Raw genomic sequence first — 230,686 nt, 5'->3', positions numbered from 1 at the left:
AGAAATGCGACTTAAACTGCGTTTCTTTCACCATGTCAAGAAGCGTTCCAACGCAAAAAGAATTAGCAAAATGGTTGCGTACCATAACGGGCATTTTTTGCAGGAATTGAAAAGAAAATTACCTAAAAGTCTTTTACATCTGTCAGGGTGATTTTGCGCTGCGTGAGTGTATCTTGAAACAATATAAAATGATAAAGATAAAATCTACAGCTTACACGAACCGCAAGTGTATTGTGTTGACAAGGGTAAAGATCATAAGCCATATGAGTATGGCAGCAAAGCTTCTATTGTCTCTACCGCGAAAGACGGCATTATTCTAATCGCTATGAATCACCACGAAAAAATTCACGATAGCAAGACCTTAGATGAAGTGATTAGCAAGGCTTATGAAGTCAGAGAATCCAAGATTGAAGGGGCCATATGGGATCGGGTCTATCGCGGGAAAGAAGATGGTCGAAGGTGCGAAAATAATTTTCGCCCAAACCTGCTTTGAAAAGGGATGATCGCTACCAGCGAGAAAAGAATCGGAAAAAATGTCGGCGTCGAGCGGCAATTGAGCCGTTAATTGGACACCTGAAATCTGATTTTCTTCTGTCAAGAAACTTCCTTAAAGGCACCGTGGGTGATGCGATCAGCCTTTTCAAGGCCGCATGCGTCTGGAATTTAAAAAAATGAATAGTTAAGGCTCTGGAAGCTTTTTATTTCGACCTAAAAAAAGCGCTTTCATCAATATTTTTAGCCTCAAATCCACACTCATTAACAATATGGCTCTTTTACTTACGCCTTGAAAGCTGAGTTTGGTACGAATTATCCCGTAATCCCACGCTGCCCGGTACTGGGGGTGGGTGTTTGTTTTTTTCAGGATCAACTACTTAAATAGGGGGTTTACTATGCGCGTAAAACCGATTCCGCAGTATCTAGCAGCGACCGTCTTGGTTACGTTACTGCAATCCGCGACGGCCGATCCGGGTGAAAAAGCTTCAGAGTCTCGTTCTCTGCAGTTGAGCGTGTCCCGCGAAGGTGCGTCTCAGTCGGAGCCCAACAGGCAAGCCTGGCCGGAGGTGGTCAGATATCGTGCAGATGAAGAGGTGCGTATTATCATCGAACTGCACGGGCCTTCGGCTGCGGAGCAGGCTGGCTTTCGTGCATCGGGCGCTATCGGCACACGGCGGGATATGCGCGCTTTCGTCGCCCGGCAGCAAGAGTTGGGCCTGCGCCAGCGGCAAATGGTCGCCAAACTTCAACAGCGCAAACTGATCACGAGCCACAACCACCGCTTTACTCGTGCAGTAAACGCCATCAGCGCAACCGCCAGGGTGGATCAGCTGCCCGCTATCGCCGCAATGCCGGAGGTACGCGCGGTAACGCGGGACCGGCAGGTACGCGCTTTTCAGGCCGGCAGTCTGCAACAAGTACGCGCGCCGGAAGTGTGGGCAATACGCGATGCGCAGGACAGAGCCGTGGAGGGACAAGGGACCAGCATCGCCATTATCGATACCGGTATCGATTACACACACGAAGACCTGGGCGGCTGTTTCGGCAACGGCTGCCGCGTGGTCGGCGGCTACGATTTCGTGAACGACGATAGCGATCCCATGGACGACGACTCTCACGGCACCATGGTAGCAGGGGTGGCCGCGGCGGTAGCGCCTGCTGCCAAGCTCTACGCCTACAAGGTACTGAACAACTATGGCTTTGGCAGCGAAAGCAACATCATCGCCGCCATTGAGGCCGCACTGGACCCGGACGGAAACCCGCAAACGGATGATGCGGTGGACGTGATCAATCTGAGCCTGGGCGGCGCGGGTGGCAACAACTCGGTTCTATCCGTCGCCGCCAATAATGCCATGCGCGCCGGTGTCGTGGTGGTCGCCGCCGCCGGCAACGACGGCCCCTTTCTCAACTCCATTGGCAGCCCCGGTTCCGCGGAGGAAATTGTCACCGTAGGTGCGGTAGATGGGGCGGGCAACCTGGCGGACTTCAGTTCCCGGGGCATGTTCGGTACCAGCCTGGACCTAAGCAGCAACAGCGTCAAGCCGGAGATGCTCGCGCCGGGCGTGGATATCACCAGTGCCAACCTGGGCGGCGGATTCCAAACTGGATCCGGTACTTCATTTGCCGCGCCCCATGTGGCAGGCGCCGCGGCGCTGCTGCGCCAGTTGCATCCGGAACTGACCAGCGCCGAAATCAAGGCGCTGCTGGTCAACCGCGCCTCGCAGGTGGACGGCAAACTGGCCGAGGTGGGCAACGGGCAGTTGGATGCCTTCGCGGCGGCGAGCGCTCGTTTTCTGGTCAGCCCGCCAACTCTCTATGCAGGGCACTTTGGACAGGGCGCTCACAGCCAGAGATCCCTGCAGGTGGCGGTTAAAAACCTGAGCGCTCCTGCCGAATTCACAGTTGCTACCGGGGGTACTTTCCCCGCCGGCGCCGGCTTGGATCCTTCCGCCGACCAGTTCGATTTGGAAGTGGGTGCAAGCAGAGCCGAGCTCGTCGACCTGAATGTCGATCACAGTCGGGTGCCCTACCTCGAACCACTTTACCTCGCCTACGATTCGGCGCTTGAATATTTGTCCGGCGAAGAGCGGGTGCGCCTGCCGGTGGCCTTCCATCGCGCGGAGATACTGGCCATGCGTGAATCCGAGGCGCCGGGGGGATTCTGGTCCTATTACGCATTGGTGTTCAATGAGAGCTGGTCTGCCAGGGGGAGCCTCTTCGATTTCGAAAGTACTGAACCGGTCCTGCATATGGCGGTGCGTGACGAGCCGATCAATATTCTGTTCGGTACGGACGTCTTTGCTGATGGAGAGCGGTATAACGTCTGGCAAGCGTTTGAAAACCGGCACGGGTCCGATGGTGAACTAGTAGTGCCTGCAAGAGTTCGGGGGGCTGGCATTCCCCCTCTGCAAACAGAAAGCGGCAAGACGCTCCAATTTGTGGAACAGTCACTTGAGGTGACCCACCCCGAAATTCACGGGTCGGCCTTGATCCAGAGGTACGGTGGGGATATGCCGACGACAACCCTGCGCAACCTGTCTGATAACTTTCATGTCAACTATATGGGTCTGGCGGAAGATGGGGACGCGCACCCGCAAGACCGCAAGCTGTATATGGTTAAGCACAGCCAACAGGGCATGTCTGAAGATCTGCACTTCGATCTCAGTAATTCCGGCAGTACGCAATTACTGATCGGTAATTCGTTCTGGAATCGGGAGGGCTATACCGTGGGTTACGGGCTCAATACGTACGATGCCGATATCAACATTTGGTCGAACCCAATCGAGTTGACCCACAAATCGTCCCTGCTTACCCTGCATGGGCAAGAGGAGGATATCGCTGCTTGGCCCACATTTTTGAGTTTGTATGTCCCCATAGGGGAAGATCAGACCACGGCGGCCCACAGTAACGAAATTTCCGTCGGCCGCACGGTCTACCGCAAGCTGCGACCTAGCGATAAGGACTTCACTACCCCCGAGGTAATACTGGAGCGGTCCAGCGGAATCATGCTTATGGGTCAGGGCCCCAGGTATTTTGCTGGGGGCCTGCGCAATGACGGCGGCAATCACCGCTTACTTCCCAGCCACATCGGCAGTATTTCTTCGAGCTGGATAATGGACAGCTGGGGCAACGGCTATAGACCGGAGTCGAAATACCGCGCCCTGTGCCTGCCCGGCGATAGTGAATTGAGCAGCAGCGACTTTATTCAAGAATACTTGTTCTTCGCCGACAGCGAATGCACCTTGGTGCAGGTGGATTTCGAGTACACCACGTCTCTCGGTGAAGATGAATACACCTCCAGCGCCCGGGTGCAACTCAACAATCTGGACGGTGCCGCCGCGCCGCGTATCGCTATGCTGGAACTGCTGGATGACGGCGTGATTTCGCACTATGCGCGCCGCAACGCCAAGCTGTTTTTGTCCCTCGAAAGCCAGTTGCCGCTCGACTCTGTGACCACCGAGCTGGCGCTGGGTGGGGGTGACTGGTTGCCGCTGGAAACCGCACCGGTAGACGGTCGCTACGTTGCCCAGCTGCCCGAAGTGTCGGAATCCGCCGTCGCCGATCTGCGCATTGTCGCCACAGACAGTGCCGGCAACAGTATGCAGAACACGATTCGCGGCGCCTTCGTGCTGGGCTTGAATGCGGCAACGGTAGTGGATACCGATAATGACGGCACGGTGGACAGCGAAGATGCCCAGCCCTTTAACCCCCGGTTCCAGCAGGCACCAAGTTCAGGTGTGAAGTTTAATTCAGGTACTGCGGGCGATCGCGAGGCGAGCCCCGGCGAGGAGGATGTGGTGGTGCAGGTATTAAGCCTGGAGACGGACGTGGAGTCGGAACTCAACACCCTGACCTTACAGGCATCCGGCAGCGGGGACGATGGATTGGATATCGCCCGGGCAAAACTCTACCTGGACAACAACAATAACGGAAACCTGGATGAGGGCGACACCATACTTGCCAGCAGTAGGTTTCAAGCAGATGACGGCGAACTGACTTTCCAACTCGACCTGCCGGGACCGCTGGCGCTGGAGCCCGGCGAGAGCCATTTCATCGTCACTTACGATTTTGTGCAGTGAAGGAGCGCAAACTGATGAACGGGAAAAACTTCATACTTAAATCTGCGGTCCCCGCTCTGCTGTTATTAGCTCTGAGTGCTTGTGGCGGCGGTAGCGGCAGTTCGGGTAGCCCCAGCAGCACAGACGGTTCTAGCAGTTCTAGCGGTTCCGGTGGTTCTGACGGTTCCGGTGGTTCTGACGGTTCCGGCGGTTCTGACGGTTCCGGCGGTTCTGACGGTTCCGGTGGTTCTGACGGTTCCGGCGGTTCTGACGGTTCCGGCGGTTCCGAATCTAAAACCTTCTCCAGCAGTATTACCGCCGTGAATATTAGCCGAAAGGACAGCGGTGATTTGCTGCCGGTATCTGGATTGCCTGCGGAAGGAGCAGAAATTACACTGAGCGAATGAATTACTTTTGGGTATAGGGAGCCTAAAAGCCCTTTTTGCTACCTACGAGTAAACGCCAACTGTAGCGTTCCACTTTGGATTCTGTCGCAAACTTTGCGACAGAATCCAACAATAGTCACCCTAAGAGCCGTCCCTGGGCTTTGCACAAAAATATCTTCAGTTGCTTAGAGTTTCGCAATCTTTTCCTCATAGGTGGGGCAACCCCCAACTATTAAACTCTCTTCCCCCTTTCCAGGTAGCGGTCTTCCGCTGGTATTCCCCCTCCTCACAGGTAGTTAGTACCCCACAACCAAGGGGTTATTATTTCGTCAAACTCAAGTAGAAGTTTTATCAAAGAAGGGCTTACCCTAATGTTGACACCTATAAAGGTTTTATTCGCGTCAGAACGGGGGCTTGGATACCCTAACTATTGAGCCAGGCCAACTCTCAGGAACATCAGCCTGTTAGTATCCTATACAGCACACACCAGCACAAAAAAAGCCATCAGTTCCCGTAGTTCGCTCTATAGGAAAGATTTATTGACGGGTTACCAAGTGCACGAAATATTTAATATAGCTTTATCAAAAAGTTAAGAGATATTTTCAGCCGCCATCTCCTCCAAATCGAAAAAGGCAATCCGGGACAGTTGACTTTTTTATTGCTTGTCCGTGATATATTCAGAAAAAATTACCCTTCCTCGCTCAGCCATTGAGGAAGCACACACGGGCTTAGCCGCAGGCGGTATTCCCATTGGTAGTATATTAGCCCGTGATGGTGAAATTATTGGCAGAGGCCACAATCAGCGCATCCAACAGGATAGTGTTATCAAGCATGCTGAAATGGACGCGCTGGAAAAGACTGGAAGATTACGAGCGATCGAGTATCAAGAATGCACGCTTTATACGACTCTTTCGCCCTGCCCAATGTGCAGCGGAGCCATACGTCTATACGGTATTAGGAATATTGTTATCGGTGAAAACAAAACCTTTCAAGGAGATGAACTATTACTCAGATCTGAAGGTATAAGCCTAACTATCCCAAATAATTCTGATTGCATTAATCTTATGTATGAATTTATCCAGCAGCACCCTGAGATCTGGCATGAAGATATTGGCAGGTAAAAGCGGCTGGTCAAAAGTCGAAACTAAATTTCCTTCCGAATATTACAAAGAGTAATTCACGAGCACTGTAGATTATTACTTAATAGGCGAGAAAAATCAAAGGAAGGTCTAGCCAGGCACCAAATATACCAAACCCACAATTTCACTTTTCAACCAGTTCATTTTTCAAAATATTATCAATCACTGTTAATAACTGTGGAAATTTTCTAAATCCATCTGAAGCCAAAAAATGTCCCGAATCAGGAATCGACACAATTGTTGCCTGGAGCTGATCAGCCAACTCTTCTGTCAAATAAAATGGGACTATGGAGTCTTGTGGAGAACCAATCACAATTATCTTGCCCGCCGCCAATATCAATTTACTAAAATCTAAATCCGTTTGAGTAAAACCATCAAGCTGCGGCAGATTTGGAATATTAGAAATAAAACCTGACACGAGTACAAGCCCAGCAATATGCTTCTCTTTTTTGAGAGAATTAAGATAGTTCAGTGTTGCAATGCAGCCAAGACTATGTGCGACAACGATACTATTACTGTCGATCTTACCTAACTTATCTGAAAGGGTCTCCTGCCACTCTTCGGGGTTCGGAACCGATGGATTTGGTAGCGACAAAACTTCAGTAGTGATACCACGATCTTGAAGCTCATTTCTAAGCCAGGGAAACCAGTGATCATCTGGTGAACTCATATACCCATGAACAACTGTAATATTTAAATCCCTAACAATTGGGCCTGAGTGCACATAAGTAGATACTGAGATTAATATTGTGACAATCGTGATCCGAGAAAATAAGAACACTGAAAGACTTTTAAAACAGTTAAATTTCATTGAATTTTACTCTGCCATTACGTTTAAGCTACACTGTAAACCTTAACAGTACTGTCAGAGTCAACCCTCAGAAGAGAAAAAATGCGCATTGGTGAACTTTCAAAAATTACTGGTGTAAGTCAGAGAATGCTAAGATTTTACGAAGCTGAAAAACTGATTACCCCTACCCGGTCTAAAGCGGGGTATCGCGAATACTCAAAGGAAGATATAAAGCTGATAAAAAATATAAAAACATTAAATGAAAGTGGAATTAAATTAAAAACAATAAAAGAATTATTACCTTGTATAGAGAGCGAGCATTCAATCCCTCGATTTTATGGGTGCTCCGCTGTCAAAGCCTCACTACAAAGTGAGTTAGAAAAACTTGATGAAAAAATAGTCCAACTAACACAGAGTAGGAATGCATTAGCGCAGTATGTTGGCGAGCTTCTACCAGACAGGGATTAGATTATTTCTTCTACCATTTAAACCACGGTGGTGCAAGCTTCCCACCATGAATATCGTGCTACATCGCATTTTCACCCTCACCAAAAGCCCAGTCTTATCCGGCTCTTCAAAATCTGATAACAGCTTTTTGGCACGTTATTTAGCCCTCTCCTTCCTCCGTTTTTCATATCCAAGGAAGCATTTTTGATCCGTCACACAATACTCATCCCGTAGCAATAACCTCGAGAGCCATGGATAAAGCCTTTGCTACTGCAATAGTGGCGTAACTTTTTACCGAAAGATTCCTTATAGAACATCCCAACAATGGCGCAAAAAATGTTATCAAACAAAAGACATTAACATTTTCCCTGATAATGCCTTCGACCTTGTTGGCTGATGCCCTTTTGAAGAGTAACTTAGGGCGGGTGGCAATTTTCTTGTGGGCCAGATATTCAATTGCTGTGTCAAAGAGGGCGCGTGGCGCTTCCCAGCTATTTGCCTTCTCAAAAAAATTTAATACGGAGCATCATCATGGACGAGACTCTCACACTCTCTCCCGACGACCTGCAGCGCCGACTCAAAAAACAAAGCGCGCCCCTCACACTCTCTCCCGACGACCTGCAACGCCTGCTGGGCAAGCAAGCTACACAGCTAGATAGTTCGACCTCGCTCTCTTTCGAATTCACGCCAACATCTCAAACAGACCCACTGCGAAGCGACCCCATCCTTGGCCAGCTCTTGCAACATGAAGCTCGCATGCTGGAGTGGCTTGGTGAATCTGAAGGCAATGCACGTCAGTTCGTGCTCGACCCAATTGCGACTTTTCAGCGGGTATGCGATCCGCGCCCCGAGCTGGTCCAGGGACTGCGCGGCCTGGTTGACCGAGAAGAGCCAAGCGACTTAATTGAAGAAGAAATTGAAGAGCAGCAAGGTCTTCAAGAAGTTGAATCCTCGCCAGATCCAGACCTTTCGCAGGGCTGGGACTTGATCAGTGCCTCGACTCAAGGCGCAGTCAACAATTGGATTAGCGAGCTCTTCGAAGGCGACTCCGGCCAATGGTCATTCAGCGGAAATGTCGGCAAGGGCCCCGCCAAGGTTCGCTACGAGTTTGCATTTGATTGTCCCGCCTTCATCGCTCCCGAAGACCAAAAGGCGACGCTCGACCTGCCCATCACAGGGTTCATCAAGTTCCCAGGTATCACAAGCAACATCGAAGATGCGCAGGGCCAAAGCCCCGGTCACGCCCGGCTCGTTCTTGACCTCGACAAAATGCAAGCCAGCGCCAGCATCAACCACGATGGGCAGGTCACCGTGACCATCCAGAAGCCCAGCTGGCGCATGATGGAGCTTGATCTCAGCGACGTTCAACTCTCGCAGCCGATCAAGGGTCTCGACATTACCGACGCGATGAAAGGCGCTGTCGACCAACTCATCTCAAGTTTCGAGTGGCCCATCAAGTACACAGTCGCTCAACGCACCCCCCTGCCCGCCGGGAGCCTGGAAATCGGAGTGATGTACACAGCCTTTGGTGGCGACTCCGACTCAAACCTGTTCGGGCTTGGGATATGCCGTAGGAATCGCCAGCCAATAGACGCGCTTCTGCCGCAAACTGTCCCTAGTGGTTGTACGTCGGCACTCATCGTATCCAACGACATAATTTTGACCTCGGTGGCCGCAGCGATTGCTGAAGCAACGCCACTGACCTCATCGCAGCTGACGGTGACCGATACCTACCCTGAAAAAATGTACCTCAACACCGACGTCGAAGATGTGATTGACGGCGCGCACATCAAGATAAAAGAGAATAACCTTCAAGCGGCCTTCAATAACGATGGCGACCTTGTTCTGAATGCCGACGTCAGGGTGAAGCGGGGGGCCATGACGCTGTGGGTCTACCAGACCTTTAAGCTCTCTGCGACAGTCAGCTTCAGTGCCTACGACGATGTGCTCAACATTCAGGTGAAGACCAAGGCAAAACTCCCCTTCTGGTGGGCATTCGTACCGCTTGGCTGGGTCATTCAACTGATCCTCTCGATTCTGAGTTCGAGGAAAGGGAGTATCGACATTGCAATTCCCGGCTTCCAGGTCAAGAAGACGAATTCGCCCGCCTATCTTCAGATTGGTGGTGACTGGGCCTATATGCCAATCAAGCTTCATTCCACCCCAATCGCGCCTCCGAACATTCAGATGATGCACATCAATCAGCAGCTGGATGAAAACGGCGGAAGGTTCCGGTTTGACTTCAGCAAATATGGCTCAGAAGTGACGAGCTTCATCGTTGCCGCCACCTACTGGTTCTTCAAGTACGAAGGAGGTACAGACCACCAGACGCAAACGCTGGGCCTTTCGCTCACCCAGGTCCACAACAAGAATGCCGTCCTCACCGTCACGCCTGACGCCACCTTGTTCGGCCAGAAGAAAGTCATAAGCCCCTCAGACTCCCAATTGACATTGTCGTGCATCGCAGTCGTCGACGGTCCTAAAGACGGTGTGATCCTACCGAGAACCATCACCGATATCCCCGATGAATCAACCAGCCCATACATCCCCCTCGATGAGCCAGAGGCTTATGCTGCCCTTGGAGGCTGGGCGTGCGAGTACCACAAGGACAACGACCCGAGCGAACCCCCAAAGTCACACCACGTTCGCACCATTGAGCTCGATGCAACCACCGCGGCTCCTAACAACTACGAAGTGGGTATCCAATCGACTGCACAGATGCACGATGACTCGGGCAACAATGCCATTGCATCGATTGATGGCAATCTCATTGAGCTGAGCAATAGCCCCCCTCTGATCGCAAAGTACGTGACAAACCTCCAAAACACGAGTGATGACGTCCCTGTCGAGATGGGCCAGCCCATAAGCGACGCGGCAGTATTCCTGTCTGGCTATCGCGTCCACTACGACAGCAGTGACCACGACATCCGGCAAGTCGGCGGAGGTTCGGAAACCTACTCCACATCAGGCTCGCAGGTCATACTGCACAATCCACACGCACTGATCGGCGACGGCGACTCGGGGAACTGCAAGCACACTCAAGAAAACAGCGAATCGCACGTGTCGTTCCTAATTATCGCAGTACCGGAGTAATTCGCGCGGTTGCTCAGGTGGCCATTACACGCCTGGGCAACCTATTCGTTACCAGAATCCCGCGACGGTGTGTACACGCTCCAGTCTTCTTTGGACGCCGCACCGTCAACGCGCCACGACAAACTGTAGTGGCGCGCAGTTTGTTAGTGAAAAGTAAGCGATGCACGAACTACATACGATACTGAATACTGTGATTTATGTACCACTGACTTTGCAGGAGCGTTTTGACCCTTTGCCTTCAAAAGCTTTATGGATACTCCATGATTTCTAGTGGGCAGGTACGGAAATAGTATTTGAAAATTTGTTGCAGATTTATGGAGTGAAAGCCTCAAAAGTCGCCGTAGTCCTAGCGAAAAATAATGTGCCTGAAAAAGAACCCAAGCAAACGAACCTTTAATCAGAACTACCCTACTTTATCGACCAGCCACTTCATATTGTTGAGATCGCGTGGTTTATGATCAGTAAAATCAGGCACCTTGGTGTGAAGAATGCATCGACAAATACGCTATGCCCTATGCTTCAAGTACTCTTAACAAATTAAACAGAGTGTTGCCATGAATAAATCCAGGCATGAAACTTTTATGCAAGCAGCGATTGAGGAAGCACGTAAGGGTTTAGCTGCAGGAGGTGTCCCCATTGGTAGCGTAATCGTACTGAATGATGAAATTATCGGCAGGGGTCACAATCAGCGTATCCAACAGGATAGTGTGATCAAGCATGCTGAAATGGATGCACTGGAAAACACAGGGAGGTTGCGCGCTGCCGATTACCAAAAATGCACGCTTTATACGACTTTATCACCCTGCTCAATGTGTAGCGGAGCCATTCGCCTATACGGTATTAAAAGTATTGTTATCGGTGAAAATAAAACTTTCCAAGGTGATGAATCATTACTCAAATCTGAAGGCGTAAGCTTGGTTTTTCTTAATAACCTTGAATGTATTGGTCTTATGAATCAATTCATTCAGCAACACCCTGAAATTTGGCATGAAGATATTGGCGAGTAATAAACCATTAACTGCAAAGTGTCTTTATAGTGGCCAACCTATAAACCAAATTATTAGAAAAGATTGACATTTCATGGATTCTTTCGATGTTTACACTGTGGCTTTCAAGAATTCAATTATGTTTGAGAAGCTCCACGGCCCCTCCTCAGCACCAATATGACACATTACTGGTCAGCCTGATAGTTGCTAAGCAGGCCCATTCGGTGAAGGCTGCAACAGCCACCAGATATGGGCCCTAACCTGAGGATACCTGAGGTACACAACTATCCTAGATCGAAATTTCAGCAGTAAGAGCAGCTCTAAAACTACCCTCTCTCCTATTCTACCCCCTGGAGAATTGGAAAAACTTGTGTGGACAGAAATCAGTTGGGGTGCCAAGCACATAGAACTGCCCAGCGAAAAAGTGAAAATGGGTCAGCCACACATTATCCCTCTTGCTGAACAGGCTATTGCCTTACTGCAAGAACTGGAGCCGCTAACAGGTCATGGCAAATATGTTTTCCCATCAGCTCGAGGCCAGTGCCGTCCACTGTCTGATAACGGTGTGAAGACTGCGCTCAGGTCACTGGGCTATGGCAATGAAACCATGACCACCCACGGATTCCGTGCAATGGCCCGTACTCTATTAGACCCCGGCACTCGGCAGATTTGATTTAGAATTCTCGTTTTCATCAAGGAAAAAACTGAATGTGGCACATGCATCTCAAATCAGAGAGGTAGAACACATTCATCAATGGATTTACGAGGATAAAAGGATATGTCTATCAACGAACATGCAACCAAGGTACAGGTGAGTCGACTGGTTAACACCGCTCTGGCAGCGATTAAGAATAAAGATCCGAGACTTGATCAGACTCTGGTCCACACTTTGGATCAACTCAGCTTAATCAGCCGGAACCTAAATACCGCCAAACATAACGTACAGCACTTTGGTGGAATGATGGCGAGCGGCGCTCATGGACAAAACGCCTACCGAGCCAATCAATCCATGAACTCGAAGCTTAGGACCCTCTCATCACTTGAAGCCTTCCTCGCAGAAGAATGGAAAAAGCTTGGTAAAGCAGTTGACGCATATAGGAAACAGCTACCATGGGAAGGCAAGACCGAATTGGAACTCCTGGATATGCTTGCGGGAGAAATCGAGTCGTTCGATAAATTACTTAAGAAAAACGTCATTCAGGTTCCAAAGCACCAGTCCAATCCACATCAAACGATGACCCTTCAAAGAGAAATCACCCAATTAAAGGCAATACCCGCTCATACAGCGCCAAGTATGCTTGTCTTAATTACCATCGGCCTTCGGTTATTTGCAATGTACGTCGGTTCTAAAAAAGTGACTAGCAATAGATAGTCTCGATTTCCCTTTTAGCAGTTTGCTAGGCGTTGAACGTTTTTCATCCGACAGGATCAATGCCTGTCGGAGCCTTATAAATAAATGGGGTCAGATCAATATTGTGTTAGGAATACCCACATTTATGGTAAAGCCATACATAGGCGTTCCAGCAGCATTTCCGTCACCCGCCTGGCAAACTGTTTCTCGATAGATTGAACCAGACAGGATTTGTAGCCCCCCACCAGAAAGTTCCCGAGCACCGATACTCCCGATTGAAGTAACGCACATAAAAGGCGTGATGGGACATCCACAGAAGATAAAGCATCCTACGTCACACCATATTGCGCTGTTTATACACCAGCAACACGCGGATGACTGGGATCTAAAAGAAGTGGTGTCTCGTTGGTATCGATTATGCAAAGGCTCAGCTTTATCACAGCGTTTTTGTAGAGATGAAACCCAGATCACGCCGAACCCACCCAACTCACAGAGGTAGTAAAAATTTGGAAGGCACGACTTACCGATGCCAGTTGGTTCATGCGCTATCTGAACGAATCTATTGCGAGAGAGACCAACCGTGAGACTGGCCTTTTATATTTTTTTCAAATTAGAAGGAATTTCTAATTCCCCAAAGCCCACCTAGTAAGGGGCTAAAAGGCCAGGAACTGTTGCCTCTAGCACAAATTTATTGTGCCGGTGGATTAAGGTAGTCGAAATGCCAGGTTGATCGAATATTGCTACCTAGAGGAGAAAATCATGGCTCTGTTTTATGGTGAAACACTACAAGAAAAATTGACATTGGATATTTTTTAAGTGGATATGTACCCTATACAGAGGAAGCCTCTCGTCTCTACAGGTTCTTCTTAGCCATGATTAAAAGCCTAGTCAGAACTACCCTGTAATGGGTGCTCAGAATACTGTCCAGAAAAGCGATACAAAACTTCAGGCGGACACCTTTATCAAAAGGGTTATAAGCAGTAGCGAGACAATTACAATGAAAACGCGCAAAACCAAACCCTTAAAAAATATTTCGCAAATTTAAAAAGCTGATTGCTTTGAAAACTGCAACTCTCATAAGACTCCAAAACTTCATTTAAATTCTGGGTTAGAGAAATGAAAGCTTCTCGACACCCCCTTTATAAAGCTGCATTTCTTCGCGGTAAGTACACCTAAAAATATAGGCGCCCAAATAATCTTATTGGAATTTATTCAGTTTTCTTCAGCGTCAAAGCTGCGTAGAATCGAAAGATATTTATCAAGATTCTGGGCACTGATCAAACCGGCTTCTACAAGCCAACAGCCCAGGATAAAACAAGGACACTAAAAATTTTCTAAAAGACCTATTCTCAAAGGAGAACGGTAGCGTGACGTAAGAGTAAGTAAAAGGCGCTGACCCAAGGTGCGGCAACACCCGGGGCCAGCTAACCAAATTGATATCACAGTTATCAAAGTGGCTACATGAATGGTACGCTAGAAACCCGCTCGTCTTCAATAAAAGGTTGCAAATTCAGTAACCTGAGGCGATTCCCCAAGCACTGGGAATCTAGCGCCCGTCTTTTCTTCTTTTACGCCTACCGTTCTCGCGCCCCTCCTAATGCCTGCAACCGATATTACTTTCCTGGCCTTCCCGTTGCGGGAGGTACGCCAATGCTTTGCGTCTCATTAGGAAACCAATATGTTGATTTTAAACCGCCGTACTGGCGAGAACCTCAGGATTGGGGAAAACGTCTCAATCACAATATTAGAAGTTAAAGGTAATCAAGTGCGGGTAGGCATAATCGCCCCAAGGTCCTTACCGGTTCACCGAGAAGAAATTTATAGAAGAATCAAAAGACAACAGGGGCAAGACAACGGGGGGATAAAAAAACAGATTCTCCTAGTAGAATGAGTCCTAACAATCCTGCTTAGGCCCTACTGCTCCAAGGACGATAACAACCGCAACCCTTGTATAATCGAACAATCTGTCCAGCATTTAGGGTTTCCCTATTCCAAAGGTCCTAAATGCTGGACAGAAAACTTTAACAGCGCCTAGGCAATGTTAATTAATGTAACAATTTAGCCGGCTGTACCACTTAATGCAGAAGATACAAAAACCGGTAAAATACGTTGTTCAATCAAGCCCAGGGTTTTTTCTTCATCGCCGCGGCCGGTGATAGCTATCACCAAATCCAGGTCTTCGATGGATATCACATACTGGCCACCACCGCCCCAGCCAAATTTCGCTAGGTATTTCTTGTCGCCAACCTTCAGAGGGGTTCGCCAGAAGAAATAACCGTAGGAGAAATTGGTGTAGTCAAACTCATCATTTGTAGGAACAGCTACCTTACCAGTGGCCTTGGTGATAAACGCTGCCGGAATCAGCTGGTGGCCATTCCATTTGCCTTTATTGAGTACCAATGTACCCCACTTAACCATACTGCGAGATGTCATCATGGCTCTTGACCCTGCCTGGGGCACCCCACTAACGGCTTCCTTCCAGTGATAGCTATCGATCCCCATCTTCTCTAGCAGCTCTTTTTTAATAAAGTCGCTGGCGGAACCGGGAACCACGGCATCCAGAACCAACATTGCAATCATTGGGTCTGAGCCTTGATATAAATAGGTTTGCGATTCTGAGGTTATCGGTTTGCTATGGCTCAAATAGATTTGAGCCAGCTTTTTCCCAGTTAACTGCTCTTTATTTTCCAGTAAGGCACTCAGTTTTTCCTCTTTAATTCGAATTCCTGACTGCATGCTCATGGCATGATTCAATGTGACAAGGTCTGCGCCTTTAACAAGTTGCTTCTTATCCAACCCCTTTAGGAAGGAAATGACTGGCTTGTCCAAGTCTGCCATGGTCAAATAACCTAACTGTATTGCCCGCCCAATTGCCAGGGCTGTATAGGCCTTGGTGGCAGATGCTTGTGGGTGAGGCAAGTTGACACGGCCAAGGGAATAGTAGGATTCAAATACCAGCTTGTTATTTAGGGCGATAAGCAGGCTATCGTAGGGGGTATGTTGATTATCGGCTATTTCCTGGGCCAGCTTTTGCAAGCTTTCCTTAATTGTATCTATCTCACCAACAGGAATACCGTCTTTTCTATCCGCTGGCGCCGTATCAATAAACGCCTTTTTGAGCTTTGGAGTGGATCTCTCCAGGTTTGGGAGGTCACTACGATAGTCGGCCATATTTATTTCTGGTGCCTTTAAGTCTCCCGCGCCTGCAGTAGCGCTTATGCCGTACATTAGGCCGATTGTGATTAGTTTCTTAAAAATCATCTTATATCCTCAATTTAACTTTGAAGTTTTTTTAATATGACTCGATATACCATTGGTTAGTGTTTCAGCTTATCGGCAAGCCAATAAATACTGCGCACTGATGACTTTGGGAATGCTGTAGTGTGATTCGCGGATTCGATAACCGCTGGCTCCAGAATTAAATTAGCCAATTTTTGGCTCTTTAACTTACTTACGAACCTTTCTACCGTTGCACCCAGCTCCTTTTCTAAAGCGCCGTAGGCAATAAATACATTGGTTTGTTTTGGTAGTTCCATCAATGGTTTGTTAGGCTCTAATTCAAGACGAGAATCCATATAAGTGCCTATCAATCTTGATGGACTACCGATAATGTAGTTCTGAAAAGTATCCGGTTGATTGATTAAGGCATAGACTCCAAAGAGACCACCAAATGAGTAACCGAAATATGTCCGATTATCTGGATTCGCGCGGTAATTGCTTTCGATATACTTAATAACGTCATTTCTGATAAAGGCGAGATGCTGATGGGCCTCTCCTTTAAAGGATTCTTTATCGTTATCTTTATTATCTGAGGGTAGTGCTGGTTTAAAGTCCCGATATCGACTCGACCATTCTTTTTCAGCACCGGCCATATCTTTCTGCCAACTAATACCCACCAAAATGGCATCTTCCAGTGCGTATTCAGTAGTGGCAGATAGCATTTCAACCGCCCATAAAGCGTCTGTATAGTAAATAACCGGATGCTTTTTGGTATCACTCTCCCCATATTTCTCAGGCAGCTTGATATACAGCTCGTATTCCCTGTTATTGCCGGAGTCCTGAATAGGTATCACTTGGATTGTGGATAATTCCAGGGCTTTATGCTCACCGGCTTTAAGAGCCGTTATAGGTAGTAGCAAGAGGAAGGCAACTAGTAAACGCTTTTTCATATCAGTATTTATACCGTTACATGTGATCTGAGAAGCGCTCAATCTAAACAAGGAGACTATGAAACACCTGAAGTGCCCCTGACTTTTGAATGATTTTGTTCTGTTACTATAAAGTGCTTATTTATCAATAAGTTACAAAGTCTGCTTTAGCTGTAATCAGGGTTTATGCTAGTATCCATTGCCAAAATTCAGCTCAAATTTTGTTCAGGTAGATACATCAATGACTTCACAATATTGGGTGGGTGACTTCTTTGTTGATTTATCCAGAAACCAGATCACCCGACATGAGCACTCGCAAACTGTCCCCCCTAAAGCCCTTGCTGTCTTAACCCACTTAGCAAGACATCAGCGAAAAGTCGTGAGCCAGGATGAGCTACTGTCTGAGGTCTGGCCGGATACAATAGTCACACCCAATACGCTGCAAAGAAGTATTGCGCAACTTAGAAAAGCCTTTGGGGAAGATCGGAAGCAGCAGTCTTATATTAGAACCCATGCCAAACAAGGTTATAGCCTGGAATGTGATATTGTTTGGCAAGATGATTCTATTCCACAAGATAAGACAGCACCGAGAGAGGAAGCTCCCTCCCCTTCTTCCCCCAAGCCGGAAATAGATATAACACCGGCTAATCCAAGCCACCAAACCCAGTCTATCAAACCAAATCGATTTCCAATCTTTGCACTTGTCGGCTTGGTATTATTAGTATTTATTATATTTAAATACTCTCCGCCCAAGCAAAACGCTCAGCTTATATTTGATCGATTACAGGCAGTAACGGCTACGGATCACAAAGAATTTGGCCCCTCATATTCACCTGATGGTGAATATATTATATTTAATCGTTATTTGGATAAGCTCTGTGTGAATAAAATCTGGGCCAGGAATATACATACCCAGAAGGAAACGGAGTTAACTCCAGAATGGGGTACTTATGGCCGCCATACACTGTCACCGGATGGCAAGAAACTGGTATTTATTTCCGAAGAAGACTGCACCATACCGCTAACCCAGAATACCTGTTACAACCTGGTAAGCCTGGATTTTCAAAAGGCATTAGTCAGCCCACAACAGCCAAATGTATTAATGCGCTGTAAGAACTCGGCCATTAAGAACCCCGTATGGTTAAATAACAATAATCTCGCTATTTTGCATAAAGAGACTAACCGTTGGCGGTTGATCAACTATTCAGTCAGGGATAATACCAGTCGAGTCCTTTATGATCTGGAGAATGGAAATCTGGCCTATTTTGATTACTCAATAAGTGATGGATTAATAGCCGTAACCAGCCATCATCAAGATGGCCAGCTTTATATCGATATGCTGGATTCCAAGGGGGCGCTTTTATCCAGCCACCCGATAGACTATCCGGATGAAATCCCCCAGCGCAGGACCATATCCCCTAACTTTTCACCGCTTACAGATGAGTTAATCTTTAGCACAGGGCGGCGGCTCTTCTCTCTCACTTATGATGGAAAGGTCAGTAAGCTTGATTTACCCCTGGATCAGTCTGCCAGCTCGCCGGAATTCCACCCAAATGGGCAGAGGGCACTTCTGATTAAGGGCCGATACGATAGTGACATTGCATCAATACCGCTTAACCAACCTGAGTCAATCGATACACCTTCGGACGAAGATGTCAGCGAACTCTACCCAAGCACAACACGGTCGATTTTGGGAGAAGATGATGGCATTTTCCAACCCAATGGCAACTTGATTGCATTTACATCCAGGCGCTCTGGTGAAGATCAGGTGTGGATAACTGATGGCAGCGATTTACGGCAAGTCAGTCAGTTTCCAATGGATACCAATATCTACGGTATTAGCTGGTCTGCCGACGGCCAAAGCATACTGGCGAGTGCCAATCAGATACTGACTAAGATCTCCCTGGACGGTAGCAGAGAAGCCTTCTCACTAGCCCATCCAGTTGACCGACTATTCCAGTGGGATAGCGTGAGTAACCTCGCACTGTTAACTTTAACGGTTAAAGGCGTTACAAAGTTTGCAGAAGTAAACTTGGATAATCTCGAAGTTAGCATTATCAACGATACCCAAGTTAACTGGGCCCAACGAAGCGAAGATGGCCGGCTGATCTATATGGATCATATGAACCGCTTCTGGCAACCCGGCCCAGCGGAAGATCAACTAATCGAAGAGCTGGTTCATCAGGGTAGTGAGAAAAGGTTTGTGCTCAAAGAGAATGTGATTTACTCAATCAATCGAGATGACCAGCTGTGGTCATTCGATCTCAGCACTGGTGACTTTTCCATTTTGAGAGCAGTACATAGAGATATCGATTACTTGACTGATATTAATCAGGAAAACCTAATGATTACCTATGTTGTTGCCGCTAAAAAGGAAGTGGCTGAGTTATTCTTACGGGAATAGAAATACAGCCTGTTTTAGTTTTCAAAAATAAGATGGTTAGCTATAAACCATCTTATTTTCCTACCTCGATTTAATTCAAGATATCACTCTTATTTTCTATCAACTAAATTGCATGGCTACTTAAAAAGTTTCATCAGCTGTTCAACCATCCACATATGAAGCTGGCTATGGTTAGATCGACTATGCCATGCTGCTATAACCTCAAATTTTGGTGTTTGCGTGTCCAACTTAAGAGGAATAACTTTTTTGTTGGGTAGTAGTCTTGAGGGGTAGAACGCAATAGTGTCTGTCGCTGCAATAATATCTGGAGCGGCAGAAAAGCTGGGTATCGACATAACAATATTGCGTTTTAGCCCCTGCATCGCAAACCACTCATCGTGTGATCCTTTGAGGTTTGCCCGTGACGGTGAAATGATCAGTTGCGGAAGCTCGGCCACGTCTGCCAACGTTAATGACTTACTCTTCAGTGGAGACTTTTTTCCCGCTATACAGACATGTTGCTCCTCAAATAGCAATTTGTATGGCAGGTCATCCGGGATGAAATCAGGAAAGGTAAGCGCTAAGTCGATCTCACCAGCAACCATTAACTGATTGAGATTATCTGTTTCAAAGTCCCTGACGATAACTTTAAGTTCCGGGGCAGATTTACGGACAACCTCTAATAGCTGGGGCAGTACCGATTGAATTGCGTAATCCGTGGCACTAATACTAAAAATCCCTCTATAAGTTGCCGGATCAAACGCTATTGGGGTTAGCAGTGACTCTACATCCTTCAAAATACTACTGATCCTGCCTCCCAGCTGCTCAGCAACAGGGGTGGGCACCATACCGTTGCCTTGCCGGATAAACAGCCGGTCATCAAACACTTCTCTCAGCTTACGCAACTGTTCGCTTATCGCTTGCTGGGTTAACCCCACCTTTTCGGCTACCCGGGATAGGTTTCTCTCTTGCAGTAGCGCTTCCAATATACGTAGCTGTTTCAGGTCTAACCGACTTATACCATTCATATTTGTAACCAGGACAAAGAGTAGTTGTTTCTAATTGTATCTTTGCCTATCTATTATTCCCACCATCGTAAGGCACAGCCACATCTGGCTGGGGCTATTTAATAGCCCAAGTAGTTACTCTTCTAATTATCTGGAGATAGATATGAGCCGACCCACTAAGCGCTTTGCTCCTCAGGAATCTTATAAATTATTTATTGGTGGTGAATGGGTTAATAGCAACTCGGGGCGTACGATGGACAGCCTCAATCCTGCTACAGGCGAATTACTGACTCGCATACCGTTGGCCGATTCAAGTGATGTCGATGCTGCTGTCATTGCGGCAGAAAAGGCGTTCCCCATCTGGAAACTTACTTCCGCTATTGAACGACAGGATGCACTGCTCAAAATTGCAGACATGCTTGCAGAAAAGAAAGCATTCTTCGCCCACCTTGAGGCATTGGAAACCGGCAAGCCAATTCGCGAAACTTCAAATATTGATATCCCACTGGCCATAGACCACTTTCGCTACTTTGCAGGGGTTATCCGCTCTCACAGCGACGAAGCGGTGATGATTGATGATCAAACCATGAGCTTGGTATTCAGCGAGCCAATGGGTGTAGTCGGTCAGGTAATCCCATGGAACTACCCTCTGCTGATGGCCGCCTGGAAGATTGCACCCGCTATCGCAACCGGTAACACCGTAGTGATTAAGCCATCCGAGATGACTTCATCCACCCTGCTGGAGCTGACCAAGATTTTCAAGGAAGTATTACCAGATGGTGTGGTGAACGTTGTCACCGGCGTAGGCCCAGAAGCGGGCCAGGCTTTACTGGATCACCCTAAAGTCGCGAAGCTGGCCTTCACCGGGTCTACTGGCATCGGCTATAACGTGGCCAAAGCTGCGGCTGATAAATTGGTACCAGCTACATTGGAGCTGGGTGGCAAGTCAGCCAATATCGTATTCCCCGACACAAACTGGGAAAAAGCCCTGGAGGGCGGAGCCCTGTCTATCCTGCTGAACCAGGGACAAGTCTGTGAATCTGGTGCCCGCCTTTTTGTCCACGAAACTATATTCGACCGTTTTACCATTGAATTAAAAGCCAAGTTTGAATCTGTAAATGTCGGCGATCCGATGGACCCCAACACACAGATGGGCAGCCAGATCAGTGAAGCGCAAATGAACCGTATTCTTGGCTACATAGATATTGCCAAAGAAGAAGGTGCGAAGATCCTTACCGGCGGTAAGCGGCTGCAAAAACCCGGAATGGAACAGGGTTTTTATATTGAGCCGACAATTATTACCCATGCCGATAACGCTATGAAAGTGGCTCAGGAGGAAATCTTTGGCCCTGTGGTGGTAGTGATTCCTTTCTCCTCTGAGGAGGAAGTTATAGCGATGGCCAACCAATCCGATTATGGCTTGGCAGGTGCTGTTTGGACTCAGGATATAAACCGTGCACTGCGCGTTGCACGAGCCGTGGAAACAGGCCGCATGTGGGTGAATACCTATCACGAACTCCCTGCCCATGCACCGTTCGGCGGTTACAAGAAATCAGGTATTGGGCGTGAAACCCATAAATCGATGATTGATGCCTACACGCAGAAGAAGAATATCTTTATCAGTCTTAATGAAAAGCCCTACGGTCTTTTTTAAACCTCACTGCAATAAGCTTTTAGCAGGAAAGTAGTTATGAAAAACGAAGCACTATTCAGTGAAATCAACCTGGGCCCTTACACCCTGAAAAACCGCATTGTGCTGCCGCCGCTTACCCGGTCGCGTAGTTCACAGCCTGGCAACATCGCTAATGACTTAATGGCCAACTACTACGCTCAGCGTGCCGGTGCCGGCTTTATGGTTACAGAGGGCACGCAAATTGAGCCCCGGGGTCAGGGCTATGCCTGGACCCCCGGAATTTATTCACAGGACCAGATCGAAGGCTGGAAAAAAGTGACCAAAGCCGTACACGATCAAGGCGGTATTATTTTTGCCCAGCTTTGGCATGTGGGGCGTGTATCCCACACATCACTGCAGCCGGGTGGAGGGGCTCCCGTTGCGCCGTCTGCAATCCGAGCAGATGCGGTAAAGGTATTTATTGAGACAGGGCCAGGGCAAGGTGCTTTGGCTGAACCCAGTGAGCCCCGCGCGCTGACAACAGAAGAAGTTAAAGAACTGGTGCAGCTCTATGCCCAGGCAGCACGCAATGCTTTGGAAGCAGGCTTCGACGGTGTTGAGCTGCATTGTGCCAATGGTTATCTTGTAAACCAGTTTATTTCTGAGCATACCAACCAACGCGATGACGAGTATGGCGGTAGCCTGGAGAACCGACTGCGTTTCCTCAAAGAGATTGTTGCAGCGGTATCAGCAGAGGTAGGTAATGATCGTCTCGGCGTTCGATTTGCTCCGCTGTTTGAAAGTACCGATGTGGACCGTGTTTATCTTGGCCTGGTGGAGAGTGACCCACACACAACCTATATCGAAGCTATCAAACTATTGAACGAGGCGGGAATTGCTTACCTATCTTTAGCAGAAGCGGATTGGGATAATGCACCGGATTTACCTGAGAATTTCTACCAGGAAGTACGAGAGATCTTTGGCGGGCGCATCATGTATGCCGGCAAGTATTCCCCAGAGAAGGCTTTGCGGGTGCTGCAGGCGGGTAATGGAGATATCTTTGGTTTTGGCCGCCCTTTCATTGCCAATCCGGACCTTCCCATACGTATTCGCAATGATTGGCCTCTTAATAAGGTTGACCCGGAAACCATGTATGGCGGTACCGATGAAGGCTATACCGATTACCCTTCTTACCAGCCATAATTTTTAACAGTTCCTTAACAGGACATAAAAAAAGCCCCAGTAATTGAAGGTTACTGGGGCTTTAAACTTACTCGTATAACTTCTTGGATTCCTGAGGTAATTTTCAGTGTTTTTCCAGACACTAAAATAACTATTAATCCCTTTGGACACCTCGACTAAATAGTGATTTACTTCGAAATGATTATTAAAAACTAAAAGTCCACTCGGGCATCCAGTTCAAAGCCCAGGTTTCCAGGACTTTATCAAAGCCACTCAACACCATAATCCCAAGCAACAAAAGTATGGCGCCAAGTGCTACTTTGCCACCAACAGCAAAAGCGCCAACTGATGGTGATAAGCGGCTATAAATTTTCCGTGATAGCCCGCCTGCCACCAGTAGCGCAGCGCCGGTACCAAGCCCAAAAGAAAACATCACCATAAATGATTGGCCTAGTTGCTGGCCCATTGAAGCAAGCGCGATTGCTGCACCTAGCGTGGGACCTACGCAGGGCAACCAGATAATTCCTGTGAGAAAGCCGATACCAAACTGTCCGGCCCAGGCGCCATCACCAGTAATGCTCGCCCCTGCGGTAACTTTCGACAAACGCAGAGTCACCCAGTCGGAAAGGGGTTTGATCAGCAGAATAAGGGCAACGGCCACAAGCAGGATTGCAGCAATATAGCGAAATAGCTCTGGGTCCAGCCCTAAAGAAACCAGCAGGAAACTGAGTACAGTTCCAGCCAGGGCAAATGACAAGCTGAGCCCTACGGCGAGCGCATAAGGTCCCCAGCGCCCAGCACTGCTGGAGGCGCCAACCACCATTGGCACCAGCGGCCAAACACAGGGGGAGAGAATACTAAGTGTGCCCGCAATTAAGGCCAGGGGGATGGCGCTGACTTCAAGCATTTTCGCCGCAGGCCTTAACTGAGTTAAAGATATTCTGGCGAATAACATCAGCGCGTGTTTCAGCAACACTGAACCATACCTGCTTGTCCCCACGATAGAGCAGCAGGGTTGACTGCCTGGGCGCACGGAAATGCTTTACCCACTCTTTTTGCTTGTCGAAATTCACATTAAGGATTGTGAGGCCGCACTGGGGGTTATCTTTCTGGAACTGCGCAAGAATTATGCCCTGCTTCTTGCAGGTAGGGCACCAGTCTGCCCGCACATCAATCAATACGGGTTGCTTCGCAGCTTGCAGCTCTTTGAAGCGCTCTTCAGAGAAGGGCTCTCCGGCTGATGCGAAGGGCACGCTAAGAAGGAAGGAAGTTACAAGCAAAGAGCGTAGAAATAAGTGAAGAACTTTCATGCTAATCATATCCTCGGTATAAAAATGCACACCCCAGCAGAAAGGTAAAATTGGGTGCATTGCAACCTTAGTCGGCGTAGGCCGCAAATTATTACAGTCCATAATGAGGAATTTCTTAACAGATACTTACTGTAGAGCCGTCCACATTTACCATGGTTTGGATACAACACACTCCAAAAGCCAAGCCAGCTCAGGATTCAAAGGAAAGCCTGAACCCCGGATAAAAGAGAAATCCAGGGGGGAAGACGTGAAAATGTGCAGCTAATCCAATCGCTCAAGAAATGACTCAAAGCCCCAGATTCTTCTTAAAAGCTGATTATATGCCCCTGACTATAAAGTATAAAAACGCAAAGATTTCGTCATGCTAAGCCAGGAATGCCAAGTACATTTCAAAGGCCCCAAAGCCAGGCTAAGCAGATTCTCCTACTCTCTAGGAAAGCATGCACATTGGAATTCTGAGAATTCTGGCCAATTAATCGTTGGGAATGGGGAATCTGTAGGTCTCAAAAGTTAACCTAATTTATTGAAGGATGAACATAGAATACTAAATTAGCGATTTTTTATTTCCGGCCAATATTTTTATGTATCACCATTAATATCAGCGGAATCACCAGCCAACCCAAAGACCAAACCACAGGGCTGATGAATGCAAGTCCAATAGTAAGTACTGCGACGAAGGGTTCAGTCGTTGCGCTTTTGAAGACGTTATTTTTTTCATTGCTGGTAAGGGATGTGTTAGCGAAGCCCATCTTGCGGGCATACTGCCAGCCCGCGAGCCCGATAAATCCCGATAGAGCAAGGCATACACTCTGGCCAACGGTGGACGAGATGCTAACTAATTTAGGGTCATTGATCGCAAAATAGAGATAAAAACATACGACCACCTGCTGCAATAACACCAGCGAAGTATGGATATTATTGGACTGCTCAACAGGCCCAAGTAATTTATGCGTCAGATTCCACTGTACGAGCGTTAGTCCTACGGCAATAAATAGGCGGAAAATCTCTTGGGAATTCTCTACTAAAAGACTCAGAAGGCCAAATTCAAGCTTTATCCAAGCCATATCTTCTCCCGAAGGAAGATATAAAACGAAGTTGACAAATAAGAGCGCGTAAGCGACATCAATGAAATTTTCAAGTCGCCGCAGGCGGCAATGCCTTATTGCAATAGTTCCAGTATCTATATGGCGCATCAGGGAGACCAGACTTTTTAGCCACAGTGAGTCTCGTTATAGCAGACACCGGATGCTGTATAGATGCAAAAAATAGACTGAAAGCCAGTAATTTTTACGCCTCCCAGTAAAAAGAGGCAGAGAAAAGGGCCGGCCTGTTATTTGCTCTTAGATAACTTTTCGCCTGAAGAAGATAGTTCGATTAATGATCTAACTGGTACTACTGCCATCATTATTACACTAAAAGCTGATAGCCGGCCAATTTTGGTTGATAAGCAGACAGATCGAGCACAATTCAAACAAGGCAATACTATTAATCGATTGACTTCAAACAGAATCTACATAAGATCCTACGAAATTAACCCGGATAAAGATTTAACAACCATTTGCATAGCTATCCGGTCGCTGAGTTTGGTCAGTAGACCTCCTGACAAGATCCCCACTTTTCCAGGGTTAAAGGAATACAATTTTTACAGCCAGTAGAAAAAAGTATAATTATTTTTCTAGAAAAATTGATGATGCAAAAAACTTTATTGAACTCAATGCCGGTAAAAATACCTTCAGCTGCAAACCTTACCGTATCCAGTATGAAAACCAGCCTAAGTAAAAATCTCAGAGCTGGCTTTTGAAAGAATTGGCACGGTATCCTGAAGCAGTCAGATTAGAGGCTGAAAACACTCAATCGTCAGAAAAAATAGCAAGAGGAGTGACAGTGCTCCTTATCCATTTACCTTGGACAGCCCAACCTAAGCATTGCTTTGAATAATAAGTCAATAATACCCAGCAACCATATAAAAATGGGGTAATTATGGAAGGTGAATTACTTTCACTTCGAGCCGAACTCGCCCTGCTGGAGCGGGACAATCAACGCCGGCTGGAGACCTTCGAACGACGGCTCTCCGCCCTTGAGGCACAGCTCAGGCGGGACGATACAGAAACCAAAGAAGCCTTGGTAGAAAGTACTGCTGAGTTAGAAGACGAACTGGCCCTGCTTATGGGCACACCCTCCAAGCCCCGCCAAACCATTCAGCAAGCTCATTCAGCAACCATACCTTTAGCAACGGCAACTCCTACCCCGAAATCTTCTGAATCCAAATCAACGCCTGAGAGAGCCGGTAAACCATCAGTAGCCACTCCATGGTTACAAGAAGGCCTGGCCAGCCTATTGGCACCAGCCCTGGAACCGCTCAATCGTGTGTGGGAGCCCCTTGCAAACTTTTATCGCCATTACCAGCGCCAGGGTAAAGCCCCGGTATTCTTTATGACCGCTGCCGGCATACTGGCACTGGTATTTGGCTTCGCATACTTGCTGCAGTTCTCTTTCAACAACTATTTGGGCCCGGCCGGTAAGGTAATCTTGGGCTTTCTGGTTGCGGCGGCAACCACTTTTGGCGGTGTGACTTTTAGCCGGCGTATGCCCCATATGGCGGACTACGGCTCTGGATTAATAGCGCTCGGAGTGATTCTTCTCTACCTGTGTGGGTACTTTGCCGGGCCTTACTATCAGTTGCTGCCTGTTCCTGTTGGAGTCGGCCTGTTGGTGGCGACAACAGGGCTCTCTTACTTACTGGCCCTATTATTTGAGACACGAGTGGTGTCTATGGTGACCCTGCTGGGCGGTGCCACCATGCCTTTGGTGGCGAATCATTTTGATCCTTCCGCACTTGTTTACCTCAGCTATTTATTGGCACTCGCCCTGGCGATGCTGCATTTATCCAGGCAGATACGCTGGCCACAGCTTGCGATCGTCACTATGGTACTGAGCGCAGGCATGTTGGAGTTTTCGATCTCAAACCTGGATGGGGCTACATCTACCTGGGGACCATTGTTGATATTGCACGGCTTCTTTTATGGCTTTGCCCATTACGCCTTGCGGGGTCTAAACGCTGAATTGATAGAGTCCAAAGGGCTGGAGCGAAGGCGCCTGATTATTATTGCCGCAAACCTGGTGCTGTTTATCCACATCAGCTGGTCGCTGGCACCCAACAGTAACGCACTGGGCATTGTGTGGCTGCTGAACCTTCTACCCTGGATGGCTCTGGCCATTTATTCACGCTGGCTGTTTGGCTACAACGCCATCAGCATTTCCGCCCGTGTTGTACAGAATATGGCTCTACTACACGGTGGATTACTGGCAGGCTTGGCAATCCTTGCGTTGTGCAGTCCCGCTTTATTGGGGATTGTCTGGTGCCTAGAGGGATTGTTGCTGATTTTTCTCGGTGCCCGTTTTGGTTTTATCAGTGTAAGAAGCGAGGGTTACATCGCCCTATCTGCAGCTGGCATTACCATGCTGTGGCAAGCTCTGACCTGGGTAGCTGGCGGAGTTGTTCCCGCACCAATGTTGCTGTCATTAAGCGCAGATGCTGGTTGGGGTAACTGGTTGGCGCTCTGTGCGGCCACCTTCGCATTAACCCGGCTGTTGCAGCACTGCGCAGATCGGATTACTCCTAGAGAGCACCATTTAACCTCTTTCGCAGATAACGCTTTTGTGGTGTTTTTATCCGCAAGCTTTCTGCTATCTGTTGGCATCCTCTGGCCCCAGGGTATGTGGCTGCTTGCCTTGCTACCGATGGGCTTTTTAATCTGGCACGGCAAGCGCACTGGTTCAGCATTTAGTGAATGGTTTGGACTCAGCCATTACTTACTGCTGTTTATCCCACTACTCGCGAGTGCATCGATTGTGGGTAACTTGCATTTCTACGATCAAATACCTTACGGAAAGATCGCTAGTGTAGAGGCCTTCCTTAGCTTGTGGATGATTGCAGCTCTGTATAAACACCTGGATATGCAATCCACTGGCTTCTCTCTGGCACTCAATTTGCGCAAGCTGTTTTACGCTCTGGTGCCAATATTTTTCCTACCAACAGTACTTTATAAGGCCAACGACTACTTCCCCATCGCCGTTTGGCTGTCTGGCGCTATCGCCCTGGCACTTTATACACACCTGAAACTGGAGGTATTAAAACAGGAACTGCGCATATTGATCGCAGGCGCAAGCTTTGTAGCAATAATCAGTTGTGCTCTGCAGGAGTTTGCCAACTGGCAAGGGTTTGCCTTGAGTGGGTTGCTGTTGGGGCTGGTATCAATGGCGGCACTGTTGTGGATCGGCCAGGGATTGCGGCGGAAGCCAGCCGGCCAGGATTGGCGGTTGGCCCTGCATCGGGCACTTAAGCCACTCTTTCCATTGGCCTTTTACTATCTCGCGGCAACGCTACTTATTATTAGCTACGCGCTAAGCCGTGACTTTGCACTGGCACTTTTACTATGCCAGCTGTACTTCGCCGGTTTGTATATTTTTAAACCCCAATTAGCGCCGCTGCGCAACCAGTTGACCCCCCTTTATATGCTGAGTCTGCGCCTGTTTGAGTTTATTACCTTGTTGCAAGTTGCAGCGGTCATTGCCAATTCCGCTAAGGCGCCAATGTTGGGAGTGTATAACCTGGTGGCCCTGGGAATCGCTTCACTGTTGGTTTATCAGCGCTTTTTCGCCAATAGAGCCGTATGGCCTGGCCGCAGGCTGTTTAACCTGTGGGTGCTGCACCTTACAGCCATCCCAGCTTATATTGCGCTGCTGGCGCAAGTGCTGGAAACCATGTGGCTGCCAGCCATATCATTTGCCTTGGTGGTGCATGCAACACTGCTACTGTTCCAGACTCTAAGACCTGATACCCAAAAGTTACTGAAGCTCTCACTCATGTTGTTCGGCATTGCCGCACTAAAAATTGTGCTGTGGGATATGCAGGACTTTTCCCTGATACAAAAGATTGTGGTCTGTATGCTGGTGGGACTGTGCATGCTGGGGGCTGCATTCCAGTATCAGAAATTTCTGACCCCCAGAAAATGAAAACACCAAAAATACTGATCAGCTTATCTCAAAAATGTAATGGGCCTTTTTAGACCCATTACTATTTACAGTTGTTAAATTAGTTATGATTTGTGTGGGGTTATACAAGAACTCCATATGCTCTATCTTTTGAAGCAATACTTACAAAGGTTTGGCACAGATCACCCTCTATATATTGCTGCTAAAGACGTCTTATCACATCAAAGAACGCCTTACCCAAACCGCCCATTTGCCGGCCAACTACACTGAATGCGTAACTCCATTTCGATAAAATGCGCAGGGAAGCAAGAAATGAAACGGCTTCAGTTGGCAATAACGCTTTTTGCCGCCTTACTCATTAGTAGCCAAGCTTTGGCAGAGTATAAAAAAGGAGACTTTATTGTTCGTGTTGGCGCCGCCGCAGTTGATCCCAATGACGATTCCGACAATCTGCGCCTAAATGGCACCATACTGCCTGATACACGGGTTTACGTGGATACCGGTTACTCCGTGAGCGTTACGGGCACTTGGTTATTCGCAGACCACTGGGGATTGGGGCTTTTGGCAGCATTACCATTTAAACATGATCTCGACGTGCGCGGCCTGCCCGACCCGGTGACTGGCGAACCTCTCGGACGGGTGCGCCTCGGGGACATTAAACATCTGCCTCCTACCCTCACCTTGCAATGGTACCCGGTATGCACAGAATCCTGGGTGCAGCCTTACATTGGTGTCGGAGTAAATTACACCCACTTTTTAAGTGAGCATATCAATCGTGCGGCTCAGAATTACTTTGAAGCTGTACTCGGTGCAGAATCACGAGCAAGACTCAAGCTGGATGATTCTTGGGGCCTGGCTGGGGAAGTTGGAATAGATATCGCCTTTGGCCAGGATAGCCGTTGGCTGTTTAATGCCGCTATTTGGTACCTGGATATTGATACCGATGCAAATATCCGCTTCTATACAGGTGCGGAAGCTTACTCCCGTATCAATGTCGATGTGGACATAGATCCGTTTGTTTTCTCGGTCGGTATCGGTTATCACTTCTGATTTGGAGTGCCGGAAATCCGAAAGAGTGATTTTAATAGTTTCTTTTTAATGCCAGTCTGGGCATCAAAGAAATAAGTTATGGACTTTCCTTCCAGTCTGGCGGTAGCTCGCCTCTTCAGTAATCCACTCTCATTTTAATTAATCGAGCAAGCACTTCCCGTTGCGGCGTTCCGATAGACTCAACATTCATTCTATTTTCCCGAATCATACGGCCCGTTTTTAGCAATTTTCATCCTGTCCCTGCCCGATAAACTGCTCCCCATCGATAGAGGTTGCCCATTCCCTGGGGCACTACTTTAGAACTCACAGATTGAGGAGCGATACCATGACCACTTCCGCCCTGAGCACAATTCAAGATACCAACTCCATGTTTCCTGCTATTACCGACTTGGCTGGTCGTATAGGCCTGGCTGCGATTTTCTTACTGGCAGGTGTCAATAAAATTCAAAACTACGAGGGCAGCGCCCAGTACCTGGCCTACGGCGGCCTGCCTGAACTCCTGCTGCCACTGGTGATACTGTTTGAAGTAGGCACCGCCCTTGCCTTGATCGCAGGCTTTCAAGTTCGCTTGGTTGCATTAGCCCTAGCTGGATTTAGTGTGATTACCGCTGCCTTGTATCACAACAATCTGGCTGACCAGATGCAATTTATTATGTTCTTCAAAAACATCGCCATGGCCGGGGGCTTCCTGTTACTGGCTGCTAATGGTGCTGGACGATGGAGCCTGGACGCTCACAGACAGGGAGCCAAGCAGTAATTCCTCATAAAATAGACGGCAGAAACCCCGAGAAAATCGGGGCCTGCACCCACTCTTACAGGCTTTTAAGAGGTACAAAATGGGACTTTTAATCAGCGGAAAATGGCAGGACCAATGGTATAACACCAGCGAGTCTGGTGGCGCCTTTGAGCGAGAGGCGGCCCAACTGCGCAACTGGATAACCATTGATGGTAGCGCAGGGCCCAGTGGAACTGGTGGCTTTAAAGCCGAGCCCGGCCGTTATCACCTCTATGTATCACTTGCTTGCCCTTGGGCCCACCGCACACTGATCTTTCGCAAGCTGAAAAAGCTGGAAGGGCATATCGGCGTATCGGTAGTAAGCCCTGATATGCTGAACTCTGGCTGGAGTTTTAATATTGAAAAAGGCAGTAGTGGCGACCCCCTATTCAGATTCGATTACCTGTATCAAATCTACACCCACAACAAAGCCAATTACAGTGGGCGCGTAACTGTGCCGGTGCTATGGGACAAACAGCAGAACTGTATTGTCAGCAATGAATCTTCAGAAATCATACGTATGTTTAACAGCGCGTTTAATCTGATTACTGGCGATCAAACAGACTTTTTCCCACGGCAAAAGCGCGATGAAATTGAGGTTATTAATCATGAGATCTACGAGAATATTAACAACGGAGTTTATCGCTGTGGCTTCGCTACCACCCAGGCCGCTTATGGGGAAGCCTACGACAAATTATTCAAATCAATGGACCATGTGGAAACACGTCTGAGCCAACAGCGCTATCTTACCGGTGATCAAATCACTGAAGCAGACTGGCGTTTGTTTACCACACTAATACGCTTTGATGCAGTCTATCATGGGCATTTTAAGTGCAACCGTCAGCGCTTGGATGACTTCCCTAATATCCGTAACTATGTGCGCGAGCTGTATCAATGGCCCGGTGTAGCCGAAACTGTAGATTTTCACCATATCAAGCGCCATTACTACTTCAGCCATACTTCGATTAACCCCACCCAGGTTGTACCGGTGGGGCCCGCTATCGATTACAGTAGCCCCCACGACCGCAACAGGTTCCCCGTAAGATAAATCTTTAAGCCCGGCCCCACCTCAGGACTAACCCCAACCTCGGCCGCTCTGCGGCCACTTTTACTCAATCATGGGCAATGTCGTCGCCACCCATCTAAATTTTCGAACAAATCTTTCTATAATTCTGACTATCATTCGATTCTGGCGAACATTAGAGTAGCCCTTCGACAACTTATCCTGCCATAGGCATCAAGTTAAATGATCAACGGGAGAAGGCACCCATGCAGAAAACCACCCTGGAGCAATGGCGTATGTTTAAGGCTGTGGTGGATGCGGGAGGTTTCAACCAGGCCTCTTCAGTGGTGCATAAAAGCCAATCGAGTATTCACCATGCGGTAGGGAATCTGGAGACGGCACTGGGTGTAAAGCTTTTTGAAGTAACCGGGCGCAGAGTTACATTGACTGAAGCTGGCCAGCTGATGTTGCGCCGTGGAAAGTACTTACTGGATGAAGTATCCCGTATAGAGGCAATTGCGGAGTCTCTTAGCAGTGGTGTGGAATCTGAGCTGCGTATCGCTGTAGATGGTGCCTTCCCCCAGCAAGTGGTATTTAAGGCTCTCGAAAAAGTATCCGGAATATTCCCACAAACCAATATTGATATTGTCGATACCATTTTATCTGGCACTAATGAGTTGTTACAGGAAGGTGCTGTAGACCTGGGTTTATCACCAATGACAATGGCCGACAATCTCAATGAAGAAATCTGTACGATTGAATTTATCGCAGTGGCATATATCAACCATCCTCTGCATCAATTCAAACGAAAGTTAAACTATGATGATTTAAAATCTTACCGACAGATTATTGTGCGGGACTCAGCCACACAAACCAGCGTCGACTCGGGGTGGCTTGGCGCTGAACAGCGCTGGACAGTAAGTAGCTTGCGTGCATCTACAGAGCTGATTTGCCAGGGAATGGGGTATGCCTGGCTACCCATGCCAATTGCCGCCCCGCTATTGGAAAACGGAATGTTAAAACGTCTTCCATTGGAAAAAGGCGCATCCCGCACAGCCAGTTTTTATTTGAATTTTAGGGATCAAGACAGCCTGGGCCCTGCTGCGCGTGAATTTATAGGGGAATTACGGTTGCTGACACTAAATATGCCCACTTCGGAAAATTCACTTTAATAGAACAGCGAATCCTTATCTATCCAATATTTCTCTGGTGCAGACTTGAATAAAATAAATAAAACCATTATTCAAGTACTTGGATCTTGTTATGTACTATTTTAGACCGGCGCAGGAACGAGGAACTGCCAATTTTGGGTGGCTCCAAAGCAAGCATTCTTTCTCCTTCGGACACTACTACGATCGCATGCATATGGGGTTTTCTGTATTGAGGGTAATCAATGATGATACCGTCCGTCCCGGTGCAGGTTTTGATACTCACGGCCACAGGGATATGGAGATTATCTCCTATATCTTGGAAGGCGCTATTGAACATGTCGACAGTGAAGGGAATCGTTTTGTGGTCCCCGCCGGAGAAGTGCAAAGAATGAGTGCCGGAACAGGCATCACCCACTCAGAATATAATCACTCAACATCACAGAGATTAAAGTTCCTGCAAATTTGGATTCAACCCAATTGCCAGGGCATCAAGCCTGGGTATGAACAAAAATCAATTATTCAAACAAAGAAGCTGACTCCCCTGGTTACCCCAGATGGACGTGATGATTCACTAACCATGCAACAAGATGCCAGTTTGTATCGACTTCACTTGAAGAGCGGAGAAAGTGTGGTTCTGGATACCCGAATTCGCCCCGGATATTTACATGTGATTGGGGGGAGTGCCACTTTTAATAGCAATCATAAAATGATGGCAGGAGATGGCCTTGGACTGTTTAAAGAGGATATACAATTACAGGCCGGTATAGATGGTATAACGGCCTTGTGGTTTGATCTGCCACATCAATGAAAATTTAGTAAAATAAAGTCAACTCTTGAAATAAGGCAATTCGAAGTAATCATCAGCGGCAATATATATTTTTTCAATCAGGCGCAGTAATCGCCCTACCTGCTCTCTGGCCGATTCCCTCCTAAAATAGATCGAGGCAATTGGGGATCAATTGATGGGTGCAGTTGGCGACACGGATAGTCGCGATAGCAGGCAAGCCGAACCGGGGAGACTTATCTCCCTGCTCTCTCCTGTGCCCCCCACTATTTTGACACTGATCCTGTTGTTCTACATGTCAGATATATCTGCCGGTCGCGAAATTAGTTTTGGTGTGACCTGGGTATCTGACCTCGGTGTATCACTGCTATTTTTTATTGATGGTCTGAGCTTTCTTTTCGCCCTACTCATCAGTGGCATCGGCGTATTTATTACAATTTATGCCGCATCTTATTTACGCGGACATATGCAACTGCGCCGTTTTTATCTGTATCTCTACCTATTTATGATCGGAATGCTGGGTCTGGTGCTTGCCGGTGATCTGATTACTTTATTTGTATTTTGGGAAATCACCACTATCGCCAGTTACCTGCTGATTGGCTTTAATAACACCAGCGCCATTGCACGCCGCTCAGCGCTACAGGCCCTATTGGTAACCACCCTTGGAGGCCTGTGTTTACTGGCCGGTTTTATACTGCTTGGTTCACTCACAGGCAGTTTCGATATGGTGCAGGTACTCGCTTCCGGGGAGACAGTACGCGCAAGTTCACTATATGTGCCAATCCTGATACTGATATTAATCGGATCTTTTGCCAAATCCGCACAACTGCCTTTCCATTTTTGGCTTCCCAATGCGATGGCAGCTCCGACCCCTGTCAGCGCCTACCTACACTCTGCAACTATGGTAAAAGCAGGCATTTATCTATTGGCGCGCCTGCATCCAGTTCTGGCACAGACAGAAACCTGGGAGTGGATTTTGACCTGTACCGGTGCGGCTACCGCAGCAGTGGCTGCATTGGCTGCTCTGCGCCAGACCGACCTGAAACTTGCCCTGGCCTACACCACAATGATCGCACTCGGTACCTTGACTATGTTCCTTGGTTCCGATGCCTCTGCTGCAGTTGCAGCCGCTATCACCTTTTTAATAGTGCACTCTTTTTATAAGGCTGCACTGTTCATGGTGGTAGGCATCATTGATAAGCAGACTGGCACCCGCAATATGATCAAACTTGGTGGGCTCGGACGTGTCATGCCTATCACTTTTTTTACCGCACTGGCCTCAGCACTTTCTATGGCAGGATTCCCACCATTTCTTGGCTTTATTGGTAAAGAATTAAAATATGAGGGAGCGCTGGCTGTGGCATCCGAACCAGCTCTCGTATCCACTGCCGCAGTATTCGCCAATGCCGTCACTGTTACCGTGGCTGGTATGGTTGCTTTAAAACCCTTCCTGGGAAAATACCCACACAACCTACCCAAAGTCCACGAGGCATCGCTTGGCTTATGGATAAGTCCACTAATTCTCAGCTTTCTGGGACTTACCTTTGGTCTTGCCCCGGATCTCGTCGGTGGGGGACTTGTTGAACCTGCATTAACTGCTGTACTGGGTATTCCAGAGAGTATCGATTTACGCCTCTGGCACGGGATTAATATTCCTCTGTTAATGAGCATATTGACCTTTGGTCTTGGGGTCACTATGTATCTGGGCTTACGCCACCTGCGGGCTTGGCTGGCATGGGATTTCAAACATGCGCCTACCAGTGCCGATCTACTGTGGGACAAGTCCCTGGAGCTGTTGAGGTCCTTTGCGGCTTTCCAGACCCGGATATTGCAAAACGGGGTTATGCGGCGTTATTTGACGGTCATTTTTGTGACCGTTTCGATATTCCTTTCCTATGCCTTGTTACGATCGGGGCAATTCCCACTGGAATACAACTGGCCGCGTCTGAACCTGAAAGAATGGGCCGCCCTTCTACTTACCGTGGGTGGAGCTTTTATGGCGGGTACAGCACGCAAACCATTAATTGCAATATGCGCTCTCGGGGCCCTGGGTGTTGGAGTTGCATTAATCTATCTGTTCTTTGGTGCTCCGGATGTAGCTATTACCCAGCTCCTGGTTGAAACCCTATATTTGGTATTGGTTGCCGCAATACTGCCTCGCCTGCCAGTATTCAGCCCCGGTAGAAAAATCCGCTTTCGCCCTAGAGATGCCCTTTTGGGTGGCATGGTCGGCCTGTTGGTGACTTTGAGTATTCTTGCCGTATTACAAACACCCTTCGATAGTCCTACCAGTGACTTCTTTGAGCAGGCCGCAGTGCCCGAGGCTCATGGGCGTAATATTGTCAATGTCATCCTAGTGGACTTCCGCGCGCTGGATACCTTCGGAGAAATCATTGTGGTATTTACTGCTGCCGTAGCGGCAGTAACGCTGCTGGGCCATCAATTACGGCGGGGGCCACAATGAACTCTCTGATATTGCAAACAGCAACCCGAGTGCTTGTGGCGCTCATTCTGGTTTTCTCGGTATATATGCTCTTGCGCGGCCACAATTATCCTGGAGGGGGTTTTATTGCCGGGTTAATTGCCGCTTCGGCATTTGCACTCTTTGCCATAGCCTGGGGTATGGAAGCGGCCCAGCGAGCACTGCGGGTTCCTCCCGGAAACCTGGCAATGAGTGGCGTATTGATTTCGGCACTGTCCGGTATGCTCGCAGCTTTTAAAGGAGAAGCGCCTTTCTCGGGCCAATGGTTTCAACTTATCGGCGATAAAAACTCGGGCGGTATCTCCATCAGCAATGTACTAATTTTTGATATTGGCGTTTACCTGGCGGTACTCGGCGCTGTACTCACCCTGATTTTTGCCCTGGAAGAGGCTGGTTAATATGGAGGGTCCCCTCGCACTTGTGGTTGGCATATTGATTGCCACCGGAGTCTATCTGATGCTGGCCAGGGATCTGCTGCACTACCTGTTCGGGTTAATACTCATCAGTAACGCCGCCAATCTGGCCATATTTATTACCGGTAGATTAACCCGCGCGGCTCCGGCCCTGGTTCCCAAAGGGCTGGAAGTACCGCCTATGCCTGTAGCGAACCCCCTGCCCCAGGCACTTATCCTGACTGCCATTGTAATCGGTTTTGGTCTGTTGGCCTTTGCCCTGGCATTAATCGCCCAGGCCTATAAAGTGCTGGGTACCCTTGATGTGGACTCCATGCGCATTGCGGAGCCGGTGAAGCCCAAGAGGAAAAAATCCCCTTGAGCTGGTTACTCGCCCTGCCCTTCCTGATTCCCATCTTCACCGCACTTGCCGCTTTTCCTGCGCGCGGGCGCCCTTTGCTCTGCGGCTCAATTTCTATTTGCGGCTGTGTGCTGATGCTGGGAATAGCAATCGCCATTATGATACTGGTGGAAACCGGCAGTCCGCGCGCGGCCCAAATGGGGGATTGGGCGGCTCCCTTTGGGATTACCCTGGTAGCTGATCGTCTGAGTGCAGTAATGTTGCTAATCAGTGCAATTGTAGGGCTCTGCGTTTCATTATTTTCACTCTCAGACATTGATGAAAAACGGGTAAAGCTGGGATTTCACAGCTTCTTCCAGCTTTTATTGGCAGGCGTTTGCGGAAGCTTTATTACCGGAGACCTGTTTAATTTGTATGTCTGGTTTGAGGTGATGCTAATCGCCTCATTTGCCTTGCTGGTTTTGGGGGGAGATCGTATCCAGCTGGATGGCGGTATTAAATATGTCGCGCTGAATCTTGTGTCCACCCTGCTGATGCTCACATCCATTGGTATGATTTACGGGTTGACCGGCACCCTAAATATGGCACAGCTGCATATATCCCTGGCCACGGTCGACAATCCGGTGGCTGTATCTGCCCTGGCGGTATTGTTTATCAGTGCTTTTGGGATCAAAGCAGCTATCTTTCCATTATTTTTCTGGCTGCCAGCTTCTTATCATGCCCCACCTGTGGCAGTAACCGCTGTATTTGCCGGGCTGCTTACGAAAGTTGGAGTCTACGCGCTGATAAGAACCTTTACCCTGATTTTCCCTACAGACCTGGGCTTTACCCACAATATCCTTTTGGGGGCAGCATTACTCACCATGCTAACCGGCGTACTGGGCGCTGCCGCCCAATATGAATTTCGCAAAATCCTTGCATTCCATATCATTAGCCAGATCGGTTTCCTGGTGCTTGGGCTGGCTCTCAACTCCCCCTTGGCACTGGCCGGATCAGTGTTTTACATGGTGCATAATATTGTTGCCAAAACTAACCTGTTCCTGATCAGCGGTACCGCCCAGCGCCTTACAGGCAGCTATGAATTGAGCGAAATCGGTGGTGTTTATCAAGCCAGCCCTCTGCTTTCTACCTTTTTCTTTATTGCCGCTTTCAGTCTTGCCGGCTTTCCTCCTCTGTCGGGTTTTTGGGCCAAACTATTGTTATTAAAAGCCAGCATGGACCAGGCGGCTTACCTTGTGGCAGCTGTTGCGCTAATTACCGGCGCTCTAACCCTATATTCCATGAGTAAGATCTGGGCAGAGGTTTTCTGGAAGGACCACCCCAAAAGCTACTGTAGCAATTTGTATGAGATACCACGTACTGAGAGGTTACAGCGCCTGCTACCTGTTGCCCTGTTAGCATTCATTACCTTAGGGCTGGGGCTGGTTCCAGAGCCTTTTATTGATTACTCCCTAGGGGCCGCAAATGAGCTTCTGGAACCCCGGGAATATCTGGATGCGGTTTTGGGCGAGGGTTCCGCCCAGTACACAGGAAACCACTGAGTATGCGCGTATTTTTACTCAATCTGTTATTGGCCATCAGCTGGTCCGCACTTACCGGTAATGCGACACTGACGAATTTCTGTTTTGGTTTTTTAATTGGTTACTTGGCACTGAGGGTATCCCCCAGTTTACCCGGGGGAAGTAAGTATTTTTATCGCCTGCCGCGCTTCGCCCACTTGTCCTTTTTTTTCATTCAGGAGCTGATACTGTCCAGCCTGCGTGCTGCCTATGAGGTATTTTCACCCAAACTAAAGAGCCGCCCCATGGTCGTGCGTATCCCCCTGAAAATCACTGATCGCAACCAAATTTTTATTCTCACTAATTTAATCTCGCTAACTCCGGGAACCATGGTGCTGGAAATTACCAAAGACCACTCTGAACTTTTGGTTCACACCATGTTTGTGGATGATCCGGAAGCTTTTCGCGAGGAAATTCACCAGGGTTTCGAAAAGCGGGTAAGGGAGGCCTTTTCCTGATGCCAATTACTATTGCCGACATACACTCCCCCATTATTGTAGGGGCGATTAACATCTCTTCACTGATGTTACTTTTGGCCCTGGCAATGTGCTTTTTGCGAATATTTTTTGGGCCTACGTTAGCCGATAGAGTTGTTGCCCTGGATGTATTAAATATTCTCGCCGTCGCATACTGTGCACTATTGGCAATTGCTTCAGGACAGCCTGTATACCTGGATGCGGCTATTGCACTGGCACTTGTGGCATTTCTGGTCAGTGTGGCCTTCGCGCGTTTTATCGAAAAAAGTGGCAAGAAAACCGTGATTCACGAAGGGGGCGGTGGTGGTAGTTTTCGATGAGGTTTTTATTGCAGCATTGATACTGGTAGGAAGTACTTTTGGGTTCAGTGCCGCCCTGGGATTACTGCGCATGCCGGATTTTTACACTCGCATGAGTACTTCCGGTAAGGCTGCTACCCTGTGCTGTGGTCTTTTACTGGCCGGAGTAGCCACCCTGTTCCATGATACCCAGGTTACGGCACGGGCGGTGGCTGCAATCCTGTTCCTGCTACTCACGGTGCCGGTGGGCGTGCATATGATCGCACGCGCAGCCTACCGGGTTGGTACCCCTATGTGGCGGGGAGCATCAGCCCGCCCCCGTTTCAAAAATCCGAAAAGGGACCTCCGTTAACCGAAAGTCCTTTCGAGGAGCCCCTAAATTAGTGGCCCTTAGAATACAGTTCAGCGATAACTGCATCACTACGCTGGGAAAGTCGATGGGAACAGTCATCGACAAGGATGACATGCCCCATCTTGCGTCCCTCTCTCAGGCTTTTGCCATAAAGCCATACGCCTTCATTTTTCTGCGAGGGTGATTTATTCACTCCGAGCATATTAATCATGGCAGTTGGGCTGGAGCATTGTGTATCCCCCAGCGGCATATCGAGAATGGCGCGCAGGTGGTTGGCAAATTGACTGGTCTCTGCTCCCACCAGGGTCCAGTGGCCACTGTTATGGACCCGCGGCGCTATTTCGTTAACGATCAATCCCTCAGTTGTCACGAAACATTCCAGGGTCAGCGCGCCTACATAGTCCCAGTCACGCATCAGTTTATCCAGGTAGGATTGGGCCTGACTCATTAGCTGGAAGTCATGAAACGGCGCCTTTGAAACCAGAAGAGTGCCCTGGCGATGAAGGTTTTCAGTCAGGGGATAGGTTTTTACTTCCCCGGATACAGAGCGCACTCCAACCAGGGAAACTTCACAGGAAAAATCCACCGCTGCTTCCACCACGCAAGCTTGGCTCTGAGCTTCTTCGATAGCATCTTCAAGTTGCGCCTGGTTTTTAACCCGCCATTGGTTTTTCCCATCGTAGCCATTTTCACAGCTTTTAATAAATACTGGATAGCCCAGGGTGCCAAGGGCGCGACGTAATTCATCAGCCCCCAGCGCCGGTACAAAGGACGCCACTGGAAGACCGCTCTCGGTCAGTGCTAACTTTTCCCGCAGGCGGTGCTGGGCTTTTTCAAAGATATGGGGATCGGGATAAACCGGGCAAAACTGCTGTAACTTTCGCAACAAGGCCACATCCACCTGCTCTCGCTCGGCAGTAATTACCTCTGGCCGGCCCAAGGCTTGATACAAAACCTCCCCGCTCTCATGCTCTTCAAGCTTGACCAGCTCTCCAAGCCCTTCGACACAGCTGGTGTTTTCCCCTTCCTCGGCGAGGAAGCTGAAAGTGATACCGAGGGGCTGGCCCTCCTGCGCCATCATCTGTGCCAGCTGCCCACAGCCAACTATAGCGATATGTCTGGTGCGCTCACTCACAGTGCCTTACTCCACAGACAGAGGAACTTGCTCACTTTGCTGCTCCCGCCAGGCAATCAGGCGCTGCTGCAGACCTGCATCGCTCAATGACAACATCTGTGCTGCCATCAGGCCCGCATTAAAAGCGCCGGAAGCACCTACTGCCTGAGTGGCAACGGCAACACCCCGTGGCATCTGTACAATCGAAAGCAGGCTGTCCATACCAGTCATAAAACGGCTCTCAACAGGGACAGCAATCACCGGCAGCGGGCTCATGGCAGCAATCATGCCCGGTAAGTGCGCAGAGCCACCAGCACCAGCGATAATCACCTGGGTACCTTTTTTATGTGCCTCACTGGCAAATTCCACTAAACGCTGGGGGGTTCTGTGGGCAGAAACTACGGCGGTAGCGAAGGGGACCTCCAGCTCTGTAAGAGGCTTGGTCGCATTGGACATGGTGGCCCAATCCGAGCGCGACCCCATTACGATGGTGACTTTTTCAAAAGGCAGAGACTTCACTTGCAGTTAACTCCAGTGTTGGATGAAGGCCAGATAGACGGGGATCGCCACCAGCACGTTAAAAGGAAATGTGATTGCCAGAGACAAGGTGATCGAAACACTGGCATTAGCCTGGGGCAGAGCTACGGCCATCGCTGCAGGCACTGCGATATAGGAAGCACTGCTGCCCAACACCGCTAGCAGGAAGACGCCTCCGGCAGAAAGACCGAGCAGGGAGCCGAGAACTCCCCCCGCAACGCCACCCATCAAAGGCATGAAGATGCCGAAGCTGAGCAGGAATGCGCCCTGCCCCTTTACGTCTCGGAGACGCGCCGCGGCTACCCGCCCCATCTCCAATAAGAACAGGGCGAGAACGCCGTGAAATAATTGACCAAAGAAAGGCATGACAGACGCAGTACGCTCTCCAGCCCAGGCACCAATAACAATACCGCCAAGAAGCAAGAGAACGCCCTGGTTACAGGTCAGCTCGTGAAACAGCTTGCCGGTGCCAGCGTCTTTAGCAGACTGCCTCGCCAGCAGAATGCCCACCACAATTGCAGGAACTTCCAACAAAGCGACAAACAGAGGGAAGTAAGCCTCGTATTCAATACCGCGTGAATTGAGAAGTGCAACAGCCACAGCGTAAGTCGCGACACTGACGGAACCATAATGGGCAGCTGTGGCTGCGGCATCGAGGCGGGACCACTTGCCAATCCAGTGAAGGACCGGGAAAGCCAACAGAGGTAGCAAGGCACCAAAAGCCAGAACAGCCAGTGATTGTGGTACCAGGGTAGCGGCAGAATAGGTACTGAGTGCCGCACCACCCTTGAGGCCGATAGCCAGCAACAGGAAGATCACACAGCTTTGGTAGAGGCCAGTTGGCAGGCGCAGGTCACTGCGAACCAACTGTGCCAGTGCACCCAGCAGGAAGAAACCTACAACAATATCGAGTTGCATTTTCAGTACTTCCGGCGCTGGGATCGTACTGGCTGTCGCTCCTGTCTGGCGATATCCACCCTGATTCGCCGGCGGCTTCGACTGGTAAACCAGTAACCGACGTTGGCAAGTAACACCAGGAGACCAACAGCCATGAGGGCTCCGGCTACGATACCGGCCAGTGTCAGGGTCCAGCCAACAAACATGACCAGTAATCCAACAGACGCGCCAAAATAAAGTTGTGACTTATGCATCAAAGAGGCCCCCGCTGTTTATTAAGTGGGCGCATTATCGATAGGACTATTGATAGATAAAAATAGATAATTATTATGTTATCTATCAGCAATCCTCTATACAGGTGCCTTGTGTCATCCAGCAGAGCCCACGCCCGCATCGGAACCGCACGACAATTGGAAATCCTCCTCACAGTGTTCGAGCAACGCAGCATTAGTACCGCCGCCAAAACCCTGCACCTGACCCAGCCCAGTGTGTCTATGCAACTGGCCAAGCTCTCCTCGGCAGTGGGGCTACCCCTCTACTATTCTGTCGGCAAACAAATCCACTTCACCGAAGCAGGCCTGACATTGGTGGAAAGTGCCAGAGAGATACTAAAAAGCTATGAGTACCTGGAGCTGAAACTGGCTAAACTCCGGGGCCTGGAAAGCGGTAAACTCCAACTGGCCGTTGTCACCACAGCCAAGTACTTTATCCCCCACCTAATTGGGGAGTTTTATGAACAACACCCACAGCTGGATATTCGCTTTCGTGTAGGTAATCGCCAACAAATCATTGATTATACTGGGGAGGATGCTGATGATTTTTATGTATTCAGTCATCCCCCGCAAAATCCCGATTTGGAACTGGTGGAGTTTTTACCCAACCGCTTGTTGGCTATCGCCCCAGAAAAACACCCGCTTGCAAACAGGAAAAAGATCTCCCTGAAGGAGTTTGCCAGTTGTCCTTTCCTGCGTCGGGAAGAAGGTTCCGGTACACGTCATGCAATTGAGCGCTTCCTGAGAAAAAGGGGGGTCGATCTCAATGTTCGTATGACAATTGAAAGTAATGAAGCCATAAAACATGCAGTGATGTCTGGTCTCGGCGTATCGATTCTCTCCGAGCATACACTTGCCTTTGGCGGGCGTGCCGGCCTTGCCATGCTGAATGTAGAAGAACTGCCCATTATCACTCATTGGTATCTCGCCCGGCGAAAATCCCGCCCCCTCTCTCCTGCTGCAATGGAGTTTCTGGATTATGCCCGTAACCTGGAAACTGTGCCGGAAGAAATTGGAAGCCCCAAAATACTTCAATCCAAGTAATTAACCTTCCCCAACTAAAACAGGGAGGTATCAATCTTATATTTACTGGTGTCTACAGAAGAGATTGTTATTCGTACGATCCCTGCTTTTCTATTTCCCTTAAAAGTCATGCCTTAAAGTTCGTCAAATCCCCTGCGGCCGGCCCGAATCCTGCTACTTTTGGGATACCCGCCGGCAACCTCAAATAAATCCTGGCGGAAAAATCACAACGGCAGAAAAGAAAGAAATTTCCTGCGTAAGTACAGAATTTTTATAGAGGGACATAGTGATGAAACTTAAGGGACTAAGTTGCACCGCAATTACGTTTCTTTTGACCTTTGGTGCAAACTTTTCTCATGCCCAAGAGGACTGGCGTGACATAGAGTGGGGGGACTTTATAGTTAGGTTCGGGCTCAGCTATGTTACTCCCAATGACGCAGCTACATCACTGAAATATCGAGTTCTTCAACAGTGGGATCTTTACAATACAACCTGGGAAATGGACACCGCGCAAACCTGGCAGATCTCAGGAGTTTGGCGCCCCACAGATCGTTGGGGCTTTGAACTGATGCATATTAATAACGCTTCATATGACGTAACCCTGGATAACTTCACAGGCAATCCGGGCCGTGACCAAATCCAGTTAGGAGATTTCAAGGCCTCTAGCACACTCGCTTTCGCAAACTGGTATTTCTTGGACCCTTCCTATTTCACCCGTCCCTATGTAGGAGCTGGGATTAACTATACCAATTACCATACAGTATCAATCAGCCGCCAGTTTAATGAATATCTGATAGATTCAGGCATGGCCGTTGCACCTGGATCATTTAATATGGGGCACTCTTGGGACTGGGCGCTACAGGCCGGGGTGGACTTCAATTTGGATTTTCGCCAGTTTCAGTATCCACTAATAATTAATCTTGCAGCGCTTTATTACATGTCTGATACAGATCCCACAGTGGATTTCCCCACCGAACTGGGCAGTGATCGACTTTACGCCCACTTTGATTACGATCCATGGGTAATCAATATTGGCGTGGGAACCAAGTTTTAAAAACACCTCATTAATTGCAGCTATTAGATTCACCTGTTGAATTTTACCAGTGGATCACAGCAGTCAGCCTACATGAGTCAATAGCTGTCTGCTCCCCGTATATTATTTATCGGAGTCATTGTGGTCATCAAACATAAATTAAACCAGCTGTTCATTATCTTTAAACCTCGATACCTTATTTCATACCTCTTATTATTCTTACCTTTATTATCGATCCATCCTGCTGTAGCGGAGTGCACTCCGGGAAATACCGGTTCAGATGGCCCAGATCAAATTACCTGTGATGAAGATAACGATGCTGAAGACGCAGACGTTAATGCCTTGGGAGGCAATGACACCCTAAATCTAAATGGCGGCAACCTCAATAATGCCTATGGGGGATCCGGTGACGATGAAATCCATATTCTTGGGGCCATAGTGACCAACCTGGTTGATGGTGGCGATGGCGAAGATACTATTGTCTTGAACGAACGCAGTAGTGATGTTGGCACTTATCTTGGCGGTGGAGGTATTCACGGCGGTGCCGGCGATGATGATATTCAAATTCTGGACGGGTTGTCTTTCCATGTTTGGGGTGGCGATGGAAATGACAAAATCACCTTGGATGGTGGTTTTATTTTTAATTACCTGGATGCCGGCGAAGGGGACGACTATATCCACTGGGATGAGGGGCTCAGTAATGAAATTCGAGGTGGCAATGGCTCAGACACTCTGGTTATAGATTCCTACTCCTTCGAGGGCGACGCCATACTTAATGGTGGTGATGATCTCAGCGCTGAAGATGGTGATATTGATACTCTGATTTTCAAGCTGGATTATCGCGTAGATGGAACCCAGTTAGATAATTGGGAGAGGGTTGTTATCTGGGGTAGTTCTAAAATGATTTTTTCCGGCAGCCTCAACGTCGGCGGAGGCCAGGATAGCAATGGCAACCCTCTGGGATTGCACGTCAAGTGGGGAGGGCAAGCTTTTTTTGATACTGACGAATATACCGTGACTGGCAATGTTGCCAATGATGGAACTATCGATCTGGTTAATCAAAAATTCAATAAACTAACAGTAAAAAAAGATAGTAATGGTAACTATGGCCAATATATTGGCGGCAATGGCCGCCTATGGATGGATGTAATCCTTGAAGGTGATAATGCGGGAAGTGACCACTTGTTTATTGAAGGCGAAGCCAGCGGCACTACAGCAGTTACAGTTTTTAACCTTGATGGACAAGGAGCCCGCACCGAAGGTAACGGCATTAAACTAATTTCGGTATCAGAATCATCTACGGACAATGCTTTTGTGTTAAATGGTGATTATGTCACCAAGGATGACCAGCAAGCAGCTATTGGCGGTGCTTATGCTTATACCCTTCATCACAACGGAGTTTCAGGTAACGATGATGGTGACTGGTACCTGCGCTCTGTAGTAAATGACTCAAGCAAATTCCCACAAGGTGGAATGACTCGCTGGCAACCCACTGCGGTATTATATGAATCCCTACCACAGATACTTCGCTCCCTGAACCTTCCCACCCCCTTACGCAGTCGTGTAGGAAACCGCTTTTGGGTGGGTAGCAGTTATAAAGATCTTCTTAATACTGATTACAGTAGTTCAGAAGAAACTGCTATCGATAGCAAAGGCCTGTGGATACGTAGTAGTGCACGTTATATTAGCGCCTCACCAAGCCAATCCACCACCTGGGCCAGCTGGGATCAAAATTATTTTCAATTGCAACTGGGAGCGGATCTACCCCTGAATGTTTCAGTCCTGGGCAGTTCGCCAGTTGCAAGTATGACCTTGCATTATGGCGATGCTAAAAATGATGTGGATTCATTCTTTGGCGATGGTGACATTGATGTCAGAAATTATGGTGTCAGCGCATACTTAACGTGGTACAGCTACCAGGGCTTATATCTGGATACGCAATTAAAACTGGACTGGTTTGACTTCGATTTTGATGCCTACGATCTACGTACTCTGCATAACAGTGGCGAAGCCTACGGTTATGCCATATCCATAGAGGGCGGATGGAGCTTCAAATTATACGATTACTATTCCATTACTCCTTTGGCCCAACTAATTTATACCTCTGAGGAAGCAGAGGATATCGAGGATACTTACGAAGTTCTCGTGAGTGATATCAATAACAATGGTCTTTTATTGCGCCTGGGTACCGCATTCGAGAAAAGAAAAAGCCAGCGCAAATCAAGCCGGAAAATGTATGGTTCGCTACCTTTGGAACGCTTTAGCTTCTATATGACACCAAGCTTGATTTTTAATCTCGACCAGGAAACAGACTTGCTTGTTTCAGGAACCCGCCTATATCAGGAACCGGACAACTGGTTTGGTGAGCTTCGTATGGGCGCCAGTTATGAAGAGTGTGGAGATCATTGCTCAATATACTCAGAAATATTTTATTCAAGTAGCCTGGAAAATCTTGGGGATAGCTTTGTTGGTGGCCTGGAACTAGGTTTCCGCTATAAATGGTAGCAAGTACCAATTATAGCGGCTCATTATTAGCGCTTTTTATTGCAGCTTATCTAGCAATTGATATTCAGAAAATACCTTCTTTAACTTGCAATCATTGCCAGATTTCCTTTTCAGGTTTGTATTTTTTAAGCCAGATCCTTGGGCACCTGGTATTGTTAAAAACCGATCCCGCCAGTGACGGTGATCCGACACACGGACTGCCTTAGTTCCCTGCCTGATACTCATCGCCTTTAGCCAAATATCATCCGCATCAGGGCAAATTTTGAGGAATTTCTCACTATCAAACGCATCTTTATGCAAAGCATGAGGGTGATAAAGTACTCCTCCAACCCCGGTTGGGAATACCATATGGGAAGGTTTGGTATTGGAGAAGCCACACCAGCTTTCCCTCTTTAATCTCCACTTCTCATAGGGAAGTAGGTTTCCAGTCTTATCAAGGGTGATTTGATGGGCACGATGACAATGGATATATGAGGGTTCCCGTAAATAAGCCTGGTACAGCATATCAACCATGTCCGGTGGGTATAAGACATCGTCATCTACAGTAATTATTAAACTATCCGGGAACTGATTAAATGCGTAAAAGTATTTTTTATAAGAGCCAAGATCACCGTCAACAAAAAAGATCTGAAGACCTCTCTGCTGCTGCTTCAGCAACATCTCCGGCACTTTTTCATCGGGAAAATTTTCTCTGGACAACCACAGAGCTATAGCGTCAGCCTTGAGGGATTGTTGGAATAAACTTTCCACACATAAATAAACATCATGGATACGTCGACCGAAGGATGTCAGCGAAACAACGATTTTATCTGGCTTATTATTTCCTACCCCCTCTTCAACACTGGTTAGAGTTTGCTGGCTCAACAGATGACTGCGAACCAGAGACTCCAACTTTAAGTTGTTATTTAAATCGTGGCTTCTGAGCCTTTTTTTCAAAAAGTATTGAAGCATGTCATGTAACCGAAAACTATTTTCTTTGACCATCAAGGTAACCAAAATATGTCACTCTTCTGGTTACCTCTTATAAAAAATAATATACATCAAGGTGTACATGAAAAATGCTCAACAGTATCAAATTTGGAACTATGGTCCATTAACATAGATAAAAGAACTGTTGATACGCACCTTAAATAGAATAACTCACTGATTCGCGGCCATATTTAGTCAACTTATTCACAATAGCCAGGATTTACCCTGTCCAGTTTGCGCAGAAGTCCCGGCCACGCCAGCAAGCCTCCCTGGCTACCTGTAACCATGTCTCCCTCACTAACGATCTTATCCACAATTTCCTGGGGAACTGGGGTCAAAGGAGGATTACCGGCGAGCGCAGCAATTTGTATTTCACAGGCACGCTGCAGGATAAACATGGCGAGGAAGGTATCTGCAATGGTGGAGGCGCAGGTTAACAGGCCATGATTACGTAGGATCATGTAGTTCGCCATACCCAGGTCAGAGACCAACCGCGCTTTCTCATCTTCACGCACGGCAATGCCTTCATAATCATGGTAGGCAATGCTCGATAGGGGAAAAAGGGATTGCTGGGAAATCGGCAACAGCCCTTCGGCATGTGCTGAAACTGCCACACCCGCAGTAGTGTGGGTATGCATAACACAGTGAGCATCCTCTCGAGCCTCGTGAATGGCACTGTGGATAGTGAATCCCGCGGGGTTCACCATCGCACCGCTGTCGTCAACCTTTTCCCCACCCAAGTCGATTTTGACCAGACTGGAAGCGGTAATTTCCTCGAAAAATACTCCAAACGGGTTAATCAGAAAGTGAGATTCGGGCCCCGGAATACGCACGGAAAGATGAGTGAAAATCGTATCATCCCAGCCGTAATGAGCGATTAGCCGGTAGGCTGCAGCCAAGTCGACACGTAATTGCCACTCTTCCTCACTGACCTTTCCCTTTAGTGAAGGCATGATTTCCAGTTGCATGATGCTCTCCTGTTTTCTTATTCGAGCCTCGATTCTGGATGAGCCTTACCGCAAAGACTGTCAATTTGTTTACACTTGGCGAATGAATACTATTGCGGCCATTTTAGATGCCTGTCCTCTGCTCTCCGGATTGCCAATTGAGGCCATGGAGCGGCTTGCGCAAGGAGCACAAGTACGGCGCTTCGGCACTGGGGATATGATTTATCCACCTGCCTCTTTACTGGAACGCCTGTCAATTATTGCCGAGGGGCAGGTACGTATTTGCTCGAGTAATATTTCAGGGCGCGAAGCCACACTTGCCATACTGGATTCCGGAGCCTGGTTTGGCGATACGGTATTTTGCCCTGGTACTCCCCGAGTATTTGGCGCCAACGCTCACAGTGACTGCACTATTGTGGATATTCAAGGCGAACAATTACGCGACTTGATGCGCCGCCACCCAGAGGCTTATCCAATAGTATTGGAACAAGTGAGCCTCCGCTTGTGGGCAGTAATGTCGATTATCCAGGACGACGTCCTGCGGGGTACCGAAGCAAGAGTTGCACGGCGCCTGTTCTTTATGGCACAGATGCATCACGGTAAGGATATTAGTGGCGCAGTGAGCTTTCGACTCACCCGTGAACTACTTGCCAACACCATGGGCATGACCCGGCAGGGAGTTCATCGCGTACTAAAAAATATTGAGTCTAAAGGGCTGATCGAGTCCTCTTACGGTCACATCAAAGTACCAGACTTAAGCCGTCTTCATGCCTATATTGAAGAACTTGATTAAATCACAGCCCGAGCAAACATTGGTTGGCCAGGCTATGACTGACAGAGTTTCTACCCAGCCTCTCCAATTTCTTCAGCCTGTTTATCACCTGCCCCTTCCATCTCCCGGGCTTTCTTGCGGCCATAAAGAGCCAGCAACATGCCCGATGGGAACATCAGGACGCCATAGACCGCAGAGGGCACCGACATTTCACTGGAGTGTAGAAGAGTCAAGGTTACCATCAGGCCAATAGTGCCATTTTTAATACCTAATTCAGTAGCTACCGCCAAGCCCTCACGGCTAGGCAAGCCACAAAGCCGGCTGGCCATTAAACCCAACAAAACACCCAGAATATTTAACAGGACTACTGAAGGCCCGGCCTGGGTCGCCAGCTCATCAATACGATCGCGCATGCCCCACACAAGCCCTACCACAAGAATCAGCAACACCAACGCACCAAAGATGCTTACAATACCCTCTGCACGGCTGGCCAAATGAGGGTTCCAGGCTCGCACCAACATCCCGATAACTACCGGCAGCAATACGATGACTGATAACATCACGACAGTTTTCGCAAACGGCAGCACTATTTCCTGCTCAGCACCGAAGTAGGTTCGCAGTGCATAGTTGGTGAAAAATGGCAGGCTGAGGATAGTGATCAGGCTTGCAGACACAGTAAGAACAATAGACAGGGCTACATTGCCACGGGCGAGCAGGGTGAAAAGATTTGAGGTAGTGCCCCCCGGACATGCCGCGATAATAACGAGACCTACGGCAATCGCAGGGGGCAGGCTAAGAAGCCAGCACAATGCGAAAGCAACAATCGGCATCAGGAGAATCTGGGTGATAGTACCCACCACCAAACCAGCCGGTTTCACAGTTACCTGATGGAAATCCTTGGCCGTCAGGGTCATCCCTATTCCGACCATAATAATAAACAGCGCAATCGGCAGACCGATTGAGATCATGGGTCCTGATTCCACACTAGCCTCCTGAGATTATTATTATTTTGGTAACCCGGTTAGTAGGTGGCCACTTGATAGAGCGACACGCATGAAACACCTATGTAAAACCACTATTTCGAGTTACCAGATTTTATTTCGTATTTTTATTGTTTCGCTGTGCGATATTGAACCCTAGCACAGTCCACCGAAGAGTGCCGCCTCTGGTACACTGCCCAGCATTGATTTCAGGGCAGTCACACTTTTTATGTCACAGATTTTCCCTAGTGCACCAGTGGATCACTGGTCCAATTTACTATGGGCTGTGGGGAGTCCGGGTATTACTGGCTCACTTGAATCAAGTTTTTTGCCCACAACATTGCCATGGTTGCCGGAGAAAAGACGAAAAAGGCTACTGGAGTATTTCGCTCAGTCACAGGTCAACAAGAAACTTTCACCGCAACTCGAGGCATTCCTGCAGCACTATAGCGAGCGCAAACCCACATCCCGATTGGGTGTGTACTTTGAGAGGCTGTGGGCCTTTGTCTTTGAACATCACCCCGACTACCAACTGCTGCACCACAACTTACCTCTGCGTATCGCTGGTAAAACATTGGGTGAACTGGACTTTGTGGTACGACACCTCCCCAGTGATACTTGCGAACACTGGGAGGTTGCAGTGAAATTTTACCTGCAGCTACCTGGCCACTTTTGGATTGGCCCTGAGCTCAGGGATCGTCTGGACATCAAGCTGAGGCGTATGGCGGAGCACCAGCTGCCATTAATCCGGCGCCCTGAGGTAGTGCACCTTCTGCAAGATCTAAATTTAAAAATTGAACAGCAGTGGACCTTGATACCCGGACGTTTGTTTTACGCATTGGAGGGCCCTGCTAAAGCCAGAGGGAAGCTATCAAAACGACAAATGCAATTCTGGTGGGCCGACCCGGATAGCTTCAACCTCTACTTAAGTACTTTCCCTCAATATCAATCTTTACGCTGGTTTTATTTACCTAAACCTACCTGGCTGGCTCCATTGCAACCGGACCTCGCTAGCGAAAGTCACTCTGATGAGCTTCCGAAGGCTTTGGACAAAGCCCCTGTTGACCGCCCTCTCTGTGTTGCGGCAAAGGATAAAAGCGGGGAAGTCTGCCGCGGATTCATTGTTCCAAAACACTGGTATCCAGAGGCACTGGCAAGCCTGCCTGGCCACTGAAAACAGAGGTGAGTGTGGTGTACTCAGCGAGCAGCCCAAACAGCCTCTATCCGAAATATCCCTCCTAAAGTTGTCTCCTTTCCTTCCCTGTAACTCGCCTAAGGCAAACAATTTCCGATTACTTATTGACATAGATCAATTTATATTTACAATTTTCAGAAATTTCTGAAATTTAAGAATTCCATGAAACTTTCCAGTCAAGCCCAGGCGTTCGTACTGCATTTCGGCGAGATGGGCAGCCGGTGGGGCTTTAATCGTACTGTCGGCCAGATGTTTGCGTTGCTCACTATCCACCCATCGCCCCTCAATGCAGAGCAACTTGCCCAGGCTCTCAAAATCAGCCGTGGCAATGTGAGTATGGGGCTTAAGGAGTTACAGGCCTGGCGATTGATCGAACTGCACCACCAGCCGGGAGATCGCAAGGATTACTTCACCGCAGCCGGTTCAATCTGGGACCTGGCACGCACAGTCTTTGAAGAGCGCCGAAAACGGGAACTAGACCCAACCCTGAGCCTACTGCGCCAGCTGTTGCTCAATGAGCCCCAGGATGAGCAGGAAGCCCAGGCCCAGGAAAAGATCCAGGAGGTCTACAGCCTATTGGAGTTACTGGAGGAGTTTGCCAACACACTGAGCAAACTGGAGCATGATGACCTGCTTAAATTGATGAAGCTTGGCTCAGGCATCGTCAAGCTGCTGGAACTCAAAAGCAGACTTACAGGTGGAACGTCAAGCTCCGACTAAAAGTACGCCACGGCAATAAAAGAAATACATAGAAGTAGTCAGCCCGGGGATTGAGAAATCCAGCGGGCTACAGAAAAAGCGGTATAGGGATATACCGCCGCCGACCCAGCGTCGGTAACCGCTCAAAAAATACTGGCAGGTCCATACTTCTGCATTGGTGTTTTTTCGGGCACCCCCGGGTTACTCAGGAAGAGTACCCAGTTATCTGGTTAAAAATAGTTCCGACCAGCAGAGGCACCCATGCTAGATACTCTGATCCTCTCCAGAATACAGTTTGCCGCCAACATCAGTTTTCATATTTTATTTCCCACTATCACTATCGCTCTCGCCTGGATTATCGTCTTTTTCAAGCTCCGCTATGACCAGACGAATAATCCTGTTTGGATGCGCGCATATCGATTTTGGGTGAAGATCTTTGCCCTGACATTTGCCCTTGGGGTTGTCAGCGGTATTACCATGTCATTCCAGTTTGGCACCAACTGGCCAGGCTTTATGGCTCAAGTCGGTAATATCGCAGGGCCATTACTGGGTTATGAAGTACTCACTGCTTTTTTCCTCGAGGCCACATTCCTCGGTATTATGCTGTTTGGCATAAACCGCGTTCCCAGCAAAGTTCACACCTTCTCGGCATTTGTTGTAGCCATAGGCACAACACTCTCCGCCTTCTGGATTATCGCTCTTAACTCCTGGATGCAGACCCCTTCTGGCTTTGAAATGCGCGACGGTGTCGCTTACCCAGAAAGCTGGCTCGCAATTATTTTCAATGCCTCTTTTCCCTACCGCCTGACACATATGCTGCTGGCTTCGGGATTAACGGCAGCCTTCTTTGTCGCTGGAATCTCTGCCTATCGCATTCTGAAAGGCGACCCCAAACGCGCCCCGCGCCTGGCATTGAAAACCGGTCTGGTGCTGGCGGCAGTTCTCATTCCTATCCAGATTTTTGTGGGGGATTTACATGGTCTCAATACCTTTGAGCACCAGCCGCAAAAAGTGGCAGCTATGGAAGGTGTATGGGAAACGGAGAGAGGTGCGCCCTTACTGCTATTCGCAATTCCTGATGGCGAGGAGAAAACCAATCACTTCGAGATTGCCATCCCCAAAATGGCCAGCCTGATCCTAACCCACGAGCTGGATGGCGAAGTACGAGGTATTAATGAATTCCCAGGAGACCACCCCCCAGTAGCGCCGGTATTTTTCGCCTTTCGCATTATGGTGGGTGTAGGCCTGTTGATGCTCGCCGTGGCCTGGGGCGGCTGCTACCTGTTATGGCGGCGAAAAGAACTTCCTCGTTGGGCACTGAAAACCCTGGTGGGAATGACCTTTGCCGGCTGGGTAGCGACACTTGCCGGCTGGTATGTAACAGAGATCGGTCGCCAACCCTGGCTTGTTACAGGTGTATTAAAAACCGCTGACGCAGTCACCCAGCTACCTCCCTCCCATGTCGGCTTCTCGTTAACTCTTTACCTGATTGTCTACGTGATCCTTTTATACGCCTATATACACACCCTGAAAGTAATGGCCTTGAAGTCAGTCAAAGTGGAGGAGTTTGAGACACAAGAACCGCTCGCAGGAGGCAGCCTGACCAACCTGCCTCATTCAACCCAGAAGTCGACAAAGGGGGATTCACAATGAGTGAGGGGGCAACTTCCGCTGCCTATTGGCTGCCCGTAATTTTCATTGGCCTGATGGGGCTCGCAGTACTCGTGTACGCTATTCTCGACGGCTACGACCTGGGAGTCGGTATCCTACTTCCTATGGGCGAAGAGGATGAGCCTCAGCGAGACACTATGATCGCCTCAATTGGCCCCTTCTGGGATGCCAATGAAACCTGGCTGGTACTGGCTGTCGGCCTGCTGCTGATCGCCTTTCCAATCGCCCATAACCTGGTATTGATGCACCTTTATATTCCCGCGGCAATTATGTTGGTCGGGCTAATCATGCGAGGTGTGGCATTCGACTTCCGTGCCAAGGCCGCCGTAGGACACAAACTCGCCTGGGACCGAACTTTCAAAGCGGGCTCCCTCACCACCAGTCTCTCCCAGGGCTACATGCTGGGGCAGTATGTCATGGGTTTTACACCCGGCTGGCAGGCACAACTGTTCTCTGCCGTCAGTGCATTGGGTGCTACCGCCGCATACAGCTATATGGGCTCGGCCTGGCTGGTGTTAAAAACCGAAAATGAGCTACAGGCGCGCTCGGTGCGTTGGGCACGCAGGGCCGGTCGCGCAACCCTGCTCGGTGTTCTCTCGGTATCGGTAATCAACCCCTTGGTCAATCCAACCGTCTTTGATCGCTGGTTTACCTATCCGCTGGTAATGTTTGTGCTGCTGATCCCCACCCTTTGCTTCCTGGCCTTTATCTTTAATGATGTCCTGCTGGCAAGAATGCCAAAGAGTAATGACAGACATAGCGCTCTTCCCTTCACTATGGTGGTGATCATCTTCTTGATGTGCTTTATCGGCTTAGCTTTCAGTTTCTTTCCCGATATCGTGCCGGGACAGCTGAATATTTGGCAGGCGGCCAGCGCCACTGCATCACTCAAGTTCATTTTGGTTGGTGCGCTGATTGTTATACCAGTCATTCTTGCCTATACCGCTTTTTCTTACCGGGTATTTCGCGGCAAAGCAACCGAGCTTCACTATCACTGAAGAAATAGTTTCCACTTTCAAGGGGTAGCAACATCTATTCAAATAAAATTTGGTAGCGCGGAACTACCCCACAAATCAAACAAAATCCCCTTGCTCGCCGAAATTGGTACGATAATAATCATCAATTCCAGAAGACAATTTTTTACAAGGAAGTAAAGCGCATTTCTGGCGCTTTCAGATTGCGCTTGTCTAAGGGGGAGGTGAATTTGAACCAAATCGATCGACGGGCTATCAGCCGGCGCGACACTGCTAGTCCGCGCAAACCACAACGTAAGAACGGCCGCGAGAAATACGAGAAGCTTCTCGATGCGCTGGAAACCTTAATCGCTGAGCAGGATTCAACCGATATCAGCCTCGCAAACCTGAGCCAGGTAGCCGGGGTTCCTGCAGCATCTGTCTACCATTTCTTTCCCAGTGTGGATGCCAGCCTTACTGCCCTGGCAGAACGGCACTACAAGTCTTTCGGAGACGTAGTGCTGGGCCATTCAGACTTTTCACCTGCGGAAAGTTGGCAGGATATGCTCAATCAGCTGTGTGATCTGGTACGCAGCTACTATGAAGACAATATTTCTGCACTGAAGGTACACTACGGACCGCAATCCAGCTGGGCATTGCGTCAACTGCAAATGGAAAATAACTGGCGTTTGGCAGACACCTTGATAAAGAATCTGTCTCGCGAGTTTGAACTGCCTCCATCGCAGGATTGGCGCGACCGCTTTATGTGTGCGATCAATATCAATGACTCTTTCTGCTCCCAGGCTTACTCGCGTTTCGGAAGAATAACCGATGAGTCCGCGGCTGAAGGTAAGCGAGCGGCAGCCGCATACTTGAAGCTTTACCTGGGAGAACTGTTACAGAGGCGCCAACTGCGCTTCGCTCCGCTGGAGGCTTCGGCCTAAACAGCGTACAGGCCTCTTTTAGTAGAGGATTCTCAATCCACTCTTGCTTAAAAAATAAACCCGGCAACAAAATTGCCGGGTTTATTTTTGCCCATCACTTATTCGCCACATCCTATTCTTCAATTCCAACAAACTCAAAAACAAATAACCATCACAACCCAAAACCCCTAAATCATTAGCTTTCCAAAAACGAAGGCCTATTTGAAAAAGAAAAATATCATCAACTTCCCAGGTAAAATAAATCACGGAAACTTCTTTAAAAATCACTCGTTTATTACTACTTATTCTTGATTTTTCATCGATATCTGTCATCACAAATTGCCCATTTCCGCCCTAAAAGGGCAGTATTCAATCGACCCATTTGTGACCATCTGGACCCGAACTAGAATTCGTAGTGAAACTCTTACTGGATCAAGTGGAGGTTCTCATATGCCCATTGCCGCGCACGAGCTGGAATCGGACTTCCCAGAGTATGCAGAAACCATCAAGATACTTCTAAGGGATGACCTGCAATTCAAACTGGAGAACGACCTCTACCGAAAACTTGATAAACAAATTCGCGGTCTTCAAGACAGCGGGATAGGCACTGATGACGACCACTACTCCAGCCTAAAAAAACAGCGTGCTTATCTTAAGCAGCATCTCTATAACCGCATCACAGGAATGATTACCCATCATTAATTTGCGATGGCTATTGTCTGGACATTGCCGGCGCCATTCAGCACACTGAAATCACAAGCAATCAGAACAAGTTGATGGCGCCATGCAACTCTACCTGACTTATTCCTCTCCCTTTTCTCGAACTGCCCGTATTGTCGTTCATGAACATAAACTCCAGTCTGTTATCACTGAGCAATTTTCCCATCCATTTCAAAATGAACAGGAATTAATCTCCAGCAATCCCCTTGGCAAAGTGCCCTGCCTGAATCTGGACAATGGCAGTGCCATTATGGACAGCGAAGTTATTTGTGCCTACCTGGACAAACAACTTGGAGATGGCCACCTGAGTAAAGCCATGGAGAATGACTGGGATCTGCGCACACTTTACAGCACGACCTCAGGATTGATGGAAACCCTGGTGCAGCGACAAATGGAAAAACTGCGTAAGCACGAAGGATTGCACTCAGAGTTCTGGTGGCAACGTTTTAACGACGCAATCACCAGGGCACTGGACTTCCTTGAGTCAAATGTATCAAAGCTCCCCAAACAGCTCAGCCTGATCCATATTAACCTTGGCTCAGCCCTGTCATATCTGGACTTCCGTCATGATGATTTCGATTGGCGCAATGGACGACCACAGTTAACTGCCCTATCGGAAAACCTTGAAGCTCGTGAAAGCTTTCGTGCCACTCACTTGCACGAATAACCCTAGTTTCTACCCTCAGGCCAGGTTTCAATTCCTAGTCTCATAAATTCTTCTCTAAACTGTCATATCCTATCGATAGCCTGAGCGCTTTTTGAGGCGCCGCCATGTCAAATAGATCGAAGAGCCCTTCGTGGATACTTCTACACGGCGCCGCTGTTGTGGCGGTAACTTGTAGCCTTTTCAGTGGATTGCGTATTGCAACCCTGGATAAGCCTGCGCTTATTACTATTGCAGAGCTTCTCCCCCAAGGAGAGGTCCATACTGTTCACTTTGTCTCCGCAATTTTACTTTCCCTGGCCGCTGCAGGATATTTGATCTCACGCATCCCCTATTTTCGAAACCTGTCTGGAATATCGACGCCCAAGCCTATCAATTATCACAGACTAGTTACCTGGGGTGGTGTTTCCCTGCTTATAACTTCACTGTTGAGCGGTTGGATGCTGTTTAACGGCCTGGGCCCACTCCCCTGGTTTCGCTCGATTCACTTTTGTAGCGCCATCGGACTTGTCTTTTATATTTTTATGCACGGCGGTGTTTACCTTATGCAATTTGGCTTGCGTGCACTTCCATTTATCCTCAAACCATCACTGCCCAAAAGACAATACCTTCCTTTAGTTTCACTATCTCTAGGCACGTTCTCCCTTGGCTTTCTTTTAGTGGGAAGCTGGTATTTAATTCACGGATATTCCCATCACCCCCTGGCAGTCGCCGGGATTTCACCAAATACCATCATCAACATCGATGGCATGGCCTCAGAACCACAATGGCAACAGGCTCAAATACTCACCTTACGTACTGATGGTGGGGCCAATTTTTATAAAGGCCGCTCCGATGTGCAGTTAAAGGCCCTGCAAAATGGTCAGGAAATTTTTTTTCATATCACCTGGCAAGATCCCAATGAGAGCCTCGCCCACCTGCCCTTGAAAAAAACTGCAGAAGGTTGGGAGATCTTGCAATCAGGCTATAAGATATTTGATGAAAAACGTCATTACGAAGATAAATTCGCAATACTCCTTTCTGAAAACTGCTCCTTCGCCGCAGCTGGCACCGCCCATTTGGGACAATCCCCACTGGCTGATAAACCCGCAAACTGGCACGGCAAAGGCTACCATTACAGTACCTCCGAGCAGGTACATGACCTCTGGCACTGGAAGGCAGTACGTAGCAATAAGATGCACCTGGCTGATGACAACTTTATCGGCAAACCGGATAAAGTGCGTCCCGGTGCACGTCGCTATACCGCAGGTTACCAGCAGGATAGCAAAGAGTCCGGTGCTTATAGAATGAACTGGAAGTGGTATTCTCCCACTACAATCACCCCCAAGCGCCTACCTGCAAAAATAGATCAGCTGGCTCCCTATCAGTATTCTCTCCCCCACAGTCAAAGCCCGGATTGGACTATTTCCTGGTTCGATTACCAACCCTATTCTTCAAGTCACGACCAATTCCCATTGGGTACCTTGATGCCCTCGGTGCTGTATACCTCCAATCGCTTTGAGGGCGACCGTGCAGATGTCCGCGCTCGTGGTATCTGGCGCGATGGCCACTGGTCCCTGGAATTGGTGCGCAAACTGGATACCGGCTCTTCCCAAGATATTCCTATTGTGGACGGCATCTGCATGTGGGTCTCCGCCTTTGACCGTGCACAAATTGCCCATACTCGCCACAGCCGCGCCATTCAACTCAGCTTTGATAAAACCTTATGATACTTCGCCTACTTCTGGTCTTCGCTCTACCTTTCACACTGGTTGCGGCAGCAATAGTCCGTGCCCCACAAAATCCTGAGCCACCGGAACATTACTTGGTCAAGGTCAATATGCAGGGGGAGTTACTCGGCGCCTGGGAAGGTCCCTGGTCCTGCGTCTGTGACAAGCGTAGTGGTCTCTTATGGGAAGTAAAAACCGACAACGAGGACATCCACGATGGACGCTGGACCTACTCCTGGTTTATTGATAGCGAAGGCGTTGCCAATAATGGCGACTGCTACTTTGAGCTGGACCGCTGCGATACTGAAGACCTGATCCGGCACACTAATCGCGAGCGCCTGTGTCAAGCAGGCAACTGGCGCCTGCCCACTCTCAGTGAGATCAATACGATTATCAGCAAAGACAATAAACCGGGCAGCCCGACAATTGAGTCCGAGTACTTTCCAAAAACCATGCGAGGCGATTACTGGACCAGTGAAAATAAACAGAAACTGAGCGGTATTTACCGCTATTTAACAGTCGGCGGTACTGCTGTGAATTTTATTGGTGGGGACAGGGTCACAATTCCCTATCGTAATGCCGCATTCGTCCGCTTGGTAACCAGTCGTTCAACAGCCTGTCACAAAGCTCCTCAATAATGCCTGCGCGTTGCTGCCATGCAATCCACCCCCCCTCCAGGCCGCGACGCTCTCACAAAAATGGTCCCAATTTCCAAAGGATTTCTCTAATGAGACGATATTTTGGCAGTGCTCTTACAATCTCGGCGTTATTACTTACAATGGGTGCCAGTGCCGCAACCAAACATTACAGGCTCTCTTGGGATGGTGATGCTTCCAGCAGCGCAGTGATTGGCTTTTCACCTGACGGCAGTAGCAATAACCCCTACCTAAACTATGGCTACTCCACCGACGAAAGTAACTGGAATAGTGCCTATGTCAGCAACAGCGAAAGCTTCGATGGCGGTATCACCAGTCACTTCGTGCGCTTACAGGATTTAAATGCAGACTCCCCCGTTTATTTTCGTATCTGTGATCAAGATGGCTGCGGGGATCGTTTTTGGTTCCGGACTGCACCTGCGCACAATTCCCCATTTGTAGTGGTTGCCGGCGGTGATACCCGAACTGGCCATACCACCCGCCGGCAGGGAAATGAGCTGCTCGCAAAAATTCGCCCCCTCGCCGTTATGCACGGTGGAGACTTTACCAACGCGAATAGTGCATCGGAAATGCGTGAGTTTCTGGACGACTGGGAGCTGACTTATTCCAGCGATAATATCGATGGTTACAGTTACAAACGCATCTACCCGTTAATTCCCACACACGGCAATCATGAGGACGATAATTATTCCACCATCTGCCAGGTCTTCGGCGTGGACTTTAATAGCGACGGTGACTGCTCTCCCAGCGACACCTATGGTGCTGTGCAGGTTTCTCCCCTATTGCGTGTATATACCCTCAACAGCCAGTTCCAGAGCAGTGGCTGGTCCTCCTATGCAACTGCCATGAATAACTGGCTTGAAAGTGACTTATCAGCATCAGGCAGTGCAGCCAGCTGGCGCTTTGCGCAATACCATAAGCCTTTATTTCCCCACTACACAGGCAAGTCTGACAACCCCACCCTGTTCAGCTGGTGGGCACAGCCTTTCTACGATTACGCCATGAACCTGGTAGTGGAGTCCGATACCCACCTCACCAAACTTACCGAGGCAGTCATCCCAAGTGGTAGTAACTTCTCCACAACCACTTCCGGCGGCACTGTCTATGTCGGGGAGGGCAGCTGGGGGGCTCCGGCCCGGTCTGCCAACGATGCCAAGTCCTGGACTATCGACATGGCCAGTATCCAGCAATTCAAAGTAATTCAGGTGAGTGCAGAGGAACTGGTGGTACGTACTGCCGAATTTAACGATACCGCCAGCACCTTATCGCGAGAAGATCGCACCGCAGATCCACTGGTATTACCCAGTAACGTGAATTGGTGGAGTGCCAACCGTATCGGTGAGGCCATGACTTTAATACGCAACAGCGCGGACCGCAGCGTTATTTCTGAAGATGGCAGCGGCAGCAACAACTTTATATTGCCAGTGACTGACGATGTGTTTATTTCTTCACGCTACTCATCCAGTAATTTTGATGGGGATTCCGGTGGGCTGCTTGCCGATGGCAGTGACTCCACTTTTGGTACCCTGTACTCGCTGATCAAGTTCGACCTCTCAGACCTCACCGCCTGTAGCTCGATCAATACCGCCACATTGGAGCTGAATGTCACCAATAGGTCCGACAATACCTACGGTGTTTACCTGGCCGCAAATGATTGGCAAGAGGAGTCTGTAACCTGGAACTCCGTTGGCGGTTCCTCGGTGCGCGATGACCTGGCAGAGAGTTTTGTCCCGTTCTACACAGGTGTTGAGCGAATCGACCTGACTTCTTCAGGGCTTATCGAAAGCTGGATAAATAGTGGCAATACCGGCCTGGTTATCGCTCCCCGCTCAGGCAGCAACGGGGTCGACTTCACCTCCAAGGAAACCGGTACCTCGGCGAAGTTAACGGTTGAGGCCGACTGCACCACTATTGCCGGACCTCTACCCAAAGCTGTAAAAACCGATGATTTTACTTTGCTATGGCGTAACGAGATTAAAGTTCCGGTCAAACTTATCGAAGAGCCTGCCGAATTTAATCAGGGCCAGGGGATTGCCACTCACCTTCAAGCGGCCCTCCCTGATCATGGTGGGCGCACCTACCAAGCCGCCAAACATCAAACGCAGATCGGTACTGCTCAAGGCGAGGCTGGCTGAGGGATCATCACTGTGCCGACCGGGATAGCCATGTAACACCCCGTTCTGCACCACGACCAGGTATTTCTCGCTGGTGTCGGTCATATCAATATTCAGGCGGATCTCCGCATCCGCCGCTTTCTCTCCGTTTAGTCGCACGGCCATGGCATCGAATAACAGCTGCAAGGGCACCCTGGCGACTATTTCTTCAGCCGGCAATACCTCTTCTCGAAATTCAACACCATGACGCAATTCTTTCGCACCTGAGAGGTAAAAATTGCGCCAAATACCGGATTCTGCCTGGTAACCCAGCTGCTCCAGGCTGTCGGCTAGCAGGTAACGGGCCTGGTCGTTATCCGGCTCGGCAAAAACCAAATGCTTCAGTACCATGGCCACCCAGCGGTAGTTACCGCGAGCAAAGTCCCGCCGTGCCCGCGCCATAATGCTTTCCTCCCCCCCCATATATTCCACATAGCGATGAGCCGCCTCTTCCTGGGGAACCGGGTGCAGGTTAGCCGGATTGCCATCGAAATAACCTAAATAGCGATTGTATACAGCCTTGGCACCGACATTAACCGTGCCGTAATACCCTCGGTTAGCCCAGGCCTGTGAAAGGCTTTCAGGCAATTCCAGCCTCTCAGCAACTTCGATCATGTCATAGCCGTGATTGGCGAGGCGCAGCGTTTGGTCGTGGATATATTTGTACAGGTCCCGCTGCTTGGCGAGATAATCCATAGCCTCCCCTTTCCCCCAGGTAGGCCAGTGATGGCTACTGAATACTACTTCTGTCTCCCCACCAAACTTCTCCATCGCAAATTCAATGTAACGGCTCCAGGCCAGGGCGTCTCTTGTTTTGGCACCACGCAGGGTATAGATATTGTGCAGTGTATGGTTGGCTATTTCACTCATACATAACGCTTTAAACTGGGGAAAGAAAAATACCATTTCAGTCGGCGCTTCCGCCCCCGGAGTATTAATAAACTCAATCTCCACGCCGTCAATTTTCATTTGTGCACCGGCTTCAGGGATTACAACCGTTGGTGTGGCAATGCCATGCTCACCATCGGATACCCGGTTGCCAAGCCCTGAAGAAACAAACCCATCAGGGCTTGAGGGCAAGAGGTCACCAAACTGGTATAAGGCGCGCCGTTGCATCACATTGCCAGAGCGCACATTCTCGCTGATCGCTTCCTCTGCAAATCCCTCTGGAGCAATAATATCAATCGAACCACTCTGCAGTTGCTCAGCCGTCAGGACCCCCGTCACACCGGCAAAATGATCCGCGTGGCTATGGGTAAAAATCACCGCGCTGACCGGCCTCTCTCCCAGAGATTTATTGGCCAGGGCGAGCGCCGCAGACGCAGTTTCCGCAGATGTCAGGGGATCGATAACAATCCAGCCGTTATCCCCCTTTACCAGGGTCATATTCGCCAGGTCCAGGGAGCGCACCTGGTAGATACCATCCACCACCTTAAACAAACCATTGTTCAACGCGTTGAGCTGGGCCTGCCGCCATAAGCTGGGGTTTACCGTATGAGCAGAACTACCTTGCAGGAACTGCATCTGGGATAAACCATACACCTCACGTCCCTCAGTATTTTTAATCTGGGCGCCGGGAATAGTGGCAATAAATCCTCGTTTGGCCAGTTCAAAATCTGTCTTATCAGTAAATGGTAAGCGATCAGAAACTGTTTGGTTGTGGACGATAGTTGCCTTCGAGGCAGGCTTTATTTCAGCATTGAAGATATCAATACCGGCTTCGGGTTCACTGCCACAGGCAATGAGGAAAAGTGATAACAATAATATCAATGAACGCATAGAGGCTCCCCCAGGCTGGTTACGCATGACACTCCATTTCCATACTTAAGACAGGAGAGGGTAACCAGATACAAAATGGTCCCCCACTCTAATTCCCTGAAACCTCGGTGGAATTCTGCCAACGAAAGACAGAAAAAGTCACACCATTCAAAAGGAAAGCTATTTGTTGTTTTTGCCGCCGAAATTTAGTTGGCGCAAATTAAGCCAAATCCGCTGTAAGAACCTTGATATTCAAGCGACGAAATAAGTAGTAATTTATATTTCTTCAAGGCGGCAGAAAAAACCGTTACGACCAAGTCAACAAACAATAATTTCCAGCGCCCCTATAAATCAGCTTAAAAATGAAATACGCGAAATTTAACCCTGCTCTTGAGCAACCCTTCACGATTAACAAACAGGATTTAACCAGACGTTGAAAAGACAGGCATATACTGTGCGCTGGCACTTGAGATAGCAGAATAAAGGTAACCAAGTCGCCAATATAGTCTATATAACCCTTTTGACTCCGGCAGTGAAGGACTCACACCCGGTATAGAGCCGCGGTCTGCATTTCAAATGGTATGGAGATAATTTCAATGCTAATAAAAAGACCCCCACTCTGTGGCGCACTGATAATCGCCATGTCACTGCTGACGCTAAAATCCTTTGCCGCCAATAAGGAGGAAGTTGTGACTGATCCTGTAATTCGCCAAGGCCCTGTGGAGGGTCAGCCAAAGTCCAATCAGTTCTGGTGGCCCAACCAGCTGGATCTTAGACCCCTGCGCCAGCACTCACCCAGGTCCAACCCCATGGGGGATGACTTTAACTACGCAGAAGAATTTAAAACGCTGGATTTAAAAGCAGTCAAAAATGATATCGAGGCCCTGCTCAAAACCTCCCAGGACTGGTGGCCTGCAGACTTTGGCCACTACGGCCCATTTATGATTCGCATGGCCTGGCATAGTGCAGGCACTTATCGTATCGACGATGGCCGGGGTGGTGCCGGTGGTGGCCAGCAGCGTTTCGATCCCCTTAACAGCTGGCCAGATAATGCCAATCTGGATAAAGCTCGCAGGTTGCTCTGGCCCATCAAACAAAAATATGGTCGCAAGCTGTCCTGGGCAGACCTGATGATTCTCACAGGCAATGTCTCACTGGAATCCATGGGATTTGAAACTTTCGGCTTTGCGGGTGGACGTATCGATGACTGGGAACCTGACCTGGTTTACTGGGGGCCGGAAACCGAGTGGCTCGCAGACGAGCGCTATACGGGTAACCGCCAGCTGGAAAAGCCGCTCGGTGCGGTACAAATGGGGCTGATTTATGTCAACCCTGAGGGGCCGAATGGCAAACCCGATCCGGTAGCTGCCGCCGTAGACATTCGCGAAACCTTTGGCCGTATGGCCATGAACGATGAAGAGACAGTGGCACTAATTGCCGGTGGTCACACCTTCGGTAAAGCTCATGGAGCCGTCAAGGCCGACTGCCTGGGACCAGAGCCTGCCGCAGCTCCCACAGAACAGCAGGGGCTCGGCTGGAAAAACAAGTGTGGTAAAGGCAATGCGGATGACACCATGACTTCTGGCCTGGAAGGTGCCTGGTCTGCAGCACCAATTACCTGGAGCCAACAATACCTGAATAACCTGTTCAACTTTAACTGGGTAAAAACCAAGAGCCCTGCAGGCGCGGTACAGTGGATACCTGATGATTCCGCTGCCGCCAATCTTGTGCCTGACGCCTTCGATAAAAACAAACGTCATGCGCCAATCATGTTTACTACTGATCTGGCACTGAAGTTTGATCCAAGTTACAAGGAAATTGCCCAACGCTTCCAGAAAAACCCTGAGGACTTTAAACGCGCCTTTGCTAAAGCCTGGTTCAAACTGACCCACCGGGATATGGGACCCAAAGCACGCTACCTGGGTATTGAAGTACCCGAGGAGGCCCTAATCTGGCAGGACCCCATTCCCAAAGTGGATTATCCCCTGGTCAATGACAGCGATATTGATAACCTTAAGTCGGCAATCCTCAACTCTGGCTTAACGATTCCTGAACTGGTGAGAACTGCATGGGGATCAGCTTCCACCTTCCGCGGCTCCGATATGCGTGGCGGAGCGAATGGAGCGCGCATTCGCCTGGAGCCACAAAAGCAGTGGCCGGTAAATGATCCCGCCGAATTGGCAAAGGTGCTGACGCAGTTGGAAAAAATTCAACAGGACTTTAATAGCAATCAATCCGGCGGCAAGAAAGTCTCGCTTGCCGACCTGATCGTGCTCGGCGGCTCCGCTGCCATTGAGAAAGCCGCTGCCGAGGGTGGAAACAATATCAAAGTACCCTTCAGGCCTGGCAGGGCTGATGCAAGCCAAGAACAAACCGATGTGAAATCTGTTGCGGTACTAGAGCCCACCGCCGATGGATTCCGCAACTATTTCGCTAAAGATAACAGCAGAACGCCCACGGAAATGCTGGTGGATCGCGCTAGCCTACTCACCTTAAGCGTGCCCGAGATGACAGTCCTGGTAGGAGGAATGCGTGCGCTCAATGCCAATACCAGCGGATCTCCCAACGGGGTTTTCACCGATCGCCCCGGTGTACTCACTAATGATTTCTTTGTTAACTTACTGGACATGTCCACCGAGTGGAAGAAGTCTGAAAAGTCAGAAGGGCTTTATGAAGGCAAGGATCGTAAAACTGGCAAAGATAAGTGGACTGCCACCTCAGTGGATCTGATATTCGGTTCCAACTCAGAGCTACGGGCAGTGGCTGAAGTCTATGGTTCCAATGACTCCCAGGAAAAATTTACCCAGGATTTCGTCAAAGCCTGGACGAAGGTGATGAATCTGGACAGATTTGATGAAGTTAATCGATAGCTAAAATCTATTTTTTAATTAGTCCCTATTATCCATACCGGGCAGGTATGCCCGGTATGGATTTTGAATTAAGCCATAGAGTATTTCTATACATCCTGAGTGATCGGAAATTTTGCTCCTCTGTAAGTTGGCCCCTAAAAACAACTTCAAAGAAAAAATTAATCAGTAAAAAAGCCAGGGCTAGCCCTGGCTTTTTTACTGATTTACAAATCAATTATAGAAATTTAGCTTCTTTAGTCTGCCTTAACTATCATCGCGAAGGTGTTGATCAAAGAATTCCTTAATCATAGTGTACTGATGAATACGAGTTTGCTTGCCACGTAAACTATGCTTCTTACCTGGATAGGTCATAAGTTCAAACTGTTGGCCATTATCCTGCAACTGTTTAATCAGACGTGTAGTGTTGGTAAACAAAACATTGTCATCTGCCATCCCGTGATAAATCAGCAGAGGACCTTTCAGTCCATTCGAATAGGGAAATACAGAGGAAGCCTGGTAGGCCTCAGCATCTGTATTGGGATTACCCATGTAGCGCTCGGTATAGTGAGTATCATAAAGCATCCAATCGGTCACAGGAGCACCAGAAACGCCAGCTTTAAAATAATCTCCGGCCTTAAACATACTCATTAGTGCCATGTAGCCACCGTAACTGTGGCCATAGATACCAATATTATTGCTATCAACAAAAGGTAGTGTGCGCAGGAATTTAACACCTGTTACCTGGTCCTCTACCTCCGGGCCTCCCATATTTTTGAAAATGGGATTTTCAAACGCTGTACCCCGGTTTGCAGAACCACGGTTATCCAGAGAGAAAACGATGTAACCTTGTTGAGCCATAAATTGGTTGATGTGCTTGTCCCAACTATTGGTTACTACCTGAGCGTGGGGACCACCATAAACGAATACCATGACCGGGTAACGTTTACTCTCATCAAAATTGGCCGGCTTATATAGGCGGTAATTAAGCTTATGTCCCTGTGGAGCTTTGATAGTGCCAAACTCCGGAGTAATCCACTGCTCCATATAAGGAAATAAGGGATGCCCTTCAACAACAGCGTTCTCCTCCAGCCAGGTTATCAGTTCGCCACTTGAGCGGTGTAAACTTACCTGTGGAGGAGTAGTAATGCTGGTGAATTTATCGATGTAACCTGAACCATCCTCAGCAAACTCAATACCGTGCATACCACTGCGTGTGGATATTCTCTGAATACCCCCATCACCTTTTATTGGTACACTATAAAGGTGCCTTTCTATGTCAGAATCCTTACGGCCACTGAAATACACAACATCTTTCTTTTCATCCACAGCTTCCAGCTCATCAACTATCCAATCACCAACAGTTAATTGCTTCTGTAGTTTTCCATTTAAACTGTACAAATAGAGGTGCTTGAAACCATCTCGCTCAGATGACCAGATAAATTGGTCACTGTTTTCCAGGAAAAATAAATCATCGCTGAGGTTTACCCAGGTGTCACTGGATTCTTTTAACAGATTGCGGGTCTTGCCGTTATTGAGATCAAAAACACGAAGCTCAAGTTTCTGCTGATCCCGAGACTGCCATTGAAAAGTCAGTAAATTATCGCGAGCCCAATCTACTCGGGGAATATAAATATCCTGCTCTTCCCCCAGATTTACCCAACGGGTTTTTCCAGACGCCACCTCCATCACACCCAGGCGAACCTTAACATTAGCTCGCCCTGCTGCGGGATAACGCTGGCTTATCATATCGATGCGATCTGCATATATCTCGCTGCGGATCACTTCATCTACAGGGGACTCATCAACCTGTAGGAAAGCAATATGGCGGTCGTCTGGAGACCACCAATAACCTGTCATACGATCCATTTCTTCCTGGGCAACAAACTCGGCCATGCCATTTTTGATAGGCCCATTTCCATCGCTGGTTAGCGCACGCTCTTTACCACTTTTCAGGTTGACGACAAAAATATCCTGATCACGAATAAAAGAGACATATCGCCCTTTCGGGGAAACACGAACATCGGTCTCAAAAGCTTCGGTTTCAGTCAAGCGCCGCGCGGACTTCGTATCCAAATTGTAATAATAAACATCTCCTGCCAGCGGAAATAACAAGGATTTCCCATCCTCAGACCAGCTGTATTCCATAATACCGCTGCCATAGATTCTTTGACGCTCACGTCGGGCTTTTTCCTCATCGGATAACACTTCATCGCCGCTGTGCAGGCTGTCAGATTTCACCAGGATACGGGACTGCCTATCGGCAATGTTGTACTCCCATAAGTCGTAGCGGTTGTAATCTTCATCCCGTCCCTTCAGAAAAGTTACCCGACTACCATCGGGAGAGTACTCAAGGGCACGGGGCGCTGTGCCCCCAAGGGCCGGATCGGAGAATATTCGTTCAATAGTCAACGTATCCGCGGAACAGAGTCCCGCAAAGGTTGTGCAGCTAAGCAGGGCAAGCAGTTTTCTTTTCATAGAAGGGCTCTTTGTTTTAGTGTTTTATGCTAGGCGCAAATCTGCGGTGAGAAGGGCGTAAGACCGCTTTCTCTGCAAGCAACAAAGTCCTTGAATTCTACAATGTAATCTCCAGATAACGGAGGGGATCAAGCTCTCCTTCTGAATTTAACAGAGTGACAATCAAACCTTCTGTAATTGCCTTCCTTTACCGTCATTTACTCTGCACCATGTATGTTTACAGTGCCTGAAGACAGTCTTGGAGCTGGCTTTTGCGAAACAAAAACAGTGAGAGATCTACCTTGTTTCTTCCATTAAAACAATTCTCACCTCCTTCCATAACAACTCGATCCCAAAGCGAGACTCTTCCCAATAACCACCGCGAACCCAATCACAATCGATTCACTTTCTTATCTAACTTTGAGGCAGACCCTGTAGTCGGGGCAGGCAAGATGATAGAGGGACCATCTAAGTATGCGACGGTGAAAAGCGTAGGACCCTGCCAAAGTGGGCAATTTAAACCCCAAAATAAGCAATCAAATAGCACAATAATACGTATATTGAACTCAAAACCCCGAATAAATTTTATTTTGAAAGAGTATTTTGGATTTCAGTGAACCATTGTGTGTGGCCGAATATTACTGGAAGCTTCTATCGAGATCTAAAATCGACCATACGCCCAGTATCATAGGTTGTCGGTGCCGATCTCCCCGTCTAAGTAACCTTTCCCTGATCCCCAGCTTGACACTACCAAAACAAAACACTCTCCCTTGCATTCCAAGACGATCGGTCATATATTGAACATTAGTTAATAGACGACCGGTCTAATTTTAATGGCTCGACCACGTAAAAGCGAAAACACCAAAGAAGCATTGTTAGAAACAGGCACCGCAATGCTGACCAGCCAGGGATATCACGGCACTGGTATCAAGCAGGTGCTGGATACAGTAGGCGTACCCAAAGGTTCGTTCTACAACTATTTCCCCAGTAAAGAGGCCTTCGTAGCCAGCATTATTCACCGCTACGGCCAACAGATTGATGCGGAACTAGCGCAGACGAAATTAAACATGGATCAGGCACCCGGCTTGATCCAGCTTTGGTGCTGCTTTCAAAACCGTGTTCAGAACAAAGTAAAAGTTGGCCAGTCTTGTGCCTGTCTGCTCGGAGCGATGTCGGCCGAGGTAGCCCAGGCCAGCCCTCTTTGCCGTGAAGCCATTGAGTCTGTAGAGCACAGGTGGCTGGCAAATCTTCAATCGATATTACATTTGGCCCAAGATCAAGGAGATCTACGCAGTGACGTCCCCGCCGATAACCTTGCGACACTGTGTTATAGCGTTTGGCAGGGCAGTATTCTGCAATACCAGGTATCCGGTGATCCCAATGATTTACTCAGACAACTACGGACTTTTTTTAGCACCTTGGTGACGCAACAAGGAGCACAAACACTGGCCAGCATTAAAACTTACAGGCAGGACATTCATTTTGAAAAATAGCACTAGCGCCTTAAAAAACACCGATCGAGCTACACCTCTCGCTCGCCCACTGAGTATTCTGCCGGGAACCAGTGTGAAAAACCGCTTGTTTAAATCTGCTATGAGTGAGCAATTAGCGGATCCCAATCATGCCCCCACCAAGGAGCTGATTCACTTATATCGCACATGGTCAGAAGGGGGCACAGGTTTACTGGTCACCGGTAACGTCATGGTTGATCGTACCGCTCTGGGTGAACCGCGCAATGTGGTATTAGACGAGGAGTCAGACCTTTCTCTGTTCCGGAAATGGGCCGAAGCCGGGCGCCAAAACGGTACGCAAATCTGGATGCAATTAAATCATCCAGGCAAGCAAACACCCAACTTTTTAAGCACTGAACCCGTCGCACCCTCTGCAATTCCACTGGCTAACGGCTTAGAGAAGACCTTCAACTGCCCTAGAGAACTCACCGAAAATGAAATAGTTATTATCATTAAAAAATTCGCCTGGGCCGCCGCACAGGCAAAAGAATTTGGATTTACCGGAGTTCAGATACATGCTGCTCATGGTTATCTGATCAATCAGTTTCTATCCCCTCACCACAATCGGCGAAATGATCAGTGGGGAGGTACCTTAGAAAATCGCATACGGTTTTTACGCGAGGTATATAGCGCTATTCGCGAAGCGGTTGGTGAAGATTTTCCGGTAGGCGTAAAACTCAATTCAGCAGATTTTCAAAAGGGTGGATTCAGTGAAGAGGAATCCATGCAGGTTCTAAAAGCCCTGCAGGATGAAGGTATTAACTTAATTGAAATCTCCGGCGGCAACTATGAAAACCCAAGTATGGTTGGTGCCAATGTGAAGGAAAGTACTATCAAGCGAGAGGCCTATTTTCTCGATTATGCAGAAAAGGCACGAGCACAGCTGCAAATTCCCGTCGTAGTCACCGGCGGCTTCCGTTCCGCAGCTGCCATGGAGGCCGCCCTTGTATCAAATGCCGTGGATATGATTGGCCTTGCCCGCCCATTAGCGGTTGACCCCCGGCTATCGCACAAACTTTTATCAGATGGCAACCATAAGATAACATTGAAAAAGCTCACCACAGGTATTCCCAACCTGGATTTTATGGCTATGCTGGATGTCACTTGGTACGAACAACAGCTGGCCCTTATTGGCAAGGGAAAGCCAACGAAACCAAATATGAGTGCTTGGACCTCAGTATTAAAAACGCTGACTGCTGTCGGATTACTTTCTTTTCAGAGGCGACGAGCCTGATAAAACTTTATTGCGCCTGGGAAAACTATAGTTCCTCACCGTCAATCACAGCAGATAACTGAGGCAATACAAGGACGTACCGCCGCCGGCCAAAACCAGGGCGAGTTCGTGAAAAACAAGGAGTTTTAAATGCCTGTAACAACATTTTGTTGTCAGATTATGGCTTTTCTACAGGTCTTTGTAACTGAGGACACCTTCCTAGCGCTTCAGAAAAATAAGCCTCTCCAGCTGCCGAAGAGACACTGTGCACCCTAAAATCAAACCCGAAAATTTACTCACTATCTCTCCTCTATAAATTGCCATAGAACTACAAAGCCGCTTTATTTTTGACGCTCTTATCCCATTTTCAAGCCATAGATCACAGTAAAAATAATCTGGGCAGGGCTCTACGCACATTTAAAAATACAGGTTTCAAGAATAACTTATTCAGGTAACAAGAAAATAACCTGTAAAGGCCCTTAAGAAAAGAAACACCTTATTGAAGTAATTGGCCTTAACAATTGTTTACTCTGCTTAACCGACATTTGTTCAGGGCGATGGTCATACTTGAACCGAATTACTCACAGGATAACAACAATGAAGGTTCAACTAATTGCCTTTATGGCGACGACCCTGCTCATCAGCGGTTGTAACTCCACCCCAGAGGCTCCCACTACAGAATCTTTTGTTACTAATATTACTGAAGTAGGCCACAAGCGCTTTGTATATAAGGCGAGCCTGGGGACCAGGCCACATGGCCGTGGAGGCCAGAACTCTGGTGGCCCAGGTATAGGAAGTGGAGCCAAGCCGCCGGGAGGCAAACACAGCTCAGGTAAATCTGGACGCAATAAGTCAACCTCAGGCGATATTAGGAAAATGGCTATGGAGCGGATGGAGCTTCTGCTAATCGAAAGCGGCTTCTGCCCTAACGGCTGGTTCCTGATTGAGCAGACATTCCACCAAAACCAGGCAGAAATCCTCGGTGAATGTCGTGCAGCTGCACCTCAATAAAGGAAAATACCCAGGTAAATTCAATCAATAGCCAGTAACACTGCAACCGGGCCATTCTCCTATGCTCGGTTGCAGCATTGCCCTGCGTGTATTAACTGCCGATTTAAATTGCAGTTTTATGCCGCTTCAATAAGTAATCCGCGTGGAAACGCAGATGCTCTTCAATAAATGAGGCAATAAAGTAATAGCTGTGGTCGTACCCTGCATGATGCTCTAGCCGAAGCGGGTAATTACAAGCTCCTGCAGCCATTTGTAAAGCCTCAGGCCGCAGCTGCTGCTCAAGGAACTCATCATCATCGCCCTGGGATACAAGTATCGGCACATGAGTTGTAGCTCGCCCCAGCAGTACACTCGCGTCGTACTCCTCCCAACTAGTGGTATCTGCCCCCAAATAAGCTCCCAATGCCTTCTCACCCCAGGGACAGGCAATAGGATTACAAATAGGACTAAAAGCCGAAATTGAGGTATAACGCTCAGGGTTGCGCAAGCCTATTACCAGGGCTCCGTGCCCACCCATAGAATGACCACTGATTGCACGACGCTGACTCACCGGGAAGTGAGCTTCAATAAGTGCAGGAAGCTCATCCACAATATAATCGTACATTCGGTAGTGCAGCTTCCAGGGTTGTTGAGTGGCATTGACATAGAAGCCAGCCCCCTGCCCCAGATCATAGGACGGATCATCGGCCACATCCTTGCCGCGAGGGCTCGTATCAGGAATAACCAGTACGATACCCAGCTCTGCGGCCAGGCGCTGGGCCCCCGCTTTCTGGCTAAAGTTTGTATCGGTACAAGTGAGTCCAGATAGCCAATAGAGCACCGGATAGCGATATTCAGGGGCAATTTCCGCTTCCTGTGGCAAAAAAATAGAAAAGTGCATTGGGCAATTTAAAACATCGGAATCATGCTTATATTGCCGTTGTGAGCCATCGAAAGACCTGGTGCTGCTGACAAGTTCAATAGTCATGGTAACTCCGCTCAAGCTTCACCATAGTGAATAACACTGCGTATACTTTTACCTTCATGCATCAAATCAAATGCATGGTTTATTTTTTCCAGCGGCATGGTGTGGGTAATAAAATCATCCAACTTAAACTCACCAGCGAGATAACGCTCTACATAGTCCGGTAATTCCGAGCGCCCCTTTACCCCTCCAAAAGCCGTGCCTCGCCATACCCGCCCTGTTACCAGTTGGAAGGGGCGAGTACTAATTTCCTGTCCAGCTCCTGCCACACCGATAATTACCGACTCCCCCCAACCTTTATGGCAGCACTCAAGGGCAGAGCGCATTACGTCTACGTTGCCGATACACTCGAAGGAATAATCGACACCACCATCGGTGAGGTCGACGATCACCTCTTGAATCGGCTGCTCATAATTCCGGGGGTTAATGCATTCAGTGGCGCCGAGTTTTTTTGCCAGGGCAAACTTCTCCTCATTCACATCTATGCCAATAATGCGCTCTGCACCCGCCATTTTGGCACCAATCACGGCGGATAAACCAATCCCGCCAAGCCCAAAAATAGCAACGGTCGAACCCGGTTCTACTCTGGCAGTATTCATTACCGCGCCCATTCCGGTAGTGACACCGCAGCCAAGCAGGCAAACCTCCTCCAACGGCGCTTCCGGATTAATTTTTGCCAGCGAAATCTCTGGAAGGACTGTGTACTCCGAAAAAGTGGAAGTACCCATATAGTGATAAATGGGTTGTCCGTTGATAGAGAAACGCGTGGTGCCATCGGGCATCAGCCCCTTACCCTGGGTAGCCCTGATTTTCTGACACAGATTGGTTTTACCAGACAGGCAGAATTTACATTCGCCGCACTCCGGCGTGTACAAAGGAATCACATGGTCACCAACTTTCAAGCCAGTAACCCCCTCCCCTACTGACTCGACAATACCTGCACCCTCGTGGCCGAGAATCGCAGGAAATACTCCTTCAGGGTCTTCGCCAGACAGAGTAAAGGCATCGGTATGACAAACTCCAGTAGCCGTCAGCTTGATACGAACCTCTCCCTTCTGGGGAGGCATCACATCAACTTCCTCTATAGAAAGTGGCTCACCTGCCTTCCAGGCCACCGCAGCTTTACAGCGAATAGTCTCCGCACCCATAGTATTTTTCCTTGGTCATGCTCATTGAATTCAGCAAGGGGCCAGGATAGCCCGGCGCTGGAATAGAGGCAAAGAGGAACAGGGTCAAGGGCAAGCAGATAAAAGGGGGTGGCTAGGTCCAGCTTCACGGATTGGTTAGTTTTCCACCAGCTCTAATACCTGGGCCTTAAGCTATTTCTCTTTGTCGTTTACGCCACTGTAGTGGTGAGCTGCCATGTAAGGTACGAAAGGCTTTGGAAAAAGCACTGGTGTCGGTATACCCCAAGCTCGCAGAGAGCAGCCCAATATCAATACTGGAAGCGCGCAGATGCCACCGGGCGGTCTCCATACGCGCCTCCTGGAGCAATTGTTTGAAAGAAGTACCCGCCTCACTCAAACGTCGCTGCAATGTACGCACGGGCGTATCCACCAACTGCGCGACCTGAGCCAGACTGTGCTGCTGGGCTCCCAGAGTTTGCAATATCAAAGTACGTATTTGAGAAGCAATATCCCCCTCATATCCCTTGATCAATCCTTGGGTAAACTCTTCAAAATAATTCACCAGGCTCTGGCTAGGGGCATTGAGGGGTCGCTGAAGTAATTCAGCATTATATGTCAGGCAATCGCCCTGTTGGGCAAACAGGACTTCCGCCTGAAAATAGTCCCGGTATCGTTGCCTGGAAGAAATTGGGGCATGGCAAAACTGTACCTGTAGCGGGCGGATATCTTTACCGGCCAATTCCTGAAATAAGCGGCATGCGGCACCCATAGCGAGTTCGCTGTACTGCTCCGCAGCGCCAAGCCCACCAGAATGGCTGACTCTCTGTGCCATCAACAGACCATCCCGCTCCGATATTCGCCAGTGATCCGCCTGGTTATGTAGCACCATGTAGCGGTGGCTCACTGTCAGGGCAGCATCCAGGCTCCCTTCATTGAGTAATAGCTTTCCCAGTACCCCAAGCATGCGCAAACCCTGCATCTCTGCCAAACGCAAACCAAAATCTTCACACTGCAGTTCTTCCACACAGAGATTCAGTAAGTCGACAAGGGTCGCGATAGAAATAAGGATATCCGGGCGGCGCACACAGTCTGAAGGTAGGCCAACGCTTCTCAGGAGGGCAGCGGGATTCCCACCCATTTGCGGCACCAGAGTATTGAAACCCGCAAGTGTGCCGCTGCGAATCTCATAAGTGGGCTTCATCGTTCCATCCCCACAGCTTCAACCTCTGCTTTATTGACCACTATCTTCCACAGTGTTTAGCCACGCCATCAATATGGCCCCGGATCGCGAGCACACAGGGAAAAAGAAATCGGGTAAATTAGAACTGGCATGATATCAGGCCAAATGCCTTCGGGTAACAGAGTTACTTATGGGGATAAATATCCTTACCGATAGAAAAACTAGGCAGCTAAAAGAGATGTCAGCCGCTTTTCTTCACAAATTTCGTCAGAATCACGATACGCTGCCCCTCAACACGTCCCTCAATATGCTCGGGGTTATCGGTAAGGCTGATGCCGCGCACAGCAGTACCGCGCTTGGCCACAAGGCTGGAGCCCTTTACATCCAGGTCTTTGATAATGGTGACATTATCACCGGCCTGCAGTATTGCACCATTGCAGTCGCGATGCACGAGTAGCTCCCCCTCTTCCGGAAAAGTACCCGCTTGGGCCCAATTAACCAGGTCATCATCCAGGTAGAGCATTTCGAATAAATCTTGAGCCCAGGTCTCGACAGATAGACGCTTTAGCAGCCTCCAGGCCAATACTTGCACAGCAGGTTCCTGACTCCACATACTATCTGCGAGGCATTGCCAGTGGGCACTGTCTAAATGTGCTGGGTTATCCAGTTGCTCCCGGCAAGTCTGACACAAAAGCACCTGTGGGTTTGCCTGACCCACTGACTCAGCTACCTCATAGACCGCTAGGTTTTCCTGTGCCTTGCAGAGTTCACATTGACCGCCACTGCGCTGTTGCAACTGTTCCTGAGTGATCATGGTTGACCTCAAAAAAGTGCGCAGTATAAGCGCTAATTCGCCCATATGGGCAAACGACGTGGCTATCGAAACTTTGGAATAGCGAGGTGAAAAAAGTTAGCCTGGAGAAATGATAGGGGAAAGGCGCATAGCTCTAAGACCGGTATCAACAGGGACCCACGGCCCCTGTTGATAATACTTCGCTAGTAGCGAGCTCTAATGGTGTGCTGAGATCGCTGAGGCAAAATGGCCACCCTGCTTACTGGCAATGGCCGAAGTAATATCACCCAGGCTAAGAATACCCACCATACGCTTTTCACTGTTCAGTACTGGCATACGGCGAAGTAGCTGCTGCTCCATTTTGTGTACAGCTGAGAGGAGGTCATCTTCCTCCCAACACCACTCAATGCCTTCAGTCATCACGTCGCGGGCAGTTAGCGAGGACAAATTACCACCCTGCACTACACCTCGACATACAATATCACGGTCAGTAACCATGCCGATCAGGCGATCATTTTCTCCAATCGGGACGGCACCTATATCTTCATCACGCAGGATCTTCGCCACTTCCTGTAGCGGGGTGTCTGGAGTACACCAGGTAGCTCCCTGGTGCATTGCCTGTTTTACTTTCATCACGTACCTCCGCCAATTTCTTAAATATATTCACTGGGTGGCGGCATGGCCGCCACCCATTAGAAAATCAGTGCACTTCAATACGCTTTCGTTGTGGGGGATGCCCCTCATGCTTGGGCACCGTCAGGGTCAGAATACCATCCTTAAAGTTTGCGTCGATCTCACTCTCACGCACATCATCACCCAGGTTAAAACTGCGTAAAAACTTACCGTAGCGCCGCTCTTGACGAAGCACACGGCCATCTTTTTCTTCCTTCAGTTCGCGATGTACTTCTGCCTCAAGGGTCAGGACACCATTTTCAAGAGTCACATTGATATCGTTCTTACCAACACCTGGCAATTCAGCGCTTATTTCATACTTGTTTTTACGTTCACTCACGTCGATACGCGGAGAGAAGAAACCCTCCCGCTCATTGGTAATGCCACGGCTGGGTGAGAGCATCTGTTCAAACATATTGTCCAGATCCAGTAGGGACCCTCTCGGTATCAGACTCATAATCACAACCTCTTTGCTTCCACTATGTCGCAGGAGGCGCAAGCCCGCTCCTCGGACCCGGCTTGCGCCTCTCACATCTTGACTTCATTCTAGGTAATTCAGCGACACTCGGTAGGAATAAGTGCCCACAGTAGCCATCGCAAATAGCATTAAAAAATATTTTTTATTTACTTTTTATCTATATGGGAATTGCTGGATATCTTGCAGTTAAGGATATTAGTCAGTGGCATCGAATTTAACTACGATAATTACAGGTAAATTAAAGAGGATAAGCGCATGGCTCTAGCATGGGTCCTCGTGGCCAACCAGTCGCAAGCCAGGATTTTCGAAGCAAAAAAACGCGCCGGAAACCTCCACGAAATCGAAGCTCTCCTCCACCCTGAATCCCGCTTATCGGGCCGCGATCTCGAAAGTGACGCCCCTGGACGCACTTTTGACAGCCGTGGCAAGGGTCGCCACACCATGGGTAATTTTTCCGATCTACGCCATCGCAACGGTGAGAAATTTGCCAGAGAGATTGCTCATACCTTAGAGCGGGGGCGACAGGAGGGACGCTACGAAAAACTTTATATCGTAGCCGAGCCATATATGGTGGGTAGCCTACGGGATGCTCTCAAGACTCCAACCCGCGCTACCATTGCGGGTGAGACCGGTAAGAACCTGGTAGAAAGCCAACCAGAAGAAATTCGGGCCCAACTGCCCATCTGGTTGTAATTAAATTTTATAGCAGAAAAATAAGGGGCTACTTGACTAGCCCCTTTATTGTTTTTCTGGAAAAATCAGGCTCTGCCGCTATCGGCAAGCAATTTACCAATCAGCATATCTTTTTCTCGCCACAGCTCATAGACCCATTGATTGAATTCAGCACGAAATACCTGATCATTTACGTAGTCCGCAAGAAAGAACTTTTCCGGAATACGAATCTGCTCAACACGAACAATCACCCTCTTTACTTTCCCACCAAGGAAATCAGCAAATGACGGGATACCATCCGGATAAACTATGGTTACATTTAACAGGCGGTTTAGTTGCTTACCCATACTTTGCATTGCGAAAGCGATACCCCCGGACTTAGGCTTGAGCAGATGGGCAAAGGGAGATCCCTGCCTGTCGTGTTTGTCTTGCGTAAAACGTGTTCCCTCAAGGAAATTCATAATACTGGTGGGGGTTAATTTAAAGCGTTCACAGGCTTTTTTTGTCGCCTCCAAATCCTTACCGCGCATTTCCGGGTGCTTCTTCAGGAACTCCTTGTTATAGCGTTTCATAAAAGGAAAATCCAACGCCCACCAACAAACCCCCATCACCGGAACCTTGATCAACTCCTGTTTTATGAAAAATTTCAGGAAAGGAATTTTTCGATTGAAAATGGACTGCAGCACAAAAATATCCACCCAGCTCTGGTGGTTTGACGTCACCAGATACCAACCATTCTTATCCAGCGACTCATCGCCCTGTACGTCCCACTGGGTTTTCTGGGTGAGCTTCATCCAGCCTTTATTCAGAGTGAGCCAGGCTTCAGCACAAGAAATAAAAATGATCGCAAAGAACTTGCGCAGCGCAGCAAAGGGCAAAATCAATCGCAGGACCACAAAAAATAATATGGGTATGAAGCACAGAATGGTGCCAATGGCCAACAGAGTCGAGGCCAATATCAGCAAAACAATCGAGGGAAGAAAATTTAACATCTTGCGATTCTTTAATAATTGAATAACGAATGAAGTAATTTACCGCAGCTCCCTCAAAGAACCACATAGTTTCACTCTTGAGCTGACCGAGGCTAACCGGTCAATTCAAGCACTTGGTAGACCACTTCCTGTGAATAAATCCGTTTTACCGGACACACTTATAAGTTGCCAACCTCAATCATCATGGCTGTGTACATTTTTAGATTCAGACGGAATTGTTCCACAGTGATAAATTCATGCTCAGAATGGCCCGTATAAGCACTGCCCGGCATGGAGGGACCAAAACTGACTGCATTCGGCAGCAGTTTGGCATTGGTAGAACCACCTATGGCGACAGGCTTGGCATCTTCCATACCAGTAAAATGGCTGAAAACATCCAGCAATGGTTCAACATGAGGCGCATTGTCTACCCGGTAGGGATTACCCAGGGAAACCTGAGTATCGGCAAATATTATGCCGGTCCGTTCCTGCCAACTTGATAGTGCAGAATGAATTTCTTTTTCCAGCTGGGTAGCACTTTTACCCGTGGGGCGGCGCAGGTTCAGGTAACTGGTGAGCCCATTTTCAGTGACTTTCACCATGGTAACAGAAGCAGTCATTGGCCCCATAAATGAATCGTTATAGGCGATATCCCCAAATTTCTCTGCCTCAATACCAGTGCCTACCAGGTCATTCAGGTAACGTACAGTTGCTCCAGCAGCATTAGCCGGCCATTCGTGCACACTAAGAAGATCGGCCAGGAAGGCAATTGCATTGACTCCATGTTCCGGCTCAGAGCTATGGATGGCTTTTCCACGAGCAGTAACAACTAGCTTGTTTTCACTTTGCGATATTTCAATAGTCGCTTGGGAGTGTTTGGCTGCTCTGGTGCGAACCGCCTCAACCAGTTCCGGAGTGACATTAGCCAGGGTGGCTCGGGCTTCGTCCGGCACTTGGCTGCGGAAATAACCACCGGAAAAATCCTCAACATAGGGCTTGGCAAAGTCCGCCGGCAAACTTCCAATAGTGCTAACCTGTATTTCACTCCACCCTTTTTCTGCGGTCACTACCGGGTAGCTAGCATCAATAGTGATGTTGTAAGCGGGAATTGAGTAAGTTTTCAGAAAGTGTCTCAAGGGCTCCCAATCAGACTCTTCAGCCAGGTAAATAAGAAGCTCTATCCTGCGCTTAATAGGCGAGCCCTGGTCCTTAATTGCCTTCATGGCATAGAGTGCAATTGCGATAGGCCCCTTATCGTCTTCACTGCCTCGGGCAATCAGCTTGCCGGGTTCACTTTCACTATCGAGATAAAAAGGGCTCTTTTGCCACTTCTCAGGGTTTGCCGGCTGTACATCCCCATGAGTAACAATACCGACCTTTTCAGGTCCCTCACCCAAGGCCACTACCAGTACATGACCATAGTCCTGGTATTCAAGCCCTAGCTCCTTCGCTTTTAACTCCAGCACCTTTTTAAATCCTACAAAAGCGGGGTTATCAGCCAAGGGGGTTTCCTCACTTGCAACAGTCTCGAAGCGCACCAGGCTCGCGAGGGTTTTTGTCATGGCCCCTTCGTATTTTTCGACTGCGTAGTCCGCGGTGTCCTGAGCCAGGGAAGAAACTTCAGCCTCTGCTCCAGCAGATAAAAAAGCTGGTAAAAGCAATAACAAGAGAACAGGCTTCAACCTCATAATTCCCCCAAGTGAGTAAAAGCGCCATTGTACATCTCCTCTTATTAGCATGACTCACCTTTTCACCCCAGTCCCAGTGGTATTTATCACCACACGACAACCACCCATCCCCGGCTTGGAAGTACTGACTGCTAAACTATTCAGTGACCATGGGCCCAAACGGGTAACCTAAGCCTGTCTCCCTTTGCTTGCATTCCCATTTAATGAGCCAGCCAGATCCCTGGCTTCAGGGAGGGGGTAAGAAGCAGGCAAAGACTTCGGACTATCTATTTCCTAAAATCCTTACCCCACCCGGGAGTAGTGCATGGGAACCGCGATTGGCAAACATTTCCACCGCAAGCAATGGCTGAGTGTTCAACAGGCTGTCAATCACTTGAGCGCCCTCTCGGAGGAGCCCCTAACCAGCGCTCATTTAGCGGACCTTGCTGAGGAGAAGCTCCTTGACCTTTACTGGTATCGCCCTGGGCAAAAGTTAATGTTCCTGGATCAAATCGGCAGCCGCGAACTGGTGGAGCCCCTGCGCCTTTGTACGGATAATCAAAGTGATTGGCGGGCAATTGTCGGCGTATTACGCCACAACCCCGCTCTGCCAGCATATGAACAAGATACCCCCCTGCTTGAAGACGCCCAAGGTAATCGCCTTCGGATTACTTTCGATCATCATCAACTACCTGAACCCTATAGCAGCCGTTGGTATCCCAACCTGGCTGAACTGGTACTCAAACGCAGTGACCTGGAGCAGCTGGAACCCCGTCTGTTCTCACCTCAGGAGGCCAGTATCAACCTGGAGCGCGACTTGCTACTCGACGTTATTTGGCAACTGGAACAACTGGCCCTGGATGGCGAGGAGCACTCTACTAGCTGGCTGGCTGAGCAGCTCGCCAGACGCTCAACATCCCTGGACCGTAATGCCTGTGAAAGGGTTCTTCTAGCCGCAGAACGCGAGCGGACGCAAAGGCAGGCGCATTAGTAAAAATCACTCGAAATACCAATACCACCTGAAGTAACCACTTTTGACCTCCCTCGCAGAGTCTCATTCCAACCATTGGTCATAAGCGACAAAGGCTGTACCCTAGCGCCAGTCATAATAAAGCAATACCAGAGATCTCCGGAGGTAAGCCGTGCAGGCACGGAATAACCAGACTCGCTATGGCTGGGCTGCCATCGCTTTGCACTGGTTGATGGCACCAGCCATCATCGGTCTTTTTGCCTTGGGTTGGTGGATGAGGCAGCTGTCCTACTACGATCCTTGGTACCAGCAGGCGCCAAATATTCATAAGAGTATCGGTGTGTTGCTATTACTGCTGCTGGTGTTACGGCTCTTTTGGCGCCTGATCAATGTTACGCCACAAGCAGAACCCAATACGCCACGCTGGCAAACACTTGTGGCTAAGGGAGCACACCAACTCATTTACCTCCTCCTGTTTGCCATTATGTTTTCCGGCTACTTGATCTCCACCGCTGACGGGCGAGCCATTGAGGTTTTTGGCTGGTTCAGCCTGCCGGCCACTATTCAAAGCATTCCCAACCAGGAAGATATGGCCGGTAGTGTGCATGAAGTTCTGGCTTGGAGCCTGATTATTCTGGTAGCCATTCACGCCTTGGCAGCACTGAAGCATCACTTTATCGACCATGATTCCACCTTGCTGAAAATGCTAGGACTATCCAAAGATTCTGAGCAATCAGAAGAACAAGCCCCCATCACAACCACAAAAAAGGAAACAGCCTTATGAAGAAGCTCACTGCACTTTTATTCGCAGCCCTACTCGGCACCACAGCCCAAGCCGCCGAATATAAAATCGATACTAAAGGTGCCCATGCTTTTGTACAGTTCCGCATCAAACACCTAGGCTACAGCTGGTTGTATGGCCGCTTCGATGATTTCGACGGCTCTTTCTTTTACGACGATAAAGCGCCAGAGAAATCTTCGGTTAACGTCAATATTGATGTTACCAGCCTCAACAGTAACCATGCTGAGCGCGACAAGCACTTGCGCGGGACCGATTTCCTAAACACTGAAAAATTCCCCTCAGCCACCTTTAAAAGCACCAGCTTCGAACCTCTCGCAGATGGCAAGGCTTTGTTAAAAGGTGAACTTACCCTGCACGGCATTACCAAGCCAATTACGATCGACGTAACCAATATTGGCGGTGGTAAAGACCCCTGGGGCGGCTACCGTCAGGGCTTTAGTGGCACTACAGAGTTCGAACTGAAAGACTTTGGTATCGATTACAATCTGGGCCCTGCCTCCCAGAAAGTAGAGATGATTCTGGATATTGAAGGCATCCGTATCTAAGTCCAGACACAATCGCCCAAATACATACAAAGCCAGGGCTCCATAAGCCCTGGCTTTGTTATCACCAGTCTCACTTATCTTTTCAGCCCATCAATTTAAATATCCATCACGAGCTATTTACCAGTGCAAAAAATTAGCATTGTGACAACTGTAATCTAGTCCCAAGTAGCACCTAACCGGTCGATTCAAATTTGAAATTGCGTACTTATTAGGCAGGGTGGCAGGAATTGCCGCTAAGTTGGCATTCTTGATTCGCTGTGATTCTATTAGGTTAGTACCAGTTATAGCTTGGATTTTACTGTAGTAAGTTTGTACAAGTGCTGCTCAGATAAAGATGGCCTGTGGCTTCGAGAGCTTAGCTGGTAGCCCTGATAAGAGAGAGAAGTGCAAATTTTTATTCGATTTCAGCCTCCCCCAAGCTGCAAATAGCAGTAGAAATTCAAACCAGTCCACACTGAGCAAGCACAAATGATTACGGCGCTTTTGACGTCAGAACAACTTTTCAGCGAAAATAGCGGCAATTAGTATCAATCATTGCAATCGTTCCTTAGATCGGTATAAATGGAACGATTATACAGAGCAACTTCAACCTCATAGTGACCACTCACTTAGAGCAGGATTTTAGCACCGGATAAGCTGCCCATCACACTGCCAATATCCGTGGCGGTAGCGGCAATCAACTTGGTTTACTGCAGCTTTCTAGCTGGCGCTTAAAGAGATAAACCTCATTACCTCAGGTTTTCTCTTACTCACTTGAGTAAGTGCTTACCATGTTTTAAGCCTGCTGGAGCCAGATTCGCAAGAAGTTTGAGCATTCTTGCCAGGGTAAAAAGGACAAAAAAATGGCTTGCCTACAGCACCCAGATAGGGAACAACCAGTATATTTAATGGCCCACCACACTATTGGTCGCCGCCAGGGCGCAGTGGACACCCGTATCACCAGTGCTGAGATTTCCGGTATTCACTCGGCAATCCAATGGACCGGCACCCATTGGAATATTCGTGATCTCAGCCGCAACGGAACCTGGCTCAACGGCCAACAACTGGTTCCCGCCAAGAGCTATCCACTACAGACAGGTGACAAGATTTGTTTCGGCCGGGCTGACAACCCAGCCTGGATTATCGAGAATCTTGATGCGCCAGAGAATCTACTCATTGACCTGCAAACCGGGGAAGCACAACCTCTTGAGCAATACCACTTGCTCCCTGATGAGAGTGAACCATTGGCAAGCTTACACTTCAGTCCCGTAACTGCGCAGTGGCAATATGAGTTCACTGGCAATTCCGCTGAAGTCGGCAACAAGAAGCTAGTGAACCATGGCGACCGCATCGACTGCGGCCTTAACAGCTGGCAGTTATTTCTGGCAGATAATCAAGGCGCCACCAAGGAGCTATCCCTACAACAGCTGTCGATCACCGACTTCGGCCTGCGCTTCTCAGTCAGCTCTCACGAAGAGCATGTTCAGCTACAGCTGCAGCGAGAGGGAATGAAGCAATCCCTGCCTGCACGGATCCACAATTATCTGCTGTTATACCTTGCCCGAGCACGCTTCAGGGACATGCAAAACGGCCTAGATATGGATTCGCAGGGCTGGGTCTCGATCCAAGTAGCTACCCACGAGCTGGGTATTACTGTCAATCATCTGAACACCCAGATCTTCCGTGCACGCAAACAGATTTCCGAATCCCTGCCGGACGCAGTTGATACTTCAAACCTGGTTGAACGCCGCTCTTGGGAGATCCGTATTGGCTGCCACCAGTTTGAGATATATAAGGGTACCCAGCTGGAGGCAAAAGCAGAGCTAGGAGAAGCTTAAATTTTGAGGGAGCCAGGGTTTGTTAAGTTAAGGACCACTTTACTATTAATTTAGTTACCAGAATGGTAGAACTGAATCACCAAGATACAGACAAGGCTTACATTACAGGAGCTACTACCCCCTCTGGGTGACCATCTTATATGGTAAAGGCACTCTTCAGCACCGGGGGAATAAATTGTTTGCTACGCAAAGCAACGGTAGGCATACATGATACTCAACTCAACAGATTCCATTAATAAACATAGTTGAGCGAAGATCAGTAACCTCTGAGTACAAATAGCACCCAAGGGCCATTGGTAGGAAGCTTCAGGCACATTGGGACTGGAAGGCCATATAATGCCTTCCAGAAACCAGGAGCAACTCCTCTCTAGCTGTATATACAGCACAGCATTGTACCTAGCTTACAATACTCGAATCAGAACTGTTTAAAATTAAGCCAGCATTGACTCGTCAAGTACCAATATTAATTGTACTACAAGCATAATAGAGTCTCTCTAATAGAGCTGATCAAGCCAAAAAATATGGAATAACGTGAACCATTTCCTTCAGAAAGGAGACAGATAGCTTCACGAAAATGTACTATCAGGTAGAATGGCCTATCCATCCGAGAAGATCAAAATACAATGGACGTAGTTGCGCTGGAGAAAACTGAGGAATACCAAGGCCGTTACAGGGTTGAGCGCACTCTGGGAGCTGGGGGTATGGGAGTTGTTTACCTCGCAGAGGATATCAAGCTGGGGCGCAAAGTTGCGATTAAGCAGTTACGCTCAGATATGACTGGCAACTCAGCAGAAGCTCGTTTTCGTAGTGAGGCACAACTCTTAGCCAGGCTAAACCATCCCAATATCGTACGTTTATATGATGTGATAGAGGAGGAGCACAAAATAGCCTTGGTAATGGAGCTAGTTGAAGGCGTGACCCTCAAGGAATGGATACGCGAACAAACATCCACACTGCCAGAGAAGCTCGACTTGCTGATGCAAGTATCTTTAGGCCTTGGCAAAGCACACTGCCTCGGTATTATCCACCGAGATCTTAAACCAGAGAATATCCTTGTTACTGTAGATGGTGTTGCGAAAATAACCGATTTTGGTATTGCCAAAGCACTGGACTGCGACCAACAGCTTACCAGGGAGGACCACATAGCTGGCAGCGTACAAGCTATGTCCCCTGAGCAATTACAAGGAACTCCCCTGGATGCGCGTAGCGACCTATTCAGCCTTGGCTGTATCGCCTATGAGCTTCTCTGTGGTTGTAAACCTTTCGAAAGAAAGGATATAAGTGCACTGGCTTTTGCCCAGCAAATCATCAATAAACCTCATATCCCACCCCAAAAATCCTGGCCAGATATTCCAAAGCCCCTTGGTGCTCTTTTAGATAGACTATTAGGGAAACATCCGGAGCAACGGCCAGACTCAGCTCTACAGGTGTATGAGGCCCTGGAAATAATTCGCAAATTTGGAATTGACGCTGACACTCATCAGTATTCTGATACGGTCACGCAATTATTAATAAAACCTAGAAAGAAATATAAACGTATTTCTACCCTTATTGCCGGACTAGCCTTACTCTTCGCCGGGGGAGTTTGGGGCTGGCGCTCACTTACGCAGCTGACACCGCAATATATTGCAGTATTACCAATAGAGATCAGTGGTGAAATTTCAGGTGGTGATAACGCATCCACTCTGGTAAGAGCTATGGTTCGCCAGGCGTTAACGAGCACTCCAGGTGGTCTTGAATCCAGCGCTTTGGTAAATTTCACTCCCGATGAGAACAGCTCTCAGGAGCAGCAACTAAAAAAACTACACGAAAAAGGCGTCACCGATGTCTTATTCGCCCATCTCGATTGTATGCAGCAGCGCTGCAACATTGAATTACAAAGAATCAATCCTGAAAATAACCAAGTAAAAGAACAGGCCTCTTTTTTATTCCTCAGCGAGCACCGCCAGGAGTCTCAATATACTATTAGCAACAGCTCTTTAGCACTTTTTCCAAGTGGTTATCAAAAGCAAGTTAGTGGTAAGGTTAAAATGGAGTCAAGTGATTACAACTTGTATCTAACCCTGCTAGCAAAATTAAATAAAAATGATACCCCCCTAACCGAAGAAGATCTCGATCACCTGGAAGAATTAATTGGCAAATACCCCAGAAATGTGAACCTTTATAAGCTCTATGCTGATTTCGCAGCAAGGATATTTATCATAACAAACAATAACAAGCTGCTAACATCCACTATGGGAATTCTCTCTAGTGCTGATATTTCCGGGGCAGATGAAATTACTCTACTTGAGGCTCAGCTAAAGATTAGGTCTATTGATGCAGACAAAAAAGGCTTTGAAACAATACTTAAGAAACTCGAGAAAAGAGGCTACCCTTCCGCCCACCTATTTGCCGAAAGTTCGCGATTTCATTTTAGTAATGGCAGCTACTCTGAAGGGCTAATTTATGCTCAAAAGGCCGTAGCATTATCACCTTCAGCAAATCACCTATACTTAGTTGCAATCACCCAAGTAGCCAGCGGTGACTACAGCTCCCCAAAAGAAGTATTAAATAAACTATTTGAGAGCAACCCTCAATACTGGCCTGCTTATGCCTTACTGGGAGTTATAGAACTAGAAAATGGCAACCTTGATACGGCACAAGCTGCCATACAAATGGTTCCAGAAGCTCATAGAAGCTGGCGTACAAAATCTAATCTTGGGACTATATTTTTTCTTCAAGGTAATTACAGAGAGGCCTTGAAAATTTACCTAGATATCCTGGAGAGTTCGCCAAGCAATATTCAAATGATCAGTCAGGTCGCAGAGGCATACGCTATGCTTTCTGACCATAAAAACGCAGAAAAGTTCTTGAATAGGCTCCTTCAAACTACAGAAGGCAAATCTGATTTTCGCTCTCAAAGATATAGAGCTGTTGCTTTAGCGAATCTAGGGCAGGTTTCCCTTTCTATAAGCATGATAAAAGAGCTCCTCCAAAAAGCTCCAGATGATACCTACGTAAAATATTCTGCAGCCCAAGTATATGCCATTGCTCAAGAGTGGCGCTCTGCCGGTTACCATATAGAACAGCTGTTAGCACAAGGGATGAGCGCAGTGTGGTTCATCCTACCTGAATTTCAACAGCTCTGCGCTCAACCCATAGCAATAGAAGCCTCTCTTAACTCTATTTGCCAGTACCCGAAGCCGGAACGGGGTCAATACCCGCTTCCGGATCACCGGAAACAAAATGCATTCCCGTTTCAGGATCAACACACATCCACAAAAAATTAAACCGATCTGGAATACGATCCTTATCTTTAATTTTTATCACCAACTTAGTGTAATCTCCATCTACTTCTTTGGCTCGCGCGCGAAATTGATGGCGAAAATCAGGACTCAGCGCGATAATTCCATCAAGTTTATGGTTTTGCTGGTAACGAACAAACTCCAACTCTCGACCTGGAACTTCTGACAAATCCAGGGAAACTTTCAGGGTAAGCACTCCACCTTTATAAATTTTAAAGCGCATATTCCCAAAGTGTTCTTCCGGGTTAGCTGCATTGTAAAGAGGCCAATACTGAGGCTCGCCATCCTTCTGCTCTCTGGGCCGTAAAACCAGATCCAGCTTTAACCCTTCTTTAGGTACCTCGCACTCCAGTACGGGTAAGTCGGCACAAGCGACCATTATTCATCCCTCTCGTAAGAATTTGTTATTTGGTGTAACCAAAAGACGTTTTATCTCATGTAAACTACGTCTGTGACTGCGCAATCATAACCGGTACCGGTTTAAAAAAAAGCCGGCAGTACTGATACTACCGGCCCGGAATGATGGTCCCAACCATCGACGGTTACAACAACACTATCAAGAGCAAAATTTGGCATCCGTGCCCCGGGCAAGCTCATCCAAAAGTTCCGACTAAGACTCTGCACCTGTCGGTTCCAGCTCGACCGTTCAGCTTGCGCTGAATCCTTTTAATCCCACGCTTGCGAAAACGTGAGAAAACCAAATCCATCCGAAGTTATGTTGCGGGGGCTGCCGATCCATGGCAGGGGAACTGCTTAACAATCTCCCGCCCCCCTCAACTGGAACCTACTTTACGGATTTGAGAATTACAGGTCTATCACGCCCAATTACAGAAAATTACGCGCCAAATGTTTTATACGTCGGCATAGGCTGTTAGAGTCGCGATATAACAAAAAGCATCGCTTAGTGAGGATACGATGGAAGCGAATCTCGAAGATGTAAAAATTCTCTCTCCCCGCCGCAACAGTACTGAAGCTACAAATATTGAGGAGTTGGCGCGTGAACAATTACAGCATTTCTGCATCGATTCAGACTCAGAGCACGGCCAATTACTGGAGCAAACTGCAGCACTGCTATATCAGGCCCAGGGGAATCTGAACCAACTGTGGAGCCAGGTTACAGACACCCTGCAGCGCTTGGATCGCTCAGATAAAATTGCTTATTTCAATGCCAAGCGCTTTATGAGTTTCCAACTGGCAAAACTGCTGGATACTCTACAAAACCCATTGCGGGCTAGCTTTCAAAGTCTGCAGGGAGACGATTTCAATATCACCACACGTGGTGGTTATCCACTATTCGACAATATTCCAGCGATTTTTTCCGCAACCCCGGTGATCGCACGCACTGCCACCTACATCTATGCCTGTACCGAGTGGGTAGATGACGCCTTTCGCAGCCGCGAACCCAGCCACGACATTTACTCACGCCTGCTCAACCCGACTTCTATCTCCCTCGCCAATGCCATTGTGGACCTAGAGTGCGGTCCTGCAGCAAACGAATATATGGCCTGGAACTTTAACTCTGGCATGGCAGCCATTGATGCACTGCTTTCCAACCAGCTGCGCCGCGACGATATATTGATTGTCTCGCGTAATATCTACGGCGGCGTACACCAGCTGCTTCAAGATTTTTACGCTCGAAAAGACAAGCTAGCAATCCAGCTGGTTTGGTTTGATGGCACTAGCGGAGAGGATTTTAAAAAGCTTTTAAATGAGACCCAGCAGAATTATGCCGATAATCTTGCTAGGGGGGCGAAGATCCACACCTATATCGAATCACCCTGTAATCCACACGGTATCATGTTGGATGTACCGGGTATCTGTAAGATGGCACATCGGGAAAATATCCTCGTAAGCCTGGATGCCACCTTGGCCACCCCCTTTCTGTATCAACCATTACGCCGGGAGGACCGTGAGGAGCGCCCGGATTTTGTTGTGCACTCCTATACCAAGGATATTGGCGGCACCGGCGCTGCAACAGCTGGCGTGGTTATTGGGGAAAATCACCGCATGTTTATTCCCAAGGGGGACAGTGCCAAAGGGCTCAACTGGGACCAGTGCATGTTCTGGGATGTATATTATATTAAAGGCGCTTTCCTGGATGCGGATAAGGCATGGGAAGTGCACTGCGGCATGCGTACCCTGGAAATGCGTATGCTTACCAAATGTATCAATACATTGAGCCTTAGCCATTTCTTTGCCAGCCACAATAAAATCCGCGTGAATAGCCACGCGGTAGAGAGTCACCCGAATTCAAAAATGCGCGAGTCATTAATGCGCTATGAGTTCCCAACACCGTTGTTCAGTATTGATATGGAGGCAGCACAGATTCCCACCGCGGCCTTCAAGAGTTTCTTTGATGCATTGGAACCGGCCTTTGGGCAAATGGTGAGCCTGGGGCAAACCAATACCATGGTACTCTGCCCTGCACTTACCTCTCATTCGGAGCTCTCTCCTGAAGCGATGGAAGCTGCAGGCATATTCCCAACCACCATCCGTATTTCAGTGGGGGATGAAAATATGGCACAGCTCGCAGCCCACGTGATTAATTGCGCACGTCTTCATCTGGACCCTGTGAGTCCAGGGTTCAGTGACGGCTTTATCTCTCCGGAGGAGGCCGATGCACTCTTTACTCACTTCTATATGCAATCCCACCAGAAGGTAGTGGAAGCACAACCGAAAATTGCCGATTACCTGTAAAGGAAATTGATTTAAGGGAATGAATGAAAGTGGCGCAGCCGGTAACTACCGTTGCGCCGCGCTTGTTGCACTACCCTATATCCCGTAGTATCACTATTTCTGTCCATAATTTAATCAAACAAAAATGCCGAAAATTTCCGCATGCCTTCTGGCCTGGGTACTTTGTTGCCTTTCTGCAATGGTGCTGGCCCAGGGATACGAGCAGCTTTACAGCGACTACCGCGGCAGCCTCTACCAGATTCGCCTGATCGAAAAATCCTCCAACTCCAAAGCCGGTCTCGGTTCCGGGTTCCAAATCTCAGCTGATGGGTTACTTGCCACCAATTACCATGTAGTCGCTCAGGCCGTCAGTGATCCTGAAAAATACACTCTGGAGTATCTATCCACTGACGGCACTAAAGGCACACTGGAGTTGCTGGATATAGATGTAGTGAACGATCTGGCCCTACTGCGCCAGGACAATCCAGGTAAGGAGTATCTTCAACTTGCCACCGACACCCCCAAGAAGGGTGAAACCATTGTTTCACTCGGCAACCCTTTGGATCTGGGTATGACACTGATTCCAGGCACCTACAATGGTATTGCCGGCGGCAGTTTTTATGATCGTATCCACTTCGCCGGTTCCATCAACCCAGGAATGAGTGGCGGCCCAGCAATCAATACCCGAGGCCAAGTGGTAGGTATTAATGTCGCCACTGCTGGAAATCAAGTGAGCTTCCTGGTACCAGTAGATAAGCTATCCACGCTAGTAGAGCACTACCATCAGCGCGACGAAGCCCTGGACTTAAAGGCTGTGACTTACCAGCAGCTTGTCGACAACCAGCAGCGAATTATCAACTCCATCCTGCAGGCCGACTGGAAACGCCGTTCACTTGGTGAAGCAAAGGTAGTTGGGGAAATCGTGCCGGCCATTAAGTGCTGGGGCAATACGCAGGATGATGACGATAGCCCTATAAAGCGCATCGACAAGGGCTGCACTGGGCAAGATGTTATTTTCCTTTCTGACGAGTTCAATACCGGCAGAGTGGAGTATGAATTTTTCTGGCTGGAGGCCGACAACTTGCTGCCTGCACGCTTTTACGCAGAATATGAACAACAAATGAGCACGTTTTATCCTGGCAACAGCGCTGGCGAAGAAGACGTAACTAATTTCCACTGTCGCCAGGGCTTTACTTCGCAACCGCGTACTGGCAATGGCCCGGTATCAAAACCAGACCGCAGTAAAAAACCACTGATTGCGCGTACCAGTTATTGCGTAAGACGTTATAAAGATTTTCCCAATTTATATGACATCTTCTTTCTGAGCCTCAGTGTGGACCAGAAAAACCGTGCACTGGTGAGCCACTTTACCCTCTCTGGTTTTACCCAGGAGTCCGCCGACGCCTTTACCGAGAAGTTCACGAGCGAGATCCAATGGCACTGATTATTGAAGAACTCAACCGTGCCCATCGGGTACAAATGCGTTACTGCATGGATGGGGAAAAATTCACTCTGGGTCGCGCTTTCAGCAACGATGCTATCCTAGAAGATATTCACGCCGATGGCCGCCACGCTGAAATACGCCATGAAGAAGACGGCAGCTACGTTCTGCATGACCTTAATTCAGTTAATGGCAGCCAGCTATTAGGTAACCTGCAGGACAAGTCGGTCAAGCCTGGAGAAATCTCCTCACATCAGATTACCTCTGGGGATATAGTGCAATGTGGCAAATCCCGGCTGCGCCTGTTCTACTCTGATGATGCTGTGCCAGCAGCTACCCCACTGCACTCTCTGGAAAGTTTGTTTTCAGGCCTATCCCGCCCCTTGAACGCCATATTGCTAGTATTGGCTGTGGCCTGCTCCACGGTGCTACTCAGTTACCTCAACTATGCACGTAGCTATGAATGGACACTTGCCATCAATATATTGGCAAGTGCTACCATCGGCCTGGTGATTTATGCCGGTGCATGGGCTTTCATTGGCAGAGTGGTAAAACATGAAACCCACTTCTTTGCCCACCTGTCTATCGCCGCTATAGGCGCCCTAAGCTATACCGTTTGGGAGTGGTTCAGTGGGGTGTTGAACTACAACTTCGCTATCGGCGATATGATGGAGGCTCTCGACTTCCTCGTGCTCGCGATCATTCTGCCAGCCATGCTCTGGTGTGCCTGCTACCTGGCCACCAATCTTGGACGCGGCTGGCGTTGGGCTGTATCGATGGTATTACCCATCGGCTTTTTAGGGCTCAGCCTGGTTGAAAGCCTCAGCAAGCTCAATGATTTCAGTGAGGCACCGGAGATTTCCACCGAACTCAAGTACGATAATATGCTACTACGTAGACCGGTGCCGATGCAGGATTTTATCGCCGGCTCAACAGCGCTATTTGATATTGCCATCGAGAAAGAAGAGTCGGAACCGGGGAACATGGACAGCTCTACCGCAGAAGACACAAGCAGCAACGCGGAGGTTGGGCAATGAACAAGTCATTTTGGAGCCCTGGACTGGAGCAACTGGAACCTTATACTCCAGGCGAACAAGCCAATAGTAAAAACCTGGTCAAGCTCAATACTAATGAGAACCCTTACCCTGCCTCGCCGGGGGCGCTCTCACTATTAGCACAAGGCGATTTCGCTGATGCTCTGCGTCGATACCCGGATCCGGAATCCCTTGAGTTACGCGAAGCTATTGCGGAGCGCTACGATCTCAATAGCAATCAAATATTTGTAGGCAATGGCTCAGATGAAGTCCTTGCGCTGAGTTTCTACAGTTTTTTCCGTCGCAGCGACCCTCTGCTATTCCCCGATATCACCTACAGCTTTTATCCGGTGTACTGCCAGCTTTTTGATATAGAACCTAAAACCATCCCTCTACGCGAGGATTTCACCCTTGCTGTAGAGGACTATGCCGGTAATGCCGGGGGTATCATTATTCCCAACCCCAACGCACCAACTGGCCGCTACTTACCACTCGATCAAATCAAAGAGTTATTGCGCCTGCATTCAGAACGGGTAGTAATTATTGACGAAGCCTATATCGATTTTGGCGGAGAAAGTGCCACCCAGTTGATTGATCAATACCCTAATTTATTGGTGATCCACACCCTATCCAAGTCCTATGCCTTGGCCGGCCTGCGCCTCGGTTTTGCAATGGGACAGGAACATTTGATTGAGGGATTGCTTCGCGCCAAGAACTCCTTTAACTCTTATCCAATAGACTCCATTGCCCAACAGGTTGCAACCGCCGCAATACGCGATCGCGCCTGGCATGCAGATAACTGCGGCAAGGTCATCGCTACGCGCCAGCGTAGTGGGGCAGCCTTACAGGAGCTGGGCTTCCAGGTCGTGCCTTCCAAGGCAAATTTCATTCTGGCGAAGCCACCGGAGCCAGGGGCTGAAGCCCTATACCTGGCACTGCGTGAGCGGAATATCCTGGTGCGCTACTTCAACAAGCCCCGTATCAGTGATTACCTGAGAATTTCCATTGGCACAGATGATGAAATGGACCAGCTTATACGGAACTGCAAAGAGATACTTGCGTCACAGAGCTAGCAGGCAACCTGTCTATACTCGTCGGGTCCGCTTAACTGCGATCCGACTACAGTGACTTACCGGTAACATGGGAACTATGTACTTTCCATCAACGTCCCCCTCCATCAAACACCCCAGGTTGATTGCCCGCGCCCTGGCCATTACCTCAATCGTTCTCAGCAGCATCGCCCAGGCCAACCCCTGGGAAGAAACTGAAAAGCCCAGCGCTCAGGCGGCCTCCAGCATTGGCACCTACACCAATGGCTGCCTTGCGGGGGGAGAAACCCTGCCCTTGCGCGGTGAGGGTTATCAACTGGTGCGCACAGGCCGCGAACGCCATTTTGCGCACCCGGATACTATCGCCTTCCTAAAAGACTTTTCGCAAAGTGTGGCACAGAATGATCTGGGCAGAATCCAGATTGGCGATATGTCCATGGCCCGCGGCGGCCCCTTTGGCAGCGGTGGGCATAGCAGCCACCAAACCGGCCTGGATGTGGATATCTGGTACTCCCAGGATCGGCGTGCTGCCAAGCGACCACTCACGCAGTGGGAGCGCGATAATATCTCCGCTATTCCTCTGGCAGATGCAAAAAAACATCGCCTTATTGACGAAAACTGGGATGAGCGAGTCCCCAAAATCCTGCGTATGGCAGCAGAAGACCAGAGGGTGGAACGTATCTTTGTACATCCCACAATCAAGCGCCAGTTGTGTGAAGTTGTGGGCAGGGATAACGAATGGCTGCGCAAAGTGCGCCCCTGGTGGGGACATAACTATCACTTCCATGTACGCTTGGCTTGCCCCGAGGGAAGCAGCGATTGCAAACCCCAGGCACCGGTGCGAACAGATCCCTGTGGCAACGACCTGGACTGGTGGTTTAGCGAGGAATTCTACGCAATACTAAACGGCACCAAGCCCCAACCGACAAAGCCCAAACCTAAGACGATGCCGCAGCAATGCCAGCAGGTACTATTGGCACCCCCTGCCGGCACCACGACGGAATAAATCTATGATCAACACTTTGCTTATCTGTGGCGGTGGCGGCAGCGAGCACGAAGTGTCCCTGCGTACCGCGGATTTTATTGAAGCGCAGCTGACACAAGCCGAAGATATTGCCCTGAAGCGGGTGGAAATGGATGCAAGTGGCTGCCTCACCGATAAACAGGGCCGGGTTTACCATATCTTTTACGACCGCAAGATTCGTGATGAAGAGGGCAATGCCTGGAACGTCGATTACGTTATTCCCTCCATCCACGGTTACCCCGGTGAGACAGGTGACCTGCAATCCCAGCTGGATATGTTTGGTATCCCCTACTTCGGGTCCGCACCTGAAGCCAGCAAAATTTGCTTTAACAAAATCAAAACCAAGATGTGGCTGAGTGCGCTGGGAATAGACAACACACCCTATCTTTTTTTGCACAGCATGGAAGCTGAGGAGCTGAATAAAGCTCACGCAGCGCTGGAGGAGTGGGAGGCGATATTTGTAAAGGCCTCCAACCAGGGTTCCTCAGTAGGTTGCTTCAAAATTACTCGCAAGGAAGAATTAGTAAGCGCAATTGAAGAAGCCTTTACTCTCTCCCCCTATGTTTTGGTAGAAAAAGCCTTGAATGCGCGTGAACTGGAAGTGGCAGTCTATACCTTTGAGCAAGAGCTAATCGCCACTCGTCCCGGCGAAGTACGCGCTCCATCAGATACTTTTTACACTTATAAGGAAAAATATGCTGCTGGCAGCCGCGCTGAAACTTTTATTGAAGCGGAGGGACTGAGCGAAGAACAGCTGGAATGGATTCGAGAAGTTTCGATGCGTACTTTTAAAGCCTTAAAGCTAAAAGATTTGTCCCGTATCGACTTTTTCCTGACCGATAATAACGAGCTTTACCTCAATGAGGTAAACACTTTTCCAGGTATGACACCCAACTCCATGTTCCCAAAAATGATGGAGAACTATGGCCACGATTTTACCGAATACCTGACAGGCCTGATTCGTGCTGCAGTATCTGAATCGATACAGGATCGGTAGTTAGAAAATAGTTATTAACCGTTCGAAATCTGAAAAACCAAAAGGGGCAATAGGCCCCTTTTTATATCTGACATTTATTTTACTTTTTCAATCTATCTGCCAATCAGAGGTGTAACCATCCCTGCTGCCTGCGCCGAGAGAACTGACCACGCAAGAATTCCATTTGGTCACCTCGAATACGCTCACTGTTAATTAGCGCCAGGTATTCCGCCGCATTTGGGCAAAATGGCAATGCCAATAATTCCATATCAATGTCTTCCAACAAATGACTTCCTTTGTGCTGATTACAACGCCTGCAAGCTGTTACCACATTTTCCCAGGAATCCAAGCCTCCTTTGGATACAGGCATAACATGATCACGGGTCAGATCGATAGATTTAAAGGGCACGCCACAGTACAGGCAGGTGTGAGCATCACGAAAAAATAGCGCCCGGTTTGTCAGTGGAGGTCGGATGCGCGGGCGCGCCATTCTGGCACCACCACAGGCAATGATTGCCGCCAGATCCAATGTGGAACGCTTACCGCTACGATTGAAACCACCACGTACCCGCTGCACAATCCCCCCGAGTGACCATGTGACCAAATCCCGCACATACAGGCAGGAAGCCTCCTGCCATGTAAGCCATTCCAGTGGCTGCCCTGCCAAATTCAGGCGTAAAATTCTTGCTTGCATGACCTCGCCTCCCCGCAGTCAAACGGAAAAACCCGACTCATACCGAAAGTCATCACAGCCAGCAGGCTAAATAATTTTAAAAATTGGCTGTTTGTATACAGGCAACCTTGATAGGTCGGATAGAAAGGTTTGGGGTGGAATTCAATCTGTAAGAGAGATTTCAGTGTTGAAAAAATAAAAACTATGACAGGAAAAGTGCAATAACCTGCTAATAATTTCACCGACAAGAAAACAGCACCCCAACAACTCGATGATGTCTGGGGCAAAATGGGCACTGCTGAAAGTAGATTACTGAATGCGCCACCCTCCGCCAGCCCGAGCAATTTTGGCCGGCCTATCATTATTAAAGCGGATAAATATTACAAATTCCAGACAGCTGAAGCCACCATCAAGAGTAAACTCACTCTCTTAAACCGTCCGAGGAGTGGAAAAGAAAAACATTAATAGATTTTATTTAAATAAAAATATGAGGAAGTTTGGGCACAATAATTAAAACACCGCCCAGGCAATCCGGCCCGGGCGGTGCGTCTCACAGGATGGTGCCCATATCCTTAGGGCGAGCGGCGCAATCCATTTATCCTTTGCCGCAGAGGTGCAGTCCCTTTTGCGTCCCTGCCAGTTAATTATGGACATCAAGCGAGAAAAAAGTAGGGGTAATCTGCTGAAATTTGTGTAAGACATATCTCACAAAGTGAAATATTTCCTTCACAAAGGAGGGGGAGACCCTGTAGACACGCTGTGGTAAAACAAGGGTAATTAGGTGAGCGCGGCCACTATAAACACCTTTATTTCAAGTGCAATCCAATTAGGGAAAATAACGTTGAAATATACGCTAATTTTTTTGCTTATCTTTACCGCTGTAGTTTCAGGCGCCTTATCCGCAGTTGCTTCAGGAATAAGTGTTCCTTGGCGCCAACTTTTTGGTGGCATTAAAACTACCGAGCAGCAGGTTTTAAGTGGGCTCTCAAACGCTCAGGGATACAATCTTCAACTATTTGCCGACGATGTTCCCGGGGCACGCTGGCTGGTGATCACCCGCTCAGGCGACATCCTCGTCTCGCAGCCAAAAAAGGGACAGGTATCTCTGCTATCCCCAGACCGTAACGGCGACGGACAAGCGGATGCCCAGCGGGTATTAATCGATAACTTAAACCGGCCCCACGGTCTAGCTCTACATGAAAACTGGCTTTATATCGCAGAGAGCGATGCCGTTGGGCGGGTTCCACTCGATCATTCCGATGGGCGCCTTGCTGGAAGTTACCAAAGGATTATCGAAAACCTGGAGGACAGCGGTCACTGGACCAAAACCATTGAAATGGGTCCAGACGGCTGGCTGTATCTGAGCAGCGGTTCCAGCTGCAACGTCTGCATCGAGAAAGACCCACGGCGCGCCACGATAATGCGTATGCGGCCAGATGGCAGTGACTTTAAAATCCTTGCCACTGGACTTCGCAATAGCGTTGGATTCGACTGGTCCCCAAAAGATGGCGGTTTATATGCCACAGACAATGGCCGCGACTGGCTCGGCGACGACCTCCCACCCGATGAGCTCAACCTAATTCGGCCAGACAAGTTCTATGGCTGGCCCTATGCCTATGGAGACCGGATACCCGACCCAGATTTCATTGGTGATGAAAACCCGACAGTAAAAGAGATGATCGCATCCTCAGTTCCTCCGGTACACGAATTTGCCGCACACAATGCGCCATTGGGTATTCGCTTCCTGCGCAGCCCGGAACAACCGGAAGACTACCGGGGGGCAGCTCTCGTAGCCCTGCACGGCTCTTGGAATCGCAGCGTCAAAGACGGTTACAAAGTGGTATCCCTACACTGGGATGAAAGTGGGGATATCACCCAGCGGGATTTCCTTTGGGGGTTTCTCAGTGACGATCGCAAAGAAGTTTCTGGTCGACCAGTGGCCATTGCTGAAGATAGCCAGGGCTCAATTTATATTACCGACGACTACGCCGGGGCGATTTACCACCTGTCTCCCGGTAGCATGCTAAAAGCCTCGGCCCCCTATCCTCTCAAGGTCACTAATAATACTCCCAGAAAACCACCTACAATAGACTCCGACGCCGCTCGCGAAGGCAAAGCCCTCTACCAGGAACATGACTGCGCTCATTGCCACCAACAACAAGTGCCCTTGAAAGAACTGAGCAAAAAATACACCTTGGAGACACTTGCCAGTTATTTCGATGCACCGACGCCTCCTATGCCTAGATACAACTTTACGGATCAGCAGAAAAAAGCACTGGCCCATTACCTGTTATCTCTCGAGGCCCTGAGATAGCTCAGCTACTAGGAAGCGAGTGCACTCTAATTGACCCTTGTCGCGCCAGCGGCTAAGGTTGCCTCGGAATTAAGAGGCGATGCTATGGCGGCAAAGAAAAAATCAGCAACTTTTGAAGAAAGCCTGGAGGCCCTGGAAGAATTGGTGGAACGCCTTGAGGCCGGAGACCTGCCTCTTGAAGAGGCCCTGGCTGACTTCGAACGTGGAGTAAAGCTCACCCGTGAGTGCCAGAAAAAACTGGCCAGCGCCGAGCAGAAGGTCAAACTGCTGATGGAAGAGAGCGGTAATATTCGCGAGCTACCATTCGATACCGATGATTCCGCGGATGATGCCTGAGTGAGTAGTAAAACCGCACCCGTAACACTGCGGGCCTTTCTCCATGATGCAGCCACAAGGGTTGAAGCACGAATCAAGGAAGTCCTCAAGCAACCTGCCCCCAATGCCGAAAAACTCTTTGAGGCTATGCGCTATGCCGCATTGGGCCCAGGCAAACGCCTGCGTCCGGCCCTGGTATATGCCAGTGCCAAAGTCTTTTATGGAGTAGATTTTGATCCAGCTAAATGTGATGCAACCGCGGCGGCCCTAGAGTGTATCCACGCCTACTCCCTGGTCCACGATGACCTACCAGCAATGGATGACGACGATCTGCGCCGGGGCCGCCCTACCTGCCATATCGCCTTTGACGAAGCCACAGCAATCCTTGCCGGCGATGCGCTTCAAACCCAAGCATTTGAACTGCTACTGGCAGATAACACTGAGCCTGCACTCAAGTTACAACTTTTACAGGAGCTGACGACAGCGTCTGGCAGCCGGGGAATGGTTGCGGGCCAGGCTATCGACCTGGACTCTGTAAACAAAACCCTTACTCTGGAACAACTGGAGCCTATGCATCGCCTGAAAACTGGCATGCTGATCTGCGCCAGTGCACGAATGGGTGCTCTACTCGGTGGCGCCAACAGTGTCCAGCTACAAACTATTAGTCACTATGCGCAAGCTATTGGCCTGGCTTTCCAGGTACAGGACGATATCCTCGATATCACTGCAGATACTGAGGTTTTAGGTAAGCCCCAGGGTGCAGACGCGCTGCTGAACAAACCTACTTATGTCTCCCTTCTTGGCGTAGACGGCGCTCGGGAGAAGTTGCAGGGACTGCACAACCAGGCCCTTGATGCCCTGGTTACACTGCCTGGCGATACCTCATTACTGCGAGAGCTCGCTGATTATATCGTCCAGCGCAGCCACTAGAGTGGGGCGTCCGTCCCCCTTTGGGATGCAATATGCCTGTCACGGGCATACAATCCCCCTCACTATCATTATCTGTAGCCATTGATACGATTGATGCTCGAAGACATTCCACGCTCACGCCCTCATACGCCGCTGCTCGACTCTATCGACGAGCCAGCCCAACTGCGCGCGCTTGACGAACGCCAGTTGCCCGAACTCGCCAACCAGCTGCGCGAATACCTGTTGTACTGTGTCGGCCAAACCGGCGGACACTTCGGCGCCGGTCTCGGCGTGGTGGAACTGACTATCGCCCTCCACTATATCTATAACACTCCAGAAGACCGCCTGGTGTGGGATGTAGGCCACCAGACCTACCCGCACAAGATTCTCACAGGTCGCCGCGAACAGATGCTCACCATGCGCCAGCAGGGCGGCCTATCAGGCTTCCCCAAGCGCAGCGAGAGCCCCTACGACACTTTCGGAGTCGGTCACTCCAGTACCTCTATCGGCGCGGCCCTGGGTATGGCCCTGGGCTCCCCCGATGAGCGTAAAGTCGTAGCGGTTATCGGAGACGGCGCCATGACCGCAGGTATGGCCTTCGAGGCGCTCAATCACGCATCTCATACCGGTCGGGATATGTTGGTTGTTCTCAATGACAACAGTATGTCGATCTCGAAAAACGTCGGCGGACTGGCCACCTATTTTGCCAAGATCCTTGCCAGCAAGACCTACCTCAATATGCGCGAGGGCAGCCGCAAGATCCTGTCTGCGATACCCAAGGCCTGGCAGCTGGCACGACGTACAGAAGAGCACGTCAAGGGCATGATTACCCCTGGTACACTTTTCGAGGAACTGGGATTCAACTATGTCGGCCCACTGGACGGCCATAATATGCACGATCTGGTGCACACCCTGCGCAACCTGCGCAGCCAGCCCGGTCCCCAGCTACTGCATATAGCCACTACCAAAGGCAAGGGCTTCGGTCCGGCGGAGGCCGACCCTGTCGGATACCATGCACTGAACAAACTGGAACCGGAGAGTAAAGTTCAAGTTGCAGTGCCAGGCAAAAAGAAGCTGCCCAAATATCAGGATATCTTCGGCCAGTGGCTGTGTGACACTGCCGCCCAGGATGAGCGGCTTATAGCTATTACACCCGCCATGTGTGAGGGCTCCGGCATGGTGGAGTTTTCCAAACGTTTTCCACAGCGCTTCCAAGACGTAGCCATTGCCGAGCAGCACGCTGTTACTCTCGCCGCCGGCCTCGCCTGCGAGGGCCAAAAGCCGGTTGTGGCCATTTACTCTACTTTCCTGCAGCGCGGCTATGACCAAATGGTGCATGATGTTGCCATCCAAAACCTGGATGTCACCTTCGCCATCGACCGCGCCGGCCTTGTTGGTGAAGATGGCCCAACCCATGCAGGCAGCTTCGATCTGACCTTTATGCGCTGCCTGCCCTATCTCGCCATCGCAGCGCCCAGCGACGAAAACGAGTGCCGCCAGTTACTGTATACCGCCTACTGCCACAATGGTCCCGCCGCTGTGCGTTATCCGCGCGGTACCGGCATGGGCGCTACGATCGAAGAAGAGATGCGAGAGCTTCCCATCGGCAAGGGCCGTTTACTCCGCGAGGGCAGCGGCGTGGCGATATTGAATTTCGGTACCCTGCTAGCCCCCGCTATGGCAGCTGCGGAGCGCCTTGGCGCCACTCTCGCCGATATGCGCTGGGTCAAACCATTGGATGAGTCGCTCATTGACGAGCTGGCGGATAGCCACCAATTGCTGGTGACCATCGAAGAGAACACCATTGCCGGTGGAGCCGGCAGCGCAGTGCTTGAGTACCTTAATACTACTGCCAGAACCATGCCTGTATTGCAGTTAGGTCTGCCAGACCAAATTATCGAGCACGGTAAGCATAAGGACCTGCTTGCCGGAATCGGTCTTGATGCTGCCGGAATTGAGGAGCAGATACATCGCCGACTGCAGATGCTTAACCAACACAACTTCAAGGGGCGCACGGCAGCGGCCAACTAATCGGGTTCGTTCCAGGACCTTCCCAGTCCAACGAACCAATAACTTCAATAGTGTGTCCAGCTTTATTCAGGTACTGCGGGCGCGACTGGGGCTTTTTACTGGCCCTTTTTCTATCAATTTCTGCTTGGATTCGGGGGAAAGATGTCGTTTTTTAAAAAAGCCCTTGTCACTTCCATAGGCCTGCTTGCCAGTTTCAGTGCTACCGCCATGGACCAGAAAGCTTTCAGAAAGGCCTTTAAAGCCCTTCCCTCTGAGAATGCCTCGGAGCAGTTGATAGCTTTGCAAGACTTCCGCTACCGGTGGATTATGGAAAGCTATCCCAGCATGGCCACCTACGAAGGCTACCCCGGACAGAATGACCGCTGGGTGGACAACTCAAAGAGAGGCATCGAAGTTCGGCAGGAACAGACCCGTCGACTTTTAGGTGCTACTCGCAATCTAGATGCCAGCGAGTTGCCCGAAAAGCAACAACTGGACTACCAGTTGCTTTACCAGGATTTACTCGGTGAAGTAAAAGGCTTCCAGTTTCCCGATCACCTACAGCCTGTGACCCATATGAGCGGTATCCAGCGCAGCGTGCCAGCTGTGCTAATTAGTATGCCGCGCCGCTCGGTGGCCGATTACGAGGATATCCTGGCTCGATTGGAGAAGCTGCCAACCCTGGTTGAGCAAACCCAGGAATTGATGCGTGAGGGACTCAGGAGGGAAATTACTCCACCACAGATTACCCTCCGTGATTTACCGAGGCAGATCCGCGCCCTGATTCCAGCAACTCCGGAACAGAGCCCGCTGCTCAAGGTCTTCGCAGACATGCCAAAGGGCATTCCGGTTGCCAGGCAACAGAGCCTGCGCCAACGTGCTCTGGATATCTACAACAAGCAGTTAATGCCGGCCTGGCGGAAAATGGCTGAATTTATCGAGCGTGACTATATCCCCGGTGCGCAGAAAAATATCGCTCTTAGCAGCCGCAATGACGGCCTGCGCTGGTACGCCTATAAGGTTGAGCAAAACACCACTACAGAACTAAGCCCTGAGGAAATCCACCGCATAGGGTTGGCCGAAGTCAAGCGTATCCGTGCAGAGATGCAAGCTGTCATGCAAAAGACTGGCTTCCAGGGAGATTTCAAGGCCTTTACCGAATTCCTGCGCACTGATCCACGCTTTTACCACACCAGCCGTGAGGCCCTGTTAAGAGACTACCGGGATATTGCCAAGCGCATCGATGGCGAGCTGCCCGCGCTGTTTGGCACCCTGCCCAGATTGCCCTATGGAGTTAAACCCATTCCCAGCTACTCGGAGCAGTCACAAACCACGGCCTATTACCTGCCAGGCTCCAACGAGGCTGGCCGCGCAGGTATTTTCTTTGCCAACACCTACAACCTGCCCAGCCGGCCCAAGTGGGAAATGGAGGCGCTGACGGTACACGAGGCAATGCCTGGCCATCACTTACAGATTGCCCTGGCCCAGGAGCAAAGTGATATTCACCCACTGCGACGCATGGCTCTCTATACCGCTTTTGTGGAAGGCTGGGGCCTCTACTCCGAGAGCCTCGGATATGACCTGGGTTTGTACAAAGATCCCTATAGCGAGTTTGGTGCACTGACCTACGATATGTGGCGCGCCGTGCGCCTGGTTGTAGACACCGGCATGCATCAACTGGGCTGGAGCCGTGAGCAGGCAATTGACTATTTTATGGAAAATAGTGCCAAGCCTCTGCACGATGTCACCGTGGAAATTGATCGCTACCTGGTTTGGCCAGGACAGGCACTGGCCTATAAATTAGGGCAGTTAAAAATTAAAGAGCTACGTGCAAAAGCAGAAGAAGAGCTAGACAATAATTTTGACATCCGCAGCTTCCACGACGCCCTTCTTGGCGCCGGCGCGCTGCCCTTAAATATTCTCGAGACACGAATGAACAGCTGGATTGAAAGTCAGGGCTCTGCATCGGCTCAGGCTTCTCCCCCAGCAACATCGCAAGCATCGGCGGGCTAGAGAAACTAAAAGGGCAGGAATTCCCTGCCCTTTTTTATGACTGAAGTCTCCGCTAAAAGCCCTCTAATCACCACTCGGAAGATACTGACAAATATATTGAGCGTGGCTCCCCTGGAAAGTATCTGTCCCCAACAAAGCTGCTGTAGTCCGCTCGCTCTGCGTAGGCCTTATTGGTAAGGTTTAACGCCCTTATAGAAAGAGCCCAGCGATCAAATACCCACTCGGCCCGCAGGTTCAATAAATTGTGCCCGGAATATTCATGCTGATTTTGGGGATCTGTGAAGTAGCGCGCCTGATGTAACCATTCCAGCTCAGCGGTTATCTCTTGCCGGGGTTGCCATTGCAGGCGGTAGCTACCGAAAGCCCTGGGGGCTGAATCCACAAGATTACCATCCAGTAACACTCCCTGCAGCTCTCGCTCATCACGGTAGCGGTGCTCCGCATAACTGGAGGATGTCTCCAGTCGCCAGCTCTGGGCAAATGCATAGCCAAGCGCCATCTCCACACCGCGATGTGAGGTTTTCCCACTGGATTGGTTAAAGTACTCCGTATCCCGAAAAATTACATTGCGCTTGCGCATTCCATAAGCCACAAGTTCATAGGAAAGGTGCTCTTTAAGAATTCGCACCCCCAGTTCAATACTGCTGATTTGTTCAGAATCCAATTCGGCAACAGTTTGTTCTCGCTGTAAACGATAAAGTTCTGTTGCTTGGGGAACCCGATGTCCTTGGGCCATATTGACAAAAAACTGCAAGCCAGGTTTGAGATCGTAAGTAGCTCCTAGTTTGGGCGACCAATTCTGGAAGCTGTCTTTGCGGTCTTCTGGCCGGCTAAACCTACAGCCACCAAAGCCACAAGGGAGACCATCCTCGGCCGTACGGCCAGACAGCATTTTATTGTTGTAGTCATACTGTACCGATTCTAAACGTACGCCGCTGTAGAGCTTTAAAGTATCGGTAGCATTCCAGGTAGCCAAAGTAAAAGGCGCAACGCTGTAAGCATCTACTTGATAGTCATAGTGCTTACCTACGGGGATAGTCTCCCGTAAAAAAACCGATCCCTCTGTTGGCTCTTTCTGGAGTTCTCGTAAATAGCCTTGGGTAAATTCCATATCTAGCCCCATTACTATTTCCAGGTTGCCTGCCCTGGTAAAGAAATAGCTGCTTCGCAGGCCGATACTCTCCTGGCCATTTTCTTCCAACGCCTGCCCCGGTAAATAGTGCTGTAGAAAACGCATATCTGTTTTTCTAAGATAAGGGGCCAGTGATAGCTTTTTTCCCGAGCCCAAATCAATATCGAGAATAGAGTAAAGCCGTACCGCGGAGGCATCGCGGAATGCTTCTGGGTTCGGGTTTTCCCTGTCCCTCCGATCATCCCGATAGACATTGTGTCCTTCGATATAACCCGCTGTTTCCTGATTTAAATTCGTGACTGCCAGACGAGAACGGATCTGTGTCTGCGCTGTAGAAACAGAGTGCAAAAGACTGAGCTTTTGCTGGTCATAACCAGAATGGTCCCTATAACCCCCATCAGATGCCAGGGAAAGATCTGCTCGTACTCTGCCTTCGTTAGAAAGATCAGATTCAGCTGAAATACTGGTTCGATAGTAATCATGGGGGCCACCTTCAAAACCTAAAGTTCCAGAAAAGGCTTTTGTATTTTCTTCAATTTCCGGACTCAGAATATTCACGACACCATGCATAGCGTTGGAACCATACAGAGTGCCGGCTGGTCCGCGAATAACTTCAACTCGCTGTGCCACTTCACTATGGGATTCAAACAACTCATTTATATTGCAGAATCCATTTGCCCGCAGAGGGATGCCATCCTCCATTGTCAGCACACTGCCACAGGCTCCAGCCCCTGACAGTACTGGCGAACGCAATGCGGGCAAATATTCCAGACCGTTGCCTCTTGCCACATTGGCCCCAGGGACTCGCGCTAAACTTTGCTGGATATGATTGTGCTTAATCAGCTTTAATTCCTGACCGGCAACCATAGAGAAGCTTTCAGGATACTCCTGAAGCTGTTTTTCAACACGACTAGCTGTAACGACGACAGATTCGATATTCGCTTGGTCGGACCAAGCCACCTGGCTGACCGATAATAGTATTAGCCCCAAACTCTTGATTTTTTTTAACATGCTTCCAGCTTGATTCTCCTTCGATTACAGTCAACCATACAGGACCTGGGCAGAGTTTTCCCATTCTCTCCCTTCCCACTATCAAATTCCCCTTTCCGCCTTAGCCTATCAAGCTCCCAGTCAAAACCTGTGCCAATGTAAAAACACGCAGTAGCGACACCCCACCGGCATATTAGTCGATCAATTTTCTCTAAACTCTTAAGTAAAGTGGCAGTTAGCTATTCTCCGACCTAACCTCCAAAAGGAGAATGAAATAGGAATTTTTTAAAAATTACGTTTTAAAGAGGAAAAGCATGGCCTGGTTCTACCTATTGTTGGCTGGTCTTTGTGAGATTGGTTGGGTACTGGGGCTGAAAATATCCCAGGAGGTATCTACCCGCCTGCTGGGTGTTGTAATGGCTGTTGTGTTTATTGGCCTCAGCGGATTTTTACTGTGGTTGGCCCAGCGGGAAATCCCCATTGGAGTTTCCTATGCGGTTTGGACAAGTATCGGTGCGGCCGGTGCCTTTCTGATGGGAATCGTTTTCTTTGGTGAGACGGCCAGCCTCGGTCGATATCTCGGAGTACTGCTAATTATCGTCGGGGTTGTCACATTAAAACTGGCTCGCTAGCTTACATAACAGTTTTGAAGGGCTGCTAATGCTGCCCTTCTATCCCTGGTTGCATACCACTTATAAAAATTAGAGATTCAGGAGTTACTTTCAATCCTCCCCGTGATACTTGCGCTTACGCGCCTGGTTTTGCACAGATCGATACATCTGGGATAGCGCTCTCTCCCCCGCCCGTTTCTGCGCCAGAGTTTGACCGTTACGGCTTAGTTCCTGTTGCAGTTTTTGCCAATTGCGCAAGCGCCGATCATCCAACGAACCGCCCGTTATCGCCTCTTGTACCGCACAGCCTGGCTCTGACTGGTGCCGGCAGTCAGAGAAGCGACACTCCCTGGCCAAGGCCTCAATATCGGAGAAAGTCTCCGCCACGCCACCTTCAACATGCACCAACCCCAGCTCCCGCATCCCAGGACTATCGAGTAACAACGCTCCCCAACTCAGGGAGTGAAGAGAGCGTTTCCGTGTGGTGTGGCGCCCTTTGCTGTCAGCTTCACGAATGGTCCCAGTCTCAGCCAGAGATTCGCCAGACAGCGCATTTAGCAAAGTGGACTTACCCACTCCAGAAGAACCTAACAGCGCGATAGTTTCCCCAGGTAAGCACCACTGGCGCAGCTGTGCCACGCTCTCTCGATCCAGGCTATTTACCATTGCAACAGGTAATTCACCGAATGGGCGCAATGCCTGAAGAAAAGAGGCAGTATCTTCACACAGGTCGGCCTTAGTCAGTATCAGGTGGGGGCGGCAACCGGACTCCCGTGCCAGAGCCAAATAGCGCTCAATACGTGAGAGGTTAAAGTCCTCATTCAGGGACGAAACAATAAAAACACTATCGACATTGGCAGCGATCATCTGCACCTGATGCCCCCCAGGTGCCATGCGCTCAAACTGGCTGCTGCGGCTCAACAAACGCACAAAATATCCACTGCTCTTCTCTAACAACAACCAATCCCCCACCGTCGGCAAATTAGCCACAAGACTCCCGGTTAGGGGAAGGGACACAGCCCCCTGCTCGCCGGCCAATTCCAGGCGACCGCGGTGTACAGCCATAACCCGCAGCGGCAAACACTGTTCGAGTTCTTCGAGCGTCACCTGCTGTTGGAAAAAAGACTTCCAACCGAGCTTTTGTAGCGGAGAAGCTTCCCGCTCAATTTTGATAGATGGGGATTTAGTGCCGAATCTATTAACAGACCGGCGGGTAAAGTGAGATTTACTCAAGATTGAAACCCTCTGGGCGCAACAAAGCACCAAGCGACCGCAGATACGCGGCCAACAGAGCTTTCTCAGGGAAAGCCCGACGTCTAGGAATCTATCGCCGGGCGTGGGCAGCTGGAGGCTGCTACTGGACCCGACGGAGGGTTGCAACAATCATCAATCATCCTCCGCAGTTATTGAGTTCTGGACTCCGCCATAGTACCTGGCGGGTTATGGGCAAATTAGCACTACCCGGGGATAGGAGCAAGGATAATCCCGGGAAGCCTCTTAGTAATTGCCCCGCCACAAAAAGCAAAGCCGGCAAAAGCCGGCCTTCGAATCCGATTACAGCGAGTGCATCACCTTTCTCGACTCACCATAACCCGATCAGTTGAGTATAGATCCGGCTTTTTCTTTCGCCATCGCGTTTACTCGAGAAGCATCTTCTCCTGCGGGTGTTTCCACCAAGTGACGAATTTATAAAGGTTTTATGACACCCCCAACCACCTCCCCCAGACCTCCACCTCCTCGGGGTGGGAGGCCGTCAATGCGTGACTGCGATTCAATACCAATTGAGAGAACCGCAACAAGTACAAAAAAAATGGGAAGCGCTATGCCAACAACAAAATTTACAGGGCCCGGCACAAGGGCGGGGCTGATTCTGGGGGCAGTCTTCTGCTCCATCCAATTACCGGTTTGGGCATCTGATACACCAGATCCCACAGAGGTCAATATTCCCGGCAACCTACAAAGCCAACTGGGCTGCGATGGCGACTGGCAACCAGGTTGTGTCGCCACCCTGCTCCGCTATGACAGCGAAGACGACAAATGGCAAGGCAGCTTTTGGATACCCGCCGGCAACTGGGAGTACAAAGCCGCTCTCAACAACAGCTGGGATGAAAATTATGGCTCGGGCGGCCAACGGGACGGCGGTAATATTTCCCTCAGCCTGGATGAGGCCCGCGAAGTTAAATTTATCTACGACCACGAGACTCACTGGATCACCGACAACCACAATAGCGTGGTCACCGCTGTAGCCGGAAACTTCCAATCCCTGCTGGGGTGCCCGGGAGACTGGCAACCCGGTTGCCTGCGCAGCTGGATGCAGGATGCCGATGGAGATGGCACCTACACCTATATCACCTCAGCGCTTCCTGCCGGTTCCTATGAATTCAAGGTAGCCCTGCACGAAGGCTGGGAGGAGAGCTACGGCAACAATGGGGCCAACGTCAGCTTTACCGTGGCTGCCGATTACGACGAAATCTACTTTGCTTTTGACTCGAATAGTAAAGAAATCACCGTCAGCAGTGATGGCTTCGCCAAGGGTGACCTGAGCAGCGATAAAGCGCACTGGGTGGATAGCAGCAGCTTTGCCTGGGATATCCAGGTGCAGGAAGGCACCAAGGTTAAATTGCACTACAGCAACAGCGCCGAGCTAAAACTGGAGGACGGTGATATCCGTTCCGATGGCACCATCGATCTCACCCCTCTCGCCACCCTGCCCGACAGCGCCCAACAAAAATTCCCACACCTGGCCAGTTTCAGTGCCTGGCAATTGCCAGGGCAGGCCTCCACCAGTGATCTGGTCGCCCAGCAGCTCGCCCTCGCCGCTTACGATGCGGAGGGCAACTTACTGGATGCGACTGGTGTGCAGATGGCAGGTGCGCTCGATGACCGCTTTTACTACGACGGTGAACTCGGTGCCCGTGTCGGCGAGGAGAGTATCCAACTCGATCTTTGGGCACCCACCGCACAGGCAGTAAAGCTGCACCTGTTTACAGACTCCAGCAGCGATAGCGCCGATCAGGTGGTATCCATGCTGCGCGATGAATCTACCGGGGTTTGGAGTGCCGATATCGATAAGCAGTGGGACCGCAGCTTTTACCTCTACGAGGTCGAGGTGTACTCCTACTTCAGCCGCCAGATTGAAACCAACCTGGTCACCGACCCCTACTCCCTGAGTCTCTCCATCAATAGCGGCAAAAGCCAGATCGTCAACCTGGATGACCGGGACCTGAAGCCGCGCGGTTGGGACCGCCTGCGCAAGCCCAAGTTAACCCAACCGGAAGATATCAGTGTCTACGAGCTGCACGTACGCGATTTCAGTATTGCGGATCAAACTGTCCCCGAAGCAGAGCGCGGCACCTTCAAGGCTTTCACCCGCAAGCACAGCGACGGCATGCGCCACCTCAATAAACTGGCCCGCGCCGGCCTCACCCATATCCACCTGCTGCCGGCCTTTGACTTTGCCACAGTCAATGAGGATCGCACGCAGCAGCAGCAAACCCCGGACCTCTCAGACTACGCATCGGACAGCAGCGAGCAGCAGGCCCAGGTGGATTCTGTTCGCGATACCGATGGCTTTAACTGGGGCTACGATCCATTGCACTACACGGTCCCCGAAGGCAGCTATAGCAGCGCTCCCGATGGACCTGCGCGCATTCGCGAATTCCGTCAAATGGTGCAAGGGTTATCCCACTCCGGCCTACGGCTGGTGATGGACGTGGTTTACAACCACACCAGCTCCTATGGCCAATACGACAACTCCGTACTCGATAAAATCGTCCCCGGCTATTATCACCGCCGCAATCTGGAGGGCGGTGTGGAAATGAGCAGCTGCTGCGCAAATACCGCCAGTGAGCACGCAATGATGGAAAAGCTGATGATCGATTCCCTGGTCACCTGGTCCCGGGCCTATAAGGTGGACAGCTTCCGTTTCGATCTGATGGGACACCACAGCCTCGACAATATCCTCAAGGCGCAAGCGGCATTGCAATCACTGACCCCGGCAGCCGATGGTGTCGATGGCAACGCTATCTACCTGTACGGCGAGGGCTGGAATTTTGGCGAGGTGGCTGACGATGCTCGCTTTGTACAGGCCCGCCAGGGCAATATGGCGGGCAGCGGTATAGGCACTTTTAACGATCGCCTGCGCGATTCCGTGCGTGGCGGCAACCCCTTCGGAGGCTTTGAGGAGCAGGGCTTTGGTACCGGTCTGTTCACCGACAGCAACGGCAAGTTTGAGGGAGAAGATGAGCGTGCCACACTGCTAACCCTGGCAGATAAAGTCCGCGTTTCCCTCGCCGGCAACCTAGCGGATTATCCTTTTGAAGATGCCAACGGCAATATCATTACCGGCAGCGAGCTGGACTATAACGGCCAGCCCACCGGCTATACCGCCGACCCGCAGGAATCCATTAATTATATTGCCGCCCACGACAACGAGACGCTGTTCGACGGAGTACAGATCAAAGCCAGCGACAGCGCCGACTTGGCTGAACGAGTGCGTATCCAGGCATTCAGTAATTCCCTGGTTCTGTTCGCCCAGGGAGTGCCGTTTATCCATGCAGGCCAGGATTTCCTGCGCTCAAAGTCGATGGATCGGGACAGTTACAATTCCGGTGACTGGTTTAATGCACTGGACTTCAGCCTCGCCACCGATAATTGGGGTATAGGTTTGCCTATCGCGGATAAAAACGAAGATAACTGGTCCCTGATGCAACCTTTACTGGCAAACCCGGAATTGGCTCCCGAGCGCCGGCACCGCTTGTGGAGCTCCGCTCTATTCCGCGAGCAGCTGGCGATTCGCAACAGCTCTCCCCTGTTCCGCTTGTCTGATGCAGAGTCCGTAGAGGCACACCTCAATTTCCTCAACACCGGACCCGACCAGATTTCTGGGCTGATTGTGATGGAGTTATCCGATGCCAATGGCAACATCGATCGCCGCTTTGAACGTATTGTGGTGCTGTTTAATGGCGATGACGAATCATTGGAATTTAGCAGCGAAAACCTCATTGGTGAGTACCTGTTCAAGCACCCACGTCAGCGTCGCTCTGTAGACTCACGCCTGTACAAAGTGAAATTTGATAGGAGCAGCGGCACCTTTACTCTGCCCGGCCGAACTACCGCAGTATTTGTGCAGCCACGCCGCAGATATTAATTCTCTACAGATTAAAAAAGGCCGGATTTTCCGGTCTTTTTTTGGATTTTTTAGAAACTTTTTTCCGGCTCTCGCCAAGTAATAACCCCACAATTGTCATATTCCGCAGATTGATTTAGCTTGTGCTTAAATAATAAATAGGTGTACAAATCATGAAGCGTTTCCTTCTCTGCGGTATCGCAGTGACTCTTTTCTCTTCCTCAGTGCTGGCAGAAACCATTATCCACGCAGGCACACTCCTTGCTGTTCCCGGTAAAAAACCATTAAAAGAGCAAAGCGTAATAATCGAGGATGGCAGGATTACTTCCATCAGCCCTGGTTATGTGAACAGAGATGATGCCGAAGTCATTGATCTTAGGGACAGCTTCGTAATGCCGGGCTTAATGGATATGCACGTTCACCTGCAAAATGAGCTGGGACCCCAAAATGATTCCGAAACCCTTAAGATGTCCATGCCACTGACCCAAATGCGCTCGCAAATGTTTGGCATGCGTATTCTGAAATCTGGTTTCACCACTGTGCGCGATGCGGGTAATAGCGGTGAAGAAATGTATGCAATGCGCGATGCAATCAACAATGGCTGGGTAGATGGCCCACGTATTATTGCAGCCGGCGGAGTGGGTATTACCGGAGGGCATGCAGATATCAGTGGGGTCAGCCCCGAGTTAATGGCGTTGCATGACGACAAAACCAGAACTGTATGCGACGGCCCCTACGATTGCCGTCGTGCGACCCGTCATGCGATCAAATACGGCGCTGACTTTATCAAGATTACCTCTACCGGTGGTGTACTTACCGATCGCGCTACAGGTACCGGCCAGCAGATGGAAATGGATGAGCTAAAAGAGGTGGTCCTGGCAGCCCAGCGTATGGGGCGCAAGGTAGCCAGTCATGCGCACCAGGAAGAAGGCATTATTGCCGCATTGGAGGCTGGTGTAGACAGTATTGAGCACGGCACCTACGCGGGCCCCCGCGCCCATAAGCTATTTAAAGAAACCGGCGCCTACCTGGTTCCGACCCTTCTCGCCGGTGATACCGTGGTACAGCTGGCAAAAAATACCGATGTTTTATCTGAGGCTCAGAAGGAAAAAGCCATACGTGTTGGCACGGACATGCGCGGCAATTTCCGTAAAGCGGTCGATGCCGGAGTAAAGATTGCTTTCGGCACCGACTCAGGTGTATCCAAACACGGCATCAATGCCCGCGAGGCGGTCCTGATGAGTGAAGCCGGTATGGATAATATGGCCATCCTGCAATCCGCTACCGTTAACGCCGCCGACCTGATCGATATGAGCGATTCACTGGGCACCATTGAGTCCGGTAAGTATGCCGATATTATCGCCACCGATGGCTCGCCACTGGATAATATCGATGAACTTTTAGATGTGGATTTTGTGATGAAAGGGGGCAAGGTCTTTAAGAATTAAAAGCCTCTGAATAGTTTAAAACCGAGTTTGAAATATCCGAACTCAGCTTTAAATAATTTCTACAAAATAAAAAAGGCCGGATAACTCCGGCCTTTTTTATTGGGATACTTAAAGAGAAGTGAAAGTTAGTTTCCCTCTTTTCCTTCTTCATCCTCATTTTCAATCAAATGACCAAGCTTACCTTTCTTGGTGGACAAATACTTGGCATTGTGGGGATTGCGTCCGGATTGGTGCGGCAAGCGCTCAGTCACATTAATCCCCAAATCCTCCAACGCTTTTACTTTGCGCGGGTTATTGGTCATCAGACGAATAGCATGGATTCCCAGGTGCTCGATCATCGCTTTCAGAATAGAGTAATCCCGCATATCAGCACCAAAGCCCAACTGCTCGTTGGCTTCCACCGTATCCGCACCACAATCCTGTAGGTGGTAAGCGCGAATCTTGTTTAAAAGGCCGATGCCACGACCTTCCTGGCGAAGGTAAAAAATCGCTCCGCGCCCTTCCATCGCGATGCGATGCATCGCATGCTGTAACTGGGCACCGCAATCACAGCGCAGTGAGAAGAGCGCATCTCCGGTCAGGCACTCTGAATGAATGCGGGCTAACAAGGGTTCATTGGTGTCGAAATCCCCCATAGTGAGCACCACGTGCTCTTTACCGGTTTCCACTTCCTCGAAACCGTGCATCTCAAACATTCCCCAGGATGTGGGCAGCTTTGAGGACTCTACATATCGAATGGTCAACTTAATACCTCTTCAATTCAGTTCCGAGCACGCAATACCAGTACGCCACTCTGCTGTTCCATATCTACCCGCCCCAGAAAACTGTTTCCCAAAAGGACGACACGGGGAAAATCATCAGAGTGCACAGTGGCCGCGACATTGTGCAGTTTAATACCGCCGATAGTGACACTGCTGAGATTTATCAGGTATGCACTCGTCATCCCATTTGCAGTAGAAATGGGTATTTTTCTAGCTGAGCTGAGGTTCAAACCCAGGCGCCGCGCAGTAGGATAATTGATTGCGATACTGGTTGCTCCAGTATCCACCATCATCGGCACCCGCATTCCATTCACCCAAGCATCTGTACTGTAGTGACCTCGGCTATCAGCGGAGAGCCGCACCTCCGCCTTATCCGCTTTGGCATAGCTCGCCGCTATAGGTGCATCCAGGGTGAGTTTCTGTTCTCGACCAGCAACATTGATACGTGCGTGGCTGCTAGTTGTCTCCAGGAGAAGGACGCCTTCAGGGGATTTATCACCACTTTTCAAAATTCGCTGGCGACCATCGATTTCCAATAAGGCTCTATCGCCGAACAGGCCTCTCAATTGTACCTGCTGTGCTCCTACCTCGGCGGTAATCAGAAAGCCAAATAAGAACAGTATGTAGCTGCGCATCGCGTCTTCCTTATCCCGCTAGGCTCCCAGTATCCAGGCAGTCAGTTGCAACACCAGACCTGCGTAAACGGCAGCAAGTATATCGTCCAGCATAATCCCGATGCCACCTCGCACTTTCTTATCAGCCCAATTGATGGGTGGGGGCTTTGCAATATCAAATATGCGGAAAAGCACAAAACCATACAGGGCCCACGCCCAACCTGCAGGGGCCAAAAACATGGTAAGCCAGTAACCCACCATTTCATCCCAGACTATCCCACCGTGATCATGGACACCCAGCTTGCGAGCAGCTACACCGCATAAATAACAGCCCAGCAGGCCCGCCAGAAGAACAATCCCTAAATACCAGGCTGGCGACAGCCCCTGCATTAACCACCAAAATGGAATCGCAACTAAAGTGCCGAAGGTGCCAGGCGCCTTTGGAGCGAGGCCGGAACCAAAACCAAAGGCCAGTAGCATGGTGGGGTCACGCAGGAGCTGTGAAAAAGTCGGGTTCTTTCCACTCATAGTGTTTGTATCCAAGGCCTCTAGTGGCGTTCTCTACTCATTAAAAGTGCCAGTTCAAAAGTGTTGGTAGCCCTTTGACGGCGCTTGCCAGGGCTCACCATTGTGCCAGCAACGCACTTCGGCAGCGCCAGCACTTAGAGTCCCAATAGCAGTCACTCCTAGCTCCAGCTTTTCCACTGATTCCACCTTTTCCGGGGGCACAGTAAAACAAAGCTGGTAATCATCGCCACCACCAGCAGATAAAGAAAGGGCATTCGCACCAGCAAGTGACTGCGCTATGGGAGAAACAGGCAGGCGCTCCAGATAAATATCAGCGCTGACGTGGCTGGACTCACAAATATGGGCCAGGTCTGCTATCAAGCCATCGGAAATATCTAAAGCGCTGCTGGCGAAGTCAGAAATCGCTGCCGCAGTGGCGAATTGCGGCTCGGGAAAATAAAAGGCGTGCTCAGCCTGATGTTGCACCTCAGCTGGCACCCGCTGATCACCGAGAATTACCGGCAGGGCAGCAGCTGCCGCCCCCAGAGGGCCACTAACATAAATAGAATCTCCACAACCGGCACCATCACGGCGCAATGGCCGGGCAGTCTGTCCAATCACCTGGATAGTAATCGACAGAGGACCGGCTGTAGTGTCTCCTCCCACCAGGGAAACGCCAAACTGCGCAGCGGTTTGCAGTAAACCACTGGAAAATTTGCGCAACCAGTTAGCGTCACTTTCAGGTAAGGTAAGCGCCAGAGTAAACCAGAGTGGCCGGGCATTCATGGCAGCCAGGTCACTGAGGTTAACCCGCAGCGCTCGGGCAGCTATCGCCGCCGGGTCGGCCTCGGCGGGAAAATGTCGACCCGCCACCAAAGTATCCATAGACGTAGCCAATTGGCCCTGGCTGGGAACCTGTAGCAAAGCGCAATCATCACCAATTCCCAGAACCACACCCTGCCCTTGCGGAGCACTGGCAAAAAAGTCACGAATAATTTCAAACTCGCCCGGAGCAGCTCCCATTTTCTGCTTCAGGCTTTCTTGTCCGCCGCCACTTCTGGCGCACGCAGATCCGCAGCTGTTTTATCCAGGATGCCGTTAATGAATTTGAAGGCATCGGTAGGACCAAATTTTTTCGCCAAAGCTACAGCTTCGTTAATGACAACTTTGTAGGGCACATCAATACGATTTTTTAATTCGTAGGTGGACATACGCAGAAGGGCTCTGGAAACTGGGTCGAGCTCATCCACTTTACGGTCCAGGTGCGGAGTGAAAGCACTCTCAACTTCGTCCAGATTCTTGGCAACACCGTGGAAAATATCGCGGAAATATTCCACGTCGGTCTTGCTCATATCGTTGTCAGCATGAAACTCAGCTTCAATCGTATTAAGGCTGGCGCCGGCAATCTGCCACTGGTAGAGCGCCTGCATGGCGTAGTGACGCGCCTTGCGGCGAGCGGATGCAGTTACGGTCATTGTTTTTTCCGGTAGATACTTCACAGAATGGGGGTGCCGGCAAAATAGGCCGGCACTTCGGCAATTTAAATTTTGCCGAGCAGGGAAACCATTTCCAGAGCCGTCTCGGCAGCCTCACAACCCTTGTTACCAGCCTTGGTGCCGGATCGCTCAATCGCCTGTTCGATAGAGTCCACGGTAAGCACACCAAAAGTTACCGGGATACCGGTATTCAGTGATACCTGGGCCAGGCCCTTGGTGCACTCGCCAGCCACATATTCAAAATGTGGGGTGCCGCCACGAATCACCGCTCCCAGGGCAATAATGGCATCGAACTTCTTAGTCTCAGCCAGTTTTTGAGCGGCCAATGGGAATTCGAAAGCACCCGGCGCATAGTAGATAGTGATATCTTCATCCTTGATGCCCTTGCGACGCAGGGTATCCAGTGCACCATCTTTCAGGCTCTCAACGACAAAACTATTCCAGCGACTGACCAACAGCGCATACTTGCCAGTGCTGCCGACAAAATCCCCTTCGATCACTTGAATATTATTCATAATTTCCAGTCCATATTTCTTTCTATAACGCCGGTACTTGTCGACGTTACAGCTCTATTTACTCTTCGGCGTTCAGATACTCTTCCACTTCCAATTCAAATCCGGAAATGGCACTGAACTTAAACGGTGCACTCATCAGGCGCATCTTGCGTACCTTGAGGTCACGCAGTATCTGAGAACCTGTGCCCACCTGCTTGTAGACCAGGTCCTGGCTGGGGCGCTGCTGCTTGCCGCTGATCAGCCAGTCGATACTTTCCTCAATCTCTTCGGTGGTTTCGTTGTGGCAGATAAGCACCACAACCCCTTTACCTTCTTTCTCAATACGCTGCATTGCGCGGCGGAAAGTCCAGGGGACAAATTTTTCGTCGCCTCGGCGAATTGTGAGTACATCACGCAGTGTATTGCCCACATGCACCCGCACCAGAGTCGGCTCTTCCGGAGTGGGATCCCCTTTAATAAATGCGAAATGTCTCTCCCGTCGTGCTTTATCGAGATAGGTGCGCAATTTGAATTCACCGAATTCGGTACGCACTTTGCGCTCATTAACACACTCAACGGTCTTTTCATTCAAAGCGCGATAGGTAATCAGGTCGGCGATAGTACCGATCTTGAGATCGTGTTCCTTAGCAAACTTTTCCAGATCCGGGCGGCGCGACATAGTGCCGTCTTCATTCATGATCTCAACGATCACAGCGGCGGCCTCAAAACCCGCCAGACGCGCCAGATCGCAGCCTGCCTCGGTATGGCCCGCGCGGCTCAATACGCCACCAGGCTGGGCCATAATCGGGAAAATATGGCCGGGTTGTACGATATCACTGGGCTTGGCATTCCTGCCCACTGCGGCGCGTACGGTGCGCGCTCGATCTGCGGCAGAAATACCGGTAGTAACCCCCTCAGCAGCCTCAATAGATACGGTGAAGTTTGTACTGAACTGGGCACCGTTTTCCCGCGACATCAGCGGCAGGTCCAGTTGCTCACAGCGCTCCTTGGACATGGGCATACAAATCAGTCCGCGGGCATGGGTAGCCATAAAATTGATGTCTTCGGCGCGTACCTGCTCCGCCGCCATCACCAGGTCACCTTCATTCTCACGATCTTCATCATCCATCAGGATCACCATTTTGCCCTGGCGGATATCATCGATCAGTTCTTCAACCGTATTTAATTCCATTGTTAACTCTGGATAAATTTATCAATTGCTAATTGAGCGGCTATCCCTGCTATTCACTCCCACCCGCCCTCACTGGCGCGGCATGCCGGGATGAAACCGGCTAGCGCTTGTAAAACCCATGCTGGGCGAGAAACTCAAGAGTCATACCCTCATCGCTGGATTTGGCTGCTTTATCACCGAGTAACAAGCGCTCCAGATAGCGTGCAATAAGATCTACCTCGAGGTTGACCCGGGTACCTGCGCTGTAGCTTCCCATAATGGTTTCCTGCAGCGTATGCGGCACAATCGTCAGTTCAAACTCTGCACCATCCACCGCGTTGACTGTGAGGCTGGTGCCGTCAACAGTGATCGACCCTTTGTGCGCAATATAGCGGGCCAGATTTTCCGGCGCGCGCAAACGAAAGCGCTCGGCCCGGGCCTCGGATTTGCGCCACACAACCTCACCAATGCCATCCACATGGCCACTGACAATATGCCCACCAAGGCGGGTTTGCGGGGTGAGAGCTTTCTCCAGGTTAGCTCGATCGCCTTTTTTCCAGCTACTGACACTGGTGACGTCGAGTGTCTCTGCAGAGACATCCGCCCAGTAGCCATCGCCAGGCAGATCCACTACTGTCAGGCATACGCCATTGGTTGCGATACTGTCCCCAAGCCCGACATCGGTAAGATCCAGCTTGCCACTCCTGACGCGCACACGCAGATCTCCCCCTTGGGGCTGCAGCTCGGCGATTTCACCAACAGCTTCAATAATTCCGGTAAACATCAGCGCTCAATATCGGTAGTTGCAGTGATACGCCAGTCGTGACCGACGGCGCGCATATCAGTGATCGTGATCGGCAGCACCGAGCCCATACGCTCAATTGGCAGCTCGAATAGCGGCCGCGCCGTGCTGCCGAGCAGCTTGGGAGCCAAATAGACTATCAGCTCATCTACATGGCCGCGATACAGGAACTCACCGGAGAGGGTCGCACCACTCTCCACCAGGATCTCATTACATTGGCGTCGCGCCAGCTCCTCGAGCAGAGCGAGCAGGTCCACCCTCCCCTCTTTGTCCTGTGGCAGAATGATGACTTCAGCACCTGCCCGTTCCAGGCGCTCGCGACGCTCCGGGTCCGCACGCTCGGTGGTGCACACCAGTGTGGGGGCATCGCCCTGTAAAATAAAGGCTTTTGCCGGGGTGCGCAGCTGGCTATCAACAATCACCCGCAGTGGCTGTACCTCAGCTGCCTGTTCAGCAGCGAGCAGCTCAAGGGCCATTTCATCGGCGCGCACATTTAGGTTTGGGTTGTCGAATCGCACTGTTTCTACACCGGTCACAATTGCGCAACTGCGTGCCCGTAAACGCTGTACATCGGCACGCGCCGCAGGTCCGGACACCCACTTGGACTCACCACTGGCCATCGCCGTACGTCCATCCAGGCTCATCGCAGATTTACTGCGCACTAGGGGAAGACCCAAAGTCATCCGCTTGATAAAACCCGGATTGAGCGCGCGGCACTGATCCTCTAAAAGAGGCCCCTCCACTTCTATATTGGCATCGCGTAGTTTTTGTAGCCCCTTGCCACCCACCCTGGGGTTAGGATCCTGCATTCCGTATATCACACGAGAGACACCAGCTTCGATCAACGCCTCAGTACAAGGGCCAGTGCGACCAGTATGGCTACAGGGCTCCAAGGTCACATAGACCGTAGCACCCCGGGCTCGCTCTCCTGCATCGCGCAGGGCTTCAATTTCTGCATGGGGCTCACCAGCACGTTGATGCCAGCCCTCGCCGACAACAACACCCTTACTATCGGTGATCACACAACCCACACGGGGGTTGGGCATAGTGGTATACAGCCCACGCTCCGCCAGTTGAATAGCTCGGGCCATCAGGGATTGGGGTGTATTTACAGCCACTTGAATCATTTCCGTTGGGTTTCCTTACTGGTCAGGCGCTCAATCTCATCACTGAAGTCACTGACATCCTCAAAGCGCCGATAGACCGAAGCAAATCGCACATAGGCCACCTGGTCCAATTCCCGCAGCTGCTCCATAACCAGTTCACCAATAGCGCGCGCCGGCAGTTCGCGCTCACCAGTCGCCTGTAAAGCATGCTTGATTTGAGATACTGCAGATTCTACCCGCTCAGTGCTGACCGGGCGCTTTTCCACCGCACGCTGAATACCCGCACGCAGCTTATCCTCGTTAAACGGTTCGCGTTGACCGTTTTGTTTGATTACCCGCGGCAGAAGCAATTCCGCTGTTTCAAAAGTGGTAAAACGCTCGTGACACTCAAGGCATTCGCGCCGGCGGCGCACTTGGTCGCCCTCGGCCACCAAGCGGGAATCGACTACTTTGGTTTCTTCTGCGCTGCAGAACGGACAGTGCATGTGGGATCGTCCCCAGGGGAGTGGAAAATGGGCCGCAGTTTACCACAGCCGTTGCACTGTGTGTCTGCGCGACGCACCGCACCGGTGCAGTCGGCCAGACAGATTAAGAACGGGCATGTACTTCCATAAAAAAAGCGGCCAACAAGCCGCTTTTTTAACTGGAAGAGCTATCAGGCCTTCTTGTACACAGGAAATTGCGCACAGATTTCAAGAACCTTCTGCTTCACTTCGGTAATAGTGGACTCTGCATCACCCTTTTCCAAGGCATCGAGAATGTCACAAATCCAATGAGTCAGTTGCTGGGTTTCCTTCACACCGAAGCCACGGGTAGTAATCGCCGGGGTCCCAACACGCAGGCCGCTGGTGATAAATGGAGAGCGCGGGTCATTGGGGACTGCGTTCTTGTTCACCGTAATGTTTGCATTACCCAGGGCCTCATCAGCATCTTTACCAGTGTATTCTTTACCAATCAGGTCCACTAGCATCAAGTGGTCATCGGTACCACCGGAAACGATATTGATACCACGATCCAGGAAGGTCTCCGCCATTGCGCGAGCATTCTCTACCACCTTCTTCTGGTAAGCCTTGTATTCAGGGCTCATCGCTTCTTTAAAAGAAACCGCTTTGGCTGCAATAACGTGCATCAGCGGGCCACCCTGACCACCGGGGAATACGGCGGAGTTCAGCTTCTTCTCAATTTCTTCATTGGCGCGCGCCAGGATAATGCCTCCGCGTGGACCGCGTAGGGTTTTGTGAGTCGTAGAGGTTACTACATCCGCATGGGGAATCGGCGAAGGGTACTCTCCAGCAGCAACCAGGCCAGCAACGTGTGCCATATCGACAAACAGGTAAGCACCAACCTTATCCGCAATCTCACGAAAACGAGCCCAATCCATTACACGGCTGTATGCAGAGAAGCCGGCAACAATCATCTTAGGCTTGTGCTCGAGAGCCAAACGCTCCACTTCCTCATAATCTACTTCGCCAGTTTCCGGGTTCAACCCGTATTGGACCGCGTTGTAAATCTTGCCTGAGAAGTTGACTCGAGCACCATGAGTCAGGTGACCACCATGGGCCAGACTCATTCCTAAAACGGTGTCTCCTGGCGCGCATAACGCCTGGTAAACCGCAGAGTTAGCTTGAGAGCCGGAGTGAGGCTGCACATTGGCATAATCGGCACCGAAAAGCTCTTTGGCGCGCTCAATCGCCAAAGTTTCCACCTTATCCACATACTCACAGCCACCGTAGTAACGCTTACCCGGATAACCCTCTGCGTATTTATTGGTCAGGCTGCTGCCCTGGGCTTCCATGACTTGCGGGCTAGTGTAGTTCTCGGAGGCGATCAGCTCGATATGATCTTCCTGGCGAGAGTCTTCTTCCCGAATGGCTTCCCAGATTTCGGGATCGTAAGAAGCGAGTGTGACTGATGAATCAAACATGGTGTTCCCTCGGTAATGCGGGCTGAGTAGAGTTTTGTGTAGCTCGGTACCACTTTGCTCAGGTCTTACAGCTTGGCTTCTGGCGCCAATCGGGCCACATGGACTACTCAAAGAATCCTGAGCATTTTAGAAAGGCGCGCATTGTACACCAAGGGCAAAGGGATTGCGCAAAAACGAAAACGCGGCCATTTGGCCGCGTTTTCTTTTAGCCATATCGGCTTAGAACCTCACAATCAGGGAGCCAGACCAATAATCCACATCCGCCTCAATAAAAGTGTACTCAGTTTCAAAGATGACTTTCTCTGACAGCTTGAAACCAGCTCCGATACCAGCAGAGGCACCGCTGTCGGAATACTCACCAAAGTAGTCTACATCCAGTTCCTCATGGAGATAACCCAGACGCCCTTTCATGTAAATATCACCTTGCGTGCGATAAGTAGCATATAGCGCCTGCGTGGCGAGGGAGTAGTTCTCATCTCCCCAGTAATAGTCATACTCACCCTCAACCAGAGAGTCAGTAAGCTCAACTTCAATTCCCCAGCCTGAGTTCGAGGTGTAACCAGCGCGGATACCGGCATTAAGGGGACTATCTCCACTGGCATCAGTATTCATCACACCGAAAACACCACCGACATATGCACCTTCTGCCTGTGTAGTCGCTGAACAAACCAAAGCCGCAGCTACAGCCAAAACCTTAAAATTAAAACGCATCATCTTCCCCCTACCTCTGAAGATATAAAAACGGGCGGATTATAGGGGGGTATGCAATGTATGCAAGCACTTACTTAAACGCACTATAAAAAGCCAAGTGTGAAATAGAAAAATCACTAGAAGTACTTAAGACGCGGGCGCCAAATGTAAAATTAGGCCTCGCTACAATGTCACCTGTTGAAAAATTAAAAGCGATAACTAAAAGCCCCGGACAAAAATCCTACATCTTTTTCGAGGATGGTGTACTCCAGCTCAAAATTACTACTGGCACCAAGAAGAAATCCAATACCTGCCCCAGCAGTAATACCAAAATCGTCACTGTTATCACTGCCCACGGTGACATCCTCATATAGCAGCCCCAAACGCCCTTTGAAGTAGATATCACCAAGTGTTCGATAAGTTGCATAGCCAGCCAGACTATACATATCCACATCCACTTCTTCCCCAAGGACTTCTACCTCACCACTTATCAAGGAGCCAATATATTCAACTTCAACTCCCCAGCCCGATACCAGGGAGTAGCCAGTTCTCAATCCAACCCCCGTGGGATTATCAACCCTCTTGAAGTCAAAATTCATTGTCCCGACAGCAGCCCCCCAATAACCCCCTTCCGATAATGCCGCAGAAGACAATAGTGAAAGAATACCGGCGACTATAAATTTTGTAATTTTTTCCATGGATATTCCCAAATTTGCCAAACGCTTAACTAATTAATAGTGAAATAACCACTCTTATCCTGTCCACCATCCAAATATCTATAACTATATGTCACTTAGATCAATACAAGCGGCATGAAATAAATAGTCATACTCATGAAAAACATAAAATATCTATTCAAATTCTTATGAAGAGCAATCAGTCAAAGATTAGCGCAAAAGAAAAGAGCGGATTTGAATTGAAAGTAGGCGTGGATTAGTAAACGGTCAAATTAATATCCATCAATATTATTCAAAATAATACCAATGACTGACTAACCAGTAGATTTAACCGACAAAAACAATGTTCCAAATTAATATTGCTTTCAATCATTACACATAAGGAGCGGGGGAAGCAGTAAAAGAATAGGTATATTGCATTATATTCCTCTCTTCATCCTACAAACTTTTCCTCACTTGATCCAAATCAACTCTCGCTTGCTCATCCCAGCAACAATATAGCCAGAAACTGATCGCGGAGGTCTGGGATGAATACCATCTATCGGCAACTGTGCTGTGACCACAAACATATGCAGCAAATGCTCAACGCTTTTGAGCAGTTATTGCTGGATCTATTTGGACGCAGCGACCGCGACCCCAACACATTGACGTTAATACTTGATGCGCTGGATTATTTTTCGGTCTACCCAGATAAATACCACCATCCAGTTGAGGACTTGATACTTGCCCGTCTCCTGACCAAACCAATACATGGGCGGGATGCCATCTATGAGGCACAAATGCAACACGAGCAAATTGCAGCTGCAACCAAACATATGTGCGCACTATTTTATGCTGTTGCGAATGATGCGATGGTAGAGCGAAGAGTATTACAGGGCGCCAGTAACAACTATTTACAACTTCAGCGCAGCCATATCAGCCTGGAGAATTCAGCGATTTTTCCCCAGATAGAACAATACCTAGACGCTGAAGATTGGAAGCAGATAAACAAACAAGTCGCGGAAATCAAAGACCCGCTTTTTGATGAGAATGCAAAAAAAATCTACGAATCTTTGCGTAACTACCTGGTACAACCAGAAACCGCAGAGAAAGCCCTCGCTTGAGGTGTAAAAAAATTACTACTAATGAATCAAAGGAGGAAGCATGAAAACTAAACGCCACGGCATTTCAATTGGCATGGAGCGTATTGATAATGATTTCTTTCTCTATATCAAGGCAATTGGCCAGTTGACCCATGAAGATTATGAGCATATTACGCCATTACTTGAGTACGCCCTCGAAGGCGTAAAAAGCCCACAAGTACAAATGCTAATTGACCTCAGGGATTTCGAGGGGTGGGGATTACATGCAATTTGGGACGAATTCCAACTGGCATTAAAACACGGCAATGAATTCTCCCGGATCGCCGTACTTGGGGATGAAGAGTGGCAGGAAATCGCCACCAAAGTAGGAGGATGGTTTATGAGTGGTGAAGTGCGCTACTTCGAGGAGCAGCACAAGGCCATGGATTGGCTGTCACAGGCAACAGAAGAAAAAGTTGAAAAAAGTGAGGCCAGGGAAGATTTAGCTTTCTCCACACACTCCTGATAAGTAGTGGATTAAGGGGGCGTTTTCGCCCCCCTTTTTTTGTCACTAATTTTAACTATCCACCTCGTGCATGAAAAAGTGACCCAACCCTCTAGGAATAACTACTCTACATTTTCATTATCAAAGCCACAATGAGTTCCGGCTACTTCACTAAGCCCAAGTAAATCCACAATTTTTACAACTCTGCCATCCGCCTTAATCAGCCCTTCTTTCTGGAAGCGAGAAAAAATCCGGCTGACTGTTTCAGCGGTAAGACCGAGGTAATTGGCAATATCTGTCCGCGGCATGGAGAGGATGAATTCGCTGTGAGAATATCCACGACTGGCATAACGACTGGATATGTTGATCAGTAAAGCAGCTAGACGCGTATCCGCCGAGCGTTTACCCAACAGCATCAAAATATCATTTTCCTGACGTAACTCCTCGGAAAAAATACTGTAGATTTGTTGCTGTAATGCCGGAACTTGTTGCGCGAGTACTTCCAATTGCGCAAACGGTAAAAGACAAACACTACTATCCTCCAAAGCTTCAGCATAACTGGAGTGAAGACGCTTACTGTAGGCATCAAGACCAAGCAACTCTCCAGGAAGAGCAAAATGGGTGACTTGGGTATCCCCATCTGAGGCTATTACGACACTTTTAAAACTACCGGAACGGATTGCGTAAAGATTTTTAAATGGATCGCCTGACCGGAACAAAGCCTCACCAGCTTTGACGATTTTTTTCCTGCGGGTGACTTTTTCCAGTCGATCAATATCCGTCTGAGACAAGCCAGCAGGAAGGCATAGACGCCTGACTGAGCAGTTACTGCAACTTACCGCCACTGATGAATCTATCATGCCTAAGCGACCGGTTAACAATTTGCGGCAATTGTACCCACTCCTCCAACAAGCGTCTTTAGCTGAATTTCAAAAAACAAAAAGTGAAAAAAATTTCCTATCGGACATTCAGTCAAGCGTTCAATTTCCTTAAAAATAGCGTGTAAAAATTTAAGAATTATTTTTTACACAAAAGAATCACGGCTGACCACTAATATCTTTTCTGTATGTTTAGCCTTTCTGTCGTTTAATAAAAAACCCGCTACTAGAACTACCACTTTCAGTGAACTGATGACCAGCCAGACAGCATGGCATGCTATTCACAACCATCCCTTGCTGTTTTTCCCTGTTGGATCTATTTCGGTTTTGAGCTTACAAAACTCTTCTGCCCATGCAGAGGTGCGAATACGCACCGGTGCCTTCTTACTCTCTATGATCTCCAAAACCACCTGTGCAACTTGGTCAGCGCTCTGGTAACGCCTTGCAGTTTGTTCTGGAGTCCGCTTGTGGATACGGGAGAAGTACGGCTCGAATTCCCCCCCATAGCCCCCTTCCGGCATTCCTTCATCCAGCTCCAACTGCGAGAGGATACTATTGGCAAATTCAGAGTGGATACCACCTGGCACTACAGCACTTATAAGATAGAACCGCCTTGGTACTGGGTACTACCCAAGGTAATTCACATCCGTTATCCGTTGGGGTCTCCTCGTCACTGGCCATTTCAGTCGTTTTGACAGACCCAGCGCCAGTATTAGTGACCAGGTTATCAATCCGGCCCTGCTCCCTGACAACAGTCTCAACACAGCGCTGCACGCCCTCGATGCTCAGAACATCCAGTGCCAAGACCCTGAGACTCCCTCTATTTCCAGTCCTCTCTTTCAGGAAGCCTGCCTTGGTGAGGTTACTCATGGTTGTATAAACGATATATTCCTGCGCGGACAGTTGCAGAGCCAGATTGAAACCCAAGCCGGTAGATGTCCCACTATTCAAAGTAACCTTTCCCATTTATCGATTCCTAGAATTTAATACAAATGTAAACCAACCAGTGTATTTTATGGTATACCAAAAAAGTAAACCGATTCGTTTACCTTGTAAATAAACAGAGACCACTGCTCCACTTTTCAGCTACCAGTGAGAAGCTGATACCATTAGCCGCAATTGAAACGGCATGCCTTATGGTCCATGTCCCAAATCCCTGCCCAGGTAAAGTTATTTCTATGAGCATCGCTGATCCAGATTTTATTAAAGCCCTGCCCAAGGCAGAGCTTCACCTGCACATTGAAGGCTCCCTGGAGCCAGAACTCATGTTTGAATTGAGCAAACGGAACAATATTGAAATCCCATTCAATAGTGTTGAGGAAATCAGGGCTGCCTATAAATTCCATAACCTGCAGTCCTTTCTGGATATTTATTACCAGGGTGCCTCAGTCCTGATTCATGAGCGTGACTTTTATGACCTGACAATGGCTTACCTCGAGCGCTGTCAGGAGGATAATGTTGTACACACAGAGATTTTTTTTGATCCACAAACCCACACAGAAAGGGGGATCGATATCGGCGTGGTCATTCGTGGAATCCACAGTGCCCTCAAGGATGCGGAAAATGAATGGGGTATAAGCAGTCATCTGATTCTCTGCTTTCTTCGCCACCTGAGTGAGGAGGAAGCTATCACAACCCTGGAAGCAGCCAAACCTTACCTCGATTTCATTAAGGGGGTTGGCTTGGACTCCTCAGAACTTGGCCACCCACCAGTTAAATTCCAGAATGTTTTTGCTATGGCCAAAGAACTGGGCCTGGAGCGTGTCGCCCATGCAGGGGAGGAAGGGCCGGCAGAATATATTAAAGAGGCTCTCGATATACTCGATGTTAGCCGTATAGACCATGGGGTTCGCTGTGTGGAGGATAAGGCTTTGATTGATCGCCTTAAAGAAGAAAAAATTCCACTAACTGTATGTCCCTTGTCCAACACTGCACTTTGCGTCTACGATGATATGAGCGAGCATCCGATCCTCAATCTGCTTGATCAAGGGCTCTGCGTTACTGTAAATGCCGATGATCCGGCCTACTTCGGCGGCTATGTCAACCGAAACTACCTGGCTCTAAGCGAAAGTCTGGGGATGACCAGGGAGCAGGCAAAACAACTGGCTCTAAATAGCTTTAAAGCCAGTTATATTTCCGAAACACAAAAACAGAAATGGGCGAAAGCTATTGCTTCAATTGAGACAGTTGCAGAGCTTTAATTAATTTTCTGTTCCAATTAAGGGATTCTTGAGGGGCAACCGAATATTCAGTTGCCCCTCATATTAATCCTCATCGTAACCGCAATGGGTCCCAGCCAATTCACTGAGCCCAACCAAATCTAATATCTCCACCGCCCTACCACTCACTTTAATTAAATTCTCACGCTGAAAACGTGAAAAAAGTCGGCTAACTGTTTCTGCAGTCAATCCCAGGTAATTCGCTATATCAGTTCTTGGCATAGACAAAACGAATTCACTGTGGGAATAACCGCGACGGGAATAGCGACTGGAAATATTAATCAGTAGAGCCGCCAGGCGAGTATCGGCTGAGCGCTTGCCGAGTAACATCAGAATATCGTTTTCCTGACGTAGCTCCTCGGAAAAAATACTGTAGATTTGCTGCTGCAGGGCTGTCACCTGATGGGCCAATAACTCCAACTGGGTGAACGGCAACAGGCAGACACTACTGTCCTCAAGTGCCTCAGCGTAGCTCGGATGAACCCGACTGCTATAGGCATCAAGTCCCAGCAATTCCCCTGGTAAAGCAAAGTGAGTCACCTGCGTATCACCATCAGCAGCAATCACAGCCGTTTTAAAACTACCGGAGCGAATCGCATAAAGGTTGGCAAAAGGGTCGCCAGAGCGATAGAGGGTCTCCCCTGCTTTTACTATTTTCTTTCGGCGAGTGACCTGCTCCAGTCGATCAATATCCGCTTGAGATAATCCCGCGGGCAGGCATAAACGTTTAACGGAGCAGTTACCGCAACTAACCGCTACTGAAGAGTCAATCATACTAAACCAGCCGGTAAACTAATTTGCGGCAATTGTACCCGCTGTAAAAGCGATCGTCTCCTGTAGTTACTTAAAGAACCCGGGAATATTGCGCATCGGTATGCTGATTATGTAAATAAATATCGAAAGCTGAAGCCACATTGCGTACAAACCACCGCCCTTGATCAGTAACAGTAATATTGTTTTTATCCTGGTAAATTAGACCATCCTCAAACATAGGCTGCAGGCGTTGGAGCTCTTCATAAAAATAATCATCAAAAGGAATCCCCACCCGACGCCCGGCTTCGTTTTTGTCCAGGCGCAGACGGCACATTAACTCTGTTATAGCCCACTGGCGCAAACGGTCTTCTTCACTCAAAAACCATCCTCTGCAAGACGCATTACCCCGCTCTCCTATAGCCTGGGCATACTCTTTCAAGCGATGCAGGTTTTGCCAGAAACCATCTCGGCTATAGCTAATCGCCGAGGCCCCAAGCCCCACCAAGGCGTCGGCAGGCATCAAGGTATAGCCCTGGAAGTTTCTTTGCAGCATCCCGCTATGGGAAGCCTTTGCCAGCTCATCTCCCGGGCGAGCAAAATGGTCCATACCCAAGAATTCATATCCAGCGCGTCCCAGGTGCTCTACTGCGGCCAATTGCATAGCCACTTTTTCTGCGGCTGATGGAATAAGGTCAGTATCGATCAGGCGCTGCGCTTTAAAACGATGGGGCAGGTGTGCATAGTGATAAAGTGCAATTCTGTCAGGCTGCAAATCCAATACTTTATCCAGGGTACTGTGCAGGCTGTAAAGATTTTGTTTTGGCAGGCCGTAAATCAAATCATAGGAGATAGACTCAAAACCCCGTTCGCGCGCCGCAACTGTCAGTTCAGTAACCTGGTCAGCGCTGCATATACGGTTAATTGATCTCTGTACTTCGATATCAAAGTCCTGGACTCCCAGGCTCAAGCGGTTAAATCCGAGTTCCCGCAGGGTATCCAGCGTCTCCAGTTCCAGGGTACGTGGATCGGCCTCAATACTGTATTCCACCCCATCGCCAGGATGGAGGTTAAACACCTCACCCAGCCCTTCCATCAAACGCCGCATATCTCCATCACTGAGGAAGGTGGGAGTCCCGCCCCCCAGGTGCAACTGGGTTACCGGTACCTGCGCTACCTTGTCTCGATACCAGCGAGCTTCTCGTAGCAGGTTGTCAAGGTAGCTGGAGGCGAGGCCATATTGAGAGGTAATAACTTTATTGCAAGCGCAGAAATAGCAGAGTGAACGGCAAAAGGGGATATGAACATAAAGAGAGAGGCTGCGAATATCCTGCAAAGCTTCCCAAGGCCTAATATTGCCATCCAGTGGTTTGAACCGGTCTGCTGTAGGATAGGATGTATAACGGGGGCAGGGCCCGCTATAGCGGGACAGCAACTCTTCTGACAAGCCACCCATGTTACTTTTGGTTTCCTGCATCATATTCCTACAACCTCAATCAATCGTTTGCGACAGCCCCCCCGCACAAACTAAAAGGCAGCCACCGAGTTCCTTTTAAGAAAACCGCAGCGACTGCCCCATCCCAAACTAGAGTGTCGCTACCTTAGAAGCGGTAGCCCAGACCCGCCATATAAACCAGCGGATCGATATCCACTTTAGCGGTGATATTACCCACACCCGGTACCTTGACGGTGGCATCGGTATCGATATCCATCCAGAACACGGAAACATTGAACAACCAACGCTGGTCAGCGCCAAAAGCGAAGTCAACGCCAGCTTCTGCAGCCAGGCCGAAAGAGTTATCCAGGGAGAGCTTGGCGTCCCCAGTGGCATTAAGCAGCTCTTCAAACTTCGCATCTGCAGTGCTACTAATTTCCTCATCGAAGAAAGCGGTGTAGTTCACACCGAGACCAACGTAGGGCTGGATTGTGGACTGAGTATCCATCGGGTACCACTGCACTAACAGAGTCGGCGGCAAGTGCTTGGTTTCACCCAGCTCAAAAGTGTCTCCGAGGCCTTCAGCTTGAATTTCATGAGTGAAAGGAGTTGCGGCTACCAGCTCCACACCCCAATGATCGCGGAACATATACACACCGGTCAGGCCCAATGCAGAGCCATTATCCACATCAACACCAGTATTCGGGACAGCATCCCCATTGGCAAAAAGTGTGCTGGAACTGGTGTCGGGCGCTACAGTGGCCATACCACCACGCAAAATAAAGCTACCCTCTTCGTAGGCCAGTACTGGGGCAGAGAGTACGGCGGTCAAGGCGGCTGCTGCATAAGCAGTTTTACGATTCATCAACTTCTCCATATAGCGATTTGGCATTTTTCCCGACTCAGGAAGGGCCCCCTCCAGGCACAATCACAAGTCGCAGGAAGGTTAACCCCTGGCTACAAAAACGGGCTTGATCCAAATCAAGCTGTCGAATTTAGTAGATTTAAAACCAGCAGTTCACCAGCTGCAGTCATGTAACCGGGCTTGAAATCAGGGCAAGTCCCAAGGCGGGCGGAGGAAGATAGCGAGAGCGGCGCGGCTAAGGAATGGTGACAACTGAGCTATTTGATACCTCTTCTCTATTTTGCGAACCAGTACCAATTTTTAGCGTTAGGTGACAGGCATACCTCACCGGTGCGCCTGTCATTTTGATACAGTTCCCGGGTCTTGCTTGGGCACGGAAAACCTATATCAATTGAACACACAATTTACCAGGTCAGGGTTCCAGCGGGCCTGCGGAACATATTCTGAATACTGGAGAAGTCGAGCTGTTGATTTTCTTCACTCGCCCCGTGAAGCTGATACAGGTTTTTGGCCAGCGCTCCCATAGGCGTAGAAGAGGCGCTGGTGGAGGCCGCATCCATTGCGAGCCCCAGGTCTTTCAACATTAGCGCTACACTAAAGCCACCTGCATACCCCTTTGCTGAAGGTACATTTTCCATGGCGCCAGGATAGGGGTTGTAATTGGAGAGCGACCAATTATTGCCTGAACTCTCCTGCATAATCTCACTGAGGACCCTGGGGTCCAAACCTTTATCCACACCCAACTGTAAAGCCTCTGCAGTGCCGGTCATATGAATCGCCAACAGCAGATTGTTACAGATTTTGGCTACCTGCCCCGCACCAGCCCCACCCGCATGAAATATTTTCTTTCCCATAGCCTCTAGAACTGGCCGGGCCGAATTCACAACTACCTCATCGCCACCGCACATAAAGCACAGTGAGCCAGCTGCCGCTGCCGCAGTCCCACCGGAGACAGGTGCGTCAATCGCACGTAATCCTCGCTCATGCGCAGCGCTACTCACAGTAGAGGCATCTTCCGCGGATATCGTTGAGCAATCGATAACCAGGGTGCCAACCGGAAGTTGTTGCAAAAGGCCCTGATCACCGAGGTAGAGCCCTTTGACAGCCTCACCACTGGGTAACATCGAAATCACAACATCCGCACCTTCAGCGGCCTGAAGTGCTGTATCACAAGGAATACAGCCATCCTTATGGGCTTGAACCAATGCCGCGGAATTTAAATCGAAAGCAGCTACTCTGAAGCCTGCCTTTGCCAAATTGGCAGCCATAGGGCCACCCATATTACCCAGACCAAAAAAGGCTATTTTTTCCATAAAAGCCACTCCGTGTTTTGTTGTTTATATTCCGGGCATAAAGCGGCCAGGACGCTTGTAACAGGCTTTCTACAAATCTATCAACGGATGATCGCTATCCCAGGGACCCACAAAGCAATCTGCCACTTGCTGAGAATTCATTTCCCCTAGGGATGCCGGTTGCCATTTAGGTGCGCGATCCTTATCAATCAACAGGGCACGTACCCCCTCCTTAAAGTGTCCGCTAGCGCAAAGATTAACTGCCAGATTCAACTCCATACGGAAAACATCGGCAAGAGACAAATGGCGTGCCCTGCGCAACTGCTCCCACACTATCCAGGGTGTTAATGGCGAGCCTCCCGCCAGGGTAGCAGCAGCGCGCTGTAACCATTTATCCACTCCCTGATACGTAGTGACAGCCGCACAGACCTCCGGCAGAGTCGAGAAATCCGTGAGCTGTTGAATTTGATCATAATGCTCGCGCAACGCCGATTCCGGCCGCTGCAGAGGAGATAGTTCGAGCCCTTTAAGGCAATCACCCACCAGCTGATGATTCACGGTGCAATCCGCAACAAAATCCAGCACCGATAGGGACTGTAAAACCGACTCACGCTGGTCTTGGGCAATAATTCGGTCCGCCATCCCTGCAAACAGGGCGTCGGCACCATTAAACTGGGCACCGGACAGGCCGAGGAAAAGCCCTAGACGACCGGGCATACGATTAAGGAACCAGCTCCCCCCCACATCGGGAAACAGGCCAATGGTAATTTCCGGCATCGCCATTCGCGTAGTTTCAGTCACAATGCGATGGCTCGCACCAGCCATAATGCCGATACCGCCTCCCATCACAATACCCCCACCCCAGACCACTATCGGCTTGGCATAAGTGTGTATCTTGTAATCCAAACGATATTCACGGGAGAAAAAATCAGTGGTATAGCGATAATCCGGCACTTCACCATAAGATGTCGACTGCTGATATAGCGCCACTACATCACCACCGGCACAGAGGGCCTTATCGCCACGGCCCTCAATCCAAACCGCCGCTATATCATCGTCTTCAGCCCAGGCGTCCAACTGGGTGGACAGCAGATCAATCATCTGCAGATTCAAGGCATTCAGTGCCTTGGGCAGGTTTAGGGTCGCGACCGCCAATGCGCCGCGCCGGGAAAACAATACCGGGGAATCCTGATCCATTGTTATCCGTCTTATTGCTCTTGTACTAGTTAGCGTCGCAGTTAAGCACATATCAGATTCGACGTCAGCCACACGCGAGTACAGCGGTGACAGGTACTAAGGTGCAGTTGCACTTTTTACGCAAACTGATAAGTTGCGCGCAAAATCTGAGCGATTGCAACACCCAGTTACGGAACCCCAAATGGCTGAATACGTATACACCATGAACCGGGTGGGCAAAGTAGTGCCCCCCAAACGCGAAATTCTGAAGGACATCTCCCTGTCTTTCTTCCCCGGCGCCAAAATCGGCGTACTCGGCCTCAACGGCGCCGGTAAATCCACCTTATTGCGCATTATGGCGGGGGTCGACCAGGACTTTAACGGTGAAGCCCGCGCCATGCCGGGTATTAAAGTCGGCTACCTGCCCCAGGAACCGCAACTCGATGCCAGCAAGACCGTGCGCGGCAACGTAGAAGACGGTGTACGCGAAGCCATCGACGCTCTCGCCGGCCTGGAACAGGTCTACGCCGATTACGCCGAGCCCGATGCGGACTTCGATGCCCTGGCTAAGAAACAGCAACAGTTCGAAGATATTATCCAGGCCTGGGACGCCCACAACCTGGAGCACCGCCTGGAAGTCGCCGCAGACGCCTTGCGCCTGCCGCCCTGGGATGCAGACGTCAACAACCTGTCCGGCGGTGAGAAGCGCCGTGTGGCCCTGTGCCGACTGTTGCTGTCCCGCCCGGATATGCTGCTGCTTGACGAGCCCACCAACCACCTGGATGCGGAATCCGTGTTCTGGCTGGAGCGCTTTCTGCACGACTTCACCGGCACTGTGGTAGCCATCACCCACGATCGCTACTTCCTCGACAATGTTGCCGGCTGGATTCTGGAGCTGGACCGCGGCCACGGCATCCCCTGGGAAGGTAACTACACCACTTGGCTGGAACAGAAAGAAAAACGCCTGGAGCAGGAGCAGCGCGGCGAACAGGCGCGCGCCAAAGCCATGCAAAAGGAACTCGAGTGGGCCCGCCAAAATCCCAAGGGCCGCCAGTCCAAGAACAAAGCCCGTCTGTCCCGCCTGGAAGAAATGCAGTCTCAGGACTTCCAGGCCCGCAACGAGACCAACGAAATCTACATTCCGCCCGGTGAGCGTCTCGGCGATAATGTGATTGAGTTTAAAGAGGTGAGCAAAGGCTTCGGCGAGCGCCTGCTAATCGACAATCTGTCTTTCCGCGTGCCCAAGGGCGCGATTGTGGGTATCGTCGGCGGTAACGGTGCCGGTAAGTCCACCCTGTTCCGTATGATCAGCGGCACCGAGCAGCCGGACTCCGGCGAAATCAAAATCGGTGAAACCGTCAAGGTCGCTTACGTTGAGCAGGGCCGTGAGAATCTGGACGACAGCAAGACCGTATGGGAAGCCATCTCAGACGGCCACGATATGCTCAAGATCAACAGCTATGAAGTGGGTTCACGCAACTATGTTGGCCGCTTTAACTTCAAGGGCAGCGACCAGCAAAAACGCGTAGGCGAACTCTCCGGTGGTGAGCGCGGACGCCTGCACCTGGCCTACACCCTAAAGCAGGGCGCCAACGTACTGCTGTTGGACGAACCCTCCAATGATCTGGATATCGAAACCCTGCGCGCCCTGGAAGAAGCTCTGCTCAACTTCCCCGGCTGCGCCCTGGTAATCTCGCATGATCGCTGGTTCCTAGACCGCGTCGCCACCCATATCCTCGCCTATGAGGGTGAGAGTGAAGCGGTCTTCTTCGAAGGTAACTACACCGAGTACCACGAAGACTTTGTGCAGCGCAAAGGTGAGGATGCAACACCTCATCGGATGCATTATAAAAAGCTTAAGACTTGAGAATAAAAAAGCCCGCTTCTGCGGGCTTTTTTAATTCACATACAAGAAGTGCAACATATACTCAAGTAAAATAAAATTCTGGCCATACATCAACAAATATAGGCGCCTTATTTGGTGACTAACCGCTCATGAGAAGATATATAAACCTTGCCTTATTCATATTGTCGACCTCTAAATAAGATTTAAACATTGTCAACTCTATAATTCTGTTTAAAGTACTATTAGTTAGCTAAAATTATGGCTCAACCGCCAACTCTAACATACGCATGATATTGAGAAAGCATTACCAGCCTAAAATAAAAATCCGACCATTTAATCAAAAAAACCTTACAATTCTGTACTTTTTATATCAGCTCAAGATATATATAAGATTTGGACACATCTGATCCAGCACCCAAAAAGATAACCGAAATTATATTTTTAAAATGTAAAATTACTGGAATGTTACTATCTTTCCCAGAAATAAATAAAAACTTACAAACCACCTTACCAAATTAGTAACCACCACACCCTTGAAAAACCAACTCATATAAAAAGAACCAGTTTCCCACTTATTGTTCACTGAGAATAAACCAATACATTTAACACTAAACGAATCATACTTACACTTTCAATACTATTTTGAAGTTTCAAGATAGAATAAAAAACTCTAGAAAATAACCTCTCATATATAAACAAGTCATGATCTGAGAGATAACGAGAGTTTGTCAATCTAGTGCTAATTAGATAAGCTCGATAATATTTTGGCTGCCCCCTTTATGAGCCCTCATAAAATAAAGGTAAGGATGACACCAAGATTATTAGAAAAAACTCTTTGAGATTAACCGAACCTAAAAATTTACCTTTAATTAAAATTTAATGTAGAGTCAGCAGAAACACCAAGAGAAAGACCTTGTCGGCAAGAAAATATGGTTAATATATAAAAACTGCAATAAATCCAAAAATTATATTGGCGACCGAAGGAACTTCAACGAGTATTCAGTCGCATCGGCAAGCTAAACGCCATGAAGAAACACTTAATTCAAAGTGCATTGATCACTTAGGTCTAACTTAGAATTAAGACATCTTTAAAAGTCATCCACAAAGTCAGAAACCTAGACTAGAGATGTTGTGACAGCACTGTGATGCCACTGAACACACCAAAAAGCCTGAACATAAGTCTCATATGGCAAACTTTAATTTGAACCGCAGTTACTTCCCTAATTGGGAGGGGGCTCTGGTATAGCCTCAGGACCAGCTTGGATATCAGTTTCAAAAAGCATTATTATACTCCATCTAGGAATTGACATTAAATTACAATTGGTTAGAGGCATAACCATGTACCGATACACAAATGGTACGGACCGAAAGCTAAGCCTCTAACCCTAAAACTGCTAAATATTCTAAACCTGATCTGTTGGCGGCTCTGGACTTGCCTCTGGACCAGCTTTTATATCTGTCTGACTATGCATATCATATCTCCTTTTACTCTTTAATTTGTCAAAGTTGCCATCATTCATTACTGAATAATGGACTATAGCAAGCTTAACTCGAATTTAGCTTTTTAGGCCAATGTTAATCGATAATTATGGGTGAGCGATCACAACTAATGTATTCGAATATTTTTTTATACAGTTTATCACTTTACGTAAGTTACCAGGATCTAGAGCAGCCAAGCTTTCATCCAGTATAACCAGCTCGGCATCCTGTAACAAAGCTCGAGCAATAAACAACCGACTCATCTCCCCATGTGACAACTTCCATCCCATCTCTCCTACGGTCTGCAGTATCCCCGCAGGCATTTTATTTAACAGGGGAGTCAGGCCCAACTCATCACAAACTGCATAGGCCTTTCGCAAACTCTCTTGCGTTGGTGGCCACTCATTCCCCATCAACAAATTAAATAGGAACGAGTCACCAAGTACATGATTTTCATGGAACTGAGGGGAGGAAGCTACGATTCGACGCCATTCATTCAAACCAAAACTGGCTCTATCGTACCCATTTAATAACATCAGTCCGTCACTTGGCTCATGGATACCTGTAATAATATTCGCTAAAGTAGATTTGCCTGACCCTGAAGCGCCTTGCAGTAATATACGATCCCCAGAATATATATTCAGTGTACATCCGGCCAGTATTGACCTGCCTTTTCCAGAATAGCTGAAACACAAATCCTTCATGGAAATGAAAGGTTGATTAGCTGTAAGCGTTTTCACACCATTTGCTTGCACGGTCCGAAACAAAGTGTGTGGTTGTGGTATTTCAAGGGCAAATAGCTTTCGTACGTTTTCCCAAGCTAAAAGGGCACTCAGAGCACTGGTGAAACCACTCATACATTTAAGCACTGCACGGTAGCCGAGTAGCACACCACCAAAGGCCACTGCTAGCTGAGCACTACTCACATCACCACTAATGAATACCGGTAACAATCCTACTACCCCAAATAAGAGCCACATGCGCGGTAAAAGAGCTACTAAGCGCACCATGGTACTATCTACGTCTGTAGAAGCTTGCAGGTAATTACTCAGCTCCCGATCTTCACCACGATGCCAATCCACCGGAGCTTGCTGGGCAAGGCGAGTGCGGTGACCCAACATCTTTTCAATTAAGCGATCTGTCATTGATAGCCGCTGGACAACCCAGCTGCGACGACTTTGGTACTGGGCACTCCCCAGGACAATCGCCACAATGAAAAACAAAGGCAAAAGTAATAGATATATATGCCCTCCTGCACCTATCAACAATACAAAGACAGCCATAAGTAGCTCTGTAGCCCCTAACACCAAAAGGAAACTTCCCTGTAACGCGTTAGACTCAATATTTTCTGCATCATAAACACGCCCTAATACTTGGCCAGTGCCCATATGGCGCAAACGGTCTGGGTTGATACGCAGGGCGCTAGCAAGTAATCGTCGTTTTAGGAGTGCTCCGCTTTCTATCGATATAGAACCGCGTAGATGTAAGGTAAACAATGACAGAGGAACTTGAGAAGCCATCAACAATATCCAGGCAACAAGCCAGCCCGTATCGATATAGCCACCCAATACGGCACGTCCAATGACCCACCAGCTAGCCAAGAAAAAAACCATTTGTGTTGCGTGGCAGGCCAGCATGCCTAAAAATTGCCAGTGCTGGCTTCGCAAGCGTAACTGTTTCCAAACAGAGCGATGTGCAGGCTGGCGCAGTAACCAGCAACCTTCAATGCGCACCCCTGCCAGATTCTCTTTAAGTAGAGCCTCGGTCGCACGCGCGCGTCGTCGCTCCCCAATATTAATACCATCAAGTAAACGCGCTATACGCTCACGCTGGAAGGTCACTTGTCTATGACTGAACTGGGCCTCCACCTGACTAAGAGAATTTTGAACCACTTGCAACGTTGGGGTAAGTAAACGCAATTGACGGCGATTCCCCCCACATAAGGCGGCAAAATACTCATCCTCACCAAAATTTAAGCGAACCAATGCAGGTGAAGCCTGTAACAACATCTGGCTCAACTCGCTATAACTACAACTAACTTGCTCGACCTGTATATCTAGAGCTTCCGCACTCGCTTGTAGACGAGTGTTCGTGTCCAACTCATTATCTGTTGAAGAGTAATCCAGTATTTCCGGCTCCAATCCACAATGCCGGGCTAACGCCTGTAAGGCAGAATCTAGTTGAGAGGCAGGCCAACAACGGGAGCGGAGTTTGTCGCTTGAAATTTCAGAATTCATGGACCACCTCCGCGGACTGCCTTTCTTTTGGCTGTATCGGCTCCTCATTCTTAATGGGCCTTTCTACCTCTGACAGGCTTCCTGCAGCCATGCGCAAGTAGCGCCAATCACTACTCTGCCAACACTCTTCCCATGCCTTTTGTTCAGAAACTACTAACCGCGCATAGTGGGAATCCCTACGGGATTTCAGCTTTTTAGGTGCGCCGTCCTCTATAATACGCCCATCCTTTACTACCAGCACACGGGGAAAATCCTGCGTCTCAGAAATATCGTGGGTAATGCAGATCAAAGTGGTATCTTTCCAAATTTGTCGCACACGCCCAAGAAGTCGCTGACGCTGTTCACGATCCAAACCTCGAAAAGGCTCATCCAAGATTACGCAACAGGGGTTTTCCTTTCCCAGGGCTCGCCCCAGGCGTACGCGTTGGCCTTCTCCACCGCTAACAAGTGCACCACTTTCGCCAAGGGTACTTTGTAATCCATCTGACAGCGAAGCCACTAGCTTGAGTAGATCCGACTGCTCAAGAATTGGATACAAGGATTTATTAGGGCTGTTGCCGTAATTCAGGTTATCAAGGAGGCTACTATTCCAAAGCTGGATAGCGGGGTCTACCCAAGTACAATGCATGCGAAATTGAGCCAGAAGCTGGCCTTGCAGTTTCAAGCCATTCAAGAGCAACTGTCCACTGGAAGGTTTATGCCACCCTAACAAAAGGCCAGCAAGACTGGACTTTCCCGCGCCGGACTCACCAACGATAGCGACATGTTCTCCTGGAACAATATTCAGGTTAATACTATCAAGAATGGTGCGACCGCTGACCTGGACATTGACATTTTCGAAGCAGAAATGTGCCGGTTGCGTCAGGCAAAAGCTCTCTTCTTTATCATTATCATCCGTTACTCCCTCCTCTGTTTTATCATTAACCGCCAGTAAAGGTTCCAAGGCGCGCAGTAAAGTATTTCGCTGTCTTGGATACTCCCGCATTAATACGGCAATATCTTCTCCCAGAGGTGGAAGGGCTAAAACCCAATAAATCAATAGCAATAGATCAGGGCTCGCTCCACGAACTTGGATGTAGTAAGCCACCAGGGTACAGACAAGTACACAATTTATAATCATCTGCACCGCCTGGCTGTTTAATTGCAAATGCAGAGAAAGATAACTGGACTTCACCCACTCGGTAAGTAAGCTCCCATGCTCTTTGCGCACTGACTCGGCAGCACCATGAGTTCGAATCGGAACAAGCCCTAAGAGCGCATCCATATAAAATCGCGCTAAGGCACCCGCATGTGTCTGGACACGCATGTGATGATCGTTAAGTAAAGGCTGGAACACAAGGGGAATCAATACCTGGACAGCGACCATCAGAATTACAAGCGGCGCAGCAGTCGGCGCAATCCATATAATTCCAGCAGCCGTAGCAAACAAAGAAACTACTTTAAAAAGAATACCACCTCCCAGCACAGGGAGTTCTCGTAATGCACTAATACGGTGACTGCGCTCGGCAGTATCTGAAGTTGGGCGACTCTGAAAAAAGTGATCCGGGATACGCGGCAATGCTGTGAGAAAACGCATACGAAAACGGTTTTCCAAGTGCCTCCCAATCATCAGTTGAATCTTTGCTGCAGGATACTGAATGAGAACTACAGTCAACATAAAACCCAGCAATAGCACCACAGTACCCGTCCGCTGTATTTCAGTACCCAGCTCACTATGGATATCGATCAGCCCCCGAAAGAGCAACGCTTCGGCCATTAAGCCAAATACGGCTCCCATCATCGCCAGGATAACTATGAGTGGAGCGAGTAAGCCATCATCCCGCAACATTCCAAACAGCTCCTGCAATGGACGAACAGGAGGCTCCTCTAAAGCTCTGGATAAGTTCTCAGAGCTTGGTTTCACTTCAGCATCTTTACGTAAGCCTTTAACACTTACTATTACTGCACCGCTGAACTCCAATTGTTCTGGAAACTGTTCGAAAGGTGTATTTAAGTCAGTACCAGGTGGACAATGAGGACGGGCACACCAATAACTCTCTGGCACCAAATTAAAAGCATCAGCAGAGCTTTCAGAAAATTCATCCACCAGCTTTTGTAGTATCCCACTAACTTCGCTTCCTCTGCGTAATGCCCCAGAGGACACCAGGGCGGTCATCATACGGACAGATGCATCAAGAAACGCTAAAGGTAGCCAACTGTCTGACTTCAGTGCAAACTGACAAAACTTCGCACAGAGTGATTCGGAAATTTTTAAGCGAACTATTCTTGTGCGAAGGGGATTCATAAAGTCATCTCCTCCCGCCCAGGCGCGCCACCCCTGGGGGGGAACACGCATAGTATGAATATGCAATTCTTCGAGGAAGCGATGAACATTGGGCCAACGTCGGCCACTGGCTGGGTCCATTACCTGTATAACACTACCGTGATTACGCCAGGCAACAACAAAATGAGTATTCCCATTAGGTAAACGCACAACCACCAGCCCAGGTAAATAACCAGGAATATCCATTAGCAAGTGGTCTTTTGGTACGACCATTTGAGCCGCATCTAATCCTAATTCAACAGCAATTTTTTCCAGCGTATTTATAGAAGTACCATCCACATCGGTCTGGCAAGCATCGCGCAAGTGGCCATAGTGGACATTGACTCCAAACCCCTCCAACAGGCTTTTCAGAGATGCCGGACCACAGTCCATATTAGATGTCTGTACAATTTCAGGTACTAGCCAGCGGATTTTCTGCCTCACTGAGAAAACCTCGCATTGTTTAGCTTACTATCTGGCTCCCCTGTCAACATATCTCCAACTCGCTGTAGTAGCAGTTGATAAGGAGTTTTTATCCCGGTAGCAACTTCTACTCTCGCGGGCAGGTCATGCATTAATGGTAGTTGTTGGGGCACTTCGCCTTGAAGAGATAGCTCGACCAAAATTCGATCTCCATGAACAGCACTGGCAACCCTCTCTACACGAGCATGAAGCTGCCCATAGCGCGCCCAGGAAAAACCATCTAGTTTAACCCGGGCACTTTGCCCTTCACGAATATGCCCTAAAGCCATGGCCGGAGGAAAAAAGGCTTGCACGCTAATCATGCCTTTTGCTTGCATTGTGGCAATCTGTTGGCCAGCAACCAGAACCTCTCCCTCACGAATATCCGCTAAAGAAGCGAGCTTACCCGAAATTGGAGCACGTAACTGTTGCTCATCCACAGCCAAGTTACTCCGCTGTATGCGGGTATCCACCTCTGCAAGCTTACTTTGAATATCCGCCCGACGCTGCTTTAACTCACTAAGAGCAAGTTGATATTCACTGGCAATTTCCTCAGACCGATCAACGGTCGCCTCAATTTGGGCTTCTGAAGCCAGAGTTGCCATAGCCATTTGCTGGTAAGTTCGCTGTGCTGCCAAATAATCCAATTCAGAGCTTTGCTGTTTTTTCAATAATCGCTCATAACGATCTGCCACATCAGCCTGTATCCTCTGATTACTTATCTGAAGTTGGTGCTGCTGGCGAATGAGTTTTAACTGCCCGTTGAGAGCTTTATTATCTTTTTCAAACTTTTTATCCAGAAGGGTTTGTTCCCGCCCGATCGCCTCCAGCTGTATTGCAAGGCTCTGGGAAATTTTATTATTCCCATCCAAATCAAGATCATACGCAGCAGTATCAAGCTGTACCAATATATCTCCCCTTTTGAGGATATCCCCCAGAGAAGCCTGGATAGACACTACTCTCCCTGTTCTTTGGGTGCTCACATGTACGGTATTTTGCTCCTGCTCAAGCCTGGCTTGATCACTAACGCTGTATGTAGTGATATCTTTTGTCAGAAACCAAACTATCCAAGCCACCATCAGCGATATACCAAGAGCTGTAGCCCATGCTAACGAGTAAAAAGTATCCGCAGAGATAGATCGAGTTGTATTAATGAAGGGGGTTGGCAATGCGATTCACCTAATTTGTACCAACTATGGCCAGTACTATTTATATTTCACCTTTATATGCGTACAGCCTTTGGCTGTTTATCGCGGAACCAAATCTAAATGCCCTATAACAGATAGTCAAATTCGATAAATATTAAACTATCCAACTAACTTATCGCTGTCTTTCTTGCCTATATGATCAAAAATCCAACATTGAACAAAAATAAATTCACATTTATCAAATAGTAAAATTCTAAAAATTTCTTATAGAGACGACCTACTGAAGAACTGTTATTAAAGTTAGAAATTAAAAAACATAACTTACTTTTATATTTTTAATCTAAAGCAGCCTATTAAAACCTAACCTTACAGTCATTTTCCTAACTTGTATGCCGCTCCCCTACTCGAACAACTTCTCCCCAACCAATACATAAATGAAATCGATAGAACAGAAAAACACGTATATTTTTTACACCTCACTAAATTAATCGTCATGGAATCTTTAGGGCAAAAAAACCTATGCGTTAGTACACGGACTATTCCTTGGTGGCTGGTGTTGGTGGCGGGTTGCCCAAAGGCTGGTCGCAACTTGACACCGCACCTTCAGCTCCACCCCGACAGGTTTGGATGAAAAGCACCGTCTAATCCACCCCGGCATTGGTATCGAAACTTTTATTGAATATATAGTCAGCGTCATTGAATGGGAGGAGCTTGACAATATCATCTTGGTTGGCCGTAGCTTTGCCTGTATTACTGGTACAGCTGAGGCAGACAGAGTCAGGAAGCGCATAAAAAGCTAATCTACCTAGATGCAGCAGTTGCCCATAATGGGCACTGCTTCTATGAACAGTGACCAGATCCGAACCAGGCTATGAGGCTGGCCCAAGCTAAGCTGGCAAGGGGTACTGAGTGTTTCCTAACCATACCTGCCCAGTCATTTAATATTATAAAACCCAAGGATATAGCCTGGGTTGAGCGCAACCTGACTCCCCATCCGGTAAAAATCTATCTTAACCCAATACATCTAAGTAAGCCGGAAAGATCTGGGCTGCCTATATGTTACTTGTACAAATCCTGTACACTCCTCTCGCGCACAAAGTCGAACATGGGCAAAAAGCTGGCTGGCTGGCTGGCTGGCTGGCTGGCTGGCTGGCTGGCTGGCTGGCTGGCTGGCTGGCTGGCAAATGATAGAAATCACCACAGCCATAGCGCCCCTATTACTAATCCTGACATTGTTAGCAGTCTTTTACTAAGCCTATAGCCATGCTTTATTAACACCTATATTCTCACCTGTTCGATACCCTCTTCTTTTTCCAGAGAGCGCCAAAGCAGCATTCAAGGTCAACAGCTATAATGTAATCAGCTGAGATTTTCATATTGAGAATTATTGAGAAATGTATCTATCGGCTAGCCAGTCATGAAGTTATATCAGCCTTATATCAGCTTAAAGCATCTAATCAACATCACCCTTTCTGGTAGAAGCACATGCCCAGCTGCAAGATATTTATAGAGTCCTCAAAACTGGTTCCAGATTCTGTGCCAGCCATATTTAATGAAATTCTTATCGAGGGGCTTGAAGCCAAAGGAGAGCATGCAGTTACAGCGGTGGTTGAATCAAATTATGTAGAACCCGCTGGCTGTTATATCGAAATAATATGCAGTAAAAAGCCTGCACGCACACATGAAATATTGCAAAAACTCTCTATCCGGATTGATGAAACAGCAAGAAGGATTTTTCAAATCGAAGATCCTATCACAGTAAGAATTTTATTGTTTGATGAAGACTTAATGTCGGGAATCAACTAACATTTTGACAACAAAAATAACTATTAGAAAAATTAACAATCAGCCAAAACTATAAATAGTAACACCAGAGGCCGCCTCCTCTTCAGCTGAAGACAGCCCCTACTAAAAATACTCCTCTTATTTTAAAAGCGCGCACTTGCTCCAAAACGTAAGTAACGAGGAGTTTGATAAACCTGATTGATACCCCAATTCGGATCAGCAATCCCTGGACTCAATTCGGCAAATTCATATACTTCAGTCTCAGCATCTGCATCCAGAAGGTTAAAAATTTCAGCTCTTAATTCTAGATCAGCTAAACCAATTCGAGTAGTATAAACCAATGATAAATCTATTTGTTTAACCCAACTAGTTCGTCCACTACTGCCACGCTCTGCTTTTATCAAATTACCATTGGAATCCGTAAGATAATAAGTATCCCCATAGGAAGGAGTTCCATTAGGATGCCCCGCACCAAAAGAGTTAATAGGTCGCCCTGATTGCCAAAGTAGATTGCCCCCTAAAAGTAGGCTTTCCATTATTTGATAATTACCATATATTTTAAACTTATGGGTACGATCATTAGGAAGAAAGCCATCGGCTCCATCCATTAACTCAGGGAAATCGAAGTCTTGAGTTATTCCCGCATCATCTTGTGCATTATCTGACTTTACATAACCCTCAGTATTCCCCTTACTTTCAGACCAGGTATAGCTCGCACTGATTCCCCAGACCCCATCAAATCCTCGCTTGGTCGAGACCTCCAACTCTTTATATTTTCGTTTTGCCTCAGGGTAAGCTAATAGCTCTGCAGGGAAAGTTGTCATCTCCAGCTCGCCAGTTCCGTACCTATCATAAGGTATAGTAATATCATTACCTGGATTAGCTAGTACATATCCATGAGCATCTCCAGTATGCTCATAACCCAGTGCATCAACAGCATGATCAATACTCACATCATCAATATGGGATTTCAAATCACGGTAGGTGGCCTTTAACCCAACAGTCCAATCACTGTTTAAAACCTTTTCATAACCAAAAATAATTTCATCCTGATACATCGGCTCTAGATCCCGATCCGATAGCTGCGCGCTATCAGGAACTTCGCCACTGGAAGTTATCTGAGTGGAGCCTATTTCTTCAGAGAGAGGGATACCATCGGTACCTACATTAGATGGAGCAACAGTGACGGGGTCATAATCCCCATCAAATATAAAGTAGCGCTGTATCCCTAATTCACCACCAGACAAACGCACATTGGTATTTGAGGCAATCGGCATAAAGTACCGCCCCCAATTACCAAACAAACGAGATTCACCATCGCCAAAGGGGTCCCAAGATAAGCTTAGCCTGGGCGCCCACTGATCATCAATTTCAATAAATACATCCCCCTCACCGTTATAATTAGAAAAGGTCTCATTGCGAAGCCCTGCACTTATAGTAAGGGTGTCAGTGATATCCCAAGTATCCTCAATGTAAAATGCTTTAGACTCCACTTCAAAGTCACCTGACACTTCCCCCAGGCGATATCGAACAATGTGGACATCTGATCCATCCCCATGAATATCGGGAACGATCCCCCCATTTGATAGTTCTGCACTTGGCGTAAAAGTATAATATCTATAGTAGACACCTCCATCTGCTCGCAACCCAGTACCCGAATAAGTTTCTGCAGAACTTGAGGAGTTATTTTCTTGATCATAACCAAATCGTAAGGTGTGATCCCCTAAGACCCATTCAAAATCTATACGATCAGCAACGCGCTCATCACCACCAGTTTGAGGCCTGGCACTAGCCTCACAGCCAGGAAATGTAGAAGAATTCCCCGGTATTGCTCCATCACTTGTATCAACAACATATGGGCATTCTGTATCGGTAGTGCTCGTAGTGGTTAGGGAATATTCATTCTCACCATGGAGAAGTGATACACTAAAGTTATCAGTTATTTGCCCGTCGTATCGAACAAGCCAGTTTTCTCCTCCTCGCTCATCCCATACTGTACCTTTATATCCTTGATCATCCTTATTGTAAGGGTCATAGTTTAATTGCCTGTTCTCTCTGGTGCGCTCATCTGAGAAATGTACGTAGGAAAATATATGATTATCAGTAATATTCCAGGTTAAATTTACTCCCCAGAAATCATCACCAATCTCTCTATCGTTGAAAGTACCCGGATCAGCCCTTGTTGTAAATTCTTCAATCGTTTCCTGCTGCTCATATAAGGCATAGAAAAATAGTTTATCAGGAACTATCGGCCCACTGACATAATAGTCAGTCGTATATCTTGATTTTTCGTTTTCGGAATTTAAATCATAAAGAGTGCCATCAGTGGATATTGTATTAGGACTAGTTGAGCGAAGGTCCACAGGCTCGTAATAAGCAACCACTCCATATTCAAATTCATTACCTCCCCTTTTAGTAACAGCATTCAGTACCCCACCAAGTGAACGACCAAATTCAGCGCTATATCCCCCAGTTTTTATTTGAAACTGATCATAAAATTCAAAGGGTACTGAAGAACCACCAAGTCCATTTCGGAAATTTGTAACATTGAGACCATCAATATAATATGCATTTTCCCCTACAGAGGCGCCACCAAAAGAAATCAGATCCTTATCTTCCCCAAAGCCGGAATCCCCCAGAACTGTCCCAGGCGCCAACAAAGCTACCGATTCAATGTTACGAGCAACAGGCAGCATCTCTATATCAGCCAACCCAATATTAAGTGAGGATTCCGCTGTTCCCCTACGTATTTGCGGAGCTACCTCCCCAAAGACTACAACCTCTTCAAGATCACCCAGTGACAAAGGTATATCCAAGCTGGCCGAACTACCAATCGAGACTAAAACCTTCTCAATAACCGTAGGTTGGTAACCACGTTTTTGCACCGTAACTTTATAGGCCCCACTGGGAAGGTTAACTCTGAAATCCCCATTCACCCCAGTAGATATTGTTCTTTTAAATCCATTCTTCTCATTTTCGATAATAATGGTGGCGTCAGTTATCTCAGCTCCATTATGTCCTAAAATTGAACCATCAATCGTTCCATTAACATTTCCTGCAGCTATGGCTTGGCTGCCCAAAATCGACAGGCTAATAGATGCAGCTACTATTGTCTTCTTGAATAAGGTCATAAAGCCACCCTTTTTATTGTCAGTTTATTTATAATTTATCGGCTTTTATATCAGGCTCAAAATATCTACCCCGCTACCACAGCCTCCAACATCAAACCAAGTAGACGTTCCACTCCTTCTAAACAACCAGTTATAAACTCATCCGACCCGTAGAAACCCTAAAATGGGATCAAAAGCAAACGTTCACTTTGAAGAGACTGAGACACACATTATTCCTTCATATTTTGTAAAACAATCTCTTTAGCTCTGCATTTGTTACAAATCAGAGAGAATCACGCCAAGAACGTGCTAACCACTCGATAACCAAAAAAAATAGATAACTGAAAATGTAATTTGTCCCAGAAAATTAAAAAGATTCTGGAATTTATAAGTTTGATATGGAAACCCTATCAATCACCACAAATAAAAAATGATTATTTCTTATCAAATTCAAAAAAATTTATTATTTGCATCAAAATCAATACATTACTGGCAAGGTTGCTTACACAATATCTTCTTATTCAAAACCCAAATTTGATTTTGCAATCAAAGGATATATATCTTGACCAAGGCTGATGAAAATAAAAAATTCTGCGGTAGGGTTAAAGTGATGAAGAGGCAAGATAAGAGGACGAGAAACCCGCCCTCTTGAAATATATTATTTGCGCAAGAACTCCAACATCCACTTGGCAACGACATTCTCATGGATATCATTTTGTAAAGAAGCCTGCCCCTTCTGCACAACTTCTTCGCCGAAAGCTTTCCGGCGCAACTCCATCAAGCTATTGGAATAGGGCTTTGTAAACTCTGGGTGAGCCTGAAAGCTGAGCATGTGGTCATCCACTTGCAACATAGCCATAGGGCAAAACTCGCTGGAAGCCAGCACACGGCCGCCCGGGGGAAGCGCTTCAACTTGATCCTGGTGGGTAACCAACAAACTAAAGTTATTCAGCGGCTCAGACATCCAGGAGGGAGTTTCCTGCATCTCATAAGTATGCACTCCCAATCCCCAACCTTTGTCAGACTTGCGGGTTCTTCCTCCCAGAGCCTGAGCAATCAGCTGGTGTCCAAAGCAAATGCCAATAGTGGGCTTCTTTACATCGTGTAACTTGCGCACAAATTGCATCAGCGGCGGAATCCACTCTTTATCATCATAAACACCGGTTTTACTACCAGTGATCAGATATGCATCTACTTCATCTATCTGCTCCGGGTATTGGCCGTGCTGTACCTCGTAGGTAGCGAACTCCAACCCTGAATCCTGACTGCGCAATAGCTCGGCAAACATCTCCGGATACTCGCCGAATTCGCCCACCAGCTCCTTGCGCACATCGTCGGTCTTTAACACTCCAATTTTCATTATTTCACCGCTGAGTTGACTGCTGAGTGTTGGGATTATGGCATATTCAAGAATGACAGGTCTCTTAAGCTGACCTGTTAAAAGACTGTCACAAACTCACAGTTTTGGTGACCGAAATAGAAGTGCCGTTTCTTTAAAACACCCTCCCCAGTGTATATCTGACTGGTGATTACCGATCCACCCGTAGGGAACATTCCCCCCTCAGGCATTCTTACCCAAAGGACTTTTGTGTATGATCGCGCCTTAGCACATTTTTCAGCCAATTATTCGGCTAACGGACGCTCCAGAGGCAATTAGGAGCAGCCGACACCAAAATGATTGAGGACAAACAATGACCACAACGACCTCCCCCAGCGATCAGCAGGATAGTTCGCCTGGGCGCAAGACGGCCTTTACTCGCTTCCTAGATGTAGTGGAGTGGCTTGGTAATCTGCTTCCCCACCCCATTACCCTGTTTGCACTTTTTGCCGTTGGGGTGGTAGTGCTCAGTGGCATAGCTTCCTACTTTGGCCTGTCCGTCGCCGATCCCCGCCCTGTGGGCGCAGCTGGCCGTGACCCAGATGGAGTCATTGAAGTCTTCAACTTGATGAGCGGTGACGGCCTTAGGATGATCGTCACCAGCCTGGTGAAAAATTTCACCGGCTTTGCCCCTCTTGGAACAGTATTGGTCGCTCTTCTCGGAGTAGGGATAGCTGAGCATTCGGGCCTGCTGAGTGCCGCAGTACGCGGCTTGGTACTGCAGGCTTCCAAGCGCACTGTCACAGTGATCGTGGTCTTCGCCGGTATTATCTCTAACACCGCCTCAGAACTCGGATATGTTGTGCTGATCCCTCTGGCAGCCATGATCTTCCACTCCCTGGGCCGTCATCCCCTGGCGGGTTTGGCTGCTGCTTTTGCCGGCGTCTCTGGTGGTTACAGCGCCAACCTGTTACTGGGCACTGTGGACCCACTACTCTCAGGCATAACAGAATCAGCGGCCCATATGATTGACCCGACCTACAGCGTCGGTCCGGAAGTAAACTGGTTCTTTATGATCGTCAGTACTTTCCTGATTACCCTTGTCGGCAGCTGGGTCACAATGGCAATCGTAGAACCCAAGCTGGGTAAGTATGACCCAAATGAAGCTTCGGTAGATTTAAGCCAGGACAAGCTGGGCACTTTGACCGATGACGAGAAACGGGGACTTAAATACGCGGGTCTCGCTGTCTTGGCCGTTTCCGCTCTATTTGCTCTTTCTGTTGTACCTGAGTGGGGAGTTCTGCGTAACCCGGAAACCGGCTTGGTAGCCGGCTCCCCATTCCTGAAAGGTATTGTATCCCTGATCCTCGTCTTCTTCGCCATCCCTGGCTTTGTTTACGGCAAAGTGGTTGGCACCATGAAGAATGACCGCGATGTGATCGATGCCATGGCCAAGAGCATGAATAGCATGGGCATGTATATCGTGCTGGTGTTCTTCGCAGCGCAATTTGTTGCCTTCTTTAAAGTCACCAATCTCGGTACTATCTTTGCTGTACTGGGCGCCGACGCTCTACAGAGCATTGGCCTGACCGGGCCACTGCTGTTCCTGTTCTTCATCATGATGTGCGGTTTTGTAAATCTGATGCTCGGTAGCGCATCTGCCCAATGGGCTGTAACCGCCCCGATCTTTGTACCCATGTTGATGCTGCTCGGTTATGCCCCCGAAGTTATTCAAGCGGCCTATCGTATCGGTGACTCTGTGACAAATGTGATTACGCCAATGATGAGCTACTTTGGCCTAATCATCACCTTCGCCGCCCGCTACAAAAAAGACCTAGGCATGGGCACCTTGATCGCCACTATGATCCCCTACTCTATTTTCTTCTTTATCGGTTGGACTGCCCTCTTCTACATTTGGGTTTTTGCCCTGGGCCTCCCTGTTGGTCCAGGAGCCGCAACCTATTACGGCGGCTAAACCATACACTCCAGAGCCCGCCCTATGCGGGCTCTTTTTTTTACAACCCTTTGTCCTAATCCTAACTACAGCCACCAAAGAAAGTACGTATGTCCCAATTTCGGGCAGGCAAGGCTTCTTGCAGAGAACATATTTAACGAAAACCGATTTCTGACAAATTTTTCTGAAAAACTATTATTCCCAATCGCTTAGTCGCCATAAAACAAAAAATGCATTTATAAGAATTTAAGGAATTTTTTTCTTAAATGACCAAGCATACGGGTATTTTTTTTCTTTAGGCGACAAGGTTTAAATCCACATATCGATTAACAGTCTTCAAAAGACCTAAAAAAAACAAGTAATATAGATACTTGTAATAACGTTAAGCGGAGATCAATACGCGGATTATCGCCACCAGCGCCTTGCCCTGATCGAACTATCATTCACTATCCGCTCAGGATGAGCACCATGGTTGTGCCCTGCACTGACCTTATTCTTATAAGGCAGTGACTGTTATTGCCCATCCATCCATTGACATATCCGGACGTCAAAACAGAGCAGACTTCCGCCGACAAGATTGTCCTTATAACAGACACAGTAATAACCCTTAGAAGAAAACCATAAATAACGTGCCACAAGGCTCCGTTTTTTATTATCCCTGGGTTCTGCTAACAGTCGTTTCACTAACGCCAGATTGAATTATTTAACTCGGAACAAGTTCATAACGTCATTTATCCGAGTGGTATACAGGATTCTAAGAAATTGACTCAACAAATAAGAACTACGCTGTTAACGGGCTTTTATGAGTTGGTGAGCCAATTTAATGGCAGCCCTGAGGCCTTGCTAATAAATGCCCGAATAAATCCCCAGCAAGTTGAAAGCCTTGAGGGTTACCTACCCTTAAGATCCGTAAACGACCTGATGAACAGAGCTACGCATCAACTCAACTGTGCAGATTTTGGACTGCGCCTTGCTTACAGCCAGGGGGCGGCTGCATTGGGATCGCTGGGAGCAGCGGTACTGCAGTCCCTAACTTTGGGGGAGTTCCTCAACGCAGCAATTAGGCAGCTCGGAGAGCCACCCTATAACCTGCGTGTGGAACTTCAGAAAAAAGGCAAACACACATATCTTTATTTTTATTGCATAGACGACCTCCAAACAGAGGAGCGGGGAGCCCCCGCTATTGCCCTGGAACAGTGCCGAGAATTTCTCCTCGGGGTCTCCATGGTCGCATTACAGAATCTTTGCGGAGAAAACTTCCAATTGGAAGCCGTGCATCTGCAAACAGAGCGCCCCCTGCATGACCAGTATGAAAATTTCTTCGGTGTCCCGATACACTTTGGGCGGGAAAAAGATGCACTTATCCTGAGCAGTAGCTCCCTATTACACCCCACTGAAAAGTGTAACCCGAGCCTACGTCCACTGCTAAAGACATATATTGAAGAGCTCCTACAACAGGGGGAAGCCAGTCTGATAGAGCAAGTGCAGCAGCTTATTTATTGCCTGATGCCGCTGAAGCGTTGCAGCCTGCAAGAAGTTGCTAACCAACTTGGCATGCACAAGCGCACCCTGCAAAGGAGGCTGCGTGACCGCAATCTCGTATTTGAAGATTTACTGGATCGCATTCGCCGTGAGCGTGCCGAATACTACTTGAGTACCAAACAGCCGCCCATGTCACAGATATCCAATATGTTGGGATACCGTGAGCAGAGCTCTTTCAACCGCGCCTGTTATCGTTGGTTTGGAACCACGCCGATGCGTGTGAGACGCCAAATGATAGCCAGCATCGCTGCCAGAGAAGTAGCAGAAACCGAGTAATTGGACCCTTCACCAAAAATGGCAGGGTGCTTATTGTGATAACATCACCCTGTCGGCCTCAGCGCATTAAGCTGTAAATATATAATCAGTAGGTGCTAATAATCAAAACCAGTTGGCTCAATCCTTACCCGCAAGGTTTAGGCCTATGCCTGCAGTTGCTTCATTACCACTCAATACCTTTACGTGCTGCGAGACCACTAGCAAAGGCATGCTTTTCCGCGCGCATTTCACTAACGGTATCCGCAATATCCCTCAAATATTGTTTAGCACCACGGCCGGTAATAATAACTGACTGTTCCTTGGGGCGATCCCGTATAGCTGCCAATACTTCAGCCTTATCCAGCCAGTGAAAATTTAATGCATAGGTCAATTCATCCAAAACAACCAATTACACGCTTTCATCACGCATGGCCATCAACCCCTTCTCCCATAGCGCTTGTGCTGCGGCCTTATCTGCATCAAAGTTCTGGGTTTCCCAGGTAAAGTCCGTACCCATCTGGTACCACTGCAAAGGGCGGGAAGATCCCATCAATAAATTCTTCTCCCCGCACTCCCAAGTACCTTTTATAAACTGTATGACCACCGTAGAGAAAGCATAACCCAGAGCCCTTGTTACCAACCCCATAGCTGCTGTGGTTTTACCTTTACCATCACCAGTATATAAAATTACAGTTCCACGCTCATCCTGCGCTCTAGATACCGTCTCATCAACGATCTGCTTGCGATTCCGCATACGCTCCTTGTATTGTCTACTTTCATCCTGAAATTTAGAGCTCATAAAAAAACCAATAAATATTTAGGCACATAACTATGTAAACAAATTGATAGCAATATTTAAGTCAACTTAAGAAAACTCAAAATGACACCCCAAATCAAAGTGTCCTGCCATAGTACATGATGCCCACCTTCAAAAATTCCCAGGCGAGATTCATTTATTTGCTGGAATAAAGCCTTCTGGTTTTCAAAAGGAGCGATTCTGTCATAGCGACCACCACAAATAAGTGTCCCAACCCTGAGCTCAGGCAAGCGTTCAAAGGTATCATGTCCCTTTCTTGCCTGGAGCTGTCGAGAACGGCATAAAGCCCCTTCCGGCTTATTTATAGAAATCTCACAAACTTGCTTGTAGTAATTCCGCAGAGGTGTGTAGAGCGCCGTTTCTATTTGTTCATTATTGGAACTCGGCATACGGCTATCTCCAGCCGAGATGAAAAAGTTAACTTTTTCCTCGACGTTCATTGCTTCGATATCATATTTATGGAGAGGAAATGAAGCTCCTCCCGGCCCCCCAGAACTGGTGACTATCAAAACGAGTCTCTGCACAGCTTGTGGATAGAGAAGCGCAAACTCCTGCAATACCATTCCACCAAAAGATTCGCCAATAAACAGTGCATCCTGCCAACCTATATGCTCCATTAAACGCTTGAGATCCTGGGCATAGTCAAACATCGTAGGAGAGGCATCGGGAGAATTGGATTGCCCAATTCCTCGTGGATCAAAACTCAGTATTTCAAAATGTCGTGCCAATGGAGAATCAAATACAGTCGGATGTACTCTGAGATCACTGAGAGTACCGGGATGGAATACCAGGCGAGGACCATTCCCGCGAAGCTCAAAGTACAGGCTCACGCCATCCTGGCTAAATACCGACATACAGTTCCACCATCAAATACCAGATAGCTGTAGTAAGAATAACTACAAAGGTATAGTTCAGCAGCAGAAAGTGAGTGACAAAGAGATTCACCTTAATCCCAATAAATAGGGAAATGGCACCTTTTCCGGGTGAAAAGGAAGAAAGGCCTGAAATAGCAGCTATAAACCACTTCACCTCATTTTTTATAAATTTACCTGCTCTCCACCATATACACACCAGAATCGGTAATGAAGCCGATGTGAGACTTTCCACTTTTACTGCGAGGTGAAATGGCTGGCCACTATAAAGACAGACTGGATTCTGTTTCAAAAATATTAACGAGCCTCCTTTACCCAAATAAAGTGAAACACCCACTACTGGGTAACAAAGCAACAGCAAGTATGATAGTGCGACATTCCGACCATAATGAACAGGCCAGTCAAACACGCGGTTAAACATGAAGCTCTACCTGGTACCAGCGCCCTTGCTTACTTCCACATTTCTTTACATAAATTCCACATTCCTTGCGCATTCCTGAACTATGTTGGCTCTCATCGGTTAGTGAAAAAAGCCTCCTTCCCAAGATATGGTTCCACACCAGTTATGAAATACTGATAGCAACAATCCACTCAGTCGAATCCAAAAAGGAGAGCACTGTGAATAAAATTCTGATTCCCATCGCTATGCTAGCCATCGCCTCTACAGCAACGGCACAACCTCGCAAACCGCCTCAGGAGGCCTTTGATGCATGTAATGAAATGTCGGAAGGGGATTCCTGCACCGTTGAAACTCCACGAGGTACTTTGGAAGGCACTTGCCGTATCCCTCCCAGGGAAGAGCAACTGGTCTGCGTACCGGCAAAAATGGAGGGCCACAGACCGCGCAGGGACAAAGAAGCGGATTCCGAATAAATTTTCCGATCTGTCAGGGGCCGTGCAGTTTTAGGTTGTCGTATGAAAAAGTGGTTATTACTAACTCTTGTCTGTGTTGCCCCGACTGCTCTAGGTCATTTACCAGAAACAGCAACTGAAGCCTGCCATAGCCTCACTCCCGGTGCCAGTTGTGCTGTCGGGCATAGTACTGGCCAGTGTTTTAACTTAACAGAGTCCCAGACACTCATCTGCCTACCGGAGAGATTGAATATTGCCCAGGCCCCCTCCAAAGACCGTATTGCAGGCAGACCTCCCACTCGCAAACACCTAGCAATACAGTCAGATGGGTTGCAAAGCACTGTTCCTGCAAATCGTACGCCTATCGCCTCCAGTGTGGTGACGGTGTCTGTGCAGGGCCCCTGGAGGGTGATTGAAGCCAATGGTATCTCAACACATAAAACAGGCGCTTTTCCCAACGCAGGTAATCCACACAGAATTGAAACCCAGCGCTATAAATACAGAATTCCAGCCACCCCCAAAGTGGCAGCACAAGTCACACCCGTCACACTGCAGAATTTCGGCATCGGCATTAACGGTGTGCCTTTTGATCCAAGTGCAGCAGAATGGTATCTGGGTAATCGTGGCCCTTGGCGATATGAAGCGTTATCAGGTGCAGTCTCCTTAGGTGTGGATGATAACTTTGCGCATGTGCAGCCTAGCGGAGCCTACCACTACCACGGCCTGCCGACCGGACTTCTGGCACGCTTGCAAGTAACCTCTGAGCACCACTCACCGCTAATTGGTTGGGCTGCAGATGGCTTCCCAATTTATGCCTTGTACGGTTTTCAAGATGGCCAAAATAGTGAATCCGGTGTCGCAAAAATGCGGTCCAGTTATCAAGTGAAAGCTGGGCAGCGTCCTGCTGGCAGCAATCAGCCAGGCGGTTACTATGATGGTACTTTCGTAGCTGACTACGAGTATGTGGAAGGCTCAGGCTCCCTTGATGAGTGCAACGGCCGTTTCGTGCACTCCCCCGACTTTCCCGAGGGCACCTACGCCTACTTCCTCACTGAAGAATGGCCAATTATTCCGCGCTGCTACAAGGGTACGCCTTCAGAAGATTTTCGCAGGGGCCCACAGAGAACACCCCGCGACAGAGGAGCGGGAAGGAGATTCGGCTGACTCAACCAAACCTGCTAATTTATTTAAACAATACGTTCAAAGGCGATCGCTAATCGGGTAACAGTTGAATCAACAGCAGTTTCTCCTCAAACAACAAATTACAATGATTTGCTGAAAAAATTTAGCAGTTTCAGCTCATATCTATAACGGAAAGGGCTTCCGCCAGAGTTTTTACCGAGTGCATTTCCATCCCCTCGATATCATTTTTTAAGCGGTTTGCGGCGGGCACTATCGCCTTGCGGAAACCGTGCTTGGCCGCTTCACGCAAACGCTCCTGGCCTGAAGGCACAGGTCGAATCTCACCAGACAGGCCCACTTCACCGAACACTACCAAATCTCGGGGCAGAACACGGTTACGAAAACTGGAAACCACAGCCAATAACAAAGTCAGATCAGCACTGGTTTCCATGACCTTAACTCCACCTACCACATTGATAAATACGTCTTGGTCGCCCACCAATACACCACCATGTCGGTGCAGCACCGCCAACAACATGTTCAAACGGTTTTGGTCGAGCCCCACTGCCACACGGCGCGGATTACCCAAACTGCTGTCATCCACTAACGCCTGCAACTCCACCAAAAGTGGGCGAGTACCCTCCCAAACAGAAGTTACCACCGAACCCGCGGCGATTTCTTCTGCGCGCTGCAAAAAAATAGCGGAGGGGTTGGAGACTTCTTTAAGACCCTGTTCGGTCATAGCGAACACCCCCAGCTCATTGACCGCACCAAATCGATTTTTGTGCGCGCGCAAAGTGCGGAAACGGGAGTCGTGAGTACCTTCAAGTAAAATGGAGCAATCGATAATATGCTCCAGTACTTTGGGGCCGGCGAGGCTGCCATCTTTCGTGACGTGGCCCACAAGAATCAGTGCCGTGCCGGTTTGCTTGGCGTAGCGGGTCAGGTAGGCTGCACTCTCCCGTACCTGAGCTACCGAGCCTGGTGCGGACTGTACATCGCTCATATGCATGACCTGGATGGAGTCCACCACCATCACTTGCGGATTCACCTCCCTGGCCGCCAGGCAGATGCGCTCTACATCAGTTTCGCTAAGTAGTTGCAGGGAGTCTGTAGGCAAGCCCAGGCGCTTGGCCCGCATAGCCACCTGCTGTAAGGACTCCTCCCCGGTGATATACAACGCTGGCATGGAGATAGCCAAATGACACAGAGTTTGTAGTAGTACCGTGGATTTACCGGCTCCGGGGTGTCCACCAATCAGCACCACCGAGCCCGGCACCAGCCCCCCGCCCAGCACACGATCTAACTCAGAGGCGGAAGTGGGAATTCGCGGTAATTCGCTCAGGTCAATTTCCGAGAGCTTTTGCACCTTGCCAGCACCAGCAGTGCCGGCATAGCCGCTCTGCGCATCGGTAAAATTGGCTGCACGGCTGTCCTTATGTTCAGGCCCAAGGCGTACCTCTGAAAGGCTATTCCAAGTACCACAGGCACTGCACTGCCCTGCCCATTTGGTGTAGTCCGCACCACATTCATTACATACATAGGCAGTTTTGCGTTTTGCGGCCAAGGTTATCTCCCGAACAGTTGCCCGAATAATTTGGCGTACAGTTTACCCCTTATCAGGGAACAACGGGCAGCGCTGAGCAGACATAAATGACTCACCTGTATCGGTCCAACGCAATGGCACTTACTTCCTTAATCTACGCCGTCTACGCGATTGATCTAGATCAATTCCCTGGGTCTCCACCGAGATAATATCCGCCGCTGCCTGTACCCACTAATGGGGAGGCATTCAATCACACTGACCAATCACCAAACAGGAAGTAAGCATGTCGTCTATTTCTCTTCGCGGCGCAATTCTAGCGCTCGCCTTGGCCTCGACCTCCGCCCTGGCAGCAGACCACGAAGTTAAAATGTTGAACCAGGGCAAGGATGGCATGATGACTTTTGAACCAGCCTTCCTAAGCGTTGCCTTGGGCGACACAGTAACTTTTCTTCCCACTGATATGGCCCACAACACCCGCTCCGTATTTTCCCCAGCAGAGGGCGCTTCCTGGAACGGCACTATGGGGGAAAAAGTGACTGTAACCCTGAACAAAGAGGGTGTTTACCTATACCAGTGTGACCCACATCTACCACTGGGTATGGTTGGGGTAATTCAGGTCGGCGAAGCCGGCAACCTTGAGGAGGCCAAGAAACACGCCGAAGGGATGAATGATCGTATTGCTGTAAATAAGGAGCGACTGCAACAGTACCTCGGCTTGGTGAAATAAGGAGAGCCGCGGCGTGGACATCCTATTTGAAAAAGGCCACCACCTGGTTGCGCGTTTCTGCGATCTGGTCAATGAGCAGAATGGCAGCGACGGCGTTCAGGCCAACCAGTTTGTAATTCGCCGCGGTACCAAGGGAGCGCTCATTGATCCCGGCGGCGATCTAACCTATACACCCCTGACTATCGAGCTCAGCCGCCACCTTAACCTGAGCGATCTTGAATACATTCTGGCCTCACACCAGGATCCGGATATTATCGCCTCGTTGCCGCGCTGGATGCTGCATTCCCGCTGTAAGGTGGCAGTATCAAAACTTTGGTCGCGCTTCTTGCCACATTTAGTCTCTGGCTTCGTAGCCTCTCGGGCGGGCAGTGAGAAATGGCAGGACCGCATAGTACCGCTCAATGATAAAGGCGAAGTACTGCCTTTTGCCGATAGTGAAATCTGGGCCCTGCCCGCTCACTTTCTGCATTCATGTGGCAATTTCAGCTTCTATGATCCGGTTAGCCGTATCCTGTTTTCCGGAGATATTGGTGCCTCCCTCGGTGGCGAAGAGGGAGAGGTGTTAGATTTCGACACACATATCCCATCAATGGAAGGTTTTCACCAGCGCTATATGGGAGGCAATTGGGCCTGCCGGCTTTGGGCCAAGATGGTGCGTGAATTAAACCCGTCTATGATCGTGCCTCAGCACGGCGGCTATTTCTCCTCGGACGAAACCAAAAACCGATTCCTAGGTTGGCTGGAGAAGCTGGAGTGCGGCCCAGATCTATTGCGCCATCAAGATTTCCGCCTGCCCCTCGGCAAGTCCTGAACCCAGAGATATTGACTGGTGGCGCCTGCAACGCCACCAGTGTTTCACCTCATTAACCAACACCCCGGTCACTATTGCGCCCCTAAGTGTCAGCTCATACACTGCGTCCCTGTACTTATTCAGGCCGAAGCCATGAACCCCGGATTTTTACGCTCACTGCTACTGATACTGCTCCTTGCCTTTGCCGGCTTGGCTTCGGCGGTACCTTGTATTGAGCGTGGTGAGGTAGCATCGGCCTTAATGAGCGCTGATTCCAATGAACAGAGTCACTGTTCCTCAGAGAAGCCTGACGACTGTAGCAATGAGCACGCCGGCAATTGCAGTATTGAGTGCGGCTGCTGTCCTGGGCTTGGCAATAACCTCGCTGCCCCTTCTGATAGCAAGCCCATTTTTATTACGCAGAGCTCATGTAATACAGCCTATTTCCGTTTCAACGTCCCTCCAGAGCCAGATACCGAGTTGCGACCTCCTATTCACTCCTGAATTGCAACAGGCACCACAGGGCTCTCCTGACCCAGACAATCCACCAGGAAATTTTTCACGCGCGAACAGATCTCCGCGTGCCCAGAGCCCCGTGCATTTTTCACATGACGCGTAATCAATTTTGAAAACAAGGAGACTCTCCATGTACCGAACTTTCCTGGCTGCTATAGCCTCTATCTTTATCCCCATGGCATTGAGCGCCTGTGCCGAGTCTATTGAATCACCGGCACAAAGCCCCAGCCTGACCACCTACAAGTCAGCCACTTGCGGTTGCTGCAAAGTCTGGGTTGATCACGCTCGGGAAACTGGCTTCGATGTGGTAGCGAAAGATGTCGATGACCTTAACAGCGTCAAAAAGCAGCATGGAATTGAACCCCGCTACCAGTCTTGCCACACCAGTGTGTCCAAGGAAGGCTATGTTTTCGAAGGGCATGTGCCAGCCAAAATGATTCACCAATTTTTGGAGAATCCACCGAAAAATGCCCTGGGGCTGGCAGTTCCCGGTATGCCCCTGGGAAGTCCTGGCATGGAGGTAGGCGATCGCTTTACCCCCTACCAGGTAATGCAAATAAACAAAGATGGCAGCAGCGTGGTTTATGCCGCGATTAACTCTGCCGGAGAACAGTTCTGAGGGCTGTCGATGACAAACCCCCCATGGTGTGGTGCGATCTCGCGCCGCACCTTTGTGACCGGCCTTACCGCCGGCGCAGCTCTATTAGGCTTATCTAGTCTTCCCCTCGCCGCCAGAACGAGGGTGCCTCCACCCACGATACTAAGTGGCGAGCATTTCTCCCTGAAAGTGGGCCAAAGACCGGTCAACTTCACCGGCCAACGACGCAACGCTATTTCAGTTAATGGTTCAGTTCCCGGCCCAGTTCTGCACTGGCGTGAAGGGCAAACTGTCACCCTGAATGTGTTCAATCAGTTACCCAAGGATACTTCGATTCACTGGCACGGTATCAGAGTGCCGAGCAATATGAATGGAGTGCCGGGGCTCAATTTTCCTGGAATTAGGCCTGGGGAAAACTTTCGCTATCGTTTCAAGGTAAAACAAAGCGGCACTTACTGGTACCACAGCCACTCCAGCTTCCAGAGGCAACAAGGACTCTATGGAGCCATCGTCATTGATCCAATTGACGAAGACCCGGTGGCCTATGACCGGGACTATGTGGTGTTGCTTTCCGATTGGAGCGACGATTCCCCCCAGCGGATTTACTCTAACCTGAAGAAAGATGGCCACTATTACAACCGCCACCGCCGCCGCACCACCACAGATCTTTGGCGAGATGTACGCGCAAAAGGTATAGAGCAAACCTGGCGCGAACGTCATCCATGGAACTTCGCTGGCATATCTGATCGGGACGTATCTGATATCACCAGCGATACCTACAGCTACCTGATCAATGGACAAACCCCGGAGGACAATTGGACTGCCCTATTTGCCCCCGGAGAAAAAGTACGGCTACGTTTTATCAACGCCTCAGCCATGACAATCTTCGACCTGCGCATTCCTGGCTTGGATATGACAGTGGTCAGTGCCGATGGCCAGAATATTCAGCCTCTGCGGGTAGATGAGTTCCGCCTTGGCACCGGGGAAACCTACGATGTGGTAGTTAGGCCTAAAGAGGACAGAGCCTACACTCTGTTTGCCCAAGCGATAGACCGCGGTGGTTTCGCTCGTGGCACTTTAACGCCAAATCAGAAATTCACTGCCGAAGTTCCCTCCATGGACCCAATCCCAATACTTGATGAGCGCGATCTGGGATTCACTCCTGCCAGTGGCGCTAAAGCCGCCGGCAGACAGCCTTCCGCTGAAGAACACAGTGGCAAACTGGCCCCCGCCGGCCTGGGAAGCAATAGCTCTATCATCCACCAACCAACAGAAAAAGGTCATGGCGTAGCCCTGCGCGCGCTCACTCCAAAAAATGGAGTGTATGATCCCGGCGTGGGACTGCGTAAACATCAGCAGCGCTACAACCGCCGCGTACTTTGTTACGCGGATCTTCGCAGCCTCACTCCATCGTTAGGCCAACGCGAACCGCAGCGGGAACTGCAGTTACACCTCACCGGTAATCCAGCACGTTATCTATGGTCAGTTGATGGCGTTAAATATAGGAATGCCACACCGATACTATTAACCTATGGCGAGCGCCTTCGTATCACTCTGGTAAACGACACTCTGCTCACCCAGCCCATGCACCTGCATGGTTTATGGAGTGAGCTGGAAACCGGCGATGGAGAGTACCTGCCACGCAAGCACACGGTGATAGTGCAGCCCGGCGCCAAAATCAGTTTTCTGGTAAATGCCGATACCCGAGGGCGCTGGGCATTACACTGCCAAATGCTCTATCGCGCACACGGCATTTTCCGTGAGGTCCGTGTGGTATGAACCACCACACAATAATAAAAGCCACAACAACAGCCCTCATTGCCCTATGCTCCGAGCCGAGTTTTCAAGCAGCTTTAGCCCAAAATCAGGAAGATCTGCACCACAGCATCCAGTCTCGCTCCAACGAAACTACCGTTGGAGAAGGTAATGGCATCGCTGGGGAAGAAGATAAACCTACAGCCAAGTTCAGTTTCGACCAGTTCGAGCGGCGCGGCCAAAATGGCGCAGCAATTGAAGGGGATTTCAGTTATGGAGGCGACATTAATAAGCTGGTGCTGGAAATCGATTTCGAGCGGGGAGGAGGTGAAACAGAAAAAAATGAGCGATGGCTGGTCTACAGCCGCGCTATTTCCAAAAACTGGAATTTCCTCTCCGGCATACGTCACGACCTCCAGAGAGAGAGTACCAGCCGTAACTGGCTGGCGGTTGGTTTAATCGGAGAAACACCTTACTCATTAGAAATGGATGCGGTGTTATTTCTTGGGAAAAGTGGCAGCACAGCTTTCCGTCTGGAAGCGGAATATGAGGCCAAACTCGCAGAGAAAGTCACTCTGATTCCGCGCCTAGAACTGAATTTTTTCGGTCAAAATGACGAAATCGCCGGTAGTGGTACGGGATTATCTCAAGCAGAATTAGGTTTGCGCCTTCTCTATGAGATTCATCCCAAGTTTTCCCCTTATGTTGGGGTTCATCATGAGCGAGAAGTGGGCAATGCAGCGGACTTTGCCCGTGAAGAAGGAGAAAAAGTATATACTACCGTGTGGGTTATCGGTATTCGTGCTTGGTTTTAATCCCCACCCTACCAATAATTTCTTTCACAACAAACTACTGTTCGTCGAGAAAATTCAATAGACATTCTAAATAATTCATCATGGTAGTTTAAATACACGACATTTTCTTACTCATAGTGGATTAACAGACAGACCTCAGTAAAATCGAGAGTTTAGACAGGCAATATACTTATAATCATTATTAATTCCCTACAATTTACAAACCTAAAATCTGTAAATTATCAGCGTCATAAATATCTTTTGCGGTGGATGAACGAAAATTCCATATCAGACAAAATGAGGTTAAAAAGGGCTAAAGGTGTCGCACTTCAATCCTACAGCTCAGTGCCATATTCCTTCATCACACCTTTGCAAAGATTTTTTTGCACTCACCACCGTAGATTTAACTAGATATCTGACCCTCATATGGAAGTCCTGCCAAGATATAAGACAACCTCTTTCACATAAAGCACCAATAACACCAGTAATTATTTTTTTATTACTAATAGGAATGCAGCCTGCCAAAGGACAGTCTCAAGGAGATTTACATCACTCTATCCAGTACCGCTCCACACTGAATGATACGAACATAAGAGAAGACAAGCCGATAGCCAAGCTCAGTCTTGACCAATTCGAATTACAAGGCAATAACGGAGCCACCATCGAAGGTGACTTCAGCTATGGCACAGATGAAAGTAAGATATCAATAGAGGTTGATTATGAACGCACCAATGGAGAAACTGATGAAAATGAATTATGGGGAGTTTATAGCCGCTCAGTTTCTGCCAACTGGAATGTTCTTACCGGAATACGCCATGATTTTCAGTTAGAGAACACCAGCCGTAACTGGTTTGCCATTGGAGTTATTGGCGAAACGCCCTACTCTTTCGAAATGGATGCTGTACTTTTCTTTGGTAGAAGTGGTAGCACAGCCCTTCGTATAGAAGGGGAGTATACGTTCAAAATTTCAGAAAAAGTGAGCTTAGTACCACGTGCTGAGCTAGATTTCTTTGGGCAAAATGATGCGAGTGTGGACGGCGGTTCTGGTCTATCCGAAATAGAAATCGGCGTGCGCTTACGTTATGAAATTCACCCCAAGTTTTCCCCCTATATTGGCATTCATCAATATCGAAATGCCGGTAATACGGCTGACTTTGAACGCGAAGAAGGAGAAATGGTATACGATACTGTATGGGTTCTTGGATTTAGGGCTTGGCTATAAGGCCGAAGAGTACTATTCTCCGAATGCCTAGTATCTACGCTAAACCAATAAGCCCTCTAAAATCTCATCCTCACGAATATCCCAGCATCAACTCAAACCGCCCCACACTAAGTTGCTAGTAAGAAGAACTTTTAAGGGTACCCAAAGGAAATCAATAGACCAGAATACAGACAGCCAATTGACGCTCTAATCTACCTTAAATATTTCTCTAACTCCGATGCTGTATCCTACCGCGGGAACTCTTCAGTGATTTTCGCCATTGTATTTTTTCTTTGACAGTTTAAGGCAAGGGAAATTACGCGTCTCTAACCTGCGCGCGATTTGCTTCCAAGCAACGAAAGTCATCAATTGCTGGAAACCCAAAAAAACCTATAATACCGCTATCAAAATAATCCTTAAAAGCTAAGCCTTTTTGTTATTTACAATACCTTTAAACACTCTGCCCGATAGCTTCAACAACATCGCTCGGCTCAATAGTCTAGGAAGTAAAACAAGCGTCCACTTTTGCTTACCCGAAAGCACATAACTTTTCTTTGCCAAGAATCCATTGATTCCAACCAGAGCAACGTGCTCAGCGGTTTCATATAAATTTTCATCAACGCTTACCTTATTATTTGCCACCTCAGCAAAATTTGTCTTGGTTCCACTGGGGCAGAGGCAGGTAACAGTGACTCCCGTTCCAAGCAGTTCATTATGTAGAGCTTCTGAGAAATTTAACACATAACTTTTAGATGCAGAATAAACCCCTGCATAGGGTACTGGCATTAAAGCTGCACTGGAAGCCACATTGATAATCCCCCCTGTATTTCTTGACTTCATTTCAGGAAGGTATAAATAGCATAGCTCAGTTAAGGTATTAATATTAAGCTGAAGTAAACTTCTGTATGTCTTCAAGTCAAAGTCTTGGAAATTCCCCCATTTACCGAATCCTGCATTGTTGACTAAGATATCTATTGCCAATCCCCGCGATTGGGTTTCGATATATAGTTTCTGTGCGGCACCTTCCACGCTTAAATCAATTTCAATAATATCCACTTTAACTGAATATTTCCCTTCAATCTTCCTGGCTATCTCCGATAAAGCCCTATAGTTACGGGAAACTAAAATGAGGTTCGCGCCTTTCTTTGCACATTCATAAGCAAAGGCTTCGCCGATACCAGAGGAGGCGCCGGTTATCAATACAACTTTTTTATCCATCTGTATGTTCCCCTTGTAAGAAATTCAACTGAATTGCCATAATCATGGTTGCACAACCAATTCTACCTGTCCTTCTGCAATAAACTTCCTCCACCAGGGAAGAGTCGGAGCCGGCATACGCACATCAACCGGGGCACCAATAATGGGGGTCAGGATCGCCGCCCCATGGGATTCTGCAGCAGCTAGCGCTCGCTCTAGAGGTTCAAACCAATCATGCAGGGCAAGATCAAAAGTACTGTTATGGATGGGCACCATAGCGCGACCACGCAGATCCAGGTGAGCCTGCACACTCTCTTCCGGCATCATGTGAATTTCACTCCACAGATCGTTATAGGCACCAGTTTCAATCAAGGTCAGATCAAACGGGCCCAAGCGTTCACCTATCTCCCGAAAACCACTGAAATAGCCGCTATCACCGCTAAAGAAAATTCGGGCATCGCGCCCGGCAATCACCCAGCTGGCCCACAGAGTCTTATCACGGTCAGTAAGGCCGCGTCCGGAAAAATGTTGAGCCGGAGTTGCAGTAAATTGCAAGCTGCCAACAGCATATGACTGCCACCAGTCAAGCTCGGTAATCTTGTCTGATGCAACCCCCCAGTCCCGCAAATAATTGCCAACCCCCGTGGGAACAAGAAATCGTTCTACTCTCTCATCCAGGATACGCACGCTGGCTTTATCCAGATGATCGTAGTGATCGTGGCTTATTATTACGGCTTTTAGTGCTGGTAAGTCCTGCAGAGACAGAGGTAGCGGGTGAAAACGCTTCGGTCCCATCCACTGCACTGGTGAGGCTCGCTCACTGAATACCGGGTCAGTAAGCACGTATTCTCCATCGAGACGGATCAGTACTGATGAGTGTCCCAAACGATAGACTGTAGGCTGATTCTCGTTACTGGTAAGTACTTCCTTTGTAATCGGCTGCAGTGGAAGGGGCGCTTTCGGTAACGGCGCAGCCCTCTCTGAGCGAATGTAGGCACCGATAATCTCAACAACCTTACCCATCCCGGCTTTATAGTCGACTTCTGAGTTTTGAAACTTATTCGGCTGAGTAGCACAGCTGTTAAACAGACCAACGGACATACCTACCACTCCTAATAATAACCACCAGTGTTTTTTCATAGATACCACCAAGTAAACTATACAGTGCAGTTTATTGCCGACAGATACAAAAGTAAACTAATTAGTGTAAAATTAATTGTGAAGTAAGATTCACCGCCAGGCGGATTTCCTAGTGCAATCAGAAGTACCGAGAGTCATATGAACGAAAAGAAGCCAACCAGAAGTGAGCTGAAGCGCCAGGCCATTATTGATGCCGCTAAACAAGCTTTTCAGGAACTCGGTGTTCAGGGTACCAGCATGGATGAATTGGCAGCCCGTGCTCAAGTATCCAAGCGCACTGTATACAATCACTTTGCCAGCAAGGAAGCGCTGGTTATGTTTTTGATTGGCGAACTCTGGCAGCAGGCAACCCAACCCCCTGGCTGCGAATACAATCCGAACAGCGACCTCCATACACAGTTGCGCGCCCTGCTCGAGCTGGAGATTAAAACCATCTGCAACCCCCAGTATATTGAATTGAACCGAATGGCTTTCGACTACTTTTTCCACCAACCGGAAGCCCTGCGCAAAGAGATGGAAAAGTTCAAAGCTAATGAAACCGGCGTACAGCGCTGGATAAAATCTGCTTTAGCCGATGGCCGTTTGAGGCAGCTGGATCTAGAGATCGCCAGCGGCCAGATACACAATTTGATAAAGGGAAGTTGCTTTTGGCCACAGCTGCTCCAGCTTTCTGGCCAACCGACCCCTACTGAGCAAGAAGCTCTGGCCGAGCGCACTACAGCTATGTTTTTGAGTCATTATCGAGCTTAAAAGGTATAGTGTTAAATATCAATGAAAGCACTTAGTTCCTCCTGGGTCCGCCTATAGAAATTATCTAACCCACTAATCGTAAAAATTTTAGTGGCTTAGTTTCTCGCTATTGAAGCAAGAGCAGGCGCTATGGCAGAAACCCGCTTCAATATAAATGTGGCACTGGAAGTTTCCCGAGATATAAATTGATTATGAGAATTATTTCGTTAAGAACAACGGGAAGATAAGATATTGATATCAATAGTTAAAATCAGCCTTTTCATGAAATAAATCTAGAAGCCCCTAAAATTCATAATGGGAAAAATGTATTAGCATTTCACCTAGATAAGGCCGCCTACTCCACCCACTACTAGATTAATAAACTTAGATACGGCCTATGTATTCGATATAAAGTTGCTACGAACAAAGGGAATAGACATATATGATCAGAGAGTACAAATTGAGTGACTTGGACATCATTTTAGATATTTGGTTAACAGCCTCGATCAATTCACATAGATTTATCTCTTCTGAGTTCTGGGAATCACAGCTGGAAGATATGCGCGATATCTATATCCCAAACTCAGAAACCTATGTCTTTGAGAGAGACAGAAAAGTAGCTGGGTTTTATTCCCTCAATGGTAGTTCATTGGCTGCAATCTTTGTTTATCCACACGTCCAGGGTCAAGGTATAGGAAAGCAACTTCTGTCTCATGCAAAGTCTCAACGGTCTCATCTGACACTCTCCGTCTATAAAGAAAATACACCCAGTTATCATTTTTATCTCTCTCAAGGTTTCCTACCAATAAAGGAACAGCTAGATAAATATACGGGACATATTGAATATCTAATGAGTAATAAAGCACAATAAGCCACCCTACTGTCTACCTTTTTTGAGCCTCACTTCGGATAGCTTCTATTTATTGCACCAATACGAAAAAAATGAAGCAATGACAAGGACGATGCTATGATTACACTTCCACAGTTAACAGAATTACTTGGCTGGGCATCAATAATCAATATTGCCTACCTTCTCCTGGCAACAATAGTTATTTCTTTTATGAATAAGTGGTTATCTTCTATTCATAGTAAGCTATTTAGATTAAAGGCTGGGGAGTTGAACTCCAAGTACTTTGACTTCCTGAGTATTTACAAAATCGTGACACTGGTATTTATCGTGGCGCCATATATCGCTCTGAAAATTATGGGTCAGTAATTATCCAAACAAACTGCCAAATTTCATTTAAACCTCAAGAACCAATAAAATGCCTACCACAGACCTAAAGTCAAAACTTGACGCGATATTCGACAAGCATGTACAGGCTGAACTTGCCGGCGATCTCGATGGAACCCTGTCCACTATGGCGCCCAATCCTCATATCGTAAATATACCAACCATGCTAGGTGGTCAGGGCCCTCAGAGCATCCGTACATTTTACTCCAAACATCTTATAGGGCAGTTTTTTCCACCCGATGTTACTTTCGAAACTATTTCTAGAACATACAGCGAAGAGCGACTCGTCGATGAGTTGATCATATCATTCACTCATACTATAAAGATGGACCACATGCTACCGGGAATTGAACCAACCGGAAGGCGAGTTGAAGTAATATTTATTGTTATTGTGGGCGTTGAAAATGACAAGGTAGCTTACGAGCATATTCTGTGGGACCAGGCAAGTGTTCTGGTCCAGCTTGGCCTATTAAACCCAGAAGGTCTTCCGGTTGTTGGCGCAGATGCCGTAGCAAAAATCAGAAATCCAGCCTTGCCGGATCCTTTTTTTGATGGCTCCTAAAAAATCAGTATTTGCGACCCATTCATTTCATGTTATAGATGTTGCTTATCTAAATTTTCCAGGTGTATTAGTTGAGCATTGAGCCTAGCCTATATTTTTATCTTAATATTCTTTTAGATATTATTTATTTTATATAGAGAGCTATTTTCAAATCATAAAATGCACCCCCCAATTTACTGGTAAATTCTGCGGTAGATTTTGTTCATTGATGAAGTAGAGTCATAAATAACACTACCTAAGGCTAAGAATCTCGCACCCTCTGGCTTAGAAAATTTTATTTCTTTACTTCTGAGAGGTCCTTTACAACTCTCACATGCTGCATCATACCGCCATCTTCATGATATAGCAGGTGGCAGTGTAAAGGGTATTTACCCGTAAAGTCTTTAAAACGGGTTCGAAATTTTACATATCCATGTGGAGGCACCTGGAAAGTATCGCACCAGAATGGCAGCTTCAGTGTATGGTGCATCGGGTCTTCACCTACCACTTCAATAACATAGTAAGGATTGACATGAATATGTATCGGGTGAGGAAACTCACTCTCATTGACCAGAGTCCACTCCTCTATCGCATCTAACTCAACATAGTGGTTTACCACATCACAACCACCAAATGGCGCATGATCAATACTTACATTTAGACCACGGAAATATTTATCCGGATCATCCAGCGTATTGGCCTGCAAGGTCAATCGCCGTGTATTAGTGATCTCATCATCTGTAATAGGCTTTAAAAGATCAACCTTAAAACTCTCAGGAAATGGAGGTGGAGCACACCTTGACGGAGGCTTGCTGGGAGCGTAAATAGCAGTACCAATCTCCTCACCCTGCTCAATCGCGATAACAAACAACGGGCTATTATTGTGGTACTTGTAGTGCGGCATCTGCTGAAATTCAATGGCGTTATTATATACATAGAAATGCGCACCGGGCGTTGCAGCCTCACTAATTTTGAGAAACAAGGAAGCGCGATTCGCGGGACCCAAACTTACGCCATCCTGCAGGCGGTAGTCTTCTGTGGGATTCCCATCAAAGCCGTAAATGTACATCTGCGCGAACCAAGGGCAGTCTATGTCTATTGACGTGCGAGTGGTTGCATTGAGGAGACGCAAGTTCAGTAACTCTCCCACCGTCGCATGTATCACTGGGCAATATTGACCATTCACAGTAATGCAGTATTCACTGTCGGGGAACTTGGCAACCTGATGTTGGTCCTCCACTCTTCCTTTTTCATCTACCGCAATATTTTGAAATACCAATACATATTCCTTAACACCCATCGCCTCCAGTTCATCATCAAAATCGTCACGTACAATTAAGGCACCAGCCATACCACTTCCGACTTGTATCGCGACAGAGCCGTGTTTATGAGGGTGATACCAGTAGAGGCCGGGCGGGTGATTTTTTGGAATATCATATTCATAGGTGAAATTTTCACCCGGCGGAATTTTCATACAAACATTATCACCTGGAGACTCTGGGGAAACGTGAAGTCCGTGTGTATGCAGGTTATAAGTATTGAATTCATGAGGAAAATTGATCATTCCGGAATCACCCTCTTCCTCTTCAGGTGGCAGCTTGTTATTGGTTTGAATTGTCAGATGGCTACCGGGGCGTATTTCAATGGTCGGCCCAGTAAGGGTAAACCCAGCTTCCCGGGTGATTGAAGATGAAAATACACGTGTCCAGACAGGAGTTTCATTTTTTTTGTAAAAACTGAAGACATTGTTCTCTTCGTACTGAACATCCAATTCAACACGTAGATTCCTATCTGCCTTACTCATCGAATATACCGGTGGGTTTACCAGCGGCTCTAAGAAAGAGATATTCTTTCGATTATTCACGGTATCGCCTCAAATCCTTTTAAAGGCATAGAAAATATTAATACACTAGCATCATCGATATAACCGCTCTCTTGGTTATAACTTCTGGAAAAAAGTTCTCTATATAGTATCCCAGCCTGGGATCAACTTATCCAAGTATAGAGTTCAGTGTAGGCCACTGAGTGTCTGTCAAAGAATGACATCTATATAAGCCTGGAATGAAACAGGCAAGAGAAGTAATCTACGCTTTAGCCGATCTAATTACGAGTGTAAAAAATCCCCATCAAGGAGCCTTTCTCCAAAACTTACAATTTATCTTAGGCATATCCCAATTACGACCTCTATTCGGTTCATACCGGCGCGCCATACGGCTCCAGTGAGAACAGTATCCAGAGTTAGGGATTAGCTTCATTCGATCCTCAATCATCAGCAACAACAACTGAGATTTAAGTAACCAATAGGTGGTCATCTAAAGAAAAATAGCCTTGAACAAAAAATCTTTTAATCTGAATAGAGAAAGACCAAGCATACCGAAGTCTTGATTACCTTTGCGAACAAAACAACAGAATCTATTCACAATACTTATAAATTTTACTTTCAGAATCAAACTCCAAGGCTGATTATTTCAGTTAAAAGATATGCATAAATGAATTGTTGAGATTTTATTCGGCTAAGAAACCTAGAAAAATTTCCCCTGGCTACTTAATTTGAGAATATCTGCTTACTACATTATTGGCTCTGCATCCTTGCGACCAGGTTCCATCTTTGAATTTTACGGCGCTGTAAAAGTAAACATTAATTTCATCAAATTACTATTCCTTTGATGTTTCTACAGCTTGATTATTTTGACATATCTGGTGCCTGAAACTGATCATAATGATCAAATTCGCAATAAACCAAAGGTCTTTAATGATAAAAATTCCACTGGATGCTAGAACCCACGGTTTTTCCCAGCTCCCGGGATAACTAAGCAGGAACGTTTGGGTAGTAACAAAAACAGCCCCACAAAGTAATACTCCAGGCCAGAAGAGTGCCCTAACATGAATACCTATAGCCAATATAACCAAGGCAAGCAGATCATAAACGCCAATAATATTGGATGCTTGCTGGACACTGAAAAAGTTATACAACCAGGACATCAATGGGGAACTATTCACCAGCCCTTCGATACCTTGGGCCTCTATAGCGGTGAATTTCATTCCTCCAATCCACAATAGAACCAAGCCAACTGGTAGAAAATTCAGCCATATATATTTCCTTGAAGGTGCAGATTTATAGCCGAGCCAGGTCAGTCCTATTACGATCAGGGAAAAATATTTTATGACTCCCTGCCCAGAACCTATAGCTGGAAAACCGCCAAGTGCGTCAATCCAGTGTGTGCTGCCAAAAAGGCTCAGCAGGGGCACTATGGATAGTGCGATGATCAAGAGCGCCAAAGGCAGGATAAATTTTTCTATAAAGATAGATAGCACAGAGAGTAGGGCAGCTATGGTGAAGATTATCGCAACAGCGGTGGCAATTCGTGAAAGTCCCGCGCCTCCTTCGAAACCATAAAATGCCATGATGGATCCCAGCCCCCCCTGCTGACCGGAGAAAAGCGCGGCTGCGAGCAATGCGAAGGAAATAGCCAGGAGGGCAAATGGTAGTTTCCGCAAACAAATATTCATCATTCAATGACCTGGAAGTAATTAAACTTTCAAGGAGCCGCCTTACGGCAATCTCCCATTCCTTATGCCTTGCCAGCAGGAGCAGCCTGATGGCAGATGCTTTGAAGGAACTTACTTACAGTTGTCGTCACGACTTCGGGAATTATTACAACTCCAACGTCTTTCACTTTGACTTAGCAGCCAGGCTTAGTCACAACTGAGCCTACTCCAGAATCAGGGTGCCTCGGTACATCTGCATCTGACAGGTAAATGGATATTCCCCAGGGTTTGCTGCCGGCAATATAACCGGAGTATCCCTGTGCAGAGTAAGCTCAGCGCTGACTTCCAAGTCTGGAAATAACACCCACTCCGAGCAGGGACTCGGATCTTCGCGAAGAAAGTGCAAGGTTGCAGCTCGGCCCGCCGGAAGGCGAATATGATCTGGCTCATATACCCCATCTTTGACCAGTATTTGCAACTTATCTGCGGTGGGCATGGCTTTGTTGGCTTTGCGCTTTGGTCCTAGCCAAAACCACCAGACAATGCCAACAATGAGCAGCAATCCCACCAGATTAACGAGTATCGCTCCCATTAGCGCACCTCCGAAGGTTTGAAAAAGCGCAGGCGATTTGCATTACTAACAACAGTTAGCGAGGAAAATGCCATTGCAGCTCCCGCCACAATCGGGCTTAGTAGCATTCCAGTTATTGGGTATAAAACCCCCGCGGCGATAGGAATGCCCAGTGTGTTATAGATAAAGGCACCAAACAGGTTCTGCTTGATATTGCGGAGGGTCGCACGGGATAGCTCTACAGCGTTGGCAACGCCGTGTAACGATGAGCGCATCAGAGTGACATCTGCACTCTCAATTGCAACATCGGTACCTGCTCCAATAGCAAAACCCACATCTGCACGAGCCAGCGCCGGCGCATCATTGATTCCATCACCTACCATGCCCACACGTTCACCACCTTCTTGTAGCTCGGCGACAATGCGCTCTTTATCCTCCGGTAAAAGATCTGCATGAACTCTATCGATCTGCAGCTTTTTGGCGACTGCCTCTGCACTCCCTTTGTTATCACCAGTCAGCATCTCGATTCTTAGTCCCAGCTTGCTCAGGCGCTCTATGGCTGCTTGAGCATCATCACGAATAGGGTCAGCTACAGCAATTATGCCTTGCAGCTCTCCGTCCACTGCGGCGTACATTACTGTACGCCCGGCCTCAGCCAAGGTATCAGCTCGGCTCCGCCAGGAAGCCAGGGGTATATTTTCTTTGTGCATTAGTTTGCTGTTACCGAGCAGCACCTTCTTGCCAGAAATAATCCCTGTCACACCGTGGGCAGTTATTGCGTGGAAGTCACTGGGAGACTGCAGCTGCAGTTCTTTTTCTTGGGCCGCGCTGACTATAGCTTCAGCCAGAGGGTGCTCAGAGCCCTGCTCCAGACTCGCGAGCAGTTGCAGTAATTCATCACTGTCACCATTGCATTCGATATCGGTAAGGCGTGGTGAGCCTTCCGTAAGGGTACCTGTTTTATCAACAACCAGGACGTCCAGATTACAGGACTGTTGCAAAGCTTTACCATTGCGTACCAGCACTCCATTTTCAGCGCCCTTCCCCACTCCCACCATTACGGATAGCGGAGTAGCGAGCCCCAAGGCACAGGGGCAGGCTATGATCAATACCGAAGTAAGCACCACCAGCATATGGGCAGCTTGGGGCTCTGGGCCGAAGTTAAACCAGATGAGAGCCGCAACAACAGCAATAATCATAACCACCGGTACAAAAATCGCAGAAATTCTATCGGCCAGGCGTGCGATGGGTACCCGCGACCCCTGGGCGTTTTTCACCATTTCAATAATCTGCGCAAGGCGTGTATCGGCTCCGACTTTTTCCGCAAGAAACAGCAGGCTACCGTTTTTATTGAGAGTACCTGCTGTCAGGCTATCCCCTTCGTCTTTTTTTACCGGGACCGGCTCACCGGTGAGCATAGACTCATCCACCAAGCTTTTGCCCTCGAGAACCCGGCCATCCACAGGAATTTTCTCCCCCGGACGCACACGCAGCTGGTCACCTTCCTGTACCTGCTCTATCGGGAGATCTACCTCTTTACCATCTCGCAACACACGAGCCGATACATCTTGTAGTTCCAGCAACTTTTCCACCGCGGCACTGGTGCGCCCACGGGCCCGCACTTCCAGGGCCTGTCCCAGGCTGATCAGGCCAATAATCATGGCACTGGCCTCAAAGTACACATGGCGAGCAGATTCTGGCAACAGATGGGGAACCAGCACCACCATCATCGAGAAAAGCCAGGCTGTACCAGTACCCAATGCAACCAAGGTATCCATAGTGGCACCGTGGTGGCGCAGCGCCTTCCAGGCCCCACTAAAGAAATGACCGCCGCAGAAAACCAGCACTGCCAGGGTAATCAGTCCTGTTGCACCCCAAGCGAGCTGCTCATTGAGGGTGTTCACAGATACTTTATCGGTAATCAGACCCCAGGCCATCAGCGGTACGCCCACCCCCAAGGCGAAGGCTGAGCGCCACAACAGCTGGCGATAATGTTGCTGTTCGTGGGCTCTTTGCTCGGCGCGCTGATCACGCTCACTGCTCTTTGCTATCTCGGCGTCATAGCCCGCGGAACGCACCGCCTCAATACAAGTCTGAGGTTCTGCTTTGCCGTGAACGATAAGGGTTTTGTCAGCAAGATTTACCCTGGCATCCTCTACACCACCAGCTTGCCGTACCGCACCTTCGATCTTGTTTACACAGCCGGCGCAACTCACGCCGCTGAGGCGGAACACCATTTGTGCTGAATGCTGCTTCTTGGCCATATTGCTCTCCCTCAAAACCGTTTCTGGCGACAAAGTTACAACCTTCCCGCTAGGGTAAGGCAACAGTTTGCGCCAGCAATCCCTTCTTTTATAGGGTTCGGCCGCCAATCTTCAGCTTAGTGTTTTGCTCAAAGACTTGGAGCTACGCACAAGGCGAGTGCAAAGGCCGCGCAAGCCCTTCTCCGGGGTGTTATTATCGCGCCATGAAACACCCCCTGCTCCCTGAAAGACCCCTGAGTATCTCACCGACTCTGGCTGCAACCGTTGGCCTGGAGGAGGCTGTATTGCTCACAGCGCTCGGCGACTTGACGCCTTTCCTACCCTTGGAGCCTTATGGGGGGCGGGATTGGTACACAGCACAGGGAGAACAGCTATACCTGCTACTACCCTTTTGGCAAGCAGCGGATATCCAGCGTGTAGCTACCAGCCTGCGTAACCAGGGTGCACTGTTACTCGGTGCTGCCCCTTTTGGCAGTAGCGAAATCCTGAAATTTGCCCTGCCGGGAGAATACAAACACCCTATAGCGACACCGCCAACTCCCCAGGTCCAAATCCCACCGAGCCGCAGTGCCAATACTATTGCACCAGGCTGGCAGCCCGATGCAGAGACCATGGCGCGTATCAGCCAGCTGGGCATCCCCGAACACTTTGTGCGCGAGCAGTTACCGGAATTTGTAACCTACTGGCGTGAACGCGCCGAGCCGCGACACTCCTTTGGTTCACTATTCCTACGCCAGGTTAAAGGCAAGTGGGAGGCTTTTCGCGCCACCGCTCAACGCAAGCAAGCCCTGCCGGATAACTGGCAACCGAGCAACGACACCTTGCGAAAACTGGCCGACGAGGGTGTGCCCAGTACATTTGTCAGCCGCGGCCTGCAGCGTTTCCTCGATTACCACCGCTCCAGTGGCAAACAATCCATATCCTGGGATCTGGAATTCAATGACTGGATCATGGAAGACTGGGAAAAGCAGGAAACCCCATTTATTGAAAAGCGTAAACCCACCGCGATGACCCGTGACTGGCAACCCAGTGAACATACCTGGGAGCAGTTACAACGCCTGGCCATTAATCCGCGCTTTGCCGCAGAGCTACTGCCAGAATTTATCTATAAATGGACTGAGCGAGGTGGCCACAGCGCACGCTGGGGGGAGCTGTTTATTGAATACGCTCGAGAGGAGTGGGCCTACTACTGCCAGGGTATTGAGAAAAACCCTGTGGCCAAACCTATTCCACGCAACTGGCAACCTGGGGGCGACTGTCTGAGTCACCTGGTGAATCAATGCGAGATCGACCGAGATTTTGCCCTGTCGCTAGTAGCGGAATTTATTATTTACTGGCGCGGCCAAAACGCCGCACGCAAAAGCTGGGACGCCGTTTTTGTGCGTCACGCACGCCACCAGTGGGCGGAGCGCAACAAATTGGCAATAGGAAACTCTTATGGCAACCCACAAGACTCCAATAGCAGCGCAAACCAGCGCACCCGCGACCGATCAATCGGCGACATACTCACAGACACAAACTGGTAGTGGACAGAGCCAGGAACAAGTCAACGAAAAGAAGCGTGCAATCAACGAAGTATTCGCACTGTTTAAGTTAAACTATCATAACCAGTTCAGTGCTGCCTTCCCGGACACAGAAACTCTACACCATGCCAAGCGCCTATGGCTGGAAGCTTTACTCTCATTTGCCCCCGAAGACATTATGCAAGGCGCAAAGCGTGCGATCCTCCAGAGCGAATACTTGCCCACAGTGCACAAAATGCTGCAGCTCTGTGCCGCCGGCGAAAATGGCCTACCGGAATCCCGCGCGGCTTACCGTGAAGCCTGCAATGCTCCCAGTCCAAAAACCAATCACAGGTGGAGCCACCCTGCAGTTTATCATGCCGGACGCGAGTCTAATTGGTTCTTCCTCGCCAATAATCCCGAATCCGTAGCCTACTCCGTATTTGCAGAGCACTATCGCAAGTTTTGTGCTCGAGTGTTAGAGGGAGAAAAGCTTCCGGCCCCGGAGCAGTTGAAGCTGGAGGAAAAGCCCGGCACCCCACTCTCCAAGGAAGAAAATGCACAAAAAATGGCGGAGCTACGCGCGGAACTGGGAATCTGACCTAAGACCAGGATATTTTTAGTAAGCCGGCAAATCCATGTCGGCGGCAACTTCTGGCTCCACATTCTCCTAAAAAGATAACAGAAGAAATTGTTTAGAATTTAACATTTAGATACACCAAAATCCCTCAATAATAATTAGAGGAAAGTATTCCTAAGATACTTAAGGATCATTAAAAAGGACCCATTAATGAAACTAAAAATCTTACTACCCATCCTTATCTCATCTTTCCTGCCACTCCAAACCTTTGCAGTCACGGACCATTCTCACAACCTCACCAGTATTTCTGATGAAGATGTTGCACATCAACGTGCAAACCTGGCAAAGAACACACAAGGAAGAGGTTTTGGACCCCAATCTCCCCGCGATATTGACCTCATTGAAGGTAGGAATACCATTTCTTTTAGTTTGGCCCCTGCCTACTCCAGCATGAATCTTTGTAATATCCACTTTCATAAAAATGCCGAACATAAAGGAGGGGAATTTACTATCTTTGCTGGGAATGGAAATGGCCTTGGATACGACACTGGCTTTAAATTTTCCGGAAGCCTATCAGCGGCTGAGCTAGCAGCTATCAATCAAGATATTTGCCCCAGTGAACATGGCGGATTGCGCCCAGGTGATACCATTGAAGTTCACTATGTTCATTCATCTGCCAAAACCATACCTGGCCCCTCCCTGGGCGCCTGCCTGAATGACTCAGTCAGGAACCCCCAGTTACGGGTTGAAGCTCAGGTTTACGTACTGGTGAATGACCACAATGCCCTTGATTTCAGAGAACTGACAAAGCTCGGAGAGCATAAAGGGTTTCATCAAGCAGTAAATATTCCAGCTAACACCGGACTGCCAATTCAATATCCAGGCTCAACAACTGGCCCTGGATATAATGAACAAGGTTCTCCTTTCCAAGTAACCTGGAGCGTCAGGCCTCGTGTTGCAAAGGTCAATATTAAATCAGTAGACAATTGGTGCCGTGAAAATGTATTCAATGAAGATCATGCCCACGGCGTAAGAAATCTTATTACAAATCCAGACCTTCTTTCTGGGGTTAATCCATAACCTTGTTCAAAGCACCGGAATATCTATAGTTCTAGCCTAGGGAGTGCTTACTTAAATAAGCACTCCTAAAATAAGCAACCAGAGTCTGGAAATGTGTTACGCCACACCCTAATTCAATACGCTCGCCCCCAACACCTTCCAACATATACAACTTATAAATTATTAAATCTCACCTTAAAAATCATCATCCCATAATATCGATTTGGAGAAGCATTCACCACGGCATACCGACAAACTGAATCAAAAATCATATGACAAACACTGTATCTATACACAGCAAAATGACACTGAAGTAATTTTACTTTCTTTACGAAAGAAATTTCATGCAAAGCCTTGACAAGTTAACCATATAGCCACCTAACTTTCTGTATGTTATTTTTATGGATACCGAGCCCCTATGTGATATCCATATGCAAAAAATATTAGCTTTATCGACCATATTGTTTTTTGGCTTTATTTTGTGGGTAATTTACCTAGCTAACACAGGCAGCAGCAGTATATTTTTTGAACTGGTGAGAGCTATCCCCTACGGGGATAAAATCGGGCACATAGTATTATTTGGCACACTTACATTAATCTTGACGCTGTCTTCAAGGAAAAAATTTTACTGTCTGGGCTCCATACATATTTACTATGGGGCGATAGCAGTATTTCTTTTTGCTTTAAGTGAAGAAGTCACACAGGCCTTCCTCCCCTCCAGAACCTTTGACTTCATTGATTTAGCAGCTGATCTTATCGGTATAGGTATAGCGAACATTACGGTTAATCTCTTACAAAGAAGAGAAAAGTACATTTGAATACGAATGGAAAAATTTACTTTTACCATCCTTTTAAAAAAATTTATTGATAAGCAGCCATCTGACAATTTCGGATGGCCGCTGGAAATAGAAGCGCAAGCAGAACAATAAAACTATCAGTTTGCTGTAGCGGAAGATAGATTCAATATATTTTCAATTTTCTGCCAGGAAACCAGCTTAAAGTTTTGCCTACCACTTGGCATACGGTTTCTTCCATCCTGAACCACTAATAACCCCATTGGGAATTCAGTACCAAGGTTTGCACCAGTTACGGCCAGGCCATCAGTCTCTGAGCTGGCATCTATACCTAACTCCCTGTTCATGTCCACACGGAAATTACCGATAAACTCAGTCCCAGAGCGATTGAATAATGCATAGCTGTTGTTCCCCTGGCTAGATGCCACCAGATATCCACTATCTTCATGCAGATACAAGGCCAGCCCCTCTACATCAGCCACTAGACTTTTAGTATTAACCTCCGCTACAAGTTTGGGCTTACCCATCCCGGCACTGTATCTGTGCAAATCCAGCTTCCATATTCCCCTGTCTTCTTCACCGTAGAAAAGCTGACCATTCTGGGCATCGACAACGCACCCTTCTACCTGACCCTCGACAGGTAAACGGGATACGTGTTTAAGTTGCCAATTTCTAGCATCTTGACCCAAGTGAATATCCAGCTGATGTAGCTCTCCCTCCTTATCAGATACCCAGACGCTAAGCCGGCTATCCATATAATAAAGGCACAAGCCATAGGGGTCCTTCATATTCAGTTTCTGTAATCCCAGATATTCAACTTTCCCTGATTTTTCTATGGCAAATAAGTCAATACCCGGCGTGGAGCGGTTGGAAGCTGCTGCAATTGCACTATAAGTAGGATGCTGTATTTCGCTGATATCTACATTATTCACTCGCCCTACGGCAAATTGCTGCACCAATTGCCCGGATAAACCATAGATATTTAAGCCATGTTTTTTATCAGTGCCCAGAATTAAGCTTTGCTCAGGGTGAAGCCGATTCACCCAAATAGCTGGATCATCTGCAGCGTCTCCAGCTGAAGAAACCGGCTGTGTTTGGGCACTGGCAGGAATACGCGGTATGAATTCATCCACCAGTTGCAGGTCAGGATGTTCAGGAGGATTGAGAGGTTCATACACAAAGTACAGAAGGGAATCTACTTCCTCATCCAAAACCACAATATTTTTGCCTATAACGCCAACAGAAGCTGGATAATAATTACTATCAATATAGATAGTCTGATCAGGCCCTTCTTGTAAATTTTTTAATTCATAGCCTTGCAGGCGAGCATCCGCTGTTAACCATAAATAATTGCCAGAGTGATCAATCCAAAGGCCGCCAAAATCCTCCCCGAGTTGATCTGCTTGCATGAGTAATTTTCTTTCCTCATCCTTTTCAGCATCAGCATTCATACTGATAATACCGATTGGCGGCTGGGAGAAGAGCAGCTTCCCATTAAAGGGAGCGACTGCACATGCATTCACCTGCTCACCAAAATACAGGGGGCGAATTTCTACAAGCTCCCATGTAGAAGGTCCAGGGCTTACCAGGTATTCGTGCCCTAACCCATCATCTCCAATAGTAAATAGATGAGTACGATCATTATTCTGATAAAAACACAGGGCGCTTTGCGGCGAAATTTCATCACGGCCGCCAAGATACTGCAAAACTGGTTTGCGATCGATCCCTCCCTTTAACTTGTAAAGTTTCACCTCTGCAGATAGCTCATCATAGGCTGCCACAAGGAGGCTGCCTTGTGACAAACTTTGTATAGCCAAAGTTTCTACCCGGCCAGGAGCAGATACCAGGTGATCTCCATTGCTATCTAGTAATAAGACGCCTTTATTTTTACTGGCAATTAATAGTGCACTCTTTCCCGGAAACTGAACGGGTAACATCTGTTCAGCTCCAATGCCCTGGAGATCGAGTTTTTCTATCGGCTGCACCTTTTTGACACGTAAAACCTGATCCCAACGAGCATCACAACCTCCGAGAATACTACTCAGTAAAAGGCAAATCAGGAGGTAGTACTTATTTTTCATGGTAATCCACCAGCAGAAAATATAAACCCCGTTACTAAATAGGGGGTTGGCAATACCTATTAAAATTTTAGAAAGTGCTATAACTCAAACCCAGTGCATAGGTTGGACCATACTCCTCATACTGGCCATTAAAGCCTGAATTATGTGTGTAGTAAGGCTCATCAGTGAGGTTCACCCCGGTAAAGGTCAGTTGCAGTCCGTTATCGAAACGATAGCGTGCGGATAAGTCCAACTGTAGATGATCATCCTCATAGCGATCAGCAGTAGAATTCTCCAAATCCACCTCCAATAAACGCTCGCTTCGATAAGCAGCTGATAACCGCATGCTAAATGCATCGCGCTCATAACCCATCACAAAATTAGCCACCAGATCTGCTTGCGAAGGCAAAGAAATCTTATCGCTACGCTCCCTATCTGGCCCCAGACCCAAGCGTGCTTCAGAGTCTGTCACAGTAGCATTTGCGCGTAACAGGAACCCGTTTTCGAAACCCCTGGTCCAAGCCAGCTCCATACCATTGAGACGGGCGGAATCACCATTTACCGGTTGTAATACTTCAGCCTCGTCAACACTCAAATTCCCCACATACTGACTGTAATCCACAACACTGGAAACATCGGACAGGACAATGAAATTGTCGATACGCTTGTGGAATAACCCCAGGGAGAGCATACCCAAATGGTCTGCATAGTACTCGGCAGAGAAGTCCAGATTGCGCGACTGGTACGGATCTAGCGCAGGATTACCGGCCTCCACTTCCAGCTTGTCATCGTCATACTCTATCTTGGCCGGCGATGGGTTCAGGTGTCCGAAGGATGGGCGCGAAAGAGACTCACTATAAGCCGCACGCAAAACAATATTATCGTTGTAGTCATATTTATAATTTACACTGGGAAAGAAGTCATCATAATCGCGCTGATAGCGTATCCCAGCTGCATAAACCTCGTCGGCAATTTCCTGTGCACCGGGTACCGGCTCTTCAGACTCGACAACTTGCACACCCTCAGCGGTAAAGTCTGTGCGCTCGTAGCGAACCCCAAATACCAGCTGCGACTGGTCAAACTCAATCGTATTCATAACGTAGAACGCACTGATATCTTCCTGCATATTGTAATCGCGCGCGGAAGACAAAGCCGTTTCAGTTTCATCAACTTCAAAATCGTCAATATGACTGTTAATAAAGTAATTTAAACTGCCGCTACTAACCCCAGGGCCAAAGCTATCCAAGCCGTAGTCGATGTCATTGCGAACAAAATCTGCGAGGGTGTAGTCTCCCGCAAAATCCTTATACACGGTCGCATTCAAGTCTCCACTCTTCTCACGCTGTCGCTCGTGTATGCCAAACTGGATAACTGATGGATTACCGGCCCACTGAATTTCCCGGCTAATGTCGAAACGCAGGCTCAGCTCTTTATCCTCTGTAAAGTTATCTTCAATGACGAGCTCATCCAATTGATAACTGGACGGGTCTAAAACTCGCTGCGCATCTTCTGCGCCCACTGCCATACGCGGCGTTTTATCTGCCTCTACATAGCCAATGCGCACAGGCTCCAATGCAAAATCTGTATCTCGTCGGTGAGGTTCAGACTCCTCCGCATGGGAATATCCCAGTGCATAGGAGATATCCACCTGATCAAAATTATGCTCACCACCGAAAACAGAGGAGATGATTTCCTGCTCTTCCAGCCGGTCCTTCAAAGACTTTTCCAGTGCAGCTTCCTGCCACTGTGCGGAGTTCCTTGAAATCGTTTCCGGCTCATCCCGCCCGGCATCCAACTTCCAGGAGTTGCGCTGGCGAATTTCCTTGTCGGAAAATTCTGAATAGAGATTGTGGAAGTACATACGTGAGCGATCACTAAGATCCAGATCGAAGTTGGCAGCAACACCTGTTCGCTCGCGGGTAATGGAATAATCACGCTGTTCGATCTCTGTCGCACCAATGCCGGTAGTACCATCCTCAGCCGTAAATTCCTGCCAGGTACCATCAGTCTCAATATTTTCCGAACCGAAATTCCGCTCTTGATGGCTGAGGGCCAGGGCCACGCCAAATCGTCGATCGCCACTCAAATCAAAGACATTGGTTAAAGTGGCTGCGACTTTGGGACTATTTTCCTCCTGAAGTTCACTGTAACTGTTCTCAGCACTGAACTTATAGCGACGGCCATCATAATCGAGCGCATTAAGGCTTTTGATTTCAATAGCGCCGCCAATAGAGTCTGCACTCATGTCGGGAGTCAGGGTTTTAAAAACCTCCAGGCTGGCGAGTAGGTCTGAGGGAATGACATCCAGGGCGACCGCGCGACTATCTGTTTCCGGGGCCGGCAGGTTAATTCCATTTATTGTTGCCGCGTTCAAGTTAGGATCAATACCGCGCACACCCACAAAGCGTCCCTCCCCCTGATCACGGGCAATAAAAACCCCCGGCATCCTCTGTAAGGCTTCAGTAACATTGGCATCTGGAAGCTCACCGATTGCATCAGATGTCTGCACTGCAACCAGCTTATTCGCATCCCTCTGGCGATCCAGGTCACTGCGCGCGTTACTTGCCTGGGCAGTGACGACCACAGTCTCCATAACCTGTGAATCCTGGTTTTGTGCACTTGCATTTGCGCTCATAATTGCAGCGGCAAGTGCCGTAACTGATGTACCTAGCAGCCGTAAACTGATGATCTTATATTTCATAAAGCACCCACTCCCGTCATTGCCAGTGGCGTATTAGATTGGGCGCAGACTAGTAGGCGTTTATGACCCTTCAGTGACGTTTTTTTTAAGCTGTCATCAAGCTTTCAGAAAAAATTGTAAATATCTGTGCCAATCAACCAAAGGGCCAAACAATCAGGCCTGAAAAATGAGTTATAGAGCAGTGACTCCGGTCATAGACTTTTAAGCAGAAATTCCCACTTAACCAATGAGATTCACCGAGCCAGCGATCCAGAACCAGTAACCCAAAATGGAGTGGAGTATGAGCGACCAACCCAGTAACCCAACACGGCGCAAACTGCTCAAAACCTTGGGTACTGTGACCGCCGCGGGTACAGCAAGCTCAGTATTACCCGGCTGTATTGCGGAACACAGCGCTGAAAGGGAAAGCCTTACTTTTTCTGAAATTCCTCATTCGCTGGATTTCCAACACCACCTGCCGGAACACTACAGCGCCGATATCCTTTTGCGCTGGGGAGATCCAATTCAGGAAACCGATACTCCATTTCACCCGGAGAAACTGGATGCCGCAGAACAGCGACAGCGATTCGGCTACAACAATGATTTCATTGCATTTATGCCTCTGGCTGACAATGTCGAACCTTCACGTGGGGATTTACAACTGCAAAGCGGCAATAGCAACCGCGGACTACTGTGTGTAAATCACGAATATACTCAACCCCACTTAATGTTCCCCGGCTATAACGACGAATACAGTGCCACTCGTGGGGTTAGTTCTGAGCATGTCGCGATAGAGCAGGCGGCCTGCGGTCACTCCGTGGTGGAAATTGAGCGCAATAGCAACGGGTGGCGTACCGTGCTGGACAGTCCCTATAACCGCCGAATAACCATGACTACCGCCATGGATATCAGTGGGCCAGCGGCAGGAAACAGGCGATTGAAAACCGCAGCCGACCCCAGCGGTACCCAAGTGCTGGGCACCATAGGGAATTGTGCCGGGGGCAAGACGCCTTGGGGTACTGTCCTTATTGCTGAGGAAGGGTTCGGTGGCGCTTTCCAGGGTAACCCACAAGAAGTCGAAGACCCCAGGGAGGCCCAGAACCACCATCGCTTTGGCATAAGCCCAAGAAACCGTAATTTGGGTGACTACGATCGCCGCTTTGACATTCAAGCGGAGCCCAACGAGCCAAACCGTTTTGGCTGGATGGTGGAATACGATCCCTATGATCCCCAATCTAAGCCGCGCAAGCTCACTACCCTCGGCCGCTTTGAGCACGAGGGCTTCACCCTGGTGTGTAAACCCGGTCAGGCGGTGGTGGCCTACGGAGGCGATGATGACGAACACCAGTTCGTCTATCGCTTTGTCTCCAGGGGTATTTATCAACCTGAGGATTACCAGGCCAACAGGGAACTTCTTACTGAAGGCACTCTCTATGCCGCCAGGTTCGATGAAAATGGTCACGGGCAGTGGTTAGCCCTGATTTATGGCCAGGGATCTCTCAACAGCGAAAATGGTTTTCACAATCAGGCAGATGTACTGATCGATGCACGGCGTGCGGCAGCCCTGTTAGGCGCAACCCCCATGGATCGCCCCGAAGATGTGGAAACCAACCCCCATAACGACTGCACTTATGTCATGCTGACGAAGAATAAGAAGCGCCAGAAAGATGAAATCGATGCTGCCAACCCTCGCGCTAAAAATGTTGCAGGCCATGTATTGGAAATAGTACCACCGGGTAAAAATGGTAATCGTGACCACACCAGTGATCGTTTTCAGTGGCAACAGTTTTTACTGGGGGGAAACCCAAATGCAGAACGCCCAGAAGAGAGAGGTGCCTACGGCCAGCAGGCCAGCTACAACATTTCCGCCAATGGCTGGTTTGCCAACCCGGATAATGTCGCGTTTGATGGCCACGGCAATATGTGGATTGCCACTGATGGCTGTGAGCGCTTTGGATTCCATGATGGGCTCTGGGCCATGGCGACAGAAGGGCCCCTGCGCGCTGCACCAAAACACTTCTTCGGCTGCCCCAGAGGTGCAGAGGTTTGTGGACCGGAATTTACACCCGATGGCACAACCCTTTTCATAGCAGTGCAGCATCCCGCCGAAGCGCGTAACTCCACATATGAAAATCCCATACACCGCTGGCCGGACAATGACCCCAAATTGCCACCACGTCCATCCGTATTGGCAATCTACAGGGACGATGGTAAAGAGGTTGGCAGCTAACTTCACAATCAATTAAGACGGCGTCAGTATTGCTAAAATTAACTCTAAGTATATTTTTTTACCGGCTTGCCGCCTGTAGTCTCTCCTAAGAGCGCAGGCTTTGTGGTTGAGGTTAGCCATGCAAACTACATTTATCGCTGCTTTACGCCACATTGGCGTCACTCTGGCAGTTGCTGCTGTATGCCTGCTACCCCAGATCAACGCACAAACCTCTGAGTCCACCATTAATCTGCGCGGCAGTGGAGCCCGTTTCCCCCACCCAGTCTACGTCGACTGGTTTCGACAGTTTACCCATCAGGATAACGATATATTCGTGCACTACGGATTAAGTGCCAGCACAGATGGTATCCGGGATTTCCTGGGAAATACGGTAGACTTTGCTGCCTCAGATATTGCCATCGAGATTGACAGGCTAGAGGGCTTAAAGGGAGGAGCCGTAGTACTACCTGTCACCGCTATTCAGCTTGTATTGATATTCAACCTGCCGGGCATTGAGGCGTTAAAACTTTCCAGGGATGCCTATGCAAATATATTTTTAGGTAAGGTCCAAACCTGGGACCACCCCAGTATTACTGCCAGTAACCCTGAAATACAGTTACCTAACACTGAAATAACGGTGGTAACTCATACTGAGAGTTCTGGCGCCTCTTATCTTTTCTCCGGGCATCTGAGTAATATCAATGATGAATTTCGCGAAAACATCGGAATAAGCCAAGCGCCTAACTGGCCCAGACAGCCCGGTTTCGAGCGGGCCGCAGGTAGCCAGGGAGTGGCGGCTAAGGTCAGAGCGACCCCAGGTTCCATAGGCTTTATAGACCACTGCTTTGCCGAAGTTACCAATCTCCCTGAAGCACTGCTGGAAAACCGTTCGGGGAATTACATTGAGGCCAATGTAGAGAGCGGCACTGCAGCATTGGAAGAGGTTGAATTTCCTGAAGGCAAGCTACCAGGCAGTAACGCCCCTAACCTGATTGCCTGGGTTTGGGATCCCGCTGCTGAGGGCGCCTATCCAATTACCAGTTTCTCTTGGCTATTGCTTTACGCGGAGCAGGACGATAGTAAAGCCAAAGCTCTACGCAAAATGTTGTCATTTATTCTACATGCCAACTCCCAGGCAAAGGCAGGTGAGTTGGGGCTGGTGCCCTTACCGGAACACGTTCGGGAGAAAGTGCTGAGCGCCATAGATTTTGTCCAATAAATCAAAGATGTATTTAGATTTATTTCCCTTGAAATCAACTTATATTAACTCAGTGGTGACACCAAGCTCCCTGCCCTCCTGCTAAAATTGAATTTGAAGCCAAGTTTTACCCGGCTCGCCATCAGGAATCGATTAAGGTACTGGCGGCCCTTTAGTTGAGGTTTTCCATGCTATCGAGGTATGCCACTACTTTATGCCGCCTGGCTGCCACTCTTTCAGCCGCTATTTTTGGCGCAATTTTCTCTCTTTCCTCCCTGGCCCAAGTACCGGAAAACCCTATCAACTTACGTGGAAGTGGCGCAAGTTTCCCGTATCCCATTTACGTGGAATGGTTTCGTCAATTTACTCATCGAGAAAATAATATTTTTATTTTCTATGAAATGAGCAGCAGTGGCGATGGTATCAGGGACTTTCTTGGACACACAGTGGACTTCGCCGCATCCGATGCAGCGATTGATATTGATGAATTAAGACGTTTAAAACGGGGCGCTGTGGTCTTGCCAGTAACCGCCGGAGAGGTGGTACTGGTATTCAACCTTCCAGGTATCGATAAGCTGAAACTTTCCCGGAAAACCTATACAGGGATTTTCCTGGGTAAAATAAGAAACTGGGATGATCCACTGATCGTTGCGGATAACCCCGATATCACATTGCCCCGAACACCGATTAGCGTGGTCACGCGCTCAGAAAGTTCTGGTACCTCTTATATTTTTTCCGGTCACTTAAGCAGTATCAGTGAGGAGTTTCGTGAGAAGGTTGGCCTGGATAGAGTTCCCAACTGGCCTAAGCTTCCCAGCTTCAAGCGCGCACCGGGGAATCAGGGCGTATCTGCCAGGGTAAGAAAAATCCCTGGTGCCATCGGCTATGTCGAGCATGGCTTTGCCGAGATCGTCAACCTGCCAATCGCAACACTGGAAAATCATGCGGGTAACTATATCGAAGCCAGCGCAGAAAGTGGTGCTGCAGCACTAAAAGAGGCCGAATTTCCCAACACCGAACTACCAGTAAGTGGCGCTCCCAATTTGATCACCTGGGTTTGGGACCCCAAAGCTAGGGACGCTTATCCAATCACCAGTTTTTCCTGGCTATTACTCTACTCGGACCAAGAAGATGATAAAGCCAAGGCCCTGAGGCAATTACTGGTATTTATGTTGAGCAGGAAATCCCAGTCGGAAGCGGGCAAGCTTGGATTAGTGCCACTGCCAGAGAATGTACGATTAAAAGTTTTAAATGCTGTTACCTTTGTGCAGTAGAATCCGTTACAAATTTAAATAACGAAATTGAATTTAAGACGATTAATATAAACAGCATTAAACTAGAGCGCATCAGGCACGGCACCCGCTGTGGAAAACTCCAATATCCTATTGCGCCCTGTTCTCTTCGCTTGGTAAAGGGCGCTATCTGCCTGCTGTAACAATTCCAAAATATCCTTATGCCCTTGCAGACAAGCCACCCCAATACTCGCGGTAAAACTTACAGGTCCCTGAGCCGATTTAATAACAATTTTTGCAATATCTCTATGTACCCTCTGCGCAATACAAACTGTGCCCGCGACATCCGCACTCACCAACAGCGCAAATTCCTCACCACCAATCCGACCAAATACATCCACCTCACGCACATGCTGGGCTATTACTCGTGCTGTCGCACACAGCGCCTGGTCACCAATTAGGTGGCCGTGAATATCATTTATGGATTTAAAATGATCAATATCAAGCATCAACACACCCAGGGGAATCTGCTTGCGCTGGGCTAGTTTTATTAGCAAGGCAGCTTCCTCGAAGAAGCTGCGGCGATTGTATATTCCAGTGAGCGGATCCGTACGCGCCTCTATTTCCGCCCGCACTTTTGCTGCTTGTAACTCCCTTGTGCGTAGCTGTATCAGGTGCTCAAGATCTGTTTTGGAAACTTCCAATTGTTGCAAATATTTTTTTTCTGCCTGGTCTTTTTGGGTGCGTAAACGCTGCACCATTAATCCAATCGCAGCCATTATGGCCATCATTTCCACAAATGAAGCTACTGGAGGCCAGTAATAGTTGACCGGATTATGCACCACAAAGCCTAAATCACGCATAGCCTGCACCAGTAAACCAAGCACCAGGGTGGCCCAACCTATTGCAAATACCGCGGCAGCACTATTACCCTGCCGCCAGCGCACCAAAGCAATTGGCACCACAAGTGGATAACATAACAATGCTACTGTCATGGAAATCTGGGAGGCAGATTTCAACCCCAGCAATACACAAACTAACAGGAAAGCACTGTTAGCCATCATTACCTGTAATAAGTAATCAAGCCTGGGAGTATAGCGCCTGGTTTCCAGAAAAATCCGCGCAAAAATTAGGCCTGTTAAAATCGCGATAGCTCCGCTAATAGTGGTATATCCCCAGTGAAATCCACCACTTACCAGATATTGATGTGTATAACCAAGTACGGTGCCCCACACCAAAATTTTACTGGCGCAATACAGGGAATAAAGGTAGAGAATATTTTCTTTAACCGTAATTGCCCCAACAAACGCAAATAGGGCCATGAGGAAATAGCCTCCGAAAAGGAAGGCTATTAAACTAATCTCACCCTTGCTATTTTGTTGCAGCTTTTGGGGGCTCCAAATTCGCATACTGGGAAAAACCACTCCCAGCTCACCGGAATCAAATTTTACCAATAATTCCTGTGTAATCTTGGCTGGCACAATAATTTCAAAAACAAATCGATTGTGCTCTACCTGGCGAGTGTCAAATGGAGCATATATGGATAAGTTGGCAAGCTTCCGATAAGATCCGGCATTGGATAAAGCACGGGAATACACCTGTAATCCCAGCAACTGATGATCCACATACTCAATATGTAATTTGGCTGGCTGGTTTGTGCTATTGCGCAAAGCAAAATGCGACCAGAAAGCACCGGGTTGAATACCGGTTGAGCCCGCAGTTCTCAAGGGGGTAAATGCTCCACGTTCATAGGCAAGTAAAGCATCCGCAATATCACTACGGCCACCTTTATCATGCCAAGTCTCATGGAATCCTGTGAGCTTACTTCCATCCTCCAACTGTGATACTTCAATTGGCACATGGGCCCAGGCCAAGGCTGAGGGTAAAAACAGGCAGTTGATAAGTATCAGAGTTAGCGACAATCGGGCAGAACGAAGGTACCACTTTAAGTTTATGGGGCATCGGAGATACAATAACCGCTGTCTTATTATACTTTTCTTCATGCTCTTGGCACGTAGGCGATACAATTCCGCTTTTATAATGTCTTCGGCCGGCTCAGTAAATCACAGCTTCTCACGCGGAGAGTCATCTCCAGTTCCGGCAGCAACCGGCTTCAGTATCTTTGGCCACTCCCTGCTGAGCTACTGTCACTTTTAACTCCTCCCATCACGAATACTGCGATGGAATGCCAGAGCTATACAACCTTCGAAACCGCAAAAGATGACGGAGTTCTGACCAATACCATTTAACATCCGCCAGAAAACACTCAAGGCCTAACGGTGATGAGACATCCAAAGTAATAGTTATATATATCTGGACTTAAAGAGAGTCTAGATTCCAACAAGTGACAGGGAAATTAAGCGGATCACCTAACGGCATGGCGTCTTATGTACCCCACGAATGGCCAAACTCAATCACGGCCCTAGAGATCATCAGACAAAGAAGAGAAGCCGACATAGAGGACCAAATCTGGCTAACAATAAAATTGAAGCTTATTTGAATTAATTGACCAAGCTTATCTCCTACTCTCTCAAAAACTCCATTTTAGCCTGCAAACATACCATTCATGTCTCCACTGAACTCCCCGGTAAAAACACATTACATAACAAGTATGTATTGGTAGATGGTCATTAATTAATCTTTATCCAATTGACCTAAAGAAATCACTATATTTAATAATATTGGCTGAACCGTGAATACAAAGATAAAAGAAATCCAAGGCAATACTTTTACAGGGTTTGATCGTGCAAATACCTGAACAGATTGAATACCTTCTCAGTCAGAGCTTCTCGCTATCGACTAATATCAAATCTAGAAAGATCCTTAAATATCTATATACGCTTCTGCTTGGTTTATTAGCTTTATCTGAACCAGTTGAGGCAGTGCCTTCAATGACAACACCAAACCACAGGTGAACATAAGGGCAAACATATAGTAGTGAAAACACTGTGTGCTAATACGCAATATTCGACGTTTTACTGGGTAAACCCCTATGCCCCCCCCCAATACCTATAGCAATACCCTAGGTAAGTAACTCTTTGGTAATAACTTCAAAGCTTAGGTAGGTCAGTATTTTTGTTCCCTGTAACACCAGAGTGTTCAAAGCTTTGGTGGCAAGCAGATTTTCCTTATCAATACCATAATTCAAAAAAAATGGATTTTTTACTGGCCCGATAGCCCCGATGATTCCGGATAAAAAGGCAGTAACAAGTCCCAGTATAAAAAAGTAAGGAAGGCGCATGGGAAACGAATACTTTGTCTTGCCCAAACGGTATTGAAAAACAGTAGACATTAGAAAGACTCCAACAAAAATTGAAGCCACAGGGGGTGCATCTGAGAACAGATATAGGCCCCAATTTTGGCCCCCAGAATGCTACCGGGCATGATCCAGCAGGCCACCTTCCAGTTGATATAGGACCAAAAAAACAAAGTCCTGAAGGGAGCAGCATCACGCTGCCAATTGTGGCAGTCGGTGCAACCAAGTAAGGACCCAGGAGAAAACCTACCATTGGTACTAGCAACATGGCCCCGCCACCGGCGGCCAGAGTACAGACATACCAGGATAGAGCGCCAAAAACCAGGATAGTTGCAGCTATCATTAGTTGGCAGCCTCAACCACTCAAAGCACCCTCCTGAAAGTATCCATCCAAAACCACAGCCAACAAATATAGACCAGAGAGGCAATCAGTAAACCGGTGGTCGCCAAAGCACCCCTCAATGCTGCTATCAGGGGGTGCTCAGAAAGTGTATACCGATTAAATAGAGAAGAATTGCTGGATGCCCACCAAAACACTTGTGGTGGCCACAGAGGCGAGAATTAGGCCCATCACCCGACTGACGATGCTGGCACCAGCATCACCAATAAAGCGATAAATCCAGTTAGCAGTCAGTAACAGTGCAATGACTACAGCGAGTACCGCCAGCATGGCCGATGCAGTGTTTAATTGGTGAAGTAAATCAAAGCGGTGATTATCAGTCAGCACTACTGCGGCAAGCATGGCCCCTGGCGAAGCAATGGACGGCACTGCCAGGGGAAATATGGCAGTCTCATGCCCTTCTTTGACGATTTCCTTTTCCCGCTCGGGCTTACCCTCACCAAAAATCATTGTGAGGGCAAATAGAAATAGCACTACACCACCTGCAACCTGGAATGCGGATAGAGGCACCCCAATGGCCTCCAGTAGAAACTGACCTGCGATCAGGAAGAACAGCAGAATACCAGCCGCCACCAGTACAGAAAGCCAGGCGATTTTACGTTTTTGCCACTCTGCATGGCGGGAAGTCACTGCAATGAATACCGGCAGGGTACCCACCGGGTCGATTACAGCAAAGAAAAAGACAAAACTACTGATCCAATCGTTCAATTGGTACTCCGGCGTGCCGTGCTACTATCCGCTTATTCCTTGCCGCGGGGAGACCGGCAAGCACCACAGCAATATTGCCCGGGCCATCCCCAATGCCATAGGGAATGGCCTCCGCGGTGGAAAAGCTTAACCTGAAACTCAGTAAAAAAGTCTAGTGCATGACCAATCACTCACCGACCGCCCGCCGCATCGCGAAGACCATCCTGAATGGTTTTGATGCGTATTTTGCAGACTACCAGAACATCACCCTGGGCGCCAAGGCGCGCTTTGAGACCGCCTCCTGGCAAGCCGCACACCAGGCCAATAAGGAGCGCATTGATCTATACAAGACCAAGGTCAATCAGGTGCTCAAGCTTGTACACTCCGTCACTAGCAAAGACACCAGCCAACTGGATCTATGGCGGGATGCACGCGCAACTTACGCCCAACTAATCGCCAGCCATAGCAATTACGAAATCGCGGAAACATTCTTTAACTCAGTGTTTTGTAGCCAGTTTAAACACGCCAATATCCACGATAGCAATATTTTCGTTAAACCTTCCCGCCCCCCGGAAGACAAGCCGCTGCGGGATTACAGTATCTATATCAGCTATAGCGGGCGCGCCGGCCTGGAAAACATGATTGAGGATATCCTCAAGGATTTCAGCTTTTCTGCGCCCTGGGAAAATATGCAGCGGGATATTGAAAATATCTGTAGGGCGCTACGTGGACGCCCCCTTGCAGACCTGGAAAATGAAAAATTGCTGCGCGTGGATATGCTGGAGTCAGTTTTCTACCGCAATAAGGCCGCCTATCTGGTTGGGCGCATGATATTCCATGGTGAGGTAGTCCCCCTGATCCTCCCCTGTCTGAACAACGGTCGAGGCAGTATCTTTGTAGACACCTTGCTGCACAGCAATGACTCCGCCAGCATTATCTTCAGTTTCACACGCTCCTATTTTATGGTGGATGCACCGATTCCTTCCCGCTTCGTGCGCTTTCTCTCTACCATTATGCCTCTAAAGGAAAAATCGGAACTGTATAACTCCATAGGCTTCCACAAGCATGGCAAAACGGAGTTTTATCGCCATATTCTCGCCCATATGAAAGTGAGTAATGACAAATTTGTGATTGCTCCTGGCATCAAGGGCATGGTGATGAGTGTATTTACGCTACCCTCTTATCCGGTGGTATTCAAAGTCATCAAGGACCGTTTTGATCGCCCCAAAACTGTCACCGAGAAAATTGTGAAGGAGAAGTATAAGTTTGTTTCCCGCTCAGACAGGGTCGGGCGTATGGCTGACACCCAGGAGTACACCAATTTTATTTTCTACCGTAACCGCTTTAGTAATGAATTACTGGAAGAGCTACAAAAACTCGCTCCCTCCAAGCTGCTGATCGATGACAAGTGGGTAATCATCAAGCATCTCTATGTAGAGCGGCGTATGGAGCCCCTTAACCTCTACCTGCAAAATGCCAATGAAGAGGAAACAAGAGAGGCTATGGAAGAATACGGCAATGCAATCAAGCAGCTGGCCGCTGCCAATATTTTTCCCGGCGATATGCTACTGAAGAACTTTGGAGTCACCCGTCATGGCCGTGTCGTCTTCTACGACTACGATGAACTTTGCCCTCTGACAGAGTGCAATTTCCGCAAGATCCCCGAAGCACAGACCGCAGAGCAGGAGCTGGCGGATAAGCCCTGGTATACGGTAGATGAGGCAGATGTTTTCCCCGAGGAATTCCGCCTATTTTTCTCTGGCAACCCTGTTGCTCGCGCAGCCTTTGAGAAGCAACACAGCGATCTTTACGATTACCGCTATTGGAGACGACTACAGGACCGTATTCGCGCTGGACATGTGGAGAGCGCCTTCCCTTACCGGCGCAAGTGGCGCTTCCACCGTCGAGCACCGGCTATCGCAAGGAAAAAGTAAGTGCTCAATCTGTGACTATATTGGTAGGAGGTATTTCCTATTAGAACAGGTGATAAGTGCGCATATTTGCATGGGCCACAACCCCAGTGGCCCTGGCTTTATTATTTGCCAAGGGCTGCGGTTACCTCCCCAGCGAAATGACCATTGCCGGGAAAGAAAAAGCGCCACCGCCCCACGCTCGCATCACAGGCAAACCCCAAGTGGTCAGCTGTGCCACCCCAGCCAGGGGGTTTCGCCCAATCGCTTTTGATTCGCTCTACACCTTTACAGGCGATGAACGCCAACCATTCCAAGAGAAAACCAGTATTCCGGCGCAATTTGATGTGGAAGCCTATGTATGGGGCAGTGAACGCTGTGCTCCTAGCGCCTTCTGCAAGCGCGGAGACTATTATTGGCTAATTGGTCGCGGGCCGGGAAATGAGTTCAATACCTGGGTGGTTACACCTCAATACCCGAGGATGATTATTCAATCTCCTTGTTACGAATGGCTTCGGATCGGACAGCGCTATCGCTTCTCTTTTAGCCGTGGGAAGCTGGTAGGATTCAGCCGAGACTAGGTGAGTGCTGATTACTGTGGGCGCTTTTTAAGGTAGCGATAAATAGCATCTTGAGAACGACACCCCTTACGATCACTATTGGCAATTCTGGTATTACTTTGCTTTGCATCCATAACCCGGGCCTTTTGATTGTCACTCCATTGCAGCTCCAGTATTTTCCGTACAGTCTCACGATGCTTACTATTGGTCAGGGGAAAAGTAACTTCCACTCGATGATCCAGGTTACGGGTCATCAAATCTGCCGAGGACAGCCACATAATCTCCTCACCACCGTTGTGGAATATATAGACACGCGCATGCTCCAAGAACTTATCCACCAAACTGATAACCTGGATATTGTTGGAGAGTCCCGCAGTTTCACATACTAACGAACACATACTGCGCACAATAATTCTAACCTGCACACCAGCAGCACTTGCCCTATAAAGCCGCTCTATCATCTGACTATCCACCAAGTTATTGCATTTTATGAACAACTCGGCCTGATCACCTCTTTGGGCAGCTTCGATTTCCCGATCTATTGCCCCCAGCAGGGCTGCGCGGTTGGTCAGTGGGGAAACCGCGATATGCTGGAATACCGGGCGACGTCGAGTACGCTGGATAAATTCGAAGACATTGTAAACATCCAGGCCCAGATCCTGGTTATTAGTTAACAAACTAAAATCACAATAAACTCGCGCGGTACTCTCATTAAAATTACCTGTTCCCAAATGACTGTAGAATTTATCCTTGCCCTCTTCCCGCCGAACAATAGAGATTAATTTGCAATGAACTTTTAATCCGGGAACGCCATAAATTACCTCCACTCCCGCATCGGATAACTCCTTGGACCAATGGATATTGGCTAGCTCATCGAATCTCGCACGCAACTCAACTACTGCAATCACCTTTTTATTATTGCGCACTGCGTTTATCAAAGCAGCAACCACCCGTGAGTTTTTTGCAACCCGATATAAATTGATACGAATTTCCCGCACCTGGGAATCTATAGCTGCAGAGGCCAGCAAATTGGTGATTACACGAAAATCATGATAAGGGTAATAATAAAGTCGGTCTGCACTGCGAATTTGTGCTAAAGCACCCCCATCACTCGGCAGCGTAGGCAGTGGCACCAACGGCTTGTAGGTATAACGCCCAGAGTCCGCTGGAAATTTCATCAGGTCTTTGGAGTTGTGGTAGCGGCCACCTGGTGTATAAGTATCGTAACGCCCCATCTTTAATTTTTTTTTCACCAAATCAAGGAGCACTTCGGGCATTTCTGCATCATAGGCAAGGCGTACTGGATCAGCACGTTTACGTCTCTTGAGTGATTTTTCTATACGATCTACAAGATTCTGGGTGATTTGCTCGCCCAGCTCCAGCTCGGCATCGCGGCTGATCTTGAACATGAATGCCTGCGCCGAGCGAATGGGCAACACTTGGCGAAACACCTCTACCAAACAGGCCCGTATAATATTGTCCAGAACGATATAAACCTTTTCCCGCTTACCTTCACGGGGTGGAATCACTACAAAACGGGATAGAGTATTAGTGGGAATTTCCATAGCGGCATAGCGCCGACTGCCATCTTTTAGGCGGAGGAAAATCGCAAAATAAATACTCGCCTCATTAAGTAGCGGCATAGTATCGCGGTCATCAATAAAGAAAGGCTCCAGCTCAGGCAACACTTCGCGATGAAAGTAATCCTCTACAAACTTACGCTGGCGCTCGCTGAGCTTATTCTCCCTAACCACATGGATGTTATGTTTATCGAGATCAGCCAGTACTTTGGCGTAAGCACGTGCATAGCGCCGCTGAAGACGTAACACTCGCTCGTTAATCTGCCCCAATAGTTTGGCAAAATGCCTCTTCTGTTGTTCACCAACGGCAAAGGCCGCGAGGCGACGTACATCCGCTACACGAACCCGGAAGAATTCATCGAGGTTATTGGAGAAGATCCCCAGGAAACGCACCCTCTCAATAACGGGTACTGTTTCATCTTCCACTTCCTGCAACACCCGCTCATTAAACGACAGCCAACTCAACTCTTTGGGGTATAGGGGCGTATCGTTAAACATCGACAATCTGCCAAACATCTCAGCCGCAAATGAATTTCCCCATCCCAGAGGGCTTGGAGTGAGCGTGTCCCAAGCAGTCAATTAAGAAGGCGCAGTAATAAGCGGAAACGAGGCACTACTGCAGAAAAGAGGATTTACACGCTTTTAGCCAATTTCAGGGGCGTATTCCCGCCAGATTGAAACAATCTAAGTGGGCACAGGGTTATACAGTTAATAGTAGAGCAGTTTGCCGTCTCAATTAACGCGGGTGCCAGGATGTCGATGCAATCACCAAGTGAACGCTACGCAGCGCTCGACCTGGGTTCTAACAGTTTCCACCTGTTATTGGCAGAATTTCGCGGTCAGCGCATGGTGCGCCTGCATACAGACCGTGCCATGGTGCGCCTGGCTGAGGGACTGGATGCCGAACGCAATCTGGATCCAGCGGTGTCGGAACGTGCATTGGCAGCTCTCAACCGTTTCCAACCCGTACTGGATAAACTACCGACCGATCATATTCGTGTGGTAGGCACCAACACCCTGCGCGCTGCAGCGGCCAACGCAGACGGTTTTCTCGAAGAGGCGGAATCCATCCTGGGGGTGCCAGTGGAAATCATCAGCGGCATTGAAGAGGCTCGCCTGATTTACTCAGGTGTAATGGCCGCCGCTGACGGTCCACCCCGGCTACGCTGCATAATCGACATCGGTGGCGGCTCCACCGAACTGGTGCGCGGTAGTGAGTCCCCAGAGCAATTGCAAAGCCTGTACATGGGTTGTGTTTCCTACAGCAAGCGCTACTTCGCCGATGGCATTATTAGCAGGCAGACCATCAATCATTTCAAGCACGCTCAGCGCGCTGCACGTGCGGAGCTTCAGGAACTCCAGCACATGGCCACCGAAGCTGAAGTAGTAGGCTGCTCAGGTACCATCAAGGCGGTATCTCGAGTACTGAACGGTGGCGAAGTAGAGGATATCAGGCGCGAGGATATTGATCGCCTGGCGCAAGAGGTGGCCCAAGCCGAGCATATCGCCGATTTGAATTTGCCCTATCTCGATGAGGAGCGCCGCCCTGTATTCGCTGCGGGCCTGGCAATTTTGCACGCTATTTTTTGCGAGCTGGATATCCAGCGCATGGAGGTCTCACCTTACGCAATACGCGAAGGCATAGTGCACGACCTGGCTGGCCGCCTGCATGGAGGGGACAGGCGCGCGGATACAGTGGCCTGGGTAATGCAGCGCTGGCAGATAGATGCCAACCAGGCTCGCCGCGTAAGTGATACTGCCCTTAAGCTATTACAGCAACTGCGTCCCGGATATCCGCCGGAAGGACGCCAGCGATTGCGCTGGGCCATACAACTCCATGAAGTTGGTTTGGCCCTGACGCACAGCAGCTTTCGCAAGCTCGGCGCTTTTATGATCAAACACGCTGATCTGGCCGGGTTTTCCAAGGGTGAACAGGAGCACTTGTCCTATCTCGTGCGCAACCAGCGCGGACGAATAAAGCACCCCAAAGAACACTACGGCTTCCACCCCAGCCCCGACCTGCTTCTGTGTCTGCGCCTGGGCTGTATCATTCACCGCGATCGCACCGAACGCACATTGCAAGGAATCAACCTGGCCGACCAGGGAGATGCCTACCGCTTGCAAATTGAACGTGAGTGGCTGGATAGCAGCCCGGCTATTGAGGAGCTGCTCTACCAGGAAGAACAGCATTGGCAATCACAGACACGCCCATTGCGCCTACTTGCGGTATAGACACCACTGTGAATTGTTATCGATACCGGTAACATGCCCGTTAATATCAATTTTTATCCTAAGCCCAGAATCTATGAAGCTCAGCGAAGTTACCCTCAGCCACCACTATGCAGATCTGGGCGACGCCTTCGGCACGCGAATAGATCCCACCCCCTTCGATCACCCCCAGTTGATCGACACCAATCCAAAAGTCATGCAGCTACTCGGTATCGATGCATCTGAGATAGAAAATGCCGCATGGGCGCAACTGGGCTGTGGCGCCAAACTATTTCATGGCAGCCGCCCCTTTGCCATGAAGTACACAGGTCATCAGTTTGGGGTCTACAACCCGGACCTGGGTGACGGCCGCGCATTGCTGCTGGGAGAAATCGAAAATGCCGGACGGTGTTGGGAGCTGCACCTTAAAGGTGCCGGCAAAACCCCCTACTCCCGTTTTGGCGATGGCCGCGCGGTATTGCGCTCCACTATTCGCGAGTACCTCGCCGGTGAGGCCTTAAGCGGCCTGGGTATTCGATCCACCCGTGCACTATGTATTGTTGGCAGCGACGAACCGGTAACCCGTGAACAGATTGAAAATGGCGCCATGCTGATCCGAGTGGCCGAGAGCCACGTGCGCTTCGGCCACTTCGAATACCTGTTTTACACTAAACAACTACAAGCCCTGCAACAGCTCATCAGTGAAATCTGCCAGCGCTTTGTGCCAAATTCACAAGGGCTCGGTGTCCGCGAGCAGGCTGAGGCGATGCTGCGATTTACCACTATGCGCAGCGCCGAACTGGTAGCTGGTTGGCAGGCAGAGGGCTTTGCCCACGGAGTGCTCAATACCGACAATATGTCGATTATCGGCGATACCTTTGATTTCGGCCCCTATGCCTTCCTTGACGACTACGACCCCACGTTTATTTGTAATCACTCAGATCACACAGGCCGCTACGCCTTCGAACAGCAGCCGGGTGTCGTATTGTGGAATTTAAACGCGCTCGCCCACGCCCTGTCCGGATTTGTTGACGTGGAAACATTGCGTGATTGTTTGGAGCAGTTTCAGCCCCAGGTCACCCGCACCTATGCTGCACGTATGCGCGCCAAGCTTGGGCTCACCACAGAAGAGGATGGCGATCCAGCACTCTGTGCAGATCTACTAAAACTGTTACAACAGGGTGAGGCGGACTATGCCCGTTTCTTCCGCGCATTGGCACACTATCGCGGCGAACGCCCAGCAGCTGGGTTATGTGAATGTATCGCAGCAGTTAAACACGATGCGCTGGATCAATGGCTGGGGCATTACGATCGACGCCTGTCACGTGAGAATAGTAATTCCCGCACGCGCAACCGCGCCATGTTAGCAGTAAACCCCAAATATATTCTGCGTAACTATTTGGCACAGAAAGTCATCGAGGCAGCCGGACAAGGTGATTATTATCCCCTGCGTACTTTGCGCAATTTGCTGCAATCACCGTTCGAGGAACACCCGGAGCATGAGGCCTGGTCTGCCAGACCACCTGAATCCGGCAAGCGTATCCCCCTAAGCTGCTCCTCATAAAGCGGCAAAACTGGTACGAAAATCAGATAAAAAGCGTTTAAATGCGGCTAACTGCCGGATATATGCGGCTAATTTTTGCCCGATGGTGACTATCCTCCTGCCGCCAACGATGACTTCATGTAAGATCTGGGTCACCACTTAACAGAGGAACTCCTACAGATGATCAAAAACCTGCTCCTGGCCGCTTTCGGCCTGATGTTCGCCCTGCAGGCCAGTGCCGCAGATGTTGTAGGCAAGTGGCGCACTGTCGACGATGAAACCGGCCAGCCCAAGTCCATCGTGGAAATCTACGAAAAGGATGGAAAGTACTACGGGAAAATTGACCAGTTGCTGATGAAACCCAATGACACCGTCTGCGAGAACTGCCCCGGTGATCTGAAGGGTAAACCTCTCGTTGGCATGGATGTGATCACCGGCATGGCGAAGAAAGGTGATAAATACGAAGGCGGAGAAATTATGGACCCGGTCACAGGCAAGGTATACGACTGCAAGTTCTGGCTGGAGAACGACGATACCCTGAAGGTGCGCGGTTACCTTGGTTTCTTCTACCGCACCCAGACCTGGCACAGAGTTCAGTAATTAAATATTAAGAAGGCCCATCTCGCGGGCCTTCTTAATATCTGTTCTGGCAAGGGAAGCCCTTCCCCTGCAAACTTTTCGTTTTTACAGGACCACCCTGCCACTCTCATCGGTTGAGGCTCGGGCCGAAACCACCTTGGCATCCTCGCTGGTGTCGATACGCACCTTTGCACTCATACCGGCCCGTAACTGCGGCGCATCCTTTAGAGGATAGAGACGCAAGCGCACCGGCACTCTCTGTACTACTTTCTTCCAATTGCCGCTAGCATTCTGGGGAGGCGTCAGGGCAAACTCGCTACCACTAGCCGGGCTCATACTGTCCACCTGGGCCTGCCATTCGAAATCAGGATAAGCGTCGAGCGTCACCTCTGCCTGCTGACCGGTACGTACCTTGGCTAGCTCAGTTTCCTTAAGATTGGCTTCCACCCAAAGACCGCTAGACCCAATCATATTGAGCAAGTTAAGTCCGGCAGTGGCCATCTCCCCAACCTGGGGCACGGTATTGGCGATGGTGCCATCTACTGGCGCAATAATACGCGTACGAGACAGTTGATAGTTGGCCTTATCCAACTGTGCCTGGGCCACTTTGAGATCCGCCTGATCTTCCAAAGCAGAACCAGGATCGCCTCCCAGCTCTGCCCGCAGGCTGGACAGTTTTTCTGCATTGATAGTGATCTGTGCCCGAGCCCGCTCCAATTGCTGGCGCGCACTATCCAGCTCCGCTTCAGAAAAAGCCACTTTGCCTAGCTTTTCGTTGCGCTCCAGTTGGCGCCGGTAAAAATCTGCATCTTTGCGCGCCTGCTGTAAGGCGGCATCGGCCTCCGCATATTCGGCACGGCGGGCCAGCAAGTCATTGCGCACCTGTGACAAACGGGCTTCTGCCTCGGTGACCGCCAACTCAAAGGCTGTGCGGTCGATCTGAATTAACAGCTGGCCCTTGCTCACCACTTGGTTGGCACTCACCAGTACCTTGGTGACCACACCGCTGACTTCTGGTGCCAGGGAGACTTTATCCGCCTTCACATAGGCATTCTCTGTCTCGACGATATCGCCACTGCCAAACAGGCTCCAGCCAACCGCCAGCGCAGCAAGCACCAGAACCAGTATGAGCCCCAGTTTGCGCTGTGTGGTTCGATCCAGGTTTAGATTCAGCTTGTCAGTCAAATTCAATCTCTTCGCGTGTCAGGTTTTTGCGCAATCGCTCCAACAACATTTGCAGCTGTATTACTTCCTCCGGGGAAAAACCATCCAGGGCTTGGGCGCGAGTCTCTTTTTCGAGCCCATCCAACAAAGCCATGGCCGGTTCCGCCTGCCCGGTCAGGTAAATACGAAAGCAGCGTCTGTCCTGCGGGTCAGGGCGCCGCTCTACCAGCCCTTCCCGCTGCAGGTTATCGAGTTGGCGCGCCAGGCTAATCGGCGCCATATCAAGGCACTCAGCCAATTCTGCCTGCTTCTGCCCCTGTTGTCGCACCAGATGCCACAGCACCTGCCAACGGGAGCCGCTGAGACTATGACCCCTGGCTCGGCGGTCAAAGTTGCGCCGCAGTAAACGCGCCGCGCTGTGTAGCTCCAGGCTCACCCCAGTCGCAATATCCTCGCCCTGCGTATCTTTCCCTGACATGCCTAAGACTCCCTTTTTGAGGGCGCTCATTATAAGCCTGCTTATTATTTCATCAATGTATCAGTTATCAATACGGGATTAGCAATAAAAAAGGCGGTCAGAATGACCGCCTTTGCCAGCACAGGTGGACTTCAGCTTACTTTTCCAATACCTCAATCCGATCGACCTTCTGGAATCCCCGTGGCAGCTTATTACCACGGCGACCGCGCTCGCCGCGGTAATGATCCATCTCTGCGATCTTAATCTTGGTATGACGCTTTCCAGCGTGGACAACCAGCTGGCTCTTACCCTCCAGCACGGCAACACCCACCACAACTTCCTCACGGCTCGCTGCGCGGGCCGAGGTGATATTGATAATCTTATTACCCTTGCCCTTCGCCAACTCAGGCAATTCGGTGACAGGGAATACCAGCATACGTCCTTCCGAGGTTACTGCCGCCAGCAGGGCCTCCTGTGGATTTTCCAGTAAATGAGGTGGCAGCACCTGCGCGCCCTTGGGCAGGGTCAGCATGGCCTTGCCAGCCTTATTGCGCGACTGCAGATCCGAGAGCTTGGCAATAAAGCCATAGCCGGCATCGGAGGCCAGTAAAACCCGTTGTTCGTCCGGCCCCATGAGCAGCCCCTCAAAGGTGGCACCGGAGGGTGGATTGATTCGCCCGCTCAGCGGCTCGCCCTGCCCTCGCGCCGACGGTAGAGTATGGGAGGCAATGGAATAGCTGCGCCCTGTGCTATCAAGTAACAGCGCCGGCTGGTTGCTCTTGCCTCGTGCGGCGAAGCCGAGACTATCCCCCGCCTTGTAACTCAATGCCGCCGCATCAATTTCATGGCCCTTGGCCGCGCGAATCCAACCCTTTTCGGAAACCACAACAGTGATGGGATCGGAAGACAGTAACTCCGCTTCGCTAAACGCTTTGGACTCTTCACGGGCAACGATGGGGGAACGACGCTCATCACCAAATTCTTTGGCCGCCGCCAATAGCTCTTTCTTGATCAGCGTCTTCAGGCGACGTTCGCTATCCAGAGTTTTAGTTAGAGTATCACGCTCTTTCTCCAGCTCAGCCTGCTCACCACGAATTTTCATCTCTTCCAGACGCGCCAACTGGCGCAGCTTGGTGTCGAGAATGTAGTCTGCCTGGATATCCGTGAGCTCGAAACTCTCCATCAACTCCTGTTTGGGTTCATCGCTGGTGCGGATAATTTCGATCACCTCATCGAGATTGAGGAAGGCGATCAACTGCCCGGCAAGCAGGTGCAGGCGTTTCTCAACTTTGTCCAGGCGGAACTGTAGGCGGCGGCGGGTGGTAGTTGCCCGGAAAGTCAACCACTCTCGCAGGATCTTATCGAGGGACTTCACCTGGGGGCGGCCATCGATACCGATCATATTCATATTGACGCGGTAGTTGCGCTCAAGATCGGTGGTGGCGAACAGGTGGTTCATCACCGATTCCATATCCACCCGGTTGGATTTCGGCACAATTATCAGGCGCGTGGGATTTTCGTGATCCGACTCATCGCGAAGGTCATTCACCATAGGCAGCTTCTTCGCCTGCATCTGCTGGGCAATCTGCTCCAGCACCTTGGCACCACTCACCTGGTGGGGCAGCGCGGTAATCACGATATCGCCGTCTTCCTTGCTCCATAGGGCGCGCATCTTGATAGAGCCGCGACCGGAAGTGTAAATCTTACGAATATCATCGCGCGGCGTAATTATCTCTGCTTCAGTGGGCATATCCGGGCCGAGAATATGCTCACACAGCTCTTCTACTGTGGACTTGGGGTTTTCCAGCAGCGCCACAGTCGCGTTGACCACTTCGCGCAAGTTGTGCGGCGGAATATCTGTAGCCATACCCACGGCAATACCGGTGGTGCCGTTCAATAGAATATTGGGCACCCGTGCCGGAAGAACACAGGGTTCATCCATGGTGCCGTCAAAGTTCGGCTGCCAATCGACAGTGCCCTGCCCCAATTCCGACAACAGTACTTCCGAATATTTACCCATGCGCGACTCGGTGTAACGCATGGCGGCAAAGGACTTGGGATCATCCGGCGAACCCCAGTTGCCCTGACCGTCGATCAATGGATAGCGGTAACTGAACGGCTGTGCCATTAACACCATTGCCTCATACACGGCACTATCACCGTGGGGATGGTACTTACCGATCACATCGCCGACCGTACGCGCGGACTTCTTATACTTGGCGGTATTCTTCAGGCCCAGCTCGCTCATGGCATAGACGATACGCCGCTGCACCGGCTTTAGGCCGTCTCCGATATTCGGAAGGGCGCGATCCAGGATCACATACATGGAGTAATCCAGATACGCCTTCTCGGTGTACTCCTTTAACGGCAGGCGCTCTGTGGCCTCATAGACAGAGGTGTCGGTCATACAGCACTCGTTATTCGATTCGGAAGGAGCGGATTATGGCGGACTGGGGCGGGAGGTTCAAAGGGAAGCAATGAGTGTTAAAAAGATATATCGCGGAACTGGAGTAGGAGTAGGAGTAGGAGTAGGAGTAGGAGTAGGAGTAGGAGTAGGAGTAGGAACTAGCTTCCACTTCTCAGCTAACCTAGCAAAGCAGTACAAACCACTGAGTCAAATTCACACGACAGGTGTATAAGCATTTTAGAATACTGGCAGGAAACTAAAACCACTAACTACAAAGTAGTTAGCAAGTAACCCCTGATATGCCTCAACTAAAATTAGAGACACTGAGTATCGGCTCACTTGAAAAAATAGCGCTGGATGTACCGCCGGGAGAAGTCATCTGCCTATCCGGCTCCTCCGGCTCCGGTAAAAGCCGCCTACTCAGAGCTGTGGCTGATATAGAGCCCCATAATGGCAAGATATCTCTTGATGACAAAGAACAGAATAAAATACCTGGCCACCAGTGGCGTCGCCAAGTCATGCTGGTACCGGCACAGAGTGCCTGGTGGTATGAGACTGTCGGTGAACACTTTAATAAACCGATGGACGAAGCCTTAAAGGTATTCGGGTTTCCCGCAGAGGCCACAGGGTGGCAGGTGAGCCGGCTCTCTTCGGGAGAAAAGCAGCGCTTGGCGCTTATTCGCGCTCTCTCCTATGAACCAAGTGCGCTTTTACTGGATGAGCCCACTGCCAATCTGGATGCAGAAACCACGAATAAAGTAGAAAAGTGGCTGCTTGCTAAGATTCAAAAACATCAATACCCGGTAATCTGGGTGGCCCACAGTAAAGAACAGATACAGCGAGTGGGCAGCAGGCATTTTGAGATTCAGGGAAGCCATCTTGTGGAGCGGGAGATATCACAATGAGTGTGATCGACCTGACCTGGTGGCAGTTATCGCTGGCTGCGGCGCTGGTGGTTGCCCTGGCAATTTGCACCCATATCGCACGATTACAGCTCGGCAAGCCACTGATTGTCGCGGCAGTACGCACTGCAGTTCAATTGGCGCTTGTCGGAGTCATACTGGAAGCCCTGTTCGCTGTTGGCACCCTGTTATGGGTCAGCCTGCTGGGATTGGCAATGTTATTGTTTGCCGGGCAACAAGTCGTCTCACGGCAAAAATATCGCCTGCGTGGAGGCTGGAGTTTTGCCATTGGCACTTTATCCATGCTGGTTTCCGCATTTAGCGTCACAATACTGAGTCTAGTGGTGCTAATCGGTCCTCAGCCCTGGTACCAACCTCAATACTCTATTCCCCTCCTGGGAATGCTTCTTGGGAATACCATGACCGGCGTTGCCCTGGGCCTGGATCGACTAACAGAAAGTATGCGGCGCTCAAGCGATATTATTGAAAATCGCCTAATGCTGGGAGAAACCTGGCGGCAAGCCAGTATTGAATTTCGCAGAGACGCAATGCGCGCGGGATTAATGCCAACAATCAATTCGATGGCTGCAGCCGGCATTGTATTTCTGCCAGGTATGATGACTGGGCAGATACTAGCTGGTACATCCCCCACAGTCGCAGTGAAATATCAAATTTTGATTATGTTTACTATTGCTGCTGGTACAGGGTTTGGTACTTTTGTCTCTGTTGGTATGTGTGCGAAACATCTCTTTGATCAGAGAGAGAGGTTATGTATAGATAGATTAAAGGAGTTAAAATCACCTTGATTTAATCTAAGTTACTCAATAGCAGCGCAAGTGTTACAAGACAAATTAAAATACCTTTATTTAGAGTATTAATTGAGTCTGAATTATTATCAAAATATTAAAGCCCCTTTAAAGGTAACCTTCTGGAAAGGTAATTTTCTGGAAAGGTAACCTTCTGGGTATTACTGATTGCTGTGAGCTGAGAATCCCCGACAATATCCCAAGACATACATTCCAAGAATTAAATTCGCCCACGACTTCGATATTTCCATCTTTATTCATAATATCAAAGCCAGGAGTTGCTTCCCGAAATACAGTGGCACCACCATAGGTCAATTCAGCAAGGGGCTTAAACTCACCACTAATATTGTAAGAAATAGGAAAACCAAATTCGACACTTTCAATTTTACCCCAATAGGCTCCCCCAGCTGCAATACAAGCAGAGTCAGTACCCCAACCCCAAAAAACTGGAGCATTGAATAGACTACCTGAGGCTGGTTCCTTGACTGTGCTAAATTCAATAGCCATATAGGTTTCGGGCCCAAATATGCGTGATAAAAGAAGCAGTTTCTCTTGAAATGCCTCTAATGCACTTATGCGAAGACCAATCCGTTTCTCAAGGTCAGGATGTAAATAAGTCTGCTCGATGCCATTAACTCGATCGAGGTAACCAAAAACATCCGTCTTAATAGGAAAGGTATCGGTATACTTGTCTGAAAAATTAGTACCTGAGTCAACTAGCTGTAGTTTCCCATGGAATTCCAGCAACCCATCGGGAGTACACAAATGAAAAAAGACTGGAAAAGGCGTTAACGCTGGCAAACAGCCAGCGTTTTCAAATTAATCACGTAGCTTTTTATGGCCGACCTAAAAATAAAACTAGAGCGGCTATAATCAAACCAACTAACAAAATCCAAACCCCTCTCAACATCAAGGAGCGTGCATATTCTGCCTCTTTATAGCGCAGCGCATAGGGAATACCAGTGATTGGACCCAAGAAAATGGTAATGATACCCCAAACCCAATGCTTGTTACCCAATGCTGTAAGGGCTGCCATTAGTCCCCCAAACCAGCATAAGGTAACACCGATCACACACACCACAAGTGCAATGATTGACCACCACTGGTTGGCCAGGAAAATTTCTACAATTTGAGTTTCTGTCATGGTGACCTATTACTCCCTATTACTACTCGGTCATTAGAATACCTGCTCCCCGGTTGACAACTCTCTGATTATCCATCCAAGCCAGGGAAAGATACCCCCAGTAAGGCGGCACCTATGAATGGCATATAATAACCTTTAAGCGGAGCAAATAGTCTCCTTAAATAAAAACAAGAAAGTTGGCGAGCACTTACTCTCCTGAAAACTCAGTCACAAGCTCTAGTCCCGTGATATTCCTGGTCTCATTGGCAAAAGCATAATATTCCGGCTTTTCATCGATAAAGATCTGATGAGTCATTTTTACTTCTTTAGGTAGATTTAAAATTCCCGCTGGTATTGAATACTGCTGGGTTTCTTTTAAACGGTAAAAAAGATGAGATCCACATTTGGAGCAAAAGCCACGCTCTGCCCAGTCTGAGGAGTCAAATACGGAAATATGCTCCTCTCCAGAGATCTCAACATTGGTTTGGCAGTCCACCGCCAACAAAGGACCACCACCCCACTTTTTACACATTCCGCAGTGGCAGACACCCAAATTTGATGATGGTAACGAGGCCTTAAGGGTAACAGAACCACACAGACAACTTCCTTGTACTTGATTAGTACCGCTCATATTACATCCCCTCTGTAATGAACAACTTTATTATCAGTGTCAGTATTTGCCAGCAAACACTGTCATCAAAAGAAAACTACACGCTTGGAGGGAATCACACAAGGGTTCCGATGAATACTTCTGGACTAAAGATCACACTAAGATCTCTATAAGTTCTCATTTATGAGACTTGGTTCTAACCAAAGTTAGTTATATCTTCCAGCGAGCTTCATAAATTATGAGTCACTTTTCCTATCTTAGACCTGAAGCCTCCCCCCAGGAAATATTCAGTCACTTACATGGTGCAGGACCATCAATATTAAAAACATTTGAAGCAGCAATGAGAAGCCCCTCAGAACTATCTCGTGGAGAACGTGAATTAATAGCAGTATTTATTTCCTCCTTGAATGGATGTCGATACTGCTATCTATCCCATGCAGAAGTCGCACGCGAATATGGAGAGGCAGATGAACTTATAGAAGCTGCGCTTTCAGGTGTTATCACTCAGTTTCCCCAAAAGCTGCAAATAATTTTTAGTTTCGCTGCGAAAGTGGCTGAAAATGCTCATTCGATTTCGAAAGAAGATATTGCAGATGCTATTAGTGCTGGATGGAAGGAGCAAACAATATTAGATGTTGTCTTCGTCGTATCCTGCTTTTCTCTAGTTAATCGCTTAGTATCCGCCGCAGGTATAGAACCCTTATCACAGCAAGGTAATATAGAGGCAGGTAAATTTATTGCGCAACAAGGCTACTATCAAGATAACAAGTCAAAGTAATTTTACAAATCTTGATTAATTTGAAAACTCGACTCTGGGCTGGCCAAAATCTCTTCCATTGTAATCTGGTGCGCAGGGGATCAATTCCGCCGCTGGAATGCCTGCATCAATAAGATATCGCTCAACCTTTCGACTACGCTCTTGTGCCAGCTTCTCAAACTCTTCACGCAAGAAAATAGGGGGGTTATGGTAAAAATCAGCAAGGAGACGGCGGCTACCTCTTAGGCCTACGGTAGACTCAGGATACATTGCGCTCCAGTCTCTGGCATTAGCTATACCGCACACTCCGGGGCGGGCCTTCGGATGTTTATGCAGTACAGTTACCATTTGCTGTAATTGCCCCATAGCCAAACTACTTAATTCTGAGCTGCCAGGAGCAAACTCAATTGAATCAAAGTCTTTTGCCATAAATCGTCCCCACGCCAACTTAACCAGCAGGTAAATTCCATAGGGAGTTAGGTAGCTTAACAAAGCATCGAAGATGGCTTTTTGCAGTAATTCACTGAAGACAAAGGATAGAGAAAACTTAGGATCTCGAATATTACCGGTTACAGGCATTCCAAATTTCACATTTCCCTGGCCATCTTTCAGCAACCATAAAGCCACATTTAATGGGATAATTTTTGATTTAACGGGCAGCTGGTCATCCTTACGAACACGACGCACTTTGATTTTTTCTAGCTCAACATCAGCAAAAGCATTCAATTGATTTTCCCGCACATGAATGCTAACCACCGCGTCCATTTGTCCTTGTAATATCTTATAACCAAGTAACTTAGCCATATAGGGAGTGGCCGGAATAAGATTTACATTCTCCATATACCCCGTTAAATCAGCATCCCATATGTTCTCCCCTAAGTAATCGATAGTTCCCCCCAGTTGAATGTCACCAAAACCACCAGGCCTGCCATTCGCTACCAACACTGCCGGTGGGTGTTCGCCGAGATTACTAAAATGGCTCAAATTTAGATTGATATCACGTACGGGCAGCCGAGCTCGAAACTCGTCCTGCCGATCAACCCAGGTGAAAGTGCCATGTCGAAGATGAACATCCCTTATATGGTAGGAAAGGGGGTCATTTTTTTCTCTCTCAACAGAAAGTCTGTTTACCCCTTTAAACCCTCTTAGCTCAGCTATTTCTTGCTTTATTGGGAATCTACCCCGCTCATCCCGCACTAAAATAAACCGCGGCTGTAGAAAATCAATAAATTCTACATTTAGTAATTTATAACGCCTATCGAAACTAAATCCTTCAATATGCAGTAATCTAAAGTCCCCCACTGTGCTATGTCGATGATACTCTGGCTCAACTGGATTCCTGTTAAAAAAGTGAAAATGAACCGCTTCCCCCCAGGAAAATCGCCACTCCTGAGCACTGATCGCAAATTGTGAAAGCGTTATACTCTCCCCCTCCACTAGCAGTTCACCTTGGGGAGAAAAAAGATCAACTTTTTTAGCCTTTAGTAAATTGAACTCCAGGCCCTGTCCAGCTGTAAAACCTCCATCCAGCTCCAAATCCCCCAGCCTGAAACAATGATCTCCCTCATCGAAATAGCCGTTGGGTATACAACTGGCAATATTATTCAATTGCAACTGCTGTACATGCACTGATCCAGAGCTGAAGCGTAGTTGTCTCACCCGTAGACTTTCTGTTTTTAACAGCTGTTCCGGTAGTGCCTGCGAAAATCCTGCTGCATGCATCTGTATATTTGCCGAACTAATATCGAAGACTTTAAATATTCTTCCGGAAAGCGTATTTTTACTTACTACTTTGCCAAGTTTCAGCCGTTCTAACTGATAACAAGGCGCTATCTTTCGGTCTTTAAGTAATCCTGCCGGAAGACAACCACTTATGTTGCCAACTTGTATCAGTGATTTCCCCTCGAAGGAAATATTATCCAATTGCAAGTTAGGTACCCTAATCGGTTTAGTATTTCTACGCACTAAAGACAATCCACTTAGCTCCATTGAACCCTTTAGAGAAAATGGTCTACTGAGTGATATTTTTTGCACACCAGGCATCAGGAGCTGGTCGAGCCCATAGCAACGTCGCGTATCCCCTGGGCTAGCCTGTTTCAATAGATGAATATTTACCTTCCTGTCGGAGTCAGGTAAACAGACCCTGATATTTTCCAGGCGAAAATTCGTAACGGAAAAATCTCCATCACCATCCCAGGTCATGCGCTGCCAGCTCATCTGTTGCAAGCCAGCCTGCAAGTAATTATTCCCTTTTTGCCAAAAAGCAACTGGTGCAGTTTGCATAGGTCCAAAATCCAAAAGAGCTGTATTTTCATTTAATCCAATACGAACCGGTCCTCTATTGAAGCGCAATCGAGGAGTTTCAATGCAATCAGCCAGCTGAAACCTATTTGCCTCACTAGGTAATAGCCTGTGCAAACCACAGATAAGAATGTTATCAATTTCCAGATGGTACAGATCGAGTGTATTGTGCGAGAAGGCGATTTTATCGACGGACAGCTTTGAGAGCTGCCAAAGTGGTTCTCCTGTTCCTATAGAAGTAAATTCTGTCTCTCCAATAGATAAGCCGCTACTACCAACTGAGTATATTTCTTTACTGAACACACAATGTGGCAATCGTTCTGCGGAATTTAAATGGCTAGGCAAGCAGGCAAATAGCGACTCTATGGATAAGTCCTGCATTTCTACCATAGAGTCTTGTGTGTTATTGCCAGACCATAGAAACTCCAGCTCAGGTATGGATAGTTTCTGGATTTCCAGTAATGGAATATTGCCACTTCCCAAAAGCTGCAGTTGCTCAATATCGCTGTCATCCAGATTACCCGATACCCGATCATGCCCAGCCTCCAGTTTAAAGTGCCCTCCGAGTTGCACTGTTTGCAATTCCACACATCGCAGCTTTTGGGTCAAAGTACTCTCTAAATCTGGCAGGCAGGCATGCAACTGGCCGACTGAGCTTTCGGGTAAGGCAATATAAGTGCTAAACGTATCAGCAGGAACAATACGAATCCTGGCCAATGGCAAGTTAAGGTCGGCCAGGTTAAGCAGGGGTCTGTTCTGTACAGTAGCTGCAGTGGCGCGGCCAATAGAAAGCTCCGCAGTGGCAAAATCCACCCCCCCCAGCCAGGCCAGCACAAGGGGGCGCTCTTGTTGCAGGTCGCGCACATCAAAGCAGGCTGGCATTTCCTGCGCTGCTGCTGACGAACGGTAAATCAATTTTGCCCATTCAGGGGGCAAACACCCATCCAATCGAAGGAGGGAGCTGCTCTGTAGCTTGAAATTAGGGGCACGAATACTGGCCAATGCCATACTCAGAGCCTCTCTCCCTGTTTTCGATTCCCTAAGGCGCCCCTTTTCCTTACCGTAATCCTCTTGCCCCACAGCGCCTTCCGTAGCTGAAAAGGCATTGGCCCATGGGTCCTCAACAGGTTCACGGCGAAAATACCCTTCACCGGTGCTGAATTTTTGCAGCAGAAGCCCCTTATTACCTCCTCTAGATTCTCCCAATAACAGCCGTTGCACTCCCAGCTTACCAAAGATGGCATAACCATCCTCACCACCTTGCCAGGCAAAATTCCCACGTCCATCCAGGCTATTCAGTTGCGCACAAAGTGGTTCCCAGCCCGTAGGCAACAATCCTCGCGACATGCAACCGGAAAGGGACTCGAGGGAAAAATTCTGAATCGAATAAGGTGTGTCGACACCCAAGGTATCAATTCCACGCCACTTTAATTTTTGCAATTGCAGCTGTTCTTCACCGAGTCCAGACAGCTTGAGCTGAGCAAGAGATAATGGTCCACTGGCAAAGCCCCAGGGAATTTCTAGTGGGGAAGAGCCGAAGCGTAAGGCAGCTTTTTCCTTAGCCCGCAAACCGACCAAACGTACGCAGTGATCCGGTTTTTTCCACATATCGCCGGGGACACAACCATTGGCAGTTCCCACCGCCAAGCTGTCCACAGCTAGGATGCGACTGGTGACATCAAATTCCAATGAACCCAATGCTGCTTGCTGAGCGGTTAAAGGCTGGCGATGGGGTTGAGCAACATCGAGATAGCGCAACTGCTGCGCAGCACTGGTTCCGGTTGTAATTTTAAGTCGATGGCTCCAGTCAAAAGTGGTTGGTTCAGGCACCTGCAAAGTGGTTGCGCGGATACAAAAATGATGATTGTTATCACGCAGGTGCTTAGGGCACCAATCAAATGCAGTAGCCCGGCCCCTGCGCCAATGTATCCGCTTTATTGAGCGGACAAAATCGAAGTCACGAATAGTGATGGTTCCAGCGCGCCAATCCTGCCAACGCTGATTACTCTGCCGGAGTAAGACGCCCTCCCCACTCGCATAACGCCAATGTGCCAATCCTTCACGGCCAAACCCAAATCGAAGATCACCTTCAACATTGAGGCGACGCGCAGCAGCGCAGTGGCCAACCAGGCGCTGTAAGCCGCGAATTGCATCAGCCCACTTCTGAGGCGGACAGCCAGAAAAAAGCTCTGCTTGAAAGGATTCCGCTCCGGTACGCAAACTTGGCCAACGGAAATCTCCTTGCTTCAAGTGCAGATGCGCCAAAGTAGTATTGTAATGTGTCGAATTTTTTTCCCTGGCCAACAATTCCTCTAATTGGATATCTGTAGCTGCGATATTGACCTTGAGGGGCACATCTCCCTTGCGCCACAGCCCCAGCAAAAAATCCTCTATTTTTGCATCGCCAACATAGGCACAGGTCGCAGTTGGCCAGACAGGCCGGTGGCGATAACAGAGTTCACTATCGCGTATCCTGGCCCAGCCGATACCCATTTTAAAATCACGATCCCTGCGCTTCACCTCTCCCAAGTCCCAGCCGCCCACTTCCCATTCCCGGTATTTTTCTCCGGGAACGGATTGCAAATCCATGTAGGCGCCACTTACCGAGGCGCGTGGTAAGTGGGCTCGCCCGCGCAGCAACTGCCACCAGCTGTAATCCAGTGTTACTTCACGTGCGGCAAACCCCCTTCCTTCACGATTGGAAGCACGCACCCCTACAGCCAGCACAGACAAATCTAGTAGGGACACCCGGAAATAGTCGGCATGAAAATCCAGGCCCCGCTCAGCCAGCCAGGCATCTGTTTTATCTCGCACGAAGTCCGAGGCGAAGATAGAAAAGCCTTCCAGTAGCAATAAGCCACCAACCAACCACCAAAGCAGATGGCGAAACTTAGTGTATTGATGGACGGGCTCTGGTGGCATTGGGAAAATAGCGCCGCAAAAAATAAATTAAGCGCAAGCTGCAACGACAGCCAAGCCAATAAAGTAAAGACCAGCACCTGTGTATTTTTTTACCCTGGCGCTTCGATTCGCGATAATAGGAGCCGGTGTCGTGCTATAGGTCTCACTTCAACTCATGCTGTCTACTATTTATCCAGAAGTGAATTTGCACGGCGGAAGAATTTGGCAGGCGATCAGGTTATATATCGCTGCGACCATTCCATTAAGTGAGCAATGAGTGAAATGCAGGAGCACCCAAATTACCAGGATATCGTTCTGGTCGGCGGTGGCCACGCCCATGCCATAGTGCTGCAAATGTGGGCTATGAACCCACTACCAGGCGCGCGTCTAACACTGGTTTCCCCACAAGTACAAACCGCCTATTCAGGCATGCTACCTGGTATGGTAGCGGGCCACTATTCATTGGATGACACCCATATAGATTTGATCCGGCTATGCCGTGCGGCTGGGGCTCGCTTTGTGCAGGCCTGTGCGCACCATATTGATCCCGAAGAACGTAAAATTTCCTTGTTGGGGCGCCCGCCACTGGAGTATGACCTACTGTCATTGGATGTGGGCGCGACTCCCGCACGGGAGCTGCCGGGTTCGGAGTTAGCAATCCCAATCAAGCCCATCGGGCACTTCTATCCTTTTTGGCAGAAACTTTTACAACATGTGCATAAGACCCGGGCACCGCTAAAACTCGGCATTGTCGGCGGTGGTGCTGGTGGCTGTGAACTGGCCATGGCAATGGCCCACGCACTGGAGGAGCAAATTTATTCCGGGCGTGTGCAGGTACACCTGATTCACGCCACGGAAAGAATCCCCCAAGGCTATCCACTGCTTGCACGCAAGCTTGCAGAGCGCGAACTCGACCGTCTCGGAGTACAGCTGCATCACAACTGGCCTGTTCAGGAGATTACAGAACAAGGCGTACGCAATAAATGCGGCGACCTGCTGGAACTCGACCAGGTACTCCTCTCCACTAATGCTTGTGCACCGCCATGGTTGGCTGATTCACAGCTTGCCCTGGATGAAAAGGGCTTTGTGCTGGTGGATCGCAGGCTGCGTGCCCAGGGCCGACAGGAAATTTTCGCTTGTGGTGATGTGGCCAGCTTTTCAGCAGAGCCACTGCCCAAAGCCGGCGTCTACGCCGTTCGCCAGGGGCCAATTCTATTCCATAACCTGCGCGCCACTCTCACTGGTCACCCGCTAAAGAGCTATCGCCCGCAAAAGAGCTTCCTGAGCTTGCTATCCTGTGGCGGCAAACGCGCCATCGCTGTACGCAATGGGATTGCCGTCTCAGGTGACCTGCTATGGCGCTGGAAAGACCATATTGATCGCACTTTTATGCAGCGCTTTAGCGACCTGCCCGTTGCTATGGAGGAAATGCCTGAGGCCCAACCCCGTGAAGTATTAACCCAACGCAACGGCATCTCATTGTCGGGTATGCGCTGCAACGGCTGTGGTGCCAAAGTCGGCGCAGAAGTTTTACGCCGCGCCTTACAGAAATTGCCCCCCCAGCAGTCAGAATATCTTTTACGTGGCGTGGGCGATGATGCCGCAGTGATGGACCTGCCCCCAGGCCAGTTGCTGGTCCAAAGCTCAGACCAGTTGAGGTCTATGGTGGCGGACCCCTGGTTGTTTGGACGAATTGCCACACTGCATGCACTCTCAGACTTGTTCGCCATGCATGCGCGCCCCGTCAGTGCACAAGTGCTGGCAACCCTGCCTACCGCCGCAGCAGAAATTACCCAACGAGATTTACAACAACTATTGGCCGGGGCCATTTACGAACTCAACCGCCACAATTGCACCCTATCCGGTGGTCATACTGCCGAAGGCGCGGAGATGCAGTTAGGGCTCACGGTGAATGGCTTGGCGGAACGTGAGCAGTTACTGGAAAAAAGCGGAGCTCGCGAGGGAGATTGCCTGGTGCTGAGCAAACCCCTCGGCATAGGCACAATTCTCGCAGCGGAGGGTATGGGTGAAGCTGAGGGGCGCTGGGTGCAGAAGGCCCTGGAGTGCATGCTGCTCAGCAATGCGAACGCAGCCGAAGTACTTGCCCAGCACAGCGCACGCGCCTTAACAGATGTTACAGGATTCGGCCTGCTCGGCCATCTGCTGGAAATGCTCGACGCCGATAAGCTTGGCGCCACACTAATCGCCGAACAACTTCCGCTGATTCCGGGTGCCGCTAAGTGTATCGAGCGCGGCTGGCTCTCCAGCCTGCAACCGCAGAACGCACGCGCCTACCTTTCTGTGGAAAACCCTCAGGAGTGGCAATCCCTTCCACACTGGGCACTGCTCGCAGATCCACAGACCAGTGGTGGGCTGCTCTCCGCCTTACCACAGGAACACGCTGAGGCCTGTGTGCGTGACCTGCTACAAAGCGGCTGCAGCCAGGCTGCAATCATTGGCGTTATCACCCACACTGATGGAGTGAAGCCCAGTGTGCGCCTGCAACGAGAAGGAAACTGGCGCCAGCTGATAACTCGCGACAATGAGGCGGTGCAAAGCCAGGTTTAAGTTGCCTCCAATACCGATGAGAGAGATACTGGCGCCAGAACAAGCGCCGGCAACCAAGTATTCCGGCGTATAGGTCTTCACAGATTGGGGAGTCGGCTTTTTAGCAATCGACAGGAAGACCAATCACCATGAAGAAAATCGTGATTGTTGGCGGAGGCGCCAGCGGCCTCCATCTGGCCACACGACTCGGACACTACTTCAACTTTACCCGGGGGCTGCCACGACGGCGTAAAACTCCCGCCGTACAAGTAACTCTGGTCGATAAAAATCGTACCCATATCTGGAAACCCCTGCTCCACCAAGTCGCTGCCGGCGCACTTGACGCCAATATGGACGCGCTCAATTATCAGGTTCATGCCCGCGCTAACGGTTATGAATTCCAACTTGGTGCACTGGAGTCCCTCGACAGGAAAAGACAAGTGCTGACACTTGGCCCTGTCAAGGACGACGACGGTGACGAACTGGTGCCGTCACGGGAGCTGGAGTACGACTACCTGGTGCTGTGCATCGGCAGCCAGAGTAATGACTTCAGTACTCCGGGAGTCCGCGAACACTGTGTGTTCCTCGATAGCAGCGAGCAAGCACAGAAATTCCACCAACAGTTGCTCAATCATTTTTTGCGCTTGGAAACCCATGTCGAGGAAAAACTGCAAATTGCTATCGTCGGCGGCGGTGCTACCGGCGTGGAGCTGTCCGCAGAGCTGGTAGATGCCAGTAAGTTAATGGGAAATTACGGCCGCATTCGCTCCAATGCCATTGAGATAACGGTCATTGAAGCCGGCCCACACCTACTACCAGCACTACCCGCGCGGCTGGGCAATAACGCCGAACGGGAATTGGCAAAGATGGGAGTGCGTGTGCTCACTGGCTGCAACATCGCCAGCGCCAGCGCCACGGACCTGACAACCCGCGACGGAGAGAAAATTCCTGCAACGATCCGCGTCTGGGCTGCCGGGGTAAAAGCCCCCGAGTTTCTCACCCACCTGGATGGCCTCGCCACTAATCGCCTCAACCAAATTGAAGTGACAACCACTCTGCAGACCCAAAGCGATCCCAAAATATTCGCCATGGGAGACTGTGCCAGCTGTATAGATGGAGATGAACAAAGAGTGCCACCCCGCGCCCAGGCTGCACAGCAGATGGCTACTCTGACTGCCGACAATCTGGTCGCCCTGATTGAAGACAAACCGTTGGAACATTTCTACTATCGCGATCGCGGCTCACTGGTCTCCCTGAGTAAGTACACTGCGATAGGTAACCTGATGGGCGCCCTGGTAAAAGGCAGCCTCACCGTAGAGGGGCGCATTGCCGGTTTTGCCTACCGCTCCCTCTACCGGATGCACTTGGCAGCGATTCACGGCTGGCCAAAGGCCATGCTGCTCTATCTGGTCGGCCAGGCCAATCGCGCGGTCAGCCCACGGCTAAAATTGCATTAGACCAAACACTCTGATTTGACTCACCACAGGGATTCGTAAATTATCAAGGCGCAGGGGTGCGCCTTAAGAAATTCAATATAGGCACTTGCCCCCATGCTGGTAGCGTAATTTTTTTGCGATCGACATAGTATCCAGCCGCATACCTATTCTGAGAATAAGAAAAAACCGATAAATATGCAGTATCAAAGTATTGTGGTCCTGACTGGTGCCGGAGTTTCAGCGGAATCCGGGATTCGCACCTTCCGCGGAGCCGATGGCCTGTGGGAAAACCATCGTATTGAAGACGTTGCTACGCCGGAAGCCTTCGCGCGTAATCCCCGCCTGGTGCAGCGCTTTTACAATGAGCGGCGCCGTCAATTGCTATCGGGTGAAATCAACCCCAATAGCGCCCATCATGCACTTGCAAGACTAGAACAAGAGTTTTCCGGAGAGTTCCTGCTGGTCACACAGAATATTGATGATCTACATGAAAGAGCCGGTAGCAGCAATTTGATTCACATGCACGGGGAGCTTCTGAAAGTGCGTTGCAGTACTAGCGGCCAGCTGTTTCCTATCGACTCAGACCTGGATACAAGCGACCTTTGCCACTGTTGCGCCCTGAGGGGCACCTTGCGGCCCCACGTAGTCTGGTTTGGGGAGATGCCCCTTCAAATGCGTAGCATTTACGATGCCCTGAGTCGGTGCGACCTATTTATCAGCATAGGTACCTCTGGCAACGTTTATCCCGCAGCGGGCTTTGTGGAATGTGCCAACCAGGCAGGTGCCCACAGCGTGGAACTCAATTTGGAGCGCAGCAGTGTTGGCGATGCCTTTGCCGAGCACCGCTATGGGCCCGCCTCTGAGGTCGTGGATTATTTTGTACGAGATCTATTGGGCTAAAATCCTTACGGTTCTTCCACAGCTGCTTCAGTTTTCGATTTACGCTCAGCTTTAGCACTACTATCGGCACCATAACGCTGTAACAAAGTTGTCACATCTCCGCGATTGCGTATCACGATATAAAGCCGATCGTACTCATCCAACTCCCTGATTGGCCGCCCCTTATCACCGCCCAACAGCTCCACCAGCTTTGGAGTTGTATTACTGTGACCCACAACCAGCACCCGCTTACCGGCCTGATCGAATTGCCGTGCAAATTCCTTCAGTTTACGGGGATTATACGTCTGAATCGGCAAACCCAACTCCGCAGCTAGTGGCTCTGCGGTCTCTTTGGTACGGACATAGTCAGTACTGTACACCGCATCAATACCCACCTCGCCAAGTACGCGTGCCAGCTGCTTGGCGCGCTGCCGCCCAGCTTCTGTCAGGTGCGGGTTTATTCCACTTTCCAGGCCCCGCTGCTTCTCAGCATGGCGCACTAAATAGATAACCTGGCTATCAGTAATTGCAGTTTCACTCTCAGCCCAAGCCGCCATTCCAAACAGGGCCAGGAGTGCGCAAGTAAAGCGAACCGTTAAACGGGACAACACGGATTAATACTCCCTATCAATAACTCAGTAAGACGTTATGCAGGCAATGATAGAGCAAGTAAATCGGAATGCGATAAAACGCAGGAGTATGCGCTCAATATGTAAAGAAAAGTAAATATATAGGGAAGGATATCCGGTGCCAATAAAACGGCACCGGACTAGCGATCAAAAAGAGATTAGATCTTCCACTCTTTTACAGTGTCCAATCCATACTCATCGATCCACTGGCTTAAAGCCTTCGGATTACGCTTTTTCTTTTCCACAGTGGCACCGGTATAAGGGTTGCGGTAGTGGCCGGTTTCCAGCTTGGGCTCCGCAGACTTACTGGCGGGCGCTGCACGACGACCGCGACGGGGAGAATCTCCCTCTTTCTTCAGGTGACGGGCAACACGGGACTTAAGAGTCTGAACAAAGTCCTGAGCATCCTCATCACCCAGCTGGCCAACCAGCCATTCAACAATTTGCTGACCGCGGGCGACGAAGAACTCTTCCTCTTCCATCTGGTATTCCGCAGCCAAATTAACCAGCGCCTTATCGAAAGCGATTACGCCATCTTTTTTACGTTCTGCCTGGGCCATTTGCTCCTGCAGCTCTTCGATTCTCGCCTGGTGTTCGGCGATTTGTTGTTCAAGTTGTTCGTATTCCTGAAACATTCAATAAACCTCAACGACGGTTATTAAAAAATACAGAGGAAACCCTGTGACGGCAATCGACACAGAGTCGAGTCCCGGGTATTCGAAATATAAAAATTTGTAAACAACAGCGTTAACCGATTGAGTGCGGTTAAGAACTGTAATATTCGACACATTACGAACGGGCCGAAACAAAAAAGTAGATACCGCTGCGCAGGTGGACTCCAACGCTAGATATAATCGGCAAATACATTATTTAAAACTAACCGAGTTCAGCCAAAAGTGGTGATATGCCCGAATGGCTGGTTATATTTCTCGGCTGAGGTCGCGAATAATAAGCTTTCGCCAATAAATATCAACTGTTTACACACTGTCATTTGAATATAATATGGATCTTCGCCCATATCGCTACTAAAAAGTAACAAAGGCGGGGATATCTCCCTCAATGAAGGGATATTCAACTGTTCCTGTATTGGCTATATTGTACCTGCAGTCGCCAATTGCAAATTACTATGCTGGGCATTGCAATAGAGTTCATTGCCAAAAACTATTGGATACTTATTGTCAGCTATGTCCAATCTCCACAATATCCATCATATGCCCACACTTGCGGCATTAATGACGCCCTTTCCCTACCACATTGATATCGATGCCACTGTCGAGGACGCTTTGGCTGTGATGGAGGAGCACAAGGTACGCCACTTACCAGTTACTCGAGCGGGTGAACTGGAAACTGTTATCTCCAGGGGAGATATAGAACGCGCTAATGCACCCGGCCATCGCCTGGAAGAGCAGCAGCTATACGTGCATGACCTCTGTGCACGGCGCCCCTTTATCGCCGATATCCACGACCCCCTCGATAAAATCCTATTGGCCATGGCCGATACCGGGATCGGCTCGGTATTGGTAATGCGCGAGGGAGAACTGGTGGGTATTGTGACAGTGACCGATATATTGCGTTTTTGCAGTAACTACATGGCGGAGTTAGCCCAGCCGGTAGACGATTCCATCGCCTGATTTCGGTAAAAAAGCAATTTCACAAGGGCCAGACCCACAACAGCATGGGGATACTGACTAATACGACCAGTATCTCCAGAGGCAGCCCCATGCGCCAGTAGTCACCGAAATCAAATCCTCCCGGTCCAAGGATTAATGTATTGTTCTGGTGTCCGACCGGAGTCAGAAAAGCACAGGATGCGCCGATGGCCACTGCCATCAGGAAACTGTCCGGGTTTACTGCCAGCTGCTCCGCAGTGCTAAAGGCGATGGAGCACATCACCGCCGCAGTCGCGACATTGTTCATAAAATCCGACAGGGTCATGGTGACAATCAAGATCAGCGCTAATGCCACTACCGCACTGCCCTGGGCCAGATTATCCAGCAATACCTGCGCTAACAGGTCTGCGGCACCAGTGGTTTCTATCACGTCCGCTACTGCAATCAGGGTACCCAACAATACGATTACCGAGCCATCCAGGGACTCATAAATATTTCGTAACGGTACAACCTTCAATGCCATAAACGCCAATACGCAGGCAGCAAATGAGATCGCAGCGGGAATTAAACCAAAAGCAGCTCCCCCAACCGCCAGAGCCATAGCAATTAGTGCTATGGCTGACTTTTCCTTATTCGGCATACTGATATCCCGCTGTGCCAGGGGGACGCAACCCTGCTCGCGGGCGAAATGATTCAAGTTGTCATCTGCCCCCATCATTAACAGGGCATCTCCGGCCAGTATCGGGGTAGAGCGCAACCTACGCACTGAGCGACGTCCCCGCCGGGAGAGAGCTAACAGGTGAATCTGGTAGCGCGCAGACAGATGTAAGAATTGGATAGAGCGCCCAACCAAAAGGGAGTTGGGCATCACCACGAGCTCACGCAGCTGCATTTCCTCACGGTGATTAGAGTTTTTTTCCTTCTCTGCCGATTTCTCTTTACGCCCAGCTGTGGCTTGACTCATTTTATCTTTCAATTCTTCTTTATCTTTCTGCACACTCTCCGATTCCCCCACCATCTTGAGACCGAGGCTCGACAAGCTGGCCGCGAGGGATTCGGGTTCAGCCTCAATAACCAGAATGTCTCCGCTGTGCGCTCGGTGCCAAGGAGTAGCTGGCGAAACTCGGGCATCGTTATGAACAATCCCTACAACCTGAGCATCTTCAGCACCAAGCAGTTTTCCAATCTCGCGAAGGCTCTTACCTGCAGCGGCACTCTTTTCGCCTACAACCGCCTCGGTAAGGTAGGTACCTGTGTCAAAACTGGAGGCTCCAGCCTGACTGCGCCCCGGTACTAAGCGCCAACCAATCAGACCGATGAACAGCAGTCCAACGACCGTCACTAGTAGGCCCACCGGAGTAAAATCAAACATACCGTAACTGCCAGCACCTGCACTGGCACGAAAGCCCGATACCACCAGGTTCGGTGGGGTGCCAATCAGGGTAGTCATACCGCCGAGAATAGTGGCGAAGGAGAGCGGCATCAGAATTTTGCCGGGAGCTATATTCTGTTTCTCAGCCATATCGGCAGCCACTGGCATCAGCAACGCCAAGGCACCAATGTTATTCATAAAACTCGACAGAAATGCGCCGAGACCGGTAAGCAATAAAATACCCAAGGTGATATTGCCGCTACGCGGTACCACTCGCTGTGCCAGAGCATCCATGGCCCCGGTGTTTTGCAGGCCTCGGCTGATGATTAACACGCAGGCCACAGTCACCACCGCAGGATGTCCAAATCCGTTAAAGGCATTCTCAGCAGGTATTAAGCCGGTAAACACACAGGCAAGCAGGGATGCCAGTGCCACCATATCGTGTCGCCAAGGGCCCCAAATAAACAGCGCAATGGTCACCGCGAGGATGGCTAAAATAAGCAACTGGTCGAGAGTCATAAATTAGGTATGTCCTGAACACGGCATTCGCGAGAATTTCGTCGCGATGACTTATTCAGGGTATACAAGGAACAGTATCGAGCGAGCAATTGAGTGTCAGAACACTGATAGAATCAGTGCCGCTATTTCCAAAGGCAACTCTGTCAGCTTCACCCTTAAATAGACGTGATAAGTAATCACACATCCCTATGCGATATTAATTATTGATTCATCGATGCGTTAATTCGCCAGGGAAAAAGTGACCGCGCGCTCCTCCAGCGGGTAAAAGATTGTACCCACTTTGATACAGACCCGGCTGGTACTGCAGGAAAACCAACCCGTATACCCTGTTACCTGAAGACTCCTATGACTGCTCGCCATCTGCTGTAGCAGGCGTTGGGCCCAGGGCCTCAGCTCCTTACCATCATAACCAGAGCCACAAGCACAGACATGCAGGTTAACGAAGTTAGCCGGTAAGCCTTCCTTGACCAAAGTGCTCGCCAATTGGGTTGGCGTATAGGTTTTCCACTCACCTCCCTGCCATTGCGCCATACCATTTACGTATACTTTCTTTTGTTTGTTATTACCACTATTGCGTTGGGCCCCAATCATCTTTCCATCGGGTGCACCTGTGCCATGGGTAACTATGTAAAGAGTGTCAGCTGGGGTAAGTTTACTGAGACACTTATCCACCCATCGGTACATAGCCTTGCCAACTCCGGAAGTCACCTTATTGGCGAGGATCTGGTTTGCAGGAATATTCCAGGCACCGGCCAGATCTTTTGCAAATTCCTGCATTTCATCGCTGTTAACTGGAATGTAGATATATTTTTTTGCCATTTCTTACATTTTCCCTGGAGTTGCGCATACTTTTCCAAATTAAACACTGAATTTCCACTCAGGCTGAGTGAAAATGCCACTGGCAATCAGGAGAAACATTCATCCCCGGTAATATTCAACGCTGACTCTGAACAGGAGCCAGGAAAATCAATAATAATTTTCCCTCCTGAAATTCATGCACATTAATGAACCACAAAAAAATCAGATAATCAATCCTAAATTCAGGTTAGAGGTTGTACCTACCCCGCAATTGTTTTTCATCCTTTAACTTAGCAGCAATCCAAAAACAATCAGTTGCAATCCCTATTTGAAGACAGGGGAAATTCACTCGCTATATTAGTTTTACACAGCACCAGCTAACGCTTTTATAATTATTTTTTACCATATTTTTTGGACCTCCTTATTTTGTGCACAACTTACCACCAAATTCACCTTTGACGACATATCTTGCTCCACACTTTCACGAGTTGCCAATTCTCCAATATGATGCTTTTTACTGATGACTGCCTGGGCAGGAAAACCTCAAAAGATAAGAATCAAAAATAAAATTAGGGGAACATAAAAAATATGACAAAAATAGAAGAGGCGGACGCTCAGATTAACTTTTACACATGGTGTAAATATCAGGTTACTTCCAACTAACGGCCTACTACATAAGTTACATTTTCAGACAGATAAATATTATTACAGTTTATTGAAAATTTTTTCTAAATTACACTTCACGAATAAAAATTCACACAATCAATTTTCCCGTAAAGAGTTTTTCTCTCGGCAGAAATAGATTGATTGACAATAAGGCTTACCTCTCCATATTAGGGAAAAGTACAGCCTCTAATAAGTTGGTTAAAACTACTAAGCATTTATACCCTCAAATAAGCTGGTAACAGCAAAACCTGCTGCCTGTTCCACACTAGCCTGCCCCTGACCGATCAACCACCAAGCTGAGTAAACCTGGGCATCAATCATTGAACTTATCCACTCGATGGACAAATCCTTGCGAATGTCGCCATCTTTTTGCGCCTGTTCTATCAGACCCGTTAAATCATCCATCTGCTGACCATAATACGCCAGCACTTCTAAATCACCCTCTGCGATATTCCACAGAGATAGCAGGAAATGATAACTATCTGCCAGGGGCATCAGAGCCTCGAGCCCCCTGCGCACCTTTTCCCGAGCCGAGAGCTTGCAATCTGTATAGATGGGCCGCAGAACCTGGCTGGTTAACTTAAAACACTCTCTGGCTATTTCCAGGATCAACTCCTCACGGGTTTCAAAGTGCCGGTAGAGGGTTGCCCTTCCCACCCCGGCAACTTCGGCTACTTCTTTCAGGCTGGCTTTTGGGTTCTTCATCAGTAGCTCCTTGCCGGCTTCAATAAGGCGGGCTCGGGAGCGACTGACTCTGGAATCATTGGTATTCATAGCAACTCTTTTTTGAGACACAGTTGTCTCATTAATGTCTGACGGTTATGATACATAAATGTCTCATAAAAATTTTACACTGTGAGTGGCTCCATGAGTACTGATGATGAAGACTTGTTATCCGAATATCGACGCACGGCCAATTCCCAGCTTCCTAACGCCCACTGTTTGCCCTTCGGGGCATATACGTGCGAGACCATATTTCACAGGGAAATGGAGAGCATCTTTGAAGGGGGTTGGGTGTTTGCCGCTGCCGAAGCAAGCCTCTCTAAACAGGGAGATTACTGTGCCATTAATATTGGACGTATACCTGTAGCTGTGATTCGTGGGGCAGATGGACAGCTGCGGGCTCTGTCCAATACCTGCCGGCACAGAGGCACACCATTGCTGGATACCGGCTTGGGCAATGTTAATAAGCGCATAGTCTGCCCATATCATGCTTGGAGCTACAGCCTGGAAGGTTCTTTACTCGGAGTACCCTTCACTGGAAAACAGGAGGTGAACAAAGCCAGGCACTGTCTACCTATCTACCCGGTAGAAACCTGGAATGGCCTGGTATTTGTAGATGTCAGTGGTCAGGCACCCCCCCTCTCAAAACAGCTTTCCAGCTTATCAAATTACCTGCCAATCCAACAGCTTGACGTTTTTGATGCATTCGAGCCTGGCAAAACCGAGTATTGGTCTGCCAACTGGAAAGTGGTGATGGAAAATGCCATGGAGAGTTACCACCTGTTCAAAGTACATCGGAAAACCTTAGAAACAGTCACACCAACCCAAGATGCCTACTATACCGCGGGCTGCAGCAGATGGGCCCTGACTGGAGGCACAATCAAGTCCTTTCTTGGCTTTGGCAAGCCAGAACATTACCAACTACTGATGCTGCCTCCTAACTTTGTTGCCATTATCGATCCTGTCTCTTTTAGCTGGATGTCCGTTATTCCACGCCATGCGGGTGAAACAGAGGTCCAATCCGGTTCACTGATTTACAACGGCCATGGCAGCAATCGCTCTACCCGTAAATTTACGGACAGATTCTTTGCCGAAGACCAATGGATTTGTGAACGAGTTCAACGAGGTATGAACTCATGCTCTGGAAAAGGCGGCACTCTAGTTGAGGCAGAGCGCATTGTTGTGGATTTTCACCACTTTCTTGCTTCGCGCCTATTTGGCTGTCCCAGTATCCCTATTTATCGAACATCTACGAGCCGGGAGAGTAGAAATTGAAACTTTGTCATGCCTTACTTTTAACAGGTGTTATTGCCGGCTCAGTGACTTTTCTTGCCTGGGCCCAGCCTTTAGCTCCTGAAACAAGAGCACATATAACCAATGCAGCGAGTGAACCAGGAATTGCCACAAAATCTGATGCTAAATCCTTAACGCAATCAGGTTCAGAGATTCTTCCAAAAAGAATCTATGGCATGACCCGCTTCATTGCTTTGGAAAACGCTGGCAACCTGGTTGAATTACTATTGCAGCGCGAGGATGTATACACTCGGCTTAAACCGGGCCCTCATAAGATATTTATTATCTACCAGAAATTTTCGAAGAACTACCATGAAGCCCGGGTAACGGTAGGGTTACCGAAGGAAAGCTTCTTATTTCTGAGCAACGTCAGTGAGCCCATACCGGATGGTGATGTCACCCACATTGGAGGAAGCACGGATACTTCCCCAGATGGACTTGAAGGGCACTGGCAACTGGTTCACTTTGGCCCAACACTGCAAGCAGTCATTGAGAAATATACTCTGTCAGAAGACGGGATTGTTCGCTCTGTTGATATTTATCAGGTTAATGAGAAACAGTGACATGAACTTTTTAACTGCAATGTTTACCCATGAACAGATTGAACACTTAGAGGTGTGGGTGAATGATGGCTTCTTTTTACTGGCTATGGTGGTATTTGTATTCGAACTGCTACGTTATGCTCTCAAGCGCAAACTGACCCTAAACATGCTAGGTGATTCGGCTAGCAACTTCATTACCCTGGCTGCTTTTATTGCAATTACCTCATTAATTGCTGCGCTTTTTTATGTGGCCGCATTTTTCTTTGTTTTTGAAAATTTCAGCATCGTCCAACTACCCATTACCGGCTGGACCATCATGGCCTGCCTGATCCTTGCTGATCTGGCTTACTACTGGGAGCACCGCTTTGCCCACAGAGTCAATTTAGCCTGGGCTTCCCATACAGTGCACCACAGCTCACCCTATTTTAATATTTCTGTAGCCTACCGATTTGGACCACTGGATGGCTTGTTGCCTTTTTTCTTTTACCTGCCATTAGCCATGCTCGGGTTTAATCCGCTTCTCATTTTCTTTAGCGAAATGATTGTGCAGGTTTACCAAACATTACTGCATACTGAGGCAGTTAAAAAACTACCTAGACCGATCGAATGGATTTTAAATACCCCATCCCATCACCGGGTGCATCATGCTGCT

General features: G+C 48.9%; 190 protein-coding genes and 2 pseudogenes (1 of these 192 only partly in view). 107 read left to right on the top strand and 85 right to left on the bottom strand.

From position 1 onward, the window contains the following. Nucleotides 1–361: 361 nt before the first annotated feature. A complete protein-coding gene (locus ACJJIP_RS02520) occupies nucleotides 362–598 on the bottom strand; it encodes a hypothetical protein (RefSeq protein ID WP_444946172.1) in 237 nt (78 codons plus the stop codon). A 292-nt stretch (nucleotides 599–890) separates the two neighbouring features. Between ACJJIP_RS02520 and ACJJIP_RS02515 the strand changes: the two genes are divergently transcribed. From ACJJIP_RS02515 to ACJJIP_RS02505, 3 genes are all read left to right on the top strand, one after another. Next, nucleotides 891–4,574, top strand: coding sequence for a S8 family peptidase (locus ACJJIP_RS02515; RefSeq protein ID WP_444946171.1), 3,684 nt, complete (start codon nucleotides 891–893; stop codon nucleotides 4,572–4,574). 14 nt (nucleotides 4,575–4,588) lie between these two features. Further along, on the top strand, nucleotides 4,589–4,960 hold the full coding sequence (locus ACJJIP_RS02510; RefSeq protein ID WP_444946170.1) for a hypothetical protein: 372 nt from the start codon (nucleotides 4,589–4,591) through the stop codon (nucleotides 4,958–4,960). A 647-nt stretch (nucleotides 4,961–5,607) separates the two neighbouring features. Then, the gene (locus tag ACJJIP_RS02505; protein ID WP_444946169.1) at nucleotides 5,608–6,060 is read left to right on the top strand and encodes a nucleoside deaminase; all 453 of its coding nucleotides are present in this window, start codon (nucleotides 5,608–5,610) and stop codon (nucleotides 6,058–6,060) included. A 142-nt stretch (nucleotides 6,061–6,202) separates the two neighbouring features. Here ACJJIP_RS02505 and ACJJIP_RS02500 read toward each other — a convergent pair whose 3' ends face one another. Beyond that, nucleotides 6,203–6,889, bottom strand: coding sequence for an RBBP9/YdeN family alpha/beta hydrolase (locus tag ACJJIP_RS02500; protein ID WP_444946168.1), 687 nt, complete (start codon nucleotides 6,887–6,889; stop codon nucleotides 6,203–6,205). Nucleotides 6,890–6,970: 81 nt separating this feature from the next. Between ACJJIP_RS02500 and ACJJIP_RS02495 the strand changes: the two genes are divergently transcribed. The 6 genes from ACJJIP_RS02495 to csrA all read left to right on the top strand — a co-directional run bounded on the left by ACJJIP_RS02495 (nucleotide 6,971) and on the right by csrA (nucleotide 14,636). Next, nucleotides 6,971–7,336 (top strand): MerR family transcriptional regulator, encoded by a 366-nt coding sequence (locus ACJJIP_RS02495; protein ID WP_444946167.1) that lies wholly within the window; start codon nucleotides 6,971–6,973, stop codon nucleotides 7,334–7,336. Nucleotides 7,337–7,846: 510 nt separating this feature from the next. After that, nucleotides 7,847–10,408, top strand: coding sequence for a hypothetical protein (locus tag ACJJIP_RS02490; RefSeq protein ID WP_444946166.1), 2,562 nt, complete (start codon nucleotides 7,847–7,849; stop codon nucleotides 10,406–10,408). Nucleotides 10,409–10,962: 554 nt separating this feature from the next. Then, nucleotides 10,963–11,415 (top strand): nucleoside deaminase, encoded by a 453-nt coding sequence (locus ACJJIP_RS02485; protein WP_444946165.1) that lies wholly within the window; start codon nucleotides 10,963–10,965, stop codon nucleotides 11,413–11,415. A gap of 349 nt (nucleotides 11,416–11,764) precedes the next feature. Continuing rightward, nucleotides 11,765–12,067, top strand: coding sequence for a tyrosine-type recombinase/integrase (locus tag ACJJIP_RS02480; RefSeq protein ID WP_444946164.1), 303 nt, complete (start codon nucleotides 11,765–11,767; stop codon nucleotides 12,065–12,067). Between the two features lie 105 nt (nucleotides 12,068–12,172). After that, a complete protein-coding gene (locus tag ACJJIP_RS02475; RefSeq protein ID WP_444946163.1) occupies nucleotides 12,173–12,766 on the top strand; it encodes a hypothetical protein in 594 nt (197 codons plus the stop codon). Nucleotides 12,767–14,423: 1,657 nt separating this feature from the next. Further along, on the top strand, nucleotides 14,424–14,636 hold the full coding sequence (csrA, locus tag ACJJIP_RS02470; protein ID WP_371839273.1) for a carbon storage regulator CsrA: 213 nt from the start codon (nucleotides 14,424–14,426) through the stop codon (nucleotides 14,634–14,636). Nucleotides 14,637–14,803: 167 nt separating this feature from the next. Here csrA and ACJJIP_RS02465 read toward each other — a convergent pair whose 3' ends face one another. Together ACJJIP_RS02465 and ACJJIP_RS02460 are read right to left on the bottom strand one after the other, a co-directional pair. After that, nucleotides 14,804–16,006, bottom strand: a complete 1,203-nt coding sequence (locus ACJJIP_RS02465) for a serine hydrolase domain-containing protein (protein ID WP_444946162.1) — start codon at nucleotides 16,004–16,006, stop codon at nucleotides 14,804–14,806. 56 nt (nucleotides 16,007–16,062) lie between these two features. After that, nucleotides 16,063–16,914: an alpha/beta hydrolase gene (locus ACJJIP_RS02460; RefSeq protein WP_444946161.1), complete on the bottom strand. Its 852-nt coding sequence runs from the start codon at nucleotides 16,912–16,914 to the stop codon at nucleotides 16,063–16,065. A gap of 220 nt (nucleotides 16,915–17,134) precedes the next feature. Here ACJJIP_RS02460 and ACJJIP_RS02455 point away from each other — a divergent pair, with 220 nt between their 5' ends. Next, nucleotides 17,135–19,297: a winged helix-turn-helix domain-containing protein gene (locus ACJJIP_RS02455; RefSeq protein ID WP_444946160.1), complete on the top strand. Its 2,163-nt coding sequence runs from the start codon at nucleotides 17,135–17,137 to the stop codon at nucleotides 19,295–19,297. Nucleotides 19,298–19,413: 116 nt separating this feature from the next. On the opposite strand, the gene ACJJIP_RS02450 is transcribed toward ACJJIP_RS02455, so the two are convergent. Then, complete coding sequence (locus tag ACJJIP_RS02450; RefSeq protein ID WP_444946159.1) at nucleotides 19,414–20,304, bottom strand: LysR family transcriptional regulator; 891 nt, start codon at nucleotides 20,302–20,304, stop codon at nucleotides 19,414–19,416. A gap of 142 nt (nucleotides 20,305–20,446) precedes the next feature. On the opposite strand from ACJJIP_RS02450, the gene ACJJIP_RS02445 reads away from it, so the two are divergent. Further along, complete coding sequence (locus tag ACJJIP_RS02445) at nucleotides 20,447–21,937, top strand: aldehyde dehydrogenase family protein (RefSeq protein WP_444900975.1); 1,491 nt, start codon at nucleotides 20,447–20,449, stop codon at nucleotides 21,935–21,937. A gap of 36 nt (nucleotides 21,938–21,973) precedes the next feature. After that, the gene (locus tag ACJJIP_RS02440; protein WP_444946158.1) at nucleotides 21,974–23,098 is read left to right on the top strand and encodes an alkene reductase; all 1,125 of its coding nucleotides are present in this window, start codon (nucleotides 21,974–21,976) and stop codon (nucleotides 23,096–23,098) included. Between the two features lie 184 nt (nucleotides 23,099–23,282). Here the strand turns inward: ACJJIP_RS02440 and ACJJIP_RS02435 are convergent, their stop codons facing one another. The 3 genes from ACJJIP_RS02435 to ACJJIP_RS02425 form a co-directional block, all read right to left on the bottom strand. After that, nucleotides 23,283–23,984: a cytochrome c biogenesis CcdA family protein gene (locus ACJJIP_RS02435; protein ID WP_444946157.1), complete on the bottom strand. Its 702-nt coding sequence runs from the start codon at nucleotides 23,982–23,984 to the stop codon at nucleotides 23,283–23,285. After that, nucleotides 23,977–24,387 (bottom strand): thioredoxin family protein, encoded by a 411-nt coding sequence (locus ACJJIP_RS02430; RefSeq protein ID WP_040629156.1) that lies wholly within the window; start codon nucleotides 24,385–24,387, stop codon nucleotides 23,977–23,979. Before ACJJIP_RS02430 ends, ACJJIP_RS02435 begins: the two co-directional genes overlap by 8 nt. A gap of 560 nt (nucleotides 24,388–24,947) precedes the next feature. Beyond that, on the bottom strand, nucleotides 24,948–25,580 hold the full coding sequence (locus tag ACJJIP_RS02425) for a hypothetical protein (protein WP_444946156.1): 633 nt from the start codon (nucleotides 25,578–25,580) through the stop codon (nucleotides 24,948–24,950). A 445-nt stretch (nucleotides 25,581–26,025) separates the two neighbouring features. On the opposite strand from ACJJIP_RS02425, the gene ACJJIP_RS02420 reads away from it, so the two are divergent. From ACJJIP_RS02420 to mnhG, 14 genes are all read left to right on the top strand, one after another. Beyond that, on the top strand, nucleotides 26,026–26,166 hold the full coding sequence (locus tag ACJJIP_RS02420; protein ID WP_444946907.1) for a DUF5329 family protein: 141 nt from the start codon (nucleotides 26,026–26,028) through the stop codon (nucleotides 26,164–26,166). A gap of 201 nt (nucleotides 26,167–26,367) precedes the next feature. Then, nucleotides 26,368–29,403, top strand: coding sequence for a DUF2339 domain-containing protein (locus ACJJIP_RS02415; RefSeq protein WP_444946155.1), 3,036 nt, complete (start codon nucleotides 26,368–26,370; stop codon nucleotides 29,401–29,403). A gap of 291 nt (nucleotides 29,404–29,694) precedes the next feature. Further along, entirely contained in the window at nucleotides 29,695–30,432 is a 738-nt protein-coding gene (locus ACJJIP_RS02410) for an OmpW/AlkL family protein (RefSeq protein WP_444946154.1), read from the top strand. A 325-nt stretch (nucleotides 30,433–30,757) separates the two neighbouring features. Continuing rightward, complete coding sequence (locus ACJJIP_RS02405; RefSeq protein WP_444946153.1) at nucleotides 30,758–31,189, top strand: DoxX family protein; 432 nt, start codon at nucleotides 30,758–30,760, stop codon at nucleotides 31,187–31,189. 79 nt (nucleotides 31,190–31,268) lie between these two features. After that, nucleotides 31,269–32,255, top strand: a complete 987-nt coding sequence (locus ACJJIP_RS02400; RefSeq protein ID WP_444946152.1) for a glutathione S-transferase family protein — start codon at nucleotides 31,269–31,271, stop codon at nucleotides 32,253–32,255. A 221-nt stretch (nucleotides 32,256–32,476) separates the two neighbouring features. Beyond that, on the top strand, nucleotides 32,477–33,382 hold the full coding sequence (locus tag ACJJIP_RS02395) for a LysR family transcriptional regulator (protein ID WP_444946151.1): 906 nt from the start codon (nucleotides 32,477–32,479) through the stop codon (nucleotides 33,380–33,382). Between the two features lie 91 nt (nucleotides 33,383–33,473). Next, a complete protein-coding gene (locus ACJJIP_RS02390) occupies nucleotides 33,474–34,169 on the top strand; it encodes a pirin family protein (protein WP_444946150.1) in 696 nt (231 codons plus the stop codon). Between the two features lie 154 nt (nucleotides 34,170–34,323). Next, on the top strand, nucleotides 34,324–36,609 hold the full coding sequence (gene mbhE / locus ACJJIP_RS02385) for a hydrogen gas-evolving membrane-bound hydrogenase subunit E (protein WP_444946149.1): 2,286 nt from the start codon (nucleotides 34,324–34,326) through the stop codon (nucleotides 36,607–36,609). Continuing rightward, complete coding sequence (locus ACJJIP_RS02380) at nucleotides 36,606–37,025, top strand: Na+/H+ antiporter subunit B (protein ID WP_020414579.1); 420 nt, start codon at nucleotides 36,606–36,608, stop codon at nucleotides 37,023–37,025. The genes mbhE and ACJJIP_RS02380 overlap by 4 nt, the downstream gene beginning before the upstream one ends. A gap of 1 nt (nucleotide 37,026) precedes the next feature. After that, nucleotides 37,027–37,401: a Na+/H+ antiporter subunit C gene (locus ACJJIP_RS02375; protein WP_020414578.1), complete on the top strand. Its 375-nt coding sequence runs from the start codon at nucleotides 37,027–37,029 to the stop codon at nucleotides 37,399–37,401. Further along, nucleotides 37,398–38,921: a Na+/H+ antiporter subunit D gene (locus tag ACJJIP_RS02370; RefSeq protein WP_444946148.1), complete on the top strand. Its 1,524-nt coding sequence runs from the start codon at nucleotides 37,398–37,400 to the stop codon at nucleotides 38,919–38,921. The genes ACJJIP_RS02375 and ACJJIP_RS02370 overlap by 4 nt, the downstream gene beginning before the upstream one ends. 2 nt (nucleotides 38,922–38,923) lie before the next feature. Then, nucleotides 38,924–39,397, top strand: a complete 474-nt coding sequence (locus tag ACJJIP_RS02365; protein WP_444900968.1) for a Na+/H+ antiporter subunit E — start codon at nucleotides 38,924–38,926, stop codon at nucleotides 39,395–39,397. Beyond that, on the top strand, nucleotides 39,397–39,735 hold the full coding sequence (locus tag ACJJIP_RS02360; RefSeq protein ID WP_020414575.1) for a cation:proton antiporter: 339 nt from the start codon (nucleotides 39,397–39,399) through the stop codon (nucleotides 39,733–39,735). Before ACJJIP_RS02365 ends, ACJJIP_RS02360 begins: the two co-directional genes overlap by 1 nt. Next, the gene (mnhG, locus tag ACJJIP_RS02355; protein ID WP_282952449.1) at nucleotides 39,719–40,066 is read left to right on the top strand and encodes a monovalent cation/H(+) antiporter subunit G; all 348 of its coding nucleotides are present in this window, start codon (nucleotides 39,719–39,721) and stop codon (nucleotides 40,064–40,066) included. The genes ACJJIP_RS02360 and mnhG overlap by 17 nt, the downstream gene beginning before the upstream one ends. A 28-nt stretch (nucleotides 40,067–40,094) precedes the next feature. On the opposite strand, the gene ACJJIP_RS02350 is transcribed toward mnhG, so the two are convergent. The 4 genes from ACJJIP_RS02350 to ACJJIP_RS02335 are packed head-to-tail and all read right to left on the bottom strand — an operon-like array spanning nucleotide 40,095 to nucleotide 42,868. Then, the gene (locus ACJJIP_RS02350; RefSeq protein ID WP_282952448.1) at nucleotides 40,095–41,201 is read right to left on the bottom strand and encodes a 5-(carboxyamino)imidazole ribonucleotide synthase; all 1,107 of its coding nucleotides are present in this window, start codon (nucleotides 41,199–41,201) and stop codon (nucleotides 40,095–40,097) included. 6 nt (nucleotides 41,202–41,207) lie between these two features. Continuing rightward, nucleotides 41,208–41,699, bottom strand: a complete 492-nt coding sequence (gene purE, locus ACJJIP_RS02345) for a 5-(carboxyamino)imidazole ribonucleotide mutase (RefSeq protein WP_020414572.1) — start codon at nucleotides 41,697–41,699, stop codon at nucleotides 41,208–41,210. A gap of 6 nt (nucleotides 41,700–41,705) precedes the next feature. Continuing rightward, nucleotides 41,706–42,635 carry a sodium-dependent bicarbonate transport family permease gene (locus ACJJIP_RS02340; RefSeq protein WP_020414571.1) on the bottom strand — a complete coding sequence of 310 codons (930 nt, stop codon included), beginning with the start codon at nucleotides 42,633–42,635 and terminating at the stop codon, nucleotides 41,706–41,708. A 2-nt stretch (nucleotides 42,636–42,637) separates the two neighbouring features. After that, nucleotides 42,638–42,868 (bottom strand): hypothetical protein, encoded by a 231-nt coding sequence (locus ACJJIP_RS02335; RefSeq protein ID WP_020414570.1) that lies wholly within the window; start codon nucleotides 42,866–42,868, stop codon nucleotides 42,638–42,640. Nucleotides 42,869–42,979: 111 nt separating this feature from the next. Between ACJJIP_RS02335 and ACJJIP_RS02330 the strand changes: the two genes are divergently transcribed. The 3 genes from ACJJIP_RS02330 to ACJJIP_RS02320 all read left to right on the top strand — a co-directional run bounded on the left by ACJJIP_RS02330 (nucleotide 42,980) and on the right by ACJJIP_RS02320 (nucleotide 47,447). After that, the gene (locus ACJJIP_RS02330) at nucleotides 42,980–43,930 is read left to right on the top strand and encodes a LysR family transcriptional regulator (protein WP_040629047.1); all 951 of its coding nucleotides are present in this window, start codon (nucleotides 42,980–42,982) and stop codon (nucleotides 43,928–43,930) included. 268 nt (nucleotides 43,931–44,198) lie between these two features. Then, on the top strand, nucleotides 44,199–44,963 hold the full coding sequence (locus ACJJIP_RS02325; protein ID WP_020414568.1) for an OmpW/AlkL family protein: 765 nt from the start codon (nucleotides 44,199–44,201) through the stop codon (nucleotides 44,961–44,963). Nucleotides 44,964–45,083: 120 nt separating this feature from the next. Next, entirely contained in the window at nucleotides 45,084–47,447 is a 2,364-nt protein-coding gene (locus ACJJIP_RS02320) for an autotransporter family protein (protein ID WP_444946147.1), read from the top strand. A gap of 36 nt (nucleotides 47,448–47,483) precedes the next feature. Here the strand turns inward: ACJJIP_RS02320 and ACJJIP_RS02315 are convergent, their stop codons facing one another. Both ACJJIP_RS02315 and ACJJIP_RS02310 read right to left on the bottom strand, forming a co-directional pair. Next, entirely contained in the window at nucleotides 47,484–48,431 is a 948-nt protein-coding gene (locus ACJJIP_RS02315; protein WP_444946146.1) for a glycosyltransferase family 2 protein, read from the bottom strand. A gap of 185 nt (nucleotides 48,432–48,616) precedes the next feature. Then, a complete protein-coding gene (locus ACJJIP_RS02310; RefSeq protein WP_020414566.1) occupies nucleotides 48,617–49,384 on the bottom strand; it encodes a class II aldolase/adducin family protein in 768 nt (255 codons plus the stop codon). Nucleotides 49,385–49,466: 82 nt separating this feature from the next. Here ACJJIP_RS02310 and ACJJIP_RS02305 point away from each other — a divergent pair, with 82 nt between their 5' ends. Further along, nucleotides 49,467–50,156 carry a Crp/Fnr family transcriptional regulator gene (locus ACJJIP_RS02305; protein ID WP_444946145.1) on the top strand — a complete coding sequence of 230 codons (690 nt, stop codon included), beginning with the start codon at nucleotides 49,467–49,469 and terminating at the stop codon, nucleotides 50,154–50,156. A gap of 50 nt (nucleotides 50,157–50,206) precedes the next feature. Here ACJJIP_RS02305 and ACJJIP_RS02300 read toward each other — a convergent pair whose 3' ends face one another. Next, nucleotides 50,207–51,118 carry a bile acid:sodium symporter family protein gene (locus ACJJIP_RS02300; RefSeq protein ID WP_026305232.1) on the bottom strand — a complete coding sequence of 304 codons (912 nt, stop codon included), beginning with the start codon at nucleotides 51,116–51,118 and terminating at the stop codon, nucleotides 50,207–50,209. 226 nt (nucleotides 51,119–51,344) lie between these two features. Between ACJJIP_RS02300 and ACJJIP_RS02295 the strand changes: the two genes are divergently transcribed. From ACJJIP_RS02295 to ACJJIP_RS02275, 5 genes are all read left to right on the top strand, one after another. Beyond that, entirely contained in the window at nucleotides 51,345–52,289 is a 945-nt protein-coding gene (locus tag ACJJIP_RS02295; RefSeq protein WP_444946144.1) for a DUF1853 family protein, read from the top strand. A 183-nt stretch (nucleotides 52,290–52,472) separates the two neighbouring features. Next, complete coding sequence (locus ACJJIP_RS02290) at nucleotides 52,473–53,030, top strand: GbsR/MarR family transcriptional regulator (protein ID WP_020414562.1); 558 nt, start codon at nucleotides 52,473–52,475, stop codon at nucleotides 53,028–53,030. A gap of 240 nt (nucleotides 53,031–53,270) precedes the next feature. Continuing rightward, nucleotides 53,271–54,662, top strand: coding sequence for a cytochrome ubiquinol oxidase subunit I (locus tag ACJJIP_RS02285; RefSeq protein ID WP_020414561.1), 1,392 nt, complete (start codon nucleotides 53,271–53,273; stop codon nucleotides 54,660–54,662). Beyond that, entirely contained in the window at nucleotides 54,659–55,678 is a 1,020-nt protein-coding gene (locus tag ACJJIP_RS02280) for a cytochrome d ubiquinol oxidase subunit II (protein ID WP_444946143.1), read from the top strand. Before ACJJIP_RS02285 ends, ACJJIP_RS02280 begins: the two co-directional genes overlap by 4 nt. Nucleotides 55,679–55,884: 206 nt before the next feature. Further along, entirely contained in the window at nucleotides 55,885–56,577 is a 693-nt protein-coding gene (locus ACJJIP_RS02275) for a TetR/AcrR family transcriptional regulator (RefSeq protein ID WP_157533611.1), read from the top strand. Nucleotides 56,578–56,658: 81 nt separating this feature from the next. Here ACJJIP_RS02275 and ACJJIP_RS02270 read toward each other — a convergent pair whose 3' ends face one another. After that, entirely contained in the window at nucleotides 56,659–56,889 is a 231-nt protein-coding gene (locus tag ACJJIP_RS02270; RefSeq protein ID WP_020414558.1) for a hypothetical protein, read from the bottom strand. Between the two features lie 117 nt (nucleotides 56,890–57,006). On the opposite strand from ACJJIP_RS02270, the gene ACJJIP_RS02265 reads away from it, so the two are divergent. The 5 genes and pseudogenes from ACJJIP_RS02265 to ACJJIP_RS02245 form a co-directional block, all read left to right on the top strand. Continuing rightward, a complete protein-coding gene (locus ACJJIP_RS02265; RefSeq protein WP_020414557.1) occupies nucleotides 57,007–57,258 on the top strand; it encodes an HP1242/YdcH family protein in 252 nt (83 codons plus the stop codon). Between the two features lie 82 nt (nucleotides 57,259–57,340). After that, nucleotides 57,341–57,943, top strand: coding sequence for a glutathione S-transferase family protein (locus ACJJIP_RS02260; protein ID WP_020414556.1), 603 nt, complete (start codon nucleotides 57,341–57,343; stop codon nucleotides 57,941–57,943). A 104-nt stretch (nucleotides 57,944–58,047) separates the two neighbouring features. Further along, complete coding sequence (locus tag ACJJIP_RS02255; RefSeq protein WP_444946142.1) at nucleotides 58,048–59,649, top strand: ethylbenzene dehydrogenase-related protein; 1,602 nt, start codon at nucleotides 58,048–58,050, stop codon at nucleotides 59,647–59,649. Continuing rightward, entirely contained in the window at nucleotides 59,646–60,287 is a 642-nt protein-coding gene (locus ACJJIP_RS02250) for an Lcl C-terminal domain-containing protein (RefSeq protein WP_282952441.1), read from the top strand. The genes ACJJIP_RS02255 and ACJJIP_RS02250 overlap by 4 nt, the downstream gene beginning before the upstream one ends. After that, a pseudogene (locus ACJJIP_RS02245) lies at nucleotides 60,287–62,185 on the top strand (DNRLRE domain-containing protein); the annotation flags it as partial. The gene ACJJIP_RS02250 and the pseudogene ACJJIP_RS02245, both read left to right, overlap by 1 nt. Before the next feature lie 78 nt (nucleotides 62,186–62,263). On the opposite strand, the gene ACJJIP_RS02240 reads toward ACJJIP_RS02245, so the two are convergent. Beyond that, nucleotides 62,264–64,237 carry an alkyl/aryl-sulfatase gene (locus ACJJIP_RS02240; protein ID WP_444900964.1) on the bottom strand — a complete coding sequence of 658 codons (1,974 nt, stop codon included), beginning with the start codon at nucleotides 64,235–64,237 and terminating at the stop codon, nucleotides 62,264–62,266. Nucleotides 64,238–64,812: 575 nt separating this feature from the next. Between ACJJIP_RS02240 and katG the strand changes: the two genes are divergently transcribed. Further along, a complete protein-coding gene (katG, locus tag ACJJIP_RS02235; protein ID WP_444946141.1) occupies nucleotides 64,813–67,086 on the top strand; it encodes a catalase/peroxidase HPI in 2,274 nt (757 codons plus the stop codon). Between the two features lie 243 nt (nucleotides 67,087–67,329). Here katG and ACJJIP_RS02230 read toward each other — a convergent pair whose 3' ends face one another. Next, entirely contained in the window at nucleotides 67,330–69,540 is a 2,211-nt protein-coding gene (locus ACJJIP_RS02230; RefSeq protein WP_020414550.1) for a S9 family peptidase, read from the bottom strand. An 812-nt stretch (nucleotides 69,541–70,352) separates the two neighbouring features. On the opposite strand from ACJJIP_RS02230, the gene ACJJIP_RS02225 reads away from it, so the two are divergent. From ACJJIP_RS02225 to ACJJIP_RS02215, 3 genes are all read left to right on the top strand, one after another. Then, complete coding sequence (locus tag ACJJIP_RS02225; RefSeq protein WP_444946140.1) at nucleotides 70,353–71,012, top strand: TetR/AcrR family transcriptional regulator; 660 nt, start codon at nucleotides 70,353–70,355, stop codon at nucleotides 71,010–71,012. Beyond that, on the top strand, nucleotides 71,002–72,264 hold the full coding sequence (locus ACJJIP_RS02220) for an NADH:flavin oxidoreductase/NADH oxidase family protein (protein WP_353375667.1): 1,263 nt from the start codon (nucleotides 71,002–71,004) through the stop codon (nucleotides 72,262–72,264). The genes ACJJIP_RS02225 and ACJJIP_RS02220 overlap by 11 nt, the downstream gene beginning before the upstream one ends. 576 nt (nucleotides 72,265–72,840) lie before the next feature. Then, nucleotides 72,841–73,254, top strand: a complete 414-nt coding sequence (locus ACJJIP_RS02215) for a hypothetical protein (RefSeq protein WP_444946139.1) — start codon at nucleotides 72,841–72,843, stop codon at nucleotides 73,252–73,254. 103 nt (nucleotides 73,255–73,357) lie between these two features. Here ACJJIP_RS02215 and fghA read toward each other — a convergent pair whose 3' ends face one another. The 6 genes from fghA to ACJJIP_RS02185 all read right to left on the bottom strand — a co-directional run bounded on the left by fghA (nucleotide 73,358) and on the right by ACJJIP_RS02185 (nucleotide 78,447). Beyond that, nucleotides 73,358–74,221, bottom strand: a complete 864-nt coding sequence (fghA, locus tag ACJJIP_RS02210; protein ID WP_444946138.1) for an S-formylglutathione hydrolase — start codon at nucleotides 74,219–74,221, stop codon at nucleotides 73,358–73,360. 11 nt (nucleotides 74,222–74,232) lie between these two features. Next, nucleotides 74,233–75,366 carry an S-(hydroxymethyl)glutathione dehydrogenase/class III alcohol dehydrogenase gene (locus tag ACJJIP_RS02205; RefSeq protein ID WP_020414545.1) on the bottom strand — a complete coding sequence of 378 codons (1,134 nt, stop codon included), beginning with the start codon at nucleotides 75,364–75,366 and terminating at the stop codon, nucleotides 74,233–74,235. 166 nt (nucleotides 75,367–75,532) lie between these two features. Then, nucleotides 75,533–76,546, bottom strand: a complete 1,014-nt coding sequence (locus ACJJIP_RS02200; protein WP_444946137.1) for an AraC family transcriptional regulator — start codon at nucleotides 76,544–76,546, stop codon at nucleotides 75,533–75,535. Between the two features lie 220 nt (nucleotides 76,547–76,766). Then, the gene (locus ACJJIP_RS02195; RefSeq protein ID WP_020414543.1) at nucleotides 76,767–77,339 is read right to left on the bottom strand and encodes a PhnA domain-containing protein; all 573 of its coding nucleotides are present in this window, start codon (nucleotides 77,337–77,339) and stop codon (nucleotides 76,767–76,769) included. Nucleotides 77,340–77,534: 195 nt separating this feature from the next. Beyond that, nucleotides 77,535–77,951 (bottom strand): CBS domain-containing protein, encoded by a 417-nt coding sequence (locus tag ACJJIP_RS02190; protein ID WP_020414542.1) that lies wholly within the window; start codon nucleotides 77,949–77,951, stop codon nucleotides 77,535–77,537. Nucleotides 77,952–78,018: 67 nt separating this feature from the next. After that, nucleotides 78,019–78,447, bottom strand: a complete 429-nt coding sequence (locus ACJJIP_RS02185) for an Hsp20/alpha crystallin family protein (protein ID WP_020414541.1) — start codon at nucleotides 78,445–78,447, stop codon at nucleotides 78,019–78,021. 276 nt (nucleotides 78,448–78,723) lie between these two features. Here ACJJIP_RS02185 and ACJJIP_RS02180 point away from each other — a divergent pair, with 276 nt between their 5' ends. Beyond that, nucleotides 78,724–79,161 (top strand): host attachment protein, encoded by a 438-nt coding sequence (locus ACJJIP_RS02180; RefSeq protein WP_020414540.1) that lies wholly within the window; start codon nucleotides 78,724–78,726, stop codon nucleotides 79,159–79,161. A gap of 65 nt (nucleotides 79,162–79,226) precedes the next feature. Here ACJJIP_RS02180 and yihG read toward each other — a convergent pair whose 3' ends face one another. Together yihG and ACJJIP_RS02170 are read right to left on the bottom strand one after the other, a co-directional pair. Then, nucleotides 79,227–80,132, bottom strand: coding sequence for a 1-acylglycerol-3-phosphate O-acyltransferase, YihG family (yihG, locus tag ACJJIP_RS02175; RefSeq protein ID WP_020414539.1), 906 nt, complete (start codon nucleotides 80,130–80,132; stop codon nucleotides 79,227–79,229). 158 nt (nucleotides 80,133–80,290) lie between these two features. Then, a complete protein-coding gene (locus ACJJIP_RS02170; protein ID WP_444946136.1) occupies nucleotides 80,291–81,799 on the bottom strand; it encodes a dipeptidase in 1,509 nt (502 codons plus the stop codon). A 304-nt stretch (nucleotides 81,800–82,103) separates the two neighbouring features. Here ACJJIP_RS02170 and ACJJIP_RS02165 point away from each other — a divergent pair, with 304 nt between their 5' ends. The 5 genes from ACJJIP_RS02165 to ACJJIP_RS02145 all read left to right on the top strand — a co-directional run bounded on the left by ACJJIP_RS02165 (nucleotide 82,104) and on the right by ACJJIP_RS02145 (nucleotide 89,181). Continuing rightward, nucleotides 82,104–82,769 carry a hypothetical protein gene (locus tag ACJJIP_RS02165; RefSeq protein WP_020414537.1) on the top strand — a complete coding sequence of 222 codons (666 nt, stop codon included), beginning with the start codon at nucleotides 82,104–82,106 and terminating at the stop codon, nucleotides 82,767–82,769. A gap of 151 nt (nucleotides 82,770–82,920) precedes the next feature. Beyond that, nucleotides 82,921–83,532, top strand: coding sequence for a cytochrome b (locus ACJJIP_RS02160; RefSeq protein WP_353375661.1), 612 nt, complete (start codon nucleotides 82,921–82,923; stop codon nucleotides 83,530–83,532). Beyond that, entirely contained in the window at nucleotides 83,529–84,095 is a 567-nt protein-coding gene (locus tag ACJJIP_RS02155) for a YceI family protein (RefSeq protein ID WP_020414535.1), read from the top strand. Before ACJJIP_RS02160 ends, ACJJIP_RS02155 begins: the two co-directional genes overlap by 4 nt. 842 nt (nucleotides 84,096–84,937) lie before the next feature. Beyond that, nucleotides 84,938–85,912 carry an FHA domain-containing protein gene (locus ACJJIP_RS02150; RefSeq protein WP_157533606.1) on the top strand — a complete coding sequence of 325 codons (975 nt, stop codon included), beginning with the start codon at nucleotides 84,938–84,940 and terminating at the stop codon, nucleotides 85,910–85,912. Between the two features lie 623 nt (nucleotides 85,913–86,535). Continuing rightward, nucleotides 86,536–89,181, top strand: a complete 2,646-nt coding sequence (locus tag ACJJIP_RS02145; protein WP_020414533.1) for a serine/threonine-protein kinase — start codon at nucleotides 86,536–86,538, stop codon at nucleotides 89,179–89,181. Here ACJJIP_RS02145 and ACJJIP_RS02140 read toward each other — a convergent pair. Next, nucleotides 89,075–89,575, bottom strand: coding sequence for a hypothetical protein (locus ACJJIP_RS02140; protein ID WP_026305227.1), 501 nt, complete (start codon nucleotides 89,573–89,575; stop codon nucleotides 89,075–89,077). The genes ACJJIP_RS02145 and ACJJIP_RS02140 overlap by 107 nt on opposite strands. A 536-nt stretch (nucleotides 89,576–90,111) precedes the next feature. On the opposite strand from ACJJIP_RS02140, the gene ACJJIP_RS02135 reads away from it, so the two are divergent. The 6 genes from ACJJIP_RS02135 (at nucleotide 90,112) to ACJJIP_RS02110 (ending at nucleotide 97,417) form a co-directional block, all read left to right on the top strand. Beyond that, nucleotides 90,112–91,893, top strand: coding sequence for a trans-sulfuration enzyme family protein (locus ACJJIP_RS02135; RefSeq protein WP_444946135.1), 1,782 nt, complete (start codon nucleotides 90,112–90,114; stop codon nucleotides 91,891–91,893). 124 nt (nucleotides 91,894–92,017) lie between these two features. After that, the gene (locus tag ACJJIP_RS02130) at nucleotides 92,018–93,316 is read left to right on the top strand and encodes a S1C family serine protease (protein WP_282952428.1); all 1,299 of its coding nucleotides are present in this window, start codon (nucleotides 92,018–92,020) and stop codon (nucleotides 93,314–93,316) included. After that, complete coding sequence (locus ACJJIP_RS02125; protein WP_444946134.1) at nucleotides 93,307–94,350, top strand: FHA domain-containing protein; 1,044 nt, start codon at nucleotides 93,307–93,309, stop codon at nucleotides 94,348–94,350. The genes ACJJIP_RS02130 and ACJJIP_RS02125 overlap by 10 nt, the downstream gene beginning before the upstream one ends. Continuing rightward, a complete protein-coding gene (gene hisC, locus ACJJIP_RS02120; protein ID WP_020414529.1) occupies nucleotides 94,347–95,420 on the top strand; it encodes a histidinol-phosphate transaminase in 1,074 nt (357 codons plus the stop codon). Before ACJJIP_RS02125 ends, hisC begins: the two co-directional genes overlap by 4 nt. A gap of 76 nt (nucleotides 95,421–95,496) precedes the next feature. After that, nucleotides 95,497–96,402 carry a penicillin-insensitive murein endopeptidase gene (mepA, locus tag ACJJIP_RS02115; RefSeq protein ID WP_353375658.1) on the top strand — a complete coding sequence of 302 codons (906 nt, stop codon included), beginning with the start codon at nucleotides 95,497–95,499 and terminating at the stop codon, nucleotides 96,400–96,402. Between the two features lie 4 nt (nucleotides 96,403–96,406). Next, nucleotides 96,407–97,417, top strand: a complete 1,011-nt coding sequence (locus ACJJIP_RS02110; protein WP_353375657.1) for a D-alanine--D-alanine ligase — start codon at nucleotides 96,407–96,409, stop codon at nucleotides 97,415–97,417. 103 nt (nucleotides 97,418–97,520) lie between these two features. On the opposite strand, the gene ACJJIP_RS02105 is transcribed toward ACJJIP_RS02110, so the two are convergent. Further along, nucleotides 97,521–98,090 (bottom strand): HNH endonuclease, encoded by a 570-nt coding sequence (locus tag ACJJIP_RS02105; protein WP_353375656.1) that lies wholly within the window; start codon nucleotides 98,088–98,090, stop codon nucleotides 97,521–97,523. Nucleotides 98,091–98,910: 820 nt separating this feature from the next. Here ACJJIP_RS02105 and ACJJIP_RS02100 point away from each other — a divergent pair. The 5 genes from ACJJIP_RS02100 (at nucleotide 98,911) to ACJJIP_RS02080 (ending at nucleotide 105,630) form a co-directional block, all read left to right on the top strand. Next, nucleotides 98,911–100,383 (top strand): DUF7133 domain-containing protein, encoded by a 1,473-nt coding sequence (locus tag ACJJIP_RS02100; protein WP_020414525.1) that lies wholly within the window; start codon nucleotides 98,911–98,913, stop codon nucleotides 100,381–100,383. Between the two features lie 84 nt (nucleotides 100,384–100,467). After that, the gene (locus ACJJIP_RS02095; protein WP_020414524.1) at nucleotides 100,468–100,719 is read left to right on the top strand and encodes an exodeoxyribonuclease VII small subunit; all 252 of its coding nucleotides are present in this window, start codon (nucleotides 100,468–100,470) and stop codon (nucleotides 100,717–100,719) included. Further along, on the top strand, nucleotides 100,720–101,628 hold the full coding sequence (locus ACJJIP_RS02090; protein WP_020414523.1) for a polyprenyl synthetase family protein: 909 nt from the start codon (nucleotides 100,720–100,722) through the stop codon (nucleotides 101,626–101,628). Nucleotides 101,629–101,721: 93 nt separating this feature from the next. Further along, a complete protein-coding gene (dxs, locus tag ACJJIP_RS02085) occupies nucleotides 101,722–103,638 on the top strand; it encodes a 1-deoxy-D-xylulose-5-phosphate synthase (RefSeq protein WP_444946133.1) in 1,917 nt (638 codons plus the stop codon). Between the two features lie 141 nt (nucleotides 103,639–103,779). Next, the gene (locus ACJJIP_RS02080; RefSeq protein ID WP_444946132.1) at nucleotides 103,780–105,630 is read left to right on the top strand and encodes a DUF885 domain-containing protein; all 1,851 of its coding nucleotides are present in this window, start codon (nucleotides 103,780–103,782) and stop codon (nucleotides 105,628–105,630) included. A 67-nt stretch (nucleotides 105,631–105,697) separates the two neighbouring features. Here ACJJIP_RS02080 and ACJJIP_RS02075 read toward each other — a convergent pair whose 3' ends face one another. Further along, complete coding sequence (locus ACJJIP_RS02075; RefSeq protein ID WP_444946131.1) at nucleotides 105,698–107,773, bottom strand: TonB-dependent receptor; 2,076 nt, start codon at nucleotides 107,771–107,773, stop codon at nucleotides 105,698–105,700. Between the two features lie 293 nt (nucleotides 107,774–108,066). Here ACJJIP_RS02075 and ACJJIP_RS02070 point away from each other — a divergent pair, with 293 nt between their 5' ends. Next, nucleotides 108,067–108,384 (top strand): DMT family transporter, encoded by a 318-nt coding sequence (locus tag ACJJIP_RS02070; RefSeq protein ID WP_020414519.1) that lies wholly within the window; start codon nucleotides 108,067–108,069, stop codon nucleotides 108,382–108,384. A 90-nt stretch (nucleotides 108,385–108,474) separates the two neighbouring features. Here the strand turns inward: ACJJIP_RS02070 and rsgA are convergent, their stop codons facing one another. Then, a complete protein-coding gene (gene rsgA / locus ACJJIP_RS02065; protein WP_444946130.1) occupies nucleotides 108,475–109,596 on the bottom strand; it encodes a ribosome small subunit-dependent GTPase A in 1,122 nt (373 codons plus the stop codon). A gap of 589 nt (nucleotides 109,597–110,185) precedes the next feature. Here rsgA and pulA point away from each other — a divergent pair. Together pulA and ACJJIP_RS02055 are read left to right on the top strand one after the other, a co-directional pair. Further along, a complete protein-coding gene (gene pulA / locus ACJJIP_RS02060) occupies nucleotides 110,186–113,512 on the top strand; it encodes a pullulanase-type alpha-1,6-glucosidase (protein WP_444946129.1) in 3,327 nt (1,108 codons plus the stop codon). A 152-nt stretch (nucleotides 113,513–113,664) separates the two neighbouring features. After that, the gene (locus tag ACJJIP_RS02055; RefSeq protein WP_444946128.1) at nucleotides 113,665–114,939 is read left to right on the top strand and encodes a metal-dependent hydrolase family protein; all 1,275 of its coding nucleotides are present in this window, start codon (nucleotides 113,665–113,667) and stop codon (nucleotides 114,937–114,939) included. A 125-nt stretch (nucleotides 114,940–115,064) separates the two neighbouring features. On the opposite strand, the gene ribA is transcribed toward ACJJIP_RS02055, so the two are convergent. From ribA to ACJJIP_RS01990, 13 genes are all read right to left on the bottom strand, one after another. Further along, on the bottom strand, nucleotides 115,065–115,682 hold the full coding sequence (gene ribA, locus ACJJIP_RS02050) for a GTP cyclohydrolase II (RefSeq protein ID WP_026305223.1): 618 nt from the start codon (nucleotides 115,680–115,682) through the stop codon (nucleotides 115,065–115,067). Between the two features lie 17 nt (nucleotides 115,683–115,699). Continuing rightward, the gene (locus ACJJIP_RS02045) at nucleotides 115,700–116,335 is read right to left on the bottom strand and encodes a retropepsin-like aspartic protease family protein (RefSeq protein ID WP_444900953.1); all 636 of its coding nucleotides are present in this window, start codon (nucleotides 116,333–116,335) and stop codon (nucleotides 115,700–115,702) included. Nucleotides 116,336–116,353: 18 nt separating this feature from the next. Beyond that, a complete protein-coding gene (locus ACJJIP_RS02040; RefSeq protein ID WP_444946127.1) occupies nucleotides 116,354–116,842 on the bottom strand; it encodes a phosphatidylglycerophosphatase A family protein in 489 nt (162 codons plus the stop codon). A 54-nt stretch (nucleotides 116,843–116,896) separates the two neighbouring features. Then, on the bottom strand, nucleotides 116,897–117,844 hold the full coding sequence (thiL, locus tag ACJJIP_RS02035) for a thiamine-phosphate kinase (RefSeq protein ID WP_020414512.1): 948 nt from the start codon (nucleotides 117,842–117,844) through the stop codon (nucleotides 116,897–116,899). Between the two features lie 8 nt (nucleotides 117,845–117,852). After that, nucleotides 117,853–118,296: a transcription antitermination factor NusB gene (gene nusB / locus ACJJIP_RS02030; RefSeq protein ID WP_282952413.1), complete on the bottom strand. Its 444-nt coding sequence runs from the start codon at nucleotides 118,294–118,296 to the stop codon at nucleotides 117,853–117,855. A 65-nt stretch (nucleotides 118,297–118,361) separates the two neighbouring features. Further along, a complete protein-coding gene (gene ribH / locus ACJJIP_RS02025; RefSeq protein ID WP_020414510.1) occupies nucleotides 118,362–118,832 on the bottom strand; it encodes a 6,7-dimethyl-8-ribityllumazine synthase in 471 nt (156 codons plus the stop codon). Between the two features lie 58 nt (nucleotides 118,833–118,890). Further along, on the bottom strand, nucleotides 118,891–120,003 hold the full coding sequence (gene ribBA, locus ACJJIP_RS02020; protein WP_020414509.1) for a bifunctional 3,4-dihydroxy-2-butanone-4-phosphate synthase/GTP cyclohydrolase II: 1,113 nt from the start codon (nucleotides 120,001–120,003) through the stop codon (nucleotides 118,891–118,893). Between the two features lie 100 nt (nucleotides 120,004–120,103). Further along, nucleotides 120,104–120,766, bottom strand: coding sequence for a riboflavin synthase (locus ACJJIP_RS02015; protein ID WP_020414508.1), 663 nt, complete (start codon nucleotides 120,764–120,766; stop codon nucleotides 120,104–120,106). Further along, nucleotides 120,766–121,911 carry a bifunctional diaminohydroxyphosphoribosylaminopyrimidine deaminase/5-amino-6-(5-phosphoribosylamino)uracil reductase RibD gene (ribD, locus tag ACJJIP_RS02010; RefSeq protein ID WP_020414507.1) on the bottom strand — a complete coding sequence of 382 codons (1,146 nt, stop codon included), beginning with the start codon at nucleotides 121,909–121,911 and terminating at the stop codon, nucleotides 120,766–120,768. The genes ACJJIP_RS02015 and ribD overlap by 1 nt, the downstream gene beginning before the upstream one ends. After that, nucleotides 121,908–122,375: a transcriptional regulator NrdR gene (gene nrdR, locus ACJJIP_RS02005; protein WP_444946126.1), complete on the bottom strand. Its 468-nt coding sequence runs from the start codon at nucleotides 122,373–122,375 to the stop codon at nucleotides 121,908–121,910. Before nrdR ends, ribD begins: the two co-directional genes overlap by 4 nt. A 170-nt stretch (nucleotides 122,376–122,545) precedes the next feature. After that, on the bottom strand, nucleotides 122,546–123,814 hold the full coding sequence (gene glyA / locus ACJJIP_RS02000) for a serine hydroxymethyltransferase (RefSeq protein WP_020414505.1): 1,269 nt from the start codon (nucleotides 123,812–123,814) through the stop codon (nucleotides 122,546–122,548). 219 nt (nucleotides 123,815–124,033) lie between these two features. Then, on the bottom strand, nucleotides 124,034–124,528 hold the full coding sequence (locus ACJJIP_RS01995) for an outer membrane beta-barrel protein (protein WP_083922772.1): 495 nt from the start codon (nucleotides 124,526–124,528) through the stop codon (nucleotides 124,034–124,036). A 182-nt stretch (nucleotides 124,529–124,710) separates the two neighbouring features. Next, the gene (locus ACJJIP_RS01990; RefSeq protein WP_444946125.1) at nucleotides 124,711–125,202 is read right to left on the bottom strand and encodes an outer membrane beta-barrel protein; all 492 of its coding nucleotides are present in this window, start codon (nucleotides 125,200–125,202) and stop codon (nucleotides 124,711–124,713) included. A 506-nt stretch (nucleotides 125,203–125,708) separates the two neighbouring features. Here ACJJIP_RS01990 and ACJJIP_RS01985 point away from each other — a divergent pair. Together ACJJIP_RS01985 and ACJJIP_RS01980 are read left to right on the top strand one after the other, a co-directional pair. After that, on the top strand, nucleotides 125,709–126,284 hold the full coding sequence (locus ACJJIP_RS01985) for a hemerythrin domain-containing protein (RefSeq protein WP_020414502.1): 576 nt from the start codon (nucleotides 125,709–125,711) through the stop codon (nucleotides 126,282–126,284). 40 nt (nucleotides 126,285–126,324) lie between these two features. Further along, the gene (locus ACJJIP_RS01980) at nucleotides 126,325–126,768 is read left to right on the top strand and encodes a SpoIIAA family protein (protein WP_282952412.1); all 444 of its coding nucleotides are present in this window, start codon (nucleotides 126,325–126,327) and stop codon (nucleotides 126,766–126,768) included. 101 nt (nucleotides 126,769–126,869) lie between these two features. Here ACJJIP_RS01980 and fnr (ACJJIP_RS01975) read toward each other — a convergent pair whose 3' ends face one another. The 3 genes from fnr (ACJJIP_RS01975) to ACJJIP_RS01965 form a co-directional block, all read right to left on the bottom strand. Further along, a complete protein-coding gene (fnr, locus tag ACJJIP_RS01975) occupies nucleotides 126,870–127,607 on the bottom strand; it encodes a fumarate/nitrate reduction transcriptional regulator Fnr (RefSeq protein WP_282952411.1) in 738 nt (245 codons plus the stop codon). A gap of 299 nt (nucleotides 127,608–127,906) precedes the next feature. Next, the gene (locus tag ACJJIP_RS01970; RefSeq protein WP_444900949.1) at nucleotides 127,907–128,212 is read right to left on the bottom strand and encodes a Rossmann-fold NAD(P)-binding domain-containing protein; all 306 of its coding nucleotides are present in this window, start codon (nucleotides 128,210–128,212) and stop codon (nucleotides 127,907–127,909) included. Next, on the bottom strand, nucleotides 128,190–128,591 hold the full coding sequence (locus tag ACJJIP_RS01965; RefSeq protein ID WP_444946124.1) for an SDR family NAD(P)-dependent oxidoreductase: 402 nt from the start codon (nucleotides 128,589–128,591) through the stop codon (nucleotides 128,190–128,192). The genes ACJJIP_RS01970 and ACJJIP_RS01965 overlap by 23 nt, the downstream gene beginning before the upstream one ends. A 212-nt stretch (nucleotides 128,592–128,803) precedes the next feature. Here ACJJIP_RS01965 and ACJJIP_RS01960 point away from each other — a divergent pair, with 212 nt between their 5' ends. Then, nucleotides 128,804–129,826, top strand: coding sequence for an adenosine deaminase (locus tag ACJJIP_RS01960; RefSeq protein WP_020414499.1), 1,023 nt, complete (start codon nucleotides 128,804–128,806; stop codon nucleotides 129,824–129,826). A 63-nt stretch (nucleotides 129,827–129,889) separates the two neighbouring features. Here the strand turns inward: ACJJIP_RS01960 and fnr (ACJJIP_RS01955) are convergent, their stop codons facing one another. The 5 genes from fnr (ACJJIP_RS01955) to ACJJIP_RS01935 form a co-directional block, all read right to left on the bottom strand. Next, complete coding sequence (gene fnr / locus ACJJIP_RS01955) at nucleotides 129,890–130,618, bottom strand: fumarate/nitrate reduction transcriptional regulator Fnr (protein ID WP_020414498.1); 729 nt, start codon at nucleotides 130,616–130,618, stop codon at nucleotides 129,890–129,892. A gap of 70 nt (nucleotides 130,619–130,688) precedes the next feature. Then, complete coding sequence (gene hemN / locus ACJJIP_RS01950) at nucleotides 130,689–132,074, bottom strand: oxygen-independent coproporphyrinogen III oxidase (protein WP_157533605.1); 1,386 nt, start codon at nucleotides 132,072–132,074, stop codon at nucleotides 130,689–130,691. A 121-nt stretch (nucleotides 132,075–132,195) separates the two neighbouring features. Next, nucleotides 132,196–132,894, bottom strand: a complete 699-nt coding sequence (locus ACJJIP_RS01945) for an OmpW/AlkL family protein (protein WP_040629129.1) — start codon at nucleotides 132,892–132,894, stop codon at nucleotides 132,196–132,198. A 404-nt stretch (nucleotides 132,895–133,298) separates the two neighbouring features. Further along, the gene (gene mmsB / locus ACJJIP_RS01940) at nucleotides 133,299–134,207 is read right to left on the bottom strand and encodes a 3-hydroxyisobutyrate dehydrogenase (protein ID WP_282952405.1); all 909 of its coding nucleotides are present in this window, start codon (nucleotides 134,205–134,207) and stop codon (nucleotides 133,299–133,301) included. Between the two features lie 69 nt (nucleotides 134,208–134,276). Further along, entirely contained in the window at nucleotides 134,277–135,383 is a 1,107-nt protein-coding gene (locus ACJJIP_RS01935) for an enoyl-CoA hydratase/isomerase family protein (protein WP_353375643.1), read from the bottom strand. 181 nt (nucleotides 135,384–135,564) lie between these two features. Between ACJJIP_RS01935 and ettA the strand changes: the two genes are divergently transcribed. Continuing rightward, nucleotides 135,565–137,229: an energy-dependent translational throttle protein EttA gene (ettA, locus tag ACJJIP_RS01930; RefSeq protein ID WP_020414493.1), complete on the top strand. Its 1,665-nt coding sequence runs from the start codon at nucleotides 135,565–135,567 to the stop codon at nucleotides 137,227–137,229. Between the two features lie 1,565 nt (nucleotides 137,230–138,794). Here ettA and ACJJIP_RS01925 read toward each other — a convergent pair. The 3 genes from ACJJIP_RS01925 to ACJJIP_RS01915 are packed head-to-tail and all read right to left on the bottom strand — an operon-like array spanning nucleotide 138,795 to nucleotide 144,767. Then, nucleotides 138,795–140,924, bottom strand: a complete 2,130-nt coding sequence (locus ACJJIP_RS01925; RefSeq protein WP_444946123.1) for an ATP-binding cassette domain-containing protein — start codon at nucleotides 140,922–140,924, stop codon at nucleotides 138,795–138,797. Continuing rightward, nucleotides 140,914–143,670: an ATP-binding cassette domain-containing protein gene (locus ACJJIP_RS01920; protein ID WP_444946122.1), complete on the bottom strand. Its 2,757-nt coding sequence runs from the start codon at nucleotides 143,668–143,670 to the stop codon at nucleotides 140,914–140,916. Before ACJJIP_RS01920 ends, ACJJIP_RS01925 begins: the two co-directional genes overlap by 11 nt. Continuing rightward, nucleotides 143,667–144,767 carry an HlyD family secretion protein gene (locus ACJJIP_RS01915; RefSeq protein ID WP_444946121.1) on the bottom strand — a complete coding sequence of 367 codons (1,101 nt, stop codon included), beginning with the start codon at nucleotides 144,765–144,767 and terminating at the stop codon, nucleotides 143,667–143,669. The genes ACJJIP_RS01920 and ACJJIP_RS01915 overlap by 4 nt, the downstream gene beginning before the upstream one ends. 1,125 nt (nucleotides 144,768–145,892) lie before the next feature. Between ACJJIP_RS01915 and ACJJIP_RS01910 the strand changes: the two genes are divergently transcribed. Then, nucleotides 145,893–146,024, top strand: coding sequence for a hypothetical protein (locus ACJJIP_RS01910; protein WP_444946120.1), 132 nt, complete (start codon nucleotides 145,893–145,895; stop codon nucleotides 146,022–146,024). Between the two features lie 297 nt (nucleotides 146,025–146,321). Beyond that, complete coding sequence (locus ACJJIP_RS01905) at nucleotides 146,322–146,642, top strand: hypothetical protein (protein WP_444946119.1); 321 nt, start codon at nucleotides 146,322–146,324, stop codon at nucleotides 146,640–146,642. A 122-nt stretch (nucleotides 146,643–146,764) separates the two neighbouring features. Here ACJJIP_RS01905 and ACJJIP_RS01900 read toward each other — a convergent pair whose 3' ends face one another. Both ACJJIP_RS01900 and ACJJIP_RS01895 read right to left on the bottom strand, forming a co-directional pair. Further along, entirely contained in the window at nucleotides 146,765–149,752 is a 2,988-nt protein-coding gene (locus ACJJIP_RS01900) for a TonB-dependent receptor (protein ID WP_444946118.1), read from the bottom strand. Between the two features lie 637 nt (nucleotides 149,753–150,389). Further along, nucleotides 150,390–151,091, bottom strand: coding sequence for a glutamine amidotransferase-related protein (locus tag ACJJIP_RS01895; protein WP_444946117.1), 702 nt, complete (start codon nucleotides 151,089–151,091; stop codon nucleotides 150,390–150,392). A gap of 331 nt (nucleotides 151,092–151,422) precedes the next feature. Between ACJJIP_RS01895 and ACJJIP_RS01890 the strand changes: the two genes are divergently transcribed. Both ACJJIP_RS01890 and ACJJIP_RS01885 read left to right on the top strand, forming a co-directional pair. After that, a complete protein-coding gene (locus tag ACJJIP_RS01890) occupies nucleotides 151,423–153,024 on the top strand; it encodes an AbgT family transporter (RefSeq protein ID WP_020414484.1) in 1,602 nt (533 codons plus the stop codon). Nucleotides 153,025–153,765: 741 nt separating this feature from the next. Beyond that, nucleotides 153,766–154,821 carry an AraC family transcriptional regulator gene (locus ACJJIP_RS01885; protein ID WP_444900940.1) on the top strand — a complete coding sequence of 352 codons (1,056 nt, stop codon included), beginning with the start codon at nucleotides 153,766–153,768 and terminating at the stop codon, nucleotides 154,819–154,821. Between the two features lie 163 nt (nucleotides 154,822–154,984). On the opposite strand, the pseudogene cobO reads toward ACJJIP_RS01885, so the two are convergent. The 3 genes and pseudogenes from cobO to ACJJIP_RS01870 form a co-directional block, all read right to left on the bottom strand. Then, nucleotides 154,985–155,554 (bottom strand): annotated as a pseudogene (gene cobO, locus ACJJIP_RS01880) (cob(I)yrinic acid a,c-diamide adenosyltransferase). Between the two features lie 101 nt (nucleotides 155,555–155,655). Further along, a complete protein-coding gene (locus ACJJIP_RS01875) occupies nucleotides 155,656–156,471 on the bottom strand; it encodes an alpha/beta fold hydrolase (RefSeq protein ID WP_444946116.1) in 816 nt (271 codons plus the stop codon). Continuing rightward, nucleotides 156,458–156,910: a hypothetical protein gene (locus ACJJIP_RS01870; RefSeq protein WP_444946115.1), complete on the bottom strand. Its 453-nt coding sequence runs from the start codon at nucleotides 156,908–156,910 to the stop codon at nucleotides 156,458–156,460. Before ACJJIP_RS01870 ends, ACJJIP_RS01875 begins: the two co-directional genes overlap by 14 nt. A gap of 197 nt (nucleotides 156,911–157,107) precedes the next feature. Here ACJJIP_RS01870 and ACJJIP_RS01865 point away from each other — a divergent pair, with 197 nt between their 5' ends. Together ACJJIP_RS01865 and ACJJIP_RS01860 are read left to right on the top strand one after the other, a co-directional pair. Next, nucleotides 157,108–157,362, top strand: coding sequence for a hypothetical protein (locus tag ACJJIP_RS01865; RefSeq protein ID WP_020414479.1), 255 nt, complete (start codon nucleotides 157,108–157,110; stop codon nucleotides 157,360–157,362). A gap of 42 nt (nucleotides 157,363–157,404) precedes the next feature. Continuing rightward, nucleotides 157,405–158,505 (top strand): YHYH protein, encoded by a 1,101-nt coding sequence (locus ACJJIP_RS01860; protein ID WP_444946114.1) that lies wholly within the window; start codon nucleotides 157,405–157,407, stop codon nucleotides 158,503–158,505. Between the two features lie 130 nt (nucleotides 158,506–158,635). Here the strand turns inward: ACJJIP_RS01860 and radA are convergent, their stop codons facing one another. After that, nucleotides 158,636–160,030, bottom strand: coding sequence for a DNA repair protein RadA (gene radA / locus ACJJIP_RS01855; protein ID WP_020414477.1), 1,395 nt, complete (start codon nucleotides 160,028–160,030; stop codon nucleotides 158,636–158,638). A gap of 262 nt (nucleotides 160,031–160,292) precedes the next feature. Here radA and ACJJIP_RS01850 point away from each other — a divergent pair, with 262 nt between their 5' ends. The 7 genes from ACJJIP_RS01850 to ACJJIP_RS01820 all read left to right on the top strand — a co-directional run bounded on the left by ACJJIP_RS01850 (nucleotide 160,293) and on the right by ACJJIP_RS01820 (nucleotide 166,411). Continuing rightward, entirely contained in the window at nucleotides 160,293–160,736 is a 444-nt protein-coding gene (locus ACJJIP_RS01850) for a pseudoazurin (protein WP_020414476.1), read from the top strand. Between the two features lie 13 nt (nucleotides 160,737–160,749). Continuing rightward, nucleotides 160,750–161,547 carry an oxygen-binding di-iron domain-containing protein gene (locus ACJJIP_RS01845; protein WP_020414475.1) on the top strand — a complete coding sequence of 266 codons (798 nt, stop codon included), beginning with the start codon at nucleotides 160,750–160,752 and terminating at the stop codon, nucleotides 161,545–161,547. Between the two features lie 132 nt (nucleotides 161,548–161,679). After that, nucleotides 161,680–162,030 carry a hypothetical protein gene (locus tag ACJJIP_RS01840; RefSeq protein ID WP_444946113.1) on the top strand — a complete coding sequence of 117 codons (351 nt, stop codon included), beginning with the start codon at nucleotides 161,680–161,682 and terminating at the stop codon, nucleotides 162,028–162,030. A 142-nt stretch (nucleotides 162,031–162,172) separates the two neighbouring features. Continuing rightward, entirely contained in the window at nucleotides 162,173–162,661 is a 489-nt protein-coding gene (locus tag ACJJIP_RS01835) for a DUF411 domain-containing protein (RefSeq protein WP_020414472.1), read from the top strand. Between the two features lie 9 nt (nucleotides 162,662–162,670). Further along, nucleotides 162,671–164,419, top strand: a complete 1,749-nt coding sequence (locus ACJJIP_RS01830; RefSeq protein WP_444946112.1) for a copper resistance system multicopper oxidase — start codon at nucleotides 162,671–162,673, stop codon at nucleotides 164,417–164,419. Continuing rightward, nucleotides 164,416–165,210, top strand: a complete 795-nt coding sequence (locus ACJJIP_RS01825; RefSeq protein ID WP_020414470.1) for a copper resistance protein B — start codon at nucleotides 164,416–164,418, stop codon at nucleotides 165,208–165,210. The genes ACJJIP_RS01830 and ACJJIP_RS01825 overlap by 4 nt, the downstream gene beginning before the upstream one ends. Before the next feature lie 298 nt (nucleotides 165,211–165,508). After that, nucleotides 165,509–166,411, top strand: coding sequence for a copper resistance protein B (locus tag ACJJIP_RS01820; protein WP_353375628.1), 903 nt, complete (start codon nucleotides 165,509–165,511; stop codon nucleotides 166,409–166,411). Between the two features lie 402 nt (nucleotides 166,412–166,813). Here ACJJIP_RS01820 and ACJJIP_RS01815 read toward each other — a convergent pair whose 3' ends face one another. Together ACJJIP_RS01815 and ACJJIP_RS01810 are read right to left on the bottom strand one after the other, a co-directional pair. Next, nucleotides 166,814–167,608, bottom strand: coding sequence for an SDR family NAD(P)-dependent oxidoreductase (locus tag ACJJIP_RS01815; protein ID WP_444946111.1), 795 nt, complete (start codon nucleotides 167,606–167,608; stop codon nucleotides 166,814–166,816). 42 nt (nucleotides 167,609–167,650) lie between these two features. Beyond that, the gene (locus ACJJIP_RS01810) at nucleotides 167,651–168,688 is read right to left on the bottom strand and encodes an MBL fold metallo-hydrolase (RefSeq protein ID WP_444946110.1); all 1,038 of its coding nucleotides are present in this window, start codon (nucleotides 168,686–168,688) and stop codon (nucleotides 167,651–167,653) included. Between the two features lie 177 nt (nucleotides 168,689–168,865). Between ACJJIP_RS01810 and ACJJIP_RS01805 the strand changes: the two genes are divergently transcribed. From ACJJIP_RS01805 to ACJJIP_RS01790, 4 genes are all read left to right on the top strand, one after another. After that, nucleotides 168,866–169,477 (top strand): TetR/AcrR family transcriptional regulator, encoded by a 612-nt coding sequence (locus tag ACJJIP_RS01805; RefSeq protein WP_020414466.1) that lies wholly within the window; start codon nucleotides 168,866–168,868, stop codon nucleotides 169,475–169,477. A gap of 439 nt (nucleotides 169,478–169,916) precedes the next feature. Then, nucleotides 169,917–170,327, top strand: coding sequence for a GNAT family N-acetyltransferase (locus ACJJIP_RS01800; protein WP_282952387.1), 411 nt, complete (start codon nucleotides 169,917–169,919; stop codon nucleotides 170,325–170,327). Between the two features lie 96 nt (nucleotides 170,328–170,423). Then, nucleotides 170,424–170,672, top strand: coding sequence for a DUF6868 family protein (locus tag ACJJIP_RS01795; protein WP_020414464.1), 249 nt, complete (start codon nucleotides 170,424–170,426; stop codon nucleotides 170,670–170,672). Nucleotides 170,673–170,721: 49 nt separating this feature from the next. Further along, entirely contained in the window at nucleotides 170,722–171,252 is a 531-nt protein-coding gene (locus tag ACJJIP_RS01790; RefSeq protein ID WP_282952386.1) for an ester cyclase, read from the top strand. A gap of 274 nt (nucleotides 171,253–171,526) precedes the next feature. Here ACJJIP_RS01790 and ACJJIP_RS01785 read toward each other — a convergent pair whose 3' ends face one another. The 4 genes from ACJJIP_RS01785 to ACJJIP_RS01770 all read right to left on the bottom strand — a co-directional run bounded on the left by ACJJIP_RS01785 (nucleotide 171,527) and on the right by ACJJIP_RS01770 (nucleotide 177,555). Continuing rightward, nucleotides 171,527–173,035, bottom strand: coding sequence for a multicopper oxidase family protein (locus tag ACJJIP_RS01785; protein WP_157533603.1), 1,509 nt, complete (start codon nucleotides 173,033–173,035; stop codon nucleotides 171,527–171,529). A gap of 851 nt (nucleotides 173,036–173,886) precedes the next feature. After that, a complete protein-coding gene (locus ACJJIP_RS01780; protein WP_020414461.1) occupies nucleotides 173,887–174,744 on the bottom strand; it encodes a DUF417 family protein in 858 nt (285 codons plus the stop codon). 199 nt (nucleotides 174,745–174,943) lie between these two features. Beyond that, nucleotides 174,944–175,312, bottom strand: coding sequence for a cupredoxin domain-containing protein (locus ACJJIP_RS01775; RefSeq protein WP_020414460.1), 369 nt, complete (start codon nucleotides 175,310–175,312; stop codon nucleotides 174,944–174,946). Then, nucleotides 175,312–177,555 carry a heavy metal translocating P-type ATPase gene (locus tag ACJJIP_RS01770; protein ID WP_020414459.1) on the bottom strand — a complete coding sequence of 748 codons (2,244 nt, stop codon included), beginning with the start codon at nucleotides 177,553–177,555 and terminating at the stop codon, nucleotides 175,312–175,314. Before ACJJIP_RS01770 ends, ACJJIP_RS01775 begins: the two co-directional genes overlap by 1 nt. A 203-nt stretch (nucleotides 177,556–177,758) precedes the next feature. On the opposite strand from ACJJIP_RS01770, the gene ACJJIP_RS01765 reads away from it, so the two are divergent. From ACJJIP_RS01765 to ACJJIP_RS01750, 4 genes are all read left to right on the top strand, one after another. Then, on the top strand, nucleotides 177,759–179,081 hold the full coding sequence (locus ACJJIP_RS01765; RefSeq protein ID WP_020414458.1) for a DnaT-like ssDNA-binding domain-containing protein: 1,323 nt from the start codon (nucleotides 177,759–177,761) through the stop codon (nucleotides 179,079–179,081). Then, nucleotides 178,993–179,658 (top strand): replication protein P, encoded by a 666-nt coding sequence (locus ACJJIP_RS01760; protein ID WP_020414457.1) that lies wholly within the window; start codon nucleotides 178,993–178,995, stop codon nucleotides 179,656–179,658. Before ACJJIP_RS01765 ends, ACJJIP_RS01760 begins: the two co-directional genes overlap by 89 nt. Before the next feature lie 189 nt (nucleotides 179,659–179,847). Then, nucleotides 179,848–180,717, top strand: a complete 870-nt coding sequence (locus tag ACJJIP_RS01755; RefSeq protein WP_282952380.1) for a delta-class carbonic anhydrase — start codon at nucleotides 179,848–179,850, stop codon at nucleotides 180,715–180,717. Nucleotides 180,718–181,097: 380 nt separating this feature from the next. Beyond that, a complete protein-coding gene (locus ACJJIP_RS01750) occupies nucleotides 181,098–181,514 on the top strand; it encodes a VanZ family protein (protein WP_444946109.1) in 417 nt (138 codons plus the stop codon). Between the two features lie 116 nt (nucleotides 181,515–181,630). Here the strand turns inward: ACJJIP_RS01750 and ACJJIP_RS01745 are convergent, their stop codons facing one another. Then, entirely contained in the window at nucleotides 181,631–183,571 is a 1,941-nt protein-coding gene (locus ACJJIP_RS01745; RefSeq protein ID WP_444946108.1) for a phytase, read from the bottom strand. 67 nt (nucleotides 183,572–183,638) lie between these two features. Beyond that, entirely contained in the window at nucleotides 183,639–186,251 is a 2,613-nt protein-coding gene (locus ACJJIP_RS01740; protein ID WP_282952377.1) for a TonB-dependent receptor, read from the bottom strand. 280 nt (nucleotides 186,252–186,531) lie between these two features. On the opposite strand from ACJJIP_RS01740, the gene ACJJIP_RS01735 reads away from it, so the two are divergent. The 3 genes from ACJJIP_RS01735 (at nucleotide 186,532) to pstS (ACJJIP_RS01725) (ending at nucleotide 190,911) form a co-directional block, all read left to right on the top strand. After that, nucleotides 186,532–188,460 carry a PhoX family protein gene (locus tag ACJJIP_RS01735; protein WP_444946107.1) on the top strand — a complete coding sequence of 643 codons (1,929 nt, stop codon included), beginning with the start codon at nucleotides 186,532–186,534 and terminating at the stop codon, nucleotides 188,458–188,460. A 118-nt stretch (nucleotides 188,461–188,578) separates the two neighbouring features. Beyond that, entirely contained in the window at nucleotides 188,579–189,658 is a 1,080-nt protein-coding gene (gene pstS, locus ACJJIP_RS01730; RefSeq protein ID WP_444946106.1) for a phosphate ABC transporter substrate-binding protein PstS, read from the top strand. A 167-nt stretch (nucleotides 189,659–189,825) separates the two neighbouring features. Further along, nucleotides 189,826–190,911, top strand: a complete 1,086-nt coding sequence (gene pstS / locus ACJJIP_RS01725) for a phosphate ABC transporter substrate-binding protein PstS (RefSeq protein ID WP_444946105.1) — start codon at nucleotides 189,826–189,828, stop codon at nucleotides 190,909–190,911. A gap of 62 nt (nucleotides 190,912–190,973) precedes the next feature. Here pstS (ACJJIP_RS01725) and ACJJIP_RS01720 read toward each other — a convergent pair whose 3' ends face one another. From ACJJIP_RS01720 to ACJJIP_RS01710, 3 genes are all read right to left on the bottom strand, one after another. Next, complete coding sequence (locus ACJJIP_RS01720; RefSeq protein WP_444946104.1) at nucleotides 190,974–192,728, bottom strand: diguanylate cyclase; 1,755 nt, start codon at nucleotides 192,726–192,728, stop codon at nucleotides 190,974–190,976. Nucleotides 192,729–193,891: 1,163 nt separating this feature from the next. Continuing rightward, nucleotides 193,892–194,212 (bottom strand): hypothetical protein, encoded by a 321-nt coding sequence (locus ACJJIP_RS01715; RefSeq protein WP_475113934.1) that lies wholly within the window; start codon nucleotides 194,210–194,212, stop codon nucleotides 193,892–193,894. A 412-nt stretch (nucleotides 194,213–194,624) separates the two neighbouring features. After that, the gene (locus ACJJIP_RS01710) at nucleotides 194,625–195,233 is read right to left on the bottom strand and encodes a MarC family protein (RefSeq protein WP_020414444.1); all 609 of its coding nucleotides are present in this window, start codon (nucleotides 195,231–195,233) and stop codon (nucleotides 194,625–194,627) included. Nucleotides 195,234–195,391: 158 nt separating this feature from the next. Between ACJJIP_RS01710 and aceK the strand changes: the two genes are divergently transcribed. Together aceK and ACJJIP_RS01700 are read left to right on the top strand one after the other, a co-directional pair. Continuing rightward, nucleotides 195,392–197,146: a bifunctional isocitrate dehydrogenase kinase/phosphatase gene (gene aceK, locus ACJJIP_RS01705; protein ID WP_444946102.1), complete on the top strand. Its 1,755-nt coding sequence runs from the start codon at nucleotides 195,392–195,394 to the stop codon at nucleotides 197,144–197,146. A 56-nt stretch (nucleotides 197,147–197,202) separates the two neighbouring features. Then, a complete protein-coding gene (locus tag ACJJIP_RS01700; RefSeq protein WP_444946101.1) occupies nucleotides 197,203–197,703 on the top strand; it encodes a hypothetical protein in 501 nt (166 codons plus the stop codon). 11 nt (nucleotides 197,704–197,714) lie between these two features. Here ACJJIP_RS01700 and ppk1 read toward each other — a convergent pair whose 3' ends face one another. Next, a complete protein-coding gene (gene ppk1, locus ACJJIP_RS01695) occupies nucleotides 197,715–199,760 on the bottom strand; it encodes a polyphosphate kinase 1 (RefSeq protein WP_444946100.1) in 2,046 nt (681 codons plus the stop codon). Nucleotides 199,761–200,021: 261 nt separating this feature from the next. Between ppk1 and ACJJIP_RS01690 the strand changes: the two genes are divergently transcribed. Both ACJJIP_RS01690 and ACJJIP_RS01685 read left to right on the top strand, forming a co-directional pair. Then, nucleotides 200,022–201,494, top strand: coding sequence for a Ppx/GppA phosphatase family protein (locus tag ACJJIP_RS01690; protein WP_020414440.1), 1,473 nt, complete (start codon nucleotides 200,022–200,024; stop codon nucleotides 201,492–201,494). Between the two features lie 73 nt (nucleotides 201,495–201,567). Beyond that, nucleotides 201,568–203,034 (top strand): protein adenylyltransferase SelO, encoded by a 1,467-nt coding sequence (locus tag ACJJIP_RS01685; RefSeq protein ID WP_020414439.1) that lies wholly within the window; start codon nucleotides 201,568–201,570, stop codon nucleotides 203,032–203,034. Here the strand turns inward: ACJJIP_RS01685 and ACJJIP_RS01680 are convergent. Then, the gene (locus ACJJIP_RS01680) at nucleotides 203,029–203,172 is read right to left on the bottom strand and encodes a hypothetical protein (protein WP_157533595.1); all 144 of its coding nucleotides are present in this window, start codon (nucleotides 203,170–203,172) and stop codon (nucleotides 203,029–203,031) included. The genes ACJJIP_RS01685 and ACJJIP_RS01680 overlap by 6 nt on opposite strands. A 21-nt stretch (nucleotides 203,173–203,193) precedes the next feature. On the opposite strand from ACJJIP_RS01680, the gene ACJJIP_RS01675 reads away from it, so the two are divergent. Then, nucleotides 203,194–203,613, top strand: coding sequence for a DUF2147 domain-containing protein (locus tag ACJJIP_RS01675; RefSeq protein ID WP_020414438.1), 420 nt, complete (start codon nucleotides 203,194–203,196; stop codon nucleotides 203,611–203,613). 84 nt (nucleotides 203,614–203,697) lie between these two features. On the opposite strand, the gene ACJJIP_RS01670 is transcribed toward ACJJIP_RS01675, so the two are convergent. The 3 genes from ACJJIP_RS01670 to parC form a co-directional block, all read right to left on the bottom strand. Further along, on the bottom strand, nucleotides 203,698–204,777 hold the full coding sequence (locus ACJJIP_RS01670; protein WP_282952367.1) for an HlyD family secretion protein: 1,080 nt from the start codon (nucleotides 204,775–204,777) through the stop codon (nucleotides 203,698–203,700). After that, a complete protein-coding gene (locus ACJJIP_RS01665; RefSeq protein WP_444946099.1) occupies nucleotides 204,770–205,234 on the bottom strand; it encodes a MarR family winged helix-turn-helix transcriptional regulator in 465 nt (154 codons plus the stop codon). The genes ACJJIP_RS01670 and ACJJIP_RS01665 overlap by 8 nt, the downstream gene beginning before the upstream one ends. Before the next feature lie 136 nt (nucleotides 205,235–205,370). Then, complete coding sequence (parC, locus tag ACJJIP_RS01660; protein WP_020414435.1) at nucleotides 205,371–207,620, bottom strand: DNA topoisomerase IV subunit A; 2,250 nt, start codon at nucleotides 207,618–207,620, stop codon at nucleotides 205,371–205,373. 299 nt (nucleotides 207,621–207,919) lie between these two features. Between parC and ACJJIP_RS01655 the strand changes: the two genes are divergently transcribed. Both ACJJIP_RS01655 and ACJJIP_RS01650 read left to right on the top strand, forming a co-directional pair. Continuing rightward, nucleotides 207,920–208,525, top strand: a complete 606-nt coding sequence (locus tag ACJJIP_RS01655) for an ABC transporter ATP-binding protein (RefSeq protein ID WP_353375610.1) — start codon at nucleotides 207,920–207,922, stop codon at nucleotides 208,523–208,525. Next, the gene (locus ACJJIP_RS01650) at nucleotides 208,522–209,328 is read left to right on the top strand and encodes an ABC transporter permease (protein ID WP_020414433.1); all 807 of its coding nucleotides are present in this window, start codon (nucleotides 208,522–208,524) and stop codon (nucleotides 209,326–209,328) included. Before ACJJIP_RS01655 ends, ACJJIP_RS01650 begins: the two co-directional genes overlap by 4 nt. A gap of 108 nt (nucleotides 209,329–209,436) precedes the next feature. Here ACJJIP_RS01650 and ACJJIP_RS01645 read toward each other — a convergent pair whose 3' ends face one another. From ACJJIP_RS01645 to ACJJIP_RS01635, 3 genes are all read right to left on the bottom strand, one after another. Next, nucleotides 209,437–210,129, bottom strand: a complete 693-nt coding sequence (locus ACJJIP_RS01645) for a hypothetical protein (protein ID WP_444946098.1) — start codon at nucleotides 210,127–210,129, stop codon at nucleotides 209,437–209,439. Nucleotides 210,130–210,163: 34 nt separating this feature from the next. Beyond that, on the bottom strand, nucleotides 210,164–210,472 hold the full coding sequence (locus ACJJIP_RS01640) for a hypothetical protein (protein WP_282952365.1): 309 nt from the start codon (nucleotides 210,470–210,472) through the stop codon (nucleotides 210,164–210,166). Between the two features lie 187 nt (nucleotides 210,473–210,659). After that, nucleotides 210,660–211,082: a GFA family protein gene (locus tag ACJJIP_RS01635; RefSeq protein WP_282952364.1), complete on the bottom strand. Its 423-nt coding sequence runs from the start codon at nucleotides 211,080–211,082 to the stop codon at nucleotides 210,660–210,662. Between the two features lie 217 nt (nucleotides 211,083–211,299). Between ACJJIP_RS01635 and ACJJIP_RS01630 the strand changes: the two genes are divergently transcribed. Then, nucleotides 211,300–211,839, top strand: coding sequence for a carboxymuconolactone decarboxylase family protein (locus ACJJIP_RS01630; protein WP_353375607.1), 540 nt, complete (start codon nucleotides 211,300–211,302; stop codon nucleotides 211,837–211,839). A gap of 15 nt (nucleotides 211,840–211,854) precedes the next feature. Here ACJJIP_RS01630 and ACJJIP_RS01625 read toward each other — a convergent pair whose 3' ends face one another. Further along, a complete protein-coding gene (locus tag ACJJIP_RS01625) occupies nucleotides 211,855–217,041 on the bottom strand; it encodes a DUF748 domain-containing protein (RefSeq protein WP_444946097.1) in 5,187 nt (1,728 codons plus the stop codon). A 252-nt stretch (nucleotides 217,042–217,293) separates the two neighbouring features. On the opposite strand from ACJJIP_RS01625, the gene ACJJIP_RS01620 reads away from it, so the two are divergent. The 3 genes from ACJJIP_RS01620 (at nucleotide 217,294) to cobB (ending at nucleotide 221,903) form a co-directional block, all read left to right on the top strand. Continuing rightward, nucleotides 217,294–219,588, top strand: a complete 2,295-nt coding sequence (locus tag ACJJIP_RS01620) for a slr1591 family oxidoreductase (RefSeq protein ID WP_444946096.1) — start codon at nucleotides 217,294–217,296, stop codon at nucleotides 219,586–219,588. Between the two features lie 128 nt (nucleotides 219,589–219,716). Beyond that, nucleotides 219,717–221,024 carry an NAD(P)/FAD-dependent oxidoreductase gene (locus ACJJIP_RS01615; protein ID WP_444902594.1) on the top strand — a complete coding sequence of 436 codons (1,308 nt, stop codon included), beginning with the start codon at nucleotides 219,717–219,719 and terminating at the stop codon, nucleotides 221,022–221,024. 129 nt (nucleotides 221,025–221,153) lie between these two features. Then, nucleotides 221,154–221,903 (top strand): Sir2 family NAD+-dependent deacetylase, encoded by a 750-nt coding sequence (gene cobB, locus ACJJIP_RS01610; protein WP_281165758.1) that lies wholly within the window; start codon nucleotides 221,154–221,156, stop codon nucleotides 221,901–221,903. A gap of 5 nt (nucleotides 221,904–221,908) precedes the next feature. Here cobB and ACJJIP_RS01605 read toward each other — a convergent pair whose 3' ends face one another. Both ACJJIP_RS01605 and ACJJIP_RS01600 read right to left on the bottom strand, forming a co-directional pair. After that, a complete protein-coding gene (locus ACJJIP_RS01605; RefSeq protein ID WP_020414423.1) occupies nucleotides 221,909–222,493 on the bottom strand; it encodes a SixA phosphatase family protein in 585 nt (194 codons plus the stop codon). Between the two features lie 176 nt (nucleotides 222,494–222,669). Further along, nucleotides 222,670–223,146: a DNA binding protein gene (locus tag ACJJIP_RS01600; RefSeq protein ID WP_020414422.1), complete on the bottom strand. Its 477-nt coding sequence runs from the start codon at nucleotides 223,144–223,146 to the stop codon at nucleotides 222,670–222,672. A gap of 549 nt (nucleotides 223,147–223,695) precedes the next feature. On the opposite strand from ACJJIP_RS01600, the gene ACJJIP_RS01595 reads away from it, so the two are divergent. Beyond that, entirely contained in the window at nucleotides 223,696–224,142 is a 447-nt protein-coding gene (locus ACJJIP_RS01595; protein ID WP_444946095.1) for a CBS domain-containing protein, read from the top strand. 19 nt (nucleotides 224,143–224,161) lie between these two features. Here the strand turns inward: ACJJIP_RS01595 and ACJJIP_RS01590 are convergent, their stop codons facing one another. The 3 genes from ACJJIP_RS01590 to ACJJIP_RS01580 all read right to left on the bottom strand — a co-directional run bounded on the left by ACJJIP_RS01590 (nucleotide 224,162) and on the right by ACJJIP_RS01580 (nucleotide 228,250). Next, nucleotides 224,162–226,012, bottom strand: a complete 1,851-nt coding sequence (locus ACJJIP_RS01590) for an SLC13 family permease (RefSeq protein WP_020414420.1) — start codon at nucleotides 226,010–226,012, stop codon at nucleotides 224,162–224,164. Between the two features lie 219 nt (nucleotides 226,013–226,231). Further along, on the bottom strand, nucleotides 226,232–226,831 hold the full coding sequence (locus ACJJIP_RS01585) for a hypothetical protein (RefSeq protein WP_020414419.1): 600 nt from the start codon (nucleotides 226,829–226,831) through the stop codon (nucleotides 226,232–226,234). An 852-nt stretch (nucleotides 226,832–227,683) separates the two neighbouring features. Continuing rightward, complete coding sequence (locus ACJJIP_RS01580) at nucleotides 227,684–228,250, bottom strand: TetR/AcrR family transcriptional regulator (RefSeq protein WP_353375602.1); 567 nt, start codon at nucleotides 228,248–228,250, stop codon at nucleotides 227,684–227,686. Between the two features lie 93 nt (nucleotides 228,251–228,343). Here ACJJIP_RS01580 and ACJJIP_RS01575 point away from each other — a divergent pair, with 93 nt between their 5' ends. The 3 genes in view from ACJJIP_RS01575 to ACJJIP_RS01565 are tightly spaced (at most 44 nt apart) and all read left to right on the top strand, a layout consistent with a single transcriptional unit that may run on beyond the window. Then, nucleotides 228,344–229,474 carry an aromatic ring-hydroxylating oxygenase subunit alpha gene (locus tag ACJJIP_RS01575; RefSeq protein WP_444946094.1) on the top strand — a complete coding sequence of 377 codons (1,131 nt, stop codon included), beginning with the start codon at nucleotides 228,344–228,346 and terminating at the stop codon, nucleotides 229,472–229,474. Nucleotides 229,475–229,518: 44 nt separating this feature from the next. Next, on the top strand, nucleotides 229,519–230,055 hold the full coding sequence (locus ACJJIP_RS01570; protein ID WP_353375600.1) for a hypothetical protein: 537 nt from the start codon (nucleotides 229,519–229,521) through the stop codon (nucleotides 230,053–230,055). 1 nt (nucleotide 230,056) lies between these two features. Continuing rightward, nucleotides 230,057–230,686 carry the 5' portion of a sterol desaturase family protein gene (locus ACJJIP_RS01565; RefSeq protein WP_353375599.1) on the top strand. Its footprint extends 276 nt past the window's final position, so only the first 630 of its 906 coding nucleotides appear in the window; its start codon is at nucleotides 230,057–230,059; the stop codon falls past the right edge of the window.

Source organism: Microbulbifer variabilis, assembly GCF_052467165.1.
The sequence above is the reverse complement of the archived record's forward strand: the minus strand, read 5'-3'. Positions and strand labels throughout refer to the sequence as shown.

Coding starts and splice junctions, on each gene's coding strand:
- ACJJIP_RS02475 (WP_444946163.1), top strand. CDS start 12,173: ATGTCTATCAACGAACATGCAACCAAGGTACAGGTGAGTCGACTGGTT.
- ACJJIP_RS02360 (WP_020414575.1), top strand. CDS start 39,397: ATGCCAATTACTATTGCCGACATACACTCCCCCATTATTGTAGGGGCG.
- hemN (WP_157533605.1), bottom strand. CDS start 132,074: ATGATGCAGGAAACCAAAAGTAACATGGGTGGCTTGTCAGAAGAGTTG.
- ACJJIP_RS01745 (WP_444946108.1), bottom strand. CDS start 183,571: ATGAAAAATAAGTACTACCTCCTGATTTGCCTTTTACTGAGTAGTATT.
- ACJJIP_RS01775 (WP_020414460.1), bottom strand. CDS start 175,312: ATGGGAGCGATACTCGTTAATCTGGTGGGATTGCTGCTCATTGTTGGC.
- ACJJIP_RS02485 (WP_444946165.1), top strand. CDS start 10,963: ATGAATAAATCCAGGCATGAAACTTTTATGCAAGCAGCGATTGAGGAA.
- ACJJIP_RS02515 (WP_444946171.1), top strand. CDS start 891: ATGCGCGTAAAACCGATTCCGCAGTATCTAGCAGCGACCGTCTTGGTT.
- ACJJIP_RS02285 (WP_020414561.1), top strand. CDS start 53,271: ATGCTAGATACTCTGATCCTCTCCAGAATACAGTTTGCCGCCAACATC.
- ACJJIP_RS02440 (WP_444946158.1), top strand. CDS start 21,974: ATGAAAAACGAAGCACTATTCAGTGAAATCAACCTGGGCCCTTACACC.
- ACJJIP_RS02430 (WP_040629156.1), bottom strand. CDS start 24,387: ATGAAAGTTCTTCACTTATTTCTACGCTCTTTGCTTGTAACTTCCTTC.
- ACJJIP_RS02190 (WP_020414542.1), bottom strand. CDS start 77,951: ATGAAAGTAAAACAGGCAATGCACCAGGGAGCTACCTGGTGTACTCCA.
- ACJJIP_RS02405 (WP_444946153.1), top strand. CDS start 30,758: ATGACCACTTCCGCCCTGAGCACAATTCAAGATACCAACTCCATGTTT.
- ACJJIP_RS01960 (WP_020414499.1), top strand. CDS start 128,804: ATGAGCATCGCTGATCCAGATTTTATTAAAGCCCTGCCCAAGGCAGAG.
- ACJJIP_RS02255 (WP_444946142.1), top strand. CDS start 58,048: ATGTCAAATAGATCGAAGAGCCCTTCGTGGATACTTCTACACGGCGCC.
- ACJJIP_RS01740 (WP_282952377.1), bottom strand. CDS start 186,251: ATGAAATATAAGATCATCAGTTTACGGCTGCTAGGTACATCAGTTACG.
- ACJJIP_RS02295 (WP_444946144.1), top strand. CDS start 51,345: ATGTCACAGATTTTCCCTAGTGCACCAGTGGATCACTGGTCCAATTTA.
- ACJJIP_RS02215 (WP_444946139.1), top strand. CDS start 72,841: ATGAAGGTTCAACTAATTGCCTTTATGGCGACGACCCTGCTCATCAGC.
- ACJJIP_RS02045 (WP_444900953.1), bottom strand. CDS start 116,335: ATGCGCAGCTACATACTGTTCTTATTTGGCTTTCTGATTACCGCCGAG.
- ACJJIP_RS02140 (WP_026305227.1), bottom strand. CDS start 89,575: ATGGTCGCTTGTGCCGACTTACCCGTACTGGAGTGCGAGGTACCTAAA.
- ACJJIP_RS02145 (WP_020414533.1), top strand. CDS start 86,536: ATGGACGTAGTTGCGCTGGAGAAAACTGAGGAATACCAAGGCCGTTAC.
- ACJJIP_RS02205 (WP_020414545.1), bottom strand. CDS start 75,366: ATGGGTGCGGAGACTATTCGCTGTAAAGCTGCGGTGGCCTGGAAGGCA.
- ettA (WP_020414493.1), top strand. CDS start 135,565: ATGGCTGAATACGTATACACCATGAACCGGGTGGGCAAAGTAGTGCCC.
- ACJJIP_RS01675 (WP_020414438.1), top strand. CDS start 203,194: ATGATCAAAAACCTGCTCCTGGCCGCTTTCGGCCTGATGTTCGCCCTG.
- pstS (WP_444946106.1), top strand. CDS start 188,579: ATGCAAACTACATTTATCGCTGCTTTACGCCACATTGGCGTCACTCTG.
- ACJJIP_RS02390 (WP_444946150.1), top strand. CDS start 33,474: ATGTACTATTTTAGACCGGCGCAGGAACGAGGAACTGCCAATTTTGGG.
- ACJJIP_RS02110 (WP_353375657.1), top strand. CDS start 96,407: ATGATCAACACTTTGCTTATCTGTGGCGGTGGCGGCAGCGAGCACGAA.
- ACJJIP_RS02335 (WP_020414570.1), bottom strand. CDS start 42,868: ATGCATAAGTCACAACTTTATTTTGGCGCGTCTGTTGGATTACTGGTC.
- ACJJIP_RS01760 (WP_020414457.1), top strand. CDS start 178,993: ATGGCAACCCACAAGACTCCAATAGCAGCGCAAACCAGCGCACCCGCG.
- ACJJIP_RS01850 (WP_020414476.1), top strand. CDS start 160,293: ATGTCGTCTATTTCTCTTCGCGGCGCAATTCTAGCGCTCGCCTTGGCC.
- ACJJIP_RS01620 (WP_444946096.1), top strand. CDS start 217,294: ATGAGTGAAATGCAGGAGCACCCAAATTACCAGGATATCGTTCTGGTC.
- dxs (WP_444946133.1), top strand. CDS start 101,722: ATGCTCGAAGACATTCCACGCTCACGCCCTCATACGCCGCTGCTCGAC.
- ACJJIP_RS02185 (WP_020414541.1), bottom strand. CDS start 78,447: ATGAGTCTGATACCGAGAGGGTCCCTACTGGATCTGGACAATATGTTT.
- ACJJIP_RS02280 (WP_444946143.1), top strand. CDS start 54,659: ATGAGTGAGGGGGCAACTTCCGCTGCCTATTGGCTGCCCGTAATTTTC.
- ACJJIP_RS01780 (WP_020414461.1), bottom strand. CDS start 174,744: ATGATGAATATTTGTTTGCGGAAACTACCATTTGCCCTCCTGGCTATT.
- ACJJIP_RS02315 (WP_444946146.1), bottom strand. CDS start 48,431: ATGGTCAAAGAAAATAGTTTTCGGTTACATGACATGCTTCAATACTTT.
- ACJJIP_RS02460 (WP_444946161.1), bottom strand. CDS start 16,914: ATGAAAAAGCGTTTACTAGTTGCCTTCCTCTTGCTACTACCTATAACG.
- ACJJIP_RS01810 (WP_444946110.1), bottom strand. CDS start 168,688: ATGTCCGTTGGTCTGTTTAACAGCTGTGCTACTCAGCCGAATAAGTTT.
- ACJJIP_RS02495 (WP_444946167.1), top strand. CDS start 6,971: ATGCGCATTGGTGAACTTTCAAAAATTACTGGTGTAAGTCAGAGAATG.
- nrdR (WP_444946126.1), bottom strand. CDS start 122,375: ATGCACTGTCCGTTCTGCAGCGCAGAAGAAACCAAAGTAGTCGATTCC.
- ACJJIP_RS01805 (WP_020414466.1), top strand. CDS start 168,866: ATGAACGAAAAGAAGCCAACCAGAAGTGAGCTGAAGCGCCAGGCCATT.
- ACJJIP_RS01630 (WP_353375607.1), top strand. CDS start 211,300: ATGAGTCACTTTTCCTATCTTAGACCTGAAGCCTCCCCCCAGGAAATA.
- ACJJIP_RS01905 (WP_444946119.1), top strand. CDS start 146,322: ATGCCCAGCTGCAAGATATTTATAGAGTCCTCAAAACTGGTTCCAGAT.
- ACJJIP_RS02130 (WP_282952428.1), top strand. CDS start 92,018: ATGCCGAAAATTTCCGCATGCCTTCTGGCCTGGGTACTTTGTTGCCTT.
- ACJJIP_RS02165 (WP_020414537.1), top strand. CDS start 82,104: ATGGGAACCGCGATTGGCAAACATTTCCACCGCAAGCAATGGCTGAGT.
- ACJJIP_RS01870 (WP_444946115.1), bottom strand. CDS start 156,910: ATGTTTAACCGCGTGTTTGACTGGCCTGTTCATTATGGTCGGAATGTC.
- ACJJIP_RS02265 (WP_020414557.1), top strand. CDS start 57,007: ATGCCCATTGCCGCGCACGAGCTGGAATCGGACTTCCCAGAGTATGCA.
- thiL (WP_020414512.1), bottom strand. CDS start 117,844: ATGGGAGCTGCTCCGGGCGAGTTTGAAATTATTCGTGACTTTTTTGCC.
- ACJJIP_RS01655 (WP_353375610.1), top strand. CDS start 207,920: ATGCCTCAACTAAAATTAGAGACACTGAGTATCGGCTCACTTGAAAAA.
- ACJJIP_RS01685 (WP_020414439.1), top strand. CDS start 201,568: ATGAAGCTCAGCGAAGTTACCCTCAGCCACCACTATGCAGATCTGGGC.
- ACJJIP_RS02075 (WP_444946131.1), bottom strand. CDS start 107,773: ATGTTAAAAAAAATCAAGAGTTTGGGGCTAATACTATTATCGGTCAGC.
- ACJJIP_RS01690 (WP_020414440.1), top strand. CDS start 200,022: ATGCAATCACCAAGTGAACGCTACGCAGCGCTCGACCTGGGTTCTAAC.
- ACJJIP_RS01835 (WP_020414472.1), top strand. CDS start 162,173: ATGTACCGAACTTTCCTGGCTGCTATAGCCTCTATCTTTATCCCCATG.
- fnr (WP_020414498.1), bottom strand. CDS start 130,618: ATGATTGACTCTTCAGTAGCGGTTAGTTGCGGTAACTGCTCCGTTAAA.
- ACJJIP_RS01750 (WP_444946109.1), top strand. CDS start 181,098: ATGGATACCGAGCCCCTATGTGATATCCATATGCAAAAAATATTAGCT.
- fnr (WP_282952411.1), bottom strand. CDS start 127,607: ATGATAGATTCATCAGTGGCGGTAAGTTGCAGTAACTGCTCAGTCAGG.
- ACJJIP_RS02310 (WP_020414566.1), bottom strand. CDS start 49,384: ATGCAACTGGAAATCATGCCTTCACTAAAGGGAAAGGTCAGTGAGGAA.
- csrA (WP_371839273.1), top strand. CDS start 14,424: ATGTTGATTTTAAACCGCCGTACTGGCGAGAACCTCAGGATTGGGGAA.
- ACJJIP_RS01595 (WP_444946095.1), top strand. CDS start 223,696: ATGTCCAATCTCCACAATATCCATCATATGCCCACACTTGCGGCATTA.
- ACJJIP_RS02490 (WP_444946166.1), top strand. CDS start 7,847: ATGGACGAGACTCTCACACTCTCTCCCGACGACCTGCAGCGCCGACTC.
- ACJJIP_RS01795 (WP_020414464.1), top strand. CDS start 170,424: ATGATTACACTTCCACAGTTAACAGAATTACTTGGCTGGGCATCAATA.
- ACJJIP_RS01875 (WP_444946116.1), bottom strand. CDS start 156,471: ATGTCGGTATTTAGCCAGGATGGCGTGAGCCTGTACTTTGAGCTTCGC.
- ribH (WP_020414510.1), bottom strand. CDS start 118,832: ATGAATAATATTCAAGTGATCGAAGGGGATTTTGTCGGCAGCACTGGC.
- ACJJIP_RS02325 (WP_020414568.1), top strand. CDS start 44,199: ATGAAACTTAAGGGACTAAGTTGCACCGCAATTACGTTTCTTTTGACC.
- pulA (WP_444946129.1), top strand. CDS start 110,186: ATGCCAACAACAAAATTTACAGGGCCCGGCACAAGGGCGGGGCTGATT.
- ACJJIP_RS02230 (WP_020414550.1), bottom strand. CDS start 69,540: ATGAAAAGAAAACTGCTTGCCCTGCTTAGCTGCACAACCTTTGCGGGA.
- ACJJIP_RS01900 (WP_444946118.1), bottom strand. CDS start 149,752: ATGACCTTATTCAAGAAGACAATAGTAGCTGCATCTATTAGCCTGTCG.
- ACJJIP_RS01575 (WP_444946094.1), top strand. CDS start 228,344: ATGAGTACTGATGATGAAGACTTGTTATCCGAATATCGACGCACGGCC.
- ACJJIP_RS01925 (WP_444946123.1), bottom strand. CDS start 140,924: ATGAATTCTGAAATTTCAAGCGACAAACTCCGCTCCCGTTGTTGGCCT.
- glyA (WP_020414505.1), bottom strand. CDS start 123,814: ATGTTTGATTCATCAGTCACACTCGCTTCTTACGATCCCGAAATCTGG.
- ACJJIP_RS01945 (WP_040629129.1), bottom strand. CDS start 132,894: ATGAATCGTAAAACTGCTTATGCAGCAGCCGCCTTGACCGCCGTACTC.
- ACJJIP_RS02250 (WP_282952441.1), top strand. CDS start 59,646: ATGATACTTCGCCTACTTCTGGTCTTCGCTCTACCTTTCACACTGGTT.
- ACJJIP_RS01600 (WP_020414422.1), bottom strand. CDS start 223,146: ATGTTTCAGGAATACGAACAACTTGAACAACAAATCGCCGAACACCAG.
- ACJJIP_RS02015 (WP_020414508.1), bottom strand. CDS start 120,766: ATGTTTACCGGAATTATTGAAGCTGTTGGTGAAATCGCCGAGCTGCAG.
- ACJJIP_RS01590 (WP_020414420.1), bottom strand. CDS start 226,012: ATGACTCTCGACCAGTTGCTTATTTTAGCCATCCTCGCGGTGACCATT.
- ACJJIP_RS01965 (WP_444946124.1), bottom strand. CDS start 128,591: ATGGGAAAGGTTACTTTGAATAGTGGGACATCTACCGGCTTGGGTTTC.
- ACJJIP_RS02195 (WP_020414543.1), bottom strand. CDS start 77,339: ATGATCACTCAGGAACAGTTGCAACAGCGCAGTGGCGGTCAATGTGAA.
- ACJJIP_RS02260 (WP_020414556.1), top strand. CDS start 57,341: ATGCAACTCTACCTGACTTATTCCTCTCCCTTTTCTCGAACTGCCCGT.
- ACJJIP_RS02400 (WP_444946152.1), top strand. CDS start 31,269: ATGGGACTTTTAATCAGCGGAAAATGGCAGGACCAATGGTATAACACC.
- ACJJIP_RS02155 (WP_020414535.1), top strand. CDS start 83,529: ATGAAGAAGCTCACTGCACTTTTATTCGCAGCCCTACTCGGCACCACA.
- ACJJIP_RS02170 (WP_444946136.1), bottom strand. CDS start 81,799: ATGAGGTTGAAGCCTGTTCTCTTGTTATTGCTTTTACCAGCTTTTTTA.
- ACJJIP_RS02125 (WP_444946134.1), top strand. CDS start 93,307: ATGGCACTGATTATTGAAGAACTCAACCGTGCCCATCGGGTACAAATG.
- ACJJIP_RS02500 (WP_444946168.1), bottom strand. CDS start 6,889: ATGAAATTTAACTGTTTTAAAAGTCTTTCAGTGTTCTTATTTTCTCGG.
- ACJJIP_RS02410 (WP_444946154.1), top strand. CDS start 29,695: ATGAAACGGCTTCAGTTGGCAATAACGCTTTTTGCCGCCTTACTCATT.
- ACJJIP_RS02465 (WP_444946162.1), bottom strand. CDS start 16,006: ATGATTTTTAAGAAACTAATCACAATCGGCCTAATGTACGGCATAAGC.
- ACJJIP_RS01815 (WP_444946111.1), bottom strand. CDS start 167,608: ATGGATAAAAAAGTTGTATTGATAACCGGCGCCTCCTCTGGTATCGGC.
- ACJJIP_RS01830 (WP_444946112.1), top strand. CDS start 162,671: ATGACAAACCCCCCATGGTGTGGTGCGATCTCGCGCCGCACCTTTGTG.
- ACJJIP_RS01585 (WP_020414419.1), bottom strand. CDS start 226,831: ATGGCAAAAAAATATATCTACATTCCAGTTAACAGCGATGAAATGCAG.
- pstS (WP_444946105.1), top strand. CDS start 189,826: ATGCTATCGAGGTATGCCACTACTTTATGCCGCCTGGCTGCCACTCTT.
- ACJJIP_RS02510 (WP_444946170.1), top strand. CDS start 4,589: ATGAACGGGAAAAACTTCATACTTAAATCTGCGGTCCCCGCTCTGCTG.
- ACJJIP_RS02095 (WP_020414524.1), top strand. CDS start 100,468: ATGGCGGCAAAGAAAAAATCAGCAACTTTTGAAGAAAGCCTGGAGGCC.
- ACJJIP_RS01840 (WP_444946113.1), top strand. CDS start 161,680: ATGAACCCCGGATTTTTACGCTCACTGCTACTGATACTGCTCCTTGCC.
- ACJJIP_RS01915 (WP_444946121.1), bottom strand. CDS start 144,767: ATGGTGGCTTGGATAGTTTGGTTTCTGACAAAAGATATCACTACATAC.
- ACJJIP_RS01895 (WP_444946117.1), bottom strand. CDS start 151,091: ATGAAAATTGGAGTGTTAAAGACCGACGATGTGCGCAAGGAGCTGGTG.
- parC (WP_020414435.1), bottom strand. CDS start 207,620: ATGACCGACACCTCTGTCTATGAGGCCACAGAGCGCCTGCCGTTAAAG.
- ACJJIP_RS01665 (WP_444946099.1), bottom strand. CDS start 205,234: ATGTCAGGGAAAGATACGCAGGGCGAGGATATTGCGACTGGGGTGAGC.
- ACJJIP_RS01640 (WP_282952365.1), bottom strand. CDS start 210,472: ATGACAGAAACTCAAATTGTAGAAATTTTCCTGGCCAACCAGTGGTGG.
- ACJJIP_RS02180 (WP_020414540.1), top strand. CDS start 78,724: ATGGCTCTAGCATGGGTCCTCGTGGCCAACCAGTCGCAAGCCAGGATT.
- ACJJIP_RS02070 (WP_020414519.1), top strand. CDS start 108,067: ATGGCCTGGTTCTACCTATTGTTGGCTGGTCTTTGTGAGATTGGTTGG.
- ACJJIP_RS02305 (WP_444946145.1), top strand. CDS start 49,467: ATGAATACTATTGCGGCCATTTTAGATGCCTGTCCTCTGCTCTCCGGA.
- mepA (WP_353375658.1), top strand. CDS start 95,497: ATGTACTTTCCATCAACGTCCCCCTCCATCAAACACCCCAGGTTGATT.
- yihG (WP_020414539.1), bottom strand. CDS start 80,132: ATGTTAAATTTTCTTCCCTCGATTGTTTTGCTGATATTGGCCTCGACT.
- ACJJIP_RS01635 (WP_282952364.1), bottom strand. CDS start 211,082: ATGAGCGGTACTAATCAAGTACAAGGAAGTTGTCTGTGTGGTTCTGTT.
- fghA (WP_444946138.1), bottom strand. CDS start 74,221: ATGACTATTGAACTTGTCAGCAGCACCAGGTCTTTCGATGGCTCACAA.
- ACJJIP_RS02380 (WP_020414579.1), top strand. CDS start 36,606: ATGAACTCTCTGATATTGCAAACAGCAACCCGAGTGCTTGTGGCGCTC.
- ACJJIP_RS01995 (WP_083922772.1), bottom strand. CDS start 124,528: ATGATGCGTTTTAATTTTAAGGTTTTGGCTGTAGCTGCGGCTTTGGTT.
- katG (WP_444946141.1), top strand. CDS start 64,813: ATGCTAATAAAAAGACCCCCACTCTGTGGCGCACTGATAATCGCCATG.
- mbhE (WP_444946149.1), top strand. CDS start 34,324: ATGGGTGCAGTTGGCGACACGGATAGTCGCGATAGCAGGCAAGCCGAA.
- hisC (WP_020414529.1), top strand. CDS start 94,347: ATGAACAAGTCATTTTGGAGCCCTGGACTGGAGCAACTGGAACCTTAT.
- ACJJIP_RS01785 (WP_157533603.1), bottom strand. CDS start 173,035: ATGAGTAAGGCAGATAGGAATCTACGTGTTGAATTGGATGTTCAGTAC.
- ACJJIP_RS02425 (WP_444946156.1), bottom strand. CDS start 25,580: ATGCGCCATATAGATACTGGAACTATTGCAATAAGGCATTGCCGCCTG.
- ACJJIP_RS02365 (WP_444900968.1), top strand. CDS start 38,924: ATGCGCGTATTTTTACTCAATCTGTTATTGGCCATCAGCTGGTCCGCA.
- ACJJIP_RS01755 (WP_282952380.1), top strand. CDS start 179,848: ATGAAACTAAAAATCTTACTACCCATCCTTATCTCATCTTTCCTGCCA.
- ACJJIP_RS02270 (WP_020414558.1), bottom strand. CDS start 56,889: ATGACAGATATCGATGAAAAATCAAGAATAAGTAGTAATAAACGAGTG.
- ACJJIP_RS01735 (WP_444946107.1), top strand. CDS start 186,532: ATGAGCGACCAACCCAGTAACCCAACACGGCGCAAACTGCTCAAAACC.
- ACJJIP_RS01580 (WP_353375602.1), bottom strand. CDS start 228,250: ATGAATACCAATGATTCCAGAGTCAGTCGCTCCCGAGCCCGCCTTATT.
- aceK (WP_444946102.1), top strand. CDS start 195,392: ATGACCAATCACTCACCGACCGCCCGCCGCATCGCGAAGACCATCCTG.
- ACJJIP_RS01860 (WP_444946114.1), top strand. CDS start 157,405: ATGAAAAAGTGGTTATTACTAACTCTTGTCTGTGTTGCCCCGACTGCT.
- ACJJIP_RS01990 (WP_444946125.1), bottom strand. CDS start 125,202: ATGGAAAAAATTACAAAATTTATAGTCGCCGGTATTCTTTCACTATTG.
- ACJJIP_RS01615 (WP_444902594.1), top strand. CDS start 219,717: ATGAAGAAAATCGTGATTGTTGGCGGAGGCGCCAGCGGCCTCCATCTG.
- ACJJIP_RS01825 (WP_020414470.1), top strand. CDS start 164,416: ATGAACCACCACACAATAATAAAAGCCACAACAACAGCCCTCATTGCC.
- ACJJIP_RS02450 (WP_444946159.1), bottom strand. CDS start 20,304: ATGAATGGTATAAGTCGGTTAGACCTGAAACAGCTACGTATATTGGAA.
- ACJJIP_RS02200 (WP_444946137.1), bottom strand. CDS start 76,546: ATGAAGCCCACTTATGAGATTCGCAGCGGCACACTTGCGGGTTTCAAT.
- ACJJIP_RS01790 (WP_282952386.1), top strand. CDS start 170,722: ATGCCTACCACAGACCTAAAGTCAAAACTTGACGCGATATTCGACAAG.
- ACJJIP_RS02240 (WP_444900964.1), bottom strand. CDS start 64,237: ATGCGTTCATTGATATTATTGTTATCACTTTTCCTCATTGCCTGTGGC.
- ACJJIP_RS02395 (WP_444946151.1), top strand. CDS start 32,477: ATGCAGAAAACCACCCTGGAGCAATGGCGTATGTTTAAGGCTGTGGTG.
- ACJJIP_RS01765 (WP_020414458.1), top strand. CDS start 177,759: ATGAAACACCCCCTGCTCCCTGAAAGACCCCTGAGTATCTCACCGACT.
- ACJJIP_RS02445 (WP_444900975.1), top strand. CDS start 20,447: ATGAGCCGACCCACTAAGCGCTTTGCTCCTCAGGAATCTTATAAATTA.
- ACJJIP_RS01890 (WP_020414484.1), top strand. CDS start 151,423: ATGACCACAACGACCTCCCCCAGCGATCAGCAGGATAGTTCGCCTGGG.
- ACJJIP_RS01980 (WP_282952412.1), top strand. CDS start 126,325: ATGAAAACTAAACGCCACGGCATTTCAATTGGCATGGAGCGTATTGAT.
- ACJJIP_RS01985 (WP_020414502.1), top strand. CDS start 125,709: ATGAATACCATCTATCGGCAACTGTGCTGTGACCACAAACATATGCAG.
- ACJJIP_RS02435 (WP_444946157.1), bottom strand. CDS start 23,984: ATGCTTGAAGTCAGCGCCATCCCCCTGGCCTTAATTGCGGGCACACTT.
- ACJJIP_RS02105 (WP_353375656.1), bottom strand. CDS start 98,090: ATGCAAGCAAGAATTTTACGCCTGAATTTGGCAGGGCAGCCACTGGAA.
- ACJJIP_RS02225 (WP_444946140.1), top strand. CDS start 70,353: ATGGCTCGACCACGTAAAAGCGAAAACACCAAAGAAGCATTGTTAGAA.
- ACJJIP_RS01910 (WP_444946120.1), top strand. CDS start 145,893: ATGTTACTTGTACAAATCCTGTACACTCCTCTCGCGCACAAAGTCGAA.
- ACJJIP_RS01935 (WP_353375643.1), bottom strand. CDS start 135,383: ATGGATCAGGATTCCCCGGTATTGTTTTCCCGGCGCGGCGCATTGGCG.
- ACJJIP_RS02415 (WP_444946155.1), top strand. CDS start 26,368: ATGGAAGGTGAATTACTTTCACTTCGAGCCGAACTCGCCCTGCTGGAG.
- ACJJIP_RS02040 (WP_444946127.1), bottom strand. CDS start 116,842: ATGAGTGGAAAGAACCCGACTTTTTCACAGCTCCTGCGTGACCCCACC.
- mmsB (WP_282952405.1), bottom strand. CDS start 134,207: ATGGAAAAAATAGCCTTTTTTGGTCTGGGTAATATGGGTGGCCCTATG.
- ACJJIP_RS02340 (WP_020414571.1), bottom strand. CDS start 42,635: ATGCAACTCGATATTGTTGTAGGTTTCTTCCTGCTGGGTGCACTGGCA.
- ACJJIP_RS02150 (WP_157533606.1), top strand. CDS start 84,938: ATGGCTTGCCTACAGCACCCAGATAGGGAACAACCAGTATATTTAATG.
- ppk1 (WP_444946100.1), bottom strand. CDS start 199,760: ATGTTTAACGATACGCCCCTATACCCCAAAGAGTTGAGTTGGCTGTCG.
- ACJJIP_RS02375 (WP_020414578.1), top strand. CDS start 37,027: ATGGAGGGTCCCCTCGCACTTGTGGTTGGCATATTGATTGCCACCGGA.
- ACJJIP_RS01625 (WP_444946097.1), bottom strand. CDS start 217,041: ATGCCACCAGAGCCCGTCCATCAATACACTAAGTTTCGCCATCTGCTT.
- ACJJIP_RS02080 (WP_444946132.1), top strand. CDS start 103,780: ATGTCGTTTTTTAAAAAAGCCCTTGTCACTTCCATAGGCCTGCTTGCC.
- ACJJIP_RS02290 (WP_020414562.1), top strand. CDS start 52,473: ATGAAACTTTCCAGTCAAGCCCAGGCGTTCGTACTGCATTTCGGCGAG.
- ribD (WP_020414507.1), bottom strand. CDS start 121,911: ATGATTCAAGTGGCTGTAAATACACCCCAATCCCTGATGGCCCGAGCT.
- ribBA (WP_020414509.1), bottom strand. CDS start 120,003: ATGGAATTAAATACGGTTGAAGAACTGATCGATGATATCCGCCAGGGC.
- ACJJIP_RS01770 (WP_020414459.1), bottom strand. CDS start 177,555: ATGGCCAAGAAGCAGCATTCAGCACAAATGGTGTTCCGCCTCAGCGGC.
- ACJJIP_RS02455 (WP_444946160.1), top strand. CDS start 17,135: ATGACTTCACAATATTGGGTGGGTGACTTCTTTGTTGATTTATCCAGA.
- ACJJIP_RS02135 (WP_444946135.1), top strand. CDS start 90,112: ATGGAAGCGAATCTCGAAGATGTAAAAATTCTCTCTCCCCGCCGCAAC.
- ACJJIP_RS01650 (WP_020414433.1), top strand. CDS start 208,522: ATGAGTGTGATCGACCTGACCTGGTGGCAGTTATCGCTGGCTGCGGCG.
- nusB (WP_282952413.1), bottom strand. CDS start 118,296: ATGACCGTAACTGCATCCGCTCGCCGCAAGGCGCGTCACTACGCCATG.
- ACJJIP_RS02055 (WP_444946128.1), top strand. CDS start 113,665: ATGAAGCGTTTCCTTCTCTGCGGTATCGCAGTGACTCTTTTCTCTTCC.